The organism is Primorskyibacter sp. S87 (assembly GCF_049801055.1).
Taxonomy (GTDB): domain Bacteria; phylum Pseudomonadota; class Alphaproteobacteria; order Rhodobacterales; family Rhodobacteraceae; genus JBNAGF01.
Window position 1 is genome coordinate 130001 of record NZ_JBNAGF010000004.1, and the last position, 227105, is coordinate 357105.

Annotated in this window: 218 protein-coding genes, 3 tRNA genes and 1 pseudogene (1 of these 222 cut by a window edge); 124 read left to right on the top strand and 98 right to left on the bottom strand. The window is 55.6% G+C overall.

Annotated elements, in window-relative coordinates; all coding sequences use genetic code 11:
• Positions 1–155: 155 nt before the first annotated feature.
• From msrQ to ACP15U_RS08800, 3 genes are all read right to left on the bottom strand, one after another.
• A complete protein-coding gene (msrQ, locus tag ACP15U_RS08790; RefSeq protein ID WP_425044772.1) occupies positions 156–752 on the bottom strand; it encodes a protein-methionine-sulfoxide reductase heme-binding subunit MsrQ in 597 nt (198 codons plus the stop codon).
• 4 nt (positions 753–756) lie between these two features.
• On the bottom strand, positions 757–1656 hold the full coding sequence (msrP, locus tag ACP15U_RS08795; RefSeq protein ID WP_425044773.1) for a protein-methionine-sulfoxide reductase catalytic subunit MsrP: 900 nt from the start codon (positions 1654–1656) through the stop codon (positions 757–759).
• Positions 1657–1726: 70 nt separating this feature from the next.
• Positions 1727–3220 (bottom strand): FMN-binding glutamate synthase family protein, encoded by a 1494-nt coding sequence (locus ACP15U_RS08800; protein WP_425044774.1) that lies wholly within the window; start codon positions 3218–3220, stop codon positions 1727–1729.
• 114 nt (positions 3221–3334) lie between these two features.
• Between ACP15U_RS08800 and ACP15U_RS08805 the strand changes: the two genes are divergently transcribed.
• A complete protein-coding gene (locus ACP15U_RS08805; protein ID WP_425044775.1) occupies positions 3335–3778 on the top strand; it encodes a DUF302 domain-containing protein in 444 nt (147 codons plus the stop codon).
• A 260-nt stretch (positions 3779–4038) separates the two neighbouring features.
• A complete protein-coding gene (locus ACP15U_RS08810) occupies positions 4039–5448 on the top strand; it encodes a calcium-binding protein (RefSeq protein WP_425044776.1) in 1410 nt (469 codons plus the stop codon).
• 72 nt (positions 5449–5520) lie between these two features.
• Here the strand turns inward: ACP15U_RS08810 and clpB are convergent, their stop codons facing one another.
• Positions 5521–8139, bottom strand: coding sequence for an ATP-dependent chaperone ClpB (gene clpB / locus ACP15U_RS08815; RefSeq protein WP_425044777.1), 2619 nt, complete (start codon positions 8137–8139; stop codon positions 5521–5523).
• A 216-nt stretch (positions 8140–8355) separates the two neighbouring features.
• On the opposite strand from clpB, the gene ACP15U_RS08820 reads away from it, so the two are divergent.
• Positions 8356–8616, top strand: coding sequence for a hypothetical protein (locus ACP15U_RS08820; protein WP_425044778.1), 261 nt, complete (start codon positions 8356–8358; stop codon positions 8614–8616).
• Positions 8617–8741: 125 nt separating this feature from the next.
• Complete coding sequence (pyrF, locus tag ACP15U_RS08825; protein WP_425044779.1) at positions 8742–9437, top strand: orotidine-5'-phosphate decarboxylase; 696 nt, start codon at positions 8742–8744, stop codon at positions 9435–9437.
• 240 nt (positions 9438–9677) lie between these two features.
• Here pyrF and ACP15U_RS08830 read toward each other — a convergent pair whose 3' ends face one another.
• Positions 9678–10097, bottom strand: coding sequence for an NUDIX hydrolase (locus ACP15U_RS08830; RefSeq protein ID WP_425044780.1), 420 nt, complete (start codon positions 10095–10097; stop codon positions 9678–9680).
• A gap of 97 nt (positions 10098–10194) precedes the next feature.
• On the opposite strand from ACP15U_RS08830, the gene ACP15U_RS08835 reads away from it, so the two are divergent.
• Entirely contained in the window at positions 10195–11448 is a 1254-nt protein-coding gene (locus tag ACP15U_RS08835) for a DNA polymerase IV (RefSeq protein ID WP_425044781.1), read from the top strand.
• Between the two features lie 3 nt (positions 11449–11451).
• Here the strand turns inward: ACP15U_RS08835 and ACP15U_RS08840 are convergent, their stop codons facing one another.
• A complete protein-coding gene (locus ACP15U_RS08840) occupies positions 11452–12312 on the bottom strand; it encodes an N-formylglutamate amidohydrolase (protein ID WP_425044782.1) in 861 nt (286 codons plus the stop codon).
• Between the two features lie 152 nt (positions 12313–12464).
• On the opposite strand from ACP15U_RS08840, the gene ACP15U_RS08845 reads away from it, so the two are divergent.
• The 5 genes from ACP15U_RS08845 (at position 12465) to ACP15U_RS08865 (ending at position 15150) form a co-directional block, all read left to right on the top strand.
• Positions 12465–12539: transfer RNA gene (locus ACP15U_RS08845), tRNA-Val, on the top strand.
• 88 nt (positions 12540–12627) lie between these two features.
• Positions 12628–12753 (top strand): type B 50S ribosomal protein L36, encoded by a 126-nt coding sequence (gene ykgO / locus ACP15U_RS08850; RefSeq protein WP_008755722.1) that lies wholly within the window; start codon positions 12628–12630, stop codon positions 12751–12753.
• A gap of 194 nt (positions 12754–12947) precedes the next feature.
• Complete coding sequence (locus tag ACP15U_RS08855; protein WP_425044783.1) at positions 12948–13964, top strand: extracellular solute-binding protein; 1017 nt, start codon at positions 12948–12950, stop codon at positions 13962–13964.
• Between the two features lie 119 nt (positions 13965–14083).
• The gene (locus tag ACP15U_RS08860; protein ID WP_425044784.1) at positions 14084–14638 is read left to right on the top strand and encodes a helix-turn-helix domain-containing protein; all 555 of its coding nucleotides are present in this window, start codon (positions 14084–14086) and stop codon (positions 14636–14638) included.
• Positions 14635–15150 carry an N-acetyltransferase family protein gene (locus ACP15U_RS08865; RefSeq protein ID WP_425044785.1) on the top strand — a complete coding sequence of 172 codons (516 nt, stop codon included), beginning with the start codon at positions 14635–14637 and terminating at the stop codon, positions 15148–15150. Before ACP15U_RS08860 ends, ACP15U_RS08865 begins: the two co-directional genes overlap by 4 nt.
• A gap of 80 nt (positions 15151–15230) precedes the next feature.
• Here ACP15U_RS08865 and ACP15U_RS08870 read toward each other — a convergent pair whose 3' ends face one another.
• The 9 genes from ACP15U_RS08870 to ACP15U_RS08910 form a co-directional block, all read right to left on the bottom strand.
• Positions 15231–16895: an ABC transporter permease gene (locus ACP15U_RS08870; protein ID WP_425044786.1), complete on the bottom strand. Its 1665-nt coding sequence runs from the start codon at positions 16893–16895 to the stop codon at positions 15231–15233.
• Positions 16896–17068: 173 nt separating this feature from the next.
• Complete coding sequence (locus ACP15U_RS08875; protein ID WP_425044787.1) at positions 17069–18292, bottom strand: phenylacetate--CoA ligase family protein; 1224 nt, start codon at positions 18290–18292, stop codon at positions 17069–17071.
• 18 nt (positions 18293–18310) lie between these two features.
• Positions 18311–19144, bottom strand: coding sequence for an ABC transporter ATP-binding protein (locus ACP15U_RS08880; protein ID WP_425044788.1), 834 nt, complete (start codon positions 19142–19144; stop codon positions 18311–18313).
• 123 nt (positions 19145–19267) lie between these two features.
• Positions 19268–20551 carry an ABC transporter substrate-binding protein gene (locus ACP15U_RS08885; RefSeq protein ID WP_425044789.1) on the bottom strand — a complete coding sequence of 428 codons (1284 nt, stop codon included), beginning with the start codon at positions 20549–20551 and terminating at the stop codon, positions 19268–19270.
• 75 nt (positions 20552–20626) lie between these two features.
• Positions 20627–21703, bottom strand: a complete 1077-nt coding sequence (locus ACP15U_RS08890) for a branched-chain amino acid ABC transporter permease (protein ID WP_425044790.1) — start codon at positions 21701–21703, stop codon at positions 20627–20629.
• Between the two features lie 3 nt (positions 21704–21706).
• A complete protein-coding gene (locus ACP15U_RS08895; protein WP_425044791.1) occupies positions 21707–21964 on the bottom strand; it encodes a hypothetical protein in 258 nt (85 codons plus the stop codon).
• Positions 21965–22028: 64 nt separating this feature from the next.
• On the bottom strand, positions 22029–23018 hold the full coding sequence (locus tag ACP15U_RS08900) for a branched-chain amino acid ABC transporter permease (protein ID WP_425044792.1): 990 nt from the start codon (positions 23016–23018) through the stop codon (positions 22029–22031).
• Positions 23019–23047: 29 nt separating this feature from the next.
• Positions 23048–23857, bottom strand: coding sequence for an ABC transporter ATP-binding protein (locus ACP15U_RS08905; protein ID WP_425044987.1), 810 nt, complete (start codon positions 23855–23857; stop codon positions 23048–23050).
• A 91-nt stretch (positions 23858–23948) separates the two neighbouring features.
• Complete coding sequence (locus ACP15U_RS08910) at positions 23949–25889, bottom strand: AMP-binding protein (protein WP_425044988.1); 1941 nt, start codon at positions 25887–25889, stop codon at positions 23949–23951.
• A gap of 289 nt (positions 25890–26178) precedes the next feature.
• Between ACP15U_RS08910 and ACP15U_RS08915 the strand changes: the two genes are divergently transcribed.
• A complete protein-coding gene (locus tag ACP15U_RS08915) occupies positions 26179–28080 on the top strand; it encodes a PAS-domain containing protein (RefSeq protein ID WP_425044989.1) in 1902 nt (633 codons plus the stop codon).
• Positions 28077–28781, top strand: coding sequence for a response regulator transcription factor (locus ACP15U_RS08920; protein ID WP_425044793.1), 705 nt, complete (start codon positions 28077–28079; stop codon positions 28779–28781). Before ACP15U_RS08915 ends, ACP15U_RS08920 begins: the two co-directional genes overlap by 4 nt.
• 52 nt (positions 28782–28833) lie before the next feature.
• Here the strand turns inward: ACP15U_RS08920 and ACP15U_RS08925 are convergent, their stop codons facing one another.
• From ACP15U_RS08925 to ACP15U_RS08940, 4 genes are all read right to left on the bottom strand, one after another.
• Complete coding sequence (locus ACP15U_RS08925; protein ID WP_425044794.1) at positions 28834–29604, bottom strand: SGNH/GDSL hydrolase family protein; 771 nt, start codon at positions 29602–29604, stop codon at positions 28834–28836.
• Between the two features lie 158 nt (positions 29605–29762).
• Complete coding sequence (locus ACP15U_RS08930; RefSeq protein ID WP_425044795.1) at positions 29763–30545, bottom strand: carnitinyl-CoA dehydratase; 783 nt, start codon at positions 30543–30545, stop codon at positions 29763–29765.
• 3 nt (positions 30546–30548) lie between these two features.
• The gene (locus ACP15U_RS08935; RefSeq protein ID WP_425044796.1) at positions 30549–32576 is read right to left on the bottom strand and encodes an acetate--CoA ligase family protein; all 2028 of its coding nucleotides are present in this window, start codon (positions 32574–32576) and stop codon (positions 30549–30551) included.
• A complete protein-coding gene (locus tag ACP15U_RS08940) occupies positions 32576–33736 on the bottom strand; it encodes an acyl-CoA dehydrogenase family protein (protein WP_425044797.1) in 1161 nt (386 codons plus the stop codon). The genes ACP15U_RS08935 and ACP15U_RS08940 overlap by 1 nt, the downstream gene beginning before the upstream one ends.
• Before the next feature lie 81 nt (positions 33737–33817).
• On the opposite strand from ACP15U_RS08940, the gene ACP15U_RS08945 reads away from it, so the two are divergent.
• The gene (locus ACP15U_RS08945) at positions 33818–34762 is read left to right on the top strand and encodes a GlxA family transcriptional regulator (protein ID WP_425044798.1); all 945 of its coding nucleotides are present in this window, start codon (positions 33818–33820) and stop codon (positions 34760–34762) included.
• Positions 34763–34772: 10 nt separating this feature from the next.
• Here the strand turns inward: ACP15U_RS08945 and ACP15U_RS08950 are convergent, their stop codons facing one another.
• From ACP15U_RS08950 to ACP15U_RS08980, 7 genes are all read right to left on the bottom strand, one after another.
• Positions 34773–35414 carry a DUF1523 family protein gene (locus ACP15U_RS08950; protein WP_425044799.1) on the bottom strand — a complete coding sequence of 214 codons (642 nt, stop codon included), beginning with the start codon at positions 35412–35414 and terminating at the stop codon, positions 34773–34775.
• A gap of 11 nt (positions 35415–35425) precedes the next feature.
• Positions 35426–35692 carry a hypothetical protein gene (locus ACP15U_RS08955; RefSeq protein ID WP_425044800.1) on the bottom strand — a complete coding sequence of 89 codons (267 nt, stop codon included), beginning with the start codon at positions 35690–35692 and terminating at the stop codon, positions 35426–35428.
• Complete coding sequence (locus ACP15U_RS08960; protein ID WP_425044801.1) at positions 35693–37033, bottom strand: DUF6638 family protein; 1341 nt, start codon at positions 37031–37033, stop codon at positions 35693–35695.
• Positions 37030–38973, bottom strand: a complete 1944-nt coding sequence (locus ACP15U_RS08965) for an ATP-binding protein (protein ID WP_425044802.1) — start codon at positions 38971–38973, stop codon at positions 37030–37032. Before ACP15U_RS08965 ends, ACP15U_RS08960 begins: the two co-directional genes overlap by 4 nt.
• A gap of 24 nt (positions 38974–38997) precedes the next feature.
• Positions 38998–40116, bottom strand: coding sequence for a hypothetical protein (locus ACP15U_RS08970; RefSeq protein ID WP_425044803.1), 1119 nt, complete (start codon positions 40114–40116; stop codon positions 38998–39000).
• A gap of 39 nt (positions 40117–40155) precedes the next feature.
• The gene (locus tag ACP15U_RS08975) at positions 40156–41235 is read right to left on the bottom strand and encodes a hypothetical protein (protein WP_425044804.1); all 1080 of its coding nucleotides are present in this window, start codon (positions 41233–41235) and stop codon (positions 40156–40158) included.
• Positions 41236–41414: 179 nt separating this feature from the next.
• Positions 41415–42257, bottom strand: coding sequence for a TIGR00730 family Rossman fold protein (locus tag ACP15U_RS08980; protein ID WP_425044805.1), 843 nt, complete (start codon positions 42255–42257; stop codon positions 41415–41417).
• Between the two features lie 80 nt (positions 42258–42337).
• Between ACP15U_RS08980 and ACP15U_RS08985 the strand changes: the two genes are divergently transcribed.
• Positions 42338–43255 (top strand): threonine/serine dehydratase, encoded by a 918-nt coding sequence (locus ACP15U_RS08985; protein ID WP_425044806.1) that lies wholly within the window; start codon positions 42338–42340, stop codon positions 43253–43255.
• Between the two features lie 77 nt (positions 43256–43332).
• Entirely contained in the window at positions 43333–44160 is an 828-nt protein-coding gene (dapD, locus tag ACP15U_RS08990; protein WP_425044807.1) for a 2,3,4,5-tetrahydropyridine-2,6-dicarboxylate N-succinyltransferase, read from the top strand.
• Between the two features lie 73 nt (positions 44161–44233).
• Here the strand turns inward: dapD and ACP15U_RS08995 are convergent, their stop codons facing one another.
• Positions 44234–44707 (bottom strand): Hint domain-containing protein, encoded by a 474-nt coding sequence (locus ACP15U_RS08995; RefSeq protein ID WP_425044808.1) that lies wholly within the window; start codon positions 44705–44707, stop codon positions 44234–44236.
• A gap of 43 nt (positions 44708–44750) precedes the next feature.
• Entirely contained in the window at positions 44751–45854 is a 1104-nt protein-coding gene (locus ACP15U_RS09000; protein ID WP_425044809.1) for a choice-of-anchor L domain-containing protein, read from the bottom strand.
• 153 nt (positions 45855–46007) lie between these two features.
• Between ACP15U_RS09000 and ACP15U_RS09005 the strand changes: the two genes are divergently transcribed.
• Positions 46008–46352: a hypothetical protein gene (locus ACP15U_RS09005; RefSeq protein ID WP_425044810.1), complete on the top strand. Its 345-nt coding sequence runs from the start codon at positions 46008–46010 to the stop codon at positions 46350–46352.
• Between the two features lie 6 nt (positions 46353–46358).
• Here ACP15U_RS09005 and ACP15U_RS09010 read toward each other — a convergent pair whose 3' ends face one another.
• The 3 genes from ACP15U_RS09010 to ACP15U_RS09020 all read right to left on the bottom strand — a co-directional run bounded on the left by ACP15U_RS09010 (position 46359) and on the right by ACP15U_RS09020 (position 50154).
• A complete protein-coding gene (locus ACP15U_RS09010) occupies positions 46359–47414 on the bottom strand; it encodes a transporter substrate-binding domain-containing protein (RefSeq protein WP_425044811.1) in 1056 nt (351 codons plus the stop codon).
• Between the two features lie 66 nt (positions 47415–47480).
• Positions 47481–48575, bottom strand: a complete 1095-nt coding sequence (locus ACP15U_RS09015; protein WP_425044812.1) for a Hint domain-containing protein — start codon at positions 48573–48575, stop codon at positions 47481–47483.
• A 4-nt stretch (positions 48576–48579) separates the two neighbouring features.
• Positions 48580–50154: a Hint domain-containing protein gene (locus ACP15U_RS09020; RefSeq protein WP_425044813.1), complete on the bottom strand. Its 1575-nt coding sequence runs from the start codon at positions 50152–50154 to the stop codon at positions 48580–48582.
• Positions 50155–50474: 320 nt separating this feature from the next.
• On the opposite strand from ACP15U_RS09020, the gene dapE reads away from it, so the two are divergent.
• The 3 genes from dapE to rnr all read left to right on the top strand — a co-directional run bounded on the left by dapE (position 50475) and on the right by rnr (position 54578).
• Complete coding sequence (dapE, locus tag ACP15U_RS09025; protein WP_425044814.1) at positions 50475–51620, top strand: succinyl-diaminopimelate desuccinylase; 1146 nt, start codon at positions 50475–50477, stop codon at positions 51618–51620.
• Positions 51621–51693: 73 nt separating this feature from the next.
• Positions 51694–52266: a TIGR04282 family arsenosugar biosynthesis glycosyltransferase gene (locus tag ACP15U_RS09030; RefSeq protein WP_425044815.1), complete on the top strand. Its 573-nt coding sequence runs from the start codon at positions 51694–51696 to the stop codon at positions 52264–52266.
• Positions 52267–52316: 50 nt separating this feature from the next.
• Positions 52317–54578 carry a ribonuclease R gene (rnr, locus tag ACP15U_RS09035; protein WP_425044816.1) on the top strand — a complete coding sequence of 754 codons (2262 nt, stop codon included), beginning with the start codon at positions 52317–52319 and terminating at the stop codon, positions 54576–54578.
• Positions 54579–54607: 29 nt separating this feature from the next.
• Here rnr and ACP15U_RS09040 read toward each other — a convergent pair whose 3' ends face one another.
• Positions 54608–54994: a DUF1801 domain-containing protein gene (locus ACP15U_RS09040; RefSeq protein ID WP_425044817.1), complete on the bottom strand. Its 387-nt coding sequence runs from the start codon at positions 54992–54994 to the stop codon at positions 54608–54610.
• Positions 54995–55226: 232 nt separating this feature from the next.
• Between ACP15U_RS09040 and ACP15U_RS09045 the strand changes: the two genes are divergently transcribed.
• Complete coding sequence (locus ACP15U_RS09045) at positions 55227–56570, top strand: lytic murein transglycosylase (protein WP_425044818.1); 1344 nt, start codon at positions 55227–55229, stop codon at positions 56568–56570.
• Between the two features lie 104 nt (positions 56571–56674).
• On the opposite strand, the gene ACP15U_RS09050 is transcribed toward ACP15U_RS09045, so the two are convergent.
• From ACP15U_RS09050 to ACP15U_RS09075, 6 genes are all read right to left on the bottom strand, one after another.
• Positions 56675–57886, bottom strand: coding sequence for an ABC transporter permease (locus ACP15U_RS09050; RefSeq protein WP_425044819.1), 1212 nt, complete (start codon positions 57884–57886; stop codon positions 56675–56677).
• A 3-nt stretch (positions 57887–57889) separates the two neighbouring features.
• Entirely contained in the window at positions 57890–59161 is a 1272-nt protein-coding gene (locus ACP15U_RS09055) for an ABC transporter permease (protein ID WP_425044820.1), read from the bottom strand.
• A gap of 67 nt (positions 59162–59228) precedes the next feature.
• Positions 59229–60332: an extracellular solute-binding protein gene (locus tag ACP15U_RS09060; protein WP_425044821.1), complete on the bottom strand. Its 1104-nt coding sequence runs from the start codon at positions 60330–60332 to the stop codon at positions 59229–59231.
• A 79-nt stretch (positions 60333–60411) separates the two neighbouring features.
• The gene (locus ACP15U_RS09065) at positions 60412–61512 is read right to left on the bottom strand and encodes an ABC transporter ATP-binding protein (protein WP_425044822.1); all 1101 of its coding nucleotides are present in this window, start codon (positions 61510–61512) and stop codon (positions 60412–60414) included.
• 186 nt (positions 61513–61698) lie between these two features.
• Entirely contained in the window at positions 61699–63096 is a 1398-nt protein-coding gene (locus ACP15U_RS09070; protein WP_425044823.1) for an aspartate aminotransferase family protein, read from the bottom strand.
• Positions 63097–63149: 53 nt separating this feature from the next.
• Entirely contained in the window at positions 63150–63854 is a 705-nt protein-coding gene (locus tag ACP15U_RS09075; protein ID WP_425044990.1) for a GntR family transcriptional regulator, read from the bottom strand.
• Between the two features lie 140 nt (positions 63855–63994).
• Here ACP15U_RS09075 and ACP15U_RS09080 point away from each other — a divergent pair, with 140 nt between their 5' ends.
• From ACP15U_RS09080 to ACP15U_RS09095, 4 genes are all read left to right on the top strand, one after another.
• Entirely contained in the window at positions 63995–65080 is a 1086-nt protein-coding gene (locus ACP15U_RS09080) for a polyamine ABC transporter substrate-binding protein (RefSeq protein ID WP_425044824.1), read from the top strand.
• Between the two features lie 69 nt (positions 65081–65149).
• On the top strand, positions 65150–66277 hold the full coding sequence (locus ACP15U_RS09085; protein ID WP_425044825.1) for an ABC transporter ATP-binding protein: 1128 nt from the start codon (positions 65150–65152) through the stop codon (positions 66275–66277).
• Positions 66277–67158, top strand: coding sequence for an ABC transporter permease subunit (locus ACP15U_RS09090; RefSeq protein WP_425044826.1), 882 nt, complete (start codon positions 66277–66279; stop codon positions 67156–67158). Before ACP15U_RS09085 ends, ACP15U_RS09090 begins: the two co-directional genes overlap by 1 nt.
• Positions 67159–67213: 55 nt before the next feature.
• Positions 67214–68029 carry an ABC transporter permease gene (locus ACP15U_RS09095; protein WP_425044827.1) on the top strand — a complete coding sequence of 272 codons (816 nt, stop codon included), beginning with the start codon at positions 67214–67216 and terminating at the stop codon, positions 68027–68029.
• Between the two features lie 60 nt (positions 68030–68089).
• Here ACP15U_RS09095 and ACP15U_RS09100 read toward each other — a convergent pair whose 3' ends face one another.
• The 3 genes from ACP15U_RS09100 to ACP15U_RS09110 form a co-directional block, all read right to left on the bottom strand.
• Positions 68090–68923: a phosphotransferase family protein gene (locus ACP15U_RS09100; RefSeq protein ID WP_425044991.1), complete on the bottom strand. Its 834-nt coding sequence runs from the start codon at positions 68921–68923 to the stop codon at positions 68090–68092.
• 107 nt (positions 68924–69030) lie between these two features.
• The gene (locus ACP15U_RS09105; protein ID WP_425044828.1) at positions 69031–69705 is read right to left on the bottom strand and encodes a flagellar hook capping FlgD N-terminal domain-containing protein; all 675 of its coding nucleotides are present in this window, start codon (positions 69703–69705) and stop codon (positions 69031–69033) included.
• A 4-nt stretch (positions 69706–69709) separates the two neighbouring features.
• Positions 69710–71137 (bottom strand): flagellar hook-length control protein FliK, encoded by a 1428-nt coding sequence (locus tag ACP15U_RS09110; protein WP_425044829.1) that lies wholly within the window; start codon positions 71135–71137, stop codon positions 69710–69712.
• Between the two features lie 213 nt (positions 71138–71350).
• Here ACP15U_RS09110 and ACP15U_RS09115 point away from each other — a divergent pair, with 213 nt between their 5' ends.
• From ACP15U_RS09115 to ACP15U_RS09155, 9 genes and pseudogenes are all read left to right on the top strand, one after another.
• A complete protein-coding gene (locus ACP15U_RS09115) occupies positions 71351–71521 on the top strand; it encodes a rod-binding protein (protein ID WP_425044992.1) in 171 nt (56 codons plus the stop codon).
• A complete protein-coding gene (locus tag ACP15U_RS09120) occupies positions 71518–71877 on the top strand; it encodes a hypothetical protein (RefSeq protein ID WP_425044830.1) in 360 nt (119 codons plus the stop codon). Before ACP15U_RS09115 ends, ACP15U_RS09120 begins: the two co-directional genes overlap by 4 nt.
• A gap of 205 nt (positions 71878–72082) precedes the next feature.
• Positions 72083–72904 (top strand): flagellin, encoded by an 822-nt coding sequence (locus ACP15U_RS09125; protein ID WP_425044831.1) that lies wholly within the window; start codon positions 72083–72085, stop codon positions 72902–72904.
• Positions 72905–72969: 65 nt separating this feature from the next.
• Complete coding sequence (flaF, locus tag ACP15U_RS09130) at positions 72970–73335, top strand: flagellar biosynthesis regulator FlaF (RefSeq protein WP_425044832.1); 366 nt, start codon at positions 72970–72972, stop codon at positions 73333–73335.
• A gap of 1 nt (position 73336) precedes the next feature.
• Complete coding sequence (gene flbT, locus ACP15U_RS09135) at positions 73337–73741, top strand: flagellar biosynthesis repressor FlbT (RefSeq protein WP_425044833.1); 405 nt, start codon at positions 73337–73339, stop codon at positions 73739–73741.
• On the top strand, positions 73675–74538 hold the full coding sequence (locus ACP15U_RS09140) for a DUF1217 domain-containing protein (protein WP_425044834.1): 864 nt from the start codon (positions 73675–73677) through the stop codon (positions 74536–74538). The genes flbT and ACP15U_RS09140 overlap by 67 nt, the downstream gene beginning before the upstream one ends.
• A 119-nt stretch (positions 74539–74657) precedes the next feature.
• The gene (locus ACP15U_RS09145; protein WP_425044835.1) at positions 74658–75086 is read left to right on the top strand and encodes a GntR family transcriptional regulator; all 429 of its coding nucleotides are present in this window, start codon (positions 74658–74660) and stop codon (positions 75084–75086) included.
• A 25-nt stretch (positions 75087–75111) separates the two neighbouring features.
• A pseudogene (locus tag ACP15U_RS09150) lies at positions 75112–75261 on the top strand (IS3 family transposase); the annotation flags it as partial.
• 404 nt (positions 75262–75665) lie between these two features.
• Complete coding sequence (locus ACP15U_RS09155; RefSeq protein WP_425044836.1) at positions 75666–75908, top strand: hypothetical protein; 243 nt, start codon at positions 75666–75668, stop codon at positions 75906–75908.
• An 88-nt stretch (positions 75909–75996) separates the two neighbouring features.
• Here the strand turns inward: ACP15U_RS09155 and ACP15U_RS09160 are convergent.
• A tRNA-Leu gene (locus ACP15U_RS09160) sits at positions 75997–76083 on the bottom strand.
• Positions 76084–76294: 211 nt separating this feature from the next.
• On the opposite strand from ACP15U_RS09160, the gene ACP15U_RS09165 reads away from it, so the two are divergent.
• A complete protein-coding gene (locus tag ACP15U_RS09165; RefSeq protein ID WP_425044837.1) occupies positions 76295–77278 on the top strand; it encodes a complex I NDUFA9 subunit family protein in 984 nt (327 codons plus the stop codon).
• Between the two features lies 1 nt (position 77279).
• On the opposite strand, the gene ACP15U_RS09170 is transcribed toward ACP15U_RS09165, so the two are convergent.
• Entirely contained in the window at positions 77280–78083 is an 804-nt protein-coding gene (locus ACP15U_RS09170) for an undecaprenyl-diphosphate phosphatase (protein ID WP_425044838.1), read from the bottom strand.
• Positions 78084–78311: 228 nt separating this feature from the next.
• Between ACP15U_RS09170 and ACP15U_RS09175 the strand changes: the two genes are divergently transcribed.
• The 7 genes from ACP15U_RS09175 (at position 78312) to ACP15U_RS09205 (ending at position 89615) form a co-directional block, all read left to right on the top strand.
• Positions 78312–79745 carry an NAD(P)-dependent oxidoreductase gene (locus ACP15U_RS09175; RefSeq protein WP_425044839.1) on the top strand — a complete coding sequence of 478 codons (1434 nt, stop codon included), beginning with the start codon at positions 78312–78314 and terminating at the stop codon, positions 79743–79745.
• 68 nt (positions 79746–79813) lie between these two features.
• Positions 79814–80200, top strand: a complete 387-nt coding sequence (locus ACP15U_RS09180) for a GFA family protein (protein ID WP_425044993.1) — start codon at positions 79814–79816, stop codon at positions 80198–80200.
• The gene (gene gltB / locus ACP15U_RS09185; protein ID WP_425044840.1) at positions 80197–84732 is read left to right on the top strand and encodes a glutamate synthase large subunit; all 4536 of its coding nucleotides are present in this window, start codon (positions 80197–80199) and stop codon (positions 84730–84732) included. Before ACP15U_RS09180 ends, gltB begins: the two co-directional genes overlap by 4 nt.
• Before the next feature lie 126 nt (positions 84733–84858).
• Positions 84859–85590 (top strand): monofunctional biosynthetic peptidoglycan transglycosylase, encoded by a 732-nt coding sequence (gene mtgA, locus ACP15U_RS09190; protein ID WP_425044841.1) that lies wholly within the window; start codon positions 84859–84861, stop codon positions 85588–85590.
• A gap of 56 nt (positions 85591–85646) precedes the next feature.
• The gene (locus ACP15U_RS09195; RefSeq protein WP_425044842.1) at positions 85647–86312 is read left to right on the top strand and encodes a glutathione S-transferase family protein; all 666 of its coding nucleotides are present in this window, start codon (positions 85647–85649) and stop codon (positions 86310–86312) included.
• 93 nt (positions 86313–86405) lie between these two features.
• Entirely contained in the window at positions 86406–87443 is a 1038-nt protein-coding gene (gene queG, locus ACP15U_RS09200) for a tRNA epoxyqueuosine(34) reductase QueG (protein ID WP_425044843.1), read from the top strand.
• 168 nt (positions 87444–87611) lie between these two features.
• Entirely contained in the window at positions 87612–89615 is a 2004-nt protein-coding gene (locus tag ACP15U_RS09205; RefSeq protein ID WP_425044844.1) for a hydantoinase/oxoprolinase N-terminal domain-containing protein, read from the top strand.
• A 26-nt stretch (positions 89616–89641) separates the two neighbouring features.
• Here the strand turns inward: ACP15U_RS09205 and msrA (ACP15U_RS09210) are convergent, their stop codons facing one another.
• From msrA (ACP15U_RS09210) to ade, 6 genes are all read right to left on the bottom strand, one after another.
• Positions 89642–90154, bottom strand: coding sequence for a peptide-methionine (S)-S-oxide reductase MsrA (gene msrA, locus ACP15U_RS09210; RefSeq protein ID WP_425044845.1), 513 nt, complete (start codon positions 90152–90154; stop codon positions 89642–89644).
• Positions 90151–90600, bottom strand: a complete 450-nt coding sequence (msrB, locus tag ACP15U_RS09215) for a peptide-methionine (R)-S-oxide reductase MsrB (RefSeq protein WP_425044846.1) — start codon at positions 90598–90600, stop codon at positions 90151–90153. Before msrB ends, msrA (ACP15U_RS09210) begins: the two co-directional genes overlap by 4 nt.
• Positions 90601–90718: 118 nt before the next feature.
• A complete protein-coding gene (locus tag ACP15U_RS09220; RefSeq protein ID WP_425044847.1) occupies positions 90719–91600 on the bottom strand; it encodes a DMT family transporter in 882 nt (293 codons plus the stop codon).
• A 154-nt stretch (positions 91601–91754) separates the two neighbouring features.
• The gene (locus ACP15U_RS09225; protein ID WP_425044848.1) at positions 91755–92042 is read right to left on the bottom strand and encodes an HU family DNA-binding protein; all 288 of its coding nucleotides are present in this window, start codon (positions 92040–92042) and stop codon (positions 91755–91757) included.
• Between the two features lie 130 nt (positions 92043–92172).
• Positions 92173–93633, bottom strand: coding sequence for an AMP nucleosidase (locus ACP15U_RS09230; RefSeq protein WP_425044849.1), 1461 nt, complete (start codon positions 93631–93633; stop codon positions 92173–92175).
• Positions 93630–95432 (bottom strand): adenine deaminase, encoded by a 1803-nt coding sequence (gene ade / locus ACP15U_RS09235; RefSeq protein ID WP_425044850.1) that lies wholly within the window; start codon positions 95430–95432, stop codon positions 93630–93632. Before ade ends, ACP15U_RS09230 begins: the two co-directional genes overlap by 4 nt.
• Positions 95433–95519: 87 nt before the next feature.
• Here ade and arsC point away from each other — a divergent pair, with 87 nt between their 5' ends.
• Both arsC and ACP15U_RS09245 read left to right on the top strand, forming a co-directional pair.
• The gene (gene arsC, locus ACP15U_RS09240) at positions 95520–95945 is read left to right on the top strand and encodes an arsenate reductase (glutaredoxin) (protein ID WP_425044994.1); all 426 of its coding nucleotides are present in this window, start codon (positions 95520–95522) and stop codon (positions 95943–95945) included.
• Positions 95946–95989: 44 nt separating this feature from the next.
• A complete protein-coding gene (locus ACP15U_RS09245) occupies positions 95990–96418 on the top strand; it encodes a glyoxalase (RefSeq protein WP_425044851.1) in 429 nt (142 codons plus the stop codon).
• Between the two features lie 6 nt (positions 96419–96424).
• Here ACP15U_RS09245 and ACP15U_RS09250 read toward each other — a convergent pair whose 3' ends face one another.
• Entirely contained in the window at positions 96425–97057 is a 633-nt protein-coding gene (locus ACP15U_RS09250) for a class I SAM-dependent DNA methyltransferase (RefSeq protein ID WP_425044852.1), read from the bottom strand.
• 87 nt (positions 97058–97144) lie between these two features.
• Here ACP15U_RS09250 and ACP15U_RS09255 point away from each other — a divergent pair, with 87 nt between their 5' ends.
• Positions 97145–98020: an SDR family oxidoreductase gene (locus ACP15U_RS09255; protein ID WP_425044853.1), complete on the top strand. Its 876-nt coding sequence runs from the start codon at positions 97145–97147 to the stop codon at positions 98018–98020.
• Between the two features lie 140 nt (positions 98021–98160).
• A tRNA-Thr gene (locus tag ACP15U_RS09260) sits at positions 98161–98236 on the top strand.
• Positions 98237–98610: 374 nt separating this feature from the next.
• Here the strand turns inward: ACP15U_RS09260 and ACP15U_RS09265 are convergent.
• From ACP15U_RS09265 to ACP15U_RS09290, 6 genes are all read right to left on the bottom strand, one after another.
• Positions 98611–100041, bottom strand: a complete 1431-nt coding sequence (locus ACP15U_RS09265) for an amidase (protein WP_425044854.1) — start codon at positions 100039–100041, stop codon at positions 98611–98613.
• Positions 100042–100193: 152 nt separating this feature from the next.
• Positions 100194–101840, bottom strand: a complete 1647-nt coding sequence (locus tag ACP15U_RS09270; RefSeq protein WP_425044855.1) for an amidohydrolase — start codon at positions 101838–101840, stop codon at positions 100194–100196.
• A 60-nt stretch (positions 101841–101900) separates the two neighbouring features.
• Positions 101901–102926, bottom strand: coding sequence for an extracellular solute-binding protein (locus ACP15U_RS09275; RefSeq protein ID WP_425044856.1), 1026 nt, complete (start codon positions 102924–102926; stop codon positions 101901–101903).
• Between the two features lie 16 nt (positions 102927–102942).
• Entirely contained in the window at positions 102943–103752 is an 810-nt protein-coding gene (locus ACP15U_RS09280) for an ABC transporter permease (RefSeq protein WP_425044857.1), read from the bottom strand.
• Positions 103745–104641 carry an ABC transporter permease gene (locus ACP15U_RS09285; RefSeq protein WP_425044858.1) on the bottom strand — a complete coding sequence of 299 codons (897 nt, stop codon included), beginning with the start codon at positions 104639–104641 and terminating at the stop codon, positions 103745–103747. The genes ACP15U_RS09280 and ACP15U_RS09285 overlap by 8 nt, the downstream gene beginning before the upstream one ends.
• A 5-nt stretch (positions 104642–104646) precedes the next feature.
• Positions 104647–105717: an ABC transporter ATP-binding protein gene (locus ACP15U_RS09290; protein WP_425044859.1), complete on the bottom strand. Its 1071-nt coding sequence runs from the start codon at positions 105715–105717 to the stop codon at positions 104647–104649.
• A 177-nt stretch (positions 105718–105894) separates the two neighbouring features.
• Between ACP15U_RS09290 and ACP15U_RS09295 the strand changes: the two genes are divergently transcribed.
• Positions 105895–106470, top strand: coding sequence for a TetR/AcrR family transcriptional regulator (locus ACP15U_RS09295; RefSeq protein ID WP_425044860.1), 576 nt, complete (start codon positions 105895–105897; stop codon positions 106468–106470).
• A gap of 18 nt (positions 106471–106488) precedes the next feature.
• Here the strand turns inward: ACP15U_RS09295 and ACP15U_RS09300 are convergent, their stop codons facing one another.
• Positions 106489–107046, bottom strand: coding sequence for a TetR/AcrR family transcriptional regulator (locus ACP15U_RS09300; protein WP_425044861.1), 558 nt, complete (start codon positions 107044–107046; stop codon positions 106489–106491).
• 262 nt (positions 107047–107308) lie between these two features.
• On the opposite strand from ACP15U_RS09300, the gene ACP15U_RS09305 reads away from it, so the two are divergent.
• The 9 genes from ACP15U_RS09305 (at position 107309) to ACP15U_RS09345 (ending at position 115850) form a co-directional block, all read left to right on the top strand.
• On the top strand, positions 107309–107911 hold the full coding sequence (locus ACP15U_RS09305; RefSeq protein ID WP_425044862.1) for a pyridoxamine 5'-phosphate oxidase family protein: 603 nt from the start codon (positions 107309–107311) through the stop codon (positions 107909–107911).
• Between the two features lie 38 nt (positions 107912–107949).
• Positions 107950–108591, top strand: coding sequence for an alpha/beta fold hydrolase (locus ACP15U_RS09310; protein ID WP_425044863.1), 642 nt, complete (start codon positions 107950–107952; stop codon positions 108589–108591).
• A gap of 51 nt (positions 108592–108642) precedes the next feature.
• Positions 108643–108897 carry an alpha/beta fold hydrolase gene (locus tag ACP15U_RS09315; RefSeq protein ID WP_425044864.1) on the top strand — a complete coding sequence of 85 codons (255 nt, stop codon included), beginning with the start codon at positions 108643–108645 and terminating at the stop codon, positions 108895–108897.
• A 54-nt stretch (positions 108898–108951) separates the two neighbouring features.
• Positions 108952–109818 carry a PhzF family phenazine biosynthesis protein gene (locus tag ACP15U_RS09320; protein ID WP_425044865.1) on the top strand — a complete coding sequence of 289 codons (867 nt, stop codon included), beginning with the start codon at positions 108952–108954 and terminating at the stop codon, positions 109816–109818.
• Between the two features lie 209 nt (positions 109819–110027).
• On the top strand, positions 110028–110897 hold the full coding sequence (locus ACP15U_RS09325; RefSeq protein WP_425044866.1) for a flagellar motor protein MotB: 870 nt from the start codon (positions 110028–110030) through the stop codon (positions 110895–110897).
• 65 nt (positions 110898–110962) lie between these two features.
• Positions 110963–112264, top strand: coding sequence for a flagellar hook protein FlgE (locus ACP15U_RS09330; protein WP_425044867.1), 1302 nt, complete (start codon positions 110963–110965; stop codon positions 112262–112264).
• 27 nt (positions 112265–112291) lie between these two features.
• Entirely contained in the window at positions 112292–113743 is a 1452-nt protein-coding gene (flgK, locus tag ACP15U_RS09335) for a flagellar hook-associated protein FlgK (RefSeq protein WP_425044868.1), read from the top strand.
• Positions 113744–113745: 2 nt separating this feature from the next.
• Positions 113746–114753, top strand: coding sequence for a flagellin (locus ACP15U_RS09340; protein WP_425044869.1), 1008 nt, complete (start codon positions 113746–113748; stop codon positions 114751–114753).
• Positions 114750–115850 carry a flagellar basal body P-ring protein FlgI gene (locus ACP15U_RS09345; RefSeq protein ID WP_425044870.1) on the top strand — a complete coding sequence of 367 codons (1101 nt, stop codon included), beginning with the start codon at positions 114750–114752 and terminating at the stop codon, positions 115848–115850. Before ACP15U_RS09340 ends, ACP15U_RS09345 begins: the two co-directional genes overlap by 4 nt.
• Positions 115851–115922: 72 nt before the next feature.
• On the opposite strand, the gene ACP15U_RS09350 is transcribed toward ACP15U_RS09345, so the two are convergent.
• From ACP15U_RS09350 to ACP15U_RS09360, 3 genes are read right to left on the bottom strand one after another with little or no spacing between them, the layout of a single operon-like run.
• Positions 115923–117491, bottom strand: coding sequence for a heme biosynthesis protein HemY (locus ACP15U_RS09350; protein WP_425044871.1), 1569 nt, complete (start codon positions 117489–117491; stop codon positions 115923–115925).
• A gap of 10 nt (positions 117492–117501) precedes the next feature.
• Complete coding sequence (locus ACP15U_RS09355; protein ID WP_425044872.1) at positions 117502–118848, bottom strand: COG4223 family protein; 1347 nt, start codon at positions 118846–118848, stop codon at positions 117502–117504.
• A 54-nt stretch (positions 118849–118902) separates the two neighbouring features.
• Complete coding sequence (locus tag ACP15U_RS09360) at positions 118903–119631, bottom strand: uroporphyrinogen-III synthase (protein ID WP_425044873.1); 729 nt, start codon at positions 119629–119631, stop codon at positions 118903–118905.
• Between the two features lie 73 nt (positions 119632–119704).
• Between ACP15U_RS09360 and tsaD the strand changes: the two genes are divergently transcribed.
• Genes tsaD through ACP15U_RS09385 form a run of 5 tightly spaced genes read left to right on the top strand, consistent with a single transcriptional unit; the run spans position 119705 to position 122893 of the window.
• On the top strand, positions 119705–120799 hold the full coding sequence (gene tsaD, locus ACP15U_RS09365; protein ID WP_425044874.1) for a tRNA (adenosine(37)-N6)-threonylcarbamoyltransferase complex transferase subunit TsaD: 1095 nt from the start codon (positions 119705–119707) through the stop codon (positions 120797–120799).
• Positions 120796–121758, top strand: a complete 963-nt coding sequence (locus ACP15U_RS09370; protein ID WP_425044875.1) for an NAD(P)H-dependent glycerol-3-phosphate dehydrogenase — start codon at positions 120796–120798, stop codon at positions 121756–121758. Before tsaD ends, ACP15U_RS09370 begins: the two co-directional genes overlap by 4 nt.
• Before the next feature lies 1 nt (position 121759).
• Positions 121760–122029 (top strand): YciI family protein, encoded by a 270-nt coding sequence (locus tag ACP15U_RS09375; RefSeq protein ID WP_425044876.1) that lies wholly within the window; start codon positions 121760–121762, stop codon positions 122027–122029.
• Entirely contained in the window at positions 122029–122451 is a 423-nt protein-coding gene (locus ACP15U_RS09380) for an EVE domain-containing protein (protein WP_425044877.1), read from the top strand. Before ACP15U_RS09375 ends, ACP15U_RS09380 begins: the two co-directional genes overlap by 1 nt.
• A 43-nt stretch (positions 122452–122494) precedes the next feature.
• Positions 122495–122893, top strand: a complete 399-nt coding sequence (locus ACP15U_RS09385; protein ID WP_425044878.1) for a DUF1761 domain-containing protein — start codon at positions 122495–122497, stop codon at positions 122891–122893.
• 202 nt (positions 122894–123095) lie between these two features.
• Here the strand turns inward: ACP15U_RS09385 and ACP15U_RS09390 are convergent, their stop codons facing one another.
• On the bottom strand, positions 123096–123437 hold the full coding sequence (locus tag ACP15U_RS09390; protein WP_425044879.1) for a DUF2853 family protein: 342 nt from the start codon (positions 123435–123437) through the stop codon (positions 123096–123098).
• Between the two features lie 186 nt (positions 123438–123623).
• Here ACP15U_RS09390 and ACP15U_RS09395 point away from each other — a divergent pair, with 186 nt between their 5' ends.
• Positions 123624–124271: a DUF899 family protein gene (locus ACP15U_RS09395; protein ID WP_425044880.1), complete on the top strand. Its 648-nt coding sequence runs from the start codon at positions 123624–123626 to the stop codon at positions 124269–124271.
• Positions 124272–124322: 51 nt separating this feature from the next.
• Here ACP15U_RS09395 and ahcY read toward each other — a convergent pair whose 3' ends face one another.
• The gene (ahcY, locus tag ACP15U_RS09400) at positions 124323–125717 is read right to left on the bottom strand and encodes an adenosylhomocysteinase (protein ID WP_425044881.1); all 1395 of its coding nucleotides are present in this window, start codon (positions 125715–125717) and stop codon (positions 124323–124325) included.
• Between the two features lie 132 nt (positions 125718–125849).
• Positions 125850–126164 (bottom strand): hypothetical protein, encoded by a 315-nt coding sequence (locus ACP15U_RS09405; RefSeq protein WP_425044882.1) that lies wholly within the window; start codon positions 126162–126164, stop codon positions 125850–125852.
• A gap of 207 nt (positions 126165–126371) precedes the next feature.
• On the opposite strand from ACP15U_RS09405, the gene ACP15U_RS09410 reads away from it, so the two are divergent.
• Positions 126372–126968, top strand: coding sequence for an HD domain-containing protein (locus ACP15U_RS09410; RefSeq protein WP_425044883.1), 597 nt, complete (start codon positions 126372–126374; stop codon positions 126966–126968).
• Between the two features lie 3 nt (positions 126969–126971).
• Here the strand turns inward: ACP15U_RS09410 and ACP15U_RS09415 are convergent, their stop codons facing one another.
• From ACP15U_RS09415 to ACP15U_RS09425, 3 genes are all read right to left on the bottom strand, one after another.
• Positions 126972–128150: a glycosyltransferase 61 family protein gene (locus tag ACP15U_RS09415; protein WP_425044884.1), complete on the bottom strand. Its 1179-nt coding sequence runs from the start codon at positions 128148–128150 to the stop codon at positions 126972–126974.
• Between the two features lie 9 nt (positions 128151–128159).
• Entirely contained in the window at positions 128160–128714 is a 555-nt protein-coding gene (locus ACP15U_RS09420) for an ActR/PrrA/RegA family redox response regulator transcription factor (RefSeq protein ID WP_425044885.1), read from the bottom strand.
• A 76-nt stretch (positions 128715–128790) separates the two neighbouring features.
• On the bottom strand, positions 128791–129414 hold the full coding sequence (locus ACP15U_RS09425; protein ID WP_425044886.1) for an SCO family protein: 624 nt from the start codon (positions 129412–129414) through the stop codon (positions 128791–128793).
• Between the two features lie 91 nt (positions 129415–129505).
• Between ACP15U_RS09425 and regB the strand changes: the two genes are divergently transcribed.
• The 13 genes from regB (at position 129506) to ACP15U_RS09490 (ending at position 145560) form a co-directional block, all read left to right on the top strand.
• The gene (gene regB, locus ACP15U_RS09430; RefSeq protein WP_425044887.1) at positions 129506–130903 is read left to right on the top strand and encodes a sensor histidine kinase RegB; all 1398 of its coding nucleotides are present in this window, start codon (positions 129506–129508) and stop codon (positions 130901–130903) included.
• Between the two features lie 109 nt (positions 130904–131012).
• Complete coding sequence (locus tag ACP15U_RS09435) at positions 131013–132578, top strand: PAS-domain containing protein (RefSeq protein WP_425044888.1); 1566 nt, start codon at positions 131013–131015, stop codon at positions 132576–132578.
• Positions 132579–132609: 31 nt separating this feature from the next.
• On the top strand, positions 132610–133113 hold the full coding sequence (gene tsaE / locus ACP15U_RS09440) for a tRNA (adenosine(37)-N6)-threonylcarbamoyltransferase complex ATPase subunit type 1 TsaE (RefSeq protein ID WP_425044889.1): 504 nt from the start codon (positions 132610–132612) through the stop codon (positions 133111–133113).
• A complete protein-coding gene (locus tag ACP15U_RS09445; RefSeq protein ID WP_425044995.1) occupies positions 133113–134111 on the top strand; it encodes an aminoglycoside phosphotransferase family protein in 999 nt (332 codons plus the stop codon). Before tsaE ends, ACP15U_RS09445 begins: the two co-directional genes overlap by 1 nt.
• Positions 134108–134797, top strand: a complete 690-nt coding sequence (locus ACP15U_RS09450) for a nucleotidyltransferase family protein (RefSeq protein WP_425044890.1) — start codon at positions 134108–134110, stop codon at positions 134795–134797. The genes ACP15U_RS09445 and ACP15U_RS09450 overlap by 4 nt, the downstream gene beginning before the upstream one ends.
• Positions 134790–137723, top strand: coding sequence for a double-strand break repair protein AddB (gene addB / locus ACP15U_RS09455; protein ID WP_425044891.1), 2934 nt, complete (start codon positions 134790–134792; stop codon positions 137721–137723). Before ACP15U_RS09450 ends, addB begins: the two co-directional genes overlap by 8 nt.
• Positions 137720–141073 (top strand): double-strand break repair helicase AddA, encoded by a 3354-nt coding sequence (gene addA / locus ACP15U_RS09460; RefSeq protein ID WP_425044892.1) that lies wholly within the window; start codon positions 137720–137722, stop codon positions 141071–141073. The genes addB and addA overlap by 4 nt, the downstream gene beginning before the upstream one ends.
• 59 nt (positions 141074–141132) lie before the next feature.
• Entirely contained in the window at positions 141133–141453 is a 321-nt protein-coding gene (gene trxA, locus ACP15U_RS09465; protein WP_425044893.1) for a thioredoxin, read from the top strand.
• Positions 141454–141680: 227 nt separating this feature from the next.
• Positions 141681–142046: a Lin0512 family protein gene (locus ACP15U_RS09470; protein WP_425044894.1), complete on the top strand. Its 366-nt coding sequence runs from the start codon at positions 141681–141683 to the stop codon at positions 142044–142046.
• Positions 142043–142402 (top strand): Lin0512 family protein, encoded by a 360-nt coding sequence (locus tag ACP15U_RS09475; protein ID WP_425044895.1) that lies wholly within the window; start codon positions 142043–142045, stop codon positions 142400–142402. The genes ACP15U_RS09470 and ACP15U_RS09475 overlap by 4 nt, the downstream gene beginning before the upstream one ends.
• 101 nt (positions 142403–142503) lie before the next feature.
• A complete protein-coding gene (hslV, locus tag ACP15U_RS09480) occupies positions 142504–143058 on the top strand; it encodes an ATP-dependent protease subunit HslV (protein ID WP_425044896.1) in 555 nt (184 codons plus the stop codon).
• Between the two features lie 36 nt (positions 143059–143094).
• Complete coding sequence (hslU, locus tag ACP15U_RS09485; RefSeq protein WP_425044897.1) at positions 143095–144402, top strand: ATP-dependent protease ATPase subunit HslU; 1308 nt, start codon at positions 143095–143097, stop codon at positions 144400–144402.
• 48 nt (positions 144403–144450) lie between these two features.
• Positions 144451–145560, top strand: a complete 1110-nt coding sequence (locus tag ACP15U_RS09490) for an alpha/beta hydrolase (RefSeq protein WP_425044898.1) — start codon at positions 144451–144453, stop codon at positions 145558–145560.
• A 9-nt stretch (positions 145561–145569) separates the two neighbouring features.
• Here the strand turns inward: ACP15U_RS09490 and ACP15U_RS09495 are convergent, their stop codons facing one another.
• The 3 genes from ACP15U_RS09495 to ACP15U_RS09505 are packed head-to-tail and all read right to left on the bottom strand — an operon-like array spanning position 145570 to position 147856.
• A complete protein-coding gene (locus ACP15U_RS09495) occupies positions 145570–146157 on the bottom strand; it encodes a Smr/MutS family protein (protein WP_425044899.1) in 588 nt (195 codons plus the stop codon).
• Positions 146157–147161 (bottom strand): murein transglycosylase A, encoded by a 1005-nt coding sequence (locus ACP15U_RS09500; protein ID WP_425044996.1) that lies wholly within the window; start codon positions 147159–147161, stop codon positions 146157–146159. The genes ACP15U_RS09495 and ACP15U_RS09500 overlap by 1 nt, the downstream gene beginning before the upstream one ends.
• Before the next feature lie 38 nt (positions 147162–147199).
• Positions 147200–147856, bottom strand: coding sequence for a Tim44/TimA family putative adaptor protein (locus ACP15U_RS09505; protein ID WP_425044900.1), 657 nt, complete (start codon positions 147854–147856; stop codon positions 147200–147202).
• A gap of 109 nt (positions 147857–147965) precedes the next feature.
• Between ACP15U_RS09505 and ACP15U_RS09510 the strand changes: the two genes are divergently transcribed.
• Both ACP15U_RS09510 and secB read left to right on the top strand, forming a co-directional pair.
• Positions 147966–148472, top strand: a complete 507-nt coding sequence (locus ACP15U_RS09510; protein WP_425044901.1) for an FxsA family protein — start codon at positions 147966–147968, stop codon at positions 148470–148472.
• Positions 148473–148524: 52 nt separating this feature from the next.
• Positions 148525–149028 (top strand): protein-export chaperone SecB, encoded by a 504-nt coding sequence (gene secB, locus ACP15U_RS09515; protein WP_425044902.1) that lies wholly within the window; start codon positions 148525–148527, stop codon positions 149026–149028.
• A 28-nt stretch (positions 149029–149056) separates the two neighbouring features.
• On the opposite strand, the gene dnaQ is transcribed toward secB, so the two are convergent.
• The 4 genes from dnaQ to ACP15U_RS09535 are packed head-to-tail and all read right to left on the bottom strand — an operon-like array spanning position 149057 to position 151794.
• Positions 149057–149782 (bottom strand): DNA polymerase III subunit epsilon, encoded by a 726-nt coding sequence (gene dnaQ, locus ACP15U_RS09520; protein ID WP_425044903.1) that lies wholly within the window; start codon positions 149780–149782, stop codon positions 149057–149059.
• Positions 149775–150368, bottom strand: a complete 594-nt coding sequence (gene coaE, locus ACP15U_RS09525) for a dephospho-CoA kinase (protein ID WP_425044904.1) — start codon at positions 150366–150368, stop codon at positions 149775–149777. Before coaE ends, dnaQ begins: the two co-directional genes overlap by 8 nt.
• Complete coding sequence (locus tag ACP15U_RS09530) at positions 150365–151198, bottom strand: shikimate dehydrogenase (RefSeq protein WP_425044905.1); 834 nt, start codon at positions 151196–151198, stop codon at positions 150365–150367. Before ACP15U_RS09530 ends, coaE begins: the two co-directional genes overlap by 4 nt.
• The gene (locus tag ACP15U_RS09535; protein WP_425044906.1) at positions 151195–151794 is read right to left on the bottom strand and encodes a Maf family protein; all 600 of its coding nucleotides are present in this window, start codon (positions 151792–151794) and stop codon (positions 151195–151197) included. Before ACP15U_RS09535 ends, ACP15U_RS09530 begins: the two co-directional genes overlap by 4 nt.
• Before the next feature lie 406 nt (positions 151795–152200).
• Between ACP15U_RS09535 and ACP15U_RS09540 the strand changes: the two genes are divergently transcribed.
• The 7 genes from ACP15U_RS09540 to ACP15U_RS09570 all read left to right on the top strand — a co-directional run bounded on the left by ACP15U_RS09540 (position 152201) and on the right by ACP15U_RS09570 (position 159595).
• Positions 152201–152650: a CopD family protein gene (locus ACP15U_RS09540; RefSeq protein WP_425044907.1), complete on the top strand. Its 450-nt coding sequence runs from the start codon at positions 152201–152203 to the stop codon at positions 152648–152650.
• Between the two features lie 135 nt (positions 152651–152785).
• Positions 152786–154057, top strand: coding sequence for a transcription termination factor Rho (gene rho / locus ACP15U_RS09545; RefSeq protein WP_425044908.1), 1272 nt, complete (start codon positions 152786–152788; stop codon positions 154055–154057).
• Between the two features lie 32 nt (positions 154058–154089).
• A complete protein-coding gene (gene mnmE, locus ACP15U_RS09550) occupies positions 154090–155376 on the top strand; it encodes a tRNA uridine-5-carboxymethylaminomethyl(34) synthesis GTPase MnmE (protein WP_425044909.1) in 1287 nt (428 codons plus the stop codon).
• A 12-nt stretch (positions 155377–155388) separates the two neighbouring features.
• Positions 155389–157257, top strand: coding sequence for a tRNA uridine-5-carboxymethylaminomethyl(34) synthesis enzyme MnmG (gene mnmG / locus ACP15U_RS09555; RefSeq protein WP_425044910.1), 1869 nt, complete (start codon positions 155389–155391; stop codon positions 157255–157257).
• Positions 157257–157877 (top strand): 16S rRNA (guanine(527)-N(7))-methyltransferase RsmG, encoded by a 621-nt coding sequence (gene rsmG / locus ACP15U_RS09560; RefSeq protein ID WP_425044911.1) that lies wholly within the window; start codon positions 157257–157259, stop codon positions 157875–157877. Before mnmG ends, rsmG begins: the two co-directional genes overlap by 1 nt.
• A complete protein-coding gene (locus ACP15U_RS09565; protein WP_425044912.1) occupies positions 157870–158679 on the top strand; it encodes a ParA family protein in 810 nt (269 codons plus the stop codon). The genes rsmG and ACP15U_RS09565 overlap by 8 nt, the downstream gene beginning before the upstream one ends.
• 19 nt (positions 158680–158698) lie before the next feature.
• A complete protein-coding gene (locus ACP15U_RS09570; RefSeq protein WP_425044913.1) occupies positions 158699–159595 on the top strand; it encodes a ParB/RepB/Spo0J family partition protein in 897 nt (298 codons plus the stop codon).
• On the opposite strand, the gene ACP15U_RS09575 is transcribed toward ACP15U_RS09570, so the two are convergent.
• Genes ACP15U_RS09575 through rph form a run of 4 tightly spaced genes read right to left on the bottom strand, consistent with a single transcriptional unit; the run spans position 159585 to position 162413 of the window.
• Entirely contained in the window at positions 159585–159938 is a 354-nt protein-coding gene (locus ACP15U_RS09575) for a YbaN family protein (protein ID WP_425044997.1), read from the bottom strand. The genes ACP15U_RS09570 and ACP15U_RS09575 overlap by 11 nt on opposite strands.
• A 3-nt stretch (positions 159939–159941) precedes the next feature.
• Positions 159942–161099 (bottom strand): radical SAM family heme chaperone HemW, encoded by a 1158-nt coding sequence (gene hemW, locus ACP15U_RS09580; protein WP_425044914.1) that lies wholly within the window; start codon positions 161097–161099, stop codon positions 159942–159944.
• On the bottom strand, positions 161092–161703 hold the full coding sequence (rdgB, locus tag ACP15U_RS09585; RefSeq protein ID WP_425044915.1) for an RdgB/HAM1 family non-canonical purine NTP pyrophosphatase: 612 nt from the start codon (positions 161701–161703) through the stop codon (positions 161092–161094). The genes hemW and rdgB overlap by 8 nt, the downstream gene beginning before the upstream one ends.
• A complete protein-coding gene (rph, locus tag ACP15U_RS09590; protein WP_425044916.1) occupies positions 161700–162413 on the bottom strand; it encodes a ribonuclease PH in 714 nt (237 codons plus the stop codon). Before rph ends, rdgB begins: the two co-directional genes overlap by 4 nt.
• Before the next feature lie 149 nt (positions 162414–162562).
• Here rph and hrcA point away from each other — a divergent pair, with 149 nt between their 5' ends.
• Both hrcA and ACP15U_RS09600 read left to right on the top strand, forming a co-directional pair.
• Positions 162563–163627: a heat-inducible transcriptional repressor HrcA gene (gene hrcA / locus ACP15U_RS09595; protein ID WP_425044917.1), complete on the top strand. Its 1065-nt coding sequence runs from the start codon at positions 162563–162565 to the stop codon at positions 163625–163627.
• Between the two features lie 9 nt (positions 163628–163636).
• Positions 163637–164200: a nucleotide exchange factor GrpE gene (locus ACP15U_RS09600; protein ID WP_425044918.1), complete on the top strand. Its 564-nt coding sequence runs from the start codon at positions 163637–163639 to the stop codon at positions 164198–164200.
• A gap of 49 nt (positions 164201–164249) precedes the next feature.
• Here ACP15U_RS09600 and mutS read toward each other — a convergent pair whose 3' ends face one another.
• A complete protein-coding gene (mutS, locus tag ACP15U_RS09605) occupies positions 164250–166865 on the bottom strand; it encodes a DNA mismatch repair protein MutS (protein WP_425044998.1) in 2616 nt (871 codons plus the stop codon).
• A 171-nt stretch (positions 166866–167036) separates the two neighbouring features.
• Here mutS and ACP15U_RS09610 point away from each other — a divergent pair, with 171 nt between their 5' ends.
• Entirely contained in the window at positions 167037–169292 is a 2256-nt protein-coding gene (locus ACP15U_RS09610) for an NADP-dependent malic enzyme (RefSeq protein WP_425044919.1), read from the top strand.
• A gap of 3 nt (positions 169293–169295) precedes the next feature.
• Complete coding sequence (locus ACP15U_RS09615) at positions 169296–170171, top strand: ribokinase (RefSeq protein ID WP_425044920.1); 876 nt, start codon at positions 169296–169298, stop codon at positions 170169–170171.
• On the opposite strand, the gene msrA (ACP15U_RS09620) is transcribed toward ACP15U_RS09615, so the two are convergent.
• Complete coding sequence (gene msrA, locus ACP15U_RS09620; RefSeq protein ID WP_425044921.1) at positions 170172–170834, bottom strand: peptide-methionine (S)-S-oxide reductase MsrA; 663 nt, start codon at positions 170832–170834, stop codon at positions 170172–170174.
• 193 nt (positions 170835–171027) lie between these two features.
• Here msrA (ACP15U_RS09620) and ACP15U_RS09625 point away from each other — a divergent pair, with 193 nt between their 5' ends.
• Complete coding sequence (locus tag ACP15U_RS09625) at positions 171028–171747, top strand: HAD family hydrolase (protein WP_425044922.1); 720 nt, start codon at positions 171028–171030, stop codon at positions 171745–171747.
• Positions 171748–171809: 62 nt separating this feature from the next.
• On the opposite strand, the gene ACP15U_RS09630 is transcribed toward ACP15U_RS09625, so the two are convergent.
• The 3 genes from ACP15U_RS09630 to ACP15U_RS09640 all read right to left on the bottom strand — a co-directional run bounded on the left by ACP15U_RS09630 (position 171810) and on the right by ACP15U_RS09640 (position 173824).
• A complete protein-coding gene (locus ACP15U_RS09630; RefSeq protein WP_425044923.1) occupies positions 171810–172094 on the bottom strand; it encodes an SCP2 sterol-binding domain-containing protein in 285 nt (94 codons plus the stop codon).
• 84 nt (positions 172095–172178) lie between these two features.
• The gene (locus ACP15U_RS09635; RefSeq protein WP_425044924.1) at positions 172179–172601 is read right to left on the bottom strand and encodes a DUF1810 domain-containing protein; all 423 of its coding nucleotides are present in this window, start codon (positions 172599–172601) and stop codon (positions 172179–172181) included.
• Positions 172598–173824, bottom strand: a complete 1227-nt coding sequence (locus ACP15U_RS09640; protein WP_425044925.1) for an argininosuccinate synthase — start codon at positions 173822–173824, stop codon at positions 172598–172600. The genes ACP15U_RS09635 and ACP15U_RS09640 overlap by 4 nt, the downstream gene beginning before the upstream one ends.
• Before the next feature lie 154 nt (positions 173825–173978).
• Between ACP15U_RS09640 and ilvA the strand changes: the two genes are divergently transcribed.
• On the top strand, positions 173979–175202 hold the full coding sequence (ilvA, locus tag ACP15U_RS09645; RefSeq protein WP_425044926.1) for a threonine ammonia-lyase IlvA: 1224 nt from the start codon (positions 173979–173981) through the stop codon (positions 175200–175202).
• A 109-nt stretch (positions 175203–175311) separates the two neighbouring features.
• On the opposite strand, the gene ACP15U_RS09650 is transcribed toward ilvA, so the two are convergent.
• Positions 175312–175644, bottom strand: a complete 333-nt coding sequence (locus ACP15U_RS09650; RefSeq protein WP_425044999.1) for an Hpt domain-containing protein — start codon at positions 175642–175644, stop codon at positions 175312–175314.
• Between the two features lie 158 nt (positions 175645–175802).
• Between ACP15U_RS09650 and ACP15U_RS09655 the strand changes: the two genes are divergently transcribed.
• On the top strand, positions 175803–177074 hold the full coding sequence (locus ACP15U_RS09655) for a PP2C family protein-serine/threonine phosphatase (RefSeq protein WP_425044927.1): 1272 nt from the start codon (positions 175803–175805) through the stop codon (positions 177072–177074).
• Here the strand turns inward: ACP15U_RS09655 and ACP15U_RS09660 are convergent.
• On the bottom strand, positions 177071–177526 hold the full coding sequence (locus tag ACP15U_RS09660; RefSeq protein WP_425044928.1) for an NUDIX hydrolase: 456 nt from the start codon (positions 177524–177526) through the stop codon (positions 177071–177073). The two genes, ACP15U_RS09655 and ACP15U_RS09660, sit on opposite strands and share 4 nt — an antisense overlap.
• 75 nt (positions 177527–177601) lie before the next feature.
• On the opposite strand from ACP15U_RS09660, the gene ACP15U_RS09665 reads away from it, so the two are divergent.
• The 8 genes from ACP15U_RS09665 (at position 177602) to ACP15U_RS09700 (ending at position 186901) form a co-directional block, all read left to right on the top strand.
• Complete coding sequence (locus tag ACP15U_RS09665) at positions 177602–178588, top strand: Hsp33 family molecular chaperone HslO (RefSeq protein ID WP_425044929.1); 987 nt, start codon at positions 177602–177604, stop codon at positions 178586–178588.
• Positions 178581–179177: a CoA pyrophosphatase gene (locus tag ACP15U_RS09670; protein ID WP_425044930.1), complete on the top strand. Its 597-nt coding sequence runs from the start codon at positions 178581–178583 to the stop codon at positions 179175–179177. The genes ACP15U_RS09665 and ACP15U_RS09670 overlap by 8 nt, the downstream gene beginning before the upstream one ends.
• A complete protein-coding gene (locus ACP15U_RS09675; protein WP_425044931.1) occupies positions 179174–180352 on the top strand; it encodes a CCA tRNA nucleotidyltransferase in 1179 nt (392 codons plus the stop codon). The genes ACP15U_RS09670 and ACP15U_RS09675 overlap by 4 nt, the downstream gene beginning before the upstream one ends.
• A gap of 181 nt (positions 180353–180533) precedes the next feature.
• Positions 180534–182372 carry an ABC transporter ATP-binding protein gene (locus ACP15U_RS09680; protein ID WP_425044932.1) on the top strand — a complete coding sequence of 613 codons (1839 nt, stop codon included), beginning with the start codon at positions 180534–180536 and terminating at the stop codon, positions 182370–182372.
• On the top strand, positions 182369–184201 hold the full coding sequence (locus ACP15U_RS09685) for an ABC transporter ATP-binding protein (protein WP_425044933.1): 1833 nt from the start codon (positions 182369–182371) through the stop codon (positions 184199–184201). The genes ACP15U_RS09680 and ACP15U_RS09685 overlap by 4 nt, the downstream gene beginning before the upstream one ends.
• Positions 184202–184240: 39 nt before the next feature.
• A complete protein-coding gene (locus ACP15U_RS09690; protein WP_425044934.1) occupies positions 184241–185476 on the top strand; it encodes a class I SAM-dependent RNA methyltransferase in 1236 nt (411 codons plus the stop codon).
• An 18-nt stretch (positions 185477–185494) separates the two neighbouring features.
• The gene (locus ACP15U_RS09695; RefSeq protein WP_425044935.1) at positions 185495–186322 is read left to right on the top strand and encodes an ion transporter; all 828 of its coding nucleotides are present in this window, start codon (positions 185495–185497) and stop codon (positions 186320–186322) included.
• 60 nt (positions 186323–186382) lie between these two features.
• The gene (locus ACP15U_RS09700; protein ID WP_425044936.1) at positions 186383–186901 is read left to right on the top strand and encodes a L,D-transpeptidase family protein; all 519 of its coding nucleotides are present in this window, start codon (positions 186383–186385) and stop codon (positions 186899–186901) included.
• Positions 186902–186904: 3 nt separating this feature from the next.
• Here the strand turns inward: ACP15U_RS09700 and ACP15U_RS09705 are convergent, their stop codons facing one another.
• The 7 genes from ACP15U_RS09705 to ACP15U_RS09735 all read right to left on the bottom strand — a co-directional run bounded on the left by ACP15U_RS09705 (position 186905) and on the right by ACP15U_RS09735 (position 195320).
• Positions 186905–188341, bottom strand: a complete 1437-nt coding sequence (locus ACP15U_RS09705) for a sulfotransferase family 2 domain-containing protein (RefSeq protein ID WP_425044937.1) — start codon at positions 188339–188341, stop codon at positions 186905–186907.
• Between the two features lie 6 nt (positions 188342–188347).
• Positions 188348–190045, bottom strand: a complete 1698-nt coding sequence (locus ACP15U_RS09710; RefSeq protein ID WP_425044938.1) for a beta-1,6-N-acetylglucosaminyltransferase — start codon at positions 190043–190045, stop codon at positions 188348–188350.
• Entirely contained in the window at positions 190042–191052 is a 1011-nt protein-coding gene (locus ACP15U_RS09715; protein ID WP_425044939.1) for a glycosyltransferase family 2 protein, read from the bottom strand. Before ACP15U_RS09715 ends, ACP15U_RS09710 begins: the two co-directional genes overlap by 4 nt.
• A gap of 49 nt (positions 191053–191101) precedes the next feature.
• Entirely contained in the window at positions 191102–192256 is a 1155-nt protein-coding gene (locus ACP15U_RS09720) for a glycosyltransferase family 4 protein (RefSeq protein WP_425044940.1), read from the bottom strand.
• 61 nt (positions 192257–192317) lie between these two features.
• Positions 192318–193301, bottom strand: coding sequence for a UDP-glucose 4-epimerase GalE (gene galE / locus ACP15U_RS09725; RefSeq protein WP_425044941.1), 984 nt, complete (start codon positions 193299–193301; stop codon positions 192318–192320).
• A gap of 21 nt (positions 193302–193322) precedes the next feature.
• A complete protein-coding gene (gene galU / locus ACP15U_RS09730; RefSeq protein WP_425044942.1) occupies positions 193323–194216 on the bottom strand; it encodes a UTP--glucose-1-phosphate uridylyltransferase GalU in 894 nt (297 codons plus the stop codon).
• A 237-nt stretch (positions 194217–194453) separates the two neighbouring features.
• The gene (locus ACP15U_RS09735) at positions 194454–195320 is read right to left on the bottom strand and encodes a branched-chain amino acid aminotransferase (RefSeq protein ID WP_425044943.1); all 867 of its coding nucleotides are present in this window, start codon (positions 195318–195320) and stop codon (positions 194454–194456) included.
• Between the two features lie 158 nt (positions 195321–195478).
• Here ACP15U_RS09735 and ACP15U_RS09740 point away from each other — a divergent pair, with 158 nt between their 5' ends.
• From ACP15U_RS09740 to dxs, 6 genes are read left to right on the top strand one after another with little or no spacing between them, the layout of a single operon-like run.
• Positions 195479–195988, top strand: coding sequence for a MarR family winged helix-turn-helix transcriptional regulator (locus ACP15U_RS09740; RefSeq protein WP_425044944.1), 510 nt, complete (start codon positions 195479–195481; stop codon positions 195986–195988).
• Entirely contained in the window at positions 195988–196689 is a 702-nt protein-coding gene (locus ACP15U_RS09745) for a response regulator (protein ID WP_425044945.1), read from the top strand. The genes ACP15U_RS09740 and ACP15U_RS09745 overlap by 1 nt, the downstream gene beginning before the upstream one ends.
• A gap of 24 nt (positions 196690–196713) precedes the next feature.
• Positions 196714–197640, top strand: coding sequence for a histone deacetylase family protein (locus ACP15U_RS09750; protein WP_425044946.1), 927 nt, complete (start codon positions 196714–196716; stop codon positions 197638–197640).
• Positions 197637–197879, top strand: a complete 243-nt coding sequence (locus tag ACP15U_RS09755) for an exodeoxyribonuclease VII small subunit (RefSeq protein ID WP_425044947.1) — start codon at positions 197637–197639, stop codon at positions 197877–197879. The genes ACP15U_RS09750 and ACP15U_RS09755 overlap by 4 nt, the downstream gene beginning before the upstream one ends.
• On the top strand, positions 197880–198746 hold the full coding sequence (locus ACP15U_RS09760; RefSeq protein WP_425044948.1) for a polyprenyl synthetase family protein: 867 nt from the start codon (positions 197880–197882) through the stop codon (positions 198744–198746). It begins immediately after the preceding gene.
• Positions 198747–198805: 59 nt separating this feature from the next.
• Complete coding sequence (gene dxs, locus ACP15U_RS09765; RefSeq protein WP_425044949.1) at positions 198806–200734, top strand: 1-deoxy-D-xylulose-5-phosphate synthase; 1929 nt, start codon at positions 198806–198808, stop codon at positions 200732–200734.
• 74 nt (positions 200735–200808) lie between these two features.
• Here the strand turns inward: dxs and ACP15U_RS09770 are convergent, their stop codons facing one another.
• On the bottom strand, positions 200809–201165 hold the full coding sequence (locus ACP15U_RS09770) for a hypothetical protein (RefSeq protein ID WP_425044950.1): 357 nt from the start codon (positions 201163–201165) through the stop codon (positions 200809–200811).
• Between the two features lie 145 nt (positions 201166–201310).
• On the opposite strand from ACP15U_RS09770, the gene ACP15U_RS09775 reads away from it, so the two are divergent.
• From ACP15U_RS09775 to ACP15U_RS09800, 6 genes are all read left to right on the top strand, one after another.
• A complete protein-coding gene (locus tag ACP15U_RS09775; RefSeq protein ID WP_425044951.1) occupies positions 201311–202759 on the top strand; it encodes an FAD-linked oxidase C-terminal domain-containing protein in 1449 nt (482 codons plus the stop codon).
• A gap of 34 nt (positions 202760–202793) precedes the next feature.
• Entirely contained in the window at positions 202794–203897 is a 1104-nt protein-coding gene (locus ACP15U_RS09780; protein ID WP_425044952.1) for an FAD-binding protein, read from the top strand.
• Between the two features lie 3 nt (positions 203898–203900).
• Positions 203901–205223, top strand: a complete 1323-nt coding sequence (gene glcF / locus ACP15U_RS09785) for a glycolate oxidase subunit GlcF (protein WP_425044953.1) — start codon at positions 203901–203903, stop codon at positions 205221–205223.
• Between the two features lie 101 nt (positions 205224–205324).
• Complete coding sequence (locus ACP15U_RS09790; RefSeq protein ID WP_425045000.1) at positions 205325–206110, top strand: trypsin-like serine peptidase; 786 nt, start codon at positions 205325–205327, stop codon at positions 206108–206110.
• Positions 206107–206922: a trypsin-like serine peptidase gene (locus tag ACP15U_RS09795; protein ID WP_425044954.1), complete on the top strand. Its 816-nt coding sequence runs from the start codon at positions 206107–206109 to the stop codon at positions 206920–206922. Before ACP15U_RS09790 ends, ACP15U_RS09795 begins: the two co-directional genes overlap by 4 nt.
• Positions 206923–207046: 124 nt before the next feature.
• Entirely contained in the window at positions 207047–207514 is a 468-nt protein-coding gene (locus ACP15U_RS09800) for an Hsp20 family protein (protein WP_425044955.1), read from the top strand.
• Between the two features lie 137 nt (positions 207515–207651).
• Here ACP15U_RS09800 and ACP15U_RS09805 read toward each other — a convergent pair whose 3' ends face one another.
• Positions 207652–209127: an NAD-dependent succinate-semialdehyde dehydrogenase gene (locus tag ACP15U_RS09805; protein WP_425044956.1), complete on the bottom strand. Its 1476-nt coding sequence runs from the start codon at positions 209125–209127 to the stop codon at positions 207652–207654.
• A gap of 366 nt (positions 209128–209493) precedes the next feature.
• On the opposite strand from ACP15U_RS09805, the gene ACP15U_RS09810 reads away from it, so the two are divergent.
• Positions 209494–210702, top strand: a complete 1209-nt coding sequence (locus ACP15U_RS09810; RefSeq protein ID WP_425044957.1) for an aminopeptidase P family protein — start codon at positions 209494–209496, stop codon at positions 210700–210702.
• Between the two features lie 126 nt (positions 210703–210828).
• Here the strand turns inward: ACP15U_RS09810 and ACP15U_RS09815 are convergent, their stop codons facing one another.
• The 5 genes from ACP15U_RS09815 to ACP15U_RS09835 all read right to left on the bottom strand — a co-directional run bounded on the left by ACP15U_RS09815 (position 210829) and on the right by ACP15U_RS09835 (position 215431).
• Positions 210829–213021 carry a hypothetical protein gene (locus ACP15U_RS09815; protein ID WP_425044958.1) on the bottom strand — a complete coding sequence of 731 codons (2193 nt, stop codon included), beginning with the start codon at positions 213019–213021 and terminating at the stop codon, positions 210829–210831.
• A complete protein-coding gene (gene motA, locus ACP15U_RS09820; RefSeq protein ID WP_425044959.1) occupies positions 213018–213887 on the bottom strand; it encodes a flagellar motor stator protein MotA in 870 nt (289 codons plus the stop codon). Before motA ends, ACP15U_RS09815 begins: the two co-directional genes overlap by 4 nt.
• A gap of 72 nt (positions 213888–213959) precedes the next feature.
• Complete coding sequence (locus tag ACP15U_RS09825) at positions 213960–214550, bottom strand: MotE family protein (protein ID WP_425044960.1); 591 nt, start codon at positions 214548–214550, stop codon at positions 213960–213962.
• Positions 214547–214930 (bottom strand): hypothetical protein, encoded by a 384-nt coding sequence (locus ACP15U_RS09830; RefSeq protein ID WP_425044961.1) that lies wholly within the window; start codon positions 214928–214930, stop codon positions 214547–214549. Before ACP15U_RS09830 ends, ACP15U_RS09825 begins: the two co-directional genes overlap by 4 nt.
• A gap of 9 nt (positions 214931–214939) precedes the next feature.
• The gene (locus tag ACP15U_RS09835) at positions 214940–215431 is read right to left on the bottom strand and encodes a flagellar basal body-associated FliL family protein (RefSeq protein ID WP_425044962.1); all 492 of its coding nucleotides are present in this window, start codon (positions 215429–215431) and stop codon (positions 214940–214942) included.
• A gap of 118 nt (positions 215432–215549) precedes the next feature.
• Here ACP15U_RS09835 and fliF point away from each other — a divergent pair, with 118 nt between their 5' ends.
• The 12 genes from fliF to ACP15U_RS09895 form a co-directional block, all read left to right on the top strand.
• A complete protein-coding gene (fliF, locus tag ACP15U_RS09840) occupies positions 215550–217160 on the top strand; it encodes a flagellar basal-body MS-ring/collar protein FliF (RefSeq protein ID WP_425044963.1) in 1611 nt (536 codons plus the stop codon).
• 59 nt (positions 217161–217219) lie between these two features.
• A complete protein-coding gene (locus ACP15U_RS09845; RefSeq protein WP_425044964.1) occupies positions 217220–217753 on the top strand; it encodes an ABC transporter ATP-binding protein in 534 nt (177 codons plus the stop codon).
• Complete coding sequence (locus tag ACP15U_RS09850; RefSeq protein ID WP_425044965.1) at positions 217746–218033, top strand: FliM/FliN family flagellar motor switch protein; 288 nt, start codon at positions 217746–217748, stop codon at positions 218031–218033. Before ACP15U_RS09845 ends, ACP15U_RS09850 begins: the two co-directional genes overlap by 8 nt.
• Complete coding sequence (gene fliP / locus ACP15U_RS09855) at positions 218030–218758, top strand: flagellar type III secretion system pore protein FliP (RefSeq protein WP_425044966.1); 729 nt, start codon at positions 218030–218032, stop codon at positions 218756–218758. Before ACP15U_RS09850 ends, fliP begins: the two co-directional genes overlap by 4 nt.
• Before the next feature lie 159 nt (positions 218759–218917).
• Positions 218918–219949 carry a cupin domain-containing protein gene (locus ACP15U_RS09860; protein WP_425044967.1) on the top strand — a complete coding sequence of 344 codons (1032 nt, stop codon included), beginning with the start codon at positions 218918–218920 and terminating at the stop codon, positions 219947–219949.
• Positions 219946–220644 carry a fumarylacetoacetate hydrolase family protein gene (locus tag ACP15U_RS09865; protein ID WP_425044968.1) on the top strand — a complete coding sequence of 233 codons (699 nt, stop codon included), beginning with the start codon at positions 219946–219948 and terminating at the stop codon, positions 220642–220644. Before ACP15U_RS09860 ends, ACP15U_RS09865 begins: the two co-directional genes overlap by 4 nt.
• A gap of 6 nt (positions 220645–220650) precedes the next feature.
• The gene (locus ACP15U_RS09870) at positions 220651–221826 is read left to right on the top strand and encodes a 3-hydroxybenzoate 6-monooxygenase (protein ID WP_425044969.1); all 1176 of its coding nucleotides are present in this window, start codon (positions 220651–220653) and stop codon (positions 221824–221826) included.
• Positions 221827–222019: 193 nt separating this feature from the next.
• Positions 222020–223066: a TRAP transporter substrate-binding protein gene (locus tag ACP15U_RS09875; protein ID WP_425044970.1), complete on the top strand. Its 1047-nt coding sequence runs from the start codon at positions 222020–222022 to the stop codon at positions 223064–223066.
• A gap of 73 nt (positions 223067–223139) precedes the next feature.
• Positions 223140–223724, top strand: a complete 585-nt coding sequence (locus tag ACP15U_RS09880) for a TRAP transporter small permease (RefSeq protein WP_425044971.1) — start codon at positions 223140–223142, stop codon at positions 223722–223724.
• On the top strand, positions 223721–225217 hold the full coding sequence (locus ACP15U_RS09885) for a TRAP transporter large permease (RefSeq protein WP_425044972.1): 1497 nt from the start codon (positions 223721–223723) through the stop codon (positions 225215–225217). Before ACP15U_RS09880 ends, ACP15U_RS09885 begins: the two co-directional genes overlap by 4 nt.
• Positions 225218–225414: 197 nt before the next feature.
• Complete coding sequence (locus tag ACP15U_RS09890) at positions 225415–226953, top strand: benzoate-CoA ligase family protein (RefSeq protein ID WP_425044973.1); 1539 nt, start codon at positions 225415–225417, stop codon at positions 226951–226953.
• On the top strand, positions 226953–227105 hold the 5' end (the start) of the coding sequence (locus ACP15U_RS09895; RefSeq protein WP_425044974.1) for an alpha/beta fold hydrolase. The gene runs 669 nt beyond the window's last position; only the first 153 of its 822 coding nucleotides appear in the window; its start codon is at positions 226953–226955; its stop codon lies off the right edge, out of view. The genes ACP15U_RS09890 and ACP15U_RS09895 overlap by 1 nt, the downstream gene beginning before the upstream one ends.

Below are 227105 nucleotides of genomic sequence, written 5' to 3' on the forward strand. Positions count from 1 at the left end.
CAGAGGGAGCAGACAAGAAGACGTCCGGACGGAGCTTTTGAACGGGGCAGACCACACAATATTTAGATCCTCTTTTGGCGTTACCCACTAAAGCGGGTGGAATCGGCCCGCAAACTGCATGTCGAGTCGGGCGAATCCGACTTGGAATCGAGTCGCTACGCCGCTTGGATTCGGCGAGCCGGCACAACTCGCAAAAGCAGCAGACCGATTATCACGGTCAAATATAGGATCGGTTCGAGCTGAAAGCCTTTGACCAGCATGAAGTAGTGCAGCCCACCAAGAACGGCTGCCAAGTAGACGAGACGATGAAGTTGCCGCCACTTCGGGCCAAGCCGTCGCACTGATCGGTTGTTTGACGTCAATGCGAGCGGTGTCAGCAACACAAAGCCCAGCATGCCGATCGTGATGTATGGCCGTTTCAGAATATCTCCCCAGATCTGGTCTAGGATTTGAACATCCAGAACCAACCAGACCAGAAGGTGAAAACACAGATACACATATGTGACCACACCAATGCACCTGCGAAATCGGATCAGGTTCACTCCCGCCCACCGCCGTAGAGGGGTGATTGCCAATCCAAAGATCAGCATTTGAAGTGCAAGCTTGCCAAGTTCGTGCTCTAGCTTCTTGACCGGATCTATCCCAAGCCCTCCAGTCAGTGCCGCATGGATCAGGAAAATCGCAGGCGTCAGGGCCAGTGCATAGACGAGGCCGATCGGAATCTTTCGTATGTATGCGTTTACAAGATCCATTCCGCTAGATGAACTTTGAGAGATCCATGCCCTCATACAGAGGCGCCACTTCCTCCTCGTACCCATTGAACATCAGGGTTGGCTGGCGTCGGGCAAACAATCCTCCGCCGATCCGCCGTTCCGTCGCCTGGGACCAACGCGGGTGGTCGACATTGGGGTTCACGTTGCTGTAGAATCCGTACTCGTTGGGAATGGACATGTTCCAACTTGTTGGCGGCTCTTCTGACGTCAGCGAAATCCGGACAATCGATTTGATGGACTTGAAGCCATACTTCCAGGGAACCACCAATCTAATCGGAGCGCCGTTCTGGTTCGGAATAGGTTTGTCGTAGATGCCGGTCGCCATCAGTGTCAGCGGATGCCGGGCCTCGTCAAGGCGCAAACCTTCACGATAGGGCCAGTCCAAAACTGGATAGCGCGTGCCGGGCATTTCTTCCGGCCGATAGAGGGTTTCGAATGCGACGTATTTCGCCCCCTCCTGCACCCCTGCCAGATCCAATAGGTCTGCCAACTCGAACCCGTTCCATGGAATGACCATCGACCATGCCTCGACACAACGGAATCGATAGATCCGCTTTTCAATGGTCATCTTGGACATGATATCCTGAAGATCGTACTCGCCGGGATTGTTCACCATTCCGTCGATCTTCACCGACCACGGCTTTGTCGTCATCAGATGAGCGCGTGCCGCCGGATCTTCCTTGCCTGTGCCAAACTCATAGAAGTTGTTGTAACCGGTGATCTCATCCCAGTTGTTTGGCTCGAGCTCTTCGGCGCTGGCCTTGCCGGCGAACGAGGCGATCCCAACCCCGGCCAACCCGCCGATCACCTGACGCCGGTTCAGAAATGCGAATTCCGGGGTGACGTCAGTGTCAGTCAGATCGTTTTTCCAGCGTTGCGCCATTTTGGTCTCCGTTTTTTCTTTGTCTCGACTCAGATAGCCACCTGCGCATTAGGCGCCAATCCAACTCATCTCACATTTCAGAGACGGGATTGTAACTTGGCATTATCTCGTTCATCGGAATCGAGCGTCCATTTGACTGCATGATCCGCACATGACGGCGGCGCATCAAACGTGGTTCGGCAACACCCACTGAATGCGCTATGGTCTCGACTTCATGAATTATTGAATACGCATACCGGGCAACCCTGCCCTTTTTGCTATCGACCACCAGCCCCTTCTGAAACCTCGGATCATGGGTGGTTATCCCTGTGGGGCAGGTGTTTTTGTTGCACTTGAGGGCTTGGATACAACCCAAGGCAAACATGAAGCCCCGTGCTGACACGACGAAATCCGCCCCAGACGCCAATGCCCAAGCAATGTCGCCGGGATTGACCAGCTTACCGCTAGCGATCAGCCGAATACGATCCTTCAGGCCGCGCTGATCCCGCAGATTAGCCACCATCGGCAGCGCCTCCCGAACAGACATGCCCACCAAATCAATAAGTGGCATCGGAGCCGCCCCGGTTCCGCCCTCTCCGCCATCGATAGTAATAAAGTCTGGCGCATAGTCTTCACCGCGATGGACAACCGCATCAAGCAACTCTGCCATCACCACCTCGGACCCCACGACCGTTTTGATGCCGACAGGCTTTCCCGTGATCTCCCGCACATATGAGATCATGTCGAGCATGTCATCGAAGTTGTTGATTTCGGGATGCCTATTGGGTGAGAGGCTGTCCCGACCCTTTTCGATTCCACGGATGGCGGCGATCTGATCCGTAATCTTCTCGCCCGGAAGAATGCCGCCTTTACCCGGTTTTGCACCCTGGCTCATTTTGATCTCGAACATCCGAACGGAATCGTGAGCAGCCGCTGCCCTCAACTTTTCTTCGTCAATGCCGCCCTTGTCGCCTCGAATTCCGTATTTTGCGGTCCCAATCTGGAAGACAAGGTCACATCCACCTTCAAGATGAAAAGGGCTCAGCGCCCCTTCGCCGGTGTTCAACCAGATGCCCGCCTCTTTCGCTCCTTGGCTCAATGCCTGAACAGCAGGCTTTGAGATTGCCCCATAGCTCATGCCTGAGATGTTGAAGAAGGAGGGCGCCAGATAGGGCGTTCTCGCCGTCGGACCGATCAGCAGTGGTTCGGTCTTGGCAAACTGATCATCCAGTGGCGGGAAAGGCGCATTGACAAAGATTGGCGTACCCGGAACGTTCAGGTTTCGGGTGGATCCGAACGCCACTGTATTGCTCTTGCCGGACGCTGCGCGCCCGACCCAATCTCTCTGGGCGCGGTTGAATGGAAGTTCCTCGCGATCCATCGCAAAAAAATACTGACGGAAGAATTCACCCAACTCCGTGAACAGGCCCCGGAAACGGCCAATCACCGGGTAGTTGCGGCGGATCGCGTCTCCGGTCTGGAAGCGGTCCACGAAGAACAAGAATACTGCTGCCAGCGCAATCAGTCCGATGATACCGACAAAAATAAAGACCAGCGCCTCAAGCGCATTCACCGCGAATCCCATGCATACATTCCTATGTGTTTGATGTAGCGCAAGGTGCGCACAACCGCATCCATTCAGACTGAGCGGGATCCAGTTCGCTTGCAAGGCAAGCATGTTCACTTCAGGAGGAAGAAAATGAAACAGTTCTTGTTGGCCGGGATCTTGGCACTCGCGGCTCAGGCCGCCGTTGCGCAAGATGCAGTGACCTACTCAGTCGATCAAAGCTTCGACGATGTGGAGTTTGGATTGGAAAGCGCGATTGTCGACCGCGGGCTTGTTATCGACGCAGTAAGCCATGTCGGGGATATGCTCGAACGGACAAGGGCCGATGTCGGATCCGATGTCGTTCTGTTCAAAAAGGCGAATGTCTACAGTTTCTGCTCGGCAAGTCTGTCGCGGAAGGTGATGGAGATCGATCCGATGAATATTCAGTACTGCCCCTATGGCATCTTCATCGCCGAAATGCCGGATTCACCGGAAAAGGCAATCATTGGCTACAGGGTGATGCCCGACGGACCAATGAAAGAAGTTGAAGCCATGCTGGATGAAATCACCCGAGCTGCGATCGGGGAAGAATAAGTCAAAACCATGGCGGAGCCGCGCTCCGCCATGGCACTGCTCAAGTTGATTGTTGACCAATTTTTATGTGATAATCGCATTGGCGCGAATTGGCGTCATCCCGTAAACAATAAATGGGCGATTTGTCCGCTTTTTGCCACATTTCGGCAAAACAAATTGCACATTTCGGGACGGCGACGTCCAATTCCACCCAACCACAACAAGTTCATTTCTTGAGGCCGTTCTGCAGGCCGCGAACAATTATTCAGGGGAATTGACCGATGCCGATTATCACAACCGAAAACAATGACTCAATTACCGGAAACATGAACTCTGATACCGTCTCGCTTCTGGGCGGAGACGATTTCATGGACGCGCTCGGCGGATCTGACAATGTCAGCGGCGGCGCAGGTAACGACACCATCATCGGCAACTGCGGCGACGACATCGTCAACGGCGACGAAGGGAATGACTCGCTCAGCGGCGGAAACGGCGAAGACGCTGTTTATGGTGGCATTGGTGATGACACGCTGGACGGCGGCAACAATGACGACCTTCTCGACGGCGGCGAAGGCAATGATCATCTGGATGGTGGCAACGAAAACGACACGCTCAATGGCGGGCTTGGCGCTGATACCCTGATCGGTGGCAAGGGCGATGATTCCCTGATTGGTGGCGGAGGCGACGACCTGCTGATTGCCGGGCCCGGCAATGACATGCTCGAAGGTGGTGCCGGGGCCGATGTATTCGCAATCACCCAAGGGTCGGGTCACAATGTCATTGCCGATTTCACCGTCGGCGAAGACCGCATCGATGTTTCGGCTCTAGGAATCTCTGACATCTCGCAGATGTCGCTGGTTCAGAACAACGGCTTTGTCCGTATCAACCCGGGTTTCTCCAGCGGTATCGATCTCACCGGCCTGACCGTAGGCGAACTGAGCAATTCCGACTTCATTCTCGCGGCACCTCCACCACCCCCTTCTGGCACCGACGCCGGCGACAAACTGTATGGCACGGCGCTGGGAGACCTCATTGATGGCGGTCTCGGCTCGGATTCGATCCGCGGCGCCGATGGCGATGACACGATCATGGGCGGAAGCGGCCAGGACACGCTTTCGGGCGACGAAGGGAATGACAGCCTGGATGGCGGCTCTGGCAAGGACAAGCTTGTGGGCGGCAATGGAGACGATACCCTGATCGGCGGCGCGGACAACGACCTGCTCGATGGCGGTGAAGGCAACGACTCACTCAATGGCGGCAACTCCAACGACCGCCTCTACGGCAAGAACGGAAACGACCGCCTGATCGGCGACAACGGCAACGACAAGCTGTATGGCGGAGCAGGCAACGACTCGCTGGACGGCGGGGCAGGCAAGGACATTCTGGAAGGCGGCGCCGGCATCGACGAACTGGCCGGCGGCTGGGGTGACGACAGGCTAACCGGAGGATCCGAAACGGACTTCTTTGTTTTCGAGACCCGGATGCGCTCTGACACGATCACTGATTTTGAGAACGATATCGATCTGCTCGTCTTTAGCGGCTTCGGCTTCACCGATCTGAGCGATCTTACTCTGACGCAATCGGGCACGGACGCCGTCATCACGATGGCCATCGAAAGCAATGCACGGTTGACTCTGCTCGACACCGACATCTCTGCACTGGATATCGGTGACTTTCTGTTTGTTGGCTAACGCCCGACCGCAATCCCAGATGGAGAAGGCCCACCGAAATTTGGTGGGCCTTTTCGCTATTCTGAGAACTGATCAGTGAACGACTGCGTCATCCGGTCTGGGTCGATCGGATGTTCCCAGCCGATCCCCGATCAGCAAGCCATCGCTGCCGACCGACACTGGCACGGTATCTCCGTCCTTGATCTCACCCGACAGCAGAAATTCCGCCAATGGGTTTTGCAAAGCTCGTTGGATCACACGCTTGAGCGGGCGCGCCCCGAACACCGGATCATAGCCTTCGTCGGCCAGCCATTTACGGGCCTCGTCATCAAGTTCAAGCTGGATTTTGCGGCTGGCAAGACGCTTCTTGAGGCGGGCCAGCTGGATATCCACGATCCCATCCATGTCCGCCCGAGCCAAGCGATCAAAAATGATCGTCTCGTCCAGGCGGTTCAGGAATTCGGGCCGGAAATGCGCTCGCACCGCATCCATCACGTCGCGCCTTGCATCCGATGCATCTGCACCTTCGGGCAATTGGCTCAACGCCTGAGCGCCAAGGTTCGAGGTCAGCACAATCAAAGTTTGCTTGAAATCCACAGTGCGGCCCTGACCGTCGGTCAGCACTCCGTCATCAAGGACTTGCAAGAGCACATTGAAGACATCCGGATGCGCTTTCTCCACCTCGTCAAACAGGACGACCTGATACGGGCGACGACGCACAGCCTCGGTAAGGACACCGCCTTCGTCATACCCCACGTAACCCGGGGGCGCGCCGATTAGCCGGGCAACAGCATGCTTCTCCATGAATTCGGACATGTCGATACGAACCATCGCAGTGTCATCGTCAAAGAGAAAATCAGCCACGGCCTTGGTCAGCTCGGTTTTACCCACACCGGTCGGCCCAAGGAAAAGAAACGAACCCAGCGGCCGGTTTTCATCATTCAACCCGGCCCTGGCACGGCGAACAGCATTGGACACTGCAGTGACCGCCGCATTTTGGCCAATCACGCGGCGATGAAGCTCGTCTTCCATCCGAAGCAGCTTTTCGCGTTCACCTTCCAACATCTTGGACGTCGGTATACCGGTCCAGCGCTCAACAACGGCGGCAATCTGTTCCGGGCGCACGGCCTCTTCGACCATCAGACCGCTCTCTTCGCGGCTCTCAGCTTCGGACAGCATTTTTTCCAGTTCAGGAATGACGCCATAAGACAGCTCACCGGCCTTGGCCAGATTGCCTTCTCGCTTTGCGATCTCCAGATCGGCACGGGCTTTGTCGAGCTGCTCCTTCATATCACGGGCGCCCGCCAGCTTGTCACGCTCGGCTTGCCATTGCGCGGTCATCTCCGACGACTTCTCCTGCAATTCCGCAAGATCTTTCTGAAGCGTTTCCAGGCGATCCTTGGAGGCTGAATCATCCTCGAGTTTGAGTGCTTCTTCCTCAATCTGCATTTGCAGGATCTGGCGGTCCAGCTGATCGAGTTCTTCCGGTTTGGAATCCACCTCCATCCGCAAACGGCTTGCGGCCTCGTCGACCAGATCGATCGCTTTGTCCGGCAGGAACCGGTCAGTGATGTAGCGATGGCTCAGGGTTGCAGCCGACACCAAAGCGGAGTCAGAAATACGAACGCCGTGATGCAGTTCATATTTCTCTTTGATACCCCGAAGGATCGAAATCGTGTCTTCAACCGTGGGCTCGGAAATGAATACCGGCTGGAACCGCCGGGCCAAAGCAGCGTCCTTTTCGACATACTTCCGGTATTCGTCGAGGGTGGTCGCGCCGATACAATGCAATTCACCCCGCGCCAGTGCCGGCTTGATCAGGTTTGCAGCATCCATCGCGCCGTCAGATTTGCCTGCTCCGACCAGTGTGTGCATCTCGTCGATGAACAAGATGATTTCGCCTGCGGCCTCGGTCACTTCGGTCAGAACGGCCTTCAGACGCTCTTCAAACTCGCCCCGGTATTTCGCACCGGCAATCAGGGCACCCATGTCGAGAGCAAGAAGCTTCTTGTCACGCAACGACTCGGGCACATCGCCGTTGACGATCCGCAGCGCCATCCCTTCGGCGATTGCAGTCTTACCGACACCGGGCTCGCCGATGAGAACCGGATTGTTCTTCGTCCGACGGCTCAGCACCTGCATGGCTCGACGGATTTCGTCATCGCGACCGATGATCGGATCGATCTTACCTTCGCTGGCGGCTTCGGTCAGATCGCGCGCGTATTTCTTCAGCGCATCGTATCCTTCCTCAGCCGAAGCGGTATCTGCGGTACGACCCTTGCGGATGTCATTGATGGCTTCGTTCAGTTTCTGGGCGGATACGGCTCCGGCTTCCAGCGCCTCTCGGGCCTTGGATTTCACCATACACAGAGCCATCAGAACGCGCTCAACGGGTACGAAACTGTCACCGGCTTTCTCGGCTACCTTTTGTGCCTCGTCCAGCACCTTGGCGGTCTGGCCGTCCAGATACACCTGAGCAGCATCGCCGCTAACCTTAGGCTGCTTTGCAAGGGCAGCTTCGACCGCTTCGACCACCCGAGACGGGTTACCACCCGCGCGGGAAATCAGATTGCTTGCCAACCCCTGATCATCGTCCATCAATGCTTTGAGAATGTGTTCGGGGGCCAGTCTCTGATGCCCATCGCGCATCGCTATCGTCTGCGCCGCCTGCACGAAACCACGTGCACGCTCGGTGAACTTGTTCAAGTCCATGCCTGTCTCCTTTTCCAAGCGCCCAGAAGATTTAGCGCCCGCCCGGCGGCACGCTATTTGTTGGGCCTCGCATTCAATCTGGGAAATGTCTGTCAGGCTTCAAGAGGTTCGGCGACCTAAAACGAGGAAAGATCGAAGTTTCGGGATATTTCCACAGCCTCGCCACAATTTCTTACCGGCTTTCGGGCCATGTTGAAGAAAATGCCGGAGGCAACCATGCTTGTTACAGATATCGAGATTACACACTACACCTATTGCGCTCAGACCGGGCGTCATAGCGCCAATGTGTGCATGACACTTCGCGACCAGATCGTGACCATGTTTTGCCGACTGGATCTGGGGCTAAACGGAGATGCGCAGGGTCGGGCAAGGGCCTTTGTCGCGGACGCGTTGCGCCAGCTGAACCGAATGCCCGAAATACGCTCTGGTAGAGATACAGTTAACCTTGCTGAAGATCTGGTACCGGCACTTGCATAACATTTGACCTCTTAGTTCGAGGCGGTCGAAATCAATGCCTGGGCCCACTGAGTCACCTGGCTCTTTTCTTGTCGCACGATGATCATTAGAAGGCTGCAAGTTTGCCAACCCAGGAGACCTGCACCATGTCCAAAGAACGTCTGATCGTTGCCCTTGATGTTCCCAACGCCCTGCAAGGTCTGCAATTGGCAGAACAGCTTGGCGATACGGTGTCATTCTACAAGATTGGCCTGGGTATGTTGACCGGTGGCGGATTGGCACTGGCCAATGAACTGAAACAGGAACACGGCAAACGCATCTTTCTGGACATGAAATTGTTCGACATTGGCGCCACGGTCGAAGCCGCCGTGCGGGGACTCGCCCAGTTTGATCTGGACTTCCTCACCGTGCATGGTGATCCACATGTGGTTCGCGCGGCCAAGGAAGGTGCCGCTGGAAAGGACCTAAAAATCCTCGGTGTCACCATTCTGACTTCGCTCGACCGCAGCGATCTGGATGCCAGCCTAATAAAATCGGGCGATGTGCAATCATTGGTTCTTGAGCGTGCGGCACGCGCGTTTGAAGCAGGCGCCGACGGTGTGATCGCATCCCCCCAAGAGGCCGCTCAAATCCGCGGCCTCCCCGAAGCCAATGGTCGTCTGATCGTGACACCTGGCGTTCGGCCTTCTGGGGCTGCGTTGGGTGACCAGAAACGTGTTGCAACACCTGCACAGGCCATTGCCGACGGGGCGGATCACATCGTGGTCGGTCGTCCGATTTGGCAGGCCACTAGCCCCAGGGATGCCGCACTGAACATCCTACAGGAGCTTACCGGCGTCTGATCAGCACCAGATCCAGTCTGAACTGTTCTGATCCGGATGTGCCCGGAAAGGCACAAACCGGACTCCTGTTTTCTGGCGGGCTTCCCACAATGGGTGCGATCGGTGATCCTGTCCCAAAGACACTCCCCAAGCGAACTTTCTCTTCCTGTAGTTCGCTACCTGCCCCCCGCCCAATTCGCGGGGGGGTTTTCCGTGAAGACCCCCATCTTGCGACGCTCAGGGCAATGCTCCAAACCGGAATCAACGCGCAGACGGAAACTCTTGCCGATCCATGTAGTTGCGCAGCTGCTCAGCAAAATGCGGAACAGCCAGCGGGTGATCGCAGTAGACACCCGGCGGCATCAATCGCCATTGCTGTCCCTCATCGCCCAATTGAACGTCGGCTATTGCACCTCGAGGAAGATGCGCGGCGAAGAACCAAACCGTTCCTCGGGGTCTCAAGTAGCTGACAGACCATACCAGATCGGCTTGCGAAAGCTGTAATCCCACTTCTTCTTGCGTTTCTCTCAGCACACATGTTTCGGGTGTTTCACTGCCCTCACGACCACCGCCTGGTAAATCCCAATGTCCGGGGTAAGGAATGTCGGGAAGGTCGTCCCGTTCTATGACCAACAGATTAGGACCCAAAAAAAGAGCCAGCTTGGCGCCGGAAAAGGACATTTGGCCTAACAACCCGAAAAGAAAATGAAGCAGTCAATTTGCACAGCACATCGTGTCAGAATTTTGTAGAACAGCAAGAGTAAACCAAGAGTATCCGATGTCTTCGCTTTGCCGTGACTGTCTTAACATCCAAACTGCCGGATCCCGATGTACGGAATGCGGTAGCCCACGGGTTCTGTCGCACCCTGAGTTATTTTCGCTCAGGATCGCGCACATGGATTGCGACGCGTTCTACGCCTCGGTGGAGAAAAGGGACAACCCGGAACTGGAGGACAAACCAGTCATTATTGGCGGTGGAAAACGCGGCGTTGTTTCAACTGCCTGTTATGTGGCCCGTATCCGCGGAGTTCGCAGCGCGATGCCAATGTTTCAGGCACTCAAACTGTGTCCTGATGCCGTGGTCATCAAACCTCGCATGTCAGTCTATGCGGCAGTATCCAAGCAGATCCGCGCAATGATGGACGAGCTGACGCCCTCTGTCGAACCGCTGTCGCTCGACGAGGCCTTTCTGGACCTGACTGGCACCGAACGTTTGCATGGTGCGCCGCCAGCCGTGATGCTGGCTCAATTGGTCCGCCGAATGAAAGACGAACTTGGCCTGACGGGCTCGATCGGCCTGAGCCACAACAAGTTTTTGGCGAAAGTGGCCTCGGATCTCGACAAACCGCGCGGGTTTTCGATTATCGGCAAAGCGGAGACCTCTGAGTTTCTTCACGACAAACCGGTGCGCCTGATCTGGGGGATCGGGCCGGCAGCCCAGGCATCGCTGGACCGCGCCGGAATTCGGACTTTTTCAGATCTGCTCCGCTGGGAAAAAGAAGCGCTAGTCGCCAGATTCGGCGGAATGGGTGAAAGGTTGTGGTATCTTGCCCGCGGACAAGACCACCGAAGGGTTTCGGCACACGAGCCGATGAAGTCGATTTCGAATGAAACGACCTTTTTCGAAGACACCAATGATCCGGGCATACTGGACGGCCATCTCTGGCGCATGGCCGAAAAGGTTTCGGACCGCGCCAAAGCCAAGGGGTTGGCTGGTCGTGTCGTCACTTTGAAGCTCAAGCAGTCGGACCATAAAACACTGACCCGTCGGCAGTCACTTCGCGATGCGACCCAGATGGCGGACACAATCTATCGCACCGCGCGAGCCTTGTTCGACCAGGTCGGGGACAAAGGCCCGTATCGTCTGTTGGGGTGCGGGATCAGCAATCTCTGCCCCGAAGACGATGCCGACAAATCAGGTGATCTGCTCGACCCGGGCGCGGATCAACGCTCACAGGCAGAACGCGCTTCGGACGAAATACGAAAACGGTTTGGATCCGAGGCAATCTTGAAAGGCCGGGCGCTACGCTAAGTGCTACTCCGCCGCCATTTGAGTCTGGTCATAGCCGATCGCCGCAATCCGGGAGATCACGGTGTTCAGCGTTTCACGAAAGGCGTCAAACCCGGGACTCGGTCGAACCTGACGTTCATCCATGTACAACGACCGGTCAATCTCGATCTGAATTGCATGTTGGTTGCGGGAGGGCCGGCCATAGGCCTGCGTTATGTATGCCCCGGCAAAAGGCGAATTACGGGAAACCACGAAACCGGCGGACAGAAACAGCTCTTCAATGTGATCAACGATATCGCGCGCTGCCGCTGCTCCGAAACGATCCCCCAGCACGATTTCAGGTCGTCTTTTCATTCCGCGTGAAACCCCGTCGATTGCCTCATGTGGCATCGAATGGCAGTCGATGAGTATGGCCTGCCCAAAAATCTCACGAGACTCATGCAGCAAGTCCTGCAGCTTGCGATGATAGGGATGCCAGTACCGGTCCAGCCTGTGCTTGGCCTCAGCCATGGGTAGCTTGCCGCGATAGATCGGTCGCCCGTTGGCTACGACGCGCGGAATGACCCCTAACCCGGAGGCAACCCGCGGATTGTGCCCGTTGCGCCGTGCGCCTTCGACCAGAGCCGGGTCCAGTTCGTCACACGCCCGATTCAGGTCCAGATAAGCCCGTGGCGCGCCGGCCTTGAGAAACGGCGATCCATAGGCAGGCGCTGCGTCGAACAGCAGATCGACAAAGGCATCCTCCGAAGACCGAATCAACTTAGGGTCAAGGATCGTTGATCGAACGAAGTCCTCGGGGTAGTCGCTGCTGCTGTGCGGAGACGCAAAAACCACCGATGACAGGCGTTTTTTTGGTTCTGTAAGATAGTATGCGGCCTGTGGCATCGGATCTCCTTCTCAAAAAGGAGCATAGCCCGGAATTATCTCGTATCAAAAGCCCTTGAACCCCAGCGCGACTCCTTTTATAGACCCCGCTACCGGCGCGGTCTTCCGCGCCCCATTTCTTTGATGGGGCAGGGATTGTCGGCGGTATTCATGGGCGATTAGCTCAGCGGTAGAGCACTTCGTTGACATCGAAGGGGTCACAAGTTCGAACCTTGTATCGCCCACCATGAATTCACTGTCCTGGTTTCGGATACGAAACCTCGGCACCCGCAACAAGAAGGCGCTGGCCCGCGCCACAGGAACAGGAGAAGGACCATGAAGGTCAAGAACTCGCTCCGCTCGCTCAAGAACCGGCATCGTGATTGCCGGATTGTGCGTCGCAAAGGCCGCGTCTATGTGATCAACAAGACGCAGCGCAAGTTCAAAGCTCGTCAGGGCTAAGAACAAAGACTGTTTTCATTCGAAGAGGCCGCGCTTTCAGTGCGGCCTTTTTCTTTGTCCTCGCGAGAGATCCCTCGAGCTCTTTCCCGCGACCATTATTCCGAGTGTTTCTGTCGGTTTATTCTTGCGGATATCCCGCAATGCTTTATCTGATCTTTTCAGTCAGAAATTGATTCTCAAGAAGGAAACGGGTCATGCTGAAAGCCTCAAACTCTATTGCTGCCGCCGTGACGGCGCTGATCGCAACCTCTGCCGCGGCAGAGGGAGAACTAAACCTCTATTCCTCGCGCCACTATGACACTGACGAACGGCTCTATACGGATTTCGAAGAAGCGACCGGTATCAAAATCAACCGCATCGAAGGCAAAGCCGACGAGCTCATCGCCCGGATGCAGGCCGAAGGTGCCAACTCCCCGGCAGATATACTTTTGACCGTTGACACGTCACGTCTGGCACGCGCAAAAGATGCTGGCATCCTGCAGCCTGTCGATAGCACCATTCTGGAAGAGCGTATCCCGGCCAATCTTCAGGATACCGACAACCAGTGGTTCGGATACTCCCAACGCGGGCGCATCATCTTCTATGACAAGAACGACGTCGCCGAGCCCCCGATGAACTACGCCGATCTGGCCGACCCAAAGTACAAAGGTCTGGTTTGCATTCGGTCCTCAAGCAACACCTACAACCAGACCCTTCTGGCCTCTATCGTCACCCACGCTGGCGCAGACGCTGCCAAAGCATGGGCCGAAGGTGTGGTAGCCAACATGGCGCGCGATCCACAGGGTGGTGACACCGACCAGTTGCGCGGGATCGTTTCTGGCGAATGTGATATCTCTGTATCCAACACCTATTACTTCGCCCGTTCCATCCGCAAGGATGTCAAAGGATTGTCCGCGGACCGCGACATGATCGGCTGGGTGTTCCCCGATCAGGGCGGCAACGGCGCGCATATGAACCTGTCGGGCGGTGGCTTGGCTGCACATGCGCCGAACAAGGACAATGCGATCAAGTTCCTTGAGTATCTGGCCAGCGATCAGGCCCAGCTATACTTCTCGGCAGGCAATGACGAGTTCCCTGCCGTAACTGGCGTAGAGTTGGCCGATCCGGTCAAAGCCCTGGGTGAATTCAGGGCAGATGACGTCAATCTGGCTGACGTTGCCAAGAACATTCCCGAAGCTCAGAAGATCTTCAACGAAGTCGGCTGGAAGTAATCGGCCAACAAAACGAACATGTTCAGGGCGCAAGATTGATCTTGCGCCCTTTTCTTGTTTTCGAAACCACCCATTTGTGCCAAAAAGTCGTATCTGAGAATTTTTCCCGGATTCGTGAAATGCCTGGCGATCTGACGAAACGCCTGTCCCACCACCTGAAGGGCCTTCGAAGTTCACGCGGCTGGTCTCTTGATCAACTCGCCGAATTAAGTGGGATCAGCAGGGCATCGCTTTCCCGATTGGAACATGGAGAAGTCAGTCCCACGGCAGAAACGCTTGGCCAGCTTTGCGCCGCCTACGATCTTTCTGTGTCCCGGCTTCTCATTGCGGTTGAGGAAAGCTTCGCCGCCAAGGTCTCCTATGACCAACAGCCTGTTTGGACGGATCCGTTGTCTGGCTTTGCCCGGCGATCCGTGTCCCCAATGGCACCGGGTTTGACTTGCGAGGTTCTGGAGTGTCATCTGCAACCCGGAACCCGCATCACATATGAGTCACCTCCCAGACAGGGTCAGGAGCACCATCTAATACTGCGGGAAGGCGCATTAACCCTCACAATTAGCCGATTGTCCTACAGCCTCACCGTCGGAGACAGCCTGCGATACCACCTTTCGGGACCGAGCAGCTTTGAGACCAGTGACGATCAGGGTGCACGCTATCTGTTGGTGCTGGCATGATTGTGCGCGAGTCGACTTCCTCTCTACCCGACAGGCTTGAGGATCTGACAGAAATTTTGCATGCCTGTGTGCATGCCGGAGCCAGCGTCGGCTTTGTCCTTCCCTTCGATCAGGCAGATGCACGCCGCTATTGGCAGGACCGCGTGTTTCCCGTGATAACCCCTGAACGAAACGAACTCTTTTCAGCAAGGCAGAACGGGCGGGTTGTCGGCACGGTGACACTGGGCATGGACATGATGCCCAATCAACCGCATCGCGCGGACGTGGCCAAACTACTGGTTCATCCAGAAGCGCGTCGTCAGGGGCTCGGCCGAGCCTTGATGACGGTTCTGGAAGAAAGGGCACAGGCCCTGGGAAAGGAACTTCTGGTGCTGGATACGCGCAGTTTCGACCCTTCGCTTAGTCTCTATCTCAGCCTCGGGTTCAAGATTGCAGGCGAGATTCCGGACTATTGCCGCAATCCTTTTGATGAACGTCTTGAACCCACCACTTACATGTTCAAGCGGCTCTGATCTGGCGCAACCGTGTCATACTGGTGGATGCAGTTCTGATTGAAGAAACGGCAGGATCCGCTCGTGAACCGGATCAAAAGCTACCTGCGCCCCACCTGCCGGCAAATCAGTATGACCGGAAGCAATCCGACTGCGACGATAACCAACGACGGAACGGCAGCACCTTCCAACCGTTCATCCGATGCAAGGCGATAGGCTTGAACTGCGAGGGTATCGAAATTGAACGGTCGCATAATGAGAGTCGCCGGCAACTCCTTCATCACGTCCACAAAGACAATCAGAAGAGCCGTCAGCAAGCTCGGGGTCAGCAACGGCAGGTGCACTTTGCGCAATGTGCCCAGCGGCGTTTGCCCCAGTGATCGTGCGGCATGGTCCATATTGGAATGAACGGTGCTTTGCCCGCCCTCATAGGCACTGAGTGCTGCAGCAAGAAACCGAACCATATAGGCCGCAACCAGTAGCCAAATGGAACCAGTGACCAGAAGCCCGGTCGATATGCCGAAATGCTCGCGCATCCAGGAGTCCAGCATGTTGTCGAAATTTGCAAACGGAACGATCAGACCCACGGCAATCACACCACCCGGAACCGCATAACCAAGCCGCGCCAGATAGGCTGCGGTTGCGCTCGCGCGGCCGGGGTGCTGGCGTTGAAAAAACCCAACGCAAATTGCGGCTCCGACCGTTATCAAAGCGGCTGTTCCGGCCAGCAGAATTGAGTTTCGCACGAAACCCAGATAGCGGCTGGAGACGATGTTCTGTTCCGAGTTCATACCCATGTCGAACAGAATTACCGATGGCAGAGCGAAGCCCAGAACAACCGGAATTGCGCAAAGCACAAATGCTCCCGCCGCCTTCAGTCCGGTCAGCTCGATTGGCGGCAAACCCGATTGCTTCTTTCCGGATTGGTAGTAGCGGGCCTTTCCTCTCTGCGTCCGCTCAAGCATCGCCAGCATCAGGGCAAAACCCAGCAAACATAAGGCAAGCTGCGCTGCAGCCGCACGATCCGCCATTGAGAACCAGCTTGTGTAGATGCCGGTGGCAAAGGTCGGAACCCCGAAATAGGACACGGTTCCAAAATCCGCGATTGTCTCCATGATTGCCAGCAAGACACCGCCTGCAATAGCCGGTCGTGCCATAGGCAATGACACCCGCCAGAAGGCACCCCAAGGGTTTTCCCCCAGAGCCCGCGCCGCCAGAAAAGCCGAAGCGCTTTGTTGCAAGAAGGCGGCCCGCGCAAGCAAGTAGACGTAGGGGTACAGCACAAGAATCAACATGACTGCGGCTCCACCAAGAGATCGGATCTCGGGAAACCAGTAGTCCCGCGGCCCCCATCCTGTCACCTGGCGCAGAGTGGTTTGCACAACACCGGGGTGATCAAGGATAAAGGTGTATGCGTAGGCCAGCACATAAGCCGGGATCGCCAAAGGCAGAACAAGCGTAACTTCGAGGATCCGCGCACCTGGAAACCGGGTCATTGTCACCAGCCAAGCGGCACCAACACCCAAGCAGAAGGTACCAATTGCCACGATGACCACCAGTGCCAGCGTCGTCAGTGCATAACTGGGCAGAACCGTTTCCATCAGATGAGCAATGGTTTCCGTTCCACCGGTAACTGCAGCCAAAACGACGGCAAGCATCGGAAGCAGGCACGCCGCAGCAATCGCATAGGCCAGTACTCCCAGTATACGAGTGCTCGTCGTTTTATGCCGGCGCGAGCCGTGTTCTGCGTATTCTACTTCGGCCATCAAATCCGCGTTCGCCACTATCGATGCTATGCGTCAAACTTAGATCGACCATTTCTGTCGGAAATGCCAGTGCGAAATCAGCCGCGATATGCCTCCGGCGACCCCAAAAAATGGTTAAGGCGGCCATTTTGGCCGCCCTATCAGTATTTCGGTCTGCAGCCAGGTGGCGCTGATCAGTCGTAGCTACGCTGATCCTCGATCACCAGGCCATCCTTGGGCAGTGAGCCCGGCGCAACAACCTCGACAGCACCTTTCAGTTTCAGCACCTCGATTACCGATTTCGCGAACTGGTTGTCGTCACCGCCATCGGCTTCGATCTGAACCGTCATCGCATCCATTTCACCCTGCCGGGTGGCAATCACACGCGCCTTGACGATTTCTCTGTGCTTCTCGACCAGTTGGGCAACCTGTTCGGGGCGAACGAACATGCCCTTGATTTTGGTTGTCTGATCTGCACGGCCCATCCAGCCCTTTATGCGCATATTGGTGCGCCCACAAGGAGACTGGCCGGGCATGACCGCCGAGAGATCACCCGTGGCAAAACGGATCAGTGGATAGTCCGGATTGAGCGACGTCACCACAACTTCGCCGACTTCGCCGGGCGAAACGGGCACTCCGGTTCCGGGCGTAACGATCTCAACTATGACATGCTCGTCAATGATCATTCCTTCCATTGCCAGGCTTTCATAGGCAATGTTACCAAGATCCGCAGTCGCATAGCTTTGCAGACAGGTGATACCACGGTCTGCATATTCCTGCCGCAGGGACGGGAATAGTGCACCGCCCCCGACGGCGGCCTTAGCAATGCTCAACCGCACACCCATCTCGTCGGCCTTGTCCAGAATGACCTTCAGATAGTCCGGAGTGCCCGCATAGGCGGTGCAACCCACGTCGCGAGCAGCAGTTACCTGCAACTCTGTCTGACCGGTTCCAGCCGGCAGAACGGCCGCCCCGACCGCCCGGGCTCCACTTTCAAAAATCATGCCGGCCGGTGTCAAATGATACCCAAAGCAGTTTTGTACAATGTCATCCGTCCCAATACCAACGGCATGCAGGAACCGCCCCATACGCCACCAGTCATGCTCGGCGCCGCCCGGTTCGTAGATCGGGCCGGGCGACTGAAATATATGTGCAAACCCTGTGGCGGGTTTAGTGGTGAAACCGCCAAAAGGAGAATGCTCAGCCTGAGCCCGACTCAGCTCCGACTTGCGCAGGACCGGGAGACCAGCCAAAGCCTCGGCGCTGGTGATCGTTTTGGGGTCCACGCCATTGAGAATTCCCTTGAAACCAGCCACCCCTTGGGCGCGGGCAATTTGCTGGGGCAACTGCAAGGCAAAATCCGCCGCCCGTTCATCTGCAGAGCGGGTCTCCAGCGCATCGAAATGAGTTGTCGTCATAATGTGACCCTCTCCTTCTCACAGCCACCGTTTGCGGCGGCGGTAGGAACGCACATCGCGGAAGCTCTTGCGGCCCTCTTCGCTCATACCAAGGTAGAACTCCTTAACATCCGGGTTTTCCCGCAGATCCGCAGCAGGGCCGTCCATCACCACGCGGCCAGACTCGAGAATGTATCCGTAATGAGCAAATCGAAGCGCAACGTTGGTGTTCTGTTCGGCAAGAAGGAAGCTCACTCCTTCCTTTTCATTCAGATCCTTGACGATGTTAAAGATTTCTTCGACCAGCTGCGGGGCGAGACCCATCGAAGGCTCATCCAGCAGGATCGTTTCAGGACGGCTCATCAGGGCACGCCCCATGGCGACCATCTGTTGCTCACCGCCTGACGTGTACCCGGCCTGCGACTTGCGGCGCTCTTTGAGGCGCGGGAAGTAGTTGTAGACCATCTCGAGGTCGTGCTGGATACCGGCGCCGCCATCGGTTCGCGTATACGCGCCGGTAAGCAGGTTCTCTTCAACGGTCAGGTGTTCGAAACAATGCCGGCCCTCCATCACTTGGATCACGCCGGTGCGCACCAGATCTGCCGGATCGGAATGGTGAATGTCAGTGCCCCGATACTTGATCGTGCCTTTGGTGACTTCTCCACGCTCGGAATGCAGCAGGTTCGAAATCGCCTTGAGGGTGGTCGTCTTGCCAGCGCCATTACCGCCAAGCAGGGCGGTGATCCCACCCTTGGGCACCGAGAGGCTGACGCCTTTGAGCACAAGGATCACGTGGTTGTAGATCACCTCGATATTGTTGACCTCAAGCAGGGTGTCGACCTGCTGATCTGTGGTGTTGGCTGCATCCAGCATTAGTGCGTTTCCTCTAGCAGGTAAGTAGGATCACCCACCCGATTGGGGTTTTGTGGTGCGGCGAACGGAGGCCGCCGCACCCTTCTTGTTCAATCTTCGGCAATTCAGGCCGAATTTGGCTGATCAGTTGCAGCGTGCTTCAATTTTGTTTTCAGCTGCATATGCGTTGGAATCTTCCTCAACCAGCGCACCAATGACTTCGGCATCCGTTGCTTTGAAGTCGGAGACCAGCGACCAGGTTTTGCTGGCTGCGTCCCACTGTGCGACGCCAACCAGACCGGATCCACCGTGATTTTCACAGGACACCTGGAAGCTGGGTCCAAAGTTCGGCATGCCAAGTGCGGACATACGCTCTTCGGTGATGTTCAGCTGCTCCATAGCGTCGCGGACCATTCCGGCCGTTACGTCACCGGTGCCATTGGCCGCCTGCGCGTCCTTGATGGCTTCGGCTGCAAGCATCGCCGCATACAGACCACGGTTGTAGAGAACGGTTCCGACATTGTCGCCCGCGCCCGAGGCCATGCCCTTGTCGACAACATGAGTGCGAATGTCGTCGAACACCGGGAAGTCGCTGCCGACCGCATGGAAGGTGATAGCCTTATAGCCGTTTGCGGCATCGCCAGCGGGCAGAACGTCATGTTCGGCACCCGACCACCACACACCGATGAAGTTTTCCATCGGGAAACGGATGTTCGCGGCTTCCTGAACCGCCACCTGGTTCATCACACCCCAGCCCCAGATCGCAACATAGTCAGGACGGTCACGGCGGATTTGCAGCCACTGGGACTTCTGTTCCTGACCCGGATGATCAACAGCCAGGGCCGTCAGTTCAAAGCCGTGCTTCTTGGCCAGTTCTTCGAGGGTACGGATCGGCTCCTTGCCAAAGGACGAGTTGTGGTAGACCAGAGCCAGTTTCTTGCCCTTGATGTCGTTGTCGTTGATTTCAAGCAGGTAGTTCACCAGACCCGACGCGCCATCCCAATAGTTCGCGGGATAGTTAAAGACGTGACTGAAAACTTTGCCGTTGGCGGCAGAGGTCCGGCCATAGCCCATCGTGTGAATCGGAATATCATCCACGGTCGCTTTTGGGATGATCTGATAGGTAATACCGGTCGACAGCGGTTGATAGATCAGTGCGCCTTCGCCCTTGGTCGACTCGTAGCATTCAACACCCTTTTCAGTGTTGTAGCCCGTTTCGCATTCAATCACTTTAACCGGAACGCCACCAATACCACCATCGCGCTCGTTCAACAGTTTGAAGTAATCTTCATAGCCGTCAGCGAATGGAATACCGCCAGCCGCATAGGGACCGGTGCGATAGCTTAGCGAGGGGATAACAAGCTCGGCCAAAGCCGGGCCTGCGGCCAGTATGGCGCCCAGCGCCAGCGTGGTGAGTTTCATTTTCATCGGGTCAATTCCTCCCTTGATGTAATCCGATGGTGAACGGGGCTCCTCCACCCCGCGATTGATTGCCTGCCCCGCTTAGTGCGGGAAAGGCCAGAGCCTCAGCTTTTCCTTGGCCACGCGCCAGAGCTGTGCCAGCCCATGCGGTTCCAAGATCAAGAAAACGATGATCAGCGCCCCTACGATGACAAGTTGCAGGTGCGCCACGATATCCGTGGGCCAACCCAGAAGATCCACGCCAACGACTTTCAGGACAACCGGAAGCAAGACAAGAAAGGCTGCGCCGGCAAACGATCCGAAGATTGAGCCAAGACCGCCAATAATAACCATGAACAGGACAAGGAAAGACTTCTGGATGCCAAAAGCTTCTCCGACTTCAACTGCCCCCAGATAGATCGCGAAGAACAACGCGCCCGATACACCGACAAAGAATGAGCTGACCGCAAAGGCCGTCATTTTCGCCTTCAGCGGGTCCACCCCGATGATCTCGGCCGCGATGTCCATGTCCCGGATTGCCATCCATGTCCGCCCCATGGTGCCCCGGGTCAGATTGCGCGCGATCAGCGCGCAGACTGTCAGGAAGATCAGGCAGAACAGATAGGTTGCCCATGCCGGCGCGCTGGGACCGGTGATGATGATTCCGAACACGTCACGTTCCGGCGCATTGATCTGGCCCGATGCCGAGTAGTTGTAGAACCACGGCACCTTGTTGAAGAGCCACACCAGAAAGAACTGCGCGGCAAGAGTTGCCACGGCAAGATAGAACCCCTTGATCCGCAGCGACGGCAACCCGAACAGCACACCGACAATGGCTGTTATGCCTCCTGCCAGAAGCACATGGATGAACATCGAAACGTCGGGAAAGGCAGTCATCAACTTGTAGCAGGAATAGGCGCCCACGGCCATGAACCCTCCTGTGCCAAGGCTGACCTGGCCGCAATATCCCGTCAGGATGTTAAGCCCGATCGCGGCGATGGCATAGATCAGGAAAGGCAGAAGAATCGCATTCGCCCAGTAATCGTTGATAATGAACGGGACGATCCCGAACGCCACAATCATCACAAAGTAATAGCGGTAGCGATCAAACCTGATCGGAAAGGTCTGGCTGTCCTGCTGGTAGGAGACTTTGAAGTCCCCGGCTTCACGGTAGAACATTAGTTACAGGCCCCCTTCAGAATGCGCACGGTCCCGCGCTGCCGCATCGAGTTGATTTGTCTTTTTCGCATAGCCGCTCTCCTCCGCAGCCCGGACCAGTCGCAGATAGGCGACCACTCCCAGAATGAACCCGCCGAATGCCAACAAGCTCGCGATAACCAGTTGCCGGTCCGTCAGCCCGTCAGAGGTGAAGGCGATGTAGCCAAAGGCCCAGAACCCCGACCAGGCAATCACGTTCACGATGGCAATCAACTTGTTCATTCGTTTTTGCTTCTCCGTGGCTCTCGGCCTGTCGGTTTCCGCCACTCCAGCAGCGGTCAAGATATTACACACGCTCGATAATCTTTTCGCCGAACAGCCCCTGCGGACGGAACACGAGGAAGATCAGTGCCAGCATGTAGGCAAACCAGTTTTCGGTTGCGCCACCCAGGAAGGGTGCGCCGATAGCAAACTCAAAGAGCTTCTCGCCGACACCGATGATAAGCCCGCCGACGATCGCTCCCGGGATCGAGGTAAACCCGCCCAGCATCAACACCGGCAATGCCTTCAGGGCAATCAGCGACAGAGAGAATTGAACACCCGACTTGGTGCCCCACATGATACCTGCAACCAGTGCCACAAACCCGGCAACCGACCAGACCATGACCCAGATGAAGTTCAGCGAGATGCCGACTGACAAGGCCGCCTGATGGTCGTCCGCCACAGCCCGCATGGCCCGTCCCTGCTTGGTATACTGGCTGAAGGCCACAAGCGCGATCACCAGAAGCGCCGCGATAACGGTTGCTACGATGTCCAGATTATCGATGAAGAACCCGTAGCCGAAAATGTTGAGCGTTGCTTCATCGATCCAGATGTTGATCCCCTGGGGGAGTCCGACGTCCAGCTTCTTGATCTCCGAACCCCACATCAGGTCCGATACGCCTTCGAGGAAATAGGCCAGTCCGATCGTGGCCATGAACAGGATGATTGGCTCCTGCCCGACCAGATGGCGCATAACGAACTGCTGCACACACCAGGCCAGCAACACCATCACAACAACGGTCAGGAGAATTGCGAGAAATGCCGGAACGTGCCAACCGAAATGGTGGATATGCGTGCCAAGGATCGCATTGATCAGGTGGCTGAACGGCACCTGCCCTTCCATGATCCCAACCAATGTCATGGCTGCAAACAATGCCATGACACCCTGCGCATAGTTGAAGATACCGGATGCTTTGTAGATGAGGACGAACCCCAGAGCCACCAGCGCATAGAGTACCCCGGCCATCAGGCCGTTCAGGGTGACCTCCATAGCGAAAATCAACTGATCAGGCATGCTTGCCTCCCCTCATGTCTGTCAGGTGGTCAGTCATGGCTCACCCCCAGATAGGCGTCGATGACTTCCTGGTTGCTGCGCACCTCGTCAGGGGTGCCGTCACCAATCTTTTTGCCGTAATCCATTACGACCACGCGGTCGGACAGATCCATCACGACGCCCATGTCGTGTTCGATCAGGGCGATGGTGGTTCCGAATTCATCGTTCACATCGAGGATAAATCGGCTCATGTCCTCTTTTTCCTCGACGTTCATCCCGGCCATTGGTTCATCAAGCAGCAGCAGCTTTGGCTCCGCTGCCAGAGCCCGTGCCAGTTCCACCCGCTTCTTCAGGCCGTAAGGCAGGCGCGCCACCGGTGTTTTCCGGATATGCTGGATCTCGAGAAAGTCGATGACCCGTTCCACAACTTCCCGGTTCTCCGTCTCCTCAGCCTCAGCCTTTCCCTTCCAGAGTGCCTGCTGGAATATATTTGTTTTCATATAGTTGAGGCGCCCGGTCATGACATTGTCGAGAACGCTCATACCCTCGAACAACGCGATGTTCTGGAATGTCCGGGCAATGCCCTGCCGCGCAACTTCATAGGGTCGCATAGGCGGCCGCTTGGCACCGTGGAACCAGACTTCGCCCTCCTGCGGTACATAAAAGCCGGATATCACGTTCAACATCGAGGACTTGCCCGCCCCGTTTGGTCCGATGATTGCCCGGATCTCGCCTTCGCGAATGTCGAAAGAGATGTCCTTGATCGCGACGACCCCACCAAAGCGCAGGGTGATATTTTTCATTTCCATCACGACGCCGCCAATTTTGCGGCCGTCGTCTGTGATGTATCCTTCGTCCATGTCTTTCACGAAACCAGCCCCTTCTTCTGGCTGAAATTTTTCCTGCCGTTCATCGGGTTCTGCTGCGTCACAGCCTGCCCGTCAGCTCCGGTCATTCCGCCGCCATCTTGGCTGCTACAGGCACAACGGCCGCGTCGCAGATGGTCAGCGTGGCGCTGATTGAACCCTTTCGGCCATCCTCATAGGTAACCTCGGTGGTCGTCGAGATTTCTTCGGACCCGTCGTAAAGGGCGTTGATGATGTCCTCGAATTTCTCTTCGACGATCCGTCGCCGCACTTTCCGGGTGCGGGTCATTTCACCATCATCGGCATCGAGTTCTTTGTGCAGAACCACAAAACGGTGCACCTGGCAGCCAGACAACATCGTATCCTCAGCCACCGATTTGTTGACCGTTTCGACATGCTCCTTGATCGTCTCCAGAACCTTCGGGTGTCCTGCAAGTTCCTGATACGACGCGTAAGCGATGTTGTTGCGTTCTGCCCAATTTCCGACCGCAGTGAGGTCGATATTGATGAACGCAACACACCGGTCCTTGCCGTTTCCGAACAGCACGACCTCGAGGATATCGGGATAGAACTTGAGCTTGTTTTCGACGTATTTCGGCGCAAACATCGAACCGTCAGCCATCTTGCCGACGTCCTTGGCGCGATCGATGATCCGCAAGTGACCATTGGATTCGTCGAAGAATCCGGCGTCACCAGTGGCAACCCAACCTTCGGGATCCTTGGTCGAGGCAGTAGATTCCGCGTTCTTGTAATACTCTACAAACGTGCCCGGCGACCGATAGTGGATCTCACCATTGTCGTCGATCTTGATCTCGACGTCAGGCGCGGGAACTCCGACCGTATCTGCCCTCACTTCTCCATCCGGTTGCACGGTGATGAACACCGTCGCTTCGGTCTGGCCATAGAGTTGTTTAAGGTTGATCCCCATGGAACGATAGAAATCGAAGATTTCCGGGCCAATTGCTTCGCCTGCCGTATAGCCGACACGAACACGGCCAAATCCCAGCGTATCCTTGAGCGGGCCATAGACCAGCATGTTGCCGATCGCGTATTTCATCTTGTCCGCAGCGCTGACCGGCTCCCCGTCCAGTATCCTGCCGCCAACTTTCTTGGCGTGCTCCATGTAGTGACGGAACATGTTCCGCTTCATTTTGGAGGCGTCCTCCATGCGGATCATCACATTGGTCAACTGAGTTTCGAACACCCGCGGCGGGGCAAAGAAGTAGGTCGGTCCGATTTCGCGCAGGTCAGTCATCATTGTGTCTGCGCTTTCCGGGCAGTTCACGCAGAACCCGCACCAGTAGGCCTGACCAATTGAAAAGATGAAATCACCGACCCACGCCATTGGCAGGTAAGAGAGGATATCCTCGTCCCGTGTCAGCTTGTCGAATTCACTGGCATTCTTGGCGCTTTCGACCACGTTCCGGTTCGACAGCACGACGCCCTTGGGCTTGCCGGTGGTTCCCGAGGTGTAAAGCATCACGCAAGTGCTGTCGTAGGTCAGCTTGGCCCGACGTGCTTTGAGGTCTGAAATCCACTCGTCGTATGCAGCTCGGCCCTGCTCCTGTACATGGCTGAACTGATGTAAGTGATGGTGGTCATACTTCCGCATGCCACGCGGATCGAGATAGATCAGGTGTTCGAACTGGTGAAGCTCGTCCTGAACTTCGATGACTTTGTCTACTTGCTCCTGATCTCCTGCGATCACGAACCGTGCACCACAATGGCTAAGGACATAGGCCATCTCCTCGGCCACCGCGTCCTGATAAAGCGGAACCGGAATGGCACCGACCGACTGCGCGGCGACCATCGACCAGTAGAGGTAAGGCCGGTTGCGGCCGATGATGGCGATAAAATCGCCCTCGTTCACACCAAGATTGATGAGGCCGAGCGCAAGTGCTTCGATCTCTTTCTCGGTCTCCGCCCAGTTCCAGCACTGCCAGATACCGAATTCTTTTTCACGGTAAGCCGGGGCATCTGCAAATTGTGTCGCATTGCGTTGAAGCAGCGCCGGAAGGGATTGCATCCCCTCGGCGCCAGACTGCGTCTGAGCCAATTCTCTATCTCCTCCCTACCAGCTCCCCCTCAAGAGCCGGATCCGATCGCCAAGGCGATTCTTGTCCCGATTAAGGACAGCGCATTTTTTACGGTCAACTTTTTCCGGATGTTTTCCCAATCCTTACGAATTGTAACAGCGCGATCGGCCGCTCGCGAACAGCCGTTAACTCTCCTGTTTTGCAGTATTCATGACCGGTAAAATCGCTATCGCAGTTTCATATCCGGTGTTAGGCATACGAATTGAACAGGGGGATGCGATGGATCACGCGGATCAGCGCAACAAGGCGATGACGACGGCCGGCCTGAATCTAATTGCCCAGGCACTGTCGATCTATGATCAGAAGTTGAATCTTGCAGTCTGCAATCGCCGGTTTCAGGAAATGTTCGACCTGCCTGACGCTCTTGCCCAACCGGGAGCCAGTTTTGCGGATACGATACGCTACATCGCCGAAAAGGGCGAGTATGGCGAAGTCGAAAACATCGAAGCACTGGTCCAGAATCGAGTCGAACAGGCGCTTGCATTCGAACCCCATTACATCGAACGTGTGCGCCCCAACGGCGAAGTGATCTCGGTCGAAGGCGCACCACTGCCGCAGGGGGGCTGGGTTGCAGTCTATACCGACATCACCCGCACCAAACAGGTTGAGCAACTGCTGCGCGCACGTTCCGAGGAACTGTCGGATCAGCTCCTGTCTCATGCAGAAGAGCTTTCGGCGACCAACCGCGAACTGGCTGCAACCATCACCGCGCTGGAAGAAGCAAAGCGGCAGTTGACAGAAATCGAACTCCGCACTCGGATGACGACCGAGATGATGCCGGCCCACATCGCCCATGTGGACGAAAACGGCCATTATACCTATTCCAACCGGCGCCTCAGTTCAGTGATGCCGGGCAGACCCTCGGAAATCGTCGGATTACATATCTCACAGGCTTTGGGCTCGGCCGCATTTTCCCGGATCGAACCGAACCTGAAGGCTGCCTATAAGGGCGAGAACACGGTTTTTGAGTTTTCCGAAGACCACGATCAACGCCGGATCAGAGTGGCGTTTACTCCGGACCAATCCGGCGGAGTCTATGTTCTTTCGATGGATGTTACCGAAGAAACCCAAGCCCGCGTCGCCTTGCAACAGTCCCGGCGTAGGGCCCTAGCGGCACAGATGACGTCCGGACTGGCGCATGACTTTTCCAATCTGCTTACGATCATTCTCGGAATGCAAAGCAAGCTTAAAAAAATGGAACTACCCGACGAGGCCGCCGAACTGATCGCCGCGACGCAAGCCACGGCGCGCAGAGGCGGAAGGCTGCTCAACCGGATCGCCGATATGACGGGCAATCGCACCTTGCGCCCAAAGGCCGTGGACTTGCACAGCTTGCTGCAGGATCTCAAATTACTCGCTTCACCTGCCTTGCCGCGTGGGGTCGGTCTGAGTGTTCTGGACCACACGCCCGACGAACCGGTGATGCTGGATCCCGGAATGTTGCAGGATGCTTTGCTCAACCTGATCCTGAATGCCCGCGACGCCTGCGGAACTTCGGGGCAAATCACCGTCAGCGCCCATAGCATTGGCCGCATCTGGATTGAAATCGCAGTCAATGACACTGGCCCCGGCTTTTCAAAAGAAGCACTAGAAAAGGCAATCAATCCGTTCTTCACCACCAAGGGCAGCGAGGGGTCGGGGCTGGGTCTGCCGATGGTTTACGACATGGTTAAGCTGGCCGGCGGTGATCTGCAGTTGGCAAATACACCAACCGGCGCATCAATCATTTTGCGTCTGCCTTACCGGGCGGCTCCGAAAGCGCAGGGAGGGCTCGCCCTGCTGGTCGAAGACAACGACGAACTGCGCAGCCATTTCCGCGACATGCTGGTCGAGCTCGGGTATTTCGTTGTCGAAGCCACTTCGGTCGACGAGGCCACTGCCTTGACTGCGGATATCGAAGGAATTTCGCTGGTGCTGTCCGATATCAAGCTCGTAGGGGATAGCACTGGACTTGATCTAGCTCAGAGGCTTGACCAACAAGGCCCACCCTGCATCCTGATGACGTCGCTTCCACTGTCTGATCCGTTGCACAGGGAGGCCCTTGCCCATCGGCCGGTCTTGCGCAAACCGTTCACCCGTGCACAACTCGGAGCACTGATCCGGACGGAGGCCCGATCATGACCGCTCCGCTTGTTACCATTCTGGATGACGAACCCGAAATTCGGCAAATTCTGACCGAAGTGCTGGAAGACGCCGGTTTCCGCACACAGAGCTTTTCGCGCGCACGGGAGTTCGAGGCCTCTTTGAAAAAGGTGACACCTGACGTCTGCCTTGTGGATCTTTCGTTACCCGACACGGATGGATTGACGCTGGTGCACCGGCTTGCGCTGGAACAGGGTGCGGCGGTCATTATCATTTCCGGACGTGCACAGGTTCAGGATCGGGTGACAGGATTGGAACTGGGTGCGGACGATTATATTACCAAACCCTTTGACCCGGCCGAGGTCGTAGCCCGAATCCGTGCCAGGCTTCGCGGCGGGCAGCGGAGCCCTGCGGCCACGCAAGACCGCGCCGAATTCAATGGCTGGACCGCCCATTTCGATCGTTATGCACTGGTAGACAAAGACGGCGAAGAGACTGCATTTTCGCATGCCGAGGGTGAGGTTCTGCGCCTGTTTCTGGAAAGCCCAAAACGGTTGATCAGCAGATCTCAAATGCAAGAGATCCTCGGAGGTGTCGCCGGAGAAAGCTTTGACCGCGCAATGGATGTGCGCATCTCGCGACTTCGCACCAAACTGCGCGAGGACCCAAAAAACCCGCGCCTGATTAAGACAATTTATGGCGCGGGATACATTTTTCTGGGTGATGTTTCGTGGGGCTGATTTTGAAAGCTCAAAGTCGCGCTGCAAGAATCGGGAACAGGATGGTCGGCCCCTATTCCTCCTGAAAGGCCAGGACCGGCGCAGGCTGCTCTGCAATCAGATCCAACTGGCCTTCATCTGCCGGAAATTCCTCGCGCGTGTCATAAAAGGTGATGATCTCGGCCAGACGTTGCCCGATCTTACGGCTGGACTTGCGTGAAGGGTGGATCAAGTCAGGCGAAAAGTAGGACAGGCCGCCTTTGGGAACGACATCGGCCATGGTGGCAAAAATGACGCCTTCTTCCTCGGTGGCAAAACGCACCAGACGTGTTTCCAGCTCATTTCCGTCGTTCTTGCAGTGTTCGATCGGCGTCAGCAGACCGGGGCTGCGCAGGTAACCAAAGTAAAGCACGCGCGCGCCATCATCCCGGACTCTTCTGAGAAACTCGGGGATCTGACCGGTAGTGCCGTCCTCAGATATCATTTCGTCGATGACCCCGTCGCATTTTCCGCATCCGCAGCCGAACAGCAGATCGTTCCCGCCACCGTTGATTACGACCCAGTCCCAATCACCTTCGACATACTGATAGGGAATGCTGAATCCCTTCCCGTCCCCGCCATTGTTGCGTGTGGTCATCCATGCGCCGCTGACGGCCCGGTCCACGACCGGCTCTTTCAGCTCCTTTTCGATCACGTGAGGGACGGATTTCCCTAGTGTCGAATTCCATGTCATCAGGGAATCCCCGATGGCTAGGATACGGGCGGATTCATTCCGGCTTACCGACTCCTGACAGGATGCCAACGCAGCCATAACCGCGCCAAATACGATAAGTTTTTTCAACATGTTCAAGCCCACTCTGTGCTGGGTTCTGCTCAAATCACTTTCGAAGGGAATGCAGAAGGAACCTGTCGAAATGATGGCGTAGGTCGGGCCATTCCTGTGTCAGTTTCAGGCAAAACGGTTTTCAACCAGAGCTCAAAGCAACCGCGACCGGCTGTGAGTTAACGCCCTTTCCAGACCGGATCACGTTTTTCCGAGAATGCGCGCGCGCCTTCCAGATTGTCCTCTGATCCGTAAAGCACATCAACCGAGCGCAGCTGACGTTTGGTGATCCGGTTCATCGCATCCTGAAACTTGGCGTCCTCGGCATCACGGACGATTTCCTTGATCGCGGCATAGACCAAGGGTGGGCCACTCGCCAGCAAACTGGCGATCTCCCAAGCCCTGTTCATCAATTGGTCACCCGGAACGACTTCGTTGACCAACCCCCAGTGTTTGGCTTCTTCGGCATCGAACCACCGGCCGGTTAACAATAGTTCCATCGCAACGTGGTAGGGAATGCGTTTCGGCAGCTTGACGCTGGCCGCGTCGGCGACCGTTCCAGAACGAATTTCGGGTAGCGCGAAACTGGCGTGATCGGCTGCGATGATTATGTCCGCCGAAATCATCAACTCCAACCCGCCGCCGCAGGCAATTCCGTTTACGGCTGCGATAACCGGCTTGTTCATGTCCCGGAGTTCCTGCAGCCCGCCAAACCCGCCGACGCCGTAATCGCCATCAACCGCATCACCCTCCGCGGCCGCTTTCAGATCCCAGCCCGGACAAAAGAATTTTTCGCCACCTCCGGTCAAAACCGCGACCCGCAGATCCGGGTCATCCCGAAAATCACGGAACACCTCTCCCATCACGCGAGAGGTGACAAGGTCAATGGCATTCGCCTTGGGCCGGTCCAGTGTCACTTCCAGAACGGCCCCCTCTCGACGTGTCTTTACCGGAGATGTCATGTTTCAGTCCTTCCGTCGTATCAGGGCATCCGCCGCCACAGCGTCATGCGGCGTGCATAGCAGCGGGTTGATTTCAATCTCTTCCAATCCATCGGCATTGGCCAGAACATACGCTTCCAACGCCCTGACAGAATCAACGATTGCCGCCCGATCAGCCGGAGGCGAGCCCCGATAACCGTCCAGAACGGGCGCAATTCTGAGATCATTCAACGCCGCTTCAATTTCACTCTCTGTCGTCGGAAGAAGAACCGATGCGCTGTCTTCCAGCACTTCGGTCAGTGTTCCTCCTGCAGCAAGGGTTAAGACAAAGCCATGGGCCGGGTCCTTTACGACACCGATTAAGAGCTCTGCCACAGTTCCTGTCACCAGTTCCTCGACAAGATACAGATCGGTTGGCATGGGCTTCGCAGCAGTTTCGACCGCTTGCGCCGAAGACAGGTTCAGGACAACCGCCCCGGCTTCGGTTTTGTGGGCCACGCCTTCGCCTTTCAGAACCACTGGAAATCCGATTTCCTCTGCTCCCCTTCCAGCGTCTTGCGGATTTCCGCAGCGCCGTGAGCGCGGAACCCGCAGTCCATGATCCGATAGCAAACGCTTAGCTTCTGCCTCGGGTATCAGCCCTGTCTCGACGGTTGCGGTTGGCAGCAACAGTGGCAAGGGGTCCGCTGTTTCCGGGCGAGCAGCGGCCTCACAGGCCGTTATCGCCTCCCGCAGGCCGGAAAATGGAACGACGCCTGCCGCCAGCAATTGGGCAGCTGTCGCCTCAGGCATCAGTTCTGGCAGGGTCGCAACCATCGCGACGTTTCCACCGGTGATCTGCCGCGTTTTGATGGCTGCTTTGACGGCGCAGTCCCAATCTTCGGAATTGCACCTGTCCGAACGTGGGAAATCGACGATGAGCAAGGCGATCGCCAAGTCGGGGTCGACCATGGCGGAAAAGGCCCGGCTCATCGCTTCGGTGTCGCGCCAGATATAGGTGTGATAATCCAGCGGGTTCGCCAGAGCCACCATCGGGCCCAGCGCAGCGCGCAGATCCCGCCGCTGCCGATCGTTCAAAGGTGGAAAGCTGACGTCGAGACCGAACCCGATATCGGCGGCGAGGCTGGCCTCCCCCCCTGAACAGCTGATGGTGGCAATCCGGTTCGAGGGCAATCGACCGACAGAGTGCAAGAGCTTGAGCGTTTCCAAAAACGTTGAAAGATCATCCACCCGAGGGATGCCCAAACGGGCGAACAATGCATCGGCCCCCGCGTCTCCGCCCGCCAGTGACGCCGTGTGGGACAAAGCCGCAGCCTGAGCTTCGTCCGACCGGCCTGATTTGATCGCAACAATCGGCTTTCCCAGTGCTCTCGCTCGAGCGGCGAGGGCTTCAAATGCACGCAAGTCACCGATGCCTTCGATATGCAGGCCAAGCGCCGTTACCCTTTCATCCTTGAGTAAGGCTTGCCCAATCTCGGCAAAACCAGTTTGCGCCTGATTTCCAGCCGTGACCATGTAGGCAACTGGCAGGCCTCGGGTTTGCATGGTCAGGTTGATTGCAATGTTGGAACTTTGAGTGATGATCGCCACACCACGTTCTACTCTGGACCCGCCATGCTGATCCGGCCAAAGAAGTGCACCGTCTAGGTAATTGATGAACCCGTAGCAGTTCGGCCCGAGAATCGGCATGTCCCGGGCCGCCAGCAAAAGGCTCTCCTGTAGCCCACTGCCCGCTTCGTCCTCTGCCTGAGCTTCGCGAAACCCAGATGCAAAACAAACCGCTCCGCCTGCGCCCAGCTCAGACAGTGCGTTCACAATGTCGACGGTTGCGTGGCGGTTCACCCCAATAAAACTTGCATCCGGTGACGCGGGCAAATCCGAAACCGAACTGAAGGCAGGATATCCAGCGATTTCCTCAGCCTGAGGGTGAACCGCCCAGATCTCTCCTGCGAAATCCATTTTCTCGCATTGTGTAATGACCTGCTGGCACCATGCTCCACCGCCGATAACGGCAATCGAGGACGGTCGAAACAGGCGTTCCGTCAAACGCATCACGCCCCCAATGGCCTTAGAAGATCTCGCGAAATGATATGGCGTTGTATCTCGCTAGTGCCGTCCCATATCCGTTCCACGCGGGCGTCCCGCCAGAACCTTTCGATGGGAAAGTCATCCATCAATCCCATTCCGCCAAAAACCTGCAGAGTGGTGTCGGTTATCCGTGCCAACATTTCCGAAGCATAGAGTTTTGCCGAAGCGATTTCGCGGTTTGAGGGCAGTCCCTGATCCAACCGCCAGGCTGCGGCCAGTGTAAGCCAGTCAGCCGCATCGATCTCAGTGATCATGTCCGCAATCTGGAACCCGACCCCCTGAAATTTCCCGATCTGCTGTCCGAATTGTTTGCGTTCTGCCGCATAGTTTAGGGCATAGTCGAAACAACGGCGCGCACGACCAACACAAAACGCGGCCACCGTCAGGCGGGTGGCGTAGAGCCATTCATTCATTACGGCGAAACCGCCATCTACCTCACCCAGAACCTGCGCATCCGGAAGCCGGCAATTGTCGAAATAGAGAATGCAGTTTTTGTAGCCTTTGTGGCTGACCGAAGCGTAACCGTCCCGAACCTCAAACCCCGGCGTGCCCCGGTCGACAAGAAAGGTCGTAATCCGCTTTTTCGGACCCTTTGGCGTTTCATCAACCCCCGTGGCCACAAACACGATAAAGAAATCCGCGTGTTCCGCGCCTGAGATGAAATGTTTGGTACCATTGACGATCCAATCACCACCATCCCGAACAGCCGAACAATTCATACCGCGAACGTCTGAACCTGCATCCGGTTCGGTCATCGCCAGCGCGTCCATTCGTTCGCCCCTGACGGCGGGCAAAAGATACCGATCCCGCTGTTCGTTATTGCAGGCCATCAGGATATTCTGCGGCCTTCCGAAAAAATGCGTCAGTGCCATTGAACCACGCCCGAGCTCTCGCTCAACCAGCGTAAAATCCAGATGGTTCAACCCAGCGCCACCTACCTCTTCCGGAAAGTTGCATGCGTAAAACCCAAGGTCGATGACCTTTTGCTTGATCTGTTGTCCCAACTCGTGTGGCACTTGGCCAGTGCGTTCGACCTCGGCCTCGTGAGGATAGATTTCGTTTTCGACGAAACTGCGAACGGTAGAGACAATCATCTCCTGTTCATCGGTCAGTCCAAATTGCATGGCGCGTGCTCCGGCAAGGAAGTTTCACGCAATGTTTCTGGAGGCTTGCCGACGTCTATCATGCAGAGTTAGAACGATTTCATGCAGAAGTGGGAAAAAATCTCAGCCGCACCGCAGCGATTTGGAATTCTACTGTTCAACGGGTTCTCCAACCACTGTCTCGCCAACTGGGTTGAACCCATGCGGGCAGCGAACACCTTGTCTGGGCGCAAACTGTATGAGTGGCAATATCTGACCCCCGACGGGACACCCGTGACCAGTTCAAGCGGTCTGCAAGTTGCGCCGCATGATCGGCTGAGCGGGGCTCGCGGCAATCTGTTGGCTGTCATGCCATCCTACGGGTTTCGAGGGCTTGGACGTTGGGACGTGCTGGCCGGTCTGCGGGAAGCCGAGAAGAACTATGACTCGCTGGCCGGACTTGATACCGGCAGCTGGCTCTTGGCCGAAGCCGGATTGCTTGATGGCTATCGGGCGACGATTCACTGGGAAGAATTGACGGTTTTTGCGGAACGGTTTGACGAGGTCGATGCTCAGCGGGAGCGTTTCATCATAGACAATGATCGGGTCACCTGCTCGGGCGCAATGGCAGCCTTTGATCTGATAATGCACATGATCGGGCGCGACCACGGGCAGGCTCTGGCGATGGAAGCAGCTCAGCTCTTTATGACACGGGACTCGGCGCGATCACATTCCGGAGGGTCCCGGCCAGAACGACTGGCAGTCAACCGGGCGCTGGCGATCATGCAGGAGCATCTTGAACACCCGATTCCAATCGCTGAGGTCGCCCGACGGTCCGGGCGCACGCAGAAGGATCTGTCCAGACAGATGCAGCAGGATCTCGGCGCACCGCCACACGTCGTGTACCGCCGTCTGCGCCTGACACTGGCGCGAAAGTTGATCCGGGAATCCGATCTGGCAGTATCTGAAATCGCTTTGCGCTGCGGATATCAGAATGCAGCGGCGATGACCCGTGCGTTCAGGGCGACCTTTGGCGTAACCCCGCGAGATCTTCGCCGCGGCAGTTGATAAGAACCCTTCAGGATTTCCAGCTATCGAGCCAGCGGCGGAACCGGCCCCGTCTTTCTTCGATCGCGTCGCCGGCCGCATAAAGGCTGTCCTCTACATCTTCGAGCATCGGGTCGATCCGGCGCTGCCGGAACCGGCGCCAACGCACGTAGATCGCCCAAACGATCGCAAAGAAGAACACCAGAAAGATGATGTTGAACCACGGGATCACCCGGGCGTCAGGGCCTTCGACCGGCCAAATCTTCACGGCGTTTGGAAAGATCGATATGAACTCGTTTCGCCATCCATAATGGCGCATGGCCACCCAGCGCGGGTTTTCTGCAGTAGATTTTAGATCCGCCGCCTCGGCCTGCAGGTTCGAAGAGTTGAGCTTGAAATAGGGCGGCCAACTCCATCCGGTATCCTCGTTGCGATAGACCATGACCCGGCCATTGGCTTTGCGCGTCTGGATAAAGAATACGTCACGGTTTTTTGTCGTCGCATCGGCACCGACATCATGAGAGGCCCAAAAAATGGAGTTCTCGCCCCAGTCGATCCTCTTTTCATAGGTATCCGATATCCGAACGATGTCGTGATGCGGCAGCGTGTAATGCAGGACTGCGCCGACGAACCCCCAAAAGAGAATGATGAAAGCCCATTTGATGTAGGTCATGGGTCAGTTCCTTACATGAAATTCGAATAGATAATCAGAAAGATAATCGCACCCAGTGGGACGACGTAGACACCGAGGATAAGTTTGCGGCGGAACGAGTTATCATAGGCTTTCAGACCCCTTTCGACAAACGCCTCCTTGTCCCCGGCGAGCCCTTTCTTGTCCCAATGCGCTTCCAGCTTGGCACGCCGCATTCGGCGCGACCAGACAGAGATCACCACGTAGGCGACCGTAAGGATGACCAGCAGAGGCAACAGGAAGCGGATCAAGCCAATCATTTAGGGTCTCCTTACTGCGCCCCAAGGACCAACCCGCGCCACCAGATCGTTTGAGGCGCGATCTTTACCGCTCATATCGGGCTCGTGACCGAACAAGGCCTCCCGGGCGCCTGCCTTGTCCACCTGATACTCCCGCGCAAGGAAATCGGCAACAAAGGCTCTCTTTGTTTCGGGCCAGGTCGCGTAGGTGCGATAGAACAGCTCTTTGTGACAAATGAAAAGTTGCCGTGGATCCAGCGGAGCCAACTCTGCCAACAACATGTTCACCAGATCGCGATCGCGGGTATCGGCAGCGCGCAAAGTGTAGAAATACGCGGGATGATCAGAGCCGATCCGCGGCCAGCGTCCTCCCTCCACCGCCCAGCGCAGCAGATGCGCCAGCCCATGATAAGCGGCGGGCAGGCTTTCGGCATGGTTTCGCGCCAGCCGTCGCATGTCCGTCCGGTCCAGATTGGACAGGTCGATTCCTGCCCCGGCAGCCGTGTCGATGGTGATGAAATCCATCTTCTGCTGCAGGATCGCGGCGGCATCAATTCCACGCGCTTTCACGATCGGCTCGACCAGTTCGTTGTACTCAAAAAACTTTGCGATCCGATTGCGCTGGCTCAGATCAAAGACATATCTGATCGGTAGCTCACCCTGTGGTTTCGGACCCGAACAGATCATCGCCGGATGATCCAGATCGGAAAACAGGTAGAGCCCGCCGTAATACGCGGTCCAGAAATTCCGTTGTTCGAACTCGGTATGTTTCAGATGCACCGGGTTGCGGGTCACATCACCGGTCTGCCGGGCGATGTCGATCATTTCAGCGATCAAAACGTCATCAAACCATGCGTCCTCTTTGGTCTTGAACCGCTCGACCATGCCTGCCAGTTGCTCGGCCCTTTTTAGCGTTCCCCCAACCGTGTCAGCGTCGATTTCAATCTTTTGCAAGTCAAAGAGGTCGCGGGGCGAGGTGACCTTGAACACCGAGTTCACCAGTTCCCCCGCAACGGCATCCGTGGCCGTGAGCGCAAAGAGCTGCGCCTCGTTGGTTTCGATGAATTCCCGCAGGATCTGCCGCGAGGTGGAGAATTTCACGTTAAGCAGCGGGGCGCGCTTCTGCTCGGTCGTCAGCAGGATGAACTGGCGGTTCACTCCGTTTGGATTGAGATAGAGCAGATCGTCAAACTCCGCTCCTATCTCGGGAGAAAACCCTGAGATATCGATGTGAAAATCCGTAAGCTGAGTAACCTTTCCAGCCAGGTTTTGCAGGGCTCGATTGTATCGCTCCACCAGCGCAGGACTGGAGATATGGATCAGGTTGCCGAACATCAGGCCTTTTTCAATCAGACGCCTCACAGTTCTTTTCCCTTCCCCTCCAGATACCGACGTTTGGCCTCTTCCATACGCCCCATGTCGCGCACCGCGGTCTCGATGGCCACCTCGTCCGACTTGTCGGCATAGCGGAACTCTGAATCCGCGTAACGGTTGATCTCCTGGATCACCATATCCACGGTGATCGGACGGCGTAGGTCCGCGATCATCGCCTTTTTGGTGTCGTAGTCCCGGAACAGAAAGAGGTCCGGGTTTTCCATCCATTCATCCGGCAATTCAAAATCCATCGCGCGAACCTTTACCGCATCGGTGATGTTCTTGATTGCACGGCCTGTGAAACGGTCATCTGCTTCCTGAATGCCTTTGAGATAGGTGCCCAGTTTGGCAATTGTATCAAGCTGCCCGACCTGCTTTTCGACCCGTTCGAACACACGCTCCAGCCCTTCTTCATGTGGGCGGGCGTGGCTTTCAAAACTGGCGGAGACGGCGCGTTTGATTTCCTGCGCAGCGTAGAGTTCGTGCTGGCCCAGCGGGATATCGTGATTTCGCCCCATCAAAAGATGAAGGATGTCGATATAGTCTTCGCGTGTTTGCGGACCGTCCACGAGGAACCGGGCCCCGGCCCGTTGTCTCAGTGCGTCGTCTACGTTTTCGGGATAGTTCGAAAACATACCAAATGTGCAGTTGCCCCGAACGACTGTATTGGCACCGGCAAAGGCCTCCATGAAGACGGCCGTGACCTCCTGTTGGCCAGCCGATGACTGACGATCTCCGCGCTTGCCGGCGATCTGGTCGATATCATCGATTGTGCCAAAGCCGATCACCGATGGATCCAACACGTTCTGAACGAATGCCTTGGCGTTTTGACCGGACTTTCCCTGATAGCTGTCGATGTTGTCGATCCCGAAATTCTGATAGCGGAACGGGTATCCGGCAGTTTGGCAATAGTCGTGAATGAGCCCTGCCATCATCTGGATCAACGTCGTTTTACCGGTGCCCGGTTTGCCGTCGCCCATGAAGGTAAATATGAACCCACCCAGTTCGGCAAAGGGGTTCAAACGGCGATCGAAATCATAGGCCATGAGCATCTTGGACAGCTTCATTGCCTGATACTTAGCGATATGATTGCCGACGACTTCGTTGGGTTTCTTGAAACTCATGGTCAGAGTGGTGGAGCGCGTTTTGGATGACGGCTCGAACCCCCGGATCGTCAGACCATCAGCTTCTACGTGCCACGATGCTCCAGTGAACGGGGCAAGATGGCTGGCAGTTTGCGACCGAAGCGCCGCTTTTTCCATAAGCGACTCGGCAAAGGCGGATGCCGCAGCTACCAGTTGCGCATCATCGGCAGCGTGGCGGGAAAGGATCTGATCCAACTCCCAAAGCGCCCCATGCATCGCAAGCTGACCATTGTCGGTCAGGAATTCTTCGACTTCTCCGGTTTCCACTACTGTTTCACCCAGATGCGAAGACAAAAGATAGGCGAGTGCATTACCGAAGACATGTAGTGTGATCAGGGCTTCGGCGGTCAGAAGGTCCGAAAACTCGCCTTTGCGGGAGGCTGGCAGGTCGCCCGCCAGATTGGCCCGCTTGAGCTCATCCAGAGGAGTTTGTTCTCCGAAAACCTCGCCGAGCGCCAATGCAATTGCCACAGCCCGACGAATGGCTTGCTGAACAGTTGCCTGCGCAGGAGAGGTCAGCGCATCGCCATCATCTGCAGCTTCGATGCGGTCCGCGAGGTGCACGCCATGAGATCGTTCCGTGCGACGGGTTACAAGACCCGGGGTCGTTGAGCGAAATCGCCTACCCTTGGATATCCCGGGCGAACGTTCTTTCCCCGACGCGTCGTCTGCCTTTGCAATCCGGGGCGTGTGATCAAAGCCTGTCAGCATCGCCGTCGCGGCGGGAAAATGCTTGCGAATATCGGATTCACGCAATTCCATCTGATCGCTGGTAAGGGTCATGTGGTTTTGCCTCCATCGCGCATTTCAATACCGCAACACTTGACCTGCCGCGCTTACCACGAATTTCCGAACATCCGCGAATCCGGGCGGATTGTGTTCGGCCAGAACCTGAAATGGTCGCTGTGGAAGGATGATCGAACGCCTTGTGTGCGTGGCTCCTGTTTCGGCGCCCCTGCCGCCAAACGGATCAAGCGCGAACACTTCGCGTTCGACGGTCGAAAACCAGCCTGCCCGCTCTTCGACCACCTGTTCACTCTCCAGATCCTCGATCGTCCATGCCAGTGCCCAATCGTTCCCCTCCGGCGCCTTTGCATCATCTAACACCGCCCTGAGCGGACCAGATTGTTCGGTATAGGCCGAAGAATACATCGGACCGACATGTATGCGGCGCAGCCGCTTGGGATGGAGATCGTCGAAATCCTCATCGAAGCCTTTGGCAATCGTGACCAGCTTCAACCCGCCCAGAGCTTGCGCCATCAGATGTGATTGCACTTCGGGCCAGCGCCTCTGGTCCTTTGGCAGGGTTACCCTTCCGCTGTCCTCGATCTCCAGCAGATAGATCACGGGCAGGTTGATCTGGCTGTCGTAGACCGCCCAATGAATGCGAAACCGTCGCCGCTCGCCGGAGTCTCCCATCCAATGGCATTGCGGATCGTTGCGAGCCCAAAACAGTTCGCCTTTCAGCAGTTCCTCATAATAGAGCCGCTGAGAAAGCGCGAATTGCAGCTTTGTCGGAATCTCCCGGTCGCCAATGATCGTTCGGACCATTTCGTCCTTCAACTCACTTTCCGTCGGCATGTTGTCGAGATGAACCCGGGCCTGCTGTGCATCATTGGCCATTGTCAGCAATTCGGAAGCGACGGGGAAACCGCTGTCGCGCTTGTCCATGTTAAGACTGCCAAAAAACCTACCAGTGTCACGTCCGACCAGCAGATACTTCATCGACAAAGCGCGAAATGTATAAAGCAACCCGGACAGATAGCGCGACACGATCCGCACTTCGTCTTTCGATACTTCGCCTTCCGCCTCCATCGTCGCCGCCACCCGCAACAGGTGAACCACGATGGTTTCGAACTTTCGAAAATACCGGCGCGACGCAAAGCTGTCTGTCAACCCGGTATGGTCTTGTCCCGGGTCGGTCACTGCGCTCCTCCGGTAGGTGCCGGGCCAGCACGCATCAGATCAACCGCCATAGAGGTTCTTGTCGTGCTTTTCGACAATTTCGGCAAACCGGCGGGCAAATCGTTCGTCCGCCTTGGCTTTCTTCTCCAGAACGTCACGGGCAAAGACCATGTGATCTTCATGCGCCTCCAGCATATCGGCCATCTTTTGGTTCGTTGCGGTTCCGATGGCGGCCATGGCTGTCTGTGCTTCCTGATCTGTTTGTACGCCGATTTCATTAATCCTGTGTGCAACATCTTGCTGTTGCGCGGTTTTCAGGGATTTCGTCAAAGCGTCATAAAGAACAACCCGCTGTTGCGTGTCCGTCTGCAATTTGTTGATCAGCACCATTTGCGTCGCGGCCTGGTTTTGCAGGGAATCCACCCAGGACTTTCCCTTTTCGATGTAGCGTTCCAGCGTTTGCGACTTGGCCAACTTTACCTGTTCATCCTGAACCTTGGCATTGTACGCCTTGTTCAGATCGGCCAATTCAGTTTCCAGCTTGGTGCGCGCAGCCGCATCCTGCTCAACGCTGATCTTGTTTTCCAACTCGATGATCCTGGGATCCATAGCTAGGATTTCGGCGCGAACAGTTTCCAGCGCACCGACGGTGGCCTCGCGATCATCAAGCGTCGCCGTCAGGTTCGTCTCAACCTTGTCGCGCTGTTCTTCAAGAACTGCGAGCTGCCCTTCGAGCAATTTCACAATGACATCGGATTTTGCGATCAGATCCTGAAGTTTGTCGTCGATATTGGCCGTGCGCATCCGCTCCTGACGCAAGGATTCAGATTTTCCCTTGGAAAATATCCCTACAAAACTCTCCCAGCCTGTCTTGGAGCGCATCTCGTCGAAATCCTTGGAGAAGGCCGACGTCACATCATCCAGACCCATGATCAGCTCGGCGATGTTTGCATTCATCACCGCGGTATGGGCGTGCACATCCTCAAGCGTGGCGTTTTCGATATCGATATCAGCTTCGCCGCTTTCTATCTTGGCACGTGCAGATTCAATCCGACCCGTCAGGCTTTCGATCTGCGATTGCGACTCGCGAACACGCTCTTGCGTTTCGCGGATCATCTTTTCAAATTCGACGTTCGACACGATCCCTATCCCGTTTTTGTGCAATACTATGAAGATGGGGATGTTACGGTGATTTACATCCCCCTCGGCGCAATTATATTGCCAACCAGTCTGGCAAAGCCTAGGTCGAATTGAAAGGCTCAAGCGTCTTCAGGCAGTGCTACAGGGCAATCTTGCCACCGCAATCCGAGCCCTTTGGATCAGCGTCCGGGAATGTCATCGCGCGGAGGGGCAGGCTCCCAGTTCTCGATCAGATCGACAGCTTGTTGCGCAGTGTCGACGAACCGGAACAGATCGAGATCTTCTTCGGAAATGGTTCCGGCATCGGCCAGAGCTTCCCAGTTGATCACCCGCTCCCAGAAATCCTGACCGAAAAGCAGGAATGGCACCCGGTCCATGCGTCCCGTCTGGATCAGGGTCAGAGACTCGAATAGCTCATCAAGGGTGCCAAACCCTCCCGGGAAAATGGTGATCGCTCTCGCGCGCATCAGGAAATGCATCTTACGAATGGCAAAGTAGTGGAAATTGAACGCCAGCTCTGGGGTGACAAATTCGTTGGGCGCCTGTTCGTGAGGCAGAACGATGTTCAAACCGATCGAACACCCGTCGGCATCTAGTGCACCACGATTTCCGGCCTCCATTACGCCGGGGCCGCCACCGGTTACAATCACGTTCTCCCGGCATCCACTCTGCTTTGATTTCTCTGTGACAAGGCGAGCAAACTCGCGTGCTTCGTCATAATAGGCAGACAGATCGGCAAGAGTTTGCGTGCGTGCGGTGTGCTTTTTTTCAGGCTCGGGAATGCGCGCGCCTCCGAACATCACAACAGTCGATGTGATCTCCCGCTCTTCCAGCATCAGCTGCGGCTTGAGCAGTTCCAGTTGCAGCCGGACCGGGCGCAATTCGTCACGACACAGAAAATCCTCGTCCGCAAATGCAAGCCGGTAGGATGGAGACCGGGTCTGCGGCGTATCCGGGACCTCGCGCGCGGTAGAGCGGTCAAGGTGGGCGTCGCGGAACGGGCTGCGGCGGTCGTCTTTCATTGCGTTTGGATCCCTGCTTTTCGTTGATACCTCACAGGTATAGGGTTCGCTGACACAACACCAGTAACGGAACGCGGAACATGGACTGGAAATCCGAAATTGAGGCCGCCGCGGCACGGATCGGCCACCGGGTGCAGGCTACGCCGGTGGTGAACGTGTCTGGCTTCGGGTTGGACCATCCGGTCGAACTAAAATTGGAGCACATGCAGCATACCGGCAGTTTCAAGGCGCGCGGTGCCTTTAACGCGCTGCTCGCCTCTGATGTACCGGCGGCCGGGATCGTCGCGGCGTCCGGCGGCAATCACGGAGCAGCGGCAGCTTTTGCGGCACACGCGCTTGGGATTCCTGCGCGGGTTTTCGTGCCGGAAATGGCCGGCCCATCGAAAATTGGCTTGATCGAGCGCATCGGAGCTGAACTGACCGTGGTGCCCGGAGAGTATGCCAATGCCCTGGCGCTGGCACAGGACTACGAATGCAGCACCGGAGCGATGCAGATCCACGCCTATGACGCCCTCGAAACCGTGGCCGGTCAGGGCACCTGTATCCGGGAATGGGAACAACAGGGCCTGCAAGCTGACACCGTGCTCATAGCCGTTGGCGGCGGCGGTTTAATTGGTGGAACCTTGGCGTGGCTTCAACAGGCGCGGAGGGTGGTGGCTGTAGAGCCGGAAACCTCCTGCGCACTTCGAGCAGCACAGCTTGCTGGCCAACCCGTTGACGTCGAAGTATCAGGTGTGGCTGCAAATGCCCTTGGAGCACGACGAATAGGCGATATTTGTTTTGATTTGGCGAAGGGTATCGACACGGTTCTGGTCAAGGACGATGCGATCAAAACTGCACAGAAGGCCCTTTGGCAGGAACGGCGGATTCTGGTGGAACCCGCAGGGGCAACGGCGCTGGCTGCGCTGATGTCCGGATCCTACCGACCGGAACCCGGAGAACGGGTGGCTGTTCTGATTTGCGGGGGCAACATAGCCCCGGACCCGCAATTGTCCTGACAGCGTCGCATTGCGCAACGGCTGCCACTTTCGTATAGGCCAGCGCAACGTGAACAAATTCAGCAGGGAGCCACTCCATGTCCAACGCCCAACTCGAAGCCGCAATCGAAGCCGCTTGGGAAGCCCGTGACACCATCACCCCCGCCACCAGCGGCGAACAACGCGAGGCCATCGAGGATACGCTGAATGCGCTGGACAGCGGATCGCTGCGCGTGGCCGAAAAGCTCGCCGATGGGTCTTGGCATGTGAACCAATGGGCAAAGAAGGCCGTTCTACTGGGCTTTCGCATCAAGGACATGGAAATCCACACCGGCGGCCCGCAGGGCGGCGGCTGGTGGGACAAAGTGGACAGCAAGTTCACCGGCTGGAGTGATCAGCACTGGACTTCCGCCGGCTTTCGTGCGGTTCCCAATTGTGTTGTGCGCAAGTCCGCATACATTGCTCCCGGCGTCGTTTTGATGCCATCGTTCGTCAATCTCGGCGCCTATGTGGACGAAGGCACCATGGTCGATACATGGGCCACGGTCGGATCCTGCGCCCAGATCGGCAAAAATGTTCACCTGTCAGGCGGCGTCGGCATTGGTGGAGTTCTGGAACCCATGCAGGCCGGACCTACCATCATCGAGGACAATTGCTTTATCGGTGCCCGCTCTGAAGTGGTCGAAGGCTGCATCGTGCGCGAGGGTTCGGTTCTCGGCATGGGCGTGTTCATCGGACAATCCACAAAGATCGTTGATCGCGAAACCGGAGAAGTCATGTACGGCGAGGTTCCTCCTTACTCGGTTGTAGTTGCCGGTTCTATGCCCTCGAAGAACAATGTCAGCCTGTATTGCGCGGTCATTGTCAAACGGGTGGACGAGAAAACCCGTTCCAAAACCGGTATCAACGAATTGCTGCGCGAATGAGCAGACAGTTCAGATGATTGTGGGCCGCTGCGGGGAACCCCAGCGGCCCTTTTTTTGTCGCAGTTGTGCCGGGCTAACCAGAGATACGCCTTGGCTCGCCGCCTCCTGGATCAAGCGAATTGGATAGCAAAGCGTTGGCTTCGAACGAACGCAGGACCGGACGTGTGGTCGGACCATAGCCCGACGCGCATTTCTGCTGGAGATCGGGCATCAGCCTCAAGGCTTTATCTTGGGTTTCGCGGTCGAACGCGCCAAAAGACGACAGGCCCGGATGATAGCTTTCGCTGAGCATCCCACCCCCGCAAATGATCTCGTGGTCATCAAAGAGAAGATGCACATAGGTGACCAGCCCACCGCGCATATCCTGCCGTATGCTATGGTCGTTCACCAGATCCTTTGCCTTGACCAAAACCTCTGGTTCGCCAAACAGAACCTCGGCGCGGGTGGAAGTGACCAGCACGCGGTGATTGGGGGATAAAGCGACCAATTGGTGCGGGCCGATCGCTCCGGCTCTGAAAACGATGGGGGCACATTTACCGCTGCTCACGACACGCGTTCGCCCGACCCATCGCAATGGCTTCAATCCGCTGTCAAGTCCAGACCATGGTGCCAGGCGTCAACAATTCCACCGGTTGATGGCCGGTTGCCGTCTGAATCAAGGTCCCTGCCACGAAACAAGCCACATCGGGTTCGGTATGGAGTGTCACGAATGCGGTGTCACTGTTGCCGGATCCGTCCGCAACCCGGTATGAGAATGCGCTGCTGCCTGGCGTCTCAGCGGCGACAACGGAAAACGTTCCATCGGGGTTCAGCGTTATTGTCTCACCCGTTGCAAGCTCCACAGAATCGCCGGCCTCAACAGCCTGACCGTTAATGTGCGTCAGCGACAGGGTTCCACCATTTGCGGTGGAATCATTGGTCAGGACATTAAGTGTCAAAGCCGAATTCTCAGTCAGCGTCAGTTCGTCGTCGCGGGCAATCAAGGCCGTTTGAACCGAGTTTCCGGCGATCATCAGGTTGCTGTCATAAGCTCCGTCGCCACCGTCGGCTATGGCGATCTTGATCGAATTCACCTCACCGGGATTGACCGGAGCCTTAAGGGTCAAAGTCACCGTAAACCCGTCCATTTCGGTTTCTGCGACTTCGGCATGGGCCGGGTTATCCACATAAAGGTTCTGGTTGCTTACATCGTTGATATTGTTAATCGTGATGTCTCCATCCCCGATCGTCAGTTCAGCTTTTTCTCCGTTCACGAACACACCGACAGCGTCGTTGAACCCGGAGCCTGCATATTCCAGATACTCTTCGGATGAGAATGTGATCTGCATTGTCAGTTCTGACCCCTGCGGCACGAATTCGGCCTCGATCACTGCGGCATCAAAAGTCTTGGTCCCGGCGATATCTTCGAGATCCTTGTCCCCGGATCGCCCATGATTTGTCGATGTGCCGGAAGACTGATTGGAGTCGCCCATTCCCGAGGTCACGGCCGTTGCCTTGCCCGTCGACAGGATTACACCCGTGTCCGACGGGGTTAGATGCGGCGCGATGCTGTCGCCATCGGAATAGATCCCCGAAGCCGATCCTGCGCCGGAGTAACTTGCCGACACGATTTCAATTCCAGTTCCGAACATGGCGTCCGCCATCTCCGACGCGCTCGCCTTGGTATCAATTGGCAACTTCTGTGTTTTGGGCATCACTAGCCTCTCCTCTACTCGCCCACTTGGGTAAAGAAGCTTTCTTCACAATTCCTTTCTCTCTGTCTTGTGAGTTTTCGGAAATTGACTCGAAAAGGTCGTGGCAGGTTCGGTGAGGTTGCGGGCGCGCGTTCCAGGCGCTATTGCCCCTGCATGAAAAAAGAAAAGTCATCCCGCCAGCAGGTCTACACCCTTGTTGTCCAGATCGGGCGCAAAGACGGCGACGGGCTGCCCGATGGTGCAACCGGGGCGGCGCTAATTTGTTATGCCAGCGGCATCGACGAAGCCGAAGCCGTCAGAGAAACCGTCGCAATTCTGAAGCAGGCCGACACCGCTCCGCTGGATGTTACCGGATACGGGACGCTGGCCGAACGCGAAGCTGAAGGTCACGAAATTGGCGGTGACGAGCGCGAACTGATGCATCGCGCTCTGGAAGAAAACGCCGTAATCGTTGCTCAGATGACACCGTTTTTTGACGACGGAACAAAGGAAGCCTGAAACAACTCAGTTTCGGTGTCCAAACCACTTGCGATAGATCTTGTCATAGGTGCCGTCTTCGCGCAGTGCGAGTAGCGCCTGATTGACCTCTTCCACCAGCGAGCTTCCGGTCGGAAACGCGATACCATAGTTTTCTCGCAAAAAAACGGAACCGGTTATACTGGCGATGCCATTACCATCATGGCTGGCATAATAGGACAGGATCGGTGCATCAAACACCACCGCGTCAATCTTGCCTTCTTCAAACGCTTCCAGCATCGGGACAAGACCGGGAAAGTCGGAATAGTCGATTTCTCGGCGGTCAAGAAATCCTGACGCGGTCGACCCGCTTATTGTTGCAACCCTCTTGCCATAAAGATCATTGACCGAGTTCACTGATCCGCTGATCGCATCGATCGTCATCACAGAGGTGATTTTTGCGGTAAATACAGAAACGATGAACAGCGACGAGATTACGAGGACGACGCCAAACAAGCGACCAAAAGCCGTGCGAGGAACACGTTCTTCGAAACCTCCGTTCACCACAAGGTTCAATGCCCACCAGAAAGAGGGAAACCACGCCTCTTGCGCCGGGCGGTCAAAGTAAGGTTGAGCCCGACGCTCAAAATACCACATCAACATCCCGCCACTCATCAGAATCAAAAACGCGATGCCGATTGCAAGAAACAGATCTCGCGACATAAGCGCACGGACCAAGGACGGAGTTCTGACCTGATCCGACGGAACCATGATCTGTAGTCCGGATTCGAAAATGGGCTGGCTGAAGTCGAACTCGGTTTCACGCGAAGAGGTGATCGAAATGTTCGCGATCGCCAAATCCACTGACCCTTCCCGAACAGCTCCGAGCATATCACCAAACTGTTCGGTGCGAGCCACGCGGTACTGCCAATCAAGCGCGTCGGACAGCGCCTGCAACAATTCCATCGAAAACCCGGTATCCACACCTTCTTCGACCATCGAAAAGGGCGGACGGGTCACAGTAGACACCGTCAGAGTTTGGCTTGAGGCGCCTTGACCCCAGGTCGCGCAGACTAGGATCAGAGCAAACAGGAATTTCAACATAGGGAAACAACGTCCGATTTTGCTCCGTCTAACGCAGAACCGTTAACCAGAGCAAGCGGTCTGCAATCAGGCGACCCGGCGTTCCGCGAGGATCCGTGCATCGAAGGTATGAAGAAGTTGGTGGCTCGGTCGCCGATGATCGGGAAGACTGGAACGGGGCAGATTGGCCATCAATGATGCTTCCAGCAATCTTGGTTTTCGGCTGATCCGACCGACATATAAGCTTTCACCAACCGTGCCGGCCAGATCCAAAGGCTCATGCCCCGGCAAAATGACTTGGGAATAAGTACTCGTAGCCCCCCAACCCTCGGGCAACACGGATGTGCCTCCCAGCAGGTTACCGGCGGAGGTCATCACTGCCTCTTGCCCGAAAAGGTACTCTACGTCCGAACCAGAGAGCACCAGACGCTGCGAGGCACTGACCAAAACATCTTTGCGAAGACCGAAATAGGGGCTTCGCAACCGCAGTGGAGCAAACGTCCCACGAGCCGGAACAGTTCGGCAGATCTGGTGCAAAACTGGCACCACCTCACCATCGGCGGAAAGTATGGTATCGCCCCGCACCAATGCCTGCACCGGGCGATATCCCTCTGGCGTGGCGACCGGTGTGTCTGGATGCAGGCTGGGGCTTGGCCCGATTGGCTCAATTCCGTCGGAAAGGGCGAGAAATACCACGTCCGGCGCAAGATAGCGGTCTGGCCCTGCCTGCATCAGCGTCAGAAGGTCACTGACTGGCAACGGCTTGGGCGAGGCAATGATTTCCACGGTGACCCGACCAAGATCCGGGCGTTCCACGGCCAACCGCGCCCAGCGCTGCGGGGCATCCCAGCTGTAGGTAATACGCAGCACGTCCATTCGGCCCGGCGCGGTTTCGTCGATCGTGCGATGCAGCAGGTGGCCGTCCTGATTGAACACCAATGCCACTCCGCCGCCCGGAATCGACTGCAAGGAAAAGTGAAACGGCCATACACCGGGACGATCATAATAAACCAGCGGTTCCGGCTCGGCAGCAGCGGAAAGGCGGGTTTCGACAACGAGAGAACCGCGCGGCATGATCGCGTCTGGCGAATGGGACAAAAGATCGGGCTCGGAAGTAGGCCTACCCAGTCCCCGAAACGAGAGATTGTCCCCGCGATGGTCGGAAACGGCGATCCAGGCCATCAGGTCAGGCCGCCTTGTGTCCGGACATCAGCAACTGGGCCTCGAACTGGCGCAGCGTCCTTCGGGCGGCGCCCCCATAGCCTTCGCCCGTTGCAGGATCGAGTTCGGGAAACAACGCGCAGATTTCCTCGAGTACCGGTTGTTCGAAGAGATGCGAAGTCTGTGGTCCGGGCAGGAAGCTCTCGGTGGCCAATCCTTCGGAGTAGATCACCTGATGGCGGTCGAACATCAGATGGACATAAGTGACCTCACCACCCGGCACTCGCGTGATGCTATGGTCGTTGACCAGATCCTTAGCCGCGACCAGAACCTCCCCCTCACCGAACAACAACTCGGCCAGCCCATCGCGCAACAACACCCGGTGCTGAGGCGATACAGTGAGCTCGCGATGCGCGCCAAAGGTTCCCGCCCGGATCCTGATCGGAGCGAAATCACCCTCGGCTCGAACCGAGCGCTTCCCTATCCAGCGCAAGGGACGGGCTCCGTCATCCTGCGTCATGACAAGATCGCCCGGGCGCAGTTTCTCAACTGGAACCTCTCCAAGCGGGGTCAGAATCCCGGTTCCGGCCACAAAGCAGGGTATGGCGCTAACCTCGACAAAGGCCGTGTCCGACAAGCCTCCGCTCTCCACCGTGTAGGTGAAGTTGAAATCCTCAATGTCTCCATTGCCAACAACCGTTATGGTTCCGTCGGCGTTTAGCTGGACTGTTTGACCGGAATTGAGCGTCACCGTGCTGCCCGCAGTGACAGCCACGCCATTGATGTGGGTAATGGTCAGAGTGCCGCCGCCGTCATTGTGGTCGTTGGCTGTCACGTCGATGGTCGAAGACCCGTTCGGATAGATCGTTGTACTGTCTGCCCTCGCCACGAGATCGGTCTGAACAGAGTCCGCTGCAATCAAGAGATTTGAATCATAACTGCTGTCCGACACATCGGCGATGCCGATCTTGATGGTGTTCTCGGCACCGGCGACCACGTTCATGGTCAGCGTCATGGTGACGGTCAGGCCGTCCATCTCGGTGTTATAGGCGCTTGTGGAGTTGTCGAGGTAGAGGTTTTCGTTCACGCCGGAATTGAGGTTGCCGGGATCCGCATCTCCGTCTCCGACTTCCAGATCGACCAACGAACCATTAACCCAGACGCCAACAAAATCCTGAAACTGCGAGGATGTGTATTCTGGGTATTCCTCGGACGAAAAAATGAACTGCATGGTCATCACGTTCGAGTCCGGAACGAACCGCACCTCGAGATAGGATGCGTCATAAGTCCGAGCGCCGGCGGCCTGATTGAAGTCAGACTGGTTGTTGGGCCCACGCGTGTTGGACGACGTGTTGGTGTCCTGGTTCGCTTGTCCGCTGGAGTTGGTGTAGTGTGTGGCCCGTCCTGTCGACAGGATGATGCCGGTGTCGCCCGGAGTAGCTCCCGGGGCAATGCTGTCGCCGTTCGAGTAGACCGCAGAGGATCTGTTGTCGCCGACATAAACGGCACCAAGGATATTCGCCCCTGCGCCGAAGATTGTCTGCGCCATCAAAAGCGCGCTTGCACCGGTATTGTAGGTAAGTTCCTGTGCTGCAACCATGTCCTGCCCTCTATCCAAGGCAGACAGCACCGCCGCAAAGCCTGATAGGCCTTGTCGGTCAACCCTGCGCCAACTCTTCTGGTCTGGTCACAGGTCAGCGGCCCATAATGCAGCCGTTATGCTCGATGCCCTGCCTCGGGTCTTTGTTTTGCAACTGGGTATCACGCCAGTCCCCGTGCTGTTAAGCGGTCTTGGTCCGTACAACCTCAGATCGCTGCTTTTGGGCCACAATTCCGCTTCAGCCTGTTTTTTTTCCGTCCGGATTTGCACCCTGTTCGAAACCACTATAGCCATGTCCCACGAATTTCAGGAGCTTGCCTATGACCGCGATCGATCCCGCCAAACTCACTGCCGATCTGATCCGATGCCCATCGGTCACACCCGAGGAAGGTGGGGCGCTCGAACTGCTCGAAGGTTTGCTAAGTTCGGCGGGATTTAACTGCACCCGAGTTGACCGAGGCGGTGTCTGCAATTTGTTTGCACGCTGGGGCGGCAAAGCGCATCCGCGCAGCTTTGGCTTCAACGGGCACACGGATGTGGTGCCGGTTGGCGACGAGGACGCATGGACCCTGCCCCCATTCGCGGCACAGGAGCGTGACGGCTTCCTGTATGGCCGCGGGGCGACGGACATGAAATCCGGCGTCGCGGCCTTTGCCGCAGCAGCTGTCGATTTCGTTCGCGAAACCCCGCCAGATGGAGCGGTCATCCTGACGATAACCGGCGACGAAGAGGGCGACGCGTTTGACGGAACAACCGCGCTTCTGGATCACATGCAATCCGAAGGGGAGAAAATGAGTGTTTGCCTTGTCGGTGAGCCCACCTGCCCGGACCGGATGGGCGAAATGATCAAGATCGGACGTCGCGGGTCACTAACGGCGTGGTTCACCGTTGATGGCGTTCAGGGGCACTCGGCCTATCCACACCGGGCCAAGAATCCGCTTCCGGCAATCGCGCGTCTGATGGATCGCCTGGCCAGCCACGAACTTGACGCAGGAACGGACCATTTTGATGCTTCAACGCTGGCTGTCGTCACGATCGACACAGGTAATCCCGCAACCAATGTTATTCCTGCGCAATCCCGCGCCACGGTCAACATCCGGTTCAACGATCGGCACAGCGGCTCATCTCTGACCAACTGGTTGCGCGCTGAGGCCGATGCCGTCGCCAGTGCATTCGACGTCGAGATCGACATGAAGGTTAAGGTGTCCGGCGAAAGCTTCGTAACACCGCCAGGGCCACTTTCGGAACTGGTCTCACAAGCGGTCGAAACCGAGACTGGGATTAAGCCGGAACTGTCCACAACAGGCGGCACCTCCGATGCGCGCTTTGTAAAAAACCATTGCCCTGTCGTTGAGTTCGGCCTGGTTGGGAAAACCATGCATCAGGTGGACGAGCGGGTGGAAATCGACCAGATCCATCAGTTGAAGCGGATCTATTCCCGAATCCTCAGGACCTATTTCGCGTGACGGCCGGGCAAACCACGCCAGAACATTCGGGCATTCCCAATCCGGCGGTATGGTAAAAAGACATCTCATCATAATGGTCAAAGAACCACGCCCGGGGCGTGTCAAAACGCGATTGGCCAAAGATTTCGGAACTGTTCCGGCGGCATGGTGGTTCCGCCGTCAGGCGCGAAACCTATTGCAGCGGCTGCGCGATCCACGCTGGGAAATCACGCTGGCCGTAGCGCCGGATTGGGAGGGGCAGTTGAGCAAAATTTGGCCTGCTGATTTGCCGAGATCTCCGCAAGGCCGCGGTGATCTTGGTCAACGTATGGCGCGCCAGATGAGCCTGCCATCAGCCGGGCCGGTCTGCGTGATCGGTGCCGACCTACCCGATCTTGATCGACGCCATGTAGCGAATGCCTTTTCCGCGCTTGGTCGGCACGACTATGTTTTTGGACCGGCCGAGGATGGTGGCTTCTGGCTTGCAGGGGCCAAGCGGGTAAAGGCCCTGCCTGCAACTCTGTTTCGCAATGTGCGATGGTCGAGCAATCATGCATTGACCGACACATTGAAGGGCTTGCACGGGGAGCGCATCGCCCTGATCGATACGCTAAGAGATGTCGATACCGCCAAAGACCTGTCCGAGATCGCGCTAAGGCGAGTCTGAGCCACTCTTTTCACGGTGACCTCCCCGACCGGGCATGCTAGGGCGGAATTATGACGCGTATCCCTTCGAAGCAGGAGATCCTCGAATGGATCTCGGCGCATCCGACCCAGACTTCCAAACGAGATATTGCCAAAGCATTTGGCATCAAGGGGGCGGATCGGATTGATCTCAAGCGCCTGCTCAAAGAGCTGGAGTCAGAAGGCCACCTGGAAAAACGCAAGCGCAGCTACCGGGACCCGGATCGGCTGCCGCCTGTCAGTATATTGCAGGTAAAGGCTCCCAACGATGATGGTGATTTGTTCGCCCGACCTTTGGAGTGGCATGGCGAAGGTGTGGAACCGATTGTTCTGGTGATCCCGCGCGCATCGGATCCCGCTCTGGGCGAAGGGGATCGCATCCTCGCTCGGCTGTCACTCGTGAAGGAAGAGGATCACAATTACGAAGCTCGTCTGATCCGGCGTATCGGGACCAACCCGCGGCGCGTCCTTGGTGTGTTCCGTGCTGGCGCTGAAGGTGGCCGTATTGTCCCTATTGACAAAGCGGCCGCGACCGAATGGCTGGTGCCTGAAAACGGTGTCCACGGCGCACGGGACGGCGAACTGGTGGAAGCCGAACAGGCTGGCCCGAAAGGACGGCTGGGCCTGCCCAAGGCAAAAATCGTCGAGCGGCTGGGCGATCCAAGTGCGCCCAAGGCCGTATCGCTGATCGCCATTCATCAACACGGTATTCCGGATACATTTCCCGACGCTGTCATTGAGGAGGCCGACAAGGCCAAGCCGAAAGGTTTGGCCAGCCGGGAAGACCTGCGGGATCTTCCACTGGTCACGATCGATCCATCGGACGCACGCGACCATGACGATGCCTGTTATGCTCAAGCAGATGATGATCCCAAGAATTCCGGGGGCCACGTCATCTGGGTCGCGATCGCAGACGTCGCTGCTTATGTACGGCCTGGGTCAGCTCTGGACCGCGAGGCCAGAAAGCGCGGGAACTCCAGCTACTTCCCGGACCGCGTTGTGCCAATGCTGCCTGATCGTCTTTCCGGCGACCTCTGTTCTTTGCATGAGGGGGTTCCCCGTGCCTGTATCGCGGTTCGGATCCAAATTGACTCCGATGGGCACAAAGTGGGGCACCGCTTTGTTCGTGGCCTCATGCGTTCTCCGGCCTCGCTGCACTATGGCGAGGTTCAGGACGCTGTCGAAGGGAACCCGAATGACGGCACCGCGCCGCTTCTGGACCCTGTCCTGAAACCTCTCTACGCCGCCTATGGCGCACTGAAACAAGCGCGGGAACACCGTCAGCCGCTGGATCTGGATCTACCCGAGCGACGGATCATATTGGGTGACGACGGCACTGTTGAGTCGGTCGCATTCCGCGATCGACTGGACGCGCACAGGCTGATCGAGGAATTCATGATCCTTGCTAATGTCTGTGCGGCCGAGACTCTGACCCAAAAGCGTTCGCCGCTGCTGTTCAGAGTGCATGAGGAACCGTCACCCGAAAAGCTGGACGCGCTCCGGGAAACCGCTCAGGCGGCCGGGCTCAATCTCGCCAAGGGACAGGTTTTGAAAACACGGCATCTGAATGCTCTTCTGGATTCCGCTGCAGGTACGGATGAGGCCGAGTTGATCAACATCTCGACGTTGCGGGCGATGACTCAAGCCTATTACAGCCCGGAGAATTTCGGGCATTTTGGGCTCGCGCTTCAGAACTATGCACATTTCACCTCGCCGATCCGCCGCTATGCCGACCTGATCGTGCATCGTGCCCTCATCTCGGCTCACGGTTGGGGCGATGACGGGCTGGACACCGCCCAGATCGAACGCATGGAAGATACCGCAACCCATATCTCAGAGACCGAGCGGCGCTCGATGATGGCGGAACGCGACACAACCGACCGGTATCTGGCCGCTTATCTCAGCGAACGCGTCGGGAATGAGTTTTCTGGCCGGGTCAGTGGAATCGCCCGGTTCGGCGCCTTCGTGAAGCTGGACGAGACCGGCGCTGACGGGCTTGTGCCAGTTCGTTCACTGGGCCGGGAATTCTTTCATTTCGACCGCGAAGCCGGAACTTTGATGGGGTCTGATACAGGCCTGACAATCGCCATCGGTCAAAGAGTAACCGTTCGTCTGGCTCAGGCCACACCGATCACCGGTGGCCTCGAACTGGAACTGCTGTCGATCAATGATCAGGCCATGCCTCGCACCGGGCACCGCAGCTCGGCTGGGCGCAGCCCACGGCGAAAAACGGTCAAGGCAAAACGCCGGAGCGACAAGGTCAAGCGCAAGGTCGACCGGAAGCGGCGGCGCTGAATTCGGGCAGTGCAAGCGGTTACGGTCAGTTACCTGTTTTGATGATAGGTCAAAGCTCGCGCGACGAGCCAACCGTGCCGTTCAGGATCAATCTCGGTCGGATCATCGAACAGAACAGCACGGTTTCCTTCAAGGCGGTCAGCCCCGGGAAAGGTTGCCCTTAAGTCATCGATCAGACGAGATTGGCAGTGCACGAACAGTGCGAATGCCGCGTGTTTGCTGGTACCCACGCGCAAAGTTGATCCCTTTTTTGCGATGTATGCCGGCTGGCCCCAGCGAAGTGTCTCTTCCACTTGCTCCGACAGTTCCTCTGCGGTGTCCAAAATCAGCTGTCGTAACCGCAGCATTCCGGCCCTAGCGCCGGCGGGGCTGGACTCGAACACTTCGGCGACCTGCTGAGACGAGTACGGGATCATTGCAGCATCACATTCCATCTGGAGTAGCTGGCATTTTCGCGCGATCCGCCACGATCGGCAATCCCCTGATCCGTGTCGGGGCACGTCAGTTCGCAAAGGTTCTCCGCCAAATCTGATCGATCATCGCAGCTCAAAACCGGCGAAAGATCGCCCGGTTCCGGACTGAGCACTTTGTAAGTCGTCAACTCCGGGTTACCTTTTCTGGAAAGAGCAGACAAATGAGGCAAGAGCAATGCGTATACTTGTGACGGCCGCTGTCATGAGCCTGAGCGCGGCGTATCCGGGACTTGCATCTGAAAGAAGTTCCGAACCATACCACGTGAAACAGGCCACATCTGACAAGGTCCCAAACTCTCCGGAACTTCTATTGGCGTCGGCCGTATCACACTCGATCCGCCCCGCCGCTCGTCCAATCAAAAAAGCCATGCCCCTGAAACCTGAACGCGTCGCATTGTCCAACGCACGTTTCGAAAACTGGGTTCGCGCGTTCCGGGTCCGTGCCGGCGAACAGGGTATCTCGACCCGGACGCTCGATCGCGCATTCCACGGGCTGAGCTATGACCCCGAGGTCATCAAGCGCGACCGGAATCAGGCAGAGTTCAGCAAGCCGATTTGGGCATATCTCGACAGCGCCGTATCGCAAACACGCATCCGGAACGGGCAGGCCGCACTGGTGGATCATTCCGCAGTGCTGGAGCAGATCGAACGCCGCTATGGCGTCGAAAGAGAAGTTCTTCTTGCAATCTGGGGGCTTGAAAGCTCTTTCGGAACATACCGGGGTGCGGACAACGTTATCCGGTCTCTGTCGACACTCGCTTTCGATTCCCGGCGCGGGCGGTTTTTTGAGGGCCAGTTAATCGCCGCACTCAGTATTCTGGATGCGGGGGACGTGACCCCCAACGCAATGACCGGTAGCTGGGCCGGCGCCATGGGCCACACACAATTCATGCCTACGTCATATCTCGACTATGCCGTGGATTTCACTGGCGATGGGAAACGGGATATCTGGTCCGACGATCCGACTGACGCGCTGGCATCGACTGCGGCCTACTTGTCTCGTTTCGGCTGGACCTCCGGACAACCTTGGGGCGTAGAGGTCCGTTTGCCAGACGGGTTTGACTATGCGCTGGCCCAGCGCGAAATAACCAAGGACAGCGCCGATTGGGCCGAACTCGGAGTGCTTAGGGTCGACGGAAATCAGGTCGCGGACCACGGGCTTGCTTCTGTTCTTTTGCCTGCCGGAAGCAAAGGGGCCGCATTTCTGATCTATGAAAATTTCTCTGTTCTTGAGAAATACAATGCGGCTGATGCCTATGTCATAGGCGTAGGCCACTTGGCTGATCGGATCAGAGGCGAGCCCGGGTTTCTGACCGACTGGCCACGTGACGACAGAAGCCTGAACTTTCCGGAACGCAAGGAACTACAGCGCCGTCTCACCGAACAGGGTTTTGATACACAGGGTATTGATGGCAGGGTCGGGCCTAATACCATTCGCGCAGTCCGGGCCTTTCAGGTTGCAAACGGATTTGTGCCCGACGGGTATCCCTCCTTGGCTCTGCTCGAAAACCTACGGTAGACAACTTGCCTTTTGCCCCGCGAATCGACGGGTGGGAACGCTTGCGCCTCCTAGTCTGAAGCAGACGGCATTGGGTCAAATCGCATTGTGTTGACCTGACAAAATCAGCCCGGTGACATGCCCCGCAAACGCTCCGAGCGGCGGCGTAGCAATTCCACGGTTGCAAGAAGCGCGATCGAGATCACGACAAGGATCGTAGCCACCGCCAGAATTGTTGGGGAAATCTGCTCACGCAGGCCGGTGAACATTTGCCATGGCAGGGTCTTCTGACCAGCAGATCCGACGAACAGAACAACCACAACTTCGTCGAATGAGGTGATGAAGGCAAAGAGCGCGCCTGAGATCACACCTGGCAGAATCAGCGGCATCTGAACGCGGAAAAAGGTTGTTACCGGATCGGCCCCCATATTTGCCGCAGCCCGCGTCAGGGACCGGTCGAAACCGACCAAAGTTGCCGTCACGGTGATAATCACGAAGGGGATACCCAGAACCGCGTGAGCGAGGATGACTTTCACGTAGCCAACGAAAGACTTACCGAGACCCAGCGACTCTTCCATCCAGTTGCCAATTCCGGAGTAGAAGAAAAACATGCCTGTCGCCGAAATGATCAGCGGCACGATCATGGGCGAGATCATGATCGCCATGATCGCGCGGCGGAACGGAACGTGACTCTGGCTCAGGCCTATTGCGGCCAGTGTTCCGAGGGATACGGAAATGAACGTCGCGATCGGAGCAATAATCAGAGAATTCCGGAAAGAACGCTGCCATTCATTGTTCGTGAAAAAATCACGGTAGTGCTTGAGAGAGTATCCTTCTGGATCCAAACGCAGCATTTCCGGCGTGAAGGTAAAGAAATCTTCCGCGTTGAAGCTCAGCGGCAGAACCACAAGGATAGGTGTGATCAGAAAGACAAAGATCGCGCCGCAGATAACGCGGAACATATAATGCCAAAGGACTTGCCCAGATGTGAGGTAAGGCGCCAGATGAGCCCGGTATCGCCCTTCGTAAAGCCAATAGGTAAACCACCCAAAAAACCAGCCGAACGCCACCCCTACGACAAGGCCTGCGATGCCGCCAACGAAAAACCCCGCCACAGCGAATGCCAGCAGAACAACCCAACGTGCGGTCTTTTCGGACGGAACAACCTTGGTGATGAGAAATGCTATGACAGCCAGCAAGGCCGCGCCAATGACCATACCAAGGAAAGTGGCGTCATTCGACGTGCCAACCAGCAGTCCGGCGAAGGTCCCGGCCAAAGCCACCACAGGGACATAAAAGGAAACCGGGGTGCGGGATACGGGTGTGAGTGCAGCCATGTCTTACCCCAGCTTGACGTTGTCGATGCCAACAATCTTGTCGTAGCACCAGTAGAGAAGAAGAACGACGGCCAGCAGAATTGTGCCCAGCGCGGCGGCCAAACCCCAGTTAAGCGAACTGGAGATGTGATAGGCAATCCGGTTTGAGATAAAGACGCCCTTGGTTCCGCCGACGATTTCGGGCGTGATGTAGTACCCGATCGCGAGAATGAACACGAGGATCGACCCGGCTCCGATACCCGGGACGGTCTGAGGGAAATAGACCCTCCAGAACGCTGTCGAATTTGTAGCACCCAGCGATTTCGCCGCTCGCAGATATGTTGGTGGTATCGTCTGCATGACCGAGTACATAGGCAGGATCATGAACGGCAGCAGGATATGGGTCATAGCCACGATGGTGCCGAACTGGTTGTTGATCATTACCAACCTCGAACTGTCGGACACCAACCCGATCCAGACCAGAACGTCGTTGATTACACCCTGCTGCTGAAGCATCACTTTCCAGGCTGAAGTACGCACCAGAAGCGACGTCCAGAAGGGCAGCAAGACCAGTATCATCAGCAGGTTGGCGGATCGCATCGGCAGGTTCGCCAGTATCCACGCAACAGGGTAGCCCAACAGGATACACGCTCCGGTGATGATCAGAGACATGACCAATGTGCGTCCAAACAGCTTGACGAGGATCTGCTTGTCTTCCGGTTGGGCTTTTGGCCCGTCCGGCGTCTTCTGCATATCGATCGCGTTCAGAAAGTAGCCAGGTGTCACTCTACCCGAATGCGTCTGTATCGTGCGCCAGGTATCGATTTCCCCCCAACCTTCGTGGACATCGATCAGCTTTTCCTTGAATGGCGCATCTTCGACCGGGTCCCATTTCTTGATCTTGCGACCTGATTTCCGAAACATCGAAGAGATACCGGTCTGCTCATAGTTCAGACGGGTTCCCAAGCGAGTGTGCTGTTTGGCGTTCACCGCCACGATCATGTCACGGGCAAACGCGTCATAGACCTCCTCCGGAGGGAGTTCTCCGGTCGAACTGTCCCAACTAGCGAGGGCCTGAACAGTCAGCGGCAGAGTATCTGCCACCAGATCGTTTTGAACCGATCGATACAACATCTGGCCGATCGGAATGATAAAGGTGATGAGAACAAAGATCAGCAACGGCGCAATAAGCATCAGCGCCCGGGTTTTCTGCATCCGCAAGGCACGGGCAAGGCTGCGTTTCAGCGGCGTTCCGTCAGCTGCAAGCACCGGTCCGTTTTCTGTTGCGTCGCTCATCACTATCCTCGGAGCTTAGGGGTTGCGCGGGCCGGCAGTCGGCCCGCGCATATCTTGTGTGAAGCGATTACTTCGCGAGCCACGCCTGGAATTTGGCGTCCAGATCATCGCGGTAATCAGCCCAGAACTCGTAGTTGTAGAGGAACGTGTTCTTGGCGTTGTTGGGATCGGTCGGCATGTGCGGCGCCATGTCGATACCCAGATCTGCGTGCTTGCCGACGAGCGGTGCCGAAGAGGCACGGGCCGGGCCATACGAGATGTACTTGGCCTGATCCGCCAGACGCTGCGTGTCGGTTGCGAACATGATGTAGTCCAGAGCCCTTGCCTTGCGCTCTTCGCTCAGGCCCGCCGGGATGATCCAGCCGTCCAGATCGAACACCTGCGCGTCCCAAAGCATCGCCACTGGCTGCTTCTGCTCTTCGATCACGCTGAACAGACGCCCGTTGTACGTCGACCCCATGACAACTTCGCCATCAGCCAGCAGCTGCGGGGTGTCCGCGCCTGCCGACCACCAGACAACCTGATCCTTGATGGTGTCGAGCTTGGCCAAAGCCTGATCCTGACCTTCCGACGTCGCGAGGACGTCGTAGACATCTTCCTTTGCTACGCCGTCGCACAGCAGGGCCCATTCCATGTTGTTGATCGGGCGCTTCTCGAGGCTACGCTTGCCAGGATACGCATCGGTATCAAAAATTGCACAGACGCTCGTGGGTGCAGTGTCGCCGACCATGTCGGTGCGATAACCGAAGGTGGTCGAGTACACGATCTGCGGGATGAAGCATTCGCTGACCAGAAGATCACCGAAGTCTTCGGAAGCAGAGGTGCCGTCCGGCGCTGCGGCCAGCTGGGTGTCCGGGTCGATTTCCATCGCCAGACCTTCGTCGCACAGACGCATTGCGTCAGCAGCCACAACATCAACCACATCCCATGTGATGTTGCCGGCTTCGTTCATGGCACGCAGCTTGGCTACGGCTTCTGCCGAGCTGTCATCGTTGATGATGGTTACGCCGGTCTTTTCCGAATAGGGCTCGTGGTAAGCTTTGAGCTGCGACTTGGAATAGGCGCCACCCCAGGACACGATGGTCATCTCATTCGCCATATCAGCTGCGAAAGCCATCGGGGCACAAAGTGCAGTGGTGGCTGCCAGAGCCGTCAGGGACTTAAGTTTCATTCTTGGATTCTCCTTGTTGATTTCTTCTTTTTTCAGCTCCCGGTCTGATGCCGGGCGTTGCTATGTCGCGGGGACCTGCTCAGGCATCCAGCGCGCGGCAATCTTCAGGCAACCAGCCGATTTCAATATGCTGACCAGGCTCGAGACGAACCTGATCCGGCGCGTTGCGTGATTTGATAATGAATTCATCGTTTCCGGCGACCCTCAGACGGGTACGGAAGATGTCGCCCATGTAGATGAATTCGAGCACTTCAGCTTTCAAAAGATGTGCATCCGCGTGAAGGCGTTCTTTGTTGAATTCGACGCGTTCAGGCCTGATCGAAACCCGTGTGCGCTCCCCGGGCTGGCTGACGTTGATCGGTTTACAGTCAATCAACTCGCCATCGTCGAGCTGAACCAGCGCCAAACCGTCCTTGATCTCTTTGATCGTCCCGACAAGAGTATTGTTTTCGCCGATGAACTGGGCAACGAAGCTGTTTTCCGGCTCTTCATAAAGGGTGTCCGGCGGCGCCAGCTGCTGAATGCGCCCATCGTCAAAAACTGCCACACGGTCCGACATCGTCAGCGCTTCGGTCTGGTCGTGGGTCACATAGACCACCGTGATACCCAGATTATGCGCCAGATGAGTGATCTCGAACTGCATTTTCTCGCGCAGCTGCTTGTCCAACGCACCGAGCGGTTCGTCCATCAACACCAGCTCCGGCTCGAAAACCAGTGCCCTTGCAAGAGCGATCCGCTGCTGCTGACCGCCAGACAACTGGGCTGGACGCCGTCCGCCAAAAGCGCCCATCTCGACCATATCAAGAACCCGTTTGACCCGGTCATCACGCTCGGATTTGCCGACCTTTCGGACTTCAAGAGGAAACGCGAGATTCTCGGCAATCGTCATGTGTGGGAACAGCGCGTAGTTCTGGAATACCATTCCGATGCCACGTTTGTGCGGCGGAATGTTGTTGATCGACACGCCATCAAGGCGAATATCTCCATGCGTCGCGGTCTCAAACCCTGCCAACATCATCAGACAGGTGGTCTTGCCGGACCCCGACGGCCCAAGCATCGTCAGGAATTCTCCCTTTGGCATGGAGAGGTTTAGATCTTTAACGACGAGAGATTCGCCATCATAACTCTTCTGAACGCGCTCGAATTCTACGAACGCATCGTTGCTGGATGTTGAAGACAATGCCAGCTCCCCGTGTGTTATGTTCCGCTGGTTGGTCCGCGGATTAGACTAGACTAAACAGCCCAATGCCAAGTCACGCAACCCGTTTGCGAACATTTTTGGCAGTATCCGACCTCTCATGTCCCGGAATCAAAGAAGCCCCGACATTGCCGGGGCTTCCAAGAAATCCGCATTTTTCCCTGAAAATCAGCTTGCCGGTCGCAGCATGTCCCTTGATTTGAGCTCGGCATATGTTTCGTCCAACGCTCGAGTCGCCCTCTCGATCAGAAGATCGATTTCGGCTTCGGTGATGACCAAGGGCGGCGAAATGATCATTCGGTCGCCAACGTGACGCATGATCAGGCTGTTGGCAAAACAGCGGTCCCGACAAATGAGTCCGACGGCACCGGGGTCCGACGCGAACGCGGCACGGCTCTGTTTGTGGGGCGTTAAGGCAATCGAACCCATCATGCCGACAATCCGCGCTTCTCCTACAAGGGGGTGATCTGCCAAAGCTTCCCATTTCTGTTTCAGATAGGGGCCTGTTCTATCGCGAACGGTATCGACGATCTTCTCTTCTTCGAGGATGCGCAGGTTCTCCAGCGCGACGGCGGCCGCAACCGGATGACCGGAATAGGTGTAGCCGTGGTTGAACTCGCCTCCGGCGATGACCGAGGCAACCTCGTCGCTGACGACAGAACCACCGATCGGCGCGTAACCCGACGACAATCCCTTTGCTATGGTCATGATATCCGGCCTGATGTTCAGAGTCTCAATGCCAAACCAGTTGCCGGTCCGACCGAAGCCGCAGATAACCTCATCCGCAATCAACAGGATTTCATACTTGTCGCAGATCCGCTGGATCTCAGGCCAGTAGGTGTCAGGCGCCACAACGACTCCACCGGCACCTTGCACAGGTTCCGCGATAAGGGCAGCAACGCGTTCCTCGCCCAGCTCCTGTATCGCATCTTCCAGCTCACGGGCGCGGGCAAGACCGAATTCCTCGGGAGTCATTTCTCCCCCCTCGACCCACCAATTCGGCTGGCCGATATGATGAATGTCGGGTATCGGAATTCCACCCTGAGCGTGCATCGCAGCCATCCCACCCAACGACGCACTCCCGACAGTTGACCCGTGATAGGCATTCGTGCGGCTAATGATAACCGATTTGGTCGGTTTGCCTTTCAATGCCCAGTAATGACGCACCATTCGGATGTTAGTGTCATTGGCTTCGGAGCCTCCACCGGCAAAAAACACATGGTTCAGATCCCCCGGCGCCAGTTCAGCGATCTTGTTGGCCAACGCGATTGCCGGCACGTGCGTCGTTTGGAAAAAGGTGTTGTAGTATGGCAGTTCCCGCATCTGCCGGGCGGCGACTTCGGCCAGCTCGTCTCGGCCATATCCGATGTTGACGCACCACAACCCAGCCATGGCATCGAGGATTTCCACGCCTTCGCTGTCGGTCAGGTAAACACCGTCGGCTCGGGTGATAACCCGGGCACCCTTTTCGGCCAGATCCCGGTTGGCGGTAAACGGATGCATGTGGTGTGCGGCGTCCAGCGCCTGCAGCTCGGCAGTAGGCAGGTGATTGGTGATGGCAGGCATTGGAATCTCCCAGAAACAAGTCTGCCAAGAGAATATGATCAAATTTTTCGAAGTCAATCGGGGTCGGTATCCTCCACCCCTTTGCCAAGCATTTCGGACATCAGATCCATACCCTGCTCGATGTCTTGCACGATCGCCTTGACCAGTGCTTCGGTGTCCTTTTTTCTCAATGCGGCAAGAACATCCTTGTGCCGATCCGGCAGATTTTCGGTGCCGAAACGCCCGCAAACCACACGAAGCGATGGCCCAAATCTGAGCCATAAACGGCCCACAAGATCATGCATGATCGGGGCATCGGCATAGCCATAAAGCATAGTATGAAAGGCATAGTTGTGGGCAAGATATCCAACGACGTCTCCCGCCTCGATACTTGCATCCAAAGTTGTATCAATCGCTTCAAGCTTGTCGATATCCGCGCTGGTCATACGTTCGGCAGCACGGCGTGTGAGCTCAGATTCTACTGATTTCCTTAGAAAAATCAGCTCTTCGACATCACCGTGCCTAAGCTGAGGAACACTCACACGGCGATTACCCTGAAACACCAACGCGCCGTCAGAGATAAGACGCCGGATAGCTTCGCGAACCGGGGTCATACCTGCACCGAGCGAATCAGTCAGTCCCTGGATCGTAACAGCCTGCCCCGGAGCAAGCTCGCCAAACAGAATCAGGTCCCTGAGATTCTCATAAACCCGTTCGTGTGCAGGTTGCTTTCCAGCCCTTTCAGCAGAAAATTTCGACTTATTTTTGATCAAATTCAAAAGACTTGCCTCGATTTTGGTTTGATGGCTTGCCTGAATGCCAACTGCATGGAAACATACTCCCTGTTGCACGAGAAGGCAAAACTTGATCAAATCCGAATGGATGGGAAAAACCCACCACTTCGCAGGGAGACTATCAAATGACACTGAAACCGATGATGCTGACGGCCGCAGTCGCCTTGGCTACATCTGCCGCATTCGCCGATGAAGTGCGGGTATACAACTGGTCCGACTACATCGACGAAGATCTACTGGCCAAGTTCGAAGAAGAGACGGGACTCAATCTCATCTACGACGTCTTCGACAGCAACGAAGTTCTGGAAACCAAGATGCTTGCGGGCGGATCGGGCTATGATGTGGTTGTCCCCTCGGGAACATTCCTCCAGCGGCAGATCATGGCCGGAGCCTTTCAAAAACTCGACCCGGCGAAGCTTTCCAACAAAGGCAACCTCTGGGACGTTATCGAAAGCCGAACCGCTCAATACGACCCGGACAACGCCTATTCGATCAACTACATGTGGGGCTCGACTGGGCTGGGCGTGAATGTCGGAAAGGTAAAAGCAGCCTTGGGTGACGATATTCAGCTGTCCAGCATGGATCTGGTATTGAAACCGGAAAACATGGAAAAGTTGGCAGAATGCGGCGTGCACTTCCTAGATGCGCCGGCTGAAATCATTCCGATGGTGCTGCAGTATCTGGGCGAAGACCCGGACAGCCACGACCCGGATGTAATCGCCAAAGCCGAACCTGTGCTGCAAGCTGTCCGCCCCTATGTACAGAAGTTTCACAGCTCGGAATACATCAACGCATTGGCGAACGGCGATATCTGCGTTGCCGTGGGCTGGTCGGGCGACGTTCTTCAGGCGCGCGACCGGGCGGCCGAGGCAGAAAATGGCGTGGATATTGCCTATAATGCGTTTGCCGAGGGTTCCCTGATGTGGTTCGACCAGATGGCGATCCCTGCCGACGCACCCAACCCCGAAGGGGCGCACGCATTCCTGAACTTCATTCTGGATGCTGAGAACATGGCTGCAGCTTCCAACTACGTCTACTATGCGAACGGCAACAAGGCGTCTCAGGATCTGCTCGAAGAGGACGTGATCGGTGATCCGGCAATCTACCCCGACGACGCCACGATGCAGAACCTCTATACGACAACGCCATACCCGGCGAAAACCCAACGGGTTGTGACCCGTATGTGGACCAAGATCAAGTCAGGCACCTGATCAGAAATTGGGCAAGGCGGCGTTGCTGCCTTGCCTGTCCCCACTCATCGCATTTCACGGGGGTTCGCCTTGAGCACATCTGAATTTGCACCCTGGGAGGATCCTGAGGCCAAGCCCCTGATCCGCTTCCAGAACGTGGTGAAACGCTTTGGCAGTTTCACGGCCATTCACAGCCTGTCTCTGGATATCTACGAACGTGAATTCTTCGCGCTTCTTGGCCCTTCGGGTTGTGGCAAAACCACCATGATGCGAATGCTGGCCGGGTTCGAGAATCCTACTGAGGGACAAATCGAACTGGCGGGTAAAGATATCGCCGGTGTGCCGCCGAACAAGCGGGCCGTGAACATGATGTTCCAGTCTTATGCCTTGTTCCCGCATCTCACCGTCTGGGACAACATCGCTTTTGGCTTGCGGCGGGACAAGATGTCCAAGACCGAGCTTGAAGCGCGTGTCGAAGAAATGCTGAAGCTCACGCGACTCGAGAAATTCGCGCGGCGCAAACCGCACCAGATTTCGGGTGGACAACGTCAGCGCGTGGCGCTGGCACGGTCGCTTGCAAAGGCGCCAAAGCTGCTTTTGCTGGATGAGCCGCTCGGCGCTCTGGACAAGAAACTGCGACAAGACACGCAGTTCGAGCTTATGGATATTCAGGAAAAAACCGGCACCACCTTTGTCATCGTGACCCACGATCAGGAGGAGGCAATGACTGTGGCAAGCCGCGTTGCCGTCATGGACGAAGGCCGCCTTATGCAAGTGGCTACACCGGACAAGATCTATGAAAGCCCGAATTCGGTTTATGTGGCGGACTTCATTGGCGACGTGAATATCATTGAAGGCCGGGCAAGCGGCGCTGGCGACGACACGTATCGCGTTGATTGGTCCGAGGGCCAACCACCGCTGACCGCGACGTCTTCGACCGAGTTCGACAAGGGGCAGACTTGTCATCTCGCCATTCGCCCCGAGAAGGTGACGATTTCGGCCGAAAAGCCCGCGGATGCGTCAAATGCGGTACAGGGAAAAGTTCACGATATCGCCTATCTTGGAAATCTCTCCACCTATTACGTGGAGCTTTCGTCTGGTCAGATTATCAAGGCACAAACAGCAAATACCCGTCGCATCGCACGGCGTGATTTTACTTGGGAAGACCCTGTCTGGCTGTCATGGACCGCCACCGCAGGCGTCCTGCTGGCCAGCTAATGCGCCGGTTTTTTCTGATCTCGATCCCATATTTTTGGCTTCTGGCACTGTTTCTGGTTCCGTTTGCCATAGTGCTGAAAATCTCCCTGTCAGACACGGCTCTCGCAATACCGCCGTATCTGCCCACCTTCAGCTGGTCGGAAGGCATCGGAGCATTTCTGAGCCAGCTGGATTTTGAGAACTTCATCTGGCTTACCGAAGACGACCTTTATTGGAAGGCCTACCTCAGCAGTCTCAAAATTGCTGTATTGTCCACCATCTTCACTTTGCTTGTCGGGTATCCGATTGCATATGCGATGGCCCGCGCTCCCGAAGAATGGCGTGCCACTCTGATGATGATGGTGATCCTTCCATTCTGGACCTCGTTCCTGATCCGCGTCTACGCTTGGATGGGCATTCTCAGTAACGAAGGCTTTCTCAACCAGTTTCTGCTGGGCCTTGGCGTAATCGATACTCCACTGACAATTCTGAATACCAACATCGCGGTCTATATCGGCATTGTTTATACGTATCTGCCGTTTATGATCCTGCCAATCTATGCCTCACTTGACCGGTTGGACGGGTCACTCATCGAAGCGGCCGAAGATCTCGGTTGTTCGCGTGCGCAGGCATTCTGGTTGGTCACAATCCCCCTGTCCCGCCCCGGCATTATTGCCGGCTCATTTCTGGTTTTCATTCCCGCGTTGGGAGAGTTCGTGATTCCGTCGTTGCTGGGCGGTTCGGGTACATTGATGATCGGCAAGGTTCTTTGGGAAGAGTTCTTTTCAAACCGCGACTGGCCGGTTGCGTCGGCAGTTGCTGTTGTTCTGCTGCTCATCCTCGTGATCCCGATCGTCTTGTTCCAGCGCAACCAGCAGAAGCAGGCGGAGACTGAAGAATGATCACCAACCTGATGATGCGGCTGTTGGATCTGCTCTGCGAAACGGAGGAACCGTCATGAACAAGCTGAGCTGGTTCAATGCCGTGTCCCTCTCCCTGGGCTTTGCATTTCTCTACATTCCTATGCTGATCCTCATCATTTTCAGCTTTAATGAAAGCAAGCTGGTAACGGTTTGGGCCGGGTTCTCGACAAAGTGGTATGGTGAACTGATCCACAACGAAGCGTTCCTGAATGCGGCGTGGGTCACACTGAAAGTCGCGGTCTTTTCCTCTACATTGGCCACGGTTCTGGGAACTATGGCGGCCTATGTTCTGGTGCGTGGCGGTCGGTTCTTAGGGCGAACCTTGTTTTCGGGAATGATCTACGCCCCGCTGGTGATGCCTGAGGTGATAACCGGTCTGTCCCTGCTCTTGCTGTTCATTGGCATTGGTCTCGATCGTGGTGTTTTGACGATCGTTTTGGCTCACACAACCTTCTCCATGTGCTATGTCTCGGTGGTGGTATCGTCCCGGCTGGTCACTTTCGACCAGTCTCTCGAAGAGGCCGCGCTGGATCTGGGATGTTCCGCCAGCGAAGCGTTTCGTTTGGTTACGTTGCCGATTATTGCTCCGGCTGTCATCTCCGGCTGGCTTCTTGCGTTCACATTGTCGCTGGATGATCTCGTTATTGCCTCGTTCACTTCCGGGCCTTCGGCGACAACACTCCCGATCAAGATCTTCTCGGCCGTGCGCCTTGGCGTTTCGCCCGAAATCAACGCGCTGTCCACGATCATGATTGGTATCGTAACAGTCGGCGTCATCGCAGCATCTCTGGTCAACAAGCGGAGCACTCTGAAACAGAAACAGGACGAGATGGAGGCCGCAAGAACATGATTTTCTCGTTGCGTAAGTAGCATCGGTGGTGGCGATGCAGGCTCTGCTTCCGTTTCGTTCTTAGCGCTTTCGGAGTGCGGCCAACTCCAATTCCATACCCACTTTGTAGTCGGTGTTGCCAGATTCAGTTTGCCAAAGGCAGTAAGCGGCCATCCGCCATGTGAACCACGGACGAAGCTTGATTGCGCGTTCGACAATCTCGGTATCGGGGTATGAGCTCAGAAATGCCTGCTCCTCCGCAGGCGTTAAGGCGGATCCACGATAGAGGCTCTGCATGGCTGGAGATAGAAAAATGCCGAGATCCTCGCAAGGATCGCCGCGCGTCGGGCATTGCCAATCAATCAGAACCATCTGGTGCTGATCGCAGATGATGTTACCCGGCACAGGGTCGCCATGAAGAATGCACTGACGCTCTGTGGCCGGAACGATCTCTGACGGCTTCAAAGCAGAAAGGACAACTCGCAGCCGTGGCTCGCACTTGCTCAGAATCGCCATCGTTTCATATGCGATGCTTTCGCTACCGCTTGATTTGAACGGTAACCAATTCGGAACTGGCAACTTATGGAGTTGACCCAGCAGTTCCGCGGCTCGTACCGCGTCGTCCGCCCAACACTTACCGTCTTTGTACGTATAGAGTATCCAAGTTCCGCCTTTGAAATCTCCGGCTCCGATTAGTTCTGGAGCCAGACCGCTTCCTTTCAGATGATTGAGCGCCAGAATCTCGTGGTTCGGATTGTTGGGGAAAAGTGGATTGTCCCTATTGTTGCGGTACAGTTTCAACACGCAACTAAGACCTGCCGAATGTAGTCTCCAAACCCTGTTGGTTCGCCCACCCTCCAAAACTGTCCATGTGGAGTCATCCGAAAGATGACCCTTTTTTATCAAGTGGCTCATAAGGCCAGCTGGCGGAGAGGATGTACCAGACAGCGCAGATACTCCGGCTTCGGAAATGTGATCCGGATCGTTCAATCACAAATCGTAAAGGGTATAAAGATCTCGTTTCACCCGGTATCGCGTATGGCTGAAACTGCACGCGTTGAAATCTTCGAACCTCCCTGAAGCACCAACGCGACTTCGGTCCCATCCAGCTGTGCCTCGATCACTCGCGAATAGGTACCGACGGGGCTTTTTCCAATTGGTTCGCCGCCCCTAAAACTCTCGGTTTCAAAGCTGTACAACCCGGCAGGAAGAACATTGCCGGATGCATCCATTCCGTCCCAGCTGAATGCGCCGCCTTTCGTTTCCACAGGCCGTCTTTCGACTTCCACACCGGACAAGTCGCGAACAACAAGGAATGCAGCCTCCGCGCCCTTCGCGATCTCAGGAACCACTGTGATGGGTTGACCGGTGAACTCGGCCGGAGCAGTCGACCTTACATTCTTTCCGATCCATCCAGAAAGAGAAACCGCATTGGAAGCCGAAAGCCTTTCCATCAGCTCGGAAAGGGAAGTGTTGGTTTGTACCTGCTGTTCGACCATAGAGAATTGCGCCAGTTGCGCAGCGTATTCTGTGGAATCGATCGGCTCCAAAGGGTCTTGAAAACGCGCTTGCGCCGTTAGCATCTTCAGGAACGTTTCAAAATCCGAAGACAATACACTGCTTTTTTTGCTCTCGGTCAGAGAAGCTTTGGCAGAAGTTGCGGGGTTCGGACTCGCTGCCGAGACTGGACTAGTCATTTTCCTATACCCTTATGTCGAGGCCATTTTGTTGGAATGAGGTCTCTGATGGAGTTTGAGTAGCGTCAGCCCCATCGGATGAGGCTGCAATACCGGCGGTTTCAACCCCGTGTGAAGCCTCGCCAAAACCGCCGGAACCGGATCTGGAGAACTCGAAACCGACAGTCTGATAGCCCAACTGGCGAAACTCGGCAGCCAGTTCGTCAATGTGGCGGCGCATCAGATCTAGCGTTTCGGATTTGTCCGCGCTGATGAGCAGTGAGACACCGGATTCTGCGGCCGATAAAACCATTCGAACCCGCCCCAGCTCTTCGGGGTTCAGCAATACCTCGATTGGCTTGCCCATCTGTTGCTGGGGGATCTCAGCAATTTGTTGGGCGATCTGCCGTACGATCTCCGTTCTATGAATTGCTGTCGAGTGGGTGGTCGATTGCGCCAAGCTGCTTGCCGAGTCGGTTTTTGGCCCGACGCTCAAGTCAATTGGACTTGCTCCGTGATCCTCGCTGAACGCCGGAACCTCCAATCGATCGCCAACAATGCCTCCTTGAAATTCGGTGTCTGGCACAAGAACTGCTCGAGATGGTTCAGTCATTGGTTCGATATCCCTTCGACCATCCCATCGATGTTGCAACTCTTCTGCACCTTCGAGATTCTCGTGGGACGGCCATTGAGTGGACATTTGCGGCTCGGAGACCCATTGCCGATGGCTCCCCAAAGGATCCCAACGATTTAGAACACCTTCATTTTTCAAAAATGCACTTGTGCCAGCGTTTCCCGGCTCTCCAGTGCTGGATGCCGGCAATTCCGGTTCAACCGGAGCCTTGGGTCCATCATTTCGGTGTGCTGCCGGTTTTCCGTTCGAATCAATTCTTGCATCTAACAACCCAAGCTTTGAGCCGTTTTCACCAACCTCTGCCGTTCCGACGGTAGCAGCCTCTTGAAGAGGTTCAGTGGTGTGGCCCGCTTCGTTTGAAGGAGTCTTCTGCACTTTGATAGGATTCAAAGCCGGAGGCGGAACCTCGGTCGCACCTTGCTGATCGGACGGATCCGTTTCCTGGTGATTGTCGCGGAGCGAATTTATGATGTGGCTAGGGTCTTGTTTATGATCAACGTCAGTCACGTTTGTCTTTTTCGACGGACACTGAAGATCTGCAGGAACTTCGGCTTCATAATCCGATTCGGCTTCGGCCTCCTCGGGCCCCATCGTTTCTGTGGACAGACCAGCTTCGGCCTCTGACAAAAAAGCGCCATCGCCGTCGGAAAATTGCTCAGGGAATTCGACTTCCTTTTCAAGGAATGCGGCACCAAAATCTGAGCTTCCTTGGGATTCGCTATATTTGGAATGCTCGTGAGCCTGCCTTGCATGGTTGACTTCCATTTTCGGAACACCTTGGCTGCAAGGCGAATTTTGGATGATTGTTTGAATCTGCATCTGGACCCGAATTTCTTTCGCCGCTCCAGCATTCCTCGAATTCGGTTTCTTTTTTTTTAACCGGCCAGAGATCAAATTGGGAAAATCGACTCAATTGCAGGAAATCTTATGTCAGACATTGTCAGCGCAACACAACCATCTCCCTCGACCTCCTTTGACCCCAAAGTAGTCCAAGAGGTTGCCACGGAACTGGAAGCTAGCTTCATCACCGAAATGCTAAAGTCCTCTGGGTTGGGGCAACCTCGCAAGGGGTTTGGCGGTGGACCCGGCGAAGATCAGTTCGCCACCTTTCTTGTTCGGGCACAGGCAGAGGAAATGGCGAAGACTGGGGGTTTCGGGTTGGCGGAATCAATTTTTCAGTCGCTTATGGCGAGGCAGAAATGAAGACGCGTAAAGACAATGATGTCGCCTCGGCCCTTACCAGTATTCTTGAACGTGAACGTAAAGTACTGCTCGAAGGGGAACTCGAACAACTGGGTGAGTTGCTTGTGGAAAAAGAGAAACTTCTCAGTGAGTTTGCTCTGAATCCCATGTCAGACGACAACAAACTGCGCGCTCTGCGGGAGGATTTTGGCAGAAACCTTGCGATGCTCGAAAGCGCCAAGGAAGGAATCCAGGCCGTCAGCTTACAGCTATCCGAATTTCTAAAGGTTCATCAGGGGCTGGATGTGTATCGACCATCCGGGGCCCGGGAACAATTAGGAGTACGGCGTTCCCATACTATTGAGAAGCGTACTTAATGTTCGAAAGGGAAAATTCGAAGCATCAACTTCTCGCCTCTTAGCTGTCCATTAGGACATCGGGCGCAAGCTTTCACTTGCATCCCGACAAGGGAATGGCGCGATGCCTGCCGGCGTTCGCAATTGTCAGAAAGACGTCTCTGGCCGCCCAAACGGGCGGAACAACAACGGGTAACGATTACCCCCGGACCAAAGGAAATGAAATATGTCCAGTATTCTGACCAACAACAGCGCGATGGTGGCCCTGCAGACTCTAAAGTCGATCAACGGAGACCTTCAAAAGACGCAAAGCGCGATTTCAACGGGCAAAGATATCGCAAGCGCGAAGGACAATTCGGCGATCTGGGCGATCTCCAAAGTGATGGAGAGCGATGTCGCCGGCTTCAAGGCGGTGTCTGAATCCCTTTCGCTCGGGGAGTCGACTGTGGCAGTCGCTTCGGCAGGTGCCGAGCAGATCACGAATCTCCTCAATGAAATGAAAGAAAAGGTAGTTGCAGCGACCGGTGAAAACGTAGACCACGCCAAGATCACTGCCGACGTTGACGAACTAAAGAACCAGATCACTTCGATCATCAGTGCGTCTCAGTTCAACGGTTCCAACCTGCTGAACACTGCAGGGGGCGATATTACGATTACATCTTCGCTCGACCGTAGCTCAGGAGGCGTAGCACAAGCGAGTATCACGGTTGCTTCTGTGGATTTTGAGGCAAATCTGGATCTGTCCACGGTAGACGTATCTAGCGCTGCAAATGCCGACGCCTCTTTGGATGACATTGAGACCCTCATTCAGGCTGCCGTTGATGGCGCCGCGGCTTTGGGGGCCTCTGCAAAAAGGATCTCCGACCAGAACGAATTCGTAAGCAAGGTTTCCGATGCGATGAAATCGGGTATCGGCGCATTGGTCGACGCGGACATGGAAGAGGCTTCGGCCAAACTGCAGGCGCTGCAAACCCAGCAGCAACTCGGCGTCCAGGCTCTCTCGATCGCAAATCAGGCGCCGCAAACCATCTTGTCACTGTTCCGCTAATGCGATCCGGCCGGAGCACAACTGCTCCGGCCATTCATCGATTTTGGAAATAGTTAGGAACCACCGTGAACGCATTCTCACAGGTCAGCGCCCCATACTCGTCCGCTTCAACACGCTCGCCAAAAAGTGTCGAATACGACGCGCTTGCCCAGATTACCGGGCGAATTCAGTCCCAAGATAAAAAGGGGCAACGCGGCTTCAAGGATCTTGTGTCCGCCTTACACGACAACAAAAAACTATGGAACATCTTTGCGGCCGACGTTGCCCACACAAACAACCCCCTGCCTGCGGACTTGCGGGCGCGGATTTTCTATTTGTCTGAATTTACCAACCACCACACATCCAAGGTTCTCGCCCGGCAGGCGGGTATACAGCCGTTACTTGAAATCAACATTGCAGTAATGCGCGGCCTTAAGGGTGGAGAATACTGATATGAGCGGATTGGTTCTGAAACTGGCTCCGAAGGAACGCGTGCTGGTCAATGGCGCGGTGATAGAGAACGGAGAGCGCCGGGGCAGGGTGGCGATTTTGACACCAAATGCCAGCATCCTTCGCCTGCGCGATGCCATTCATCCGGACGAAGCCACCACTCCGGTTCGTAGAGTCTGCTATGCAGCACAACTTGTGCTGTCTGGTGACAGCAATGCAGAAGAGGCCAAACTCCCACTGTTGCGCCGAATTGAAGAACTTAGCCAAGTCTTCACAGATCCGGACAGCCGAGCCTCACTTGCCGATGCGACAGACGCATTGATCCATGACCAACACTACAAATGCCTAAAATCGCTAAGGGCCCTTCTACCACGGGAAGATCGCCTAATTGCGGCTCGTCCAAAATGAGTTTTGTACCTGTCATTCCAAGCCCTGGAATTGCGGGGTGGCGTTTTCTCCAGCGGACCTATGACCGGCAGTTCGAGGCCTTTTCTTCCTCCAACACTTTAAAGCGCGAAACCGACCATTTTGAAAAGGCAATTAGGGACATCAGTTCGGCAGAAGAACTGGTTTCGGATCATCGCCTGCTGAAGGTCGCGCTGGGTGCGTTTGGTTTGCAAGATGACCTTGGAAACCGCTTTTTCATCAAAAAAATTCTTGAAGATGGCACGGCAGACCCGGAAGCCTTGGCCAACAAAATGCCGGACCCCCGATATAAGAAACTCAGCAGCGCCTTTGGATTTGGGCCAGGGCAGGTTGCCAAGACAAACGAACCATCAGCAATGCAGTCGGTGATCTCGGCATACAAAGAGCAATCGTTCGAAGTTTCCATCGGCGCCGTTGATGAGGCCATTCGAATTTCCTTGTTTGCGGAACGCGAGTTGACAGAACTGGCGGCGAGGAATGTAACTGAAGATGCCAGGTGGTATTCTATGCTTGGGCTGCCCCCGTTGCGCGAAATGTTCGAGACAGCAGTTGGGCTTCCCAAAGGCGTAGGTCGACTTGGTATCGACAAACAGAAGACGATATTCAGTGACAAGGTCAGCGCTGCTCTGAAGATTGACAGCCTCAAGAGTTTCGAAAGCCAAGACACGCGCCTGAAGCTGACGAACCTTTATCTCGCGCGGACCCAGATCCAAGCCTCGAACAACTCCGCCTCCTCATTCTCAACCGCTCTCTTTCTGCTTTCGGCCGGTAGCAGGTAAGTAGCTCCGAAAGAACCCAATTTTCGCGTCACGGCTCCCATGACCCTTGATATCGACCGCTTTGGAAAAGAGTCGAGTGGCGGCAGGATTACCTCATATCGAACACACTAGCAGACAGCATGGCGACGGGAATTGTCGCCAGCCTTCGCCTCCTGTTGGAGCGCCACGCGCTGCAACAGTCCATTGCAAACGGTGATACGGACTGGGAAGGAGACGTCGTCGCCGCGCACCACAAACTGCACCGCATGGAGCTTCAAATGCAGTCTGGTGACGAAACCGAAAAAGAGACCTGGAAGCGCTATGATTGGGAGTTCCACCTGTCACTTATTCGCGCGTGCAATTCACAGAACCTCTTGTCGCTTCATTCCAAGATTTACGACAAGTACCTGCGGTATCAGATGTTGGTCTTTACTTTCCGGGGGGAGGCTGCCTCCGCTGAGCATCAAGGCATGCTTGACGCGGCCCTTGCCCGGAATCCTGACACCGCGATCAAGTTTCTCGAAGATCACATCAACAACGGATTAATCCACACGCTTGAAGCAATGTAGAACCCGGCCTGATCTTGGAACATGGCTCAAACGCGAGCGCCTCAACCGTGTTCGTTACCGAACCAGGGATGAGGCACGTGCCGATCTGCTCGAATACATCGAGGTGTTCTACAATCGAAAACGTCGCCATGGGTATATTGGCAACGTAAGCCCGGCTGACTTCGAAAAGAGGTCAGTCGGATCTTTTGAAACTGTCCATAAAATTGAGCAAGACGAGGAGGCAGCAATTGACCACCCGAAGCCGACTGGCGGCTTCGTCCGCAACTCGGACATCGGCGTCCAAAAGCTCGCTACACTGTGAACTAATGGCCGCTTTTCTCTCTTCAGCACAGCTGATGTCTTCGGTCGATGAAATTGGTGCATCAGTGGGGGTTCAGATCGGAGCACTTCCGGTATGGGCTCGATGTCGTCGTTCGGCGCTTCGACCATGAATGGCGGCTTCCGGGTTGAAGGGTGATGCTGCACCAGCGAAGCAGCTCAGTCCACCCAGCGTCGGCTTTGCGTAGTCTCCCGTCGTTGGTTGGTCCAGCAAATCGCGCTAGGGGGGGAGTGGTAGCGTCATAAGCTGGTGCCAACCCCATGAACCTTGTCGAATTGATGAATGCCGCCCCCAGGTGTACCGCCACGTCCAAGCGCACCGGCGGGCGATGCAAAGGCCCGGCGGTACGCGGGTGGATTGTCTGCCGGTTTCACGGGGCTGGCGGTGGAGCGCCTGAATGCGAGCGCAACGGCAACTATCGGCACGGTGCCTGCACCGAAGATGCCGTGGCAGCCCGGATGCTGGCGAACCTGTTGCAGAGACATTTCCGAGATACGGAATGACCGCGAAAACAATGGTGGACAAATTGGGGGACCGATATACGATCAATTGCCCCAAGTGGCTGTTTTTGAGGTGTATTTTGGAGATATTTGGTGCCCAGGAGAGGACTCGAACCTCCACGTCCATACGGACACTAGCACCTGAAGCTAGCGCGTCTACCAATTCCGCCACCTGGGCAGGTGTCGTGGAGGGCGTTTAAGCCTAGCGGAAGAAGGTGTCAAACGGATTTTCGTCGTTCCGGCACACTTTTTTGGAGTCAGCACATCAAGGTGTTTTTCTTGGCCGATCCCGGTCGGGACACAACAATCGACCAGCGGCGTTTTTGCGCCTTGTTTGCAAGGATCTGCAGGAGTAGACCGACTGCAACAACTCTATCGGGAGCATCGCGATGTCGAAACTGGTCACGATCTATGGCGGATCCGGATTTGTCGGTCGTTACATTGCACGTCGCCTGGCGAACCAAGGTTGGCGCGTTCGGGTCGCGGTGCGACGCCCCAACGAGGCTATGCACGTCAAACCGTATGGTGCGGTCGGTCAGGTTGAGCCCGTTCTTTGTAATGTACGCGATAACGCGTCTGTCGCGGCAGCCATGCAAGGGGCAGATGCAGTCGTAAACTGCGTAGGTGTGCTAAACGAGCGCGGTAAGAACGGATTTGATGCAGTGCAGGCCGATGGAGCAGGGCGTATTGCCCGCCTCGCCGCTGAGCATGGCGTTACACGGATGGTTCATATCTCGGCGATAGGTGCCGATGCTGCTTCGAACAGTGACTATTCCCGAACCAAAGGCGAGGGTGAAGCAGCGGTTTTGCTTCATATACCAGATGCCATTGTCCTTCGACCGTCAGTAATTTTCGGTGCTGAAGACGAATTCTTCAATCGTTTTGCAGGCATGGCACGGATCTCTCCTGTTTTACCTATTGTCGGCGCCGAAACCTTGTTCCAGCCCGTATTCGTGGACGATGTCGCCAACGCCGCGACCAAGGCCGTTTTGGGAGAAGCTGAACCCGGGATATACGAACTCGGCGGCCCCGAGGTTGCATCGTTCCGCGCCCTGATGACCAGAATGCTGGAAGTCATCCACCGCCGCCGCGTGATCATTGGCATGCCGTTTTGGGTGGCTGGTATCATGGCTAGTGTGCTGGATATTGCCAAGTTTGTTTCATTCCAACTCTTTCCAAACAACATTCTAACACGGGATCAGGTCAAGAATCTGCGCCGGGATAACGTTGTTTCCGAAGGAGCAAAGTGCTTTGACGATCTGAAAATCACACCTGTCGCTATGGGATCAATTTTGCCCGACTACCTTTGGAAATTTCGCCCCTCGGGCCAGTATGATGAGATTCAGAGGTCAGCGAGCAACCTCCGAGGCTGATTTAGCTGTAGGCTACCGTCAGTAGGATCACGCCAAGGATCACCCTATAGATCACATACGGGGTGAAGCTGACGGATTTGAGCAATCGCATCATCAAAGACAGGGCAAGCAGAGCGGAAACAAATGCAAACCCGGCCGCAATAGCACCATCACGTGCCAATCCGGCGTTTGTTGACGTAGCAACGTCCAACCCCAGCAGAACGCCGGAGGCCGCAATCGTTGGAATCGACATCAGCATGGCGATCCGGGCTGCGTCTTCTCGTGCATAACCCAGATTGCGTCCCGCCGTGATAGTAATACCGGACCGGGACGTCCCGGGAATGAGCGCAACCGCTTGCCATAGGCCCATCCGCAAAGCATCTCCAATCCCCCAGTCCGAGATTGTCTTGTTTGTACCACCTCGTTGATCGGCCCAATACAGAACCAGACCAAAGATCAGCATTGTCCAACCGATGACCTTTATCGACCGCATTGCCTCATTCAGCCCGGAAACATGGAGGAGGAATCCAATTACGATGACGGGGATAGTGGCAATGATCAGACCCATTGCAAGCCGGGCGTCTTCCGTGTCGAGTTTGCCTGACAGAGCCCGTGGCAGCCCTGCAATTCCTGCCTTAACGTCGGACCAGAAATATATGACGACGGCGCCCAAAGTCCCGACATGTACGGCGACATCAATTACCGGTCCCTGATCCTGAAGCCCTGACAGGGCCGGCAACAGAATCAAATGCCCGGACGATGAAACCGGCAGAAACTCGGTCACGCCCTGAATCACCGCCACGAGAAAGAGTTGAAATAGAGGCACGGTGATTGTTCCTGTCTGATAGTCTTCGGGTCGATCAGGTATAAGTTCCCTAATTCAAAAGCAATCATTCGATTTAGGTCCGGTTTTTGACCTAATATTCTCCCTGCAAACCGACTTTCGCAAAATCCCAAAAAGTCCTGCGCTATTTTAGGTCAGTAATATTGACTTTTCATCTGTTGTGCCATCCCTTAAACAGGCGCGACCAAGCCAATTCATGGAGTCTGAGCCGTGGCCAAGCAACCGATGCTAAAATTCGTGCAAATCGAACGCGACATGCCTCAAAAGCGGGAGGCTGGCGAGCGGAGAGAAGATTTCGATGAAATCTATGCCGAATACGCCGCTGCCAAGGCCGAAGAGCAGGCGAGCCGCTGCAGTCAGTGCGGTGTGCCCTACTGCCAATCCCATTGCCCCTTGCACAACAACATCCCGGACTGGTTGCGCTTGACTGCGACTGGACGTTTGGAAGAGGCCTATCAGGTCAGCCAGGCGACCAACACGTTTCCGGAAATCTGTGGGCGCATCTGTCCTCAGGATCGGCTTTGCGAAGGCAACTGCGTTATTGAGCAATCCGGTCACGGAACGGTCACCATCGGAGCGGTCGAGAAATACATCACTGATACCGCATGGGAAAAGGGCTGGGTCAAACCCGCCGTGCCGGTTCAGGAACGTGCTGAAAGCGTGGGCATTATCGGCGCTGGCCCCGGTGGCCTCGCTGCCGCGGACATGCTGCGACGTGCCGGCGTGAACGTCACAGTCTATGACCGCTATGACCGCGCCGGTGGCCTTCTGACCTACGGAATTCCCGGCTTCAAGCTGGAAAAGGACGTGGTCATGCGTCGTGTAGAACAGCTTGAAGCAAGCGGAGTGGAGTTTGTTCTCAACTGCGATGTGGATGCCGATATATTTGCAACGATCCATGCTGAACATGATGCCGTGATAATCGCGACCGGTGTTTACAAATCAAGGGATCTGGCCATGCCTGGCAGTGGCCTGACAGGTATTGAAAAGGCAATCGACTTCCTGACCGTTTCAAACCGCAAGAGCTTTGGCGATACCGTTGAAGATTTCGAGAATGGCCGGATGAATGCCGAGGGCAAGCGGGTTGTGGTTATCGGCGGCGGTGACACGGCGATGGACTGCGTGCGCACCTCGATTCGTCAAGGCGCGACCAGCGTAAAATGCCTTTATCGCCGCGACCGGACCAACATGCCGGGCTCGCAGCGCGAAGTTGCAAATGCCGAAGAAGAAGGCGTGGTTTTTGAGTGGCTGAGTGCCCCCAAGGGATTTACCGGCGACGAAACCGTGTCTGGCGTGATGGTACAAAAAATGCGCCTCGGTCAACCTGACGCTTCAGGCCGTCAGGCGCCGGAACTGATCGAAGGCTCCGACTATGTCGAAGAAGCAGATCTCGTCATCAAGGCGCTGGGCTTTGAGCCTGAAGATCTCCCCACCCTGTTTGGGCAGCCCGATCTGCCGGTGACCCGGTGGGGCACCGTAAAGGCAGAATTCACAACCGGCGCTACTGAAATGGACGGCGTGTACGCCATCGGTGACATTGTGCGCGGCGCGTCGCTGGTGGTCTGGGCAATCCGGGACGGGCGTGACTGCGCGCAGGCCATTCTGGAGAAGTTCGACGGATCTGCTGCCGTTGCGGCGGAATGACAGCGGAGAACAACGCAATGGCCGAAATACGAGGACAATGCATGTGCGGAGCCGTCACTATTACGGCGATGCCGGCACGAAATTCGATCGGAGCATGTCACTGCGACATGTGCCGCCGGTGGACGAGCTCTATGCTTATTACGTTTCCCGCTCTGCCCGGATATGCGGCGTTGGGGCCGGTGAAGACTTACACGTCCTCCGAGTGGGCCGAGCGAGCTTTCTGTGAGGAGTGCGGGTCGGCCCTGTGGTACCGAATCACCGCACCGGGAGAGATGCACGGCCAGACCCAAATGGCGGCCGGACTGTTTGAAAATGCGGGCGGAGCACGGCTTGGCCTGGAACTGTATATAGACAAGAAGCCCGAAGGATACGCGTTCGAAGGCGAACGCCGCCAAATGACCGAAGCAGAGGTCATGGCAATGTATGCCCCGAGCGAAGAAGGAGAGACCCAATGACCAAATATGATGCCGAATGGGTTCGCGCCGAAGAAGCCAAGCGAAAGTGGGTGGCCGAGAACGGTCTCTATTCAGAAGAAGAAGAGCACTCCTCATGTGGTGTCGGTCTCGTTGTTTCGGTAGACGGCAAGAAAAGCCGCAAGGTGGTCGACGCCGGTATCGATGCTCTTAAGGCGATCTGGCACCGTGGAGCCGTCGACGCCGACGGAAAAACCGGTGACGGCGCCGGGATCCACGTTCAGATTCCCGTTCAGTTTTTCTATGATCAGGTGCGTCGCACCGGACATGAACCCCGTGAAGACCAACTGATCGCAGTTGGCCAAGTCTTCTTGCCCCGAACCGATTTCGGGGCTCAGGAAACCTGCCGGACCATCGTGGAAACCGAAGTCCTGCGGATGGGATATTACATTTACGGCTGGCGCCACGTGCCGGTCGACATCGGCTGTCTCGGCGAAAAGGCAAACGCTACCCGGCCCGAAATCGAGCAGATCCTGATCTCGAATTCGAAAGGCGTGGACGAAGAAACCTTTGAACGCGAGCTTTATGTCATTCGGCGCCGGATCGAAAAGGCCGCCGCTGCCGCGAGCATCAACGAGCTCTACCTGGCCTCGTTGAGCTGCCGTTCCATCATCTACAAAGGTATGATGCTGGCTGAGCAGGTGGCAGTGTTCTACCCGGACCTGATGGACGACCGCTTTGAGAGTGCCTTTGCCATTTATCATCAGCGCTATTCCACAAACACGTTCCCCCAGTGGTGGCTGGCACAGCCATTCCGCATGCTAGCCCACAACGGCGAAATCAACACGCTCAAGGGCAATGTGAACTGGATGAAAAGCCATGAAATCCGGATGGCGTCGTCGTCGTTCGGAGATCACGCCGAAGACATCAAGCCAATCATCGCGAGCGGGTCATCCGACTCTGCTGCTCTCGACTCTGTGTTCGAGGTTCTGGTTCGGGCAGGTCGTTCTGCGCCTATGGCGAAAACAATGCTGGTGCCGGAAAGCTGGTCAAAGCAGGCCGTCGAGCTGCCGCAATCCTGGCGGGATATGTATTCTTACTGCAACTCGGTCATGGAGCCCTGGGATGGCCCGGCCGCCCTCGCAATGACCGATGGGCGTTGGGTTTGCGCCGGGCTCGATCGTAACGGGCTTCGCCCCATGCGCTATGTCGTGACCGGCGATGGGCTGGTGATCGCCGGATCCGAGGCCGGAATGGTGCCAACGGACGAGGCTTCGGTCGTAGAAAAAGGGGCTCTTGGCCCCGGTCAGATGCTCGCCGTGGACATGAAAAAGGGCAATATGTTCCACGACAAGGAAATCAAGAACAAGATGGCTGCCGCCCTTCCGTTCAGCGATTGGGTCGGCAAGATAAACGACATGGACGAAACGCTGGCCGGCGTTTCGGAGCAACCACTGTTCACCGGCGAAACCCTTCGCAAACGCCAGATCGCCGCCGGTTATACGATTGAAGAGCTGGAGCAGATCCTGTCCCCGATGGCCGAGGACGGCAAAGAGAGCATTGCTTCAATGGGAGACGACACGCCGTCCGCCGTGTTGTCCAAGCAGTATCGTCCGCTCAGCCATTTCTTCCGCCAGAACTTCAGCCAAGTCACCAACCCGCCAATCGACTCGCTGCGGGAATACCGGGTAATGAGCCTAAAAACGCGTTTCGGCAATCTCAAGAACGTTCTGGACGAGGACAGCAGCCAGACCGAGATCATCGTTCTGGAAAGCCCCTTCGTCGGGAATTCGCAATGGGACAAGCTTGTCGAACAGTTCACGGCCCCATTGGTTGAAATCGATTGTTCGTTCCGAGCCGGACCCAGCGCACTCAATTCTGAGCTAAGCCGGATCCGTTCCGAGGCGGAAGACGCTGTGCGCTCGGGTGCCGGGCATATTGTGCTGACAGACCAGCATTCCGGACCCGACGGTAAAGTCGCAATGCCGATGATCCTTGCGACCAGTGCCGTGCATTCGCACCTGACTCGCAAAGGCTTGCGGACGTTCTGTTCGCTGAACGTACGGTCTGCTGAATGCATTGACCCGCACTACTTCGCCGTGCTGATCGGTTGCGGGGCCACCGTGGTGAATGCATATCTTGCCGAAGACAGTCTGGCGGATCGTATCGAACGTGGTCTTCTCGATGGCAATCTGACAGAGAACGTTGCCCGGTTCCGTGAGGCGATTGATCAGGGGCTGCTGAAGATTATGGCCAAGATGGGCATCTCGGTCATCTCGTCTTACCGCGGCGGTCTGAACTTCGAGGCCGTTGGCCTCAGCCGCGCGATGTGCGCCGAATACTTCCCGGGCATGACCTCTCGGATTTCCGGTATCGGTGTCAGCGGTATTCAGACCGAAGCCGAGGAAATCCACGCCAAAGGTTGGGAAAGCGGGCTTGACGTGCTCCCGATCGGAGGTTTCTACAAGGCGCGGAAATCGGGTGAAACCCACGCGTGGGAAGCCACCTCAATGCACATGATGCAAATGGCCTGCAACCGCTCGTCCTATGAGCTTTGGAAGCAGTATTCCGCCAAGATGCAGAGCAACCCACCGATCCACCTGCGCGATTTGATGGATTTTAAACCGTTGGGTAAACCGATCCCGCTTGAAGAGGTCGAAAGCATAACTTCGATCCGCAAACGCTTCGTCACGCCGGGTATGTCGTTGGGCGCGTTGAGCCCCGAGGCACACAAGACCCTGAACGTCGCGATGAACCGGATCGGGGCCAAGTCGGACTCCGGCGAGGGTGGAGAAGATCCAGCGCATTTCGTGCCTGAGCCCAATGGCGACAACCCTTCGGCGAAGATCAAACAGGTTGCGTCCGGCCGGTTTGGTGTAACGGCAGAATATCTTAACCAGTGCGAAGAGCTGGAGATCAAGGTTGCTCAGGGCGCAAAACCCGGCGAAGGCGGCCAGTTGCCCGGCATGAAGGTCACCGACCTGATCGCGCGCTTGCGGCATTCGACCAAAGGTGTGACTCTGATCTCTCCGCCGCCGCATCACGACATCTACTCGATCGAAGATCTTGCCCAGCTGATCTATGATCTCAAGCAGATCAATCCACGCTGCAAAGTGACCGTGAAGCTGGTCGCATCATCGGGAGTTGGCACGATTGCCGCTGGTGTTGCGAAGGCCAAAGCCGACATCATCCTGATCTCGGGCCACAACGGCGGCACAGGCGCCAGCCCTGCGACTTCGATCAAATACGCCGGCCTACCATGGGAAATGGGCCTGACCGAAGCCCATCAGGTTCTGGCGATGAACAAGCTGCGCGAACGGGTTACTCTGCGGACCGACGGCGGCCTTCGCACCGGTCGTGATATTGTCATGGCCGCAATGATGGGTGCCGAAGAATATGGCATTGGCACCGCCGCACTGATCGCCATGGGCTGTATCATGGTGCGGCAGTGTCAGTCCAACACCTGCCCGGTCGGCGTCTGTACCCAAGACTCGGCCCTGCGTGAAAAGTTCACGGGCAACGCTGACAAAGTGGTCAATCTGATCACGTTCTATGCGCAGGAGGTCCGAGAAATCCTAGCCGAGCTGGGTGCTCGGAGCCTCGATGCAGTGATCGGGCGGGCCGACCTTCTGGCGCAGGTTTCGCGCGGTTCCGCACGCCTCGATGATCTGGACCTGAACCCGCTTCTGGTCACGGTCGATGGCGCTCAGGACATCGTCTACAACCGGGGCAAAGATCGGAATGTCGTTCCGGATACGCTTGATGCCGAGATTGTTCGGGATGCAGCCCGCTTCCTGAAAGACGGTGAAAAGATGCAGCTTTCCTATGCCGTGCAGAACACGCACAGGACCGTTGGCACCCGTATTTCGAGCCATATCGTTCAGAACTTTGGTATGCGCAACTCGTTCCAGCCAGATCATCTGCACGTGAAGCTGCAGGGCTCGGCGGGTCAGTCTTTGGGCGCATTTGCTGCCCCCGGCCTCAAACTGGAAGTTTCGGGCGATGCCAACGACTATGTCGGCAAAGGACTGTCGGGCGGAACAATTGTTGTGCGTCCGCCGCAGGTAAGCCCGCTGAAAGCGGATGAAAACACAATCATCGGAAACACCGTGCTCTATGGGGCAACCGATGGTCATCTTTTCGCCGCTGGTCGCGCCGGTGAGCGGTTTGCGGTCCGGAACTCGGGCGCCAAAGTGGTGATCGAAGGCTGCGGCTCCAACGGATGTGAATACATGACCGGAGGCGTTGCCGTGATCCTGGGATCCATTGGGGCCAACTTTGGTGCGGGCATGACGGGCGGCATGGCCTATCTCTACGATCCCGAAAACCAGGCTCAGACTATGATGAACATGGAAACCCTGGTTACCTGCCCAGTGACGGTCGACCATTGGGAAAGCCAACTGAAAGGTCTGATTGAACGCCATCTGGCTGAAACAGGTAGCCGCAAAGCCGCCGACATCCTGCAGCATTGGGATATCGAGAAGAACCATTTCATGCAGGCCTGCCCGAAAGAGATGCTGGTTCATCTTCCAGCCCCTCTGAGCCTGGAAGAATCTGCGGTTCCGGCAGAATAGCGCCTGTTTTTTATTGCATGATGACGCCTCGCAGTAGTCAACTGCGGGGCGTTTTCATCTTAGGTTTGTGCGGTTTCGATGGATTTGAGGTTGGTCGGATCGTCCCACCTGCCCTATAGAAGAGCCATGGCAAGAAAGACGGCAGGCAAGTCGACCAAGAAAAAGGGAAAGGCCAAGCGGAAGTTCAAACCGCTGGCATGGGCAGGATTCATTCTGTTGCGCGCATGTACGGTTTTAATCGTGGTCGTGCTTGCACTGGTCATTCTGTTCCGCTTCGTCAATCCACCTGTGACCGCTACAATCTTCTCGGAATGGCGACGGCTGGGCTCGGTCGAACGTGAATGGGTGCGTATCGAGGACATTGCTGCCGTCGCACCCCGCTCGGTCGTAGCTGCTGAGGATGCGAACTTTTGCCTTCACTGGGGCTTTGATGTGAAGGCGATCCGGGCGGCGATCGACGCCGGCGCGAAACGCGGCGCATCCACTCTCAGCCAACAGGTTACAAAGAACGTCTTTCTCTGGCAGGGGCGTAGCTGGATCCGTAAGGCGTTGGAAACAGCAATAACCCCCGCCGTCGAGGCATTCTGGCCCAAGAAACGCATTCTGGAAGTCTATCTGAATGTCGCCGAGATGGACGAGGGAGTGTTCGGAATACAAGCCGCCGCGCAGTCTTACTTTGGTGTTGATGCCGATCAGCTCACAGCCGTTCAGTCTGCTCGAATTGCCGCTGTTCTTCCAAATCCCAAGGGCAGGTCAGCAGCAAACCCCTCCCAACGCCTGCGCAGAAAAGCCGCCGCTATAATGGATGGCGCGGCCACGATCCGCGCAGATGGTCGCTCGGGCTGTTTCGAGGATTGAAAACCCTGCCGTGACAGGTCTATTGCTTGAATACTGTCTCAATACTTTGGATTATCATGGCGCGCTTGTTTCACGTTCCCCTTTCTCCGTTTTGCCGCAAAGTCCGGCTGTCGCTGGCCGAGAAGAAAATCGAGGTCGAACTGGTAGAAGAACGCTACTGGGAAGGTGACCCCGATTTTCTGCGCCGCAACCCGGCAGCCAAGGTTCCGGTCATCAAGCTGGACGGCAAGCTGATGGCTGAAAGTGCGGCAATTTGTGAGTACATCGAAGAGACCCGCCCGGAGCCACCGCTGATGCCAAAGGATGCGGATGGGCGATACGAGGTCCGCCGTCTTGTGGGGTGGTTCGATGATAAGTTTCACCACGAAGTGACTTCGAAACTGCTGTATGAACGGGTGAACAAGAAGGTTACCGGCCAAGGGTATCCCGACAGCCGAAACGTCAAGGACGGCGCGAAAGCCATCAAGTATCATCTGGACTACATGGCGTGGTTGCTGGATCACCGCCGCTGGCTGGCGGGTGACGTGATGACGCTGGCAGATTTTGCGGCCGCCGCGCATCTGTCGTCACTGGATTACATCTCGGATGTAGACTGGAACCGGAGCCAGGTGGTCAAGGACTGGTACGCAAAGATCAAATCGCGTCCGGCCTTCCGATCAATTCTTGCCGATCAGGTTCCCGGTTTTCGTCCTCCGGCCCATTACGCCGATCTCGACTTCTGATAGCACCGGGGCATTGGTCCGTGTTGCCTTGGGGTCGGTGTTGCCCTGATTATCGGCCTCGAGCCCGGCCTACCCCGAGGAAAACTCATTCAAATGCAGAGCCGAGCAGACCTGAAGAACAGATTGGTGGCCCAAGCCCGAGAAGAAGGGTTTGCAGCCTGCCGAATCTGCCGCCCATGGGATGTTCCCGAAGTTCCAGCCCGGCTCGACGCCTTTTTAAGTGCCGGATTTCACGGTCAGATGGGCTGGATGGCCCAACGAACGCATTGGCGCGGAGATCCGGCAGAACTCTGGCCCGAAGCGCGATCCGTTATCATGCTGGCCGAAAGCTACTCCCCGGAAACCGACCCTATGGAGGTCGTCGGTCGCCCTGACCGAGGGGCGATATCGGTCTACGCGCGAGGCAAAGACTATCACGATCTGGTCAAGAAAAGACTGAAACGCCTCGCCCGCTGGCTGATTGCTGAAGCCGGAGGTGAGGTGAAGGTTTTTGTTGATACCGCTCCGGTCCCGGAAAAGGCACTCGGGCAAGCCTCGGGGCTAGGTTGGCAGGGAAAACACACCAATCTTGTAAGCCAGGATTGGGGCAACTGGGCATTTTTAGGGTCTGTTTTTACAACTCTGGATCTGCCTGCAGACCCGGCTGAAACGGACCATTGCGGATCGTGCCGCTCCTGCCTGACCGCCTGCCCAACCGAGGCCTTCCCGGCGCCCTACCAATTGGACGCGAGACGCTGCATTTCCTACCTGACAATTGAACACAAAGGCCCCGTCGACGAAGAACTGCGCGGCAAGCTCGGAAACCGGATTTATGGCTGCGATGATTGTCTCGCTGCCTGCCCGTGGAACAAGTTCGCCGTGGCCGCCAGCGATATTCGGTATGCCGCACGTGAGGGATTGGACGCCCCACGACTGGAAGAGCTGGCCCGTCTGGACGATGCCGCGTTTCGAAGCAAATTCTCAGGTTCCCCGATTAAACGGATTGGGCGGGACCGTTTCGTTCGAAACGTGCTGTACGCCATAGGAAACTCTGGAGATCCCGCCCTGAAATCCATCACCCAATCTTTGATCGGTGACCCCGACCCTGCGGTCGCCGATGCTGCCCGATGGGCTGAACAACAGCTATCGTGAATGTCCCGTTCGGCGCAATTCGACAGTGTTTTGTGCACATAGGGAGAATTTCGGGCTGGTAGATCCGCGCCCGTTGATTGATCCGGTTGCACTTCGATCAAATTTCGTTCCCCAATCACATTGTTTCGGTTTAAATCGCCACAGCCATTGGAACGCGCGGAGGACGGAATGGCACTTGCCCTCGGGGTAGATACTGGCGGGACATACACCGACGCCGTTCTGGTTCGGGACGAGAAGAAGGTAATCGCCAGTGCAAAGTCACTGACGACGCGATCCGATCTGGCCATTGGAATTGGCAACGCTGTCGAAGAGGTACTTCGTCAAGCTCAGGTGCCAGCGTCAGAAATCTCGATCGCTGCTCTTTCGACGACCCTTGCCACCAATGCGCTGGTCGAAGGGCAGGGTGGCCGGGTGGCATTGATCTACATTGGGTTTCAGGTGAGCGATTTGGCCCGCCACGGTGTATCAGACGCTCTGAAGGGAGACCCGACCGTCGTTTTGCAAGGCGGTCATGACCATGCCGGCATTCAAAAAGTGGATTTGGATGAGGCTGGGCTGATTGAGTTTCTACATAAAAACAATGACGTTTCCGGCTATGCCGTGGCAGCTCAGTTCGCGACCCGCAACCCCGAACACGAAAACCGCGCTGCTGAAATCATCAGGGACGTGACGGGCATTCCGGTCACATGCTCTCACCACCTTTCAGCCAAGTTGAACGGTCCGAAGCGCGCGGTAACTGCGGTATTAAACGCGCGCCTGATCGGCATGATCGACAAATTGATCGGGCGGGCGGGTTTACGACTTACAGAGCTGGGGGTTACTGCACCATTAATGGTGGTTCGGGGCGACGGTGCCCTGATGTCGGCCGAACAGGCTCGCACCCGACCAATCGAAACCATTCTGAGTGGACCAGCCGCCTCGGTTGTCGGTGCCCGTTGGCTCACCGGCGTGGACCAAGCCATTGTCTCTGATATCGGAGGCACGACGACTGACGTGGCCCTGATCCGCGACGGAAGACCAGCAATCGACCCGAACGGAGCGCAGGTCGGACCGTTTCGAACAATGGTCGAGGCGGTTGCGATGCGCACAACCGGACTTGGCGGCGACAGCCAGGTTCATGTTCGGACAGAAGGTCTGATAGGCGGTGTGACTTTGGGGCCGCGACGGGTTGTACCTGTATCCTTGATGGCCATAGATGCCTCAGATGTCGTTCACGCCAAACTGGATGAGCAGTTGCGCAACACCGTGCCGGGCGAACACGATGGGCAATTCTTGCGTCGCGTTCCCGGCAGCGCGACCGAAGGTCTAGGGCCGCGGGAATTGACCTTGCTGGACCGAATAGGAACTGATGTTTGCCCGGCCGAAGATGCTCTTCGCTCTCGAATGGACCACGCTTCACTGAAACGACTGATAGAGCGTGGCGTTGTTCAGATAAGTGGTGTCACACCATCCGACGCGAGCCATGTTCTTGGCACGCTCGCTGCTTGGGATAGCGAGGCCGCACATAAGTCTCTGGTTCTGTTCAGCAGAAAAAAGACCGGAGCGGGAAATTCCTTGGCTTCCGATCCCACGGAACTTGCGAACATGATCTGTGATCAGCTGACCGAACGGACGTCGCTGGCCCTGTTAGAGACTGCTTTCAGCGAGGAGTCCGAATCGTTTGACCTGCCGCCCGGAGAACTTGCCAGCCACGTTCTCATGCAACGCGGATTGGCATCACATCGCGGCCTTCTGTCTTTGGACGCAGCCCTGAACATTGACGTTGTTGGCCTTGGTGCCTCGGCGCCGAACTACTACCCCACAGTTGGAGACAGGCTGCGCAGCCGTGTCATCCTTCCTGAACACGCAGGCGTCGCGAACGCTATCGGCGCGGTGGTCGGGCGAATAACGGTTCGGAGAGCCGGAACCATAACCTCCCCTGCTGAGGGACAATTCCGCGTTCATCTGGAGTTCGGTCCAAAAGATTTCTCTAACCCAGAGGCCGCTCAGACCTATCTCGAAGAAAGTTTGTCGGAACAGGCCCGATCTGAAGCGAGACAAGGCGGAGCAGAAGATATCCGGTTACTGGTGGAGCGACAGGTTCAAACGGCGCAGATAGAAGCACGCGACGTGTTTGTCGGAGCCGAAATTACCGTCGAAGCCAGTGGAAGACCACGCGTCGCCGTGGGTTGAAGGTCTGAGTTCGCGGAATTCAGGCTCTATTCAGCGGCGTCAGTTCTGCTCTTCAAAGTCCAACCGGGCCGCGGGAAGTGGCAAGTGTACCCATTTGGCACCCGCTCCAAATAGTCCTGATGTTCTGGTTCCGCCTCCCAGAAATCACCTGCGGGTTCCAATTCGGTGACAACCTTGCCCGGCCAGAGACCACTGGCATCTACATCCGCAATAGTGTCAACCGCGATCTGTTTCTGAGCGTCCGACACGTAGTAGATTGCAGACCGATAGCTAAGACCAACATCGTTACCCTGACGGTTCGGAGTGCTCGGATCATGGATCTGAAAGAAGAATTCGAGCAGATCCCGATAGCTGATCCGGGCAGGATCAAACATGATCTCGATACCCTCGGCATGGGTTCCGTGATTTCGGTAGGTCGCGTTCGGCACGTCACCGCCGGTATATCCGACACGCGTTTTTTTGACTCCGGGCAACTTTCGGATCAGGTCCTGCATCCCCCAGAAACATCCTCCTGCCAGAACGGCGCGTTCAAGGCTCATGCAACATCCTCCACTTGGTTCAAATACTCGCCGTATCCCTCGGCTTCCATGTCGTCGCGGTGCACAAAACGCAAGGATGCCGAGTTAATACAGTATCGCAATCCACCGCGATCGCGGGGGCCATCGGGGAAGACATGGCCCAAATGGCTGTCACCATGAGTCGACCGCACTTCGGTTCTGATCATGCCAAGGCTGCGATCTTCAAGTTCAGCCACATGAGCAGGTTCGATTGGTTTCGTGAAACTGGGCCATCCGCATCCCGAGTCGTATTTGTCGGCGGAAGCGAACAGGGGTTCACCCGAGACGATGTCCACATAGATCCCGGGATCCTTGTTGTTCAGCAACTGGCCAGTGCCGGGTCTTTCCGTCCCGTTTTGCTGCGTGACCCGGAACTCTTCAGGTGACAAGCGAGAGATGGCGTCCGGGTCCTTGGAATACTGGGTCATTACGTCCTCCGCACGAATAGGTTCTGAAACAGTAAATGGGGCTTGCGGCGTGAAATCAAAGGCAATCTTGAAGAGGTCGCGCAGATGTGCGCGATCGGATCAGCAACTCGGTTTCCTTTCAGCGTGCCGGCACCGGTTTCGGTTGGCGCGAGAGCTGAACCGCAAGAATACCGACGGTCGTCACCACGACCCCGACAAAGTCGAGAGGGCCAAGGGCTTCGCCAAGCAGGGCCGCTGCAATTGCAACGCCGAAAACCGGGTTGAGAAAATGGAAGGTGGCTGCCCTGATCGGCCCGATCCGGTCAAGAAGCAGGAACCATACAAACGTCGCTGCAAGGCCCGGTACGAGAGTCGTGTAGGCAAAGGCAAGAGCCAGCGGCACGGTCGGATTGACACGGATCGTTTCGAACACCGGCGCCGCAACAAACAGAATTGCAGCTCCAACCAACATCTGGAGACCCACGACCATCATAAAGTTACCGCCCGAGGTGGCTCCGCGAACCGCCAAAGTAGCAAAGGTCAACGCAAACGCGGCGATGACGCACAACGCGACTCCGAACAAATCTGCCCCACCATCCAGCCGCGCGCCCATGATGAGGGATACACCGGCCATACCGGCCAGCAAGCCGACAAAGCCCAAAGGACGGAGCCGTTCACCCAGCAAGGTCCAGCTGGCCAATGCCACCAGCAACGGCATGGTCGAAGCGATGATTGCAGCCAACGAGGCTTCGACAGTTTGCATCGCGAAAAAATTAAGCCCCAAGTACAGCGCATTCTGACAAACACCGAACAGGATCGTAGCGTACCACTGCTTGCGGGTCAGCTTCCATGACTGGCCCATGGCCCGGGCAATCGCCACACCAAGTAGGCCGGAAACGAGAAATCGGACAGCGAGAGAAAACAGCGGCGAGGCATCTGCAACGATTATCCGCGCCGAGGTAAAGGCCGAAGACCACATCAGCGCAAAGGCCAGACCCATCAGGATTGCCTTGAAGTCCATATCTCAGCCTCTGCACATGCTTGCTGGCGTTTCGCGCGGACTGTTTCCCATTCGACTTTCGAGTGCAAGCAGGCAGATTGCTCTTGCGCTGCTATCCAAAATGCAAAAAGGGCCGCCAAATTGGCGGCCCCCGAACACTATCGCTGATGTGCGATTAGCCGTTCACGCTATCCTTCAGCGCCTTCGCAATGGTCATCTTGACCACTTTGTCGGCTTCCTTGGTAAAGGTTTCGCCGGTTGCAGGGTTGCGGACCTGACGCTCGGGGCGTTCGCGGCAATAGATCTTGCCAACGCCGGGCAGAGTAACCGCACCACCGCCCGATACCTCGCGGGTGATCAGGGTGGTGACGGCTTCCAGAGCAGCACCTGCGGATTTCTTATCAGTTCCCATTTCCTCGGCCAGCGCGGCAACGAGTTGGGTTTTGGTCATCGGTTTTGCCATTTCTTGGTCTCCTTCACGTGCCCGATCTATTGGGCCTCATCGCGTAACTTTAACGTCATATTGTGATGCAACACAACGAATAGTGGCACCGGAACCCCGCTTTTTATGCGTTTTTTGCCGATTTTTGCCGTTAAAGGAAAGCCGTTTCCTCAAAACTACGCAATTTCCGGCTGTGAAGGCGCTCCAATGGCATATCGCGAAGCGTTTCCATCGCCCGAATTCCGATAGCAAGATGTCGGCTGACCTGCGTGGTATAGAACTCTGAGGCCATACCGGGCAGCTTTAACTCGCCATGCAAAGGCTTGTCGGACACGCAAAGCAATGTCCCATACGGAACGCGGAACCGGTAACCGTTCGCGGCGATAGTCGCACTCTCCATATCAAGCGCAATGGCCCGTGATTGGCTGAGGCGCTGAACTGGGCCGGACTGATCGCGAAGCTCCCAGTTTCGGTTGTCGATTGTGGCAACGGTTCCGGTTCGCATGATCCGTTTCAAGTCAAAACCCTGTAGGTGGCTTTCCGCCTCGACAGCCTGTTCCAGCGCAATCTGTATTTCGGCAAGAGCTGGAATGGGAACCCAGACAGGCAGGTCATCATCCAGAACGTGATCTTCTCGCAGATAGGCATGCGCCAGAACAAAATCGCCCAGCGCCTGTGTGTTCCTCAACCCTGCGCAATGCCCGACCATGAGCCAGGCATGAGGCCGCAAGACCGCAATATGATCGGTCGCGGTTTTCGCATTGGACGGGCCTACGCCAATATTTACAAGGCTGATACCCGATCCATCGGCGCGCTTTAAGTGATACGTGGGCATCTGCGGCAGTTTCACCGGCTGTTCCAGAGCTGCGTCCGCGTCAGTAATCTCTACATTTCCGGTGCTGACGAATCCTGTGTATCCGCTATCGGGATCCGCAAGTTGTTGACGTGCATATGCCTCGAACTCGGATACATAGAACTGGTAGTTCGTAAAAAGAACGTGGTTCTGAAAATGACTGGGATCCGTTGCGGTGTAATGCGACAGGCGCGCAAGCGAATAGTCAATCCTTTGTGCTGTGAAAGGCGCCAGCGGGCCAACTCCATCCTCGGAAACATAGGTTCCGTTGACGATATCATCGTTGGTCGTTGAAAGGTCAGGAACATCGAACACGTCGCGGAGAGTGAACTCTGCCGCGCCTTCCTGCGGGATGGTCAGGTCGGGATCGCCCGAAACAGCGAAATGTACGGGTATAGGCGTGTCAGAAAAGCCTATCACAACGGGTTGTCCGTGGTTGCGGATCAGCAATCCGATCTGTTGAGTCAGGTAGTGGCGAAACAGGTCCGGCCGCGTCACCGTAGTTGAGTGCATACCAGGCTGTGAGACATGGCCGAAACTGAGCCGGCTGTCGACTTGGGCATAACTAGCCGTGGTCAGGCGAATCTCGGGATAATAGGCTCTGTAGCGTTGCGAGGTGTCGCCTCCGGCCATGACATCCCTGAAACTTTCACTCAGGAAACTCGTCGCTGTGAAATAGAGCTCTTCAAGTCGCTTGACTGCATCCCCGGCATCCAAGAACTGTTCGGGCTTGGGTGCCTTCGGTGTGTGCATCTTCATGATTGTGGCTCCAGCAGCGGAATCTTCTGGAAGCTTCGGACATCCACCAGCCCAAGATCCGAAATCCTGAGTTCAGGAATGACAACCAGTGCCAAAAGCGAGTGCTGCATATACGCATTGTTCAATTGGCAGCCACAGGCCTGCATCGCGTCGACCATCTTCTGGGCCTTGGCAGCAACTTCGGTCGCGGGGCTGTCGGACATGAGACCGGCAATTGGCAGTTCAACCAGCGCCAATTCTTCGCCATCGCGGAAAATGGTGATGCCGCCTCCGACTTCGGCCAACCGGTTCGCTGCCAGAGCCATCTGTGACCGGTCGGTTCCAACCACGATCATGTGATGACTGTCATGGGCAACTGTCGACGCCATGGCCATATTGCCTGTGTACCCGAAGCCGGACACGAAGGCGTTGGTCACGCCACCCGTTGCACGGTGGCGCTCGACCAGGGCAATCTGACACACTCCAGATTCGCCCTCGACAAGACCATCCCGAACCGGGAGATCGGCCTTGAGCGCCTGTGTCGGGGCTTGGTTTTCAACGACGCCTATGACATTGGCCCGCACCGAATTGGCTCCGTCAGGTGCAGGGATTTCAAAGTTCGACGAGGTCAAATCTTTTCCCAGGTGGACCGTATTCCGTGCCGTGTCCGGCCATTCGAGATGGGGGCAATCAACGCGGATTTTTCCGTCCTCTGCAACCAACCTTCCGCGCGCAAAGACCTGTTCGATCGGCAGTTTGGTTAAATCCGAAGTCAGGATGACATCCGCTCTGCGACCCGGCGCGATCGAGCCGATTTCTCGCTCCAGCCCAAAATGGGTCGCGGTATTGATCGTCGCCATTTGGATCGCGATCAGGGGATCGCATCCGCAGGAAATAGCGTGCCTCACCACGCGATTCATATGCCCGTCATTCACCAGCGTGCCCGAATGACAATCGTCGGTGCACAGGATGAAGTTCCGCGGGTCCAACCCCTTTTCGGTCACTGCCGTGATCTGCGTTTCGACGTCATACCAGGCCGATCCGAGACGCATCATCGACCGCATACCCTGCCGCACGCGGGCAATCGCATCAGCCTCACAGGTGCCTTCGTGGTCATCGGCCGGGCCTCCGGCTACATAGGCGGCAAAAGCCGACCCCAGATCGGGAGAAGCATAATGCCCACCAACCGTTTTCCCTGCCACCTGTGTGGCGGCAATTTCGGCCAACATCTTTGGGTCAGCTGCTGCGACGCCCGGGAAATTCATCATTTCACCAAGCCCAACTATGCCGGGCCATGCCATGGCTTCAACCACGTCTTCGGGGGTAATCTCCATGCCGGTCGTTTCCAGGCCGGGTGCCGACGGCGCGCAGGAGGGCATCTGGGTGAAGATGTTGACCGGCTGCATCAACGCCTCGTCATGCATCATCCGGACACCGTCCAACCCAAGCACGTTCGCAATCTCGTGCGGATCGGTGAACATAGATGTCGTTCCGTGTGGAATCACGGCGCGGGCGAACTCAGCAGGCGTCAGCATTCCGCTTTCGATATGCATATGCGCATCGCACAGCCCCGGTAGCATGTAACGACCTTTTGCGTCGATTACTTCGGTTTGCGGTCCGATGGCATGGCTCAGATCGGCGGCGACCGAGGCAATTCGACCTTCTGCAACGGCTATGGAATAGCCCGGCAGTGCCTCGCGGCTGTGAACATTCACCCAGATACCGTTACGGATAACCAGATCGGCAGGCTCGCGACCGGCGCCAACAGCAATCAGGCGAGGGGCGACATCGGGCCAGTTTGGGAATAGTGCGTTTTCCATGGCCCAACCTTTCCGAAGTTAGGGATGGGTGCAAGACCCCGTGCGCACTGTCTTGAAATCTTTACATTCGTTGGGCTTTACTACCCTATGGATATCGTTGTTCACCACAATCCGGACTGTGGCACATCACGCAATGTTCTGCAGATCATACGTGACGCAGGCTATGATCCGGTTGTTGTTCCCTATCTCGAAACCGGCTGGACGCGACCGCAGTTGCTTGCTCTTTTTGCGGCGGCTGGCCTTACTCCGCGTTCCGCATTGCGAGTCAGCAAGTCCCCTGCAGCGGATCTGGGATTACTGGATCCGGAAGTATCAGAACAGGTGCTGTTGGATGCCATGTTGGAACACCCGGTTCTGGTCAACCGCCCGATCGTGGTCTGTCGCAATGGCGTGCGACTTTGCCGTCCATCCGGCACCGTTCTGGAGCTTCTTAACCAGTGGCCCGAAGGACCCTGGCTCAAGGAAGATGGTCAAACCCTGATCTCTGCAAACGGCGATCGTCTACCTGAGTAGCGGCCAGCGTTGACCAAGTGGCGGGATTGCCGCAGTTTGTCTCAATGGACTACGAAACTGTAGATGCGGAAAAATTCGGCCAGTCCCTTAAGGGAATTGGGTTGAATCTTCTGGTTCGGGACGTTGCGCTCGAATGTGCGTTTTTGAACGCTGTTTTCGGGATGGCTTGCCACCAACAGAGCGCCGACTTCGCTATCATTACCTACGGCAATCAAGTGTTCCAGCTCCACGCCGACGGAACCTATCACTCGAACCCACTTTTAGGTCTGTTGCCCGAAGCGCCTCCGCGAGGAACCGGTATAGAAATCCGGCTTTATGACAGTGACCCCGAAATCAGTGTCCAGAATGCAAAGGCAATCGGAGCCACCGTATTGCAGGAACCGACAGACAAGCCGCACGGTCTCAGAGAAGCCTACATTCTCTGCGAGAACGGGTATGCTTGGGTGCCCAGCTGCCCAAAACCCAATTCCTAGGCGGGCTCAGGATTTTTCGAACTGCACGATGATCGCCGTATCATCCTTGTGTTCGCCCAAGGCCAGATCGCCATATATCGGCACCTCGGACAAAACGAGGTTCTCGATCTGGTCTTCGGCCAGCTTCCGAAACACCTCATCAAATCCCATTTCAGTGAAATGGACCGAATTGACCGACAAGGTGAACTGCGCCCCATGGCGCGCGACCCGAAGCAGCGCACTCAAGGCATCCGGCCCCACGTGGCCATGCGTAAACGTTCCGGACGAAACTATTCCCGCATAGCTTTCTCTGGGTGCAGGGATGCCTTCGTTCAAATCCGCCAGAATTGAATCCCGATACACATCCTTGCGCATTGCTTGATCCAACATTTCGGCACTGATATCGACCGCATCAATCGGGCCGACGCCCAGCCCGGACAAGACTGCACCACAAAGCCCGGTGCCTGCACCAACGTCCAGCACCGGCCCTTGTCCACCAGAGGCTACGAACGCACGAGCCGTCAGAGTGGGCAACTGGTAGTCTTCACGCGCAGCAAAGCCTTCGTCGTAATCACCGGCCCATTCAGCGTAGTGTTCCCTCGCTTCCTGGGGGGTCGAGGCAGCATAAACCGCTGCGAGTTGTTCTGGCTTTTTGCTCATAACCAATGAAATGCCGATCTGGGGATTCGAATCAAGCGGTCATGGGCATGCCTTGCATCTGCCAGCATACCGGCCCATCAAGGGCGCATGGCAAAGACACTCTTTTCATTCGGGCATGGATACACAGCGACTGCGTTGTCAAATCAGTTGAAGGCCAGCGGTTGGCGCGTGATCGGAACTGCCCGCACAAGTGACCGGGCAAACGCACTGAAACAGGCCGGAGTAGAGCCTGTTTTGTGGCCAGAAGAAGTTCCTGATTTTTCGAACGTTTCGCACCTTTTGGTTTCAATTGCACCGGATGCCTCTGGCGACCCGGTATTGAACGAGTTGCGAGATCAAATCGAACTGCTGGCGCCGCGACTGCAATGGGCAGGGTATCTCTCAACTACCGCAGTTTATGGCGATCACGCTGGTGGGTGGGTAGACGAAAATACACCGCTAACGCCGGCCTCTAGAAGAGGAGCGCAGCGTATTGAAGCTGAGAGTGCATGGCGCCAAGTCCCCAATTTGCCGATCCACATATTTCGGTTGGCCGGTATCTATGGCCCGGGGAGAGGACCTTTTGCCAAGATCCGGAACGGAAATGCACGACGGATCATCAAACCGGGGCAAGTGTTTTCTCGAATTCACGTCGACGATATTGCTCAGGTTCTCATGGCTTCTATGGCCAATCCGCGTCCAGGCGCGGCTTACAACGTATGCGATGATGATCCCGCCCCGCCCCAAGACGTGATCGGTCTCGCAGCAGAGCTCCTTGACCTTCCGCTACCCGCCGAAATTCCGTTCGACGAAGCGGGCATGACCGACCTTGCCCGGAGTTTTTACGGAGAGAACAAGCGTGTCCGAAATGACCTAATCAAGAAGGAACTGGGAGTGAAACTCAGGTATCCCAGTTACCGCGAAGGTCTGCGCGCCCTTCTGAAATCCGAGGATGCTTCGCGCAAGCGGCAACCCAACGTCTAAATGTAATAGGTTCAACACCAAACAGCGATTTGACTTACCGGGGCGCAACCGGTGGAGACCGCAATTTCGCTTGCCTTGGTCGACTGCCAAACGTATACAACGGCCCGTTGAAAGAGGTCGAGAAACACATCGACCCTTCAGCCGCTGTAGCTCAGCTGGTAGAGCACGTCATTCGTAATGATGGGGTCGGGGGTTCGAGTCCCTTCAGCGGCACCACTTTTTCTGACAACACCCAAACCAAAAAACGACTTGGTAACCTGAAACCAACTTTCCGGAGACTGCCTAGCGTGCATTGCTGACAGTTCATGCTCTGACATTCGTTCTGGAACAGCCACGCGGATCGGTTTGGCCTCAGAGCACAACGATGGTCCGGTGTCCGTCGGTTCGTCCGCCCATAGTCAAACCTGCAAGAGCGTCGACCCGGACCCAGCCATGGGGCTTCGTACAACAGCCAGCAAGACCCGCCTCATTCGGGCACCTATTAGCCAATCCAACTCAGAGATGCAGAACGCCCCTGATTGTTGAACAGTGAACAACCCCGTTGAGCCGAACTTTATGTATCCTGAGATGTGGAACAGATCCCCCTCTCACTACCTCATTTTCGGGATCTTTTCCGGGCTAGCGAAACCCTCTCCGCGAACTGCTTCATAAGCAAGTGCGGCTCGGCAGACGTCTTGGTCACGATACGTGTGCCCAACGATCTGAATGCCGGTCGGCACTCCGCTCTGACCGAACCCCGATGGCGCCGAAACTACCGGGCAGCGGCAGAGCATGTTGAACGGCACGGTCAGGATCCAACCATGTAGAGGGTGCACCCTTTGCCCGTTGATAAAGATCTGTGTCGAAACACCGTCGCTATCCGCCGGAACCGAAGGCAGGGCCGTAGTTGGGCAAATCAACAGGCGATACTTTGCGAAAACCTTGCTCAACTCGCTGTACATGCGGTTCGCGATTTCTCCGGCCTCAAGGAACTTTGCTGCATTTGAGGTCGTTGCTCCGTCGACCAAAGCTCGTGTGTAAGGCATGAAGGTCTTGGGATTTTCATTTACCAGTTCAGCCAATGAACCTCCGAACAGATGTTCAAGGTGTTGCATTGCACCGGCCAGAATGTCCTCGGTCCAGCCAATATCCACTTGTTCGACAACAGCTCCGGCATCACGGAAGGTGTCCAGAGCCTCTTCGGTGTTCCGACGCACGTCGTCGCTGATCTCATAGAAGCCGAGATTGGGTGAGTAAGCAATTTTCCAACCCTTTATGGGTTGCAGCTTGCTCGAAATACTCAGCTTGGGTCGCAACGAGACCATGTCATCTTTGTGTGGTCCGCACATGACATTCTGCAGCAAAATCATGTCTTTGGCCGTGCGAGCCAGAGGGCCATCAACGGCATACTGGTCGAGGTTGAATGGGGAATCCGCAGGGTTGCGTCCAAAGGTCGGCTTCAAACCATAGAGGCCGCAGGTCGAAGCGGGAATTCGGATGGACCCCCCGATGTCTGAGCCCGAACACAGGGCCGATGTACCAGACGCAAGTGAGGCCGAAGAGCCGCCCGAAGAGCCACCCGGGCTGAGCTCCGGGTTCCAAGGATTGCGTGTAATCCCCCAGAGTTTGCTGTTGGTTGTCACAGTGCAGGAAAACTCGGGTGTGGCGGTACGCGCGTGAACGATTCCGCCGGCCCGAAGAATGCGCTCGTTGACCGGAGAGGTGTGAGTAGCAACATAATCTTTCATGGCGAGCGATCCGTTCGTGGTAGGCAAACCCCTGATTTCGCTCTCATCCTTGATACCGATGCCTAGTCCTTCGAGCTTTCGCGTAGGCTTTCCTGCGGCATACTTCTTTTCTGCCAGCCGAGCCTTGTCCATTGCCTCATCAAAATAGGTGTTGGTAAAGGCATTCACCTTGGGCTCGACCGCCGATGCACGATCGATGAGTGCTTCGATATGCTCGACCGGTGAAAGGGTTTTCGCCTTGAACATTTCGAGCGATTTGTAGGCCGGAAGATAGGCCAATTCGGTTTTGGTCACCGTGTTTCTCCTGTCATCCTGAATTGCCTGATGGGCGACGCGGCTTCGAGTTCGTTCGTCGTCCGCGGGTTTAGACTGACTTCTCAACTGCAGTGAACTGGATGGTCGGTCCGCCATAACCGAGATTAGTAGCTTCTTTCTTTCATCCCGGCTCAGGCCTCATAAGTGATCCGGCCTCCGCAAATGGTCACAGCCGGGCGCGCAGATCCCAGTTGACGGGGGTCGATACTATCCAGATCAGTGTTCATCACCACGATGTCGGCCATCATCCCGGGTCGCAGCCGTCCTTTACGGTGCTCGTTGAACTCGACCCACGCATTGTCGCGGGTGTAAGCGGCTAAGGTCTCACGCAGACCAAGGCGCTGATCCGGCCAAATGTCAGGAAGCTCCACACCCGCCACAGCGCCCTGAATTGTCGGCATTACGTCAACTGGCACCACTGGCCAGTCTGTTGAGAAGACCAGAGACGCACCCGTGTCGCGGATCGTTTTCCACGGAAACGCTGTTTTGATCTGATGTGCGTGCAGGATGTCCCCGGCTTCGTAACATGGAAAGAAGCCGCCCCGTGGCGAATGCAATGGCTGCATCGAGGCGACGGCACCCAGCTGCTTGATCCGGGGAATGTCGTCGGGATGGATAGTTTCGATATGCTCGATACGGTGCCGGCTGTCCCGAACCCCGTTTGCCATCTGCGCGGCTTCGTATCCATCCAGCGTTTGGCGCACTGCAGCATCGCCGATCGCATGCACAGCAATTTGCAGGCCCATTGCGTCCGCGCGAATGCACGCTGCTTTGAATTGCTGGGCAGAGAACAGAGGTTCGCTGCACGTGTCTGTCCCAGGATAAGGTTCCAGCATAAAGGCCGTTCGGCTGTCCAGAACGCCGTCCATGAACATCTTGACTCGTCGAGACCAAACCATGTCGGTGTTGTATTTTGTGCGCATCTCAGCTGCTTCATCCACTCGCTCGACCGGGTCGGTGTGCTTGAGGTGCATAGGGATTTCCGTACGACACAGAACTGTGCCTTCCTCTTCCATCTCGGAAAGCAGACCAAGTTGATAAAAATTGCCATCCATGTTGTGCAGCCCGGTGATCCCCTGCGCGGCACAATGCTTGAAACCCTTGGCAATCGCTGCCTTGTCGATGGCGCGGGTCCGGACATCGGGCGCCGGAACCGGGTCGGCCCCTGTCACCATGCCAAGCATCTCGCGCCCACCAAATGTCGTCATGGCCAGGATAGGCCCGAATGCGTCTGCTTCGAGCAACTCGCCTGTCGCCAGGCCGTCCTCACCCATCACCACTTCCGAGCCTTCGGCCACGTCCTTGCCATGTAGCAATCCAGCTGCCTCCAAGGCTTTGGTGTTGGCATAGACGGTGTGGTGATCGGCAGTGCAGGCAGCGAAGGGGCGGTCCGGCATCGCGGCGTCCAGATCATGCCGCGTGACTCCCCGATCACCCATCAGTGCGTAATCAATCGAACACGCAAAGAGCAACGTGTCATTCGGGCGTTCCACACCATAGGGTCGCAAAACACCAGCCAGTTCATCGACCCCTTTGACGCCGGTCAAGTTCAGGAAATCCAGTTCGGCTGAGCCACCAAACAAATGCACGTGGCTGTCGATAAATCCCGGCAGAACTGTTCCGCCCTGTGCATCGATGATACGGGCATTGCCGGCAATGTCGCGGATTTCAGAGTTCGTCCCGACGGCCGCAATTTCACCACCGGTAATTGCCAAAGCTTCGGCATCAGGACCATCAAAAGTTATGACTCGCCCATTGAGGATAACGATATCAGGCATGTAGTTCTCCAGATCTTGGGGTGCCCTCGATCGCGCACCCCATTTTCCATTTCGGCGAGTCTATTTTTGTAGATCGGTCCAGATCTTGGTGTAGATCTTCTGAACCTCGGGCGCGCAGACTTCGGCGACGTAAGCCGCACCCTTAAGGTCTTCGGGTATGACCACCTCCGGAGCGGTCGCCATGTCCTCGGGCATGTACTGCTCAGATCCGGCGATACCGTTGGCATAGCGCGCAAAAGAGGAAATCATGGCAGCATTTTCCGGCGCCATTACAAAGTTTTGGAAGATTTTCGCGTTTTCAGGGTTCTTGGCATCGGAAAGGACAACCACATTGTCCATCCATACCGGGTAACCTTCCTGCGGATAACCGAAGACGATGTCTTCGTTTTGCACCCGTGCCCGGAACGACGCACCGTTCCAGTTCACACCTGCGGCCAGATCACCTTTGACGAATTTCTCAATGGTACCATAGTCGATCGACAACCAATGCTGTTTGGCTTCAACCAATGTGTCACGCACTTGTTTCAGGATTTCCTTGTCATCTGTGCATTGTGTGCCTCCATGATAATGAATTGCCAGTCCCATGACGTCATTCATTTCTGGAACGACATTAATCTTGCCCTTCAACTCGTCCGGAGGATCAAGAAAAATCGCCGCTGTATGCGGGCTGCCGCTGTAGACCGACGTGTTCACTGTCAGACCGACAGTGCCCCATTGCCACGGAACGGAGTACTTACGTCCCGGATCGAAGGCCACATCCACCCATTGCGGGTCCATGTGTTTGAAGTTCTCCATTTGGTTGGGGTTGGTTTCCATCAGCAGGCCTTCGCCTGCCCAGATCGGGATATATGTTCCCGACGGAACCACAATGTCGAAGCCATGCCCGCCGGCCTTTACCTTGGCCAGGGCCGTGTCGTTGCTGTCAAAATCTGTAATCGTAACCTTGATACCGGTTTCTGCTTCGAACTTTTCGATCAGTTCCGGGCTGGTGTAGTTGCCCCAGTTATAGATGTTCAGTTCGCCTTCAGCCGATGCAGGCAGTGCCACAGCAGCCGCGAGACCAAGTGTTGTCACAAATGTTTTCATGCGGTTTCTCCCTGAGTTATTGTTTCTTGCTCTGTGAAAGCAGGTAGAACGCGACCACCAGAGCAACGGAGATCGCGAGCAGAACAGTTGAAATGGCATTGATTTCCGGGGTAATGACCCGGCGCAGCTGTCCCAGCATGTAAGTCGGAAGGGTATCCTGACCGGCGGATTTGACAAACTCGGTGATCACCACGTCATCCAGCGAGATCACGAAGGCCAGCATTGCTCCCGCCAGTACGCCCGGCCACAATTGCGGCAGCGTAACGCGTCTGAACACACGCCATGGCTTGCCATAGAGGTCGGCAGCTGCGTGTTCCAGATTCAGGTCCATTCCCTGCAAACGGGCTCGGATAGGCATGTAGGCGAATGGAATACAGAAGGCCGAATGCGCGATGATGAGATACAAAATGCCTGTATAGCCAGTGGCCACCTTTATAATGGCAAAGAAGATCAACAACGCCACGGCGGTCACAATCTCCGGGATCATAAGCGGTTGGTTGATCATCGCAAACACTAGCCCGTGCCCACGGAACTTGGCTGTCCGCGTGGTTGCCAGCGCCGCCATGACAGCGGCGGATGTGGCAATGATCGAGGCGCAGGTGGCGACGATCAGGGACAGAACGGTTGCTTCCTGCACCTTTTTGTTCTGCCAAGCCGATACATACCACTGCCACGAGAACCCCTCCCAGACCGCAATGCTGGTGCCTGCATTAAAGGAATATGTCACCAGCAGGATGATCGGAAGGTAAAGCAAAACAAAGCAGCTCATCGCGATGAAGGCAAAGCCAGATTGGCGGCGAACGTCGAAGGCGCGTGACTTAGCCATGTCCGGTCTCCTCGGTTCCTGCAGACCGGACATAAATGATCAGGGCCACCATCACGATCGCCAACAGCGTGATCGACAGCGCAGCGCCAAGCGGCCAGTTTCGACCTTGCCCAAACTGCAACTCGATCAGGTTGCCCATCATCAGATTCTTGCCGCCTCCCAGAACACGCGGTGTGACGTATGCTCCGAGTGAGGGAATGAAGACGAGGATCGAGCCCGCTACGACACCGGGCTTAACCAATGGGAAGATGACCTTGCGCAGAACACGCCAGCGTGACGCATAGAGATCATAGGCCGCTTCAACCAACGAAAAGTCCATCCGTTCCATGCTGGCGTAGATCGGCAAAACCATCAGCGGCAGATAAACGTAGAACATGCCCAAAGTTACCGCAAAGTCGGTGAACAGCATCTGGATTGGTTCATCAATTATCCCCAAGCCGATCATTGCGCTGTTCAGAACACCTTCATTGCGGATGATTTCCATCACGGCGAATGTTCTGATCAGGAGGTTGGTCCAGAAAGGAACCATGATCAGAAGCATCCACATGTTACGTTGTTTCTCGGGCCGCGTTGCGATGAAATACGCTGTCGGGAACCCTACGATGAAGGCAACAATCGTGGTCATCAGTGACAACCTGACCGAGCGCCAAAAGATAGATAGATGGGCATCGGAGAAGCTAATGGTGTCGTCGAAAAAGTCCCTCTCCGCAAAAACGTTGAACCATGCTTCCGTCGAAAACTTCCAGACAACACCGCCATAGTCGCCGGGTGTCAATAAGGAATAAAGGACCACAATCAGCAGCGGCCCGGCGGCTGCAATTGTCAGGATGGCTAAAGCCGGCGAAAGTAGAAGCCAACGTGATCGGTGAGACTGCGTTTCGTTCGGCATAGCGGTCAATCCCTCAAGACCTGCGCCACACCCGGATTGAATGTGATGCCGACTTGCTCACCAATCTTGTGATCCTCGATGGCGTCCGGCTGGTTCTGGCGGCGGATCACGAACAGTGGCTGAGACTCAATTTCGACATGGTAATGTGTGTCCGTGCCAAAATAGACGATGTTCCTGAGGGTGCCGTTCAAAAGAGCTCCAGATTGTGTAAGGGAGGCATGTTCCGGTCGCACAGCAATGGTTACGCCACCGGTACTTGCCCCACCTGAAACGCTACGCGCTTCGATTTCCGTTCCGGAGGGAAGACGGACCCGGGCGAGATCGCCTGTGATCGAATCCAGTTCGGCATACACGAAATTGGTATCTCCGATAAAATCCGCCACGAAGCGTTCGGCAGGGTGATCATAGATTTCACGCGGTCCCCCGATCTGGAGGATTCGCCCACCATTCATGACAGCAATCCGATCGGACATCGTTAGAGCCTCTTCTTGATCGTGTGTCACAAACACGAACGTGATTCCCGTTTCGTGCTGAAGCCGCTTTAGCTCTATCTGCATCTCCTTTCGCAGCTTGAAATCCAATGCAGACAACGGCTCATCCAGCAAAAGGACTTTTGGTTTGGGCGCCAAGGCCCGCGCCAGGGCAACACGTTGCTGCTGACCGCCTGAAATCTGGCTGGTCATACGATCCGCCATTGGCGTCATTTTCACCAGCTCCAGCATTTCAGAGACAACCGAAACGATTTCGGCCTTTGGCCGGTCCTGCATCTCAAGCCCGAAACCGATGTTTTCAGCGACCGTCATGTGGGGAAAGAGAGCATAGTTTTGGAACACAGTGTTCACAGGCCGATCATAAGGCGCCTTGGAGAGGATGTCTTTGCCGTTGATGGTCAGACTGCCCGAAGTTGGATCGACAAATCCGGCAATCGACCGAAGTAGAGTGGTCTTTCCGCAGCCGGAGGGGCCTAGAAGCGTGAAGAACTCATTTTCAGCGATCGTGACGTTGATGTCCTTCAGCGCTGTAAAGGCGGTTTCGCCGGATCCGAATACTTTGGTCAGTCCCGATATGTCGATCATGGAGTCGCTGCCATTCATTGTATCGTGGCTGTCGGCCCGACAGCGGTTGCCATTCGACAATGAAGCTGACGAATTTTGTTTGAAGTCAACTATAATATTGTAGTCGATGCTAACAATCGGTAGGCCTTCTGTATGAGCGGACTTCGGGAACGACAAAAAAACAAACGCAGACTCGGCATGCTGGACGCTGCTTTGGAGCTGTTCCGCGAGCGCGGTTACGATGCAGTAAAACTTGAAGAAATTGCAGATCATGCCGAGGTTTCTGTTGGCACTGTCTACACCTATTTCAAGACCAAGAACGCGTTGTTATTGGCCGTTATTGTCGAAGACTTCGAAAAAGCGTCGGCAGGTGGAAACGCCGTGCTTTCCAACCCGGCACCTGATTGCGAGTCGGCGATCAACGATTTGACCTACTGCTATTTCTACGAGATCGATGGTGGGGTTACGCGGGAAATGTGGCGCATCGCGATTGCTGCGTTTCTACGTGATCCGGCGTCTGAGTTCGGGATGGAATACGAGAAATGCCTGTCCAAGATGCAGCGGCAATACGTAACTTTGGTACGGCGCCTGCAGCAATTGGGGCTACTGTCTCCTTCAATCTCCGCAACCGAATTGGCAAGCATTCTCTATAACAATGCCAACATGTGTTTTCTCGAATATCTGCGCGACGACCAAGCATCAATAGACGTCCTGATGTCGCGACTAAAGAGGGGCAACAAGCGGCTTCTTCAATGGGCCAACCCGCTCAACTGATTTCGCAAGATTGCCAAATCAAAGCGCCAAGAGCAGCCTGCGCGCTACTTCCTTGGCGTCTTTCGCTGACCTCTCCGAATGTGACATGGCTGCGATCACGATGGCGCCTTCCTTGAGGATCAAAAGTTCGCGGGCCAACCGCAATGCGTCTGGTTGACCGGCGCGCAGCGCCAGTGCTTCGAGATGATCAAGCAGCAAGCGCTTGTGTTCATAGGCCTGAGAGTTAATGGCGTTGTCTTTCCGCTGGAATTCGGCACTGGCCTTTATAAACATGCACCCTTGGAAACTGTCTTCGAGGAACCACTCTTCCAGAGCGTCGAACATAGCCAGAAGCTGGCCTTCTGGGGTATCTGCAAGGCTTTCCATTCTTCGGAAAAGCCAATTTCGAAAGTTTTCATCCCGCAGTCGCAGCACGGCAAGAATGAGCTCTTCCTTGGAACGAAAGTGCTTGTAGATCGAAGTTTTTGATACACCGGTTTCCTTGGCAACCAAATCCATGCCGGTCGCATGAAATCCATTTCGATAAAACAGTGGCAGCGATTTTCCAATCAGCTCGGCGCGCTTGTTTTTGCTCATTCAAACCTCCAAGTTTACTGATCTGTACATATTTTTCAAACCTAGCAACGTCAAGTTTGTCGAAAAATATCAGAATATTGCGTCACATTTTGCCCATTGATCACGATCTGTGATGATCAAGCTCAAAAGATTTTCCTTGCTTATATTAACCGATCGGTTCACGTTAAGGTAACAACATTAACTGATCTGTTCACCTAATTCCGGAAACCGCGATGCGCCGTTTATCACGTCCAGTTCAACCCGAACCACAAGGAGAACACGCATGGCTCTAGCCTTTGCCAATATCGCCTTCACCCCTTCCGTCCGTGCTCAACAGGATCGAAATGGGTCATCAAACTACGCTCGTTTTCTATTGCCGGACCGGAGCGGCGGTGACTCTATCGGCCTTGCCGAAGCCGCGTTTGTCGAAGCAAGGGATGGATTCTATCAGGCGACGGTCTCCGAAACCGGATGGCCCTATGTGCAGTTCCGTGGTGGAAAACCCGGTTTTCTACACGTGCTTGATCCCAAGACCATCGCCTACGCAGATCTGCGCGGAAATCGACAGTACATCAGTCTGGGAAACCTGGTCTCTGATGCGCGAGTTTCTCTGATCCTCATGGATTATCCAAATGCCCAGCGGCTAAAAATCTGGGGTCGCGCCACGGTTGCTGACCCACAAGCACCCGAGTTCGACGGTTTGACAGCTGACCCCGAAGCACCGTCGCCCGAACGCGTGATCAAGATGCATGTCGATGCATTCGATTGGAACTGTCCCCAACACATTCCACGCCGATTCACCCACGGCGAAACGGTCCAGAGGATCGAAGAGCTTGAGCGGGAGAACGCGCGGCTTCTCTCTGCCCTGAACGCTTCAACCTCTTGACAAATTCAGCAATCCCAGCACGAAGGATAGGATCTTCCATGAAACCCACCACATACAGAGCTGCCGTAACTTTCATGTTGGCAGCATCGTCACTGACCGCTGCTGTTGAAGCAGGGCAAAGCCCATTCTCGGTCAGTATGAGAACCACTGAGATCGATGGCCTGACCATCGCTTATCGGGAAGCGGGAAACCCGGACAACCCGACAGTTTTACTGCTGCATGGCTTTCCAACGTCTTCCCACATGTTTCGCAACCTCATTCCGGAACTCGCGGACGACTATCATGTCATTGCCCCCGACTATCCCGGTTTCGGGGCATCGGACATGCCAGATGCCGCGGCCTATGAATACAGTTTTGCAAACACAGCAGATGTCCTGACCAAGCTCATCGATGAAAAGGGCATAGAACAGTATTCTGTTTACCTCATGGACTATGGCGCCCCTGTTGGTTACCGAATGTTCGCCAAGCATCCGGAACGCGTGAGCGGTTTCATCATTCAAAACGGAAACGCATACGAAGAAGGCCTGCGCGAGTTCTGGGATCCGATCAAGGCCTACTGGGCCGAACCCACCAAGGAAAATGGCGATGCGCTGCGTGCCTTTCTGACTCTGGACGCCACGAGATGGCAATTTACACACGGCGTCGGTGATGTGTCCAAGGTAAACCCGGACAATTACTGACATGTGCAGTACCTGCTTGATCGACCCGGTAATCAGGAAGTCCAGCTCGAGATGTTTTTGGACTACGGCACCAATGTCGATGAATACGCAGGGTGGCAGGCCATGTTCCGCGAACACCAGCCCCCTGCCCTGATTGTCTGGGGAAAGAACGATCACATCTTTCCGGCCGATGGCGCTCATCCCTACCTTGACGATCTGCAGGATGTTGAATTCCACTTGTTGGATACTGGCCACTTCGCGCTCGAAGAATTTGGCGACGTTATTTCAGCCGAGATGCGTGATTTTCTTGAACGCACGACGAAATAGCCCCAAACACCCGGCCAGAACGGCCGGGTGCATTTAAATATCGAGGAATAGAACATGTCGAGAATTGACTCGAGCAACCTGCGCAGAATCGCCGCTTTCTCCGAAGGTCAGCAAGGCGGCAATCCCGCTGGTGTTCTGATCACAGAAACCCAGCCGTCGGAAGAGGTGATGCAAGAGATTGCGGCCGAAATCGGATACTCGGAAACGGCTTTTGCCACCCAAGAGGGTAACCGTTGGCGCGTTCGGTATTTTGCGCCCGAAAGCGAAGTTGATTTTTGCGGCCATGCAACTGTGGCCCTAGGAGCAGCTCTGATCGACCTGCATGGGCCAGGCAATTTCGATCTTCGAATTAACGCGGGTGATATCAGCGTTTCGGGCACGCTGAACCGAGATGGGCAGAAAGAAATTCAGCTTGTCTCACCCCGTACTAGGACAAAACCAATCGACTTCGCTGCTCTGAACTCAGCTTTGGAACTGTTCGGTTTGGACACCGACGATCTTGATCCCGATCTATTGCCGGTGGTTGCCAACGCAGGAAACGACCATTTGGTCCTGCCGCTGCGATCACAAGATACCTTGTCGAAAATGCACTACGACTTGGCGCAAGGGCGCGAGTTGATGGAGAAACAAGATCTGACGACCATTAACCTGATCTTCTTTGAAAGCCCGCGGGTAATTCACTCCAGGAACGCTTTTGCAATTGGTGGCGTTGCAGAAGATCCTGCCACTGGCGCGGCGGCGGCGGCGCTTGCCGGATATCTTCGGGAAGTGGAATGGCCTCACGAAGGGCAAGTCGAGATCATACAGGGCCGCGACATGGGTTCCCCTTCGAGATTGAGTGTTGGGATCCCCCCTGAGAACGGGTCGCCCGTGACCGTTTCCGGAACGGTGCGTGACATCGAACTCCCGACATCCGGGTGATTTCGCCGGGATAGGTTGGGTTCGAAGCCATTTACCGACGCTCGAACTCAAACCGATCCCGGTTGCGCCGTACTCGGACGTCATTGGCAGAGCTGGGGACCCCACTTTTAAGTGGAACCCAGAATGTATCTACCTCCAATTTTATTCGTTAGAACTCCCTTAATGCCTCACCTGATATCTCTGAGGACGGGTGAATAGAGGTGGTGGAGATGGGTGCGCAAACAAATGTTGCGCCAGTCATCATCAAACGGAAAAAGGTTGCTGGTGGCGATGGCCACCACGGCGGCGCATGGAAAGTCGCATACGCGGATTTCGTGACGGCCATGATGGCCTTTTTTATGTTGATGTGGCTGCTGAATGCGACGACGGAACAACAACGAAAAGGGCTGGCGGACTATTTTTCGCCCAGCATACCAATCTCACCGGTTTCCGGTGGAGGTAGGGATGCATTTGGCGGCGACAGCCTGCACTCGGAAATGGTTCTGCCAAAAAACGGGACAGGAGCCCTGAACCGTGAGCCGGCAGACGCAAACCGGTCGCGTGGCGCAACCGGAGTACAGAATGAGAGTGACCGGAATTCCTCTCGTGACATCCAAAAAATGATCGAATCCGATCTGTTGGGTCGCGGTGGAGAAAGCGACGAAGTCAAACGGATCCTCAAACACATCGTAACAAGGATTTCTGACGAGGGCCTGATCATCGACATCTATGATCTGCCGGGAGAGCCCCTGTTTGAACCCGGAACAGCCACGGCAACCCCGATACTCCAACGCCTGTTGGGAATTGTGTCGGACGCAGCGGCCAATGTGACGAATTCAATGACGGTCACCGGACACATTCGGGCCCATCCCGTGGTGTTGGTAGAAAATCCGGTTTGGACTTTGTCGATCTCGAGGGCAACAGAAGCCAAACGCCTTCTGGAGCACAGCGGAACCCGCGCCGATCGGTTCGAACGGGTGACCGGGCATGCCGACCGAGATCTTGTTGCAGACGATCCGATGAGTCTTCGGAACAACCGGGTCGAGGTCACACTTTTGAGGTCAGATTTGGAACGAGGTGAATCGGATTTTATCCGTTAGCGCCATGTTAAGGCAGCGCGCTTATCTGTTGCAGCAGCAGACTGGTGCAGCAGAAAGGCATGTGCATGACAATTTCCTCCTCGCTGAATTCGGGTATTTCGGCGCTCACCGCAAACGCAAACCGGCTGGCATCAATTTCGGATAACATCGCGAATTCATCCACCTTTGGATACAAGCGCGTTCAAACGGATTTTCTGTCCATGGTGAATGGCACTTCAGGTGGCACTTATTCCGCCGGCGGCGTCCGGACCACCACACAAAGACTGATCGACCAGCGCGGATCTCTTGTGACAACCTCGAACGCCACGGATCTCGCAATCCGCGGGCGGGGCATGTTGCCCGTTGCCCGCCTGGCCGAGTTAGGGAACCAAAATGGCAGCCCTCAAATGATGCTGACCACCACAGGGTCGTTCAGAACAAATGCCAACGGTCAGCTCGTCACAGACTCTGGTCTTGTTCTGCTGGGATGGCCCGCGCTGCCTGATGGGACCGTTCCGAACTTCCCCAGAGACACGTCCGAAGGGATGGAACCGGTTCAAATCAATATAAACCAGCTGTCCGGTTCACCAACCACCCGAATGACATTGGGAGTGAACCTTCCGGCAACAGACACAACCGCAGGCTCTGCAGGTGATAGTCAGCAGCTATCGATAGAGTACTTTGACAATCTAGGTGTGTCCGAAAACATCAATGTCGAGTTCGTTCCTACTGTTCCTGCGACCGGTTCGTCCAATGAGTGGAGAATGCTCCTGCGCGACTCGGCTTCCGGAAATGCAGTCGTTGGTGAATACACGTTGGGTTTCAACGACAGCAGAACAGCCGGTGGAACACTGGCTTCTGTCACGACGGTATCTGGTGGCCCCTATAATGCGTCCAGTGGTTCACTGGTCGTCAACGTGGCCGGCGGGCCTATCGAGATCAATGTCGGTCAAATTGGCGATGCTCCTGGTATGACCCAGCTTTCTGACCGCTTTGCCCCGGTATCCATTAGCAAGGACGGGTCGGCCGTGGGCAGCATGACCCGCGTGGAGGTGGATGAAAAGGGTTTCGTCCATGCCTTTTTTGATACGGGGGCCACTCGAACCATTTACAAGGTTCCTTTGGTCGACCTGCCGAATCCAAATGGAATGATTGCCATGGATCAGCAGACCTATGCTCCATCTCTTCAAAGCGGGTCATTCTTTCTTTGGGACGCCGGAGAAGGTCCCACGGGTGACCTAGTCTCTTATGCCAGAGAGGAATCAACAACGGACGTCGCGGGCGAGTTGACCGCAATGATCCAGACACAACGTGCCTATTCATCCAGCGCAAAGGTCATCCAGACAGTAGACGAAATGCTTCAGGAAACGACCAACATCAAACGGTAATAGACGCGTTCAGAAAGGAGGCTGGGCATGACGATATCTCAAGCATTCAACAGCGCCCTCAGCGGACTGACTGCAGCTGGTCGCGCTTCAGGTATTATCGCCGACAATATCTCCAATAGCCTGACTCCGGGTTATGCCCGCCGTTCGCTGGAGGTAACTTCGAACACGTCAACCGGTCATGGCGTGTCTCTGGTGGGGCTGTCCAGGCACTCCGATCCTACACTCATTGCAAACCGCCGAGCCGCCGAAGCCAACTACGAAAGTGCGAAGGCATTGGCAGGCTTTCACACAAGGTATCAATCACTAATCGGAGGTCCCACCGAGTCTACGTCGCTCAGCGCAAGAGTCTCAAGTTTTGAAAAGAGCCTAATCGAAGCCGCCAGCAATCCGACCTCAAAGACCCGACTTGATACCGTTGCACTCCGTGCGAGAGACCTTAGCCAGAGCCTCAACACGGCCTCGGAAGGGGTCCGTACCATGCGGTCGAGTGCAGATCGTTCGATCGGGCAGTTGGTAAATGAACTAAACTCCAACTTGCAACAGGTTCAGAAACTGAACGAGCAAATTTTATCCGTAGGCTCGAAGAATTCGAACACCGCATCCTTGATGGATCAACGCCAACTTGTCATCGACAGGATCAACGAGATTGTCCCGATCAATGTGATCCAGCGAGACTATGGCCGAGTTGCACTCTACTCCAACAACGGCGCCATCTTGCTTGACGGAAATGCTGCGCGAATTGGCTTCGATATTACAGGTGAGACTATGCCGCACATGACTGTTGGCAACGGCCTTCTATCTGATGTGACGATCAACGGATTGCAAGTACATTCAACCGGCAACCGGTCGCCCATTTCCGGAGGTTTGCTGGCCGCTCAATTTGAGATTCGGGACGTTTTGGCCGTTGAAGCCCAAGCCAACCTCGATGCGGTGGCCCGGGACCTCATTGAACGTTTTGAAGAAAACGGCATTGATCCGACTGTGGCGCCGGGTGATCCGGGGCTATTTACTGACCAAGGTTCAGCTTTATCCCCTTCGGCGGAAACTGGTTTGGCGGGCCGGGTACGCCTCAACTCGGTCGTTGACCCAACGGATGCCGGAGAAACCTGGCGGTTGCGCGACGGTCTTGGCACCGCAGCTCCGGCGGATGTTGGGCAATCACGGCAACTCCAATCATTCAGTGACGCGCTCGAACGGCCGAAAGCACTGGGATCGGGTGGCTTCTCTACAGGCTTGTTAACAGCTGCCGGCGTATCCATGGCTCTGATGTCGAAGGCAGCCGCCGCTTCCCAGGAGTTTGAACAGAAGGTCAGTTTTGCTTCTTCTGCAAAAACCGAAACTGAGCGTCTATCCGCCGCAGGAGGTGTTGATACTGACGCCGAAATTCAATCCCTGATGCTCATTGAACGATCTTATGCTGCCAATGCCCGTGTCATGGAAGCTGTTGACGACATGCTCGACAAACTGATGAGGCTGTGACCATGAGTTTGATTTCAATCGGAGATCTCGCACATAGCCTACTTCTGCGCAACCGTGGCACAAGCATCAAAAACTCAATCAACACGCTAACCGAAGAATTGAGCACAGGCAAAACCAGCGCGCCAGCCAAACGACTTGGCGGGGACTACGCGCATATCGCCGATATCGATCGGAAACTCGCTCGGCTCAGCGGATTCAATGTGGCAACCGCTGAGGCGAAGTTGTTCGGCGAAGTGGCTCAATCTGCTCTTAGTAATATCGAGCAGAACGCATCTAATCTCGGCTCAACGCTTTCGACGATCTCAAGTTATGATCAGGATATTGTTCGAAACCAAAGTTCTGATCAGGCTCAGACAGAGCTGCTAGCCATTGCTGCAACAATAAACATCACGGCCGGTGGGCGCAGCATCTTTGCCGGTACCCGGTCTGATGGACCAGCGATCAAGTCAGGAGAAGTACTTCTTACAGAATTGCAGTCGGTTGTGGCCGGGCTCACAACTGCATCCGACGTGATCTCAGCCGTAGACAACTGGTTTGCCAACCCGACCGGTTTCGACAGCGTTATCTATTCCGGGTCAAGTCAATCGCTGGCACCTGTGCGAATCTCCGGATCTGATTTCGCCGAGTTCTCGTTGCGGGCAGACGGACCGGTGCTCAAATCCGTCCTTCGTGATACCGCCTTGGCGGCTTTGGCTACCGACCCAGCCCACAATTTGAACTCGGCTGAACAATCGAAGCTGCTGGTAACAGCAGGAAACAGATTAACGAATGATTCAACATCAATCATAGAGGTGCGGGCAGAAATCGGCTTTATCCAGCAAAAGATTGAATCTGCGGGTGCCCAAAACTCAGCGACTGCGACCAGTCTACAAATCGCGCGAAATACCCTTCTGGCCGTCGACCCTCATGTCACGGCTGTTCGGCTTCAGGAAGCGCAGCTGCAGTTGGAAAGTCTGTATGCTGTGACCGTAAGAACATCGCAGCTTTCCCTGGTGAGATTTCTGAAATGAGGCTGATCTGGGTTTTCATTTTCCTCGCGGTACTACCTTCTGTGAGCATCTCGGGAACTGTCCGGTTGAAAGATCTGGTCGACATCAGCGGTGTCAGGGGAAACGACTTGATCGGATATGGGCTCGTCGTCGGCTTGAACGGAACCGGAGACGGGCTGCGGAACGCCCCTTTCACCGAAGAAATCATGTCCAACATTCTAGAACGTTTGGGTGTCAACGTAACGGGTGAGCAGTTCCGGCCAAAAAATGTTGCCGCCGTTTTTGTGACCGCAAGTTTGCCACCTTTCGCGCGGGTGGGAAGCCAAATTGACGTCACTGTTTCCGCGATCGGCGATTCAAAAAGCTTGCTAGGAGGCACCTTGATCATGACCCCGCTCAATGCGGCAGATGGTCAGATCTATGCCGTCGCGCAGGGCACAATCCTTGCAGGCGGAGTCGCAGCGGACGGCGAGGCTGCATCGGTTGTTAGTGGTGTTCCTACTTCAGGCGTTATTCCTTCGGGTGCCAGAGTCGAACGTGAAATCAACTTTGACCTGGCTTCCCTTAGCAACGTTCGCCTTGCTCTTAGGGAACCCGACTTTACAACCGCAGGCAAAATCGAGAGTGCCATCAACCGCGAATTCCGCGGCACAGTCGCCATCATGCGAGATTCTGGAACCGTCGAGGTAGATATTACAAGAACCCGTGCGGCCTCCACGGCTCACGCCTTGGGAAAACTGGAAAACATCCTAGTCGAGCCGGATCTGAAAGCTCGCGTTGTCGTGGATCAAAGATCCGGAACTATAGTGATGGGCGCAGAGGTCCGGCTCTCACGCGTGGCTGTTTCTCAGGGAAATCTGACCCTGCGGATCGATGAGGCTCCGCTGGTGTCTCAACCAAATCCGTTTGCCGAGGGAGAAACGGTCGTGGTACCCAGGTCGACTGCTGAAATTGAGGAAGAGGATGGCATCGCATTGGCTGAACTTCCCGAAAGCACTACGCTTTCTGAAGTCGTAGCTGGTTTGAATGCGCTCGGTGTCTCACCTCGGGACATGATCGATATTCTGCAGAGCATTAACGCCGCCGGCGCCTTGCACGCAGAATTTGTTGTTCGTTAGAACCCGACCGCCACCCGGGCGGGCGACCGATTTCCGGCTGTAAAATTGCCTCAACCTACGCAACTACAGGGCTCAGGCATTTTCTTTGTCGGGTTTCTCTTGGTCGGTTTGCGAAGGCTTTATACTCGCCTCAAGAATCTCGCCATCCGCTGCGCTATCTTCTTTGGCCGTGACGTCAGTTGTATCCGATAGCTCAGAACTGGCATCGGTCGGATCGTCGGCGTCTTCGTTTTCATCTATGCGCTCATCTTCGCTTTGATCCACCAAAGCGCCGACGATCAGTGGCAGCATGTGTACCCCGGTCGCGGAGGTAATTTCCGGCATGGCAGGCGTGGACCAGCTGAGAGTGTCGAAGCTGTTGCAGTTTTCACAAACCGGAGCCCATTCTGCATGGATCTGATGACATTTGTCGCAAACCCATTGCGGTCCACGCGGCGCGGTCAGCGCTTTGGCCAACCATCCTTGAACAACAGCATCTGAAGCACCTTCGCCTCTCTCGATCGCCGCCATTAGAGTCAGTGCCCGAGCATCTGATCCAGTTTCGGCGAGATCGCCTAGAACTCTCCGTGCTTCCGGAAAATCCTCGGCCACGATATTCAGTTCGGCCATCAAAAGCCGTGTCTCAACGTGTTGTGGATGGCTCCGGCTAAGTGCAGAGAACCGTTTGATCCGTTGCGCCGCTGTTTCCTCGGGCTCGATCTCGGCAAATGCATGCGCAAGATCTGGGTGGGGCTGCGCGTCCCAAGCTTTCTTTAGCAATCGTGCGGCATAGCGCGGCTTGCCCTTGGCCATGTATGCTCGCGCCGCCATCGCTGCGGCCGGAACCAGATCGGGCGACAACTTGTTCGCTTCGATCGCTCTCTCCTGCGCTTCGATCGAATTTTCACCGTCGAGAATGTCCTTGGCTTCAGACAGGGCAAGAACCGCGTCGCGCCGCTTGTAGACATCCCGGGGCAAGCTGCCAGATTTCAACTTGGATGTCAGGGTAGACCGAGCACCAGACCAATCCTCCGCCTGGGTTTGCAACCCGAGAAGAATGTCCTGAGTCTCACTGTGACGGGGCTTCAGGGCCAAAGCCTTTTCTGCCAGTTTTCGAGCGGTTTCAGTATCACCTTCGGAAAGCTTCTGCTTCATCACCCCGCGGACACCGACAAACCGGGTTGCATCATTCTCGACCAATTTTTTGTAGGTTTCCGCTGCCTTGCGTGTGTCACCAGCGGCCTCGGCCGCCTGCGCTGTCAACAGATTTGTCAGCTCCGGTTTGTTGAGTAACTTCTCAGCTTTGGCAGCTTTGGTCAGCGCCTGCCGGCCATCACCAGAAGCCAGTGCCATCAATCCATCGGCCAAGGCCTGGTATCCGCGTTTTTCCCGCCCACGGTCAAAGTAGCGGGATAATGCTGTCTCATCACCATTGAGAAACTTCAGGGTCGCAATGAGCAAGGTCAGAAGCTTGAAGAACAGCCAGACGACGCCGACCAGCACAAGGAATGCGATCACGGACTGCAATGGTCCTAGATTAAACTCGGTCCCGGCAGCAGTGATCTGCACGCCGCCGCTGGATTCCATCAGGAACCCGGCACCAAGAGCCAGAAGCGCAATTATCGCAACAAAAATGAGGATCTTAAGCAATGACCACAGCATGTCAGGTCCTTCAGTTCGAATTCAGGCTTTGGGCAAGAGCATCTGCCGCGGCGACTGCCGCGACACGCGTTTCAGCGGCGGCGACCCAAACCTCAAGCGCGGGCTGCGCTGCCTCGGGAAGTTTGGCGATTTCTTCTAGCGCGGAACTCAGGTTCCCTGAAACGACCGCAGCCTCAGCACGCGACAGGATCGCGTCAGGGCTATCGCCCTCCCTGGGTGTCACGGATCGCGCGCCCAACTGTCGCCTAAGGAATGCACCAACTCCACCCTCGCTACCTGAGTCGGTCGCACGAGCTTCGGCCAGTGCGGCGCGGGCGGCAGGCGGGAAATCGGCCCGAAGCACCGCCAGAGATGAAACACCGGAGGACGAAGGGCTGGACAGGGCCGAAGGAACCTCAACGCCGCTGCCGGTCAGCTCGGAAACGAGCGACTCATAGGGCGTGCCTTCATCCAGCGCGATCCGCAAACGGGACAAAGTCGCCCGGTTTGTTGACGCGACCGCATCTTGAGCAGCTTTCTCTTCCAGCGCCCGAGCCTCGGCCTCCATCGCGCGGGCCTGATCCACCAGCGACTCTACCTCTGTCCGCTGAGCCTGTATCGCATCTTTCAGTTTGGCCAACTCGCGCTCATAGGCGTCAACGGCCGCCTGCGAAACACTGTCGTCCATCGGTTGTTTTTCAATCTGGGTCAGGCGCGCATCGATCGTGCTAATTTGATCCGCGATTTGTGACACACCGGCTTGAACTACCTCCAGATCACCTCCGATGGGCGTAACGGTCTGGGTCAGTTCATCGACCCGTGTGGTAATCGGTCCGATGTCAGGGATCTCTAGTGCGGAAAGTTCGGTGCGAAGCGACTCTATTGCGGCCGATTGCGTGGCTGAACCCTGTTGGAGCATCGCAATGGCCTCAGCATCGCCCGAGCTTTTCCAAGCACTCGGAAGAACCGGGTCAAGAATGTCTGAACGCCCGGCAACAAATCCCAATGCCGCAGCGACTACGCCGCCCACAAAGGCCGCACCAAAACCGCCACGGCGCTCAACCACGCGTTCGACAGGCTCAGGCTCAGGCTCAGGCTCAGGCTCAGGCTCAGGCTCAGGCTCAGGCTCAGGCTCAGGCTCAGGCTCAGGGAAATCTGAGGACACCGTCAGATCAGAATCAACCGTGGATTCTTCTGCAGACTCATCGACACCCGACCCTCTATCCTCCGGCACGGTTTGGTCAGTTGGGACGGACTCCTTGGCTATATTTTCATCCGCGACCAGTTCGTTCTCTTCAACGCGTGCATTGGCTTCGGGCGAGGCAGCGTCTTCAGGCTTATCACCCTTATCAAGATCGGAGTTTTTCTTCTCAGCCACCGATGTCATCCCCTTCGATTCCCTAAACCAATCTGCGCGAGGCGCTTACTGACACTACTGCGCGCCCCGGGTCCCCTCAACCCGAGAGACGTGCCGGAGCACGGATTCGACACAATTGGCCGCAGCTTTGGCAGTCGGGCTTTCACAGATTTCCAACGACTCAAAATCAAGTTTCTGCAATGGCTCTGCCACGGCAGCACTCAAGGCAACCAGATGCAAGGGCGCACATCCCAGATTCTGTTTGGCAAAGTGTCGCGCGGTGCGCGGTGAAAATATCGGTGCAACAACCGGGTCCTGACAAGACAGTGCTGTTTTCGCCTCATCCGTCAAATCACAAAGCGCCTGATCGTAAACGGGCAAAGACCGGGTTAGGATCCCCGATTGACCCAGATGCGCGGCCACGTCCATGCGCGTGTGCACGCCACTGAGATGACAAAGTGGCCCATCTGGAGGTGTCTTGCGAAGCGATTCAATCATCGCCTCCGCGTTCACGCCATGAAATTCGGCGTTCCATCCATGCACCCGGGCAGCTTTCGCCGTGGCCTCACCAACACAAAAGGCCGGCAAACCACGGCTCTCGGTCATCGTTGCGGCAGACTCAACTCCGTTGACCGACGTGAAGATCACCCCCCTGCAATCAGAAAGATCCAACGAGGACGGCAACACCTTGATCTCCAGCAACGGCGAAACAACAAGCCGAACCAACCCCCTGACCTCGTCGGTCAGCTGAGCGAGAAATCGGTGAGAGGCCACTTCGGGCCGGGTCAAGAGAAGGACGGGCATTTCCCACCCCGGGATTGTTTGGCGACACGGGGGGTGCTACCTCCCGGCGGGCAAGCATGCAATGGGTGGGCGAATGGAGCAAGTGATAACGGTTCTGGGACTGGAAAGCAGCTGTGACGACACAGCTGCTGCCGTGGTCCGGGATGGAAGTGAATCACCGGAAATTCTAGCATCAGTCGTCCATGGTCAGACCGATCTTCACAGTGCATATGGGGGTGTCGTGCCAGAGATCGCGGCACGTGCCCATGCAGAAAAACTGGATGTCTGCGTTCGGGAAGCTCTGAACGAAGCGGGTCTAACACTCGGAGAAATCGACGCCATTGCCGTGACGGCCGGACCTGGTCTCATTGGTGGGGTCATGTCAGGCGTGATGTGCGCCAAAGGACTGAGTGCGGCATGTGATCTGCCCCTTATCGGCGTCAATCATCTGGCTGGTCATGCTCTCACGCCGCGCCTAACCGATGAGATCGCATTTCCCTATCTCATGCTGCTGGTTTCGGGCGGACATTGCCAATTTCTGATCGTCCATGGGCCTGAAAAGTTTACCCGGCTTGGTGGAACAATAGATGACGCGCCGGGTGAAGCCTTTGACAAGACAGCTCGGCTGTTGGGCTTGTCGCAACCCGGTGGTCCTTCGGTAGAAGCGGAAGCTCGGAATGGGGATCCAAGTCGTTTTCGGTTTCCCCGCCCGCTTCTCGACAGACCCGACTGCAACCTGTCTTTCTCCGGCTTGAAAACAGCTCTGCTTCGGATGCGCGACCAAATCACTTCAGAGTTTGGCGGGCTGACGCGTCAGGATCGTTGCGATCTTTGTGCGGGTTTTCAACAGGCCGTGTTCGACACACTAGCTGAAAAGACAAGACGCGCAATTCGTCTCTATATAGCAGAAAGCCCACGCGACCCTGTGTTGGCCGTGGCGGGTGGAGTGGCCGCTAACTCTGCTATTCGAGATGCGTTGCTTTCGGTTTGTGCGTCAGAAAGTGTCAAGTTCACCGCGCCGCCACTCGCACTCTGTACCGATAATGCGGCCATGATTGCCTATGCCGGGATTGAACTGTTTCGTCTTGGCCAATGCGACGGGTTGGACTTGACAGCCAGGCCGCGTTGGCCGCTGGATCGAACTAGCCCCAGCATGCTGGGTGGTGGCAAAAAAGGTGCAAAGGCATGACAGTTTCCGTTCTCGGTGCCGGCGCGTTTGGCACCGCTTTGGCGATCTCGCTGGCTCAGAGAGGGCCGGTACAGTTGTGGTGCAGGTCGGAGGACCATGCGCGCCAGATGGTATGCGACCGCGAGAACATGGCTCGGCTGCCCGGAGTGTCGTTTCCGGAGCAACTAAACCCGAAGGCCGACCTGGAAAGGGCCACCCATAGTGAAACGCTCTTAATTGCCATTCCGCTGCAAAAGCTTCGATCTGTTTTGAGTGCCAATAGGGCTCTGTTCAGCCAAAAACGACTGGTTGCTTGCTGTAAGGGAATAGAGTTGGACTCTGGCTTGGGGCCGGTGTCGATCATCGAGAGCGAAGTATCATCAGCGAAAGCGGCACTTCTGACGGGTCCTAGCTTCGCGCATGATATAGCGCGCGGTTTGCCGACAGCGTTGACGCTTGCTTGCCAGGATGGCGATCTGGTTAAAATTCTTCAGCAGGAACTGACAACCTCGAATCTTCGCCTCTATCGGACAACAGACACGATTGGTGCTGAACTGGGTGGCGCGTTGAAGAACGTGATTGCCATCGGTTGTGGAGCGGTAATTGGTGCTGGTCTTGGGGACAGCGCCCGCGCGGCACTGATGACTAGAGGTTACGCCGAGATGCAACGCATGGCTATGAAACTGGGCGCTCGCCCGGAAACGCTGGCGGGATTAAGCGGTTTTGGTGATCTTGCGCTGACCTGCACCTCCGATTTGTCGCGGAATTACCGTCTGGGATTGTCCATAGGTCGCGGTGAAGCCCATGATCCGTCGATCACGGTCGAGGGGGCTGCAACCGCACGCGCCGTTGCGGCACGTTCCCGGAAAATGAACCTCGAAATGCCAATCACTGACTGTATTGCCCGTTTGCTTGACCATGACTTGACGCTCGAACAGGCCATAGCTCAACTTCTGGCGAGACCCCTGAAGGAGGAATGAAATGCTGATCGCACTGATTGCTCGGGATAAGCCCGGCGCCCTGCAAACCAGACTGGATAATCGGACCGCTCACCTTGGTTACATCGATGAAACCGGAGTGGTGTCTCAGGCCGGTCCGCTGCTTGATGGCGACCAGATGATCGGGTCGTTGATAATTCTTGATGTCGCGGACCTTGCCGAGGCCGAGGATTGGGCGGCTGGCGATCCCTATGCAAAGGCAGGTCTCTTTGACAGTGTCGAGCTGATCCCTTGGAAAAAAGTGATAGGCTGATGGCCTATTGGTTGTTCAAATCCGAACCATCAACCTGGAGCTGGCAGGACCAGGTCAAGAAGGGAGAAGTCGGCGAAGAGTGGGACGGGGTTCGCAATTACCAAGCCCGCAACTTTATGCGCGAAATGAAACTGGGTGATCGGGGATTCTTCTATCACTCGCAAAAAGAAAAGGCAGTAGTGGGCATCGTTGAGGTCTGCGCCGAATCTCATCCCGACAGCACGACCGAAGACCTAAGATGGGAATGCGTCGACATCAAAGCCGTGCGCGGCTTTGAAAACCCGGTAACTCTCGATCAGATCAAGGCAGACCCGCGCCTTGCAGATATGGTATTGGTCAAGAATTCCCGACTGTCTGTTCAACCGGTTCAACCTGACGAATGGGAAGCTATCTGTGCGCTGGGCGGGACAATCGCGGACTGATTGAGCGGCGCTGATCTGGGCAAACGGAGATCGGAGGGATTGCATGGAGATCTTATCGGTATTGGGTGCGGCACTCGCTGCTTTTGTGCTGGGCTCCGTTTGGTACATGGTACTGGCCGAGTCGTGGATGGATGCCGCCAAGATCCCGAAAGATGAAGACGGAAAACCCGAAGGCGGCATGACTGCAGGGATCTTTGCAGGTAGTTTTGTTCTGCAACTGATCGTCGCTGGGATGATGCGGCACGTATTTTCCACGTCTGGTGTCGACGGAATCGGAGCCGGTTTCATTAGCGGAGCAGGAATCGGTCTGTTTTTCATCAGCCCGTGGATCGCAATCAATAATATGTATGCTATGCGTCCTATTCGCCTGTCTCTGATCGACGGCGGTTACGCCACCGTAGCCTGCGCCGCGATGGGTTTGGTTTTGACGTTGTTGTCCTGAAGGGCTTACTCGTGATTTCCTCCCAAATTGCGAAGAGGCCCGGACACGTGCCGGACCTCTTCTCACCCCGCGTGCTCCCTACTCACCACACGCGCCTCGAAATCTCTGGTCCGACCTTCCTGGTCTGATCCAAATACTAACCGAGACACGGTAGAGGTGGCAATTTGAAAGCCCTAAGAATTTATTGCAATTTCAGCATTTTTCAGCCGTATACGGATTCTTTTCCGAAATGTTTGGTCAAGAGATAGTAGACAACGGCCCTGTACTTGTTGCGCTCTGATTTGCCGTAAGTATCAACGACTGAGTTGATCGCCTCCATCAGCTCGGGCCCATCAGACAAACCCAGTTTTTTGATCAGGAAGTTGTTTTTTACCGTTTCCAGCTCGCTTTCTTGGCTGGAAGCAACCGTCGACGCATCGGCATCGTAGATAGCAGGACCACAGCCAATTGTAACCTTTGTCAAAAGGTCCATATCCGGCTCGACTCCACATTTGTTTTTCAAATCGTCTGCATACTGAGCGATCAAGTCTTCGCGCTTACCCATCATATTCTCCCTGGTCGAAATCAAAACACCTGGAACTGTTACAGCCCAGTTTCGAGCCTATCCAGCAAGCCTGCCAATACAAAGGGAAAATACCCGGAAACTCCCCATAAACTGTCCTTCCGTTCTATGAATGGTTGAAATTTCCAAAATCTTTATTTAACATGATAGTTAAATTAGGAGGCCAACATGCATGCGTCGTTCCCGAATGAAAGTGAATCCTACAGATCAGCTCGCAACAAGCTTCTGGCAGAAGAGATCGCCTTACGAGGGCAAGTTGAAAGGGTTGCTGCACTTCGCAGATCCTTGCCTGAAGGAGGAGAAGTCACTGGTGATTATGTGTTTGCGGCATTGGATGGGCGGCGCATCAGCTTCGTCGATCTATTCGGTAATAGTGATACCCTGTTGATCTATTCGCTCATGTATAGCGAAAACGCCGAGGCCCCCTGCCCGATGTGCTGTGGGTTTCTCGACGGCTTGTCACCGCAAACCCGGAACCTCCCAAAAGGACTTTCGATTGCCGTCGTCGCCAATTCGAACACCGAGAATCTGCGTGACCTAAAGACAAGTCGGAACTGGACGGGCGTAGATTTGTACTCTGCTGCCAGCACGACTTACCAGCGCGACTATCTGGCCGAGACAGAAGACGGGGCTCAACTGCCGATTATGAACGTATTCGTTCGAAAGAATGACAGAGTTCACCATTTCTGGGGATCCGAGTTGTTTTTTGCAGACTCACCATGGCACCCTCGGCATCTCGATCAGATGTGGCCGCTCTGGAACATACTTGACGTGACGCCCCAAGGGCGCGGGGATCATCTCCCGTCCACAAAATAGAAAACGCCGCGGGAGTTTTCCCACGGCGTTTTCAAAGTTCTGCAAAAAGGGTCAGTAGCGGTAGTGCTCGGGCTTGAACGGACCGTCCGTCTTAACACCGATGTAGTCCGCTTGGTCCTGGCTGAGCTCGGTCAGCTTCACACCAATTCGATTCAGATGCAGGCGCGCGACTTTCTCGTCGAGATGCTTTGGCAGCACGTAGACTTCGTTGTCGTATTCATCACCGCGAGTCCACAGCTCGATCTGAGCCAGCGTCTGATTGGTGAACGACGCCGACATCACAAAGGACGGATGGCCAGTAGCATTACCGAGGTTCAGCAGGCGACCTTCGGACAGCAGGATCATGCGGTTGCCCGAAGGCAACTCAATCATGTCCACCTGATCCTTGATGTTAGTCCACTTGTGGTTCTTCAGGTTGGCAACCTGTATCTCGTTGTCGAAATGCCCAATGTTGCCGACGATGGCCATATCCTTCATCTCGCGCATGTGCTCGATGCGGATTACATCCTTGTTGCCGGTCGTAGTGATGAAGATGTCTGCCGTCGGGCATTCGTCCTCCAGGGTGGTCACCTCGAATCCATCCATTGCGGCCTGAAGTGCACAGATCGGATCAACTTCGGTAACCTTCACGCGGGCGCCGGCACCACGCAGGCTGGCTGCTGATCCTTTGCCGACATCACCGTAACCGCAAACCACGGCGACCTTTCCGGCCATCATGGTGTCGGTCGCACGTCGGATCCCGTCGACCAGAGACTCTTTGCAGCCATATTTGTTGTCGAATTTCGACTTGGTGACACTGTCATTCACGTTGATGGCAGGGAACGGCAAGTGGCCCTTTTCCATCATCTGATAAAGACGGTGCACACCGGTTGTCGTCTCTTCGGTCACGCCTTGGATCATGTGGCGTTGCTTGACAAACCAACCGGGGGTTTCCGCAAGGCGTTTCTTGATCTGTGCAAACAAGGCGACTTCTTCTTCGCTTTGCGGGTTCTCGATCAGATCGGTTTCGCCCTCTTCAACGCGTGCACCCATCAGGATGTACAGGGTCGCATCTCCACCATCGTCGAGGATCATGTTGCAGCCGCCTTCTTCGAAGTGGAAGATCCGGTCCGCATAATCCCAATACTCTTCCAGTGTTTCGCCTTTGATGGCGAACACCGGAGTTCCGGTCGCAGCAATCGCAGCAGCTGCGTGGTCTTGGGTGGAAAAAATGTTGCAGGATGCCCAGCGCACATCGGCACCGAGAGCGACAAGTGTTTCGATCAGAACTGCAGTCTGGATCGTCATGTGCAACGAACCTGCAATCCGGGCGCCCTTTAGCGGTTTGCTGTCGCCATACTCGGCCCGCAGGGACATCAGACCCGGCATCTCGGTTTCGGCAATATCCAGTTCTTTGCGGCCATACTCGGCCAGCGCAATGTCCTTAACGATGTAGTCCCCGGCCATAGCTCGCTCCATTCCGGTAAATATCTCCGCGATGCCCCTAACACTCAAAGTCGGGGCTGGCAACGGAGATAGGATTCTTCGCCGCAAAAGCAACAAGGTCCGGATCTGTACTCGCTGGCCTAGAAGGAACGATCAGCTCTCGATTTCGTCTGAGATCGGCACTGCCTTGGCCTTAAAAAAATCGGTTCCGGCAGCGACAACGCAACTGATCCCATTGGGCCGTGTCAAAAGGACGGTAAATGTGCCCGTTTTCTCGGAGGACCAGACCTCAACCACGGATTGCGAACTGGTCGTTTGCTGCAGTCCGCCCACGGTAAGGGTTTCAGAATATTTTTTCTCTAATTGCTCAACCAAACTGTCCCGCGTGGCGCAGGAAGCAGCGAAGACGGGCGGTGCCGTGGCGGCCATGCCGAAGGTCAGGGCGAGTCCCAACAATCGCTTGAACATGACAAGCTCCTTTCGTTACAGGTTTCGATCTGAGAGGGACGCACCGGGAGGAGTGGTACGCCCCCCTCGTCAGTATATATCGTGATCGCAAAGCCGCGTTTCAAAGGTACTCGCCATCAAAAACCCGTGGCGCTTCGTGATCGGATAATGAAAATGGTGCGCCGGAAATGTGGCAAAAGCGTGGCACGCGGAAATGGAAGTGGTATTATGGCAACACAACCAAGAGCATGGCAGCGGATGTTATCCGGACGCCGGCTTGATCTGCTTGACCCTACTCCGGTGGATATCGAAATCGAGGACATCGCACATGGTCTCGCATTTGTTGCCCGATGGAACGGTCAGACCAAGGGGGATTTTGCCTATTCTGTTGCGGAGCATTCCCTACTTGTAGAAGAGCTGTTTGGACGACTGAATCCCAAGGCGCCGGCGAAATGGCGGCTGGCCGCGTTGCTTCACGACGCGCCGGAATACGTCATTGGCGACATGATCTCTCCGGTCAAAGCTGCGGTTGGACCAGGATATGGCGAGCTTGATGTGAGGTTGACTTCGGCCATTCACATTCGGTTCGGCCTGCCCGCTGCAATTCCGGTGAGCATCAAGCGGCAGATCAAGAAAGCTGACCGGATCAGCGCCTGGATGGAGGCCACACGCATTGCCGGTTTTTCCGAAGCAGAGGCGTCAAAGTTCTTCGGGCAGCCAGACTACAGCGTTCTTGGAGGGCTGGATATCCATCTACGTCCCCCGATCGAAGTTCGGTCGGCGTTCACCGCAAGACATGCGACCTTGCTAACGGAAATCGGTTAGCTTTCAGTCCTCCCTCAAAGTTTGCAACGCCGCGCGCTTTGCGCGGCGTCGACGGCGCAACAAACGAATTCTCCGCCGAATGCTTAGCGGTGTTTCGACAAACTCCCCCGCCTCTCGGCCAGGGTATGCGTCAAAAGCCTCTTTTCTCTCAGCATCGGTCAATCCCGGCCAGTTCGTGTCAGGGGGTATGAAACCTTCCTCTGAGAGCACCGACCCAACCTTGTTGTGGTCAATTTCTCCAATCGTTTGTGCGGTCGGCAACCCTGACCTGAACCATTCCCGGCCTATTGGGTCGATATTGATCGGCTTGAGGCCGCCAAAATGTCTAAGATGCGCGTATTTAGACCCTATTTTTCGAGACTTATGGGACTTCAGTATAGCCACACGTTGATCCGGGCGGCTGACCATGGCCATTAGATGCACAGCGGTGCTTTCAGCTACGACAATCTCCGCCGCGGCCTTGTAGCGCGCAATTTGGGTAGTAACGTCGCGCGTGTCAGGTCGAAACGACTGGTAGCCTTGCAGGCTGAGCAGATCCTCCAGATGTTCTTCGCCCAAATACCGCCTGTCTGCACGGGGCGCCTGAACATAGAGTTTGTCTGGGCCGTCAGGGGAAATATCGCGCGCAAATCTGTTCTGGATCGCTGCTCGGAACTTGCCGGTTCCCCGGATTATGTCTCCATGCCCAAAGCCCTGCCCGGGCACGACCAGTTCTTCCACCTGCACCGGTGAGGTGGCGACGCGGATTTCCAATCCCGGAGCAAAGAGGTTCACGGTATCTTGCTGATATCCTGTAGTATGGCTCCCAGTCCGAGGACGTTTCGGGATGTACAGAACACCGCGGACAGGTTCTCCCAGGTGCTCCAATGCCCAAAGCCTCGCTGTGCCTTCGAGCAAAAAGAGTTCCAGATCACTGGAGAGAGCGCCGCCCCAAAGCCACCGACCCGGCAGGCGTTCGTGAACATGGGGCGGTGTTTCAGGTCGTGTTGTCAGGCAACGAAACTTGCGCCAAAGAGCCCCTTCGGGTCGATACTGGCCATCATTGCCAAGAATACCGGCAGGCTGGATAAAGGCGCCCTTGGACGCCGGAACAGCGACAGCATCACGTAGATAGGTTATCTGCTCCGACCACCCGCCGCCGGGATTGGGCGGGGTGTTCGGGTCGAACGAAGGTTCGGACATCTGACTCGATTAGCGCGGGCTGCGCTTGGCCAGAATTCGTTGCAGAGTTCGCCTGTGCATGTTCAGCCGTCGCGCGGTTTCGCTGACATTTCGATCGCACAGTTCATATACGCGCTGGATGTGCTCCCAACGCACACGGTCAGCGCTCATCGGATTCTCAGGAGGTGGAGGCAGTTCGTCCGGCATTGCCAGAAGCGCGTTGGTGATATCCGTCGCATCGGCGGGTTTAGACAGGTAGTCGGTTGCCCCGATCTTTACCGCTGCTACGGCGGTCGCAATTGCGCCGTAGCCGGTCAGAACGACAACCCGGCTGTCAGGGCGTTTGTCGCGCAAAACCTCGACAACATCCAAACCATTCCCGTCCTCTAGCCGAAGGTCGACGACAGCATATGCGGGTGGACGCGCCGTAGCGATAGCCCGCCCAGCTGCGACCGAAGCAGCTGTTTCGACCTCAAACCCCCGCTTTTCCATGGCCTTAGCCAATCTTCGCAAAAACGGCTCATCGTCATCAACCAACAACAGGGTCTTGTCCGGCCCGATTTCTTGCAGCTTGGGTTCGGCCATACGCTCACTTTCAAAGGCTGTCTTCAGTCCAGCCGAGTATTAACAGGGCGTTCCCAAAGGTCAAATGTCCTTCGGTTCACATCCGGTCGAGGAAACAACCGATCTTATCTGCCATTTGCTCAGGCGTCACATCGCGACGGAAGAATTCTACAAATCCGTGTTCCGGTAAAACCAAGTATGAAAAGGTAGAGTGATCCACCAAGTAGTTTTCATCATCGGCAGGCTGAGCTTTGTAGTAGGTCTTGTAGGCTTTGCTGGCGGCTTTGACCTGCTCATCCGATCCGGTCAGGCCGATCATCCGTTCATGCAAATAGCTCACATAGTCTCCAACCACTTCGGGCGTGTCCCGCTTTGGATCGATGGAGATAAACACCGGAGTCACGATCTGACCACGGCTTTCAAGAATATCAACGGTTTCTGCGTTCCTCGCCGCATCGAATGGGCAAATGTCGGGGCAGTAAGTGTAACCAAAATAGATCAGCGCCGGAGCGGTGATCACATCCTTGTCGGTCACGGTCTCTCCCTCGGAGTTCACAAGCTCGAACGGCCCTCCGATCTGGCCGCTGCCACCTGCCACCTGCGAGGCGCGACATTGCGCGAACTGATCTCCTCCATCGCCGCCCGAACGCGTAATGAACCAGACGCCCCCGATAAGGGCACCCATTGCCAAGGCTGCGACAATCGCAAAAAGACGTGTCATGTTAGGGCTCGATCGTGATGAGAGTAGTTGAACGTTCCGAGCGCGACTCCTATCAAAGAAGGCGGCCGTTGCAACAGGACATAAACACCTGATGGAAGAATCCAACTCCACCCTTTGGCAAAATAACGAAAACACCAGCTGGATCCGTCTGCGAACGATGATCCTGCTGCGCTGGGTTGCCATCGCCGGGCAGATCGCCGCAATCACCGTTGCACAGCAGATGTACCATCTGCAGCTCGAGCTTGGTCTGTGCTACCTCGCCGTCGGAATATCCGTCATCGGAAATCTCGTGGCGACCTTCGTATTTCCCGAAAACAAACGACTTTCGGAATACGAGAATTTTCTGATGGTTCTGTTCGACCTTCTTCAGCTTGCGTTTCTGCTGTATCTGACCGGCGGTCTGCACAATCCGTTTGCCCTGCTTCTGCTTGGGCCGGTTACGATTTCGGCAAATGTCATGGGGCTTCGTTCGACCGTAATCATCGGGGCGACGGCCATCATTCTTGTGACTCTTCTGGCAGAATTCCACTTTCCATTAAGAACCGAGCAGGGATTCGTCCTGCGAATTCCGGATGTTTTTGTGTTCGGGAACTGGGCCGCAATCATTATCGCCATCGCCTTCCTTGGTGCCTATTCTTACCGGATCAGCTCGGAGATGAGATCAATGTCGTCTGCACTGACTGCGACGCATATGGCTCTGGCCCGGGAACAAAAATTGACAGATCTTGGCGGAGTTGTGGCCGCTGCTGCGCACGAGTTGGGAACCCCACTTGCCACGATCAAGCTGGCCAGTTCCGAACTGATCGAAGATCTCAACGACCGACCTTCGCTTAAAGAAGACGCCCAGCTGATCCGAGAGCAGGCAGATCGGTGTCGCGATATTCTGCGTGACATGGGGCGCGCCGGAAAGGACGACCTGCATCTGCGGAAGGCCCCCCTCAGTACTGTCGTGCACGAAGCGGCCGAACCACATATTCATCGCGGCAAGACAGTTCACTTCGAAGAGGGTCCGGACGAGGGCGGAGACTTTCAGCAACCATCGATTCTTCGAAAACCAGAAGTTATTCACGGCCTGCGCAACTTGATTCAGAACGCCGTAGACTTTGCACGCGCCAATGTCTGGGTCGAATCCCACTGGACTGATGATCAGATCCTTGTGCGAATCCTTGATGATGGCCGGGGATACCCACCTCAAATGATCGGGCGGATCGGAGACCCGTTTGTTCGCCGCCGTCGGGCTGAAGGCGACCGCAAAGCGCGACCGGAGTACGAAGGGATGGGTTTGGGTCTCTTCATCGCCAAGACATTGCTTGAGCGCAGCGGCGCGGAACTGAGCTTTGCCAATGGATCGGACCCGTATCAAACCATATCCAACCGGTCCGAACGGCGCGGCGCGGTGGTTCAGGTCGTATGGCCGAGGGAACAGATTGACGCCCAGATCGGCGAAAACGTCATTCCAGTAGGCCGCAATCAACAGATTCCCACCTGATGAAACGCGGCAGACTGCCAACCTCACAAATCGGTCATTAAGGATTCGTTAAGCTCTGTCTGCTCATCTGGCCCTTGGGGACGCGTTATTCCGTAGCCGGGCGACCGAATTGCAAAGTACCACTCTGATCGACTGGGCCATCTTGGCTTCCATTTGCGCCGCAGCAGCGATCACTGCGGTTTGGCTGCTCTACCCTCGAAAACGGGGTAGCGGTCTCAGACAGAAACTGTTGCGACCCGAGCCGATGTCCAGAGCGGTTTTACTGTTTGAAGACGAGAGGTTGCTTGATGCATCAGATCGCGCGCGCAGTCTCTTTGGTGCGGAACCCGGCCTTTTCGAATGGTCTCAATTGCACAAAAAGCTTTCAGAGCAGTTTTTGGATTTTCCAGAATCCCCCAGTTCCGTTCCGGGATCAAAGGATCTGATCCTGACAGACATAGCTTCGGATGCCCCAGTTCAATACGTGTGCTGCGAGCGTCTGGATGGCATGATCAGGGTAACGTTGCACTCCGATTTCGGGCGGCATGACTCAGATCAATCCCGGCTTGCGATCGTGCCGGATGTCAATGATCTGGCACTGGATCTGGCACCCTATCCGATTTGGCGAACTGACACAGAGGGAAATCTGGTCTGGAAAAATGAAGCCTATGCAGAGCTGGCGCGGAAAGCAGGTCGCGATCCCGCGGAACAACCGGCTGACATGTTTGCAGGTCTATCTAGCATTTCAGATGCAGGCCGCAGATCAAGGATATCCGTCCCGGTGAGGGATCAAGAGATCAGGCTCTGGTACGAAGCAACTGTTGTTGATCAGGAAAATGGGCGCTTGTTTTACGCGGTTGACGCCAATGCCGTAGTTGATGCTGAAACGGCGCAACGCAATTTCGTTCAGACGCTGGCGAAAACGTTTGCGCAGCTTTCCATCGGACTGGCGATTTTTGATCGTAACCGTCAGTTGGCTCTGTTTAATCCAGCGCTGGTTGATCTCACATCGCTTCCTGCCGAGTTCCTAAGTGCGCGCCCCGATCTGCTGAGTTTCTTTGACAGGTTGCGCGATCAGAACATGATGCTGGAACCCAAGAATTACGGCGGCTGGCGGCAACAGATGGCCGAGTTGGTCGAAGCTGCGGCCGACGGAAAGTATCAGGAGACATGGTCATTGCCGTCCGGTTCAGTCTATTCGGTCAGTGGACGACCACATCCGGACGGAGCCATAGCGTTCCTGTTCGAAGACATAACAGCCGAGATAACGCTGACCCGACGCTTCCGCTCCGAGCTGGAGCTTGGCCACGCCGTCTTGGACCGGCTCGATGACGCAATCTGCGTATTTGTTGCCGATGGGTCGCTTGCTTTTTCGAACCGAGCGTATCGTGACTTGTGGAACGTCGATCCCGACCTGTGTTTCTCTCAAACAACAATTCTTGATGCAACCCGAACCTGGCAAGGATTGAGCCACGCCACACCGGTTTGGGGGGACATTCGGGATTTCATGGCGTGTCGGGAAAACCGTGCGGAATGGTGGGCAAGTGTAAATCTTCGATCGGGCAAAGAGTTGATCTGTGAAGTCTCTCCAATCCAAAACGGCGCAACCATGATCTGCTTTCGAACAAGCTGTTCCAGAGACCCAAAGCCTCTTGGAACAGAAACACTGGCGGCAATCGGCTCGGAACCCGCTTGAAGCCGGGTCGGCGCACCGTCATTGTTGCGCCATGACCTTACACCGTGCGACCCTTTCCATCCGCTCACCTCAGGCTATGGCAGAATTTGCCAACCGTCTTGGGCAATTGCTGCGACCGGGAGATTGCATTCTGCTCGAGGGCCAAATCGGGGCAGGAAAAACACATCTTGCGCGAAGTCTGATCCAATCGCTTCTGGATGAACCCGAAGACGTTCCCTCGCCGACATTCACACTGGTTCAGACCTATGAAACCCGGGCTGGAGAGCTTTGGCATGCCGATCTCTATCGGCTGTCTTCGGTGACTGAAATCGAGGAATTGGGCCTAATAGAAGCTTTTGAGGAGGCCATTTGTCTCGTTGAATGGCCCGACCGACTTGGCAACCTGGCGCCCGAGGATGCGCTTACAATCTCCTTTACGCAGGGCGGTGATGACCCCGACACCCGCGAAATTTCGCTTCGGACAAACAATCCACATTGGGCGATTGTCCTTAGTAAACTAGCCAAAAAAGACGCTGAGATGAGCAGAACCCCATGATTGATTCCCGCGCCCAGCGCGCCCAAGCCCTGATTTCCGCCTGCGGCTGGCGCAGTGCTCGGCGAACACCGCTTGCCGGTGACGCATCAAACCGAAAGTATGAACGGTTGACCCTGCCGGATGGCGGCGGAAGCGCGGTGCTTATGGATGCGAACCCAGAAAAGGGCGAAGATGTGCAGCCATTCATCGATATCACCGAACATTTGCGCAATGCCGGCTTGAGCGCGCCGGAAATCTTTGGGCAGGATCCTGAAGCGGGATTCCTGTTGATCGAAGATCTTGGAGATGATCTGTTTGCGCGAGTCATCGAGCGAGATTCCTCCCTTGAACCGCTCCTTTATCAGGCCGCCACAGACGTACTGCTTCATCTGCACGCAAATCCAGCGCCCAGACTGGAAAGCTACAATCCAACCCTAATGACAGATCTGGCGAGCCTTGCTTATACGAAGTATGCGGACGCGGTTGGGCCAGTGGAACCAGATAATCTCACTCGCTTCCAGAACCGGTTCGAAGACATTCTCGTGCAATCCGTCCGAGGAAAGCAGGTTCTGATACAAAGGGACTACCATGCGGAAAACCTGATCTGGCTGCCAAATCGGGAGGGTGTGGCACGTGTCGGCCTGCTTGACTATCAGGACGCTATGTCCGGTCATCCGGCCTATGATCTAGTGTCGCTTCTTCAGGATGCGCGTCGAGATGTGTCGGCGCCGGTAGAGTTGGGAATGACCGCCCACTATATTCGGGCAAGCGGGGCCGATGAGCATGAGTTCCTGACCGCCTACGCAGTTCTGGGCGTACAACGCAATCTGAGAATCCTCGGTGTTTTTGCACGGTTGTCTCTTGAATATGGCAAGCCTGACTATGTCGATCTGATCCCCAGAGTTTGGGGGCACCTCGTTCGGGGTCTGGAACATCCTGTCATGGCACCGATCGCTGACCTGTTGCTCGCTGAACTTCCGCAGCCCACCGAAGATGTGCTTCGGAGGTTGAGGGGATGAGGGATACACCTGACGCGGTCATGTTGTTCGCCGCAGGTTTTGGCACACGAATGAAGCCCCTCACGGATTCCCTGCCCAAGCCCATGATCAAGGTGGCAGGCAAACCCCTTATCGACCATGCGCTTGATCTTGTGTCGGCGATATCGCCCCGAGTGACTGTCGCCAATCTGCACTATCTGCCCCAACCGCTTGTCGACCATCTTGAGCCGAAAGGTGTAGCCCTTTCGCTTGAATCTCCTGATATTCTCGATACCGGTGGCGGCTTGCGTCAGGCTCTGCCAATGCTCGGTGACGGGCCGGTTCTGACCGTGAATACGGATGCTGTTTGGGCCGGACCAAACCCGCTTGTCGCATTGCGTGCAGCGTGGGACCCCGACAAGATGGATGCGCTTTTGACCTGTATTCCATTGGAGCGAACAGTTGGGCGGAGCGGCGGCGGCGATTTCAGGATTGATCAATCGGGTCGGCTGACCCGAGGTGGCGAGATGGTCTATGGCGGCGTTCAAATCATCCGTACCGAACGCCTGCTTAACGTCCCGGACAAAGCATTTTCCCTTAATAGGGTCTGGAACGACATGCATCAGGAAGGCCGCCTATTTGGCCTGTCTTACCCCGGGACTTGGTGCGACGTAGGACACCCCGGTGGAATCGCGCTCGCAGAAAACATGCTGAGTCGCCATGTTTGATCCTTCCTCTTCATCGCGTGTCTTTGCTCTCTCGCCGGGTGTCGACTTTCCCCGGGCATTGGTGTCCGGCCTCAGAGCCCGCCTTCAGCATAGACCACCCGAGGACATGGCCAGAGTCGAGCTGATCGTCAACACACGCAGAATGGCGCGCAGGGTGCGCGATTTGTTCGATGCCGGCCCGGCATGTCTGTTGCCGCGGATCTCCCTGCTGACCGATCTCACCCGACATCGGGAGGCTGCCCGGTTACCGCAGGCTGTTCCGCCATTGCGCAGGCGTCTGGAGCTCACACAGCTCATCTCGAAGCTTCTGGATCAGCAGCCGGATCTGGCAGCTCGGGCTTCGATCTACGATCTTGCTGACAGCCTTGCGACACTGATTGACGAAATGCAGGGCGAAGGCGTTTCACCCGAAGCAGTCCGAGCCCTGGATGTATCTGACATGTCCGGGCATTGGGCGCGGGCGCAGGCCTTTATTGGAATCGCCGAGAACTTCATCGAAGTGGAAGGTGGGGCGCTGGACGTTCAGGCCAGACAACGCAAACTGGTGGGGATGCTTGTCGATCGTTGGCGATCTTTACCTCCTGAACACCCGGTAATCCTTGCCGGTTCGACCGGGTCACGGGGCACCACGATGATGCTGATGGAGGCTGTGGCAAACCTGCCACAAGGCGCGGTCATTTTGCCGGGATTCGACTTTGATCAACCGGAAGACGTCTGGGGCCAACTCGATAAGGCACTGCTGTCCGAAGATCATCCGCAATACAGGTTTCATAAGCTGATGACCCGGCTGGGAATACGGCCTGCAGACGTTACGTTGTGGGCGGATAATCCGGCGCCCTGCCCTGATAGAAATCGGTTGGTCTCCCTTGCATTGCGTCCTGCACCCGTGACCGACGCATGGTTGCGCGAAGGCCCGGCGTTGACCGGACTGTCAGAAGCCACCCGAAACGTGACGCTTCTGGAGGCTCCGTCACCCAGATCCGAGGCTTTGGCGATCGCACTGCGCTTGAGACAAGCCGCCGAAGACGGTCAGAAGGCCGCCCTGATCACGCCGGACAGAATGCTGACCCGGCAGGTTGCCGCCGCATTGGATCGTTGGAATATCGTTCCCGATGACAGCGCGGGCCTACCATTGCAATTGTCGCCGCCGGGCCGATTGCTGCGGCACGTGGCCGGACTGTTTTCCAGCCCACTAAGCAGCGATGCGTTGCTAACACTGTTGAAACATCCGCTTTGCCATGACGGAGGCGAACGCGGCGAGCACCTTCGGCTGACCAGAGATCTGGAACTGGACCTGCGCCGCAATGGTCCGCCACATCCTGATTCAAACAGTTTCCAAGCTTTTGCGGTTCGTCATGAAAAGATTCCGCATCACTGGTTGGAGTGGTTGACCGCGTGCTTTCACGGGCAAGAGGCACTCTCGGACCGTCCGTTGGCAGATTGGGTAGACGACCTTGTTCGGCTTTCTGAACGGATCGCCGCCGGGAGCATTGCTTTGGGCAGCGGGAGCTTGTGGGAGAAGAACGCGGGCCAGAAGGCGCAGGCCCTGATGACGCATCTGGCCGAAGAAGCCGCGTTCGGTGGAACTATGTCGGCGCGTGATTTCTCCGACCTGGTGGGTGCTCTGCTGTCAACCGAAGAGGTCCGTGACCGCGACGCTCCGCATGAAGGGATCATGATCTGGGGCACTCTAGAGGCACGGGTTCAGGGTGCCGATCTGCTGATTCTGGCCGGTTTGAACGAAGGAAGCTGGCCGGAAGCCGCCAGTCCCGACCCATGGCTCAACAGGGAAATGCGCGACAAGGCCGGATTGCTGTTACCCGAGAGGCGGATTGGCTTGTCAGCTCATGATTTTCAGATCGCGGCAGGGGCAAAGGAAATCTGGCTGTCCCGTGCAACCCGGTCCGACGACGCAGAGACCGTGGCATCTCGTTGGTTGAACCGCATGACTAACCTTTTGAGCGGGCTGCCAGAGCAACAAGGGCCGGAAATTCTTGCCGAGATGCGGGACAGGGGCGAAACCTGGCTGGCACAATCACGGGCACTGGAGGAGGCGCCAGAACTGGTCTCTGCCTCCCGTCCGTCGCCACGGCCACCAGTGGCTTCGCGGCCACGCAAATTGTCGGTGACAGAGATCAAACGCCTGATACGAGACCCCTATTCAATATATGCTAAGCATGTTTTGCGATTGCGGCCTTTGGATCCGCTGGTTCAGATGCCCGACGCCCTGTTGCGTGGGATTGTTGTTCACGAGATTCTCGAACGATTTGTTCGGGACAGTCTCAGATCTCCTGAAATGCTGAACCGGGATTCATTTCTTTCGGCTGCGCGGCAGCTGCTGAATGAAAAAGTTGCATGGCCCACCGCCCGGATAGCTTGGTTTGCTCGGCTTGAGCGGATCGCCGATGCTTTCATCGCAAGTGAGCAATCGCGGCGCCAGACAGCCATTCCGGTAGCGTTTGAACGGAAAGCCTCTTTGAATGTGGATCCTCTTGATTTTTGTATTATCGGCGTCGCTGACCGCATCGATCGGGATGAAAGGGGCTCACTCAAGATCTACGACTACAAAACCGGCGCTCCTCCAAGCGGCCCACAACAGACAAAGTTCGACAAACAATTGCTGATCGAGGCCGCGATGGCCGAAAAAGGCGGTTTCCGCGAGATTGATCCCGCTCATGTTTCCGATGCCATATTTATCGGTCTTGGAAATAGCTTGAAGGAGGTCAGCGCACCACTGGACACGGAATCGCCGGAACAGGTTTGGGATGAGCTTCGCCAATTGATCTCGGCCTATTTCGATCCCAAGCAGGGATTCACTTCGCGGAGAATGTTGCACAAGGATACCGATCGCGGAGACTATGATCACCTGGCCCGGTTTGGCGAATGGGATCGCACTGCGATGCCAGAACCGGAGGACCTGGCATGAACGCTCGCAATGAGGCCACCGAGCGGCAGGTACAGGCCGCCCGTCCGAACGCGTCTACATGGCTTGCGGCCAATGCCGGTTCTGGCAAGACACGCGTTCTGACCGATCGTGTTGCGCGCCTTCTGCTGAGCGGCGTCCAGCCTCAGCACATTCTCTGCCTCACTTACACAAAGGCGGCTGCAAGCGAAATGCAGAACCGTTTGTTTCACCGGTTGGGTAGTTGGGCGATGCTCCCGAATGAAAAACTGGTGATGACACTTCTGAATCTGGGAATTGAGGGAGATATCGACGCAGAACAGCTGTCCCATGCCCGGACCCTGTTTGCCCGAGCGATCGAAACGCCGGGTGGGTTGAAAATTCAGACAATTCACTCGTTCTGTGCGGCACTGTTACGGCGCTTTCCGCTGGAAGCTGGGGTCAGCCCACAGTTTTCCGAGATGGAAGACCGCGCGGCGACGCTTCTGCGCGCGGAGATTGTCGATGCCATGGCCGAAGGGCCTGATTCCGACCTTGTCGAAGCCGTGGCGCGCCATCTGTCGGACGGTGATTTCGACAAGCTGACGGCGACGCTCAGTCAGAAGCGGGAGTTGTTTCGCGAACCTCTCGACCTTGGGCGGCTCTCGACAACACTGGGGCTGCCGAATGGCTTTGGGCGCAACGAGCTGTCTGCTCAGGTTTTTCTAGGCGGGGAAGCGGAGTTCATTCAGTCCTTGTTGCCTGCCCTGAACAACAGCGGCGGGAACAACGCCAAGGCCGCCGCAAAGCTTTCGGGATTTTCACAAGAAGCCCTGGACAGCCTGCCCCTTCTTGAAAGCGTTTTCCTGACAGGAAGATCAGCAAAAGAGCCTTACACAGCAAAGGTTGGCGCATTTCCTACAAAGGCGGTCCGCGAGGGAGATCTCTTAGCACAAATGCCTCGTCTTGAGGATTTGATGCGCCGCGTGGAAGCCGCAAGAGAAAGACGGCTAGCCCTGTTGGCGGCAGAAAGATCGGCGGTTCTTCACTCGTTTGCCGGCGTATTCCTGCCCGAATACGAAAAACAAAAGCAACTCAGGGGCTGGTTGGATTTTGACGATCTGATCCTGAAGGCACGCCGCCTTTTGAACGATCCTGCCGTTGCGGCTTGGGTCTTGTTCCGGCTGGATGGCGGCATCGACCACATTCTTGTCGACGAAGCACAGGACACAAGCCCGGCCCAGTGGGACGTGATCGAAAAGCTGGCGCAGGAATTCACTTCGGGCGAAGGGGCCAGATCAAACACTGAGCGCACCATTTTTGTTGTCGGTGACAAAAAACAGTCGATCTATTCCTTTCAGGGCGCCGATCCTGAGGCGTTCGACCGGATGCAGCGCGATTTCGGGACCAGGTTGGAGAATTCGGGAACTCAGTTGGTAGATCTGACTCTGGAGTTCTCATTTCGGTCATCCGAAGCAATTCTCCGATTGGTGGATCATGTGTTTGATGGAATGGCCCAGGCCGGCTTTCCCGAAGGCGGAAAACACCGGGCTTTCAAGGCCGACCTGCCAGGTCGCGTGGATTTGTGGCCGGTTGTCGAAAAGGCCGAGGAAGAGGATGACCGCGAGTGGACGGACCCAGTCGACCGACCCGGAACCCGGCACCACACTGTCATTCTGGCCGAGCGCATTGCCGCAAACATTAGGGACATGATTGCTCGCGGGGAAACAATACCTGAGGATGGTCCGGAGCCGGGGAAATTCGTTCGGCGAGCTGTTCGACCCGGCGATTTTTTGATTCTTGTGCAGCGGCGGTCTGATCTGTTCGCGGAAATCATCCGTGCCTGCAAAGCAGCCGGCTTACCGATCGCGGGGGCCGACAGACTGAAAGTAGGCGCAGAACTGGCTGTAAAGGATCTGGCCGCACTGCTTCGCTTTCTCGCCACACCAGAGGACAGCCTTTCCTTGGCAACAATTTTGCGCTCTCCGATTTTTGGATGGTCGGAGCAGCAGCTGTTTGACCTCGCCCATCGTCGGACCGAGCGGTACCTGTGGGAAGCACTAAGGCATCGCCGTGAAGAGTTCCCGGAAACGCTTGCCATTCTGGACGACCTGCGCGGGCAGACCGACTTTTTGCGCCCATATGATCTGATTGAACGGGTTTTGACCCGCCATGATGGTCGCCGGCGCTTGCTTGGAAGGCTAGGCGAAGAGGCCGAAGACGGTGTCAACGCCCTGCTATCGCAGGCACTGGCTTACGAAAGAACCGAGATACCGAGTTTGACGGGTTTCCTCGTTTGGATGGAAACGGACGATTTGGAAATCAAACGTCAGATGGGAAGTGCCGGAAACCTGATCCGCGTCATGACCGTTCACGGTTCAAAAGGGCTGGAGGCTCCGATCGTTATCCTTCCGGATACCGGTAAGCGGCAGCCTCCGAGAGACGACGAGATCATGGCAGCAAAAGGTGTCGGATATTGGAAAGTACCGGCGGACCAAATGCCGGACGTTCTGCAACAGGCCCGGTCAGAGGCGGCAAATCGCCAGATGAATGAGCGATTGCGCCTACTGTATGTGGCTCTGACTAGGGCGGAAAAGTGGTTAATCGTGGCCGCAGCAGGCGATCTCGATAAAGATGGCGACAGCTGGTACCAGCGTGTCGAAGGCGCGATGCAGACAATGGGTGCTGTGCCTGAGGGGGAGATTTTGCGTTTCAGTCATGGCGGCTGGTATGCGCTGCCGTTGGATGATCATTCTCCTGAAGTCGAGGTGCCGGCAGATCTGTCCGAGGTCTTCACCCGACCCGCGCCTGCGCAACTGCCGAGCCCAGCTACCTTGAGCCCATCGGACCTTGGCGGCGCTAAAGCTTTGCCCGGAGATCTGGGTCAGGATGAAGAAGCGGCCATGCAACGTGGCACGCAAGTTCATCTGTTGCTGGAACATTTGCCAGGCTTGCCCGAAACCGATTGGACCGTTGCAACGGATCACCTGCTGCCAGATATCGCAACGTCTGAAAGAACCTCTGTGCTCAACGAGGTTCAGGGGGTTTTGGGCAATCCTGACCTGAGGTTCCTGTTCGGTTCCGAGAGCTTGGCAGAAGTTCCTGTCACGGCGGTTCTCGGCCATCAGAGAATGCACGGAGTTATCGATCGCCTTCTTGTTTCCAATGAATCCGTCCTTGTGGTGGACTTCAAAACAAACGCTACAGTCCCCGAAAGGCCTGATGAATGCCCCGACGGATTGTTGCGCCAGATGGGGGCCTATTCGCAAGCATTGAGCCAAGTTTACCCTGATCGGGAGATTTACACCGCAATTCTCTGGACCAGAGTGGCGAAACTGATGATGCTGCCTCACGAACTCGTCACCGAAGCTCTATGCCGCGCCGGGGTCTCTTGACGATGTCAAAACCCCTTCTTACTTTGTGCAGCCGAACCCCGAATTCTTGGAGACAAACCATGTCCACCGTAGCCGTCACCGACGCCACATTCGATAGCGAAGTCAAAAACTCAGAAGTCCCTGTTGTTGTGGATTTCTGGGCAGAGTGGTGCGGCCCCTGTAAACAGATTGGTCCCGCACTTGAAGAGCTTGCGGCAGAATATGGCGACCGCGTGAAAATCGCCAAGGTTGATGTTGACAGCAACCCAAACACAGCCGCTGCAATGGGTGTGCGTGGCATTCCGGCTCTGTTCATCTTCAAGGATGGGCAAGTGATTTCGAACCGCGCAGGTGCTGCACCCAAGGCTGCATTGCAGAGCTGGATCGACGAATCGATCTGAGCCCGGTTCGTTCGCGAACCCAGGACAGGCGCCCTGACGGGCGCCTTTTCTTTTTTCGGAATTGGTTCTCGATTCAAACCGCATTCAGAAAGGCGCCGCGAGATCGGCTTGCCGACCGGAAAAGTAATCCTCCTTGGCTGGTGATGACACCGCACCTGCAAATGTTGTGTCTTTTCCTCATCGCCGCAACGAGGCAATTTCAGGTAGTAATTTGAGCCGGAGGCAACATGGCAAAGACACGAGTGCTTGTAGAATTTGGAATGGGAACATCCCTGCGGCGTGAGGATTACACCGAAGCGGCAAAGCGCGCCGTGAAAGATGCCCTGTGGCACAACTCGGTCAACATGGCCGAGCTGTTCGGGTTTCCAAAAGATGCCATGATGATCGACGCCGAAATTGGCGTTCAAAGGCCCGAATTGGTCGATCAAGGCATACTTGAAGCGGTGTTTCCATACGGCAATCCGCAGATCCATCTGAAGAAAGGCGGTCTGGATATCACAAAGCCAAACTCTGAGGGTGTAACCATTATCGCGAATGCGGCGATAAGCGTATCCTTCGATATCGAGCCGATTGCGGAAAGTGAGATAAAATGAACGAAAAACGCATCATTCTGGAAATGGGTATGGGCAATGACCTCTATGGACAGGACTATACCAAGGCCGCTTGCCGTGCCGTGCAGGATGCATTGCATCATTCGTCGATAACGCTGTTTTCCCGTTTGAACCTTGATCACAAAGTCATGCGAGTGCAGGTGACAATTGGAGTTGCAAAACCAGAGCTTGTTGACCTTGAGGCAGTCACCGCGGAGCTTCCGCGTGGTCGGGCCGAAGTACGAGCTGTCGCTGGCGGTCTGGATGTGCAGGACGCGGAGGCCCATCATGTCGTGGCCACCGCTGCAGTCGAAGCCTTTCTACCCGACCTTGAGGGTCAGTATCGGTTGTTGAAGTGAATCATGGTGTTTCTGATCGGACCAGGCAACCGGATACTGAGCTAGGCTTGTGCCTTGGGGTCTTGCGTTCCATATAGGCGGGAACTCAAACGGAGAACGACATGAGCAAGGATTTCCCTGGCTGGCACGGCACCACAATCATTGGCGTCAAAAAGGACGGCGAAGTTGTGATCGCCGGAGACGGGCAAGTCTCATTGGGCCAAACCGTCATCAAAGGCAGCGCGCGTAAGGTGCGCCGTCTTTCTCCGGGTGGTTTCGATGTCGTGGCCGGGTTTGCCGGGTCCACTGCAGATGCATTCACGCTTTTGGAACGGCTTGAAACCAAGCTGGAAGCGACGCCAGGTCAACTGGCCCGTGCCAGCGTCGAACTGGCAAAAGACTGGCGGACGGACAAGTATCTGCAAAAGCTCGAAGCCATGCTGATCGTCTCGGACGGGCGCGACATGTTTGTGATTACCGGGGCCGGTGACGTGCTTGAACCCGAACACGACGTTGCGGCCATCGGTTCGGGTGGGAATTTTGCATTGGCGGCGGCACGGGGCATGATGGACAGTGAGCGCTCGGCCGAACAGGTTGCGCGCGATGCCATGGCCATTGCCGCCGATATCTGCGTCTACACAAACGGAAATCTGACGGTTGAGCACATCGCTGGTTAACCGCCAGACTGGTGCCGCCTGTAGAAAGGGCTTTTCATGACCAATTTGACCCCGCGCGAGATCGTCAGCGAACTTGACCGGTTTATCATCGGCCAGAAAGACGCAAAACGGGCCGTGGCCGTTGCATTGCGTAACCGCTGGCGCCGCAAGCAGTTGAGTGATGATCTTCGAGACGAGGTATACCCAAAAAATATCCTGATGATCGGGCCCACCGGTGTTGGAAAGACCGAGATCAGCCGTCGATTGGCCAAGCTGGCCCGGGCGCCGTTTATCAAAGTCGAAGCTACCAAGTTCACCGAGGTCGGATATGTCGGGCGTGATGTGGAACAGATCGTTCGGGATCTCGTCGACGCATCGATTTCGCAGACGCGCGAATACATGCGCGAAGACGTCAAGGCCAAAGCCCACAAGGCGGCAGAGGATCGTGTCCTCGCCGCAATTGCTGGAACCGACGCGCGCGAGGCAACGCTCGATATGTTCAGGCGCAAACTAAAGGCCGGTGAGCTGGACGACACCGTGATCGAACTGGAAGTTGCTGACACCTCGAACCCGATGCCGATGCTTGATATTCCCGGACAACCGGGCGGAAACATGGGCATGATGAACCTCGGCGACCTGTTCGGCAAAGCGTTCGGTGGTCGGACAGTCAAACGCAAGCTGACTGTTTCGGAAAGCTACGATGTTCTGATCGGAGAAGAAGCCGACAAGCTTTTGGACGATGATATCGTCAATAAGATTGCGCTTGAAGCCGTCGAACAGAACGGAATCGTATTTCTCGATGAGATTGACAAGGTTTGTGCACGCACAGATGCACGCGGCGGCGATGTCAGCCGTGAAGGCGTTCAAAGAGATCTGCTTCCGCTGATCGAGGGCACCACTGTTTCGACAAAATATGGGCCGGTGAAAACCGACCATATCCTGTTCATTGCCTCTGGCGCTTTTCATATCGCCAAGCCGAGCGATCTGCTGCCGGAGCTTCAGGGCCGGTTGCCCATTCGGGTCGAATTGCGCGCTTTGACAGAAGAAGATTTCGTTCGAATTCTCACCGAGACGGACAATGCACTCACGCGCCAATACACGGCACTGATGGGAACCGAAGAAGTCGTTGTAACCTTTACCGAAGATGGCATTGGCGCCTTGGCGCATATCGCTGCAGAAGTGAATCAATCAGTTGAAAACATCGGGGCGCGGAGGCTCTACACAGTTATGGAGCGGGTCTTTGAAGAACTGTCATTCACCGCACCTGACCGATCCGGCGAAGCGATCACTGTAGATGCAGCCTTTGTGGACGCCAATTTGGGATCACTGACCCGTTCGGCAGATGTTAGCCGCTACGTTCTTTAGCTTTTGTCCCTTCCTGTAAAACCGTTGCCGAACCCCACGGAGACATTTATGCGGTTCATTTTGATCATCCTTGGGATGGGCCTGTTAACCGGTTGTACGAACCGGAGCTATACCCCAACAGTGCCCGAGGCGCTGGAAGTCGGCACACCTTACACGGTATTTGCTGCCAGCAGCCGCGCCAAAGATTCTAAGGGCACATTCGGACATGAACGGTCGTCTCAGACCAGCTTGCTGGAGCTTACGGTTTCCATTCCACCGTCGCACAAACCGGGGGAACTGGACTTTGCCTATGCCAATCCAAAGCCCGATACCCAGTTCACCATGGCGGAGCGCAAGCAGTTTTCGTCACCCGCAGAGTTTCAGTCCCGGCTGAGAGAAAAGATCAGAGAAAACGGCTCTAATGCGCGCGAAGTTACGGTTTTTGTACACGGCTACAACGCCACACAGGCAGAAACGGCATTCCGGGCGGCACAGCTCGCACATGACATTGATCTTCCCGGAGCTCTGGTGATTTACTCCTGGCCCAGCCGCGGAAAACCATTTGGATATGCTTACGACTCCGACAGCATGTTGTTTGCCCGCGATGGACTGGAGCAATTGCTCAACCATCTCCGCGGTTCAGGGGTGGAGAACATCATTCTTGTTGCCCATTCGATGGGGAGCGCGCTTTCTCTAGAAACCTTGCGTCAGGCTGAAATCCGTGAACCGGGATGGGCCGAAAAAACGCTGGCCGGTGTGGTGCTCATCTCTCCCGATCTCGATGTTGATGTGTTCCGCACCCAGATGTCGAGGTTCGAGACAGTTCCGCAGCCATTCATTCTGATGGTTTCTGAAAAGGACAAGGCTTTGAACTTGTCCAGCCGGCTGCGAGGAACAACTGAGCGAAAACGTTTAGGGAACTCAAGCGATCTCAGTCAGCTTTCGGACCTTCCGATTGAGGTGATTGATACAACGGAATTCAGCAGCGATGCCTATTCATCCCATTTCGTAGCGGCCACCTCGCCTGCCCTGTTGGCCATTTTTGACGATTTGCGCCGCATGGGTCGAACTTTCGGTCCGAACGGGGTGCTCAACGAACAAATGTTGCCCGGTGTGACAATCAGAAAAGATCAGGCAACCCGAACAACGATTTCGGCCCCTAACGAACCTTCTCACTGATCGCCCCGTTCAGCGTGTGCGGCGCAGGTAGACATAGAATGCGCCGTCACCGCCATGACTGACATGCGCCGGCGAAACCTGAAGAACAGCCTGAGCGAGTGGCGGCATCGCCAGCCATTGGGGCACCTGATGACGCAAAACCCCGCGCGGAGCTGGTATGGGGCCGTCGTCAGGTTTTGACTTTCCCTTTCCGGTAATCACCAAAACCAGCCGCTTGCCCGATGCCTGTGCCGAAAGAATGAACCGGATCAGCGTGGGATGGGCCGAGTTCAACCTCATTCCGTGCAGATCAAGTTTTCCTTCCGGCGACAGTTTACCACGCTTCATCCTTTGAAAAGATTTCCGGTCCATTTGAACTGGCGAACTGTTCAGGGATTCCGAAAGTGTCGGCTTGAGGTGATGTTTGACTGGTTTCGATTGAACGGATTCGCCCACTGAAAATTTGTCTAAGCGCGGAACAGGGTGCTTCGTCGGTTTCGGCTTTGGCAACGGGCTCTGCGATCCGGCTGTTCTTCGCTCGGGATGCAGGCGTTCGGCTTGCTCTACAACTTTGTGCCACAGTTCCACTTCATCTGGTGTCAGGCGTCTTCGGGTCATCAGGTCCCGTCCGGCAACAGGGCATACGCCCGTTGAATCGGCAGCAAAACCACCATACGCCCCGGATCTCGCAGGCGACCCGCTGCTTCTCCAGCCGCATCTCCCGTGCCAAAGAAAATATCTGCCCTTTGGGCGCCTTTGATTGCAGATCCGGTATCCTGCGCAATCATCAGCCGGCGCATCTTTCCCATACCGTCTTTCTCGATCCAAACCGGTGCACCCAAGGGCACAAAGGCCGGATCAACAGCAATTGACCTTAGCGGCACAACCGACCTGTTCATTGCGCCAAGCGGCCCGTCACTGCTGGCGACCCCACGAACACGGCGAAAGAAGACATAGGAAGGGTTATGAAACAGAAGCTCTTCGCCGGCTGCAGGATTGCGGCGAACCCAGTTCTTGATCACCTGCGCACTCACTTGATGCGCCCCGAAAATTCCCCTTCGAACAAGCTCTACCCCGATCGACCGGTAGGGGTGTCCGTTAGCACCGCCATATCCGACCCTGATCGAGCTTCCGTTTGAAAGGCGTATTCGGCCGGAACCCTGAATCTGGAGAAAAAACAGTTCGACCGGGTCATCGACCCATGCAATCTCCAGGCCACGGCCTTTCATTACGTCTGATGTAAGAATATCTCGCCGAGAGAGCCAGGGATTTGCCGACCGAGCCTCGGGCGGCATTTTGTAAACCGGGTAACGAAATTGCGCCGTTTGCGTTCGAGATCCATCCAGCTCCGGTTCAAAATAGCCCGTAAACAGGGCCTCTTTGCCATCGGAGATCTCAACCGGGCGAAAAAAGAGTTCAAAAAACGCGCGGGCCGTATCCGGCTTCTGAACCTGAGCGACAGCGCATAGTGAGCGCCAATCAGGATCGTCAAAATCCTTGCAGGTCGTCAGAAACGTATCCAGCGCGGCGACATGATCGTCTTGCGCCCAGCCGTCGAGCTGATCGAAGGACAAAATCCGATGAGTGACGTCTTCATTGGCAGAAGCCCCCGTGGCGGTCATGACGGCACCCGCCAGGATCGCCGCGCGGAGCACTTCACTCACCCGTCCGTAGCGACCAGACGCCAGTTCGGATCATCCGAACCCATGACCCGGGAAAATGTCCACGTATCTTTCTGCCGCTTGACGGCATTGGGATTGCCTTCGACGATATCTCCGCCCCGATCACGAACAACCGAAGTCAATTCACCCACGAACCGCATGGTGATCTCGGCCTTGTTGCTGTCCTTGTCAAAGGCCGCGTCCAGAACCGAGGTTTCACGGACGCCTACAAACTCGGCTTCGACTGTCAGACCCTGATCTTCTCGTGCGGACACGCCGGCCACGAACGCCTCGAACACATCTTCGGCGAGCAACGGTTCAATTTCGGACAGGTTGCCGTTCTCAAAGCCCATCACAATCATTTCATACGCGCCGCGTGCACCCTGAACAAAGTCAGTAACCGAAAAGGTTGGTTCGATCCGCTTCATTGCTGCCAGCGTCTGAGCCTGCGGGCTGTCTTCGGCAACGTGATCGGTAATGTCGCGGTCCGGGCCTCCCTCAATCACCTCAAAGTCCCGACGAGATTTGCGCTCCTGCTGCTGCGGCAAGGGCGGTTTCTCAAAACCTTCACGGGTTCCGAGCACACTCTTCAGGCGCAAAATCAGGAACACGGCAATGCCGGCGAGAACCAGAAGCTGGATCAGCGGTGAATTCATATCGACCTCTTGTCAGGCGTTAGGCTTTGTAAGCATATCCCTGGATCACTATGTAGGGGACAGGCGGGGGCAAGTCCACCGTCCACCACACTGTAAAGGACAACTCAAAATGTATCTGTTTCTGGCCTTCTTGCTGGTGCCGATCATCGAAATTGCCCTGTTCATACAGGTCGGCGGTTTGATCGGGCTCTGGCCGACTTTGGGAGTTGTCGTATTGACCGCAGTTTTGGGCACTACGCTCATGCGGACACAAGGTCGCATGGCGATGGGGCAGGTTCAAAACGCGTTTAACCGGCTGGATGACCCGACCGAACCTTTGGCCCATGGGGCTATGATCTTGGTTGCGGGTGTCCTGCTGTTGACACCCGGTTTCTTCACGGACGCTGTTGGGTTCGCATTGCTGATGCCACCGATACGCATTGGCGTATTCAAGTATTTACGCAGCAAGGTGACAATTACCCAGTTCCAGATGGGCGGGCAGGCCGGGTTTCACGATTTCCGACAGGGTGATTCCCAGCTGGGAGACATCATCGACGGAGAGGCCACAGAGGTTCACCCAAACCGCGAACCTACAACAGGCCCATCAGGTTGGGTTGAAGGTCCTGACCGGCATTGAGGTGACCGGGGCAAGCTGGTAAGCAAGGCCGACCAATTCTCAGGAGCCAACAATGTCCGATACTTCTGCCCAAGAAGGTAGCCAGACCCAACAAGCGCCGCAGGTTCAAATGCGGGTTCTCGGTCAGTACATCCGCGATCTGTCTTTCGAAAACGTGATGGCCCAAAAGGGCGCATCCGGCGAAGTGCAGCCTGATATCAATGTTCAGGTCAATCTGGACGCAAAAAAGCGGCCCGCCGATCATCAGTTTGAAGTGATGGTCAAACTGAACGTCTCTTCGAAAGCTAAGGGGATGGAAGACGTCTTGTTCCTTTTGGAACTGGAATACGTCGGCGTTTTCCACATCGAGGGGGTCGCTGACGATCAGATGCATCCGTTCCTTTTGATCGAATGCCCCCGGATGTTGTTCCCGTTCTTGCGTCGTATTGTGAGCGACGTTACCCGGGACGGCGGATATCCGCCGCTCAATCTCGACAACATCGATTTTGTTTCGCTCTACCGCGCCGAACTTCTGCGCCGTCAGAAAGAACAGGCCGAGCAACAAGCCACGGTCTGAACAGGGTCCAGCGCCTGTCCGGAGACGGTCAGGCGCGTTTCCACACCGGGTTTTCGCCCAGCTTTGTCACGAATTCATCATGTGCTGCTTTTTCATCAGCCGTGAGTCTCGAAGGCAAAGGCGCATTTCTCGGTTTGGGCCGCCAAGCATCCGAAACAGTTTTGTCTGAACCAGCCGAACTGACCGACAAAGCGAAATCCGGCTGACGGCCACCAATCAGCTCGAGATATACTTCCGCCAAGATTTCAGAATCGAGTAAGGCTCCGTGCAATGTCCGCGAAGAGTTATCGATCCCGAAGCGACGACACAGTGCATCCAAAGAGGCAGGCGATCCCGGGAAGCGCTGGCGCGCGATTGCCAAGGTATCGATCGCCCTTTCCCATGCAAGTTCCGGCAAACCCATCCAGCGAAGTTCGGCGTTGAGGAACTTCATGTCAAAAGCCGCGTTGTGGATCACCAGCTTGGCATCGCCCACAAAATCGAAAAAGTCCTTACCGATCTTCTCGAATACAGGTTTGTCTTTCAGTGTTACAGCGCCCGGGGCAGGGGGTTGCGGCGGGTCCAGCAGATCCGGTCCGATACCGTGAACCTGAAACGCGTCCTGCGGCATGGACCGCAGCGGGTTGATATACTGGTGGTAGGTTTCGCCGGTTGGCATGTGATTTAAGAGCTCAAGGCAACCGATTTCGACGATACGGTCACCGCCCTCAGGATCGAAGCCTGTGGTCTCGGTGTCGAGAACGATTTCACGCATGCTTCATTCCTTCTCTTATCTCAGCCACGATCTGCTGAACCTGGAGGCGCGCATGCGCAAGCGTGTCCGTAACAATGACGTATTCCGAGCGCGCTCGCTTCTCGGCATCTGGCATCTGCTGCGCCACGATATGAGCAAACTGATCTTCGGTCATTGTTCCGCGTTCCAACACCCGGGTTTTCTGAGTTTCTGGATCGACAGACACGCATGCAACGGCATCCATCGCGGCATCCCCTCCTGTTTCAAAGAGCAGGGGAATATCAAAGACCATGATATCCGCCTTGGAGTTCATTCGAAACTCGGCTCGATCTCTGGCAACAAGCGGATGGACGATCCGTTCGATTTCTCTGAGGGCATCAGGCCGTCCCGCCAGTATGGATTTAAGTACCTGCCGATCAACCTGATCATCAATCACTGCTTTCGGAAAGGCTTGCCGCATCTCTTCAACTGCTGCACCACCCCTAGAGTAAAGCCTGTGGACAGCGGCATCAGCATCCCAGACGTCGCACCCCTGGTCGGCAAACAACTTTGCTGTTGTGCTCTTTCCCATCCCGATTGAGCCGGTGAGACCCAGTGCAAAACTCATCGAAGAGCTGCCGCTCGGGTTGCGTTGTCGACATCCGGCCGGGTGCCGAACCAGCGTTCGAAACCAGGAACTGCTTGATGCAAAAGCATTCCCAGTCCATCCACTGTATGACAGCCAGCGTCTTCGGCAACCTGCAACAAGCGGGTCTTGAGAGGGGCATAAACCAGATCTGTCACCACGGTTCCCCGTACCAACCCGTCCAACGGAACACGCAGCTCTGGTTTACCGATCATCCCAAGGGAGGTTGTATTGACAACCAACTTTCCCTCTTCGATCACGTTGCCGGCCTGAACCCAATCAATCACCCGCACTCGCTGCCCAAAATCATCTCGTAGCTGTTCCGAGCGGACACGCGTTCGGTTCGTCAAAAGGATTTCCGGAACACCGGCATCTATCAAAGAGGCGACAACAGCGCGCGCTGCTCCTCCTGCGCCTAGAACCACGGCAGGCCCCGACGTCGGGTCCCAGTCTGCGGCTCCATTGCGAAGGTTTTCTATGAAGCCGTAACCATCTGTATTATCTGCATGAATTTTACCATCTGCCCGAAAGATAAGTGTATTGGCCGCACCAATTAGTGTGGCCCGATCTGTCACCTGATCTGCAAGCGCCAGCACCGTCTCTTTATGCGGGATAGTCACGTTGACACCGACAAAGCCTGCCTTCGGCAGGGTTCGCAGGACTTGTTCAAGGTCATCGCGTCCGACATCCATCGGAATGTAGTGACCTTCGATTCCATATGTCTTTAGCCAATGACGGTGCAGGCGCGGGGACCGCGAGTGCGCTATAGGCGATCCAATTACTCCGGCAAGTGGAATGCGCATATCAGTCATTGATCGATCACCCCTCTGAGAGCGAGAAAATTCAGTAACTCCAACAAGGGCATACCCAAAACGTTAAAATAGTCGCCGTCAATGCCGCTAAACAGTCTGACCCCTTCTTCTTCCAGTTTGTAACCTCCGACGGCATGCCGGATGCTGTCCCAGTTTCGGTCGACATAGCTCTGCAAGTACGCGTCACTGCAGTTTCTCATCCGAAGCCGAACCTGACCGACATGTCGCCAGACAGGTCCACCATCCTGATAGATCACCGCAGCCGACAACAGCATATGCCGCTGCCCACGCATCTGTTTCAGCTGCGTGACTGCTGTTTCGGGGCTGTCTGGTTTGGACAGCAGGTTTCCGTCAAAATCAAGAACCTGATCACACCCGAGAACCATTGCTTCTGGAAATTTGTCGCTGACCTTTCGTGCCTTCATCTCAGCCAGTGCATCCGCGATATCTCGCGGTCTGGCATGTTCCGCGAGCAAAGAAGATTTCACGGATTCTTCATCCACCCGTGGTTTCTCTATCCGGAAAGGGACCGCTGCGTTGCGTAGCAGGCTTGCCCTGATTTCTGAGCCAGAGGCTAGTATGATGGGGACCGTCATGTGGATAACAAGGTGGTTTGGCTGCGAGTTTCTTAGGAACCGTTTGTATGACTTTAGGGCTTGCATGCAAGTGTTGCAGATAAGCGAGCGATCATCAGGGATTCGTTCTTGAGTCTTCCAGTTGGGAAAAGGACAAGTTCCGGGGAATAGTTTGAAGTTACCAATGCAATTTGTTCACATGCTATGAGCTATAACCCTCAAATATGGACTTCTTAGCTTATTGATATTAAATGATAAATTTAGTTTATCCAGACCCGTGGGTGAAGTTCTGCCAGTTTGCTTTTCATGTGGATAATCTTTGGGATGAAAATTTTATCCACGGAAATCCTTGATCCAACAAAACCATCAATCTTTCTTTCTATAATTTTTTATTTATTGAGAGTGGGAAGGAACTCGGGGTTACGTGATGACCGATCTGCTTTTCACTCTCTATCCATGGAATAAGGCCATACACATCATGGCTGTTCTTTCTTGGATGGCTGGCTTGTTCTACTTGCCACGTCTCTTTGTTTACCACGTCGAGCGGGCAGAGCAGGTCGAAGGTGCGCCTGAGATATTTCAGATCATGGAAGAAAAGCTGATCCGCTTCATCATGAAACCGGCGATGGTAGCCAGCTGGTTCTTCGGACTAATGATGGTCGTAACACCCGGTATCATTGACTGGGGTTCTGTCTGGCCGTGGACCAAGGGGATATCGGTTGTTGCGATGACTTGGTTTCACTTTTGGCTGGAGTTTCGGAGGCGGGAGTTTTTGTCCGGTAAGAACAAACTCTCTGGTCGGCAGTACAGGCTGATGAACGAAGTCCCAACCGTGCTCATGATCGTGATTGTCTTGTCGGTCATTCTGAAATTTTGATCCGATAGTTGCAGTGATTTGACTCGCCCGGCTGTGTTGATTATGTCAGAGGCCAAGCACCCGTCCGGGTAGGCCGACTCTTCCATCTGTTAGAACTCAAATATCGCTGTCGCGATATCGCAAGGTCGTATCAACATGACAATCGAATCCCTTAACCTGTCTGATCTAAAGGCCAAGAGCCCCAAGGATCTTCTTTCCATGGCCGAAGATCTTGAGATCGAAAATGCCTCGACCATGCGAAAAGGCGAGATGATGTTCCAAATTCTGCGTGAGCGCGCAGATGAGGGTTGGACCATTGGGGGTGATGGCGTTCTTGAAGTTCTGCAGGACGGTTTCGGATTTCTCCGTTCCCCGGAGGCGAACTATCTTCCTGGCCCGGACGACATTTATGTGTCGCCCGAAATGATCCGCCAGTATTCCCTACGAACAGGTGACACGATCGAAGGGGCGATCAAGGCACCTGATGACAATGAGCGCTATTTTGCGCTTACCAACGTGACGAAGATCAACTTTGAGAATCCGGAGAAGGCAAAGCACAAGATAGCCTTTGACAACCTGACGCCGCTCTATCCTGATGAGCGTTTGAAAATGGAGATCGAGGATCCGACGATCAAAGATCGCTCTGCACGCGTTATCGATCTTGTTGCACCGATCGGTAAGGGCCAGCGCTCGCTGATTGTGGCGCCGCCTCGGACCGGTAAAACGGTAATCCTGCAGAACATCGCACATTCGATCGAACGCAATCACCCAGAATGTTATTTGATCGTTCTGCTAATTGATGAACGGCCGGAAGAAGTTACCGACATGCAGCGTTCAGTTAAAGGAGAAGTGGTTTCTTCGACCTTTGACGAACCTGCTACGCGCCACGTGGCGGTTTCTGAAATGGTGATTGAAAAAGCCAAGAGACTGGTGGAACACAAACGAGATGTTGTGATCCTGCTCGACTCAATCACAAGACTTGGTAGAGCTTTCAACACTGTGGTGCCGTCATCAGGCAAAGTTCTGACGGGTGGTGTTGATGCGAATGCCCTGCAACGGCCAAAAAGGTTCTTTGGTGCGGCGCGAAATATCGAAGAGGGTGGATCACTCACAATCATTGCAACTGCGCTGATCGATACAGGCAGCCGCATGGACGAAGTCATCTTTGAAGAGTTCAAGGGTACGGGTAACTCTGAAATTGTTCTGGATCGCAAGATTGCCGACAAACGTGTGTTCCCGGCCATCGACATACTCAAGTCAGGCACCCGAAAGGAAGACCTGCTAGTGGATAAGGGCGACCTGGCCAAGACTTTTGTCCTGCGCCGGATCCTCAACCCAATGGGAACCACGGATGCGATCGAATTCTTGCTTTCGAAACTCAAGCAGACCAAATCAAACGGTGAGTTCTTCGACTCCATGAATACCTGATATCGTCTGCCGGTCGGCAGCAAGGGGGTCATATGGATACCGTTTTTGCCCTGGCGAGTGCGCCAGGAAAGGCAGGTGTTGCAGTTGTCCGGATCTCTGGTCCGAAAGCGCGGTCGGCGGCCTGCACTCTCAGCTCCAGAGATTTGCCTGAACGGGGCATGACTTATGCTTCTCTCCACGATCGCCATGGTGGATTTCTTGATGATGCGCTAATTTTGACCTTCTTGGCTCCGGCAAGTTTCACCGGAGAAGACGTTGTGGAGTTGCAGGTTCATGGAAGTATCGCGTCCATAAATGCGATATTGCAGACGCTTTCCGGGCTCGATGACCTGCGATTGGCAGAGCCTGGTGAATTTACCAGGCGCGCATTGGAAAACGGAAAACTGGATCTTGCGCAGGTTGAGGGGTTGGCCGACCTGATCGAAGCGGAAACAGAAGCGCAACGTAAACAGGCCCAAGCGGTTCTTGGTGGTCGATTGGGGGATTTGGCTGAGGTATGGCGCCGCGATCTGATAAGGGCAGCATCGTTGATCGAAGCGGTCATTGATTTTGCAGACGAAGAAGTCCCTACAGACGTTGGCGAAGAAGTTTCAGCGCTTTTGGAATTTGTTCTTGTTGACCTGAACGGGCAGATCAAAGGTATTTCGGTTTCAGAGCGGATCCGAAGCGGTTTCGAAGTCGCAATCGTCGGTTCACCAAACGTCGGAAAATCTACACTGCTGAATGCTCTGGCGGGGAGAGATGCTGCTATCACCTCCGAGGTCGCTGGGACAACGAGGGACGTCATCGAAGTTCGAATGGATTTGGCCGGTTTACCAGTGACACTGCTGGACACTGCAGGTCTGCGCGAAACCGAGGACTCAGTTGAAAGAATTGGAATCAGCCGTGCACGAGATCGGGCCAAAGCCGCAGATTTGCGGGTCTTTCTCGCTGAAGCTGGCGAAACCTTCGACGTCACTCCCGAGGAAGGGGATATATGGTTATTGCCAAAAGGTGACCTTCGCCTGGACAAAAATGGTGCGATCTCAGGAAAATCGGGCTTTGGGGTCGAAGAACTGATCTTGAAGATAACCGATGAGTTATCCGAAAGATCTGCAAGGTCGAGTATCGCGACGCGAGAACGCCACCGAGTTGCCATGCAACGCGCACTTGTCCGCTTGGAGGGGGCACGCAACCTTCTGGGCCACGGTCCGGAACAATATGATATCGTCGCCGAGGAAATTCGAAGCGCGATTCGTGCTTTGGAAATGCTGGTCGGCCGGATTGACGTGGAAAACCTGCTGGATGAGATCTTTGCCAGTTTCTGCCTAGGAAAGTGAGGAGTGTTTCACGTGAAACATTCAGCGTTCGATGTAATTGTAATTGGTGGTGGGCATGCCGGAACAGAAGCCGCGCATGCAGCGGCCAGAATGGGCGTGTCGACAGCGCTAATAACACTAAGCCGTGACGGAATCGGTGTGATGTCCTGCAATCCGGCGATCGGAGGCCTTGGAAAGGGTCACCTGGTTCGGGAAATCGACGCTTTGGATGGCGTTATGGCGCGGGTCGCGGATAAGGCGGGAATCCAGTTCCGTCTTTTAAACCGGCGAAAGGGCCCTGCGGTTCAAGGCCCGAGAGCACAATCTGACCGTGCGATTTACCAGCGCGAAATGAGGACGGAAACCGAAACTCGGAAGAACCTTACGATTGTCGAAGGGGAGGCTATAGATTTTCTGGTCGAAGATGGGCACGTCAAAGGGATTCGTCTTGATAACGGCAGCGAAATTGGTGCGATCGCAACGATTTTGACCACCGGCACGTTCCTGAGGGGCGTTATTCATATCGGAGACGTGACGAAACCCGGAGGGCGAATGGGTGATAAGCCGTCCATCAAGTTGGCGAAACGTATTGAGACGTTTGGCCTACCGCTCGGACGATTGAAAACGGGAACGCCACCCCGATTGGATTCAAGAACAATTGATTGGTCTTCTCTGGAAATGCAGCCGGGTGACGATGACCCCACCTTGTTCTCGTTTTTATCCAGCGGAGTTTATGTGCAGCAGATTTCTTGCGGAATTACGCACACCAACGAAAATACACACAGAATAATTCAAGAAAATCTTGCGAGATCAGCAATGTACGGTGGCCAGATCGAGGGGGTAGGCCCAAGATACTGCCCATCGATTGAAGACAAAATCGTACGATTTTCTGACAAATCCTCTCACCAGGTATTTCTTGAACCAGAAGGATTACAAGACCACTCCGTTTATCCAAATGGTATCTCGACGTCTTTACCCGAAGACATTCAGGAACAATACGTTCGCTCAATTCGTGGATTGGAGGAGGCGAAGATATTCCAGCCCGGATACGCCATCGAGTATGACTATGTAGATCCAAGAGCTCTGAACACACATCTTCAGGTTAAATCTGTTCCGGGGTTGTACTTGGCAGGACAGATCAATGGTACGACTGGATATGAAGAGGCGGCCGCGCAGGGCTTGGTTGCTGGGTTGAACGCAGCGCTGCAAGTTCAAAATCGTTCTTTGTACACGTTTAGCCGTTCAGACAGCTATATTGGTGTGATGATAGATGATCTTACGACTCGAGGCGTTTTGGAGCCCTACCGAATGTTCACATCTCGTGCGGAATTCCGATTGTCCCTCCGGGCTGATAATGCCGATCAACGCCTAACACCTATTGGATTGGAGCTTGGTTGTGTCGGGGGCGAGCGCAGCACAGTGTTTGGAGAAAAGATCGGGGCCTTAAGCCAAGTTACATATGCATTGAATTCATCCAGCTTCACTCCGAAGGAAATTCAATCTGCCGGCATTTCGGTGAATCAGGACGGAAAGCGTCGATCGGGTCTAGAAGTATTGGCCTTTCCAAACGTGTCATTTGAGGATCTCAAAGATCTCTTGCCAACTCTAGCCAACACCAAAACAGAAATCAGGCTACAGGTTGAGAGAGATGCCCTTTATGCAAATTACATAGACCGACAAAAACGGGATGTTGAAACTTTGAGGCGCGAAGAGCGGCAGACTATCCCGGCAGAATTCGACTACTCATTGATTGGTGGCCTGTCCAATGAGCTGAAGGCTAAGTTGAGCGAGGCAACGCCTGAGAACATCGCCCAAGCGGCCCGTATAGATGGTATGACACCCGCTGCTCTTGCACTCATTCTGACACAGCTGAAGCGTCAGGAAAGGTCGAAGTCTGCGTAATGTCCGAAGATTCACTTGAGCAGATTGGATTGGATGTTTCACGTGAAACAATCGACCGATTGAAGATTTACGAAAGAACGCTGAAAAAGTGGAATCCCAGTATCAACCTGGTATCAAAGCGCAGTCTGGATGAAGCTTGGGGTAGGCATATCCTTGATTCTGCTCAGATATTTGTTTTTCAAAGACCCGAAGGGCATTGGGTTGACTTGGGTTCCGGGGGAGGTTTGCCCGCATTGATCTTGGCTGCAATCTCGGCAGAAACGACGCCCAATGCCAGATTTACCTTGATCGAAAGCGATAAGCGAAAATCAGCATTTCTCAGGACCGCGGCGCGTGAAATGGGATTGCGAATTGAGGTGCTGGCCGAACGTATCGAAGCAGCAACCCCTCAAAACGCAGACATACTGTCGGCGAGGGCGCTTACGGACTTGGGGGGATTGTTGAGCTTTGCCCAGCGGCACGCAAATCCGGGAGCGACATTGGTGTTTCCAAAAGGTTCGACTTGGGAAAATGAGGTCGAAGAGGCCCGGAAAGAATGGAACTTTGAGTTGGAAGCGATTAAAAGTTCAGTAGAACCCGGAGCAGCAATCCTGAAAATTAGAGGAGTATCGCGTGGCTGATTACTCTCGCCCCGCCGGACCACGCATCATAGCCGTCGCCAACCAAAAGGGCGGTGTCGGTAAAACAACAACAGCAATAAATCTGGCAGCTGCTTTGGTGGAGCAGGGGCTCAGGGTGTTGGTGGTGGACCTTGACCCGCAGGGAAATGCGTCTACTGGCCTTGGCATTGATGTGGATGACAGAGAATTCACGACCTATGAACTGTTGATTGATGACGCGCCCTTGGCTGACGTCATTCAGGACACGAGCTTTGAGGGGTTGAGCATTGTTCCGGCAACCGTTGATCTGAGCTCTGCTGATATTGAATTGATTGCGAATGAAAAGCGGAGTTTTCTTCTCCACGATGCTTTGCGCCAAACTGCAATGGACTCATTTAGTTGGGATTACATACTGATAGATTGCCCGCCCTCCCTGAACTTGTTGACGGTCAACGCGATGATCGCCGCGCATTCTGTCCTAATTCCGCTTCAAAGCGAGTTCTTTGCCTTGGAGGGCCTGTCACAACTGATGCTGACAATCAGAGAAGTTCGGCAGGCGGCAAATCCTGATTTGCGTATTGAGGGTGTCGTGTTGACGATGTTTGATCGCCGAAACAACCTGTCTCAACAGGTAGAGGATGATGCCAGGGCCAATCTCGGCGACATCGTGTTCACGACCAAGATTCCGCGAAATGTACGGGTCAGCGAGGCGCCATCCTATGCGGTGCCTGTTCTTGCATATGAGACAAACTCCCAAGGTGCTCAGGCCTACCGGTCGCTTGCGCAGGAGATCTTGAGAAAACATAAGAAAATAGCGGCCTGATCGCGAAGGAGGGAGAGCAATGAGTGACAAAAAGACGAAGCCCCGGGGTTTGGGCCGTGGTCTGTCCGCCCTGATGGCGGATGTTGCGCCGGTTGCAGAAACAACTTCGGAAGACAGTCGTAGAACTGCCGATATAGTAGTTCCGATTGAAAAACTCGTTCCAAACCCGGACCAGCCGCGACGCGATTTCCGCCCGGAGGATCTGGATGACCTTGCCGCGTCCATTCGGGAGAAGGGTGTTCTTCAACCGCTCATTGTCCGCCCGGCGTCAGATGGAGCTTTTGAGATTGTGGCAGGTGAGCGCCGTTGGCGTGCCTCTCAACAGGCTCAATTGCACGAAATTCCTGTGCTTGTTCGCGAATACAGCGACACGGAAGTGCTCGAAGTTGCCATTATAGAGAATATCCAACGGGCGAATCTGAACGCTGTGGAAGAGGCGGCCGGCTACCGGCAGCTAATGGATCGGTTCGGGCATACGCAGGAAAAACTTTCGGAGGCGTTGGGCAAGAGCCGATCTCACATTGCCAACCTGTTGCGGTTGCTTTCTTTGCCTGACGACGTTCAGTCGTATCTTCGCGATGGAAAACTGTCGGCGGGGCATGCTCGTGCTTTGATCATGGTCGATAACCCTTCGGAGGTTGCCAAAGCGGTGATCCAGAAGGGTTTGTCGGTTCGGGCAACTGAGGCGATGGTCAAAAAGCAGAAAGCAGGACCGCCAGAGGGAGCGACGCGTCGGGCTTCTCGAAAGGTCAGTGAAAAGGATGCGGATACGCGCGCCTTGGAAGGCGACCTTTCTTCAGGATTGGGGATGAAGGTCTCGATTGACCACAAACCAAACAGCGAATCCGGTAAAGTATTGATTTCATACGAAACTCTCGAACAGCTCGATGAGCTTTGTTCTTTGCTTACGCGTTAGGACGAGTCCAGATAAACAGCATAACCGCGCTCAAGACTATGGCTTGAATAATCAGGACATGTGTGGGCGCTTTCAAGGCGAGCGACAGTGCGAAGACAAATGCCACGGAAACCGTGGCCCACTTCTTTGCCTGCGGGTTTATGGCACCAGATCTATTCCAGTCTTCGATCATTGGCCCGAAAGTCTTGTGGGCCAGTAACCAGTTGTGGAGGCGAGGAGACGAACGGGCGAAGCAAAATGAAGCAAGCAGAATAAATGGAACAGTTGGCAGAAGCGGCAAAACAATCCCTGCCGCGGCAAGTCCAACAGAGAAGATTCCAAGTATCGCCCACAAATAGTGCATCATTCACTCGATCAGAAGTTCTCTAAGGATCCCATTCAGAACCATGCGCCCTTTGTTGGTTGTCGCTATGCGGCGATCCGACTGTTGTAAAAGATCAAGGGATTTGAGGTGGTTCAGGACGTCATCATCCAAGGAATGGCCAGCGAGGTTCTCGAACCGGTCAAGATCTACGCCTTCGACCAATCGCAACCCCATCAGAAGAAACTCCTGAGCCTGTTCGGATGCCGGCAATTTCGACCTCAGAGATTCACCTGAGCCCGAAGCCACTTTGGATAGCCACTCTTGCGGGGTTCGAAAGCTCTCAGTTGCAAACCGACCATTGGTCAGGCTCATGCGACCATGGGCGCCGGGGCCAATGCCGACATAGTCTCCGTATCGCCAGTAAATTAGATTGTGCTTAGATTCTGATCCTGGCAATGCGTGGTTCGACACCTCATAAGCCGGCAGCCCGGCTTTGGTGCAGATTTCCTGCGTTACCTGATACATGTCGGCGGATAATTCCTCCTCGGGTAGCCCGCGAAGTTTGCCAGCGGCATACCGATCGCCGAAAGCCGTGCCTGCTTCGATGGTCAATTGATAGAGCGAGATGTGATCAAGGCCCAGAGTTAGAGCCGAATTTAGCTCGGATCTCCAGTCTGCAAGACTCTGGTGTTGGCGCGCATAAATCAGATCGAAACTGACACGATCAAATAGATTCCGAGCGGTTTCAAAGGCCGCAAGACCCTCATTTACCGTATGAATTCGACCCAAACGCCGCAGATCATCATCATGCAGTGCCTGAATCCCCATTGAGATGCGGTTGACGCCAGCTTGCCGATAGTCGGCAAACCGCCCTGCTTCAACCGAACCAGGGTTGGCCTCAAGGGTGATTTCAATGGAGTTTGCGCAAGACCAGTTGGCTCTTGCAGAGGTGATGATGGCGTCGACCGTTTCGGGATCCATCAGGCTGGGAGTTCCGCCCCCGAAGAATATGCTGTCGAGTACACGACCCGGTGTTTCAGCTGCCGCTCTGGAAAGTTCCGCGAGATATGCATCGACCCATTGTTTTTGGTCAATTTGGCGGGAAACATGGCTGTTGAAGTCGCAATAGGGGCATTTGGCCTCACAAAACGGCCAGTGAATATAGAGACCAAACCCGCCGTTGCGCCAATCTTCAGCCAAAACATCCCGCCACGAATTTCGATACCGCCGCAGCACGATGGGAAATTTTGTTCTTTTCCCAGCGATCCATCTCGGCATAGGTAGTTTCGTGGCCTTGCGGGACAAACATCGGATCGTATCCAAAACCGTCCTTGCCGCGGATTGGCCAGACGAGATGGCCGGGCGCAACGCCCTCGAATACCTCATCATGCCCGTCGGGCCATGCCAGAACCAGCGTGCAACGGAATTGAGCCGTTCGAGGATGAGGAGCGTTCAAATTCTCTAACTCGGTATTCGCCCGGGTCATAGCCATTAGAAAGTCGCGGCCATTTTCGGTTTCCGCCCAGTCAGCTGTGTAAACTCCGGGAGCACCGTTTAAAGCGTCGATGGTGATCCCGGAATCGTCAGACAAGGATGGCAGGCCTGTGGCCATGGCGGCGGCATGTGCCTTAATACGGGCGTTGCCCACGAATGTGTCTTCGGTCTCTTCAGGTTCAGGCAGGTTCATGTCGCTGGCTCCGACGACTTTCACACCAAAAGGCTGAAGAAGATGAGCCATCTCCTCCAGTTTTCCTTTGTTATGCGTTGCAACAAGCAGCGTGTCGCCAGCGAATTTTCGGGTCATTTGGCTGCACCTTGCTGCGCCGATACGAGTTCTCCAACGCCCTTTTCTGCAAGGTCAAGCAATGCGTTCATCTGGTCGCGGCTAAAGACTGAACCTTCAGCGGACATCTGCACTTCAATCAGTTTTCCTGACCCGGTCATGATGAAATTCCCATCAACGCCGGCTTCGCTGTCTTCGGGATAATCCAAATCCAAAACGGGTTGCCCGGCATAAATCCCGCAGGATACTGCGGCCACGGGATCAACGAGGGGGTCAGAAATCACGTCTCCAGCCTTGATTAACTTGTTCACAGCCTGGCGCAGTGCGACCCATCCCCCGGTGATTGCAGCGCAGCGGGTTCCGCCGTCGGCCTGAATCACGTCGCAGTCAATGGTTATCTGCCGTTCGCCAAGGGCAACCCGATCAACACCAGCCCGAAGCGACCGACCAATCAATCGCTGGATCTCGACTGTTCGGCCACCTTGTTTGCCGGCGGCGGCCTCGCGACGCATACGGGTGTTGGTCGCACGTGGCAGCATACCGTATTCAGCGGTCACCCAACCAAGACCGGACCCCTTGATGAACGGCGGTACCCGTTCCTCTAGTGTCGCGGTGCAAAGAACATGAGTATCGCCAATCTTGATCAGGCAAGAGCCTTCGGCGTGCTTGGTAATCCCCGTTTCAATTGAAACCGGGCGCATTTCGGTCAAATCTCGTCCAGAGGGTCGCATCAGGAGTCCTTTATTGTCTCTAGCCGGGGATAGCCCTCGGGATAGAGGCAGCGCAACCCCGATTGACCTTTGTTGCTTGTCGACTTTAATGACGAAACAGTGACGACTTGCACCCAGACTGCTCAGCTAGCCGTGTCCGAGACCTATGAATGAATGATGCAACCAGATTGCTAGACGAGATGAACGACCGTTCGCGCGAGGTGTTCCGCATGGTCGTTGAATCCTATCTGCAAAGTGGAGAACCTGTAGGTAGCCGGACCCTGACCCGCAGCCTGAGTGAAAAAGTGTCCGCCGCAACTGTGCGCAATGTCATGCAGGATCTCGAAATTCTTGGATTGCTGGCTAGCCCCCATGTCAGCGCCGGCCGTGTTCCGACGCAAATGGGGCTGCGCATGTTTGTCGATGGGCTATTGGAGGTTCGCAACCTCGACGAAACCGATCGCGAACGGATCGATGCAACCGTCGAAAGCAATTCAGCCGATGTCGGGACAATGCTGGACCGAGTTGGATCTGCCTTGTCCGGAGTGACACAGGGCGCATCCCTGGTTCTGACGCCGAAACAGGACTCAGAGGTGCGGCATATCGAGTTCGTGTCTCTTGCCCACGACCGGGCACTGGTTGTGCTGGTCTTTGCCGATGGTCGCGTCGAAAATCGTCTTTTTGCTCCGCCGCCCGGACAGACACCAAGTTCAATGCGCGAGGCAGCGAATTTCTTGAACTCCTTTATCGAGGGGCGAACACTGAACGAGCTCCAAAGCGCAATTCAGACCGAGATCGCCTCGCGACGGCAAGAAATCGACTCGCTCGCTCAGGTCATGGTGGAAAGCGGGTCGGCTGTTTGGGACGCAGAGGACAGCGAATCGCCCCGACTGATTGTCCGCGGGCGGGCGAACCTGATTGGAGAAACAGGACAGGAAGACGAACTGGAACTGATACGCAACCTGTTTGATGACCTGGAACGAAAGCGCGATATCGCGGAATTCCTTGAACTGACGGAATCTGGGGATGGTGTGCGCATTTTTATTGGCTCTGAGAACAAACTCTTTTCACTTTCGGGTTCCTCTCTGGTGGTTTCTCCTTATATGAACGCTGATCGAAAGATAATCGGTGCGGTAGGGGTTATTGGCCCAACACGACTGAACTATGGACGGATCGTGCCGATTGTGGACTACACAGCGCAACTGGTCGGAAAGTTGATTACCGACCGGAGTTAGGGGTGAAACATGGCAGAACCAAAAAACGATGAATTCCTTGATGATATCGAAACCGCCGAAGCCGAAGAGCTGATCGAAGAGTTTCTGGAAATCAGTGAGGAAGATGCCGAACTCGACGCGCTGAGAGCCGAACGTGATGAGCTCAAAGACCGCTTCATTCGCGCCCTCGCCGATGCAGAAAATGCCCGCAAGCGCGGGGACAAGGCGCGGCGCGAGGCCGAACAGTACGGAGGCTCCAAACTGGCTCGTGACATTCTGCCTGTCTATGACAACATGAAACGTGCATTGGAGGCTGCCACTGATGAGCAGAAGGAGGTTTCCAAGGCATTGATCGAGGGGATTGAGCTGACTATGCGCGTCATGCTTGATGTGTTTGGAAAACATGGGATCAGCGTCGTTTCACCGGAAGTCGGAGACAAATTCGACCCGCAGCAGCACGAAGCCATGTTCGAAGCTCCGGTTCCGGGCACTGTCGCGGGCGAGATTATTCAGGTGTCGGCCGAGGGTTTTATGCTGCATGACAGATTGCTGCGCCCTGCTCAGGTCGGCGTATCTTCCACACCAGCCAGCTAACAACGCCGTTCAGCATCCATATAATGGATATCAGTTAGACATGAGGCGGTCAGGATCTGGCCGCCTCTTTCAATTTGTATAGCAAGTCCAGCGCTTCCCGGGGGCTGAGGTCATCGGGGTGGACATCCTTCAGCATGGAATCCACTTCCGAAGCTACCTTTGTCATGGATGTCTGCGGTGAAGGTGCGGCGGCAAACAGGGGTAGGTCGTCCACCTGAATGCGCCCACCTCCTTCGCGACTGCTCTCTTCAAGCATGTCCAGAACTTGGCGCGCCCTGGAAACTACGCAGTCGGGCAGTCCGGCAAGTTGAGCGACCTGAACACCATAAGAGCGGTCAGCAGCACCCTTTCGAACTTCGTGGAGAAAGATGACCTCCCCCTCCCACTCTTTGACTGAAACAGTAGCGTTTTCGACGCCTTCCAACGTATTCGCGAGCTGGGCTAGCTCGTGATAATGTGTTGCAAACAATGCGCGACACCTATTCATCTGGTGCAGATGCTCGAGGGTCGCCCATGCGATGGAAAGCCCGTCGTAAGTGGCAGTCCCGCGCCCGATTTCATCCAAAATCACCAATGCCCGGTCGTCAGCCTGATTCAGGATCGCAGCTGTCTCAACCATTTCAACCATAAAGGTCGAACGCCCACGGGCGAGATCATCCGAGGCTCCAACCCGGCTGAAAAGTTGACTGATCAACCCGATATGCGCCTCGTAAGCGGGAACATAGCTGCCCATCTGGCCGAGTAGAGCAATGAGGGCATTCTGGCGCAGAAAAGTGGACTTACCAGCCATGTTGGGCCCTGTCAGCAACCAAATCGCGGCGCCATCTTGGGCGGAGAGGTCGCAGTCATTGGCTACGAAAGGTTCGCCATTCTGGCGACGCAACGCATGTTCGACAACAGGATGGCGCCCTCCGGATACGTGAAAAGCGCGAGAGTCGTCGATCCTCGGGCGGGTCCAACCTTCGGATTTTGCCAGATCGCCCAGAGCAGTAACCAAGTCAAGCTCGGCAAGGCCTTTAGATGCAGCAGTTAGACGGCCGGAATCACCCAAGATCGCTGTCGAAAGCGCCAAATAGAGCTTCTTTTCGATCTCTAGTGCCAAGTTTCCGGCATTGAGAATTCGGGTTTCAAGCTCGCTGAGTTCAACCGTCGTAAACCGAACCTGATTGGCCGTGGTTTGGCGGTGTACGAAGGTTTCGGAGAGTGGAGCAGACCGCATTTTTTCTGCGTGGGTTGCCGTGGTTTCGATGAAATATCCCAGCACGTTGTTGTGCTTGATCTTTAACGACGAAATCCCCGTTCTTTCAGAGTATTCCTGCTGCAGTGATGCAATAACCGATCGGCCCTCGTCACGCAGCGTTCGGGCTTCGTCAAGTTCGCCGTCATATCCAGCAGCAATAAAACCGCCATCCCGTGCGAGTAAGGGGGGTTCGGAAACCAGAGCCGCATCGAGAAGGGCCAACAACTCATCAAATCCCTGCAAATCCTGAGAGGACTTCTTAAGCAGGTCGGGCATGTCCTTGTCTTGAAGAACCCCAGAAATCAGCTCCGCTTGTCCAAGAGCGTTCCGGATAGCCGCAAGATCACGTGGTCCGCCCCGGTCGAGCGACAGGCGTGACAGGGCTCGATCCAGATCAGGCGTTCTTCGCAAGGCGTCCCGGATCTGTTCGGAAAGAAGAGTGTCGTTGTGGACAACATCCAACGCCGCAAGCCGTTCATGAATTGTGTCGAGGTGACGCGATGGGCTGGACAAGCGCTGCTCAAGCAGTCGGGCACCTGCTGGCGTCACGGTTCGGTCTATCGTCGACAACAGAGAACCTGCTCGGCCACCGGCAAGCGAACGGGTCAGCTCCAGATTGCGGCGAGTGGCGGAATCAATCTGCACGACGCGGTTTTCAGCTTCCTGTTCGGGTGGCTGCAAAAGTGGGAGTTTGCCCTTTTGGGTAATGTCGAGGTAATCGACCAATGCCCCCATCGCAGATATCTCGGCACGCGAGAACGTTCCGAACGCTTCCAGCGTAGAAATTTTGAACAGATCGCAAAGGCGCTTTTCGGACGCAGAGCTGTCAAAGCTCGATTTCCCGATAGGAGTGAGGGGAATTCGATATTCGTCGGCCATAACTCGGATTGTGTCTGGCACAAGGTCCGAAACCACCAGCTCGGACGGGGCAAGTCGGGCGAGTTCCGGGCTCAACCGAACAGGTTTGATCGGCATTACGTGGAAAGCACCAGTAGAGATATCAGCCCACGCAATCGCCGCCTCCTTCCGTAGCTCGGAATAGGCGCCTAGGAAATTGTGGCTCCGCGCCTCTAGAAGTGAATCTTCGGTGAGCGTTCCGGGCGTGACAAGTCGCACAACGTCCCGCCGGACGACCGACTTGGCACCCCGCTTCTTGGCTTCGGCCGGGCTTTCCATCTGCTCGCCAACCGCCACACGAAATCCCTTTCGGATCAGGGTCAGAAGATACCCCTCGGCAGCGTGGACAGGGACACCACACATCGGAATGTCTTCGCCTTGGTGTTTCCCTCGTTTCGTGAGCGCTATGTCCAGAGCTTCGGCGGCAGCCACCGCGTCATCAAAGAACATCTCATAAAAGTCGCCCATTCTATAGAACAGCAGAGCGTCCGAGTACTGAGCCTTAATCTCGAGATACTGGGCCATCATCGGAGTGACTGTAGACGTGGCAGCAGGCAAGGGCGGTTCTCCATCATTCGCTCGGCGAGACCTTACAAATCGACTGAGTGCGGCGAAAGGCGAAATCTCATGGCCGTTGAGCCGAGCCCTTGCCTGCGCTATTAGGCGCCAGCCCCCAACTAAGAAAAGAACACAAATCCTATGCCCAACGCCAAATTCACGCCCGAAGACGCGCTCGCCTTTCATCTGGAGCCCACCCCAGGCAAATGGGAGGTGCAGGCTACGGTCCCAATGAACACGCAGCGTGATCTGTCGTTGGCCTATTCCCCCGGCGTTGCGGTGCCATGCGAAGCGATCGCCGAGAACCCGGCGACCGCCTATGACTATACAAACAAGGGTAACCTTGTGGCTGTCATCTCGAACGGGACTGCTGTTCTAGGACTTGGAAACCTGGGTGCGCTGGGTGCCAAGCCGGTCATGGAGGGCAAATCCGTTCTGTTCAAACGCTTCGCGGATGTGAACTCGATTGATATCGAACTGGACACCGAAGACACTGACGCTTTCGTCAACGCCGTGAAACTGATGGGGCCGACATTTGGTGGAATCAATCTTGAGGACATCAAGGCGCCTGAGTGTTTCATCATCGAACAGCGCCTCAAGGAAGAGATGAATATCCCGGTTTTCCATGATGATCAGCACGGTACCGCGGTGATCTGCGCGGCCGGCCTGCTCAACGCGCTGCATATTTCCGGCAAGAAGATCGAAGACGTCAAAATCGTACTGAACGGGGCAGGAGCCGCCGGTATCGCCTGTATCGAACTGCTCAAGGCAATGGGCGTCAAACACAGCAATTGTATTGTTTGCGATACCAAGGGTGTGATCTATCAAGGCCGAACCGAAGGAATGAATCAGTGGAAATCGGCCCACGCGATCAACACTGAATTGCGCACGCTCGAAGACGCAATGATTGGCGCTGACGTATTTCTGGGGGTTTCGGTCAAGGGGGCCGTGACACAGGAGATGGTCGCAAGCATGGCCGACAATCCGGTGATTTTTGCGATGGCAAATCCGGACCCTGAAATCACACCGGAAGAAGCCCATGAAGTGCGGGTCGATGCGATTGTTGCGACCGGTCGTTCAGACTATCCAAATCAAGTCAACAACGTGCTGGGCTTTCCTTATCTGTTCCGCGGTGCGCTCGACATCCACGCCCGCGCAATCAACGATGAGATGAAGATCGCCTGTGCTCATGCGCTGGCAAGACTCGCTCGCGAAGACGTGCCTGATGAAGTTGCCCTTGCATATGGAAAAAACCTCACCTTTGGTCGCGATTACATTATTCCAACTCCCTTCGACCCGAGATTGATATACCGCGTTCCGCCCGCCGTCGCTCAGGCAGGAATGGATACCGGTGCGGCCCGCCGGCCAATTGTCGACATGGACGCCTATGAGTTGAGCCTGAAAACGCGAATGGACCCGACTGCCAGTATCCTTCGCGGCCTCAATGCCCGAGCACGTTCAGCCCAATCGCGGATGATCTTTGCCGAAGGTGACGATCCGCGCGTTCTGCGGGCGGCCGTTATGTACCAGCGGGCCGGGTTCGGCAAGGCGCTCGTCGTAGGTCGTGAAGACGACGTGAAAGAAAAACTGACTGAAACCGGGCTTGGCGATGCGGTGCGCGAGATCGAGGTGGTCAATGCTGCCAACACCGACCAATTCGATAACTACAAGGACTTTTTGTACAAGCGCCTCCAGAGGCGTGGTTTCGACAACAAGGATATTCACCGGCTTGTTGGCCGTGATCGCCACGTGTTTTCAGCCCTTATGCTTGCGCATGGGCAGGGTGACGGGCTGGTCACGGGTGCGACCCGGAAATCAAGCCATATCCTTGATCGCATAAACCACGTGTTCGATGCTGATGCCGCGCATGGAGCCGCCGGTGTCACGGCGATTTTGCACAAGGGGCGGATTGTTCTGATTGGCGATACGCTTGTGCATGAATGGCCGGATGAAAACGACCTCGCCAACATCGCCGAGCGCGCTGCGGCCGTGGCCCGTCACATGGGGCTTGAGCCACGTGTTGCGTTTGTCAGTTTCTCGACCTTTGGCTATCCGGTATCCGAAAGAGCCGAGAAGATGCTGCTTGCCCCCAAGGTTCTGGAGCAGCGCGGCGTAGACTTCGAGTTTGAGGGTGAGATGACCGTGGATGTTGCTCTGAATGCCCAGCAGCAGGAAGCGTATCCTTTTTGCCGGCTGAGCGGCCCGGCCAACATTCTCATCGTGCCTGCGCGTCACTCTGCGTCGATCTCGACAAAACTCATGCAGGAAATGGGCGGGGCAACCGTAGTTGGACCGATCCTCAGCGGAGTCGACAAGCCGATTCAGATTTGTTCGACAGGGTCCACGGCCAACGACATCCTGAATATGGCTGTCCTTGCCAGCTGTGATGTGGGTTAACTCATGGCGGTTTGGAACCTGGGCTCAATCAACGCGGATTTGGTCTATACCGTTCCGCATCTTCCCGCGCCTGGGGAAACTCTCGCTGCGCAGGAACTGAACCGGTATCTGGGAGGTAAGGGCGCCAACATGTCTGTAGCAGCTGCGCGCGCCGGATCGCATGTGCATCATGTCGGCGCTGTCGGAGCGGATGGCGCATGGGCTGTCGAAAGGTTGCTCGAGTATGGCGTAGACACACGTTACATCGGATATTCGAGCGATCCGACAGGCCATGCGATCATTGCCGTGGAAGCAGGTGGTGAGAATCTGATCATCATTTACCCCGGCGCAAACAGATCTCTGGATGCTCATGAAATTTGGCAGGCGCTGGGCAATGCGCAAGCCGGCGATACGCTGATCATTCAGAACGAAACAAATGCACAGGTCGAAACAGCGCGTTTGGGATCGGAAATCGGGATGCGAGTCTGTTATGCAGCGGCTCCGTTTGACGCCGAGGCCGTTAAGTCGGTTCTGCCATTCCTCGACCTTTTGATCCTCAACGAAGTTGAGGCGCGGCAGTTGCAAGAGGCGACCGGGTCCGCTCCGGCGGATTTACCAGTTTCCGATGTCATCGTCACACTCGGGTCGAAAGGCGCCGAGCACTTTGATACCAAGACCGGTGAAAACAGGGTCTATCCGGCTGTTCCGGTTACCGCAGTGGACAGCACCGGTGCCGGAGATACCTTTACTGGTTATGTTCTGTCCGGGCTGGACAGGGGATTGCCCATGGCACAGGCAATAACCATGGCTACGCGGGCGGGGGCTATTATGGTCACACGCCACGGAACTGCAGATGTGATTCCCGATCTCAAAGACGTACTTGAAATGTCGCAGGGCTGATCACCCGTGCACGAATGGTGCCTGGTTTCCCCAAAGCTCCTGTACCCGTTCATCCCGCTTGCAGGCTTTCCGATACAACTTGTAGGCCGTTGACTGCCGACGCGGGCCGAACCGAGTCAGAACAAGGCTCGTGCCCTTGTAGTAATCCTGGTGATAATCTTCTGCCGGATAAAACTGCGTTTCCTGCAGGATCGGAGTTACGACCTTTTGACCCAACTCGTTCTGGGCGTCAGATTTCGCAGCTTCGGCAGCAGCCTTTTCCGCCGGATTAGAGACGAATATTGCGGTGCGATAGCTTTCTCCGCGATCGCAAAACTGTCCGCCGGCGTCTGTTGGATCGACCGATCTGAAGAACATCGACAACAGGCTTTCCCGGGACACTCTGGCGGGATCGAACGTAATCTCGACTGCTTCGTAGTGCCCTGTTCCCCCCGCAGTTACCTGTTTGTAGTCAGGGTTTCTTACCGAACCGCCCGTGTAACCTGAAACAGCCCCGAGAACGCCTGGCACAGATTCAAAGTCGGACTCGACACACCAGAAACAGCCACCGGCAACGACCAGCCGCTGTGTTTCTGCTGCTTCAACTGAAAAGCAACGCAGAATGGCTGCGATTGTCAGTGCCAGAAACAAGAGAGCGGGTTTCAGATCTTGGTAGCGGGTCATTGTTGCCTCCTTTGACTCGACGGTGTCGCAACTCCGCTGGTCGGGCAACACGACGACATGAAATTTCACGCCTTGGTGACCGGAATTTACCCTTGGCCTCGCATCAGCCGCGGTCTAGCGTGCCGGCAAAATTAGCGGTGTATCAGCCCGGGATCTCAATGCCGAGACGGCAATCGGTGGAAGGAACGTAGCTATGAAAATTGCAATGTGGTCAGGCCCGAGGAACCTGTCGACTGCAATGATGTACAGCTTTGGTGCCAGAGCCGACTGTGCCGTGATTGATGAACCTTTTTACGCTGCGTATCTCGCGATGACTGGGCTGGAACATCCGATGCGGAGTGAAATTCTGCAGTCACAGTCTCGGGATCCCCTCGTAGTCGCGAAATCGGTCGTCGGCCCAAACCCCGCCGCCCGGCCTTTCTGGTACCAGAAGCACATGACCCAACACATGATCCCGGGTGTGCCCAGGGACTGGATGAAAAACATGCGCAATGTTTTCCTCATTCGCCATCCAGCGCGAGTTATTGCCAGTTACGCTGCAAAGCGCGAGAATCCCACGTTGGATGACATCGGATTTTGGCAACAGGCCGAGCTGTTCGATGAAGTGGCGGCATGGGGTGGTGACCCCGTCGTCATTGATAGCCATGATATTCGAGAAAACCCGGAGAAAATGCTGGAAAAGCTCTGCGACGCTATCGGGTTACCTTGGTCCCCATACATGCTTTCATGGCCCCGAGGTGGCCACCCTGATGACGGCGCGTGGGCGCCGCATTGGTACGGATCAGTTTGGAACTCGACCGGCTTTGCTGGCCCCGAAGGGGCATTGCCCGAGGTTCCGGCAGAGTTGGAACCAGTGCTGGATGCTTCTCTGCCGCATTACGAGAAAATGAAGCAGGCCAAAATCCCGCTTTGAAGTTGTTTCGGTCTCGGTTCGTGCGCGCAGAATTTACGCATATGCTTGGTAAAGCGGTGCGACTACTTCAGCAGTTGACCAAGCTTCATGGCAACGTTCATGTCACCGCTGATCTTGAGCTTACCCATCATAACACCTGTCATGGGATTGAGCCTTCCACTCAGCAGTTTCGCCAGATTTTCTGTCGAGATTCGAATGGTGCAATCCGTGCTCTGGTCTTTGGTAGAAGCCTGGTTATCTGCCAGAACGATGACACCATCCGGGCCGCAGTCAAACTTCAATGATCCGTCAAAGTTCTTGTCTTTAAGACCCGCCTGAATGCCGCTTGCGATGTTTTGAAGCGTCATGTGCCCCTCCTGATTGAATGGTCTACAGCTACGAGGGTGGAGGGCGGTCCCGCAAGGGTGACGCCACTGGAGGTCGGACAGTGTTCAACTCGCCAGTTCAATACTCGTAAATCGGCACGGTTTGCCGCCATAGAATTTCCTGAGTACGTCATGGATCTCTTCTGGCGCGCCCGGAATGTGGGAAAACAGAGTCATCGACGACCGCAGTTTCATTGCATCCAAATTGCCCAGAATATCCGTTGCGTCCCGGCCTTCGTGTTTAAGCAGCATACTGCAAGCCTCGCGTAGACGGTTTCTCAATATATCGTTGCCGAGATACTCTGCCGCTTCGTTCAGGCCGCTGATCCCATAACGCTGCGCAGTATGAGACCGCCCAAGCGAAGCCAGCTGCGGGAAGACGAACCAAATCCAATGGCTGGTTTTCTGACCTTGGGAGAGCTCGCGCAGGACGTCAGACCAGACCTTGTCCTGCGCGTCTATGAACCTTTTCAGGTTCGTTTCGATCACTTGCTCAGGCGTTTGTTGCGCATTGCGATCAGTTTCAGACGCAGGGCCTGCAACTGGATGAATCCGGCCGCGTCTTTCTGATCGTAGGCGCCCGCGTCATCCTCGAAAGTTACATGTTCCTCGGAGTAGAGCGAATGATCAGACCACCGCCCCACACATGTCGCCGAACCCTTGTAGAGCTTGATACGAACGGTGCCGGTTACATGGGTTTGGCTCGCGTCAATTGCGGCCTGCAGCATCTCGCGTTCGGGCGAATACCAGAAGCCGTTATAGACCAACTCGGCATATTTAGGCATCAGCTCGTCTTTCAGATGCATGGCGCCTCGGTCCATGGTGATCGACTCGATGCCACGATGGGCCTCCAACAGCACTGTGCCGCCAGGAGTTTCATAGATGCCACGCGATTTCATACCGACAAACCGGCCTTCGACGAGGTCGAGTCGGCCGATGCCGTGCTTGCCGCCATACTCATTGAGCTTGGTGAGGATTGTCGCCGGCGACATTGCTTCGCCGTTGATGCTGAACGGGTCACCCTTTTCAAAACCGATTTCGATGAATTCGGCTGTGTTGGGTGCGTCTTCGGGATGAACCGTGCGCTGGTATACGTAGTCTGGCGCCGCGATGGCGGGATCTTCCAGAACCTTGCCTTCGGATGACGTGTGCAACAGATTGGCATCGACGGAAAATGGCGCTTCTCCGCGCTTGTCCTTGGCGATAGGTATCTGGTTCTTCTCGGCAAAATCGATGAGTTTGGTGCGCGATGTCAGATCCCACTCGCGCCAAGGTGCGATCACCTTGATGTCAGGATTTAGCGCATACGCCGCCAGCTCGAACCGAACTTGATCATTGCCCTTGCCGGTCGCCCCGTGTGCAACGGCATCTGCACCGGTTTCCTCGGCAATCTCGATTAGGCGCTTGGAAATGAGGGGGCGGGCAATCGAGGTGCCAAGCAGGTAAAGCCCCTCGTAGACCGCGTTGGCGCGGAACATGGGGAATACGAAATCGCGAACAAATTCTTCTCGGATATCCTCGATGTAAATATTCTCGGGCTTGATCCCCAACAGCTCCGCTTTCTGACGGGCCGGCTCCAGCTCTTCACCCTGGCCCAAATCAGCGGTGAAGGTGACAACCTCGCAGCCGTATTCGGTTTGCAGCCATTTCAAGATGATCGAAGTATCAAGGCCTCCGGAATAGGCCAGAACAACTTTCTTGGGCGCGGACATCTGACTTCCCTCTATGCGAATGACGCTTGGCCACTAACGGGTTTTGAACGTGGGGGCAAGTTCGTGTGTTTGTAGAGGGCCGGGTTTGCAGCAGATACTCGGTATTCATATGTATTCCTTGCGTGTATCCCGCCGATGCGTCAGTGAAACGAACATGAGTGACTTCATCAAACGCGCCCGCGCAGCCGAGCAGGCAATGCGATCTGTATTTCCGGCAACACCGCTGCAGAGAAATGTACTTTTGTCTGAACGCTACGACGCTGATATCTGGCTCAAGCGCGAGGATCTGAGCCCGGTCCGGTCCTACAAGATCCGCGGTGCCTTCAATGCGATGCGCAAGCAGGATGGACAGGATCTGTTTGTCTGTGCGAGTGCGGGAAACCATGCTCAAGGTGTCGCCTTCATGTGTAAACACATGGGCGTAAAAGGTGTGATCTTCATGCCGGTGACAACACCACAGCAGAAGATTCAAAAGACGCGGATGTTTGGCGGAGATCATGTCGAAATTCACCTGACGGGCGATTACTTTGATGATTGTCTGGGCGCCGCACAGGATTGGAGCGCTGAGAAGGGAGGATATTTCTTGTCCCCTTTCGACGATATGGATGTGATCGAGGGGCAAGCATCGATTGCGGTCGAGATCGAAGCCGAGTTGGGCGTTCCGGATCACGTTATATTGCCAGTTGGCGGTGGGGGTATGTCAGCTGGTGTGACGACCTGGTTTGGTGATCGAACCCACTGCCTGTTTTCCGAACCAGCTGGTGGCGCTTGTCTGAGGGCCGCATTGGCGGCAGGTCATCCAACAACGCTCGATCACGTGGACACATTTGTGGATGGTGCCGCGGTTGGCAGAATCGGTCAGAAGCCCTTTGATCTATTGCGTGACCGACACCTGTCGGACGTTCTAGTGCTCAGCGAAGATCGGATATGCGCTACGATTCTGGAGCTGTTGAACGTTGAAGGAATCGTATTGGAACCTGCTGGCGCGCTGGCCGTTGAAGCCGTTGGCGAAGTGCAGAGCTTCATCCGCGGCAAGACAGTGGTTTGTGTTACTTCGGGCGGGAACTTTGATTTCGAACGGCTGCCCGAAGTCAAGGAACGGGCGCAAAGGTACTCAGGAGTAAAAAAATACTTCATTCTTCGACTGCCTCAGCGACCCGGCGCCCTGAAGGAATTTCTTGGAATCCTCGGTCCCGACGACGATATTGCACGGTTCGAGTATATGAAGAAATCCGCGCGAAATTTCGGGTCGGTCTTAATCGGAATCGAAACCAGCAAGCCAGAAAATTTCGTCCGGTTGTTTGCCCATCTTGATGACGCGGGCTTTACCTATACCGACATTACGAATGACGAGACGCTCGCCCAGTTTGTTATCTGAGCGGACGGTCAGCCGCCGCGTTTCTTCTTTGGCGATGGGGTAGGATCTTGGCGTCGTTTGTCCGAGCTGGGTGGCGACGTCAGGTGAGATCTACAAGTTGGCGGCTCGTTCAGGTGGTGGTTTCGCCATTTAGGCCGGACATGAAACAGTCTCTGGAAAGGGTGTAGCATTCGATAATTGAGGGAAGGTCCACTTCGCTGGCTCTGCTTTCAGATGAGAGCCGTTCACCGTCCTGACACAATGCCGAGAAATCGTTGAACCCAAGGTTGAGCGCACTGCCCTTTAGAAAATGCAGATCCTGCTCAAGTTTTGCTCGGTCAGAAAGCGCCTCGAGCCGGTCAATCACATCCTGAACTTCTTCGAGGAACAGGTCGACGACCTCGGCGAAATCGTCGCTACCGACTTCATCCTTCAATTCCTGCACCCTGTCCCAATCGATCATGGCACTGCCCAATTCATTATTCGGTTCGCTCATTCAGGCGTGCCGACATGAACAGGCAGTTAACCGACAAGGTTCACGTTCTTAGAATTTTCCATTTCACACGAAATTAAGGAGCAAAGGTTACGGCTGAACGCGGAGTAGATTTGTTAGGGCATCACGTGTTGCAGGACAGGAAACCGGCAGTTCAATCCGGAAGGGAATCCGGCGCCATTCGGCAGGTTCTTGTCGTTGATGACAGCCGGCTTCAAAGACGAATTCTCGCAAGTTCCCTGAAAAAGTGGGGTTTTGAAGTATTCGAAGCCGATAGTGGTGAGGCCGCGATGCAATTTTGTGCTGAAACCATGCCTGATCTGGTGTTGAGCGACTGGATGATGCCGGGAATGAGCGGGTTGGAGTTTTGCAGTGTTTTTCGAAAACTGCGGGCGGATGACTATGGCTATTTCATTTTGCTGACCTCCAAGAGTGAGAAGAATGATGTTGCTCAGGGTTTGGATGCTGGCGCGGACGATTTTCTGACCAAGCCGGTCAACGCTGATGAGCTGCGAGCCCGTATTTCAGCGGGTGACCGAATCCTTGGGATGCAGCGCGAGCTCAGCAAGAAAAACACGATGATCTCGGATACCTTGCAGGAGTTGCAAACACTCTACGACGCCATCGATCAGGATTTGATTCAGGCCCGCAAGATTCAGGAATCCCTCGTTCCGGAACTGACACGTGATTTTGGGAATTCACGCGTTAGCCTTCTACTCAAACCCTGTGGTCACATTGGTGGGGATCTGGTGGGAATGTTTTCGCCGGCTGAACATCTTGTCGGATTCTATAGCATTGACGTGTCTGGGCATGGGATCACCTCTGCAATGATGACAGCACGGCTAGGAGGTTATCTTTCCAGCCGGTACTTCGACCAAAACGTTGCTATGGAAAAGCCAAACGGTGAACATTATGAACTCCGACCCCCGGAAACCGTCGCGGAATTGCTCAACACGCGTCTGGTCTCGGATCGGGGTATCGAAGAGTACTTTACCATGGTCTACGGGATCGCCGATCTGCGCAGTGGTGTGGTAAATATGGTTCAGGCCGGTCATCCACATCCACTCCTGCTGCGCAAGGACGGGACGCATGAATTTCTCGGTGATGGTGGCGTTCCGGTCGGTTTGCTTCCGGATATCGGATACAAGCAGTTCGAAACGCGCATGGAGCCAGGTGAGAAGCTCTTGTTTTATTCCGACGGGTTCACCGAGTGCAGGCTCAACACAGGCGCAATGCTTGAGCCCGAGGGCTTGGTGGGTCTAATACAACGCTGTGATCAGGACAAAAAAGGGACAGAGTTTCTTGATGATCTGTTCGAAAACCTGTCCTCAGTAATGTCTGCGGAAATCGGAATGGAAGACGATGTTTCCGCAACATTTTTTGAATTCAACAGGCCTTAGTCCGGGCGGCTTCCGGACAGTGCAAATTCAAGCGCAAAGTGGCGATCCCCGGGGTTACCGAGCATTTGGGCAGCAACTATGGCCTCCATCCAGATCGCTTCGTGGCCCTCCTCGCTTGGCGGTCCAAGACGAGCGACTGGCCTAGCGTGGTAGATGTGGCAGATCTTGTCAGCCCACATGTCGTACTCCGGCATATAAACAAAACGGCGGAATGCGCCGATCCGAAGCGGTCGGGCGATGCGCCATCCGGTTTCTTCGAAAACCTCTCGATGCAAAGCGGTGATGGGAGACTCACCAGGATCAATTCCGCCACCAGGAAGCTGCAGATCAGGACCAGGATCTGCTTGGCAAGTTAGCAGCAGCGAACTCCCTTGGGGCAAAATCGCATAAACTCCGGCACGATGAATGTACTTTCGACCAGCTTCCGGGCTTTCTCCAAACCGTCTGATCATCCCGCCCCCTTTCATCCTTGCTTGCCCAGCCTATATAGGCGCGGTATGCCAACCTGTGGCGTGTAAGGAAACCCCATGAACCTCGGAAACAAACTCGCGTGGGACGATACCGTCCTGCCCTTTCAGCTTGATGCATCGGATATGCGCGGCCGGGTGGCCCGATTGGATGGCGTGCTCAGCGGTATCCTGAAACAGCATGACTATCCCGAGCCGGTTGAGGCGCTGGTGGCGGAAATGGCTTTGCTCACTGCTTTGATCGGGCAGACAATCGGGCTGCGCTGGAAACTGTCTTTGCAGGTTCAGTCCAAGGGTGCGGTTCGCATGATCGCCACCGACTATTACGCTCCACAAGAAGAGGGCGAGACCGCGCGGATCAGGGCTTACGCTAGTTTTGACCGGGATCGGCTCGCAGACGGGGCACCGTTTGATCTGGTCGGCGAAGGGTACTTCGCGATCCTGATTGATCAGGGTGCGGGTACACAGCCTTATCAGGGGATCACGCCGATTGCCGGCGGATCACTTAGTGCGTGTGCCGAGGCCTATTTTGCTCAATCCGAACAGTTGCCGACTCGTTTCTCGCTCAGTTTTGGTCAGTCTACCGAACCCGGATCCGGCACGCATTGGCGCGCCGGTGGTATCATGCTGCAACATATGCCCAAGGCGTCTCCGTTTGCAGCCAGTGGCGAAGGGTCTGGCGACGTCCTACAAGCCACGGATCTTCTGGAAGGCGAAGAGGGAGAGAACTGGAGCAGGGTCAACATTCTACTTGATACAGTAGAGGATCTGGAGCTCATCGGCCCATCGGTTTCGGCCACCGACCTTTTGGTCCGCCTGTTCCACGAGGAGCAACCGCGGGTTTTCGATTCCCAACAAGTCCGGTTCGGATGCACCTGTTCCGAAGACCGGGTGCGGCAAAGCCTGTCGATCTACTCGGTCAAAGATATCGAGAAAATGACGACGGACGATGGCCGTGTAACCGCCGATTGTCAGTTTTGCAGCGCTCACTACGAACTTGATCCCAAGACCCTGGGGTTTGATGCGGAACAGCCAGACAGTGACTGATCTTAGGCAGGAGCTTCTCGCTGCGTTGGCACAGCCCGGGTTCGGATCATCTGACTTCGATCTGAACCCCGATACGGTTTTGCCAGAAAACCGGCGATTGCGACCTGCCGGTGTTCTGATTCCGATCGACGTAACCGGGTCTGAGGCTCGGGTGATCCTGACCAAGCGGTCATCCGCCCTCAAACACCATCCGGGTCAGATCGCCTTTCCCGGCGGAAAACAGGATGAGGGGGACCAGTCTGTCGTTGCCGCAGCCTTGCGTGAGGCTAATGAGGAAATTGGTCTGCCACAGGATCTTCCCGAAGTCTTGGGCCAATTGCCCGTCCATGAAACGGTTACCGGCTTCGAGGTGACGCCGGTTGTGGCGCTTGTCCAAGACAGGTTCGAGATCGCTCCTGAAGCCGGCGAGGTCGAAGAGGCGTTCTCGGTTCCCTTGAGACATCTTGCAGATGAGGAGCGCTATATCGTCGAAGCACGCCGATGGCGGGGCGAATGGCGGCGCTATTATACCGTTCCGTTCGGACCATATTATATCTGGGGCGCGACGGCGCGAATCCTCCGTGGGCTGGCAGCAAGGATGGACCCATGACACGGATTTCGGATCCCTGGCTGAACCATCCTGCAACTCAGCGCGTTTGCCTTGCTCTCACCTCTGGCGGGGCCGCAGCCCTGTTTGTTGGTGGGTGTGTGCGGAACGCTTTGCTGGGTGTTCCGGTATCCGATATCGACATTGCAACTGATGCTCTGCCCGAGCGGGTGATTTCACTGGCCGATGCCGCTGGCATCAAAGCGGTGCCAACAGGTATCGAACATGGCACAGTCACGCTGGTCGAGGAGGGTATCCCGCATGAGGTGACCACTTTTCGGCGGGATATTTCGACTGATGGCCGGCGCGCGGTTGTCGCCTTCGCGGCTCGCGTGGAGGAAGACGCCGCCCGTCGAGATTTCACCATGAACGCCTTGTATGCCAAACCCGACGGTTCCGTGCTTGATCCTTTGGGTGGGCTTCCTGATCTCGAGGGTCGCCGTGTGCGTTTTATCGGAACAGCTGAAAACCGAATTCGGGAGGATTATCTGCGATCCCTGCGCTACTTCCGATTTCACGCTTGGTATGGCGATGCCGAGCAGGGGTTCGATCCTGTTGCACTGGATGCGATTGCGGCGAACGTAGATGGCCTGTCGTTGCTGTCCAAAGAACGCGTCGGAGCAGAATTGATGAAGCTTTGTGCAGCGCCTGATCCAGCTCCGTCGCTTGCGGCGATGCGGACCACGGGTGTCTTGGGTCAGCTTCTTCCCGGAGCCGACGACCGGGCTTTGGCACCCCTGATTCACTTTGAGTTGGAAACTGAGACAGACCCTGACCCTATCTTACGGCTGGCGACGCTAGGCCTCGAAGATCCCGGGCCGGCTCTGCGACTGAGCAAAGCGGACGGTCAACGCCTGATCCGGCTGAGACAGGCAGCGACCGGCACAGAGACCGCCGCCGAGCTCGCATATCGACTCGGAGCATCGGACAGCCTGTCTGCGTTGCTGTTGCGGGGCGCACTTTTGGAACAGCCGGTTGGGCGGGATATGTTCGATCAGATTGCGACAGGTGCCTGCGCAGAGTTTCCTGTTAAACCGGTGGATCTGATGCCGCGTCTTTCAGGTAAGGCGCTGGGCGACGCGCTGCGCGATTTGGAAGCCACCTGGATCAAGTCAGGATTTCACCTTTCGCGCCAAGAGCTTTTGAGCACCATGGACGAGCCGCCCAAAGAGGGGTGACAAGTTCCACTTTTTGGGATTAGGCTGCGGTTACTCCATGCCGGAGGGGTGCGAATGTATTACGGGATCTGGAACAGCATCGGCTGAACCCTGACTTTAGCGCAGCTAGTCCCTGTGTCGAACGGGTCGTCAGCCCTTTCGCATTCGTCTTCTATTTCAAGCTCTGACCGGAGCCTCCGTCATGTTTCGTTTCTTTGAAAATCTTGTCGACCCCTTTGTGCCTTACGAAGAAGTTGATCGTCCTCCAACCCATCTATGGCCATTTCTGAAGGCCTACTCCCAACCATTCTGGAAGGTTTTTTTCTTTGCAGGGCTGTTGTCCGTCGTCGTTGCCGCCGTAGAGATCGGCCTCATTTCCTACATGGGCAGGATCGTCGACCTGCTCGACGGTGCGCCACAGACGGTTTGGGCGGAACATGGGTGGGAACTGATCCTTGTGGCCCTGTTCATCCTTCTGATCCGACCTGCCCTTCATGTGTTGGACGTGATGTTGCTGAACAATGCGGTGCTTCCGAATTTCGGAACCGTGATCCGCTGGCGGGCGCACAAGCATGTCTTGCGACAGTCTGTCGGTTGGTTTGAAAACGATTTCGCCGGGCGTATCGCAAACCGGATTATGCAGACCCCGCCCGCCGCCGGAGAGGTCGTGTTTCAGGTTTTCGATGCCATATCATTTTCACTGGCCTACCTGATTGGCGCGGCGGTTCTGTTGATGGCTGCCGATCCTCGCCTGTTGATCCCGTTGCTGATCTGGTTCGCGCTATACATGGCCCTAATCAAATGGACGGTGAAGCGGGTGGGCCCTGCCAGTCAGGCGGCTTCGGATGCGCGTTCGACCGTGACCGGCCGCGTGGTCGATAGTTATACCAATATCCATTCGGTCAAGATGTTTGCCCATCACGACCTCGAGCTTTCCTATGCAAAGGACGCAATCGAGAACACACGGCGCACATTCCAAACCGAAATGCGGATCTATACCGTCATGGATGCGGTTTTGGTCACGCTCAACGGACTGCTGATTGTCGGCGTGGTTGGTTGGGCCGTAGTGCTCTGGATGCAAGGGCAGGCTTCTGTCGGGATCGTTGCTGCGGCGACGGCGCTGACGCTCAGGTTGAATGCCATGACCGGTTGGATCATGTGGGCATTGACGACGTTTTTCCGTCAACTCGGAGTAGTGGCTGAGGGGATGGAGACCATTGCCCAGCCCATCGATCTCGTTGATGTGCCGGATGCCAAGCCGCTTGAGTACTCGGCTGGGCAAATTGAACTGCGCGGGTTGACCCACCATTATGGTCGAGAGGCCGGCGGTCTGGATCAGATCGACATGTTGATCCGCCCCGGTGAAAGGATCGGACTGATCGGCAGATCTGGTGCAGGTAAATCCACTTTGGTCAAATTGCTGCTCCGTTTCTACGATGCCGAAGGCGGCCAGATCCTTATCGACGGGCAGGATATAGCGCATGTGACCCAAGACAGTTTGCGCGCCCGGATTGGGATGGTGCAGCAGGATAGCTCTCTCCTGCACCGGACCGTTCGTGAAAACATCCTGTATGGCAGGCCGGATGCGACCGAAGATGAAATGATCGCCGCGGCCAAACAGGCCGAGGCCCACGACTTCATCCTCGATTTGAGGGATCCGCAGGGTCGTAGCGGTTATGATGCCCATGTCGGCGAACGCGGTGTAAAGCTTTCGGGCGGGCAAAGGCAACGGGTGACCTTGGCCAGAGTAATCCTGAAAGATGCCCCGATCCTTGTGTTGGACGAGGCCACCTCGGCCCTTGATAGCGAGGTGGAAGCAGTAATTCAGGAAACCCTTTATGGCATGATGAAGGGAAAAACGGTAATTGCCATTGCGCACCGGCTCTCCACCATTGCCCAGATGGATCGTATCCTGGTTATGGATCAGGGCCGGATCGTCGAAGAAGGAAGCCACACCGAGCTTTTGGCCCGAAATGGGCTATATGCGCAGTTCTGGACTCGCCAGTCAGGGGGGTTCCTGAATCCGGAGGCCGCAGAATGAACCTTGGGCATCTGATTGATCCCTTTCGACCGGATGTAACGCCTCCGCCTCTGCGGTTGGGGGCGTTCATTCGTTGGGCTCTGACGGGTGCGTGGCCGATGCTGTTTGTGGCGGGCGGTCTCTCTGCCTTTGCCGGGGCATTGGAGGCGGGAACGGCGTGGATCCTCGGCCAAGTCATAGACTCTGCCATTGAAGGCGGTCGCGGAGCGTTTTTTTCCGCCACCAATCTTGCGGTCATTCTTGGGGCCGCGGCCTTTTTCATGTTGCTGCGGCCGTTGGCCTTCGGCCTGTCGTCTCTGTCGAACAACTACATCGTAATGCCGAACATTGCCCCTCTGGTTCTGGCCAAGCTGAACCGATGGACACTGGGCCAGTCAGTGACGTTTTTTGACGACGACTTTGCCGGTCGGATCGCACAGAAACAGATGCAGACTGCGAATGCTATCGCGTCGGTGGTCTCGGATGTCATCAGCGCTGTTGTGTTCGCATTGGCATCACTGGCGGGTTCATTGCTTCTGTTGGGCGCAATTCATCCGCTTGTCATGCTGCCATTTGTTGTCTGGATGGCGGCATACTTTTCCCTGATACGCTTTTTTCTCCCACGCATCCGGAAACATTCGGCCGCAAGAGCTGGTGCAAGAGCCATGGTCACCGGGCAGGTGGTGGATACCATTACCAACATCAAGACCGTCAAGCTGTTTGCCCATGCCAGCAACGAGGACGAAGCAGCCCGCGAGGCGATGTCCGATCTTAGGGATCGGTCACTGGAGTTCGGTAAGCTATCAGCAACATTCCGGTTCTTGTTGATGTGCCTTGCGGGGATCCTCCCTGTTGTTCTTCTCGGAAGCGCACTTTGGCTTTGGCAGGCCGGCAGCGCGACCGAAGGGGATATCGTCGCAGCCGGTGCCGTGGCGGTTCGCGTTGCGCAGATGACCGGCTGGGTCAGTTTCACCTTGATGGGCATCTATTCTCATATCGGGGAAATCGAAAACGGCATGAAGACACTCGCCGTGTCCAAAAGGGTCGAGGATCTTCCAAATGCCAGCGACCTAGTCGTTGACAGGGGCGAAATCGGTTTTGTCGGGGCAAGTTTTGCATATGGCCGGGACATTGGCGGTGTACGAGAGATATCGCTGACCGTGAAACCCGGCGAAAAGCTTGGGATCGTTGGCGCCTCGGGCGCAGGGAAATCCACCTTGGTTTCCCTGCTTCTCAGGCTTTATGATCCAGAGTCCGGAAGCATACTGATCGATGGACAGGACATCAGCCAAGTTACCCAGGACAGTCTTCGAAAACGGATTGGAATGGTCACCCAAGAGACTGCGATGTTCAACCGGTCGGCGCGGGAGAACATACTCTATGGCAGGCCGGAGGCGACCGAAGCGGAAATGATCGCCGCTGCCAAACGCGCTGAGGCACATGATTTCATTCTTGGCCTCGAAGATGCCAATGGTCGAAAGGGCTACGATGCACATCTGGGTGAGCGGGGCGTCAAGCTTTCGGGAGGGCAACGTCAGAGAATTGCGCTTGCGCGGGCGATCCTCAAAAATGCGCCGATCCTCGTGTTGGATGAGGCAACTTCGGCTCTCGATTCCGAGGTGGAAGCTTCCATTCAGGCTGCTTTGCACCGCGTGATGGAGGGCAAGACGGTGCTTGCTATCGCGCACCGTCTGTCAACATTGTCTGAAATGGATCGGATCATCGTGATGGACGAGGGCCAGATTGTCGAGACAGGCTCGCACACTGCATTGCTGGATCGTGGCGGCCTCTATGCGCGGTTCTGGCATCGCCAATCGGGCGGCTTCATTCAGACAGAAGCGGCAGAATAGGTCTTTATTCGCCGCCGCCTGACCACTATCTGGAACCGCATGTCTAAGAAGTTCGAGATAACGAGATTGGGCCACCTGGGTGACGGGGTTGCCGACGGGCCGGTCTACGCTCCACGCACCTTACCGGGCGAAATCGTGAGCGGTCAACAGAACGGGCCGCAGCTCACGGATGTCCGCATCGAAACGCCATCTCCGCACCGGATTCAGGCTCCGTGCCGCCACTATAGGGCTTGCGGAGGCTGTCAGCTTCAACACGCAGACGATGGCTTTGTCGCGGGCTGGAAGCAGGAGATCGTTCGTTTGGCAATGGCGGCGCATGGGCTGGAGTCGTCTCTGCGCCCCATCGTGACGTCACCGATCCAGTCCCGCCGTCGGGCGACATTCGCGGCCAGACGCACCAAAAAAGGCGCTTTGGTCGGATTTCACGGGCGGGCTTCGGGCATAATCACCGAAATACCAGACTGCCAGCTTCTGGATCCGGAGTTGCTTGCCGCAATTCCGGTGGCCGAAGAACTGGCCCGCGTCGGTGCCAGCCGTAAGAACGCTCTGGCAGTCACCGTTACGATCAGCAAGGCAGGATTGGACATCGCGGTCTCCGGAGGCAAGCCACTGGACGGACCGCTTGAACTGTCGTTGGCGCAGGTGACTGAGCAGTTCGGATTGGCGCGCCTGGCATGGGAAGGCGAACAGATCGCGATGCGACATCCGCCTACCCAGAGTTTTGGAAATGCGCAGGTCGTTCCGCCACCCGGCGCCTTTCTGCAGGCGACACGCGAGGGTGAGACCGCTCTTTTGGCTGGGGTCAAGGAGATCACAGCGGGTGCGCGTCGGATTGTCGATCTCTTCGCTGGATGTGGAACCTTTACTCTGCCGTTGGCAGAGCAGGCCGAACTCCACGCTTACGAAGGTGACCGCGACATGATCCGGGCTTTGGATGCTGGTTGGCGCAATGCGCAGGGTTTGAAGAAGGTCACCAGTATTACCCGCGACCTGTTTCGCAGGCCGTTGATGCCGGATGAACTGAACCCGTTTGGTGCTGCATTCGAGGCGGCCGTGGTCGATCCGCCGCGTGCCGGAGCGGATGCTCAGATTTCACAATTGGCTCAGGCGAGAACTCCGGTGATTGCCTATGTCTCGTGCAACCCCGTCACCTTTGCCCGCGACGCGGCGGTTCTGACGGGTGCCGGGTATATTCTTGACTGGGTACAGGTGGTGGACCAGTTCCGATGGTCACCTCATGTCGAACTTGTCGCCGCACTGAACCTACCTTGCTAACCTATTCCTGAAAGAAAAATGAACTCTTATCCCTCTTCCAATTCGGCTGAAGCTTCGCGTTTGATTGGTGTTCTGGAAAATCCCCGGTTCGGCCGGTTCATAACTTTGGTTATTCTGTTCAATGCAATTCTGCTTGGGTTGGAAACTTCACCTACGGTCATGGACTATGCCGGCGGCTTGATTTCGGTTCTCGACAAGATCTGCCTTACGATTTTCGTGGTCGAGATTGCTTTGAAACTGATCTGCTATCGCGGAAAGTTCTTCCTGAATGGCTGGAACCTGTTCGACTTTGTGATCGTGGGTGTTGCGATCTTGCCGGGTGCGCAGAGCCTTTCCGTCTTGCGAGCCCTGCGAATTCTGCGTGTCTTGCGGGTTATTTCGGTAGCACCACGACTGCGGAGAGTTGTCGAAGGCTTCATCACTGCGCTACCGGGAATGGCCAGTGTGTTCCTACTGATGGCGATCATATTCTACATCGGCGCTGTCATGGCCACCAAACTGTTCGGAGCGTCCTTTCCGCATTGGTTCGGATCACTGGGCCTGAGCGCTTATTCACTGTTTCAGATCATGACGCTTGAAAGCTGGTCCATGGGGATCGTTCGGCCGGTTATGGAGGTTTATCCGTACGCCTGGGGCTTTTTCGTGCCGTTTATTATGATCACCACGTTTGCCGTTGTGAACCTGCTTGTGGGTCTGATCGTGAACTCGATGCAGGACGCCCATCACGAAGAAGACAATGAAAACACAAAGGTTTATCGGGACGAAGTTTTGCACAGGCTGGAGTCGATAGAGCAAAGGTTGAGCGCAGTCTTGCCCGAAGCCCGAGAGATCCCACCAAAAAAGTGATTTCTCTGAATGCAAAAATAGGCGTATTCGGAGACAGAGAGCAGAGATAGAGAGACAGGCATGAAACGTCGCGCATTCGGTCTGGGATTGCTTGCGACCGCTGGAATTGGCGGATGCACCAGTTCGACCAGCAAATTCCGCAGGTATAACGGCCCAGAAGTTACATCGATCGTGGTGAACAAGGGCGCACGCAGGATGTACCTGTTGCATAACGAAGAGGTTCTTAAAGACTATACCGTTGATCTTGGGTTTGCCCCGGTCGGTGACAAAAAGATCGAAGGGGATGGGAAGACCCCAGAGGGTACCTATCTGATCAACCGTCGCAACCCCAACAGTTCCTATCATTTGTCTATCGGTATCTCTTACCCGAATTCTCGCGACATTGCCGAAGCGCAGGCCATGGGAAAGAAGCCCGGCGGCGAGATTTTTATTCACGGGGAGCCGAACCAGACCCGGGAACGCCGACGCGCCAAAAAGACACGGGATTGGACGGCCGGTTGCATCGCCGTGAAGAACGAGGAGATCGAAGAGATCTATGCCATGGTCCGAGATGGCACCCTGATTACGCTTAGGCCCTGATCGTCAGTCCTTTTCCCGCCACGGGCCAAATCCAAAAAGCAGGTAGTCGCGCTGATAGATATCGGCTGCGACATCTTCGATCTGATCGTCGTAGATATCTGCAAGTGAGTAGGGGATGTCTGGCTCGACCGGGCCAGGTTCTGGCGGCTCCGCATAACCCAGCCGGCGTGCTAAGGCAGGAAGCTCTTCTTGGATTTCATCTTCCCTCAGGATGAGGTCCGGAGAAGAGAAATCGCCGAAACCCGATATTGCCTGAGCCTGACTGCACCAGCCGGCATCCTGCCGAATTCCAGTCTGCCCGGCGAGATTTGTGCGTACGAACTCCAGAAAGGCCAAAAATGCGGCTTTGTGCTGGTCAATGGTGTAGTTCGCGTTGGGCCCGTCTTTTGGAATCTCAAGCTTGAACCGCTTTCGCAAGGTTTCGCGGATCTGAGGATAATGGCCCGGACCGGTACTGAGAATGCGGGAGCAGAATAGTGAATGGGCGCGGGCCAACGGATGGCGCAGGACCGTGAAGCTGCGGTGCCCTTTGTTGGCTCTTTTCCACTGGCGCAGCTGTTTCTGGTTCATTTTCGTGGGCAATCCGCCCGGTGATACAGAATCCAGCGCCTCTATCCAGCGCACAACCATTTCATCTGGCCCGCCCTTTATGGGTTGGAACAGGATCGGCGCCCGGGCGCCCGCCACATAGCTGGGCACCGCCGGGCCGCGTCGCGGCTCAAAGTTCGGTGTCCGGGTCAGATTGAACCGGTCCATTCCACCAAGCGCCTCGATCATCGCACCGACGTTGGAAACCTTGGCTGTCACCGGGCTTGGGTTTTGGCGTTTCAAGCTTTGATCCAGCTCTTCTAGACGTCCCTCAACGCCCAGCCATTTTGCTAGGCCATTCATGATGTCGACTTGCTGCAGATCTTCGTAGGCAAGGTAGAAGGCCGTTTGCCCACCGGTTTGCATCTGGTTGAGCAAGTAGACTTGAAAATCCTGCAACGCTTCGACGTGGCGAGCAAATTCCTCGGCATCGAATGCCACTCTGGCTTCGCGTCGGCGTGTTACATTGGTCAATTTCCATTGACCCGTGGCCTGCGCGATTTTCCAGCTCACATAGCTATCGAGCGGATTTCTAGTGAGGATAATCTTTGCGCACCGGGGGTCTTCGACCATGTTTTCAAGAATGCGCGGGTCATGGTCGTGAAAATACCTGAACCCATTGATCTCATCGGGAGCCGCTTTGATGGTCTCAAGAAACCGAACGGGATCGGAATCTCGCACTTCCTGAGAAACACCGAGAATTTCGGTCTTGTTCGGATAGCCGATGAAGTGCGGGTTGAATGCCTCCCCGTGGCAAGTGATCCCGGATATGGCATTCAGGTTTGTTTCGAGAAAATTGGACCCCGTCCGCATTTCTGCAAAAACCACAAAATAATCAAACGGTCCTGTCATACGGGATCAACGCACCAGATAAGGTTTGCGGGCAGGTTTCTGCATGTTGATCTGACCCGGTTCTACCGGAAAATCGCCCATCAAGTAGGGATGCATGCCCTGGTTTTTGAGGTTCTGCAGAAACTGACCAAACCCGGTCAAGTCCACCATGGTTGGAACCTCGGTCAAGCGGCGCTGACTTGCTGGCGCAATTTCGTCGATGATGGTTTGGATCGGTTCCATCGGAGCTTCGACGAACTCGGCCATGCTCCAGATCCGGATCCGGGCCTTGGCATACTGGGCCCGCAGAACATCCAGATGGGCGCTTTCGATCTGTTGAAGCCGGGCGGCTTCTTTTCGGAGATCGGCGAAATTGCGGTTTGACTTGAACAGGGGAACTGCCCAAGCCCCGGTGATAACGGAAATCTGGGCGTTCGGATCGCGCGCGATCAGTTCGTTGACCTTCTGATTATCCTCTGGCCCAAATTGGAAACACTGGCGTTCGCCTCTCGTGTTCCAGATCAGGCTCGTGAGAAAGGCCTCGGGCGCATAGTCCCGGTGTTTGGCGCTATCGCACAAGGCGCCGTTAATAAGTGTCTGGCCGTCGGCGAATTCAACCCGTTCCGGGGCAAAGATGTGGCCGTGCACACGGGATCCGGTGGTTTTCGACAGCCAGTCTTCGAAGTTCTCAAATAGCTCGGTAAAGCCTTGAAACATCGAATAGGGGTTCGATGTAATCCCGTTCTCCCAGCCATAATTGGGAAACCGGCTCTGCATGTAGAGACCTGGCCGCCCCTGTGTACGGCGATCAACGGCCTTGGCAAAAATCCGGTCAATTTTGCCTGGGTTGGGTTCCGTTTTCTTCATTGAGCCCGACGTGTCGGACAGAAACGCCTGATACAAGCGGTTCGCATGCGGCCATATCTTGCGCGCGACAAAACAATCCGAGCGCCTAAGGAGCTGTAGATGATCGTCGTAGAAGATGTGCGGCTTTCCCTGAAAGTCGAATTTGCTCAGAGTAAGTGAACGACTTTCAATGTTGGATGAATAAAGCCTGGCCAGAGTTTGATAGTAGCTTTCGTCGGGGATCCACACGCGTTTAAAATACCGGTCATAGTGAGTCCGCTCGGGATCTTGCAGGATGGCGGAAAGGGTCTGGCGGGTCAAACACCACCATTGGCTGCCCATATGGGGAACTAGCCCTGCGGGGATCTTGCGTTTGATGCCCAGCCTGCGCTGCAGTTCGACATAGCGGTCAAACAGAAAGCGGCTGTTTTTCCAGGAGAAAGGGAAGCGCAGGGTAAATCGCTCATGGTCCAGCCCGCCTACGGTCCACGGAACATCGGCCGTGGTGGCGCTTTCGATGAAGTCGGTTCGCGGCCGAGCGGCAAGGTAATCTATCAGCTCCTGCACGGGTCGCAGAGGCAAACATGAACCCGAAGCAAGATAGACGTGCCGCACATCAGCAAACTCTGCCAGCATCATCTCACTCGCGGATTGAGAGGCAGCTACAATGCCCCACGTTCCCCATTCACACCGATGCCGTTTGGAAAACAGCACCATCCGGTTATCAGACAGAGACTTTTCGAAGGCTCTGTAGACCGGCCCGGATACGTTCTTGTCCACGTGGATCACGACCGGACAACCGGCGTTTGTCCAATGGCGGGCAACCTGTTCGGCCCGGTTCAGGGCCGTATGCACCAGAAGAACGATGCCGACGGTCATGCCCAGTTCCCCTTGGACATGAGGCCGAGGATCTCAAGTTGCCGCCAGTTGATATACTTTTCGGACCATTTGCACCACAGTTCGGGGTCATCGCGCATCGTTTCGGCATAGGCGCGATACTCTACTGAAGCTGAATAGTGCTGTTTGCGCGTCAATTCCTCGGCGGCTTTGGTGTTGAAGCTGTCCAGAAACTTGGCATGCAATAGAATGCCCGAAGCCTTTTCTCCGCCCCATTCGTCATAGACCTGATTCAAGCCACGCGGCAAAAGCATGTGCGTGGAACTGACGTAAGTGTAGCGACGATCCCATTTGACAAGCGGTATCTTGTTGAGTGCAGGCGCCTTTTCCGGCTTGTCCCGAAAAAAGACCCGACTGCGTGGGCCGCCCTGAATCCATAAGTTTCCGAAGCGTTTGTTTTTCTTGTAGCTGTAGTTGCCGCTATCGAACCAGTTGGCGATTTCGAAGGGATCCTGCCCTTCCTGATACGGTTTCTCGTTCAGATCCTCTTTGGGATACATGTCGAGCAGCATGGCGCTGAATGACTTTATCGAGGACGCGTCCAGCCAATCAGTCAACGCCTGAAGTGGGCGAGTGTCGCAAAATGGGTAGATCAGGAACTCGTCCGGATCCACGACCAGACACCAATGACCGTGACCGTATTTTCGTTGGAGCCAGTTGAGCCAATCGACCCCAAACCTGGATTTTTTGTAACTGGCGCGCGTATGCCAGACCGAAACATCATTCTGGTCGGCCAGATAGTCCAGCGATCCGTCGGTGCTGTCGTTGTCAACAAAGACGAAATGGGACACTCCCATCGCCCTGTAATACCGAAGAAAGAAAGGAAGCCGAACGCGTTCATTCCGCAACGTGCTGAATATCAGAATATCTTCCGGGCGGATCTGCTGAGTCCGGTCAGCCACGACTTTCAGTTCGCGCCTTTTGCGAAGGGCGCGAACCCGCCAGCGTTTTCGCTGGACCCGAAGGCGGTATGATTGCCATACGCCCAAGCCGCTCGTTCCTTTGCCCGCGTTGCCTAACCTGCCGGATACGGAGTTATCAGGTGAACCTTAAGACGATCTTGAAGTGTGCATCCCAGCTTGGTGAAACGAACTTCGGTCCAGTCTTCTTCCAGTTTTCACCCGGCGCCATACCCGAGTATTTTTCTACCATGTTTAGCCATTGATAACGGTCTGTGGCACTTAGGTAAACTGGTATGTCCCCCAACACCTCGTGTAGAACCGCCAAGTCCGATGCGATCACAGGAAGTTGACGTGCAGCTGCCTCGACAGGCGGCAGCCCGAACCCTTCAGCGCGGCTTGGAAACAGAAGTGCCGACGCTCTTGTCATCAAGGCAGCAACAGCGGCGTCCGACAGACCAGAGATTTCGGAAATATGTCCATCTGGCGGCAGGGCTTCAAGGCGATCAAATACAGGTTTGTTGTTCCAGCCCCTCGAGCCGCATATCAACAACTGGGGGGTTTTTGGTCCCAAACGTTTTTCAAGAAGCTCCCAAACGTCCAGCAGCAGGTCGTGTCCCTTGCGCGGCTCTATTGTGCCTATTGAGAGAAAAAATGGCTGTTTAGGGTTTATTTCTGCGGAAAATTCGACAGGATCAACAAGTTCAATGCCCAGATGCGAAACGATATGTGACGGTATTCTGCCCCAGGCTCTCATATGGTGCTCAGCGCGGGCACGGGAATGGGCTGAGTTGTATATAACCAGATCAGCGAACTTTCCTACGATGCGGAGCTTTTCGCGGAATTTCTCAGGTGTTCCCTGCCGTTGATACTCCGGATGGTCCAACGGGATCGTATCATGGATCAATATTGAAACAGGGCCTATCTTCTTTGTTGCGGACAGAACACGATTGGACAGATTGCTATGCCCGACGTTCAGATACACCGTTTGGGCCGGCAACATCCCGCGCAGCATCGACTCCAGCCCAGTTGGCAGGCATCGAGAAGCGGCTAGCCTGCGCAAAGAACTCTCGGCTCGCTCGCGCATACCGGGTTTGTGGGTGGTCATTCGAGATATCAGATCGGGCTGTCCCCAATCCCGTCCATCTGCCGCAAGCTCGGCCAGTTGAGTGGAACCAACTGGGTCCAGCAGAAGATAACCCAGCTTTGTTCTTGCCAGACAAAACAGGGGTTGAGGTTCGGTTACCAGCCTCTTGAGATAGGCGATCTCAACCCGGTCGATGCCGGTCGGCACCCGTCCTGCCCGGCGGATCAGGCGGGTTACATCCAGCAGCCGCGCCGGTGGCGGCCCGGCTTTACTTATCGTAGCTTCCGTTCTGATGCCATCTCCAGGCGTCTTGGATCATAATATCCATCTTGGACCGTTTTGGTTGCCAGCCAAGTTCGGTTTCCGCAAGGGTAGAGCCGGAAACAAGCTTGGTGCAATCACCGGCGCGCCGAGGCCCGATCGTATAGGGGACTTCACGTTTTGTGATTGTCCGGCCGTAATCAATCACCTCGCGCACGGAAAAGCCGCTTCCTGTGCCCAAATTGAATACCCGGCTGCCCTTGTCATCTTCCAGCCATTTCAGGCCCAGAACATGGGCATCGACAAGGTCGCAGACATGTACGTAATCCCGGATGCAGGTTCCGTCCGGTGTGTCATAGTCGGTACCAAAAACCGTCAGTGCATCGCGCTTGCCGTCAATTGCATCCAGCATCAGTGGTATGAGGTGAGTCTCCGGGCGATGAAACTCACCGACTTCGGCTTCAGGATCTGCGCCAGCTACATTGAAATAGCGGAAGATAACAGACTGCAATCCGTGTGCAGCTTTGAAATCGTGGAGAATATCTTCGATCGCCCGTTTCGATGCGCCATAGGCATTCAGGGGCATCTGGGGTGTGTTTTCATCCAACACGACGTTGTCGTGGTCGCCATAGGTGGCACAGGTCGACGAAAAAACGAAGTTCCGACATCCGGCATCGACTGTAGCTTCAATCAGGGTCAGGGATGCACAGACGTTCCCGCGCCAGTAGCGACCCGGTTCTTGCATTGCTTCGCCAACCTGGCTGAGGGCTGCGAAATGCATGACTGCTGCGGGACTATACTTGGCAAACACCTCATCCAGCCGCGCCCGGTCGCCAAGTTCACCTTTTTCGAACGGGCCGAATTTTACTGCGTCTTCCCAACCTGTAATCAGGCTGTCATATGCAATTGGAGTATAGCCGGCGCCTTTAAGCGCTTTGCAGGCATGCGATCCGATGTAGCCGGCACCGCCAGTGACAAGAATGTTTGTCATGTCAAAATCCGTCGGATCCGGTTACTGGGCGGCTTTGCTTGCATTGGAGATTGTCGATAGGAATTCCGCCAGATCATCCCGCAGATCGTCACGGGCGAGGGCAAACGCAACGGTGGCCTGAAGGAACCCGGCCTTTGAACCGCAGTCAAATCGCTCTCCGCGGAAGCGGTACCCGTAGACCGGGTTGTCAGATCCGATATCGGCAGCAATCGCGTCGGTAAGTTGGATTTCGCCACCGGCACCGGACTTGATCTTGTCAAGGTTGCGCAGGATCGAGGGGCTGAGGATGTACCGGCCGATCACCGCGAGATTTGACGGAGCTTCCTCGGCCTTCGGCTTTTCGACCATGCCGCTGACGGACACAACCGAGCCCATATCTTCGTCCACATCCAGAACACCATAGGCGCTGGCCTTATCATGCGGCACTTCCATCGCCGCTACCATGTTTCCGCCGGTTTCGGCATAGGCTTCAACCATCTGCTGCAGGCACGGTTTTTCCGCCGCAATTACATCATCGGGAAGGATTACTGCAAAAGGTTCGTTGGCGATCAAGCGCCGGGCGCACCAGACAGCGTGCCCCAGACCAAGAGCGCGATGCTGACGGATGTAGGCAATTGCGCCGCTTTCCATATTGGTCGACTTGAGCGTCTTGAGAAGTTCATCTTTTCCTTTCTTGCGCAGTTCCTGCTCAAGAAACGGGTTGTGGTCAAAATAGTCCTCAAGGGCGCTCTTTCCGCGTGAGGTAACAAAGATGAACTCTTTGATGCCGGCGGCACGCGCTTCGTCAATGGCATATTGGACCAGTGGCCGGTCCACCAAGGTCATGATCTCCTTGGGCACCGATTTGGTCGCCGGCAGAAACCGTGTCCCCATACCCGCTACGGGGAAGATCGCCTTGGTAACTTTCTTTGGCATGCTGACCCTCAAACAAACTCTTACTGCATTTCTATACGTCGCCGTAGCGGCTTGCGCAGTTCAATAGCGAACAAAATCCAAACCTGCCACGGTAGGTGCCCAAGATTTTTGCGATAGCAGCAGGCAGGCTACAGTTTTTTCTATCAAAACGTTGCAAGTAGGCAGCTTACCTGTTGAATGTGGCGAAATCCGGCCAAGGAGCTTGGCCAAGGCCGGATATGTGGTTTTTGGGTTGTTTTAAGCGCGGACGAGTTTCTCGTACGCTTCGGCGATTTCGCGGGTGAGATCGCCCACCTCGAAAGTATAGTTGCCGATCTGACCAACAGGTGTGACCTCTGCTGCGGTACCAGTCAGCCAGCATTGTTCGAAATCTGCCATTTCCTCGGGTTTAATGTGCCGTTCATGGACCACTATTCCCCGGTCTTTCAGCATCTCGATCACGGTCTGGCGGGTAATGCCATTCAGAAAGCAATCCGGAAGTGGGGTGTGAACCTCGCCATCCTTTACGAAAAAGACATTCGCGCCAGTGGCTTCGGCAACATAGCCGCGATAGTCCATGAATAGCGCGTCCGAGCAGCCCTTTTCCTCGGCTTTGTGTTTGGAAATCGTGCAGATCATGTAGAGGCCGGCAGCCTTGGCATGAACCGGAATGGTTTCCGGGCTGGGCCGCTTCCACTCAGCGATGTCGAGCTTGGCACCCTTCATCTTGGCGTCGCCATAATAGGCACCCCAAGGCCAAACCGCGATAGCCAAGCGCACCGGATTCTTGGCTGATGCGACACCCATGTCTTCGCCCGAGCCACGCCAGACAACGGCGCGCACATAGGCGTCACTCAGGCCTGTCGCCTTAAGCGTCTTTTCCTTTGCGGCCTCGATTTCGTCCACGCTGTAAGGGACCGGCATGTCCAGCGCATCTGCTGATGCAATCAGGCGCTCTGTATGTTCACGGCTCTTGAAGATTCTGCCGTTATAGGCTCGTTCGCCTTCGAACACCGATGACGCGTAGTGCATAGCGTGGGTCAGGACATGTACCTTGGCGTCGCGCCAATCGACTAGCTTGCCATCCATCCAGATCTGACCGTCGCGGTCGTCATATCCCGACATCTTCTGCCCTCCAAAGGCTAACAGGTTTCTATTTGTTGCGCTGAATATGGCCGCTTCGGACATAAAGTTGCGCGAAAACTGCGATTCGATACCTGTTCGGCCTTGGAATGTCAACAAGGCTGACGTAAACTCAAATCAAGTGCAGTGAGAGGTGAGACATGGCAGAGGCGCGACCGGCACCCGCCTATAGTGGTGAAAGCCTGCTTTTCCTGACCGATGAGCAATTGCGGCAGGGGATTGAGGCAATGTTTTTTGCCTATCGGGGTTTTACCGCTGATCCGGACCGCATTCTCGCGGAAATGGCCTATGGCCGGGCTCATCACAGGGCCATACACTTTATCAATCGAGCGCCTGGGACTACTGTCAATAACCTGCTGGCCATTCTGGGAGTTACCAAGCAATCTCTCAATAGAGTGCTTCGCACCCTTATCGCCGACGGTCTGGTGGAAAGTCGGGTGGGAACGTCGGACAAAAGAGAACGCCACCTGTTCCTGACCGAAAAGGGTCAGACCCTAGAGGCGACGTTGTCTGATGCGCAGCGCGCCCGAATGAGAGCAGCGTTCCGAGATGCCGGCCCCGAAGCAGTAGCCGGATTCAAAAAAGTGCTTGAAGCCATGATGGATGCCGATATGCGAAGAGCCTATTCGAAATTGCGGGATGGATCTTGATGAACGAGCTCGACGCCCACTTGCTGATTGTCGACGATGACGAGAGGATTCGGGACCTTCTAAAAAAGTTTCTGATGCGCAGCGGATTTCTGGTGACGGCGGCGCGCGATGCCGAGCACGCCAGACGGATCTTGTCCGGGCTGGATTTTGACCTGATCGTGCTGGATGTCATGATGCCCGGCGAAGACGGTATCAGCCTGACAAGGTCCCTTCGCGAAACCAAGGCCACGCCAATATTGCTGCTGACCGCCCGCGGAGAAACCGAGAATCGAATTTCCGGACTGGAAGCCGGAGCTGATGACTATCTTGCGAAACCGTTTGAGCCGAAAGAACTGCTGCTCAGGATAAACGCAATTCTACGCCGCGTGCCGGATACCTCGGCACAGGACGCGGCGCCCAAGGTTCTTCATCTCGGGGCAATTCGATACGACATCGAGCGCGGCGAGATGTGGCAGGGCGAAGATCTTGTGCGCCTGACGGCCACTGAAAGTCAGTTGATGAAGATCTTTTCTTCACAGCCGGGCGAAGCTGTCAGTCGGGCCAAACTGGTCGAGGATCTAGGGCGGGACAGAGGGCAGGCGCAAGAGCGCGCTGTAGATGTCCAGATAACACGCCTGCGCCGCAAGATAGAGCCGAATCCGAAGCAGCCGAGATATCTGCAAACGGTTCGCGGAGCCGGCTACATGCTGGCGCCGGATTAACCCTGGCGGGAAAAGGAAATCGCGATGAAAACCGCTTTGCTTACCCATGAAGACTGCCTCAATCACGTGACGCCGGGTGGGCATCCGGAACGGGTCGCGCGCGTGGAATATGTTATGGAGGCGCTTGAGGGGCTGGACTTGAACCGGATAACCGCTCCCCTTGCTGCTGAGGACGATATCCTGCGGGTACATCCCATGTCCTACTTGCGCGACATTCGCGAGACGGCGCCTGAGGAGGGGTTGTCCCAGATCGACGGGGACACATTCATGTCGCCGGGAAGTCTGTCGGCAGCCTTTCGTGCCGCTGGGGCCGGTGTTCGTGCGGTTGACCTGGTAATGGCCGGCGATGCACAAAACGCATTCTGTGCCGTCAGGCCGCCGGGACACCACGCTGAAACGTCTACTGCAATGGGTTTCTGTCTCTTTGGGAACGCGGCATTGGCGGCCAAATATGCTCTGGATCATCATGATCTTGATCGGGTGGCAGTGGTCGATTTCGATGTCCATCATGGCAACGGGACACAGAATCTGTTGTGGGACGAACCACGAGCCCTGTTCATTACATCGCAGCAAATGCCTCTCTGGCCGGGTTCGGGTCGACCTGACGAAACCGGAGCACATGGAAATGTGCTCAACCTCCCGCTTGCACCGGGAAGCGGAAGTGCCGAGATGCGCAGCGCATGGCGAGATCAGGCCTTTCCGAGGTTACGCAGTTTCCGACCGCAGCTGATCGTGATTTCTGCTGGGTTTGATGCCCACGAAGACGACCCGCTAGCAAATTTGAACTGGCAAACAGAAGATTTTGCCTGGCTTACCGCCGAACTGTGTGTGCTTGCGGACGATCTGTGCGACGGGCGTATCGTCTCGACTCTTGAAGGCGGGTATGATCTGAACGCCCTAGCCGCTGCGAGCAAGGCGCATGTGCAGGAACTGATGAAGGCTGTGAAATGACCGAAACGCCCGTAGAACAAATGACATTTGAACAGGCGATGAAAGAACTGGAGGACGTCGTCGGCCAGTTGGAGCGCGGTGACGTTGCTCTGGACCAGTCGATTTCTCTTTATGAAAGAGGAGCGGCGCTCAAAAAGCGGTGCGAAGAAGAGCTAAAGCGGGCCGAAGAAAAGGTGGCTGCGATAACGTTGGATGCTGATGGGCAGCCAAAAGGCACCACTCCGGTCGAAGGCATGTAAATGTTCCCGGAAAGACTTGCCGACTGCGCCGCCCGAATCCAGTCGGGTTTCGACGACGTGTTCCGATCCTTCAATGAACTGCCGGTCACTCGGGCGATGGCATATGCCACGCAGGGCGGAAAACGCCTGCGCGGATTTCTGGTTCTCGAGAGCGCCCGATTGCATGGAATAGGCCCTGAACAGGCGCTATGGCCAGCGCTGGCGATCGAAGCGCTGCATGCCTACAGCCTTGTGCATGACGATCTGCCTTGCATGGATGATGACGATATGCGCCGCGGCCGACCGACGGTTCATGTCAAATGGGATCAGGCAACAGCCGTTCTTGCGGGAGATGGATTACAGTCGCTGGCCTTCGAATTGGTAACCCGCCCGGTGACCGGTCCGGGCGACGTCCGGGCCGATCTTGCCCGGAGCCTGGCAAAGGCTGGTGGCGCTCAGGGTATGGTTTTGGGTCAGGCGCTTGATATTGCCGCCGAGACCGCGACCGATCCGTTGACACTGGAACAGATCACCACCCTGCAGGCAGAAAAAACCGGCGCCTTGATTACGTGGTCGGCCTGTGCAGGAGCCGTTCTGGCGCAGGCTGATCCTGAGCCATTGCGCCAATATGCCCTCCGACTGGGACTTGCCTTTCAGATCGCTGACGACATTTTGGATGTGGAAGGCGATGCTACTAAAGCGGGGAAGCGCTTGCAGAAAGATGCCCATGCTGGGAAGGCCACGTTCGTTTCCCTGTTGGGTCTTGATGCTTCGAAAACCAGAGCGTCAGAGCTGGTTGATCAGGCCTGCGACGCGCTGGCCGGCTATGGCGGCGAAGCGCAATGCTTGCGGGATGCGGCACGGTTCGTTATTGCCCGCGACAGCTGACCCGACCAAGTGCACGGCGCCTTTTTGCTGAGTTCGCCGAGAGAAAGCCAAGAGAAACTATGTCCGACCGTCCCAATACCCCACTTCTGGATCTTGTGACCCGCCCGGCGGATCTCAAGCAATTCTCGGACAGTCAGTTGGCTCAGATCGCTGGCGAGCTTCGCTCCGAAACGGTTTCTGCGGTTTCAGTCACTGGCGGACACCTTGGCGCGGGTCTGGGTGTCGTCGAACTGACAGTTGCGCTGCACGCTGTGTTTGATACGCCAAGGGACAAGATCATCTGGGACGTGGGGCATCAGTGTTATCCGCACAAGATTCTGACAGAGCGGCGCGATCGGATACGCACCTTGCGAATGAAAGAAGGTCTAAGCGGTTTTACCAAGCGCAGCGAAAGCCTCTTTGATCCGTTCGGAGCGGCCCACTCCTCGACGTCGATAAGCGCGGCGCTGGGCTTTGCCGTCGCGCGGGATCTCGGCGGAAACATCCCGGAAGGCCTTGGTGATGCGATCGCAGTAATTGGCGACGGTTCAATGTCGGCGGGCATGGCGTTCGAAGCCATGAATAACGCAGGTCACTTGGGAAAACGGCTCATCGTCATCCTCAATGACAACGAGATGAGCATTGCGCCACCTGTCGGGGCGCTTTCGTCCTACCTGTCACGGCTCTATGCCGAAGAACCGTTTCAAGAGCTTAAGGCAGCAGCCAAAGGTGCGGTTTCGCTGTTGCCTGAACCGTTCCGCGAAGGAGCAAAACGCGCCAAGGAAATGCTCAAGGGTATGACCATCGGCGGGACTCTTTTCGAGGAACTGGGCTTTTCCTACATCGGTCCGATTGACGGGCATGACATGGAACAGCTGCTGCCGCTCCTTCGAACGGTTAAAGCGCGGGCCACCGGGCCTATCCTGCTTCATGTGCTGACCAAAAAGGGCAAGGGGTACGCTCCGGCCGAGGCGGCGCGTGACAAAGGGCACGCGACAGCACGGTTTGATGTCGTGACGGGGAAACAGCACAAGACACCGTCCAACGCTCCGTCCTACACATCGGTTTTCGGTAAAACGCTGGTGGATGAAGCCTCGCGTGATGACAAGATCGTTGCAGTTACGGCCGCCATGCCGGACGGGACAGGATTGAACCTATTTGCCGAAAGGTATACGTCGCGCTGCTTTGACGTCGGTATTGCGGAACAGCACGGCGTGACTTTTTCAGCGGCGCTGGCAGCAGGGGGGTTAAAGCCGTTTTGCGCGATGTATTCTACCTTCCTCCAGCGCGGTTATGATCAGGTTGTGCATGATGTTGCGATCCAACGCCTGCCGGTTCGTTTTGCAATAGACCGGGCTGGGTTGGTCGGGGCGGATGGGGCAACCCATGCGGGATCCTTTGATATCGCCTATCTTTCCAACTTGCCGGATATGGTCGTTATGGCCGCCGCGGACGAGGCCGAGCTTGTGCATATGGTTGCTACAGCCGTGGCGTATGATGACGGCCCGATTGCGTTCCGCTACCCACGCGGCGAGGGAGTAGGGGTCGATTTGCCGGAACGCGGGGAGGTTCTGGAGATCGGCAAAGGTCGGATGATTCAGGCCGGATCACGTGTGGCCATTCTGTCTTTCGGAACCCGGCTGGCCGAGGTTCAGAAAGCGGCAGAGGCTTTGGCAAGCAAAGGGATCACGCCGACAATTGCCGATGCGCGGTTTGCCAAGCCGCTTGACCAAGCCATGATCTTGGAACTCGCCTCATCTCACGAAGCAATGATCACTATCGAAGAAGGTGCGATCGGCGGCTTTGGTAGCCATGTAGCGCAGTTGTTGGCAGATCAGGGTATTTTCGACTCAGGGATAAAATTCCGTTCGATGGTTCTGCCCGATACCTTCATTGACCAGTCCGGCCCGGCCGACATGTACGAAATCGCGGGAATGAATGCCCCGCAAATCGAGGCGAAAGTTCTCGAAGTGCTCGGGATCGCAACGATAGGCGAAAAGCGGGCCTGACTCATTCTCGAGCCGGGCTTTTTAGCTCAAGTCTGTGATCTGTGCGAGACGTTTCACTTAGTCTGCCGACCTTTTCAGGGCCATGTTACCACATGTGTCGACTTGCCCCAGCCGTCCACATTGCAGCGGGCCTGGATCTGAACCTGCTTTGAGCTGTCGGACACCTGCACACCCGACAGTGAGCGCGTAAATGGCTGTTCGGTCTCATGCGGGTGATGCAGAACCCTCATACCGATTTCGTTGCCGTCCATGTCAAGAACCCGCCAGCCATCGGCATAGTGATCCCAACCGGTGTCCGGATGAGACAAAGTGACATCGAATCGCCATGTGTCGCCTGACTTCGTGGCAGCCACGGCTTCGATGAGAGGTTCCTCGGCATCGGCCGGCCAAGGAAACAGAACGCCCAGCGCCAGTATCAATACGTGTTTCATAACAACGATCCTAATTCCGGATTCCTTATATCGGTATCACGATGGCGTCAGAGCTCAAGTTGTCTTGAAATGACACTCGATGACGAGTGGGCGCTTGCAAAAATTGAACAATTGGTAATATAACTTTACCAAAAGGAGGATCCTGATGGAAATGCCAGCACCTGATCCGGGGATTTTGGCTCGAAAGGCAAGGTTGATTGACCGTCTGTTGCAGGTCCTTCCCGTCGACGCCGTGATTCACGAAGAGGCCGAAACGCGCGCTTACGAATGTGACGCCCTGACTGCATACAAATGTCCGCCTCTGCTGGCTGTCCTTCCGGCTTCGACTCGGGAAGTTTCCGATGTTTTGAGGATCTGCCACGAGGAGAGTGTTCCCGTGGTTCCGCGTGGTTCGGGCACATCGCTTGCGGGGGGGGCATTGCCAACGGCGGATTCCGTCATTCTTGGTGTCGCCCGTATGAACGAAGTGCTGGAAACCGACTACAAGAACCGAATAATCCGGGTTCAGACCGGTCGAACCAACCTTAGTGTGTCGGGCGCGGTCGAAGAGCACGAGTTCTTTTATGCTCCAGATCCGTCCTCGCAATTGGCTTGTGCAATCGCTGGCAACATCGCGATGAACTCTGGAGGCGCGCATTGCCTGAAATACGGTGTTACGACAAATAACCTGCTGGGCGTGACCATGGTCATGATGGATGGCACTGTGGTCGAGATCGGAGGCGCGCATCTGGACGCAGGAGGTTTGGATCTTCTTGGCGTGATTTGCGGATCCGAAGGACAGCTCGGTGTAGTGACAGAAGCGACACTTCGAATCCTGCGCAAGCCAGAAGGTGCGCGGCCTGTCTTGATGGGATTTGACAGCAATGAAGTTGCCGGGGCTTGCGTGTCCGACATTATTAAATCCGGAATTCTGCCGGTTGCCATAGAATTCATGGACCGGCCCTGCATCCGTGCCTGCGAAGCCTTTGCCAAGGCGGGCTACCCGGATTGCGAAGCTCTCCTGATTGTCGAAGTCGAAGGCAGCGAGGCGGAAATCGCCTCTCAGCTGGCAAAGATCATCGAAATCGCAAAGCGTCACAACCCGGTCGAACTGCGCGAAGCGCAAGACGCGGATGAGGCGGGCAGGATCTGGCTCGGCCGAAAATCAGCTTTTGGCGCAATGGGCAAGATTAATGACTACATGTGCCTTGATGGAACCATACCCGTGTCTTCGCTTCCTTACGTGCTCCGACGGATTGGAGAGATGAGCGAGGAATTCGGGCTTGATGTCGCCAATGTGTTTCATGCCGGCGACGGGAATATGCATCCTTTGATCCTGTTTGATGCCAACAAGCCAGGGGATCTGGAGACCTGCGAAGCCTTTGGCGCCGAGATTCTGAAATTGTGCGTGGAAGCCGGAGGATGTCTCACCGGTGAGCATGGTGTGGGGATCGAAAAGAGAGATCTGATGCTTCACCAGTATGCAGCCGAGGATCTGGAGGCCCAGATGAGAGTGAAAGATGTCTTTGACCCACACTGGTTTTTGAATCCGGCCAAAGTCTTTCCACTGGCCGTCTCCAAATCCCGGCGTGCCGAGTCATTGGCAGCGGAATGAGTGAACGATCCGCTGGGCCGAAGGAAGAAATCTGATGAAACCAGAAACAGAAGCCGATCTCGCCGAGATCGTGAAGGGACTTGATGGGCCGATCCGCGTTTCGGGTGGTGGAACACGCGGTATCAGCGGAGATCACCCCGTCCTTGACACAACAGGCATGACCGGGATCACGCTTTATGAGCCTGGTGCCCTGACGATGGTGGCACAAGCCGGAACCTCGGTGGCAGAGATCGAGGCGGCCTTGACGGACCAGAACCAGAGACTTGCCTTTGAACCGATGGATCACCGTGGATTGCTGGCCACAGATGGTGACCCAACGATCGGAGGAGTCTTTGCTGGCAATATCAGTGGTCCAAGGCGCATTCAGGCTGGTGCCGCGCGCGACTTCCTGCTGGGAGTCCGATTTGTGAACGGCTTGGGCGTGGCGATCAAGAACGGCGGGCGCGTGATGAAAAATGTGACGGGCTACGACCTTGTGAAGCTGATGGCAGGTTCATGGGGAACGCTTGGAGTGCTCAGTGAAGTTTCGTTCAAAGTCCTCCCGCGTGCAGAAATGGAAGCAACAGTTAATATTGGTGATCTCGATCTGAAGGCCGCAGTATCGGTGATGTCTGCAGCATTAGGATCTCCTTACGACGTCACAGGTGCAGCCTATGATCCGGATAGCCGAACAGCGCAGATCCGAGTCGAAGGGTTCGCCGATTCAGTGCGATACAGGGCCGGGCGGTTGATAGACGAACTTGAGCAGTTTGGTGCGTGCCGAATTGACGAGGGTACTGAGGGCGTCTGGAGCGCCATTCGAGATGTGGCAGTTTTTCAGGATGCACCCGGCGATGTCTGGAGGATCTCGGTGAAACCGACAGATGCGTTGCAGGTAGAAACTCTCATTGGAGCCGAGGCCCGGCTGCAATTTGATTGGGGTGGCGGGTTGGTCTGGGCTTTGGTTGAGTCCGGAACTGACGTGCGGGCCAATTTGAGTGACCTTTCTGGCCATTACACTCTGGTTCGAGCGGCTCCCGAGGCAATTGACCGTTTTGGACGTTTCTCTAAACCGGCCGAACCGCTGCGAAAACTCGAAGAAGGATTGCGCAGGCAGTTCGACCCACGAGGGTTCCTGAACCCGGGTTTGATGGGGTAATCGATGCAGACAACCTTTTCAGAAGACCAGCTTCGCGACCCTGCAATTGCACGAAGCAACGAGATCCTGCGATCCTGCGTTCATTGCGGATTCTGTACGGCAACATGTCCGACTTATCAGGTATTGGGGGATGAACTCGACAGCCCACGGGGTAGGATCTACTTGATCAAGGATATGCTCGAGAACAACCGGGTGCCCGATGAAAAGACGGTTCGGCACATTGATCGATGTCTTTCTTGCCTCGCATGTATGAGTACCTGTCCATCGGGCGTGCACTACATGCATTTGGTGGATCACGCGCGGGAATATGTTGAGGCCAATTACAAACGTCCTCTCATGGATCGAATGCTGCGGTGGACGCTTGCTCGCATCCTGCCTTACCCAACACGGTTCCGGGTTGCATTGCTTGGCGCAAAAATCGGACGCCCATTCCGGTTCCTGATGCCGGATGCACGTCTGCGGGCCATGCTTGAAATGGCTCCTAAGCAGATACCGCCGGTCAGTCGCAATGACGATCCTCAAAGCTTCCCTTCACAAACAGACCGCAAGATGCGTGTGGCTTTGATGACCGGATGTGCACAGAAGGCTTTGAACACGGACATCAACGATGCAACGATCCGATTGCTGACGCGCTTGGGGTGCGAGATTGTAGTCGCCGACGGCGCAGGGTGTTGTGGGGCCTTGACCCATCACATGGGCAAGACCGATGAAAGCCACGCGACTGCCGCCCGAAATATCCGGGCGTGGACGCAAGAAATGGGCGGCAAGGGTCTGGATGCGATCGTCATCAATACATCCGGCTGCGGTACAACGGTGAAAGACTATGGGCACATGTTTCGCAATGATGCCTTGGCCGAAGATGCGGCCCGTGTGTCGGACCTCGCAATGGATGTCAGCGAGCTTCTGATGAAGCTCGACTTTCCGGAAGGTGAAAACCGGAGCCTCACAGTCGCTTATCATGCGGCTTGCTCTTTGCAGCACGGCCAGCAAATCAAGACGTATCCCAAAGACCTGTTGAAGCGGGCGGGCTTTAAGGTGGTAGAACCCGCGGACAGCCACCTGTGTTGCGGAAGCGCAGGAACTTACAACCTGATGCAGCCGGAGATCTCGACTCAACTTAAAGAACGCAAAATACGCACACTTGAGGCTAAGCAACCGGATGTGATCGCGGCCGGCAACATCGGTTGCATGATCCAGATCGGGTCAGGAACCGGAACCCCAATAGTCCACACTGTCGAATTGCTGGATTGGGTGACTGGCGGGCCCGAACCACGGTCTCTGGCTGGTGCGAAAGATCACGCGCCGGATGTCCCGCGGCTGAGATAAATCTGGTCCGTTGCCCCATTTTCGCCGCAACCGGGTGATATCCCTAGTCGGATGAACACGATGGAGGGGCCCGCGTGCGCAAGTGGCTGACAGGTTTGGCGATGCTTCTGATGCCGGTTTCGGCAGCGGCCAGCGAAGCGCGGCTCGAGCGGATGGACACGACCGAAGAGGGGCGTGTCTGGGAGGCCGTTGGCCGTCTCGATATTGATGGCAAAGGGTTTTGTACCGGCGCTCTGATTGCACCGGATCTTGTCCTGACAGCAGCCCACTGCCTGTTTGACAAGATAAGCAAAGACCGGATCGACCACAGCCGCATCGAATTCCTTGCCGGCTGGCGAAATGGACGCGCCTCGGCATACCGTGCTGTGCGACGCGCAGTTGTTCATCCTGACTATGCCTATGATGGTGCGGTTTCGACAGAGCGGGTCCGCAATGATGTGGCCTTGCTGGAGCTTGAACGACCCATTCGAAATACGACTGTTGTTCCTTTCGAGACGGCGCCTCGCCCGCTTAAAGGTCAATCCGTCGGGGTGGTGTCCTATGCGCAGAACCGGTCCGAAGCCCCGTCACTACAGGAAGTCTGCAAGGTCATGGCCAGACAGCAGGGTGTTCTGGTGATGTCATGTGACGTCGATTTCGGATCTTCGGGGGCCCCGATATTCTCGTTTGAGAACGAAGTGCCGAGGATCGTCTCAGTGGTATCGGCAAAAGCCGAAGTTCGCGGTCAACGCGTTGCGCTGGGCACATCCCTGGATGAGCCTCTCATGATGCTGCGGGCAGAGCTCGCTGCCAGCAATGGTATCGCGTCAGACTTGCCGCCCGGTGTTGGTCGCGTCGTGGTGGGCGGTTTGAGAAACGATACCGGGGCAAAGTTCATCCGGCCATGAAGTCGACCCTGATAGCGCTGATCTGGGCGTTTTGGACAACGCTCGCTTTTGCACAATCCAGTGGGCTGGTGAGATTGGATGATCGCGAAGACTTACTTGGATGGGAAGCCGTCGGGCGCCTGGAACTGGCCGGTCAGGGGTTTTGTACCGGAACTCTGATTGCGCCGGACCTCGTGCTTACGGCTGCACATTGCGCATTTGATCGTCGCAGCGGTGCCCAGTATCCTCCTGACCAGGTGATCTTCCGCGCAGGATTGCAGGATGGCAAGTCAATTGCGGACAGGCAGGTGACACAGATTGTAACTCCGCCAGAGTTTGTACCCAACGGCCAGCCTTCGCCAGAACGAATTCGGGTTGACGTTGCACTGATGCGGCTGGACACACCGATCTCGGTTGCACTTGCAAATCCGTTTGTTTTGCATTCGGGTCTCGACGGCAAGACCGAAGTTAGCCTTTCGTCCTATGGAGCAGATCGTTCTGAAGCGATCTCGCGGCAGCGCAGTTGTCAGGTGCTTTTTTCCGGCGAAGGGCTGTATGCATTCGATTGCGACGTGACCTTTGGCACATCGGGTTCGGCCGTGATGATGCGGGTCGGCAATCGGGGCCGCATTGTTTCAGTGATTTCCGCGATGGCACAAGCTCCGGACGGACGTCGGATTGCCTGGGGTATGGACCTGCCCGATGTAGTAACCCGGCTAAAGCGGCAGATGCGGCGTGACGCCGTTGCGCCAAGAGCGGAAATCCGGCGATTGGGCAACGGGTCTGACCGAAGCACTCTCGGTGCGAAATTTGTACGACCTGGCGGGTCTTGAAACCGAAATCGAACCTTCCCATCTGAATTGTGTCGGGTCGCCTGTAACAGGGATCCGGCGTATCAACCTGCCCGTCCGATCAGGAGGGTATTCGTCAAATCGCTCAAGAATGAGGATAGCGACTATGCGTAGTTTTGATTTTGCCCCGCTGCACCGGGCCACTGTTGGTTTTGACCAGATCGCAGACATGATGGACCGCGTCATGACAAATGACGTTTCGCAGCCCAGTTACCCGCCCTACAATATCGAGAAAACCGCTGAAGATGCCTACCGGATATCGGTGGCCGTTGCAGGTTTCTCAGAGGATGATCTCAGCGTTGAGGTCAAAGAAAACGCCCTTGTCGTTGCCGGACGCAAAGCCGCCGACAAAGAAGAAAAGACCTACCTGCACCGCGGTATCGCGACACGCGCATTTGAACGCCGTTTCACTTTGGCCGACCACGTTCGGGTCAAAGGTGCCAGCCATTCGGATGGTATGCTCCATATTGACCTGCAGCGGGAAATTCCGGAGGCGCTGAAACCGCGCCGGATCGAGATTTCCTCGGACAAGGTTCTTGAAAATGACCTCGTCGAGGCTAAATCTGTAAATTGAGGTTGGGTGAGTGACTGACAGAGAACCAGTCACTCTCTGACCAAAGAGAAATCCGTTCCCTCCGGATTCTTTTCGTGCCCCGCACCTGACCCAAGACAGGTGCGGGTTTTCTTTTGCAGGGTTCGTTCTGACCGCAGTCAGACCGACATGCAGACGTATTTCATTTCAAGATAGTCCTCGATCCCGTGGTGGCTGCCTTCGCGGCCCAGACCAGATTGTTTGACGCCGCCAAACGGAGCCACTTCTGTTGAGATGATCCCGGTGTTCACGCCGACAATGCCATACTCAAGCGCCTCGGCTACCTTGTAGACCCGGCTCAAGTCCTTTGCATAGAAGTATGCCGCCAGGCCAAAGATAGTGTCGTTCGCCATAGCGATGACTTCGTCTGTTGTCTCGAACTTAAACAAAGGAGCAACCGGACCAAAGGTCTCCTCCTGCGCCACTTTCATGTCTTGTGTCACGCCGGTAACCACGGTTGGTTGGAAGAAAGTTCCACCCAGATCATGTGGCAGGCCACCGGTCAGGACGTCGCCGCCTTTGGATTTCACATCGTCGATGTGCTCGCGAACTTTCTCTATCGCTTCGGCATTGATCAAAGGCCCGGTGGTGACTCCCTCAGTCAGGCCGTCACCGACATTGAGCGCTTCTGTCGCCGCCTTGAGCTTGGCGGCAAACGCATCATAGACGCCCGCTTGAACGTAAATCCGGTTGGCGCACACGCAGGTCTGACCGTTGTTACGGAACTTGCACAACATTGCGCCTTCGACAGCGGCATCCAAATCGGCGTCGTCAAAAACTATAAACGGCGCGTTTCCACCCAACTCCATCGAACATTTCATGACTTGATCGGCGGCCTGCCTCAACAGAATACGACCGACTTCGGTCGACCCGGTAAAGGTCAGCTTGCGAACGGAAAGGTTTTCACAGAACTCCTTTCCGATCTCACTGGCGCTGGAGGACGTTACAACGTTGAAGACCCCGGCTGGAATTCCTGCGCGTTCGGCAAGTACTGCGAGTACAATCGCCGACAAAGGAGTTTCGGCCGCCGGCCGGGCAACAAATGCACAACCCGCTGCCAAGGCCGGTCCGGCTTTTCGGGTAATCATCGCATTCGGAAAGTTCCAGGGTGTAATCGAAGCTGCAACGCCGATCGGCTGTTTCATCACGGTTATACGTTTGTCGCGCTGATGCCCGGGGATTGTTTCGCCATAGATGCGTTTGGCCTCTTCACCAAAGAATTCGATGAAAGAGGCACCATAAGCGACTTCCCCGACAGCCTCTGGCAAAGGCTTGCCCTGCTCTGCTGTCAGAATTTTGCCAAGGTCGTCGGCATTGTCCATCATCAAGTCGAACCAGCGGCGCAGAATGGCAGCGCGTTCTTTGCCAGTGAACTTCGCCCACTCTTTCTGAGCTGTATCGGCCTGAGCGATGGCACCTGCAACCTGAGCTCGGCTCAGATCGGCAACCTGCGCGATAACGTCCCCGCGTGCGGGGTTCGTGACGTCGAAAGTTCCGGCGTCGCCCTCGACCCATTGCCCGCCGATATAGGCTCGGGTCTCCAACAGGCTTGGATCGTTGAGAAGCGATTTTAGATCGGTGGCTGCATCAAGCACGAGGCCTACCCTCCATAGAAATTGACGGGCGCAGGCAAACAGGATGATCAAGGTTTGTCTAGGGCCACATCTGGTGATTCCGCAACGGAACTGGAGGGGTTGCTCGTGCAATTCACATGTCCAAACAAAAGAAATCAAATGAAGACCGCACGGTATCACCAATACTCGTTCACTGGTTCATATCCAACAAGCGCAATGGTCGGATTGCGACTTGGAAGGTCGTTTGCGGACAAGCCCTGGTGGCAAGCGGGGCTTACCACAGGGCAGGCTCCGGCGATGGCGTCGCCGCTTCATGCAAATCGCATGCGTGCCTGATCTCAATACATGTCCTGAACGCCGGGACCTTTTTGAAAAAGAGGGTCTGACATGACATCGCGTCCTGAATTCTATCGATTCCACAATGGCGAAAAAGCCGAACTCCAATTCGCAGTAACCGAATACGAAGCCCGCGTTGCGGGTCTTCGCAGGATCATGACAGAGCAGGGCGTTGACGCCGCTGTGTTCTCATCAATGCACAATATCTCGTATTATTCGGGGTTCACATACTGTGCCTTTGGCCGACCCTATGCGTTGGTCGTGACGCCGACCGAATGTGCGACCATTTCTGCGGGAATCGATGCTGGCCAACCCTGGCGCCGCTGCTTTGGAGATAACATCACCTATACTGACTGGCAGCGTGACAACTACTGGCGGGCGATCCGTTCGGTAGCCGGCGAAGGACGGGTTGTCGGCTATGAAAGCGATCATCTGAGCCTGCTTCAAAAGGCAAAACTTGACGCCTTTCTGGCGCCGTCCAAAACAGTGGATCTTTACGAGCCGACAATGCGCCAGCGGATGCACAAGTCTGCGGCCGAAATCGAAATGATCCGTGCCGGCGCTGCCGTTGCCGATGTGGGTGGATATGCCATTCGTGACGCCGTGAAGGAAGGCGTGCGGGAGATTGACGTTGCAATGGCAGGTCGTGACGCAATGGAACTGGAAATCGCCCGCAGGTTCCCGGATGCGGAATACCGGGATACGTGGGTTTGGTTTCAGTCCGGAATCAACACGGACGGCGCCCACAACCCTGTTACCGGGCGGGTCTTGCAACGCGGTGATATCCTGTCTCTCAATACGTTCCCGATGATCTCAGGCTACTATACCGCTTTGGAGCGGACGATGTTTGTCAAAGAAGTTGACGATGCATCACTAAAGATCTGGGAGGCAAATGTTGGCGCCCATGAACTTGGAATTTCGCTGCTGAAACCAGGTGCGTCATGCGCAGAAATCACCAATAAAATTAATGAGTTCTTTGCTGAGCGCGATCTACTGCAATATCGGACGTTTGGTTATGGTCACTCCTTCGGTGTTCTGTCGCATTACTATGGACGTGAGGCAGGTTTGGAACTGCGTGAAGATATCGACACGGTTCTGGAACCCGGAATGGTAATCTCGATGGAACCCATGCTGACTATTGCGGACGGGCAGCCCGGCGCTGGCGGATACCGCGAGCATGATATTCTTGTCATCAACGAAGATGGCAACGAGAACATTACGGGTTACCCCTACGGTCCCGAGTTTAACGTCGTAGGTTGATGCTCTGGTTGAGGCTTACTATCGAAACGCCGGGCAATTGCCCGGCGTTTTGGTAACCTAGTTATTGTTTGTGCAGATCGAAAATTCAGGCTGTGGATCGATCCAGAAAGATGGGCCTGTCCGCTCCTAATCTTCACCGACGGTCAGTAGTGAAAGCAGTTCAGAAACGGAACTCCTCATTTTTTCACTGCTATCGATAAGCCAAACAGCGTGAGTTAGGGGTTGTTCATCCATGGCCTCGGATTTCCTTGACAAGACGTCAGCGATCTCGGCGGCTCTTTGGTATTGGTTTTCGCCAGTCGCAGAAATTCTGTCAAATTCTTCGGAAACCCAGAAATTGCGGGCCGCGTCGACGTTTTTGTTTGCAGCAAGCAGCAATTCTGCAGCCGGGATCCGATCTCCATAGATCGACATTGCTCGCGCCCTAAGGTCGGCAACTTCTTCGTCTTCCATCCCCAGAAGCACCACCATTGCTCGGTGAGGTAGACCCATTTCCAACGCGAGTCGTGCCCTTAAAAGGCGGCGTTCCCTATTCTCGCCAGAAGAAAAGGGCGAAGTCAGAACGGTTTCGGCAAGTTCTGGAAATCCAAGTTCAAGCAGTCGATTGGCCAATCGTGTTTCAAGCTCAATCGGAAGGTCCATTTTCGCGCCCGCAATGTACGTGAGTGCGTGCTTTAAGAAGCTGACGTCGTCTGCGTCGCGTTCTAGCAGTTCGAGAAAGGAATGAACGGTTTTGGTCGGTATCATCGAAGTCGAAGCCGAGGTTTTGACAAGCTTGCCGAGTTCGGCCGAAGCATTATCGAAGTCACCAGACATGGCCAGCGACAAGATTGCTGCCCTGTGGAGGTCAGCGGAAAATGGGGTTTCCTGGTGTTCAAAGGCAAGGCTGGCGGCCAGCTCTCGGACATTTGGCGAGGTTGGTTTGCCGGATAAGTAGGCGTTCTCAACCAGCCGGATCAATGCCGGAATTGCCGCATCAGTCTCGCTTTGAGCGACCTGTTCAAAACCGGCTTGGGCTTCGTCAGCAGCACCTGTGTTGTCGGCCAAGACCGCCTGAGCGAGTTCGAATTGCGCTTGATCACCGGTCTCTGATTGATCGATCACACGCAAGATCATACCAGCAGTTTCCAATTCTCCACTGTCGGAAAAACGCGAACTCAGCCGTGGTCCAAGATGCATTCGGAGAATTTTAGGAAGATGAGTGAACGATTGTAAGACGGCCTCACTACGCGTGTTGGGTGGCAGTGTCGAGTTCGCCAGGACAGCCCATAGAGCCAATGTGCTATCGCAGTGCTGCTGCCCAAAAAAGGGATTGTCAGCCAAAGGTTGGTCGTCGTCGATCAGCATTGAAACTGCACCAAACGCGTTGAATTCGGAACGGTTTTGGCCCGCAAGTTCAAAAATCTGCCTTGCCTCCGCACCAAAACCAAGCGCCAGATACGCAACCGCAACCTGAATCACGCTGTCTGTGTTGAGTTGATCAAATTCTCCAAACAGGTTTGAACGTAAAGACCCAACCTCTGAAAAGGTTTCCAAATTTTCGACAGTTGCGAAAAGCTTGGAAACTTCAAATCCGTTGCAAGGCTGTGTCTTCGGGTTGCTACTTTGTGCTCCTTCGGATCTGGGTAGTGCACTTTCCAATGAAGTCTCTATCTTGACCCCAACCTTTGAGAGATCGTCGGCCAAGCCGGAAAGGTTGGTAGAAATCAACTCGCTTGTCTGCGCCGGAGTCAGCAGTTCCTGGTTTATGGCTCTGTTGATATGAGCAGCCATCCAGTGTTCCGACAGCTGGCGCCCGTCATGCTGCGTCGAAGTAACTGGGTCTACTTCAAGACTGTCGGGCAAGATCGAGATTTCTTTGGCAGTGTCGGTGGTGATTGGATCCGTAACTTTCGTGTCTTCGTTCGATGCCCGGTTTTCTTGGAAGACTGTTGGAAGGATTACAGCGTCGGCATTTTTTGTGTTTTTGTCATCGGCGATGTCCAGAACGATAAAATTTCCGGCCACGCCGAAGGACGAAACGACACATTCGCAGCCCAGATACAGACGCAAAGATTCGCCATCATCTGATTGCTCGACTTTCGACAGCCTCTCGCGCGATATGCGAGCGAAGATTTTTTTGAGGTCAAAAACCTCATTCTGACCATCGATGCGCAGTTCAGTGGCTCCACCGGTTTCGACAAGGCGCCAATTTCGCCTTTCCGGGTTCGGAACGACAAGCCTGGTGAAACCATCATGTTCGCCTGAGGTGATCGCAAGTGGCTCAGCAAAGACGGCAAACGGGAAGGCCGAGAGGAACAAAAACCAAGCCAGCTTCATGCAGCTTCTTTCTTCACAGCCTTCAAAGCCTCTTCGAGTTCTGCAAAATCTGGTCTGATGTGGGACGGAGTATTCTGTCGGCCTACTTCAATGCAAACCGCTGCAGCATGATTGTGGAGATTTGCGACAAGGACTTCTCGGATGAGTTGATAGAAATGGTGATCTTCATCTATCACAGCTTTGACTTTGGCCGCGAAAGGCCCAACCAATCCATATGCCAGAAACACGCCCAGGAAGGTGCCAACCAAAGCACCGCCGATCAGTTTTCCAAGCACTTCTGGCGGTTGATCTATTGATCCCATAGTTTTGATCACGCCAAGAACCGCAGCTACGATACCCAAAGCGGGAAGCCCATCTGCTACCGTCTGCAGGGCATGGCTCGAGTGCATCGCATGGTGATAGTTGGCCTCCATCCTCTTTTCGAGAACCTCTTCCACCTGATGCGGGTCATCATAGTTCATTGAGGCCGAACGCATTGTATCGCAGATCAGATTCACGGCTTCTTTGTCAGCCAGGATTTTGGGATACTGCGAAAAGACAGAAGATGACTGCGGGTCTTCAATGTGCCCTTCGATTTCGATTGGATTTTGTTTGGCCGTCCGAATGAGCGAAAAGAGCAGGCAAAGCAGATCTCGATAGTCGTCAGGTCGCCAATGCGCACCCTTGAAGACCTTTCCGATGTCCTTGGCCGTATGCTTGATCGCGCCCATGTCGTTGCTGATGAAAAATGCACCGATTGCGGCGCCGCCAATCATCATCATCTCAAACGGCAGAGATTTCATAATGATCCCGAATTTTCCGCCTGCCGCGAGGTAGCCCCCGAAAACCATGGAAAAAATGACTGCAATACCAATAATTCCGATCATGGCGGCCTCTTGCTCTTGATTCCGCTCAACGTCGCATCCGGACCTTAAGAAACGGTCACCAATAGATATTCGCTACTCTTGTGGGACAGTTGCGTTTCGGCCAGCCAGTACCACGCTCACAGTGTAGGCCGACTTGGGGCTAAGGTTTTCCATGATCCCTGCTGCTGTTTCGGACGGCATCCGGGCCAAAAAACCCGCTGCGAATTCGGGCGCCATTTCTTCGAACAGCGCAGCGGCCTCTTTTGGCTTCATTTTCTGATACATGACCGAAAGCCGAGCCAAATCATCTTCTGCCGCTCCATCAGCGAGAGCCAACGTACTGCGCAAGTCTTCCTCAGCTCGAGTCAGTTCGCCTATCTTGCGGTCCACTTCTGAATTGACCAGTTGAAGAGCAGTCATGCGTTCGTCGATTTCTGCTTCCTTTTGCCGAATGCGTTCTTCTCTTTTTCTGAATTCAGCGAGTAGCGTGTGCAGATCTTCCGGCGAGGTTGACGACCGGTCGTTGTTGTCATTTTCACGTTGCTCAGTGCTGAACGAAGCGCTTGCGAATGCTGGTGCCGCCTCAAATCCGAGGCGAACAATCGCTGAGCAAGTCAGCAGCATGGCTATCAGAACAAGAGCGCCGCCGCGCCTATCGCGTTTAGCTCCTTTTCTTTGGCTCATCCTTCGACCCCTTCGCTGTTGCTGTCGTGGCGAATAAACATGGGCGTCGAATTCGGTTCCCGAGCCCGAACCGGTTGTTCGCTTGAGGCCTCCGCGAGGGGAACGTCGTGCAACGAAGCCATCATGAGCTCCAGTTTCTGGGCGGCGGTCTCGGCTCTTTCAGTCAATTGCTGAAGCTCCAGCGTTGTCTGGCTGGATGCCGATCGCGCGTCTTCAATCGTTGTGGTCAAGTCTCTTACTTGTGAAGAAAGGACCGCGACCGCTCCGCCAACCCCCTGTTCCAGATCATTGAAACGGTTAAGGCGGCGTGACAGTATGAAACAGTAGAGACCAGCGCCCAACGCACCGGCCAACAACAATATGTCGGCGATCAGTTCCATCGCAATTCCTCAGCCAATTACAAACTCCATAACGAGAAGATCTCGAACCCGGCCTTCACCGGTTACGATATTGATCCGTCTCAGCAACTGGCTTCGGAGCCGAACCAGAGCCAGTGAATCGGTCAGGTTAGAAGGTTCAACGGCACGCAGATACCCGTTCATGAGATCAACGACTCTCGGTAACAGATGCTCAACTTCGTCTTGATAACCCGAATACACTTCTAACTGGGCTCGGAAGCGGAGCTGGCGCATGCCATTTGGGCCCACCAGAGAAACGGTAATGGGCTCTATGGGAACGTACTCAACGGACGGGACGGTTTCTTGCTCCGCAGCCGCAACGCGATCGGAGTACTCATTCTCTTGATTCTTTCCAATGGGCATCACGTCAGAACGTGAGAGAAAGAAGCCAGCTCCGGCCCCAATTGCTGCAAGCAATAAGGACAGAATGAACCCCTTCTTCCGTGGTTTCGTTTTCTCTTTCGGAGCTGCGGCTTCAGTCATCGGTCATCCTAATTGATCGAACGCACCCTTCATAAACCAACAGGGACTAACTGATTGTTAAGACCGTTCGCGCAATGTTTCCCAGCGCTTGGCAGAAAGTCAGCTCAAGGAGGAAGGCGTGGAGCATATCGAAAAAGTCTGGACCGGTTTGGACAGGCGAAAGCAGATTATTGTTGTCGCGGCGGGTCTTGTACTGGTGATCAGCTTGTTCACTTTGTCGCGCCTGGCGGTCCGCCCTTCGTTGACGCTTCTTTACGCCGGGTTGGACAGTCAGCCAGCCGGAGAGATTGTGTCCGCATTAGAACAGCGCGGTGTAGACTACGAGGTACGCGGAGGGTCCATATTTGTCCCCGACGGACAGAGAGACGAGCTTCGTATGACACTAGCCAGTTCCGGCCTACCGTCAAACGGCGGAAAAGGGTATGAACTGCTCGATACGTTGAGCGGTTTTGGCACGACATCGCAGATGTTTGACGCGGCCTATTGGCGTGCGATCGAGGGGGAATTGGCGCGCACGATCGTGGCAAGCCCCCAAATCGTGAAGGCGCGGGTTCATATCGCCAGCGCCGGTTCGAATCCTTTCCGCCGCAAGTCTCAGCTTTCGGCTTCTGTATCGGTCGTGCCCAGCGGTGCGCCAATTTCTCAGAACGAAGCCGAAGCGGTCAGGTATCTGGTGGCCTCGGCGGTTGCAGGATTGGGAGTGGAAAACGTCGCGGTTATCGACGCGAACGGATCCGTTGTGGGCGGATCCTCCAATTCTGAAAGCGCATCGAACTCAGCCGAAAATCGGGCGAATGTGTTACGTGAACGGGTGCTGCGGCTCGTCGAGGCGAGGGTCGGCGCGGGCAATGCCGTGGTCGAAGTCAGTGTCGACACGGTCACCGAGACCGAGTCGATCCGAGAGCGGCGTTTTGATCCAAACAGCAGAGTGGCCATAAGCACGGAAACTGAAGAACGTGCCGATTCTTCTCAGAATCAGACGGGTGAGGTAACGGTTGCGTCCAATTTGCCGGATGGCGACGCGGCGGGGCGGGATTCCCAGTCCAAAACAAGTTCGACCCGGGAAAGCATCAATTATGAGGTATCGGAGACCGAGTTAGAGATTGTTCGAATTCCCGGCGCAGTCCGGCGATTGTCAGTTGCCGTTCTGGTGAACGGGCTACAAGTCACCGACGACACCGGACAGGCATCCTTTGAACCGCGTCCCGAGCCAGAAATGGCTGCCCTGCGGGAGCTCGTTCAATCCGCGGTCGGATTCGATGCAGAACGGGGAGACGTGGTGACGCTAAAGTCTATGGAACTGCCCGAAGCGGTTCCGCTGGGTGCCACATCCTCAACTCCAGTCTGGGGCAGGCTGCACCTGAATGTCATGACTCTGATACAGGTCGGTGTTCTGGCGTTGGTTTCTATCGTATTGGGGATATTTGTAATACGCCCGATTTTGACCCGGCCACAGGCCCTGCCACCACCGTTGCCAGACGTTGTTTCCGGTCCTGGCCAGCTAAGTTCTGGGCCATTCCTTTCCGGTGAAATTGATGAAGGTTCGGGAGAAAGCCTCGGTGCACAAGCTTTGCCTGCGCCGGCAAGCGACAGGAGTTTGCAGGAAACTCCGGACGCAAAATCCGCCATAGCCGTTGAACGCCTGCGTTCCATGATCGGGGACAAACAGGAGGAAACCGTTGAGATCCTACGCGGCTGGCTTGAGGAAAACGGAGAGAAAGCGTCATGACAATAACTCACCTTCTGGAAGACTTCAGTTCAACCGAACTTGGGGCAGGACTTAGACTGATGAGTGACGACGTGCTCGAAGATCAGCGCCTTGCTTCCTTTGAGCAGGGCTACAGCGCGGGTTGGGAGGACGCGATCGATGCGCAGGCTCAAGAGCAGGGGAAGTTGACAGAACGATTTGTCCAATCCGTTGAAGATATGTCCTTTGGGTATCACGAAGCGCAAGGACAATTGATCGAGACGCTGACCCCTGTGTTTCGCAGCCTGATCGACGTGGTGCTGCCGACCGCTCTCAATGAATGCCTTGGCCAACATCTTGTCGAGCAATTGTCAGAGATCGCTCAAGAGGAAGTTGAACAACCCGTATTCCTGCACGTTCCCGCGGGTATGGCAGGTGCCCTCAGGCCAGTTCTGGTCAAGGAGGTTTCGATGCCTCTGCGTGTCACAGAGGATGCGGCACTGGGTGCAGGGCAGGTTCACATCAGAGTTGGGGATGTCGAAAGAGAGATCGACGCTGAACACCTCTTGAACTCGATCAGAGAGGCTGTTGCAGCCTTCATTTATCAAAGTACGGAGACGAAACATCATGCGTGATAGCGACACGAGCGCTCATGAAGCGAACAATCCGTTTGTTTCTGTTCCGATCGAAATTACCGTTTCCGTGGGTAAGGCCCGACCGCTGATCCGGGATCTGGTTGGTCTTGGTGAAAATGCGGTGCTGACACTGGATAAGCGTGTGGAGGATCCGGTCGACCTCTACGTCGGAGACCGTCTTGTTGCACGTGGTCAGTTGGAGGAACTCGAAGGCGAGTATGCCGGCCAGCTTGCGGTTCGTCTGATCGAGATAGCGAACCTGAAAAATGGTTTGGGATGATAAAACTCGTCTCGTATCTGGCGCTGTTTCTCATGTTGCCCTGCGCCGCAACCGCGCAGGAGCTGTCATTTTCATTTGGCGATGGCGGATCGATCTCCGCTCGGTCGATCCAGATTATTTTGTTGATCACGGTTTTGAGCCTCGCGCCCGGGCTGTTGATCATGATCACCTGCTTCCCATTTCTGGTGACGGTTCTATCGATCCTAAGGCAGGCAATCGGATTGCAGCAGGCGCCACCGAACATGCTGATCGTAAGTTTGGCCCTGTTTCTAACGTATTTCGTTATGGAACCGACGTTCTCGGCCGCGTGGCAGGATGGCCTCCAGCCATTGATCGAAGAAACGCTTCCAACTGACGTTGCCTTGGACAGGGCATTGGTTCCGTTCCGCAGTTTCATGGCTGCACGGGTCGAAGACGAGACCTATGCAGCTATGGCATCACTGCGCCCGGGCGAACTTTCTTTAGTCCCCGAGCCACAGGCACCGCTGTCCGTTCTGGTCCCGAGTTTTCTTCTTTCGGAGATTTCGCGCGCATTCCAAGTTGGTTTCCTGGTCTTTCTGCCATTCTTGATCATCGATCTTGTCGTTGCGGCCATCCTTATGTCGATGGGCATGATGATGGTGCCGCCAGCAATAGTCGCCCTTCCTTTCAAACTGGCGTTTTTTGTGGTCGCTGATGGATGGAGTTTGGTGTCGAACGCATTGGTGCGAAGTTACTTTCCTTAGGCGGATCTGGGGATGTTGGCAGAATTCACAAGGATCCATTTTGGTAACTTGCCGGAACCAAAGAAATTCAGGCCACTCGGTTCGGGGATCTTGCAAATAGACTGGGCGGTCTCTGGGAAGTATGCCATCTATTGATCCGCGTTGGTCGAGGAGGGTCAGATGTCTGAAGAACTCGGAAAGATCGAAGATCTGCCAGAAGACTATCGGCACGCATTGCGAGAGGCGGGTGTCGCGCCTTTATGGCCAATGATGCGCAATGTTTTGCCGCATAACGCCCCAAATCCGGTTTCACATGTAGGTCATTGGTCCTATGCAAACGTCCGCCCCCTGCTTCTTAAAGCCGGCGACCTCACCCCGGTAGAAAAGGCGGAGCGAAGAGTCCTGGTCCTGTCAGATCCCGGACGGGGTCTGGGTGCGATGCAGGCCACAGCGTCGATCTATCTGGGATTGCAGCTTTTGCTGCCGGGGGAAGCGGCGCCCGCCCACCGTCACACCCCCTCTGCAGCGCGGATTGTCGTTGAAGGCGAAGGCGGTTTTACTGTCGTAGATGGAGAAAGATTGCCTATGAAAGAGGGCGACCTCGTCCTCACGCCCGGGGGAGATTGGCACGATCATGGGCATGATGGAGATGAGCCCGTCGTCTGGCTCGACGCTCTGGACCTGCCATTGTTTGTCTATCTGGAAGGCTCATATGCAATTGAAGGCGAACTCCAAGCCCAAAGGAATCGGCCAGATGCCAGCGCGGTTGAATATGCTGCTCCGGGAATGGTGCCTTCACGAACTGGCGGGCGCGGGGCACGGCGATACCCGATGATGCGTTACCCTTGGAGTGCGGCCGAGGAAGCTTTGCGGGCAATGGCACGACACGGAGAGGTCGCGGAATTGGACTACATCAATCCGGAAACCGGAGATGCCGTTTTACCGGCGCTCGGGTTCACGGCAATGATGCTGAAATCCGGGCAAACTGAGCAACCCCCGCTGCGCTCCTGCTCATCGGCCTTTCACGTTGTTCGCGGATCGGGACGCACCGTGATCGATGGGATCGAAGTTGCCTGGCAGGAAAAGGACACGTTCACGGCTCCGATTTTTGCCGAGTTGGTTCATGAGGCTGATGAAGAGAGCTTTCTGATCCGAATTCACGACCGTCCGCTTCAGGACAAGCTGGGCTATTATGAGGAAAGAACAAGATGAACGAAACGCTGTTTGATCTGCCGCCGGTTCCCGCCATCCCTGTCAACGGCGAAACTGCCGGCTACCCGATCGGGCGCATCTTCTGCGTAGGGCGCAACTATGCTGCCCATGCCGCTGAGATGGGCGCAGAAGTTGACCGCGAGGCACCGTTCTACTTTACCAAGTCCCCGGCTGCGGCTGTTCTGAGCGGTGCAACGGTGCCTTACCCTCCGGGCACCGAGAATTATCACTATGAGATGGAGCTGGCGCTCGCAATTGGAGCCCCGATGTTTCGCGCGGCATCTGCCGAAGCCTGGGCCGGGGTTTATGCCTATGGCTGCAGTCTGGACATGACTCGGCGCGACTTGCAGATCCGTGAAAGGAACAAACAAAGACCCTGGGATCTTGGAAAAGACGTTGAGAATTCGGCTGTGTTTTCTCGCCTGACACGAGTTTCGGAGTGGGGTCATCCAGATGACCAAAGGATTCAACTTTCGGTCAATGGAAAAGTGCGCCAGGACGGAAGCTTTTCGGAGTTGATATGGAAGATTGATGAAATCATTTGCCATCTTTCCCAGTTTTATCACCTCAGACCTGGAGACCTGATCATGACGGGGACTCCCGCTGGTGTCGGACCAGTAAAAGCAGGTGATCACATCAGTGGTGGGATTGACGGGCTGGATCCTATTTCTTTGACTTTGGGCCAGGCGGAGTAGACGACAATGCCAAACCGGGTCCTGATTGCCGGAGGCGGGATTGGAGGTTTGGCGGCAGCTATCGGTCTGGCTCGGCAAGGATGGTCGGTTCTTGTCCTGGAAAAGTTGGAGAAATTCGGAGAAATCGGCGCAGGAATCCAGCTGGGACCGAATGCTTTTCATGCCTTTGACCGGCTTGGGGTAGGCGGCACCGCTCGAAAGATGGCTGTGTTTATCGACAACCTTCGCCTGATGGATGCGATATCCGGAGACGAGATTACACGAATACCGTTAGGTGAAGAATTCCGCCTACACATGGGAAACCCTTACGCGGTTGTGCATCGGGGGGAAATGCACGGGATATTGCTGGAGGCTTGCCAAGCGCATCCGCGCATTGAACTTTGGACAAATAGCCAAGTGGTGGAATACACGCATCTGCCAGATGGGATCGTTGCTCATCTTTCCGATGGACGGCAAGTTCAGGGCTCTATCCTCATCGGAGCCGATGGACTCTGGTCGCGGGTTCGCCGGCAGATGTTGGCTGACGGGCCGCCCCGTGTTTCCGGGCATACGACCTATCGTTCGGTCATACCGGTTGGGGAAATGCCCGAAGACCTGCGATGGAATGCGGCAACCCTTTGGGCGGGACCGAAATGCCACATCGTTCACTATCCGTTGTCCGGTTGGAAGTTGTTCAACCTAGTCGTGACTTATCACAACGACGCGCCTGAGCCGGTGGCCGGGCTGCCTGTTGGACATGACGAAGTACTGAAGGGGTTTGAGCATGTGCATCCTGTCGCCCGTCAGGTCATCGAGAGAGGGCAGGGGTGGAAGCTTTGGGTTCTTTGCGACCGGGAACCGGTGATGAAGTGGACGGATGGGCCGGTAGGATTGCTTGGCGATGCCGCTCATCCGATGCTTCAGTACTTTGCTCAAGGTGCCTGCATGGCGGTTGAGGATGCCGTTTGTCTTTCAGATGCACTGTCGGATCCCAAAGCTGATCCAGGCTCTGCTTTGCTTGCCTATCAGAATGCGCGGGCCTTGCGAACGGCGCGGGTTCAACTGCAGTCGCGCGAAATCGGTAATCATATTTATCATCCGGAAGGCGCGCATGCGGCCCTGCGAAACCAGATCATGAGGAGCAAGTCGCCACAAGACTGGTACGAGGCCCTTGGCTGGCTCTACGGCAAATTATCTACCTAGCCTATTGATAGTTACAAATGCACCTAATACGACGTAAAAAGTTGACATTTACCGACCGAACGGTCAGTTGTTGAAACAACCGACATGTCTGAGAGAGATTCGGGCATAATTCAATAGTTTCACGGCTGCGCATTGCAACATTCTTTCGGGTTTGCATGATAGTGCGTGAATACGGTCAAAGGGGAGGAATCACATGACCACTCGTAGAATGCTACTTGGCGCAATGAGCGCAGCAGCGATTGCGGCCTTTGGGGCGACATCTGCAATGGCGCAGGAAGTGACGTTGAAACTTCATCAGTTCCTACCGGCACAAGCCAACGTTCCAAAACTAATTCTTGATGTTTGGGCCGATAAAGTGGAAGCGGATTCCGACGGTCGTATCAAAATCGACCGTTACCCTTCGATGCAACTGGGTGGTAAGCCGCCTGAGTTGATGGACCAGGCCATCGACGGCGTTGCAGACATCGTCTGGACTGTGGTTGGTTACACACCCGGTCGCTATCCATCGACCGAAGTGTTCGAACTGCCCTTCATGATGACCAATGCGCGCGCAGTGTCGCACGCATACTGGGAAATGTTTGAAAAGCACATGAAAGACACCGAGTTCAAAGATGTTCATATTCTGGCAACGTGGGTTCACGGGCCGGGCATGATTCACACAGCTGACCCGGTTGAAACACCAGCTGACCTGCAGGGCATGAAAATTCGTGGCGGCTCCCGCTCGGTCAATTCTCTTTTGACCGAACTGGGGGCGACGCCAGTTGGTATGCCTGTGCCTGCCGTTCCGGAAGGACTCTCCAAAGGCGTTATCGACGGCACCACTATTCCGTGGGAAGTTACGGCGGCTCTGAAGGTTCCTGAACTGGTAGAGAACCATACCGAGTTCACAGGAAAGGCGTTGTACACGCTGACTTTTGTCTTGGCGATGAACAAGGCCAAATATGACGGTTTGCCCGATGATCTGAAGAAAGTCATTGATGACAATTCCGGTCTTGATCTTTCGGTTTTCGCCGGAGGCACACAGGCGGACGCGGATGGTCCCTCGCGCGAGATGGCGCTGGATCTTGGCAACAACGTAATCACGCTTGACGAAGCCCAGACCGCAGAATGGCGGGAGCTGTCGCAGCCGATCTACGACCAGTGGATCGCTGACATGGCCGAAAAGGGCAAAGACGGTCAGGCGCTGATCGACGAAGCTACCATGCTGATCGAAAAGTATACGCCTCAGTACTCGAACTGATAGCGGTGCAAACGAAGCAGCCGCGGCGACATGCTCGCCGCGGCTTTGCGTATCCGGAAAAGGAACGGGGTGCATGCACAAGCACATGACGGCGTTGGCAAGAACAATGGCCGCGATCGGCGGAATTGTCCTGACGTTGCTTATCCTATTGACATGTCTGTCAATCGCCGGGCGGTTGCTGAATGGCTTTTTTCACGGAGGGTTCATGCAAGGCCTGATGCCGGGCTTCGCAAACTGGATGCTGGACGTGGGTGTGGGCCCGATCAACGGTGATTTCGAACTTGTCGAGGCAGGCGTTGCATTTGCCATCTTTTCCTTCATTCCGTTGTGTCAAATTACCGCTGGTCACGCGTCGGTCGATATTCTGGCAAACAATTTTCCGAAACGAGTGAACCGCTTTCTCCGCATGATCACCGAAATCGCTTTTGCCGCAGTGCTGATACTGATCGCTGTGCGACTTGGTGACGGGATGCTGAGCAAACTTCGAAATGGAGAAACATCGTTTCTGCTTCAGTTCCCGGTCTGGTGGGCCTACGCGGCCAGTCTTGTAGCGGCGATGGTAGCAGCACTGGTCGGCGTCTACATGGCTGCCATTAGGACATACGAATTTCTGACTGGCCGAATTCTGATCTGGGATGGCGTGGAGGCCGAACAATGACGACCTTAGAAATTGGCATTGCCTCCTTCCCCGCATTAATGGTCCTGATTTTTCTTCGGGTTCCGATCGGGCTTGCCATGTTCCTGACCGGGCTTGTCGGCCTGGTAATCGTGACGGATGGAACCCAGGTTGCCTTCGGGCGCTTGAAAAGTGAGACATATTCAACGTTTTCGTCTTATTCGCTGACGATCGTTCCGATGTTCCTGTTGATGGGTCATTTTGCAACGCTGGGCGGGATGTCCAGTGCGCTGTTCAAAGCCGCCGAAGGCTTTCTTGGTCACCGTCGCGGAGGGGTAGCGATGGCTGCAATCGGCGCCTGCGCGGGTTTCGGGGCCATTTGCGGCTCGTCGCTTGCAACTGCCGCCACCATGGGGCGGGTCGCACTGCCGGAACTCAAAGAATACGGCTATGCCGGTGGGTTCTCGACCGCGACACTGGCCGCCGGAGGCACGTTGGGTATCCTCATCCCGCCTTCGGTGGTCTTGGTTATCTATGCAATTCTGACGGAACAGAATATCGCCAAGCTCTTTCTGGCGGCCTTCATACCGGGAATTCTTGCCGCCATTGGTTACGTGGTTGCGATTTCAATCTATGTCCGTCTTTACCCCGAAAGTGCCGGTACCCGACCCGCCGTGCCTTGGGGCGAGCGGTTCACCGCGTTGTTTCACGTCTGGCCCGTTCTTTTGGTTTTTGGGCTGGTTGTCGGCGGCATCTATCTCGGTTGGTTTACTCCAACAGAGGGTGCCGCGGTCGGGGCGTTCGGAACCGGACTGATTGCCTTTCTGAATGGAGGGCTGAACCGTGAAAGTCTGGTGGATAGCTTCATGGTGACAGCAAGGTCAACCGCGATGATCTTTTTCATTGTGTTGGGGGCGGGATTCTACAACGGCTTTCTGGCGCTGACACAGGTGCCTCAAGAGTTGGCAGATTTCGTGGTTCGGCAGGGTTGGAGCCCGTGGATGGTGCTGTCAATGATCCTCGTTTTCTACCTTATCTTCGGATGCCTCATGGACTCGCTTTCCATGATCCTACTGACGATCCCGATCTTCTTTCCGGTTATTTCGGTTATGGATTTCGACATGGTTAATCTGGCTGTGCTTCAGGCCGATGCCGCCAGAGAAGTGCTAAACGCTGGAGTTCCCGAGGGAATGGGCGCAGAGATGCTGGCGTCGATTCAGGATGCGATTGCAACCGGAACCGAGTTGACTCGAGAGCAGATGAAAGAACTCGGTGTTCGGGTCACAAAAGGTATGGCCAACCGAATGGAGGCCGAACAGGTTGCGATCTGGTTTGGTATCCTTGTCCTAATTGTAGTGGAAGTCGGTCTGATTACGCCACCTGTGGGGATGAACCTTTTCATCATCAACGCGATGGATCGCAAAACGCGTATCGTAGACACTTACAAGGCTGTGATGTTCTTCGTGACCTCGGATCTTGTCAGGGTGGTCATTCTTGTTCTGTTTCCTTCGATTACGCTTTTTCTGCTTCGCTAAACAGGTGTCAAAGAAAATTGGGTTCGGCCCGGGTGCATACCGGGCCGAAGTCGTTTGTGCATGATAGTGCTACAGTCTTTAGCAATATCTTGCATACATGACGGGATGGTGCATTATCCTCCATACTGAAGGTAGACAGTGACCAGAGTGGGCGCATCCCGGATATCCACAGAAAGGTCCACCAGGGAGGAAGGGCCATGACACAATCAGGAAATGCTGCGTTGTATTTCGTGGACCGCCACGCTCAGGAGGGGCGGTCTGACAAGACGGCATTTCGGGAAGCAGCGGGAAATCGTCAAAGCCTTACCTACGGCGAACTGGCCGAGTCTTCCGGTCGGGTAGCTTCCGCTTTGGTGCGGGCTGGCATCATGCGCGAAGCCCGCGCCGTCATGTTGGTGCTTGATCAGATCGAGTTTCCAGAGATCTTTTGGGGATGCTTAAAAGCCGGGGTTGTCGCAGTCCCGTTGAACACTCTGCTGACAGAAGCTGTTTACGAACACATTCTCAACGACAGCCGAGCGACCTGCCTATTCGTATCTGACGAGCTATGGCCGGTGGTTCAGAAAGCTGCCGAATCTTGTCCAACTCTGACGAATATCATCGTCATCGGAAGCACCACGCCGAAGGGGACCACATCCTACGCTGATTTCACGTATGGCTGCGCTCCAATCGCTCCAATCGAAGCCTCTGATGATGACACGGCATTCTGGTTGTACTCCTCGGGTTCAACCGGGCAGCCCAAGGGAGTGCGCCACGTTCACGCCAGCCTCAGGGCGACTTCGGACAGCTACGGGGCCAAGGTGCTGGAAATTGCAGAGGAAGATGTGATCTTTTCCGCTGCCAAACTGTTTTTTGCTTATGGGCTGGGCAATGGGATGACATTTCCAATGTCAGTTGGCGCCACTGCGATTCTGTTTGATGGGCGGCCCACACCAGAAAGCACGTTGGGAATTCTTCGGCAGGAAGAACCCAGCATATTTTGCGGCGTACCAACCCTCTTTGCGGCCTGCGTGGCAGCCTTGGAAAGTGACGGCACATTGGATGTGGCGTTGCGCCGGTGCATTTCGGCCGGCGAAGCCCTTCCCGAAGAAATTGGCCGAAAGTGGGAGGCAATGTCGGGAGTTGAGATCCTTGATGGCGTAGGTTCGACCGAGATGTTGCATATCTTTCTGTCAAATGCGCCAGATGATGTGGTCTATGGAACGTCCGGTCGGGCGGTGCCCGGTTATGACCTTCGCCTGCTGAACGAGGAAGGTGAAGAGGTTGCCGACGGTGATATCGGAGAACTTTTCGTACGCGGTGCGTCTGCCGCGGATGGGTATTGGAACAAGCGAGACAAGAGCCGCTCTACTTTTGAAGGCGAATGGACCCGAACCGGAGACAAATATGAACGTAATTCTGACGGCCGCTACATTTATTGCGGACGTACCGACGACATGTTCAAAGTGTCCGGGATCTGGGTTTCACCGTTCGAAGTTGAGCAGGCTTTGATCTCGCACGAGGCTGTTCTCGAGGCGGCCGTCGTTCCCAAGCGCGACGATGATGGCTTGGAAAAACCAAAGGCATTTATCGTTTTGAAACAGGGCGGTCGACAGGATTTGACCGGCGAATTGAAGGCTTTTGTAAAAGACAAAGTGGGCAAATGGAAATACCCGAGATGGGTAGAATTCGTAGAGGATCTGCCAAAGACAGCAACGGGGAAAATCCAGCGGTTCAAATTAAGGGAGGACACCTGATGCCCCTGGAGTGGAGCTCTTCGCCCCAACTGGCACTCAACGTGAACGGTGCAAAATTGGAGTATGCCTGTTTCGGGCCGGTACCTGAAAACGGCACCACCATCGTCATGTTGCACGAAGGATTGGGATGCCTTTCGTTGTGGCGGGATTTT

Excerpts from the sequence above, each read along its gene's own strand:
- msrQ (WP_425044772.1), bottom strand. The coding sequence starts at position 752 with ATGGATCTTGTAAACGCATACATACGAAAGATTCCGATCGGCCTCGTC.
- msrP (WP_425044773.1), bottom strand. The coding sequence starts at position 1,656 with ATGGCGCAACGCTGGAAAAACGATCTGACTGACACTGACGTCACCCCG.
- ACP15U_RS08800 (WP_425044774.1), bottom strand. The coding sequence starts at position 3,220 with ATGGGATTCGCGGTGAATGCGCTTGAGGCGCTGGTCTTTATTTTTGTC.
- ACP15U_RS08805 (WP_425044775.1), top strand. The coding sequence starts at position 3,335 with ATGAAACAGTTCTTGTTGGCCGGGATCTTGGCACTCGCGGCTCAGGCC.
- ACP15U_RS08810 (WP_425044776.1), top strand. The coding sequence starts at position 4,039 with ATGCCGATTATCACAACCGAAAACAATGACTCAATTACCGGAAACATG.
- clpB (WP_425044777.1), bottom strand. The coding sequence starts at position 8,139 with ATGGACTTGAACAAGTTCACCGAGCGTGCACGTGGTTTCGTGCAGGCG.
- ACP15U_RS08820 (WP_425044778.1), top strand. The coding sequence starts at position 8,356 with ATGCTTGTTACAGATATCGAGATTACACACTACACCTATTGCGCTCAG.
- pyrF (WP_425044779.1), top strand. The coding sequence starts at position 8,742 with ATGTCCAAAGAACGTCTGATCGTTGCCCTTGATGTTCCCAACGCCCTG.
- ACP15U_RS08830 (WP_425044780.1), bottom strand. The coding sequence starts at position 10,097 with ATGTCCTTTTCCGGCGCCAAGCTGGCTCTTTTTTTGGGTCCTAATCTG.
- ACP15U_RS08835 (WP_425044781.1), top strand. The coding sequence starts at position 10,195 with ATGTCTTCGCTTTGCCGTGACTGTCTTAACATCCAAACTGCCGGATCC.
- ACP15U_RS08840 (WP_425044782.1), bottom strand. The coding sequence starts at position 12,312 with ATGCCACAGGCCGCATACTATCTTACAGAACCAAAAAAACGCCTGTCA.
- ykgO (WP_008755722.1), top strand. The coding sequence starts at position 12,628 with ATGAAGGTCAAGAACTCGCTCCGCTCGCTCAAGAACCGGCATCGTGAT.
- ACP15U_RS08855 (WP_425044783.1), top strand. The coding sequence starts at position 12,948 with ATGCTGAAAGCCTCAAACTCTATTGCTGCCGCCGTGACGGCGCTGATC.
- ACP15U_RS08860 (WP_425044784.1), top strand. The coding sequence starts at position 14,084 with ATGCCTGGCGATCTGACGAAACGCCTGTCCCACCACCTGAAGGGCCTT.
- ACP15U_RS08865 (WP_425044785.1), top strand. The coding sequence starts at position 14,635 with ATGATTGTGCGCGAGTCGACTTCCTCTCTACCCGACAGGCTTGAGGAT.
- ACP15U_RS08870 (WP_425044786.1), bottom strand. The coding sequence starts at position 16,895 with ATGGCCGAAGTAGAATACGCAGAACACGGCTCGCGCCGGCATAAAACG.
- ACP15U_RS08875 (WP_425044787.1), bottom strand. The coding sequence starts at position 18,292 with ATGACGACAACTCATTTCGATGCGCTGGAGACCCGCTCTGCAGATGAA.
- ACP15U_RS08880 (WP_425044788.1), bottom strand. The coding sequence starts at position 19,144 with ATGCTGGATGCAGCCAACACCACAGATCAGCAGGTCGACACCCTGCTT.
- ACP15U_RS08885 (WP_425044789.1), bottom strand. The coding sequence starts at position 20,551 with ATGAAAATGAAACTCACCACGCTGGCGCTGGGCGCCATACTGGCCGCA.
- ACP15U_RS08890 (WP_425044790.1), bottom strand. The coding sequence starts at position 21,703 with ATGTTCTACCGTGAAGCCGGGGACTTCAAAGTCTCCTACCAGCAGGAC.
- ACP15U_RS08895 (WP_425044791.1), bottom strand. The coding sequence starts at position 21,964 with ATGAACAAGTTGATTGCCATCGTGAACGTGATTGCCTGGTCGGGGTTC.
- ACP15U_RS08900 (WP_425044792.1), bottom strand. The coding sequence starts at position 23,018 with ATGCCTGATCAGTTGATTTTCGCTATGGAGGTCACCCTGAACGGCCTG.
- ACP15U_RS08905 (WP_425044987.1), bottom strand. The coding sequence starts at position 23,857 with ATGGACGAAGGATACATCACAGACGACGGCCGCAAAATTGGCGGCGTC.
- ACP15U_RS08910 (WP_425044988.1), bottom strand. The coding sequence starts at position 25,889 with ATGCAATCCCTTCCGGCGCTGCTTCAACGCAATGCGACACAATTTGCA.
- ACP15U_RS08915 (WP_425044989.1), top strand. The coding sequence starts at position 26,179 with ATGGATCACGCGGATCAGCGCAACAAGGCGATGACGACGGCCGGCCTG.
- ACP15U_RS08920 (WP_425044793.1), top strand. The coding sequence starts at position 28,077 with ATGACCGCTCCGCTTGTTACCATTCTGGATGACGAACCCGAAATTCGG.
- ACP15U_RS08925 (WP_425044794.1), bottom strand. The coding sequence starts at position 29,604 with ATGTTGAAAAAACTTATCGTATTTGGCGCGGTTATGGCTGCGTTGGCA.
- ACP15U_RS08930 (WP_425044795.1), bottom strand. The coding sequence starts at position 30,545 with ATGACATCTCCGGTAAAGACACGTCGAGAGGGGGCCGTTCTGGAAGTG.
- ACP15U_RS08935 (WP_425044796.1), bottom strand. The coding sequence starts at position 32,576 with ATGCGTTTGACGGAACGCCTGTTTCGACCGTCCTCGATTGCCGTTATC.
- ACP15U_RS08940 (WP_425044797.1), bottom strand. The coding sequence starts at position 33,736 with ATGCAATTTGGACTGACCGATGAACAGGAGATGATTGTCTCTACCGTT.
- ACP15U_RS08945 (WP_425044798.1), top strand. The coding sequence starts at position 33,818 with ATGCAGAAGTGGGAAAAAATCTCAGCCGCACCGCAGCGATTTGGAATT.
- ACP15U_RS08950 (WP_425044799.1), bottom strand. The coding sequence starts at position 35,414 with ATGACCTACATCAAATGGGCTTTCATCATTCTCTTTTGGGGGTTCGTC.
- ACP15U_RS08955 (WP_425044800.1), bottom strand. The coding sequence starts at position 35,692 with ATGATTGGCTTGATCCGCTTCCTGTTGCCTCTGCTGGTCATCCTTACG.
- ACP15U_RS08965 (WP_425044802.1), bottom strand. The coding sequence starts at position 38,973 with ATGACCCTTACCAGCGATCAGATGGAATTGCGTGAATCCGATATTCGC.
- ACP15U_RS08980 (WP_425044805.1), bottom strand. The coding sequence starts at position 42,257 with ATGAAAGACGACCGCCGCAGCCCGTTCCGCGACGCCCACCTTGACCGC.
- ACP15U_RS08985 (WP_425044806.1), top strand. The coding sequence starts at position 42,338 with ATGGACTGGAAATCCGAAATTGAGGCCGCCGCGGCACGGATCGGCCAC.
- dapD (WP_425044807.1), top strand. The coding sequence starts at position 43,333 with ATGTCCAACGCCCAACTCGAAGCCGCAATCGAAGCCGCTTGGGAAGCC.
- ACP15U_RS09000 (WP_425044809.1), bottom strand. The coding sequence starts at position 45,854 with ATGCCCAAAACACAGAAGTTGCCAATTGATACCAAGGCGAGCGCGTCG.
- ACP15U_RS09005 (WP_425044810.1), top strand. The coding sequence starts at position 46,008 with ATGAAAAAAGAAAAGTCATCCCGCCAGCAGGTCTACACCCTTGTTGTC.
- ACP15U_RS09010 (WP_425044811.1), bottom strand. The coding sequence starts at position 47,414 with ATGTTGAAATTCCTGTTTGCTCTGATCCTAGTCTGCGCGACCTGGGGT.
- ACP15U_RS09015 (WP_425044812.1), bottom strand. The coding sequence starts at position 48,575 with ATGGCCTGGATCGCCGTTTCCGACCATCGCGGGGACAATCTCTCGTTT.
- ACP15U_RS09020 (WP_425044813.1), bottom strand. The coding sequence starts at position 50,154 with ATGGTTGCAGCACAGGAACTTACCTACAATACCGGTGCAAGCGCGCTT.
- dapE (WP_425044814.1), top strand. The coding sequence starts at position 50,475 with ATGACCGCGATCGATCCCGCCAAACTCACTGCCGATCTGATCCGATGC.
- ACP15U_RS09030 (WP_425044815.1), top strand. The coding sequence starts at position 51,694 with ATGGTCAAAGAACCACGCCCGGGGCGTGTCAAAACGCGATTGGCCAAA.
- rnr (WP_425044816.1), top strand. The coding sequence starts at position 52,317 with ATGACGCGTATCCCTTCGAAGCAGGAGATCCTCGAATGGATCTCGGCG.
- ACP15U_RS09040 (WP_425044817.1), bottom strand. The coding sequence starts at position 54,994 with ATGATCCCGTACTCGTCTCAGCAGGTCGCCGAAGTGTTCGAGTCCAGC.
- ACP15U_RS09045 (WP_425044818.1), top strand. The coding sequence starts at position 55,227 with ATGCGTATACTTGTGACGGCCGCTGTCATGAGCCTGAGCGCGGCGTAT.
- ACP15U_RS09050 (WP_425044819.1), bottom strand. The coding sequence starts at position 57,886 with ATGGCTGCACTCACACCCGTATCCCGCACCCCGGTTTCCTTTTATGTC.
- ACP15U_RS09055 (WP_425044820.1), bottom strand. The coding sequence starts at position 59,161 with ATGAGCGACGCAACAGAAAACGGACCGGTGCTTGCAGCTGACGGAACG.
- ACP15U_RS09060 (WP_425044821.1), bottom strand. The coding sequence starts at position 60,332 with ATGAAACTTAAGTCCCTGACGGCTCTGGCAGCCACCACTGCACTTTGT.
- ACP15U_RS09070 (WP_425044823.1), bottom strand. The coding sequence starts at position 63,096 with ATGCCTGCCATCACCAATCACCTGCCTACTGCCGAGCTGCAGGCGCTG.
- ACP15U_RS09080 (WP_425044824.1), top strand. The coding sequence starts at position 63,995 with ATGACACTGAAACCGATGATGCTGACGGCCGCAGTCGCCTTGGCTACA.
- ACP15U_RS09090 (WP_425044826.1), top strand. The coding sequence starts at position 66,277 with ATGCGCCGGTTTTTTCTGATCTCGATCCCATATTTTTGGCTTCTGGCA.
- ACP15U_RS09095 (WP_425044827.1), top strand. The coding sequence starts at position 67,214 with ATGAACAAGCTGAGCTGGTTCAATGCCGTGTCCCTCTCCCTGGGCTTT.
- ACP15U_RS09100 (WP_425044991.1), bottom strand. The coding sequence starts at position 68,923 with ATGAGCCACTTGATAAAAAAGGGTCATCTTTCGGATGACTCCACATGG.
- ACP15U_RS09105 (WP_425044828.1), bottom strand. The coding sequence starts at position 69,705 with ATGACTAGTCCAGTCTCGGCAGCGAGTCCGAACCCCGCAACTTCTGCC.
- ACP15U_RS09110 (WP_425044829.1), bottom strand. The coding sequence starts at position 71,137 with ATGCAGATTCAAACAATCATCCAAAATTCGCCTTGCAGCCAAGGTGTT.
- ACP15U_RS09115 (WP_425044992.1), top strand. The coding sequence starts at position 71,351 with ATGCTAAAGTCCTCTGGGTTGGGGCAACCTCGCAAGGGGTTTGGCGGT.
- ACP15U_RS09120 (WP_425044830.1), top strand. The coding sequence starts at position 71,518 with ATGAAGACGCGTAAAGACAATGATGTCGCCTCGGCCCTTACCAGTATT.
- ACP15U_RS09125 (WP_425044831.1), top strand. The coding sequence starts at position 72,083 with ATGTCCAGTATTCTGACCAACAACAGCGCGATGGTGGCCCTGCAGACT.
- flbT (WP_425044833.1), top strand. The coding sequence starts at position 73,337 with ATGAGCGGATTGGTTCTGAAACTGGCTCCGAAGGAACGCGTGCTGGTC.
- ACP15U_RS09140 (WP_425044834.1), top strand. The coding sequence starts at position 73,675 with ATGCCTAAAATCGCTAAGGGCCCTTCTACCACGGGAAGATCGCCTAAT.
- ACP15U_RS09145 (WP_425044835.1), top strand. The coding sequence starts at position 74,658 with ATGGCGACGGGAATTGTCGCCAGCCTTCGCCTCCTGTTGGAGCGCCAC.
- ACP15U_RS09155 (WP_425044836.1), top strand. The coding sequence starts at position 75,666 with ATGAACCTTGTCGAATTGATGAATGCCGCCCCCAGGTGTACCGCCACG.
- ACP15U_RS09165 (WP_425044837.1), top strand. The coding sequence starts at position 76,295 with ATGTCGAAACTGGTCACGATCTATGGCGGATCCGGATTTGTCGGTCGT.
- ACP15U_RS09180 (WP_425044993.1), top strand. The coding sequence starts at position 79,814 with ATGCCGGCACGAAATTCGATCGGAGCATGTCACTGCGACATGTGCCGC.
- gltB (WP_425044840.1), top strand. The coding sequence starts at position 80,197 with ATGACCAAATATGATGCCGAATGGGTTCGCGCCGAAGAAGCCAAGCGA.
- mtgA (WP_425044841.1), top strand. The coding sequence starts at position 84,859 with ATGGCAAGAAAGACGGCAGGCAAGTCGACCAAGAAAAAGGGAAAGGCC.
- ACP15U_RS09195 (WP_425044842.1), top strand. The coding sequence starts at position 85,647 with ATGGCGCGCTTGTTTCACGTTCCCCTTTCTCCGTTTTGCCGCAAAGTC.
- queG (WP_425044843.1), top strand. The coding sequence starts at position 86,406 with ATGCAGAGCCGAGCAGACCTGAAGAACAGATTGGTGGCCCAAGCCCGA.
- ACP15U_RS09205 (WP_425044844.1), top strand. The coding sequence starts at position 87,612 with ATGGCACTTGCCCTCGGGGTAGATACTGGCGGGACATACACCGACGCC.
- msrA (WP_425044845.1), bottom strand. The coding sequence starts at position 90,154 with ATGAGCCTTGAACGCGCCGTTCTGGCAGGAGGATGTTTCTGGGGGATG.
- msrB (WP_425044846.1), bottom strand. The coding sequence starts at position 90,600 with ATGACCCAGTATTCCAAGGACCCGGACGCCATCTCTCGCTTGTCACCT.
- ACP15U_RS09220 (WP_425044847.1), bottom strand. The coding sequence starts at position 91,600 with ATGGACTTCAAGGCAATCCTGATGGGTCTGGCCTTTGCGCTGATGTGG.
- ACP15U_RS09225 (WP_425044848.1), bottom strand. The coding sequence starts at position 92,042 with ATGGCAAAACCGATGACCAAAACCCAACTCGTTGCCGCGCTGGCCGAG.
- ACP15U_RS09230 (WP_425044849.1), bottom strand. The coding sequence starts at position 93,633 with ATGAAGATGCACACACCGAAGGCACCCAAGCCCGAACAGTTCTTGGAT.
- ade (WP_425044850.1), bottom strand. The coding sequence starts at position 95,432 with ATGGAAAACGCACTATTCCCAAACTGGCCCGATGTCGCCCCTCGCCTG.
- arsC (WP_425044994.1), top strand. The coding sequence starts at position 95,520 with ATGGATATCGTTGTTCACCACAATCCGGACTGTGGCACATCACGCAAT.
- ACP15U_RS09245 (WP_425044851.1), top strand. The coding sequence starts at position 95,990 with ATGGACTACGAAACTGTAGATGCGGAAAAATTCGGCCAGTCCCTTAAG.
- ACP15U_RS09250 (WP_425044852.1), bottom strand. The coding sequence starts at position 97,057 with ATGAGCAAAAAGCCAGAACAACTCGCAGCGGTTTATGCTGCCTCGACC.
- ACP15U_RS09255 (WP_425044853.1), top strand. The coding sequence starts at position 97,145 with ATGGCAAAGACACTCTTTTCATTCGGGCATGGATACACAGCGACTGCG.
- ACP15U_RS09270 (WP_425044855.1), bottom strand. The coding sequence starts at position 101,840 with ATGCCTGATATCGTTATCCTCAATGGGCGAGTCATAACTTTTGATGGT.
- ACP15U_RS09275 (WP_425044856.1), bottom strand. The coding sequence starts at position 102,926 with ATGAAAACATTTGTGACAACACTTGGTCTCGCGGCTGCTGTGGCACTG.
- ACP15U_RS09280 (WP_425044857.1), bottom strand. The coding sequence starts at position 103,752 with ATGGCTAAGTCACGCGCCTTCGACGTTCGCCGCCAATCTGGCTTTGCC.
- ACP15U_RS09285 (WP_425044858.1), bottom strand. The coding sequence starts at position 104,641 with ATGCCGAACGAAACGCAGTCTCACCGATCACGTTGGCTTCTACTTTCG.
- ACP15U_RS09290 (WP_425044859.1), bottom strand. The coding sequence starts at position 105,717 with ATGATCGACATATCGGGACTGACCAAAGTATTCGGATCCGGCGAAACC.
- ACP15U_RS09295 (WP_425044860.1), top strand. The coding sequence starts at position 105,895 with ATGCTGGACGCTGCTTTGGAGCTGTTCCGCGAGCGCGGTTACGATGCA.
- ACP15U_RS09300 (WP_425044861.1), bottom strand. The coding sequence starts at position 107,046 with ATGAGCAAAAACAAGCGCGCCGAGCTGATTGGAAAATCGCTGCCACTG.
- ACP15U_RS09305 (WP_425044862.1), top strand. The coding sequence starts at position 107,309 with ATGGCTCTAGCCTTTGCCAATATCGCCTTCACCCCTTCCGTCCGTGCT.
- ACP15U_RS09310 (WP_425044863.1), top strand. The coding sequence starts at position 107,950 with ATGAAACCCACCACATACAGAGCTGCCGTAACTTTCATGTTGGCAGCA.
- ACP15U_RS09315 (WP_425044864.1), top strand. The coding sequence starts at position 108,643 with ATGTTTTTGGACTACGGCACCAATGTCGATGAATACGCAGGGTGGCAG.
- ACP15U_RS09320 (WP_425044865.1), top strand. The coding sequence starts at position 108,952 with ATGTCGAGAATTGACTCGAGCAACCTGCGCAGAATCGCCGCTTTCTCC.
- ACP15U_RS09325 (WP_425044866.1), top strand. The coding sequence starts at position 110,028 with ATGGGTGCGCAAACAAATGTTGCGCCAGTCATCATCAAACGGAAAAAG.
- ACP15U_RS09330 (WP_425044867.1), top strand. The coding sequence starts at position 110,963 with ATGACAATTTCCTCCTCGCTGAATTCGGGTATTTCGGCGCTCACCGCA.
- flgK (WP_425044868.1), top strand. The coding sequence starts at position 112,292 with ATGACGATATCTCAAGCATTCAACAGCGCCCTCAGCGGACTGACTGCA.
- ACP15U_RS09340 (WP_425044869.1), top strand. The coding sequence starts at position 113,746 with ATGAGTTTGATTTCAATCGGAGATCTCGCACATAGCCTACTTCTGCGC.
- ACP15U_RS09345 (WP_425044870.1), top strand. The coding sequence starts at position 114,750 with ATGAGGCTGATCTGGGTTTTCATTTTCCTCGCGGTACTACCTTCTGTG.
- ACP15U_RS09350 (WP_425044871.1), bottom strand. The coding sequence starts at position 117,491 with ATGCTGTGGTCATTGCTTAAGATCCTCATTTTTGTTGCGATAATTGCG.
- ACP15U_RS09360 (WP_425044873.1), bottom strand. The coding sequence starts at position 119,631 with ATGCCCGTCCTTCTCTTGACCCGGCCCGAAGTGGCCTCTCACCGATTT.
- tsaD (WP_425044874.1), top strand. The coding sequence starts at position 119,705 with ATGGAGCAAGTGATAACGGTTCTGGGACTGGAAAGCAGCTGTGACGAC.
- ACP15U_RS09370 (WP_425044875.1), top strand. The coding sequence starts at position 120,796 with ATGACAGTTTCCGTTCTCGGTGCCGGCGCGTTTGGCACCGCTTTGGCG.
- ACP15U_RS09375 (WP_425044876.1), top strand. The coding sequence starts at position 121,760 with ATGCTGATCGCACTGATTGCTCGGGATAAGCCCGGCGCCCTGCAAACC.
- ACP15U_RS09380 (WP_425044877.1), top strand. The coding sequence starts at position 122,029 with ATGGCCTATTGGTTGTTCAAATCCGAACCATCAACCTGGAGCTGGCAG.
- ACP15U_RS09385 (WP_425044878.1), top strand. The coding sequence starts at position 122,495 with ATGGAGATCTTATCGGTATTGGGTGCGGCACTCGCTGCTTTTGTGCTG.
- ACP15U_RS09390 (WP_425044879.1), bottom strand. The coding sequence starts at position 123,437 with ATGGGTAAGCGCGAAGACTTGATCGCTCAGTATGCAGACGATTTGAAA.
- ACP15U_RS09395 (WP_425044880.1), top strand. The coding sequence starts at position 123,624 with ATGCATGCGTCGTTCCCGAATGAAAGTGAATCCTACAGATCAGCTCGC.
- ahcY (WP_425044881.1), bottom strand. The coding sequence starts at position 125,717 with ATGGCCGGGGACTACATCGTTAAGGACATTGCGCTGGCCGAGTATGGC.
- ACP15U_RS09405 (WP_425044882.1), bottom strand. The coding sequence starts at position 126,164 with ATGTTCAAGCGATTGTTGGGACTCGCCCTGACCTTCGGCATGGCCGCC.
- ACP15U_RS09410 (WP_425044883.1), top strand. The coding sequence starts at position 126,372 with ATGGCAACACAACCAAGAGCATGGCAGCGGATGTTATCCGGACGCCGG.
- ACP15U_RS09415 (WP_425044884.1), bottom strand. The coding sequence starts at position 128,150 with ATGTCCGAACCTTCGTTCGACCCGAACACCCCGCCCAATCCCGGCGGC.
- ACP15U_RS09420 (WP_425044885.1), bottom strand. The coding sequence starts at position 128,714 with ATGGCCGAACCCAAGCTGCAAGAAATCGGGCCGGACAAGACCCTGTTG.
- ACP15U_RS09425 (WP_425044886.1), bottom strand. The coding sequence starts at position 129,414 with ATGACACGTCTTTTTGCGATTGTCGCAGCCTTGGCAATGGGTGCCCTT.
- regB (WP_425044887.1), top strand. The coding sequence starts at position 129,506 with ATGGAAGAATCCAACTCCACCCTTTGGCAAAATAACGAAAACACCAGC.
- tsaE (WP_425044889.1), top strand. The coding sequence starts at position 132,610 with ATGACCTTACACCGTGCGACCCTTTCCATCCGCTCACCTCAGGCTATG.
- ACP15U_RS09450 (WP_425044890.1), top strand. The coding sequence starts at position 134,108 with ATGAGGGATACACCTGACGCGGTCATGTTGTTCGCCGCAGGTTTTGGC.
- addB (WP_425044891.1), top strand. The coding sequence starts at position 134,790 with ATGTTTGATCCTTCCTCTTCATCGCGTGTCTTTGCTCTCTCGCCGGGT.
- addA (WP_425044892.1), top strand. The coding sequence starts at position 137,720 with ATGAACGCTCGCAATGAGGCCACCGAGCGGCAGGTACAGGCCGCCCGT.
- trxA (WP_425044893.1), top strand. The coding sequence starts at position 141,133 with ATGTCCACCGTAGCCGTCACCGACGCCACATTCGATAGCGAAGTCAAA.
- ACP15U_RS09470 (WP_425044894.1), top strand. The coding sequence starts at position 141,681 with ATGGCAAAGACACGAGTGCTTGTAGAATTTGGAATGGGAACATCCCTG.
- ACP15U_RS09475 (WP_425044895.1), top strand. The coding sequence starts at position 142,043 with ATGAACGAAAAACGCATCATTCTGGAAATGGGTATGGGCAATGACCTC.
- hslV (WP_425044896.1), top strand. The coding sequence starts at position 142,504 with ATGAGCAAGGATTTCCCTGGCTGGCACGGCACCACAATCATTGGCGTC.
- hslU (WP_425044897.1), top strand. The coding sequence starts at position 143,095 with ATGACCAATTTGACCCCGCGCGAGATCGTCAGCGAACTTGACCGGTTT.
- ACP15U_RS09490 (WP_425044898.1), top strand. The coding sequence starts at position 144,451 with ATGCGGTTCATTTTGATCATCCTTGGGATGGGCCTGTTAACCGGTTGT.
- ACP15U_RS09495 (WP_425044899.1), bottom strand. The coding sequence starts at position 146,157 with ATGACCCGAAGACGCCTGACACCAGATGAAGTGGAACTGTGGCACAAA.
- ACP15U_RS09500 (WP_425044996.1), bottom strand. The coding sequence starts at position 147,161 with ATGACCGCCACGGGGGCTTCTGCCAATGAAGACGTCACTCATCGGATT.
- ACP15U_RS09505 (WP_425044900.1), bottom strand. The coding sequence starts at position 147,856 with ATGAATTCACCGCTGATCCAGCTTCTGGTTCTCGCCGGCATTGCCGTG.
- ACP15U_RS09510 (WP_425044901.1), top strand. The coding sequence starts at position 147,966 with ATGTATCTGTTTCTGGCCTTCTTGCTGGTGCCGATCATCGAAATTGCC.
- secB (WP_425044902.1), top strand. The coding sequence starts at position 148,525 with ATGTCCGATACTTCTGCCCAAGAAGGTAGCCAGACCCAACAAGCGCCG.
- dnaQ (WP_425044903.1), bottom strand. The coding sequence starts at position 149,782 with ATGCGTGAAATCGTTCTCGACACCGAGACCACAGGCTTCGATCCTGAG.
- coaE (WP_425044904.1), bottom strand. The coding sequence starts at position 150,368 with ATGAGTTTTGCACTGGGTCTCACCGGCTCAATCGGGATGGGAAAGAGC.
- ACP15U_RS09530 (WP_425044905.1), bottom strand. The coding sequence starts at position 151,198 with ATGACTGATATGCGCATTCCACTTGCCGGAGTAATTGGATCGCCTATA.
- ACP15U_RS09535 (WP_425044906.1), bottom strand. The coding sequence starts at position 151,794 with ATGACGGTCCCCATCATACTAGCCTCTGGCTCAGAAATCAGGGCAAGC.
- ACP15U_RS09540 (WP_425044907.1), top strand. The coding sequence starts at position 152,201 with ATGACCGATCTGCTTTTCACTCTCTATCCATGGAATAAGGCCATACAC.
- rho (WP_425044908.1), top strand. The coding sequence starts at position 152,786 with ATGACAATCGAATCCCTTAACCTGTCTGATCTAAAGGCCAAGAGCCCC.
- mnmE (WP_425044909.1), top strand. The coding sequence starts at position 154,090 with ATGGATACCGTTTTTGCCCTGGCGAGTGCGCCAGGAAAGGCAGGTGTT.
- rsmG (WP_425044911.1), top strand. The coding sequence starts at position 157,257 with ATGTCCGAAGATTCACTTGAGCAGATTGGATTGGATGTTTCACGTGAA.
- ACP15U_RS09570 (WP_425044913.1), top strand. The coding sequence starts at position 158,699 with ATGAGTGACAAAAAGACGAAGCCCCGGGGTTTGGGCCGTGGTCTGTCC.
- ACP15U_RS09575 (WP_425044997.1), bottom strand. The coding sequence starts at position 159,938 with ATGCACTATTTGTGGGCGATACTTGGAATCTTCTCTGTTGGACTTGCC.
- rdgB (WP_425044915.1), bottom strand. The coding sequence starts at position 161,703 with ATGACCCGAAAATTCGCTGGCGACACGCTGCTTGTTGCAACGCATAAC.
- rph (WP_425044916.1), bottom strand. The coding sequence starts at position 162,413 with ATGCGACCCTCTGGACGAGATTTGACCGAAATGCGCCCGGTTTCAATT.
- hrcA (WP_425044917.1), top strand. The coding sequence starts at position 162,563 with ATGAATGATGCAACCAGATTGCTAGACGAGATGAACGACCGTTCGCGC.
- ACP15U_RS09600 (WP_425044918.1), top strand. The coding sequence starts at position 163,637 with ATGGCAGAACCAAAAAACGATGAATTCCTTGATGATATCGAAACCGCC.
- mutS (WP_425044998.1), bottom strand. The coding sequence starts at position 166,865 with ATGATGGCCCAGTATCTCGAGATTAAGGCTCAGTACTCGGACGCTCTG.
- ACP15U_RS09610 (WP_425044919.1), top strand. The coding sequence starts at position 167,037 with ATGCCCAACGCCAAATTCACGCCCGAAGACGCGCTCGCCTTTCATCTG.
- ACP15U_RS09615 (WP_425044920.1), top strand. The coding sequence starts at position 169,296 with ATGGCGGTTTGGAACCTGGGCTCAATCAACGCGGATTTGGTCTATACC.
- msrA (WP_425044921.1), bottom strand. The coding sequence starts at position 170,834 with ATGACCCGCTACCAAGATCTGAAACCCGCTCTCTTGTTTCTGGCACTG.
- ACP15U_RS09625 (WP_425044922.1), top strand. The coding sequence starts at position 171,028 with ATGAAAATTGCAATGTGGTCAGGCCCGAGGAACCTGTCGACTGCAATG.
- ACP15U_RS09630 (WP_425044923.1), bottom strand. The coding sequence starts at position 172,094 with ATGACGCTTCAAAACATCGCAAGCGGCATTCAGGCGGGTCTTAAAGAC.
- ACP15U_RS09640 (WP_425044925.1), bottom strand. The coding sequence starts at position 173,824 with ATGTCCGCGCCCAAGAAAGTTGTTCTGGCCTATTCCGGAGGCCTTGAT.
- ilvA (WP_425044926.1), top strand. The coding sequence starts at position 173,979 with ATGAGTGACTTCATCAAACGCGCCCGCGCAGCCGAGCAGGCAATGCGA.
- ACP15U_RS09650 (WP_425044999.1), bottom strand. The coding sequence starts at position 175,644 with ATGATCGATTGGGACAGGGTGCAGGAATTGAAGGATGAAGTCGGTAGC.
- ACP15U_RS09660 (WP_425044928.1), bottom strand. The coding sequence starts at position 177,526 with ATGATCAGACGGTTTGGAGAAAGCCCGGAAGCTGGTCGAAAGTACATT.
- ACP15U_RS09665 (WP_425044929.1), top strand. The coding sequence starts at position 177,602 with ATGAACCTCGGAAACAAACTCGCGTGGGACGATACCGTCCTGCCCTTT.
- ACP15U_RS09675 (WP_425044931.1), top strand. The coding sequence starts at position 179,174 with ATGACACGGATTTCGGATCCCTGGCTGAACCATCCTGCAACTCAGCGC.
- ACP15U_RS09680 (WP_425044932.1), top strand. The coding sequence starts at position 180,534 with ATGTTTCGTTTCTTTGAAAATCTTGTCGACCCCTTTGTGCCTTACGAA.
- ACP15U_RS09685 (WP_425044933.1), top strand. The coding sequence starts at position 182,369 with ATGAACCTTGGGCATCTGATTGATCCCTTTCGACCGGATGTAACGCCT.
- ACP15U_RS09690 (WP_425044934.1), top strand. The coding sequence starts at position 184,241 with ATGTCTAAGAAGTTCGAGATAACGAGATTGGGCCACCTGGGTGACGGG.
- ACP15U_RS09695 (WP_425044935.1), top strand. The coding sequence starts at position 185,495 with ATGAACTCTTATCCCTCTTCCAATTCGGCTGAAGCTTCGCGTTTGATT.
- ACP15U_RS09700 (WP_425044936.1), top strand. The coding sequence starts at position 186,383 with ATGAAACGTCGCGCATTCGGTCTGGGATTGCTTGCGACCGCTGGAATT.
- ACP15U_RS09705 (WP_425044937.1), bottom strand. The coding sequence starts at position 188,341 with ATGACAGGACCGTTTGATTATTTTGTGGTTTTTGCAGAAATGCGGACG.
- ACP15U_RS09710 (WP_425044938.1), bottom strand. The coding sequence starts at position 190,045 with ATGACCGTCGGCATCGTTCTTCTGGTGCATACGGCCCTGAACCGGGCC.
- galE (WP_425044941.1), bottom strand. The coding sequence starts at position 193,301 with ATGACAAACATTCTTGTCACTGGCGGTGCCGGCTACATCGGATCGCAT.
- galU (WP_425044942.1), bottom strand. The coding sequence starts at position 194,216 with ATGCCAAAGAAAGTTACCAAGGCGATCTTCCCCGTAGCGGGTATGGGG.
- ACP15U_RS09735 (WP_425044943.1), bottom strand. The coding sequence starts at position 195,320 with ATGTCGGGATATGACGACCGCGACGGTCAGATCTGGATGGATGGCAAG.
- ACP15U_RS09740 (WP_425044944.1), top strand. The coding sequence starts at position 195,479 with ATGGCAGAGGCGCGACCGGCACCCGCCTATAGTGGTGAAAGCCTGCTT.
- ACP15U_RS09745 (WP_425044945.1), top strand. The coding sequence starts at position 195,988 with ATGAACGAGCTCGACGCCCACTTGCTGATTGTCGACGATGACGAGAGG.
- ACP15U_RS09750 (WP_425044946.1), top strand. The coding sequence starts at position 196,714 with ATGAAAACCGCTTTGCTTACCCATGAAGACTGCCTCAATCACGTGACG.
- ACP15U_RS09755 (WP_425044947.1), top strand. The coding sequence starts at position 197,637 with ATGACCGAAACGCCCGTAGAACAAATGACATTTGAACAGGCGATGAAA.
- ACP15U_RS09760 (WP_425044948.1), top strand. The coding sequence starts at position 197,880 with ATGTTCCCGGAAAGACTTGCCGACTGCGCCGCCCGAATCCAGTCGGGT.
- dxs (WP_425044949.1), top strand. The coding sequence starts at position 198,806 with ATGTCCGACCGTCCCAATACCCCACTTCTGGATCTTGTGACCCGCCCG.
- ACP15U_RS09770 (WP_425044950.1), bottom strand. The coding sequence starts at position 201,165 with ATGAAACACGTATTGATACTGGCGCTGGGCGTTCTGTTTCCTTGGCCG.
- ACP15U_RS09775 (WP_425044951.1), top strand. The coding sequence starts at position 201,311 with ATGGAAATGCCAGCACCTGATCCGGGGATTTTGGCTCGAAAGGCAAGG.
- ACP15U_RS09780 (WP_425044952.1), top strand. The coding sequence starts at position 202,794 with ATGAAACCAGAAACAGAAGCCGATCTCGCCGAGATCGTGAAGGGACTT.
- glcF (WP_425044953.1), top strand. The coding sequence starts at position 203,901 with ATGCAGACAACCTTTTCAGAAGACCAGCTTCGCGACCCTGCAATTGCA.
- ACP15U_RS09790 (WP_425045000.1), top strand. The coding sequence starts at position 205,325 with ATGCTTCTGATGCCGGTTTCGGCAGCGGCCAGCGAAGCGCGGCTCGAG.
- ACP15U_RS09795 (WP_425044954.1), top strand. The coding sequence starts at position 206,107 with ATGAAGTCGACCCTGATAGCGCTGATCTGGGCGTTTTGGACAACGCTC.
- ACP15U_RS09800 (WP_425044955.1), top strand. The coding sequence starts at position 207,047 with ATGCGTAGTTTTGATTTTGCCCCGCTGCACCGGGCCACTGTTGGTTTT.
- ACP15U_RS09810 (WP_425044957.1), top strand. The coding sequence starts at position 209,494 with ATGACATCGCGTCCTGAATTCTATCGATTCCACAATGGCGAAAAAGCC.
- ACP15U_RS09815 (WP_425044958.1), bottom strand. The coding sequence starts at position 213,021 with ATGAAGCTGGCTTGGTTTTTGTTCCTCTCGGCCTTCCCGTTTGCCGTC.
- motA (WP_425044959.1), bottom strand. The coding sequence starts at position 213,887 with ATGATCGGAATTATTGGTATTGCAGTCATTTTTTCCATGGTTTTCGGG.
- ACP15U_RS09825 (WP_425044960.1), bottom strand. The coding sequence starts at position 214,550 with ATGAGCCAAAGAAAAGGAGCTAAACGCGATAGGCGCGGCGGCGCTCTT.
- ACP15U_RS09830 (WP_425044961.1), bottom strand. The coding sequence starts at position 214,930 with ATGGAACTGATCGCCGACATATTGTTGTTGGCCGGTGCGTTGGGCGCT.
- ACP15U_RS09835 (WP_425044962.1), bottom strand. The coding sequence starts at position 215,431 with ATGACTGAAGCCGCAGCTCCGAAAGAGAAAACGAAACCACGGAAGAAG.
- ACP15U_RS09845 (WP_425044964.1), top strand. The coding sequence starts at position 217,220 with ATGAGTGACGACGTGCTCGAAGATCAGCGCCTTGCTTCCTTTGAGCAG.
- ACP15U_RS09850 (WP_425044965.1), top strand. The coding sequence starts at position 217,746 with ATGCGTGATAGCGACACGAGCGCTCATGAAGCGAACAATCCGTTTGTT.
- fliP (WP_425044966.1), top strand. The coding sequence starts at position 218,030 with ATGATAAAACTCGTCTCGTATCTGGCGCTGTTTCTCATGTTGCCCTGC.
- ACP15U_RS09860 (WP_425044967.1), top strand. The coding sequence starts at position 218,918 with ATGTCTGAAGAACTCGGAAAGATCGAAGATCTGCCAGAAGACTATCGG.
- ACP15U_RS09865 (WP_425044968.1), top strand. The coding sequence starts at position 219,946 with ATGAACGAAACGCTGTTTGATCTGCCGCCGGTTCCCGCCATCCCTGTC.
- ACP15U_RS09870 (WP_425044969.1), top strand. The coding sequence starts at position 220,651 with ATGCCAAACCGGGTCCTGATTGCCGGAGGCGGGATTGGAGGTTTGGCG.
- ACP15U_RS09875 (WP_425044970.1), top strand. The coding sequence starts at position 222,020 with ATGACCACTCGTAGAATGCTACTTGGCGCAATGAGCGCAGCAGCGATT.
- ACP15U_RS09880 (WP_425044971.1), top strand. The coding sequence starts at position 223,140 with ATGCACAAGCACATGACGGCGTTGGCAAGAACAATGGCCGCGATCGGC.
- ACP15U_RS09885 (WP_425044972.1), top strand. The coding sequence starts at position 223,721 with ATGACGACCTTAGAAATTGGCATTGCCTCCTTCCCCGCATTAATGGTC.
- ACP15U_RS09890 (WP_425044973.1), top strand. The coding sequence starts at position 225,415 with ATGACACAATCAGGAAATGCTGCGTTGTATTTCGTGGACCGCCACGCT.